This is a genomic window from Janthinobacterium sp. SUN120, assembly GCF_030397735.1.
GTDB classification, from domain to species: Bacteria; Pseudomonadota; Gammaproteobacteria; order Burkholderiales; family Burkholderiaceae_D; genus Janthinobacterium; species Janthinobacterium kumbetense.
Map to the genome: position 1 here is coordinate 1143393 of NZ_JAPUBW010000001.1, position 230686 is coordinate 1374078.

Genomic DNA, 230686 nt, shown 5'->3' on the forward strand with positions numbered 1-230686 from the left:
ATTTGACGGGGTCGCGCATCTGCACGCGCGTCCACTGCACCGCCGCCAGGCGCGTTTCGAGGTCGAGGATTTGCGCCGCGTGCGCGGCAGCGGCCTTGTCGCCGCTCATGGCCAGCATGGTTTCGACGTGCTTGAGGTATTTGGCGCGCACGGCTTGCAGCTTGGCGTCGTCATCCTTCAGGTAGTAATCGCGGTCAGGCAAGCCCAGGCCGGACTGGCTGATGTTGACCGTGTAGCGCTCGGGGTCTTGCGCATCGGGCGCCACGTAGGCGGAAAACGGCGTGGCAACGCCATTGCCCTGCAGGTAAGCCAACAGTGCCGGCAAGTCCTTCTTGTCTTTCACGCCAGCCACGCGGGCCAGCTCGGCGCGCAGCGGCTTGAAGCCGGCCGCATTGCGCGCCTTGTCGTTCATGAAACTCGTGTACAGGTCGGCGATCTTGTGCGCCTCGCTGCCGGGCTTGCCGGGGTTCTTGACGGTAGCGTCGATCAGGCCGCGCAACTGGCCCTGCGCGATTTCGCGCAATTCGATATACGTGCCCCAGACGGATTTGTCGGCCGGAATCTCCGTATTGCGGGTCCAGACGCCGTTGACGTAGCCGTAGAAGTCGTCACGTGGGCTGACTTCCGGGTCCAAGGTTTTCAGGTCGATGCCGGAGACCGGCGCGGTCGGATTGCTCGCCTCCTGGGCGTACAGCGACGGCGAAGACAAGGCGAACAAGGCGCAGCAGGCGGCGCTGATAAGCGAACGTTTCACGAAGATTCCTTTAATTGTTTTGACTTCATGTTGGGGAACATGCTGTATCCAGGCATGAGAGGCCGGATTATAGTCCGCCTGCTTGCGGGGAAACAATGTCGGTTGAACAATTCCGGTGAGCCGATGTGCGTTGAAGCACGCCTCAAGCCCGCGCCGATGATCAGCAAATGTTACCATCTGGCAATAGCCATACCTCTCGCTCACCACCTTTTTTGCCTGGCTCTTGGACTGGAGAAGTTTGATGCAGGAATGCAGATTCAATATTTTCGGCACGCTGATTGCCGTCCGGGGGCAACAAGGAGCATGGCGCGCCTTCTATCTCGGCGCGGAAGGCAAGCGCCGGCCCGCCGATTTCATTATTCCCGACGATATTCAAGGCGATGCGTTGTGCGAATACCTGGCGGACCTGTTCCACGAAGAGGCGACACCGCGCAATAACACGGCCACGCAAATCACCACGCCCGCGTTCCAGGCCTAGCTACTTTCTTATTTCACCGGTTCGAACGTCACCGTCAGCCCGTTTCCCGTGGTCCGGATCTGCGTGGGCACGAATTGCACGCCCGCATAGCGCAATTCGTCCGGCTTGAAGGTGTAGATCGGCGTTTCATGCATGAGCTGGTCGGCCACCAGGCTGGCCACCTTGGCGAACTGGCGCTGCTGCGACTCGTCCATGCCGTCGATGGTCACCTTGTCCACGCTCGCTTCGCTCAAGTAAACGGCGTTGCGCTGGGCGTCAAGTACGAGGCGGCCCGACATGGCCAGGCTGCCGCGCCAGCTTTGGCGTATGAATGGCGGCAAGACGCTGGCATCCACGCTGAGGGCGACTCTTTCGCGCTCGGGTTGCAGCGACAATTGCGGATGCGTCAGCTTGACGTCCAGCACGGACAGCACGCGCTTGTCGATGGGAAAGCGGCGCTCCAGGCCTTGCTGCATCTTGCTCAGCGACACATTCACGTCGCGCGGGCCGATCAGGGTGGAGCACGCGGCCAGCACGCTGCAAGCCAAGGCGGCGATGGCGGCGGTTTTCAGCAAGGGACGGAAGGCGGTCACGTTCATGGATAGTCTCGGTGGAAAGATGGCGCCATATTACACATGCGCCCGCTTTCACGCAAAAACCGGCGCCCGCCTTGCAGCGGGCGCCGGTTTGCATGTGGGCCTTGTCAGCGTACGAACAGGGCGATCAGGATTACGATGGGCAATGGAATGCCCAGCAGCAGCAAGAGGATGGAACGCATGGCAGTCTCCTGGATTGAATTGGTAGATTAATCGGTAAATTAAATGGTCACATGGCGCAGCACGCGCTCATGGTCGCGCTGGCGACCACCAAACGTGGCGGCCAGGCTGGCCACGAAAGCGCCCAGCAGCAAGGCGACGAACATCCACAGCGCCGTATGGGCGCCGGCCTTGCGGGCCGTATCGGCCGCTTGCTGTGCCTGCGCCTTGGCATCGGCGGCAGCCTTGGCGGCGCGGGCGTAGACGGCGTCGACGCGCGCTTCCGCTTCCGCCTGCGTCAAGCCCGTGCGGCTGGCCACGACCTGGCCCAGGTAGGCGCGGTCATCGGCGGCCAGGCTGCCCGTGGACAGGCCGGTAGCGAAGATCTTGCCGATTTCGCCGCGCTGCCCGGCGGATACGCCGCCCGCTTCACCCGCCCCGGCCGCCGGGGTGGCGCGCAGCAGCATGTCGGAAAAATAGTCGAGCGGATTGGCGCCGCTGCCCTCGCCTTGCTTGGCGCTTGCAGCGCCAGCAGCACCTGCGCCCGCTGCCGCTGCGGGGGTAATGGCAGCCGCCACGCCGCTGCCCGCATCAATGGCGCCGCTCAGCACGGCCCGCGTGCCGCCGGCCAGCACGGCCACGGTGATCAGGGTGGCCACGGCCCAGGCCAGCAAACCGTGCGCCGTATCGCGGAAATGCACTTCATCCGTATGGATGGAGCTCCACTTCACGCGCAGGCGGCCCGCCATGTAGCCGCCGATGCCGGACGCGGCCAGCTGCATGAAGGCCAGCCAGGCGATGGTCGACACGCCGATGGCTGTCGCATTGAACGACCACGGCGACACGGACGACAGGCCCAGGCCCACGCCGAGGATCAGCAGGATGAAGGACAAGGCGGCCGCAGCGGCAGCGCCCGCCAGCACGGCGCCCCAGGAGACGCCCGGATTGTTCAAGTCCGAGACGGACAGTTGTGTAGCTTGCATAAAATTCTCCCTTGGTTGTTGATTGTTTAAGCCGTTCAGGCGGCGACGCCCGTCAGCTGTTCCTTGCGCGCGGCCATTTCCTTGCCCAGCGCATCGAGGTCGACGGCCGTGTGGCGCACCTTGGGAAACATGTCGCCCTCCTCTTCCTTGACGTGGTGCTCGATCTGCTCGGACAGCACCTTGACCTTGGCGTCGTACAGGTCGTCGGCAGGGTCCATCGCTTCGATCTGCGCGATGAGTTCCTTGGCGCTCGCGTGCTCGACGACGGCTTCATCCATCAGATCGCCATCGTGGATGGGGCGGCGCACGGCCGGGTAAAAGATTTCTTCTTCCAACTGCGTGTGCACGGTCAATTCCTGACAGATCTGATCGGCCAGCTTTTTCTTGGTGGCAAATGAGCGGTCGCTCAAGCCTTCATATTGTGCAAACAAAGCCTTCACGGCCTTATGGTCCTGCATCAATAAACTGATCGCGTTCATGGCGCCTCCTCGTTGTGGATGAGGCAAGGATGCGCCACGGCGGCTCCAGCGTATGTGCGACGCCTTACACAATCTTGATTTTTAATACATTCGCCTACTTGATGCCGTGATGGCCCATCAGGTCGTACAGGGTCGGCCGGCTCACGCCCAGCAGCTCGGCCGCCTTGGCGATATTGCCGTCGGCCCGCGCCAGCGCGCGCACCATCACCTTGTATTCGGCCCCTTCGCGGGCCTGGCGCAGGTTCAGCGGCTCGTCCGGGGGCGCCGCCCGGGCGCTGGCGGGCAAGCCCAGGTCGTCGGCGGCGATCTGCGGCCCGTCGCACATGATGACGGCCCGCTTGATGCAGTTTTCCACTTCGCGCACATTGCCGGGCCAGCCATAGCTTTCGATCAGCTGCAGCGCGCCCGCGCTGAAATGCAGGTTGCTGCGGCCCTCGCTGGCGCAGAACTTGTTCTTGAAATGCTGCGCCAGCAAGGTGCAATCGCCGGCCCGCTCGCGCAAGGGCGGAATGCGCAAGACGATTTCGCTGAGGCGGTAAAACAGGTCTTCGCGGAAACGTCCCTGTTCCGCCAGCACTTTCAGGTCCTGATGCGTGGCGCAGACGATGCGCACGTCGACGGCGATCTCGGCGCGGCCGCCTACCCTTTCGATGACCCGTTCCTGCAGGAAGCGCAGCAATTTCGCCTGCAGCGGCATCGGCATGTCGCCGATTTCATCGAGAAAGAAAGTGCCGCCGTGGGCCAGTTCGATCTTGCCCAGGGTTTGCCGCGCCGCGCCCGTGAACGCGCCCCGCTCATAGCCGAACAGCTCGCTTTCCAGCAGGTTTTCCGGGATGGCCGCGCAATTGATGGCAACGAAACGCTGCGCATGGCGGCTCGACAGCGCATGCAATCCCCGCGCGATCAACTCCTTGCCGCTGCCCGAATCGCCCAGCAGCATCACGCTGGCCGACGAGGGCGCCACTTTTTCCACGTTGCGGCACAGTTTCAGCATGCCGGGATCGCGGCTGACGATGCCGGCCAGGGGAGAATCGGCCTGCGTCTGCAGCATGCGGCGGTTTTCCTGCTGCATCGCGTGCAAGTAAAATGCGCGCGCGATGACCAGGCCCAGCATGTCGGCCTCGAACGGTTTCTGGTGGAAATCGTAGGCGCCCAGCGCGATGGCCTTCAAGGCATGCGCGCGCTCCTGGTTGCCCGACAGGATGATGACTTTCGTGTCCGGCGCCAGCGCGAGGATTTGTTGCAGGGTGGCCAGCCCTTCCGTGGCGCCGTCCGGATCGGGCGGCAAGCCCAGGTCCATCGTCACCACGGCCGGCTGGTGGCGCCGCACGAGCGCCAGCGCCGCCTCGCGCTCGCCCGCCAGCAAGACGTCGTAACCGTCAAAACTCCAGTGCAACTGCTTTTGCAGGCCGGGATCGTCTTCGATGACCAGCAGTTTCTGTTTGCCCATGGCACTCCTTTGCTATGCCGCATGCAGCGGCAGGATCACGCGAAACGTCGTGCCCACTTGCGGCTCGCTGTGCACTTCCAGGCTGCCGCCCACTTCGCGCAGGTATTCGCGGCTTTCGAACACGCCGATGCCCATGCCCGCCGTCTTGGTCGTGTCGAACGGTGTAAATAGACGTTCGCGGATGAATTGTTCGCTCATGCCCTGCCCCGTATCGTCGAGCTCGACGACGGCCGTATGCTGTACGCGCCGCAAGCGCACGGCCACCTTGCCGTCGCTGGCCGTGGCCTCGATGGCGTTCTGGATCAAATGGCCCAGCACCCGCTCCAGCCGCGCGCGGTTGGCCAGCACCGTCAGTTCGCCATCGACGATTTCCAGGCACGGGGCCGGCGCCAGGCTGGCCTTGGCCGCCACTGCCTGACGCAGCAAGCCGTCCAGCAGCAGCGGCGCCGGCGCTTCCGGCGCTTCGCCGCGCGCCAGTTTCTGCAGCAGGGTCTTCATTTTCTGCACGGAATGGTCCAAAGTGCCCAGCATGTCTTCCTGGAAGGCGGGATTGGCGCGGTGCTTTTCCGCATTGCTCAGTAGCAGCGACAGCTGGAACACCAAATTCTTGAGATCGTGCACGATGAAGGTGGACATGCGGTTGAACGAATCGAACTGGCGCGCCACCGTCAGGGTGGCGAGCGATTCGCGGTGCGCCAGGTAGCTGGCGGCCTGGCTGCCGGCAATTTTCAGCACGTCGCGGATTTCCCAGTTCAGGCCGATGCGCGTGCGGGGCCGCGCCAGCGCGACAAAGGCGAACAGCTGGCCGTGCAGCATCAAGGGCACCAGCAGCCACACGTCGGGCAGCGCCAGCAGCGCGGGCGGCAACGGCAAGCCGCCGTACTGGTCCGGATTCTGCACCCAGTCGGGCACGTCGATCACCCATTGTCTTGCTTCCAGGAACTGGCACAGGGGGCCGGACGCCGGCTCGCTCCACGTGCCCGGCGGCCAGTTCCAGCTGGCGGCCGGCGCGAACTGGCCCTGCTCGCGCAAGATCCACAGCGCGCCGGCGCGGCTTTCCACCAGCTGTGCCATGGCCTGTATCGTGCGTTCGCCCAGGTCCGGCCCATCTTCGGACAGCACGCGCGTAAATCGCAGCCACTCCTCGCGGTAATCGAAGATGGCATTGTAGAAATGCTTGTTGATCGTCACCTTCAGCTTGGCGCGCAAGCTGCCGGAAAACAGCACGCCCGCCAGCAGCAAGGCCGCGCCACCCAGGTAGGCCATTTGCATCAAGGAACCCCAGGTGCCGCCGAAGTAGCGCAAATAGTAGGCGCTGGCCGCCATGGCCAGCAAATAGATGGCCGAGCCCAGCAAGGCGGCCGAGCGATACAGCATCTGGCGCGACACGGACAAGCCCAGCGCCCAGCCGGGATTGCGCGCGGCCGAGACAGCCAGCAGGGGCGCGCACAGGGCGTCGACGATGCCGCGCGCGGCCCAGATATCATCGTTGACCGCGCGAAACAGCAAGGCGTCGCTGTACAGGTAGAAATCGTAGGCGAACAGGCCACCGACACCCAGGCACGCAAACTTGATGCCCCAGCGTTTCAAGGGCGGCGTATTGCGGTACCACTGTTCCACCAGCAACATGCCCAGCACGGCCAGCAGCAAACGGCAGACACTGGCGATGAATCGCGCCGGCAAAGGCAGCGCCAGCCAGGACGAGGCCATGGAGAGCAGCCAGGGCGCCAGCGCCGTGAGGGCGATGCCGGCCAGCACCAGGCGCAAACGGGACCGCGCCGGTTCGATCAGCAGCAGCAGGAACACCAGCCAGGCCAAGGTGCGCAGCAGTTCCAGCGCATCGCCGGCCAGCGCCGCGCGCTGCCCCAGCAGCACCAGCACGACCGTACCCGTCGCCCAGCCGCCCGTCGCCAGGCAGGCGACCAGCAAGGCGCGCACGTTTTGCCGCGCGCGCCAGTTGCTGATCAGTAGCAGCGCCAGCACGAAGAAGGCCAGCGACGCCAGGCCATGGCTGAGGGCCGCCGCATCGGCCGCCGCCAGCCAGTCCGACTGCGCCCGCATCATCGGCTGCCCTTGCCAAACAGCACCACCTGCACCGTGTCGAGCAAGATCAGCAAGTCGAGGAACAGGCTATTGTTTTTCACATAATACAGATCGTATTGCAGTTTTTTGACGGCATCGTCGACGGAGGCACCATATTGATAGCGCACCTGCGCCAGGCCCGTGATGCCCGGCTTGATGCTGTGACGAATGTTGTAGTACGGTACCTGCTGCTTCAATTGCTCGACAAAGTAGGCGCGCTCGGGGCGCGGTCCCACGAAACTCATCTCGCCGCGAAACACATTGAGCATCTGCGGCAGCTCGTCGATGCGCAGCTTGCGGATCAGCCTGCCCACGCGCGTGATGCGCGCATCGTTGTCCAGCGCCCAGATGGGCTTGCCATCGCGCTCCGCATCGCAGCGCATGCTGCGAAATTTCAGCACATTGAAGGGCAAGCCGTCGCGTCCCACCCGTTCTTGCTGGTAAAACACGGGGCCGCCGTCTTCCAGGCGGATACACAGGGCCGTCGCCAGCATCACGGGCAGCGCCGCCAGGCAGATGACGCCGCTGGCGGCCAGGTCGAACAGCCGCTTCGAGGCGGCGCGGAAAAAACTCTGGTCGAAGCCGCCGCCATAGATCAGATAGCTCGGTTGCAAGGAATCGATGCGGATCTGGCACGCTTCGCGCTCGAAGAACGTGGCCGCGTCGATCACTTTCACGCCGCCCAGCGCGCATTCCAGTAGTTGCTTGGCAGGAAATGCACCATTGCGCCGGTCGCTGACGGAAACGACGATTTCATGCGCCGCATGGCGCTGGGCCATGGCCAGCAGCGACGGTTCCGCCGGCAGCAAGGCCGAAGCCGGCACGCAGCATTGCTCGCCAGCCACGTCGATGCAGCCGACGACCGTAAACTGGTGGAAACCGATCTTGCTCGCCGCCAAGTCCATGCATTCGCGCGCCAGCGCCCCGCCACCCACCAGGATCAGCCGTCCCTCCATCAGCGCCGATTGCGAGGATTTGAACACCACCAGGCGCGCCAGCAGCACGCCGATGGCGCCCAGGCCGAAGATCAGCACGCTGCCGCGCCCGAAATGCAAGGAAGGAATAAAGCGGATCAAGACGCTGAGCACGGCAAAACCCAGCGCGAACGACGGCAGGATGCGCAGCAAGGTGTTGCGGATGTCTTCGCGCGAGCGGTGCTGGTACATGCCCAGCGCGCTCATGCTGAAAACGATGACCAGGGCAAAGATCGAGGACGACAAATACACCTCGCTCGCTCGCACGAGGCGGCTGCCATCCGCCAGCCACAGCAGCGACGTCAGGGTGGCCGACAGCAGCAGGATCAGGATTTCCAGCAACAGCAAGATAAACGCTGTTTTCGAGACGTAATGGCTGAAGATGCGGATCATGGGGCCTCCTGCGGCAAAGGCGACACGCCGCGCACAAGGCGGCCTGCTGCTCTCCTGCCATCATGGCGAACTGTTCCACGAAGACATTGATACGCCACAAGCTACGGCCCCAGCTATCTTTCACCGGCAGAATTTATCTCAACACATTACCGATTGATGTGAAATGGACTATAGTATGCTTCCCCTGAAAAAAGATAAATGTCATGAAATTTGATGTAGCGATTGTCGGCAGTGGCCTGGCGGGTTTATCGGTTGCACTGCATTTAGCTGAGACGCGCACCGTCGCGATCATTTCCAAACGCGCGCTGCTCGATGGCGCCAGCAACTGGGCGCAAGGCGGGATCGCGGCCGTGCTGGACTCGGGCGACAGCCACCAGCAACACATCGAAGACACCCTGATCGCGGGCGGCGGCCTGTGCGACGAGAGCGCCACGCGCTACATCGTCGAGCACGGCCGCGAAGCCATCGAATGGCTGATCGAGCAAGGCGTGCCGTTTACGCGCGACGCCACGGCCGAACTGGGTTTCCACCTGACCCGCGAAGGCGGCCACAGCCAGCGCCGCATCATCCACGCGGCCGACGCCACCGGGCACGCCGTGCAAGTGACCCTGGAAGAAAAGGTGCGCGCCCACCCGAACATCAGCCTGTTCGAACACCATTGCGCCATCGACCTGATCACCTCAGACAAGCTGGGCATGAAGCCGGCCCAGCGCAACGCGCAACCGCATTGCCACGGCCTGTACGTGCAGGATGAACAAACAGGGAAAGTCCTCACCTTTGCCGCCGAGCACACCGTGCTGGCGACGGGCGGCGCCGGCAAGGTGTATTTATATACAACGAATCCCGACACGGCCAGCGGCGACGGCATCGCCATGGCCTGGCGCGCCGGCTGCCGCGTGTCGAACATGGAATTCATCCAGTTCCACCCCACGTGCCTGTACCACCCGTATGCGAAATCCTTCCTGATCACTGAAGCCATCCGTGGCGAAGGGGGATTGCTGAAACTGCCGCCCGAAGCGGGCGCGGCGGCTGGCACGCGCTTCATGCTGGCGCACGATGAGCGGGCCGAACTGGCGCCGCGCGACGTGGTGGCGCGCGCCATCGACTTCGAGATCAAGAAACGGGGCCTCGATTACGTGCACCTGGACATCAGCCACAAGCCGGCCGAATTCCTCATCGAACACTTCCCCACCATCTACGCGCGCTGCCTGGAACTGGGCATCGACATCACCAAGCAGCCTATCCCCATCGTGCCCGCCGCCCACTACACGTGCGGTGGCGTCGTGACGGATCTGTCCGGCCGCGCCGACTTGCCGGGCCTGTATGCCGTGGGCGAAACGGCGTGCACGGGCTTGCATGGCGCGAACCGCCTGGCGTCGAATTCCTTGCTGGAATGCATCGTCATCGGCCGCGCCTGCGCGCAAGATATCGAAAGCAAGGAAAAGCTGGGCACGCCGTATCTGCCCGACTGGGATGAAAGCCGCGTCACGGATGCGGATGAGGAAGTGGTGATTTCCCACAACTGGGACGAGCTGCGCCGCTTCATGTGGAATTACGTGGGCATCGTGCGCACAACGAAGCGCCTGGAGCGGGCCCAGCACCGCATCGCCCTGCTGAAGGAAGAAATCGACGAGTACTACCGCAACTTCCGCATCACCCACGATTTGCTGGAATTGCGCAACCTCGTCGACGTGGCCTCGATGATCGTCAACAGCGCCCTGTCCCGCCGCGAAAGCCGCGGCCTGCACTTCAGCCGCGATTATCCGGAAACGTTACCGAAGGCCATCGCCAGCGTGCTGACGCCGCCGCACCGCTAACCGCGGCTGGAATGTGCGCCGGACTGGTACCGGCGCGCATTATTCCTCCGGCATCTCAAACTCGATCCCATCTTCCGTGTACGACATCTTGGCCGACTCGCCCGTGCATGCGCCCTGCGGCTCGTCCGCCACATAGCGGCATTCGCTTTCCACGCTGCCATCTTCCCGCCAGTGCCGGGTCCAGCCCTGGCGCTCGCCATCCACGTACTCGATCAGCTGCCTCGGCTTGCCATCGGCATACCAGGAACGCAAGGCGCCCTCCTCGCGGCCGCCCGCGTTCCATAGTTTGCGTACGATCAATACGCCGGCCCGGCTGAAGCGTTGTTCGCTGCGCAACACATAGTGATCGATGTGCGTGCGCTTGCTGGCGACTTTGCCGTCCGGGTAATATTCGACGCTCTCGCCGACAGGCTTGCCGTCCACGTAGTTGGCAGTGCGCTGCACCTTGCCATCCGGAAAATATCCGGTGCTCGGTCCCGTCATGACGCCGTTGTCATGCTGGCTGCGGCTTTCCACGGCGCCGTCCGGATAGAACCGCAGCAATTCGCCATCCGTCCTGCCCTTGACCTGGGTCGTGCGCGTTTTCAGCTTGCCGTCCTCGTCGAACGTTTCCATCACACCATCGGCGCGTGCGCCGTTGCGGTAGGTGCGCGACGCGATCTGCTTGCCATTCTGGTGATAAGTCTGCTCCTCCCCGTCCTGCACGCCATTGCGCCACGTAATACGCATGGAAACCTTGCCTTCCGGGTAATACAGAGTCTGCACACCCTCCTGCACGCCGCGCCCATCCCGCTCCATCTGCATCTCGACTTGTCCATGCGGGTAATACATGCTGTAGTTGCCCACCAGCTTGCCGCGCAGGTAATCGGGAGCGTTGACGTGGCCAATCAGCCGCTTCGGTTCGCCTTCGCGCACATGATAGATCGCGACTTGCCAGGTGCCGGGCGTCTTGCCGGGCGGCAGCGGCAGGACCAGCGCATAGCGCGCCTCTTCCATCACCTCGCCACGCGACAGGTTGTGGTTCAGGTAGAGCCGCGCCTTGCCGTCGGCACAGTGCGCATCGCAACCGCGCAGCATGTGGATGACGGGAATGGCCTCGGCCTTGGCCTGATCTGGTACCGGGCAGGCGCGCAGGCGCACGAGCAAGGGATTCCTGTCGCGTATCATGTTGGCCAGCTCGGCCTTCATGACGCCATACTGTTCCTCGTTCAGTCCGACCGACGCCGCATCCATGCGCAGCTGCCTGCCGCCGCAGCCCGTGTCCTCGTCCACGGTCAGGATATCGCCGCCGCCGGGTGCGACCGTGATCGCCGTGACCACTTGCCGCTGCACGATTTCCGCATGGGCCAGGGCCGGCAACAGCAGCATGGCGCCAAACAAATGTTTCAAAGTGCGCGCCATGCCTGCTCCTTGCGCTGCAGTTCGGGCGCTGGCGGCGCTTCCCCGCATGCGCCCTGGGCCTTGCCGGCCAGATACCGGCATTCATTCTTCAGGCTGCCATCCTCGTGCCAGCTGCGGCTCCAGCCGTCGCGCCGGTCGTTCACGTACTCGATGGCTTGCTCGGGCTTGCCATTTTCATACCACGAGCGCGACGTGCCCTGCTCGCGCAATTGCGCATCCCACCGTCTTTCCAGCACCAGCACGCCCTGCGGGCTGTAGCGCCGGACGCTCAGCAGCCCGCCTTCGTCGCCATATTGCTGGCGGGATTGCACCTTGCCGTCGGGATAGAACTCCAGCGCCTCCCCTACGGGCAAATCGTTGACCTGCGTCATGGTGGCGCGCACGGCGCCATCGGGATAGTATTCCGCGCTGCGGCCATTGAACTTGCCCTTGATCACTTGCGTGCGGCCGGCTACTTTTCCATCCGGGAAATACGAGAGCAGTTCGCCTTCCATGCGGCCATCGCGCAGCACGTAACTGGTACTCAGCTTGCCATTCGCGTCAAACGTCTGCACGGGGCCGTCCACGCGCTGTCCCTTGCGGTACACGCTGGCCTCGCGCAGCTGGCCCGTGGCGTGATATTGCTGGTGCGTGCCTTCCGGCAAGCCATGGCGCCAGTTGCCACGCGATTCCAGGCTGCCATCCGCGCGATACAGGCTGGTGACGCCATCCTGCCGTCCCTGTCCATCCTGCGCCACCTGTTTCTCGATTTTTCCATCAGGGTAATACGTGACATAGCCGCCCACCAGCTCGCCCTGCGCATAGTCGGCGCGGTTGACCTGGCCCGACAGGCGCAGCTTGCCGCCTGCCACGCTGACAATCTCCACCTTCCACGTGCCCGGCAGCTTGCCTTTCGGCAGGGGCAACAGCAGCACGTTCGGCGCGTTTTCCGGCTCGACGGGGTAGAAACGCTCGTGCAGGTACAGTCGCGCCCGGCTATCGGCGCAGGCGGCCGGCGTGCAGGCGGCGATGTGGCGCACGATGGGCACGCTCGCATCTTCCGGGCATTTTTTCACGGTGACGAGCATGGGCGTCCTGGCGCGCATGCGTTCAGCCAGCCGGACTTTCAGCGCCTCGTACGGCGCCTCGTCGAGGTTCACCGAGCGCGCATCCATGCGTATCTGCTTGCCGCCGCAGGCCGTCGTGCCGGCAATAGTGAACACATCGCCGCCTTCGCTATCCGGCTCGCTGGCCATCGCTGTCACCACCAGGCGCTGCACGATTTCCGCCTGCGCCATGGCTGAATACAGCAAGGAAGCGCCCAACACGGCGCATATCGTCTTGATTTTCATGCTATTCCTCTAATTTTCCGCCGTGACGGCGACACCGCCCGGCACGAAGCTGACCCGGCCATCGCGGTAACGCACCAGCACCACCACCTTGGCATCCATCAATTGACCGTGCTGCACGGCCGGCAGATAGGTCCAGCGCTGCACGCTATCGAGCAGCGCCTTGTTGAGCATGGGTTCCATTGGCAATTCCGCTGTCGCAAGCGTCAGGCTGCCGTCGGCGGCAATCGACAGGATCAAGCGGTTTTCGCCCGTCGCGTGCTTTGCATCGAGCACGCCGTAATCGACCGTCGTCATCGTCTCGCGCTGCACGCCGCCGACCTGGTCCCGCAGCGGCGGCATGGCCTGGAGTTTTTGCGCCAGCAGCGCGCCATCGGCCAGCGTCTTGTCCCAGCGTTTCTGGTAGGCGCCCGGTTGCGCCAGGCGCAACACCCGGGCGGTCAGATCCATGCGCTGCATGGTGCGCGCGACGCCATTGTCGGCCGGCTCGCCCGGGTCGGCCGGCAAGGCGTTCTGCACGGCATAACGGTAAGCCGTCAGGCGCGCCAGCGCCACCAGATTGACGGCGTCGCGCTCGTCGCCGCCGCGCAGCTGTGCAGCAGCCGCGATGCCCAGCCAGGCCGTGCCATCGGTCGGGCGCGCCCACACGGCTTGCTCGAAGTACTGGCGCGCCGCCTGCGGTTCGTTCACGCTCAGGTGCATGCGGCCCATGGCCGCCGCCACCAGATGGTCGCGCGGGTTGGCTTGCAGCAGATCAAGATAGTTGGCGACCAGCGCCGGCTGATAGCCAGGCACCCAGCCCAGGCCTTCCAGCAACGAGGCGCGCAGCTGCGCCTGCGTGCGGTCGCCGCCGTAGCCGGACTGCTTTTCTTCGCCGGCCCGGTACAGCAGTTGCAAGCCGCGCGTGACGGCGTCATCGTCGCCCTTGCTGACGGCTTGCGACAGGCTGCGCACGGCCTTGCGCGCATCGGACGGCTGGAAACCTGCCGCCTTGCGCGGGCGCCAGCGAAATACTTCCAGGCCGGCCGCCTGGTCGGCTTGCGCCTGCAAGTTGGCCTTGTCCTTGACTTCATCGGACGACGAGGTCCAGGCCGTAAAGCCGATCAGGAACAGCACGATCAAGAGCACCACCACGGCCCAGCCCTTGCCCGTGATGCCGCCGCCCGCGTTGCCCGCCACATTGCCGGCCCAGTTCGCAGCGGGAATGGCGACGGGCGCCTGCCCCGGCGCCGTGCGGCGCGCGCTGCGCTGCGGCGGCGGCTGTTGCAGTTGCATCTGCTGCGCCTGCACGGAAGCTTGCGCGGCCGCACCGATGACCTTGTCGCGCGCGCAGGCCGCGCAGCCCAGGCCCGCAAAATGCTGGTGTTCGGGATGCGCGGCACACACGACGAGCTTGCCGCCGCTGCGCTGAGCATAGCCGCGCAGCAACTGCGCCCAGTCGGCCGCCGCGGGCCGCTGGGGTTTTGGCGACTGGGAAAACGCGCGGTCGAACATGGCGCGCAATTCGGGCGGCATCAGCGCATGGCCGCTGGTGGCGTTCGGCGCCAGCTGCTTGTGGCGCTTCACGCCGTACGCGTAGCAGCCGTCGCGGATGCGGCCGGGAATGTCGGTCGCCACTTGCGCATTGCCGGGCCGCCCGCTGTACGGGTGGATGCCGAAGTTGAGCAACTGGAAGATGATGACGGCCAAGGCGAAGCGGTCTTGCGCCATTTCCGTGCCCGCCGGCATGCCCTTGCGCTGGAATTCCGGCGCCAGGTAGTCGGCCGTGAATTGCTCGGCAGGAAATCGCTCCGCATGGCCCTGGATGCTGAAACCGTCGCAATCGAGCATGGCGATGTACAGCGAATCGCGGTAGAAGCGCAAATTCACGGGTTTCAGATCGACCACGTAATGCTGCTGCTGGTGCAGCGCATCGATGACGGCGGCCAGGTTGGCGGCCAGGGTCAGCTTGGGACCGAGTCCCGTGGGCAAGCCGGCCGCGCGCGCCTGGCGCTCCTGCATGATCTGTTCCAGCTCGGCCGTCTGCGCCATGTCCAGCAAGGGCATGACGAAGCCGGCAAAGCCGCCCTGGCCATCGAACACGGCCGCTTGCGGCCAGGCGATCTGGACGTAGCGCTTGCCGTTTTCCACTTGATCGGGCAGCTCGGGCGACAATTCCAGCATCGCTTCGAGCTTGCGCCGGTTGGCGGCCCGGTCCAGGTGCGGGTGGTACAGCTTGGCAACCTGCGCGGGCGCGCCGGGCAACAGGTACACGCTGCCCGCGCCGCCGCTCTTGACGAGTTTGCCCAAGATCAAACTGCGGACTTTATCCAGCCAGATTTTTCCACCCGGACTCAGGCCGGGTGTCACGCCTTGCTTCCGGCTCATGCGCGCAAGGCCAGCAGCAGGGTCTTGTCGTCGCCCGTGATCTGGTGCGTGCGCGGGTCGGCCAGGGTGGACGCCAGCGCCGTATTGCCCAGCTCGATACTTTCGACCGTGCGCAGATAGCCTTGCACGGCATCCATGAACGGCGCGTACAGGCCCCCATTGTTCTTGCTCATGGCAAAGGGCATGCAGCCGTCCGACATCAGCACCACGCCGCGCGCGGACTGGGGAATCGGCAACAGGCGCAACTGTTCGCGCCAGCGCTCGCCGCTGATGAAATATGTTTCGTTGGCGTATTCGCCGTTGGCGGGCAGCGAGATGAGTTTGCCGCCATCGCCCAGTTGCGCCACGCCCAGGCCGTCGCCCAGGTGGAAGAAAAAGCCTGTATCTTGCCCCATGACCACGCCGACGACGGTGGCAGCGTAGTCGTCGAGGGTGGCGTTGGCGGCGCGGGCGATGTCGTCCAGCGCGGCGCGGATCTGCGCCAGGGTGCCAGCCAGCGCGCCGTCATGCAAATCCTGCACGGTGGCGCCCTGCTCCAGCCGTCCGGCCAGCGCCTGCACGGTTTGCGTTGCGACAAACTGCGCGCCCTGCTCGCTGAGCCTGGCCGAACCGGCGCCATCGCAGACGATGGCGACCAGCACGTCGTTCACGACGGCGTGCGCGTGCGCATCCTGGCAAGCGATGTCTTTATCCAGGTGCGCCTTGCCCGTGACGGAGGCGCCGAACACGCGCCAGATATTCTGTACTGCAGTCATGGATCAGCGGGCTTTCACGTATTCACGACCGACCAGCCGTCCGTCGAGGCCAGCTGGGCCTGCGCACCGGGACGCGATTGCGACACCACCTGCATGCTGGCGCTCAGCCACAGGAACAGTTCGCGGAACTGCAAGCCTTTCAACTGCTTCACGCCCCGTTCACCGCGGCTGGAGAATTCGCCCAGGGAATCGATATTTGCATGGTCGCCCACGGCGATGGGGAAGATCGCCACTTTATTCGCCTGCTCGGCCGCGCGCGCCTGTTCGGCGCCATGCTGCCAGCGATCCGTCGGTTCGCCGTCCGACATCAAAAACAGCCACGGCCGCGTGTAGGCCACGCCTGCCTGGCGGAAACGCTGCTTTTCCTGCTCGATTTCCGCCAGCGCCAGTTCCACGGCCGCGCCGGTCGGCGTGGTGCCGTTCGCTTCAAGACGAGGCGCCGTGAAATCCATGGCGTCGCACCAGTTGCTGGCGACGACCGCCTCATCGTGGGCGCCATATTGAATCACCAGGATGCGCACGCGCTTGGCGGCGATCACGTCGGATTTCAATTCCTGTTCCAGCAAGGCCAGGCCTTCGTTCAGCAGCGAGACGGGTTCGCCATCCATGCTGCCGGAGCAGTCCAGCACGAGCACCAGCGGCGTGCGTTGTTCGGTATTGTCGACCAGGGCGACGTCGGGGATCATTATGGAAGTCATGTAATTTTGATAGAGTTGCGAAATAGCCTAGCCCCGAAGCTTACCCTATGGATATGTTTTCCATGCGTCCGATTGCTTGGGATTGCGCCATGCGCTATCAAAGTGCTAATTTTCAGGGATTTTTTCATCCCTCCCCCAACGCGCGCCCGCCGAACTTGCTCTGAAAGCAACAACCTCGTACACTGCGCCATTCAGGTCGCCCGGCAACGGCCACATAAGCAAACTTGATGATGACACCGATCGCCAGCCTGGAAGCGCTGGAAGAATTCCTGGGAGAAAAACTGGACCCGTACGATGCTGGGCCGCCAATCGCGCATCCAGGGCTGCGGCTGTCGCAGGTGTGCAGGCAGGTGGCGCTGGAAATCCGCAACGGCAACGCCACTGCCGTGCGCGTCGCCGTCCAGATACTGACAAAAGATCCTGGCATGCCTTTCGGCAAACTCATCAAGAGCGGTTTCGCCAGGGCGTTAAAGCAACGTGCGGAGCTGCTGTCCGAGAGGCAACGACGTGGCTTGATCGCGAAAACCTGCGAGTTGCTCAGTCTCGAATTCTGTCCGCGAGAAACAGAAGATTATTGCAAATTAATTAAAAAATTTGATCCAGGCGAGTTGCTCGCGAGGATAGAGGATGTCCGCGTCACGGACGCGAAATCGCGCATGTTGCTGCAAAGCCTGATAGCCGACGGTGCGCGACGTACAGCCGCAAGTCAGCAGCACTATTCCCAGATGATTTCCAAGGGCACGCCCGGCTCCAGCTCCGCCTCCTTGCCGGAAAGCGGATATTTTCGATGCCCCAGCGAGTATTTGGTCACGAAGACCTTGTAGCTGCCATCGTGAAGAAAATGCACAACGAACCGGCCAGCATCGGCGGGAGCATACTTCGGCACCGGCACGGTTTGTTCCACGCGGATATCCTTGCCGTTTTTTACCGTATACATGACAACGGCCGCCTGCATCCCCGGCTTCCATGCCGCCGGTATCGAAAGGCAGCAAGTGTCTCCTCCGCCACCCTCGCCAGGAGCAAGATAACCGGCCTCCGCCGACGAACCATCGGCCAGTGTCACCATATAACTGCCGACGCCATGCTCGCCATGGTTGTAGGCCGTCAGGCTCACGGCGATTTGTCGTTCACTCCTCGCACAGCCGGCATTCAAAAGCGACAAGACCATGCACACGAAGCAGGCGGCATATTTACTTTTCGAGAAAAATATCATTTAGCCCTCAATCCAGCCAGTTATGACAGGGAATTTCATGTGCATGCAACCTCTGCCACGCAGCGTCTTCACTCCCAGATAATTTCAATGGGAACGCCGCGCTCCAATTGTGCCTCTGTTCCGGAAAGCGGGTATTTACGATGGCCGAGCAGGTATCGGGTGACAAACACCTTGTATTTGCCGTTGCACAGAAAATGCACGACGAACCGGCCAGCATCGGCGGGAGCATACTTCGGCACCGGCACTGTTTGTTCCACGCGGATATCCTTGCCATTCTTGATGGTATGCATGACGATATTTGCCGTCATTCCCGCTTGCCACACGCGGGGAATGGAAAGGCAGCACGTCAATCCGCCGCCGCCCTGGCCCGCGTCCAGATAGCCCGCCCCCGCAGTGGCGCCGTTCTGCAAGGTCACCTCATAGCTTCCCACCCCGTGATCGGTATGGTTGTAGCCGCTCAAATTCACCGTCAACTCCCGACTTTCCTTGCCCTGCGCGGCATGCGGCAAGGCCGTGAACAGCCACAGGAAGCCGATCAGCACCGTTTTCATCGAAAAAAGATTCTTGACCATGGGATACCCTCGGCAATCGCGTATGAATGACACGTCAATTCTGCATTGTTGTCACGCCTCGACGGTTGCCTATTTGCGTCTGCCGGTCGAGGTCATCGATTCCCGCATCGAGCGCGCGCTGCTGGTATTTGGCAACAAAAGCATTGAGCACGCGCGGCGGCGTGTCATTCGTCTCATCCGTGATCACGCGCCGCAGATGGCTGACCAGGTTGGCGGTATCGGCAGGCTTGACCTTGACCTGCCGCGCACCGCTGGAGGCTTGCGGCGCTGCCTTGTCGGCAGCCTGCGCCATGGGGTTGCCACCAATAAACACCAGCGCCGCGCACAGGGCCAGCGCCGGGAACGTCGTCGGGTAAGGCTTGCTTGGTTGCATAAGAACTTTCGCCAAGTGAATGGCATGCGACTCCCGCCTCACGCCTGGAGTTTATATTTTTTGACAATTTTTTATTGTATCGGGGAATTTTTTATCCAGGAGCACGATTGCATCGGCAGCGCCGCATTGCGGTGGCGCCGCGCATGTACTATCTTGATAGTTGCCCAGGAAAGAAGGCAGCGACCTGCCCCTCCTCACAAAGGTGGGGCTGATCGCTGCGCAACACCGCCCTTACCCAGTTCCGCACCTGCACGCCTGCGGCACACTGATGTAATCAGGATTGGGGGCAAGCATGCACACAGGGACAGTCACCGCGGATGTGGGCAAACTGATCGGCGCCATGTACGACTCGGCCTGCGGCACGGGCGACTGGCCGCAGCTCGACAACGCTGGACTGAACGGCCAGCAATGGCAGGAACTCCTGCCGCATCTGCAACGCGCGCTGTGCCTGCAGCAACGCTTGCGCGAGGCGCAACTGGCCAGCCACTGCGCGCTGGCGGCGCTCGATGCCATGGGCGCGGCCGTGCTGGTGCTCGATGGCAACCTCGCCTTGCGTTTCGCCACCCCCGCCGGACACGCCCTGCATGCGGCGCAACTGGAACACGCGGCCCCGCCCGCGCTGGTGCGCGCCGTGCGCCTGGTGATCGCCAGCGCCGGTGGCGCTACGCAATGCCAGTCGCTGCGCCTGCCGCGCAAGCAGCAAGCGCCGCTGGCCCTGACTGTCACCCCGCTTGCCGATTGCCAGCCCACCTGCGCCCTGCTGATTGCGCGCGACCCCACGAAAACGTGCACATCCGTCCCTGCCTTGCGCCAACTGTTTGATTTGACGCAAGCCGAGGCGCAAGTGGGCAAGGCGCTGGCGCAGGGAGCCACCATCGAAGAAATCGCCGAACAGGGCGGCATCAGCGTCAACACCGTCAAGACGCATCTGCACCACACCTATTTAAAGACGGATACGCGGCGCCAGGGCGAGCTGATCGCCCTGATCCACGGCGCCACGGCGCACCTGGCCGTACTCGATGCATGAGGCCGTGTCATCTGATCGGATGATGCGCGGCGCATGTTGCCTGCCTACACTGGCAAGACCGGGAGTCCGCGCCTTGCCAGACTGACAGCAGCGCTTGCGGACCAGCCGGTTCGGTTTCCCTGTCACCCACATCAACATCGCCGCGCCGGCAGCGGACGGCACCACAGTTCAAGGATGGGTAAAGAAATGAAAACATGGATCTTGGCCGGCACCCTGGGCGTCTGCGCCCTGCTGGCAAATGCGCAAACGCTCCCCGACAACCAGACCGTCGTCGTTCCCGGCGGACGCCTGCAAACGATCGAATTGCCGGCACACAGACATTTCATGAGTGCGGAAAGTTTTGCCCCGTTCCGCGGCGGCTATGAGCTGTCGAATGGGCAAGTGCTCTACCTGCGCAATGCGGGCAGCATCGGCGCCATGATGTATGCGCGCATCGATGACCAGGAAGAACACCGCATCATCGCCACCGGCAGCGACAGCTTCGTGGCGCTCGACCAGCAGCTGGCCATGCGCATCGACTTGCGCGACGACGGCAGCGTGGGCGGCGAAGTGCTGATGCGGGTACCGGCCGAAAAACTGGCCAGCGGCGAAATTGTGCCCGCCCATGTGCAAAGCATGAGCCTGGCATCGCGTTAGGGCGGCAAGCCGCATGCCGCATGGGTGACAGCCATGAGCAAACAGTATTCTGTGCAACAGCAAAACGCGCTGACCCAGGCCGCCATCAAGCAGACGGCGGCTTGGTGGCGCGCCCGCCCCCTGCCCGACGCCTTGCGCCAGTGCGCGGCCAGCCATGGCGTGGCGCTGGGCACGGCCCTCATGCTCGACCTGAAACTGGCCTGCCCCGGCATGCCCGCCGTGTACGGCAAGCTGCTGAGCGCCGATGGCCACTTCATTCATTTCGAGATGGACCTGGACGACGACTTGCGCCCCCTGCCCGGCAGCGTGGCGTGGGACGACATCAGCGCCGGCTACGACCTGGCCGCCCACAAACGGGGCACGGGCGTCGGCTATGGCGTGCTGTGCAAGAAGGTGTTGCAGGAATTGAATCGCGGCGCGTGCTAGCGGAACCGCCCTTGGCGCATGCTATGATCGGCGCCCCGTTCATGAGATAAATGGCAACGCTACATGCAGCATCCATCCGGCAACAACCCGATCCCGGCGCTGCTGCGCCGCGTCCTGCGCCTGCTGGCCTGGCCCTTGCTGGCCCTCGTCAGCGCCGCCTGCACCACCACCACGCGCCATCCTGCCAGCGAGCCCACGCAAGTCATCCTGCGCTTTACCTTTGACGATGGCAAGCCGATGCGGCATGAAGATCACATGGTCATGGCGCGCCAGGAAACGTATACCAAGTACTGCAGCAAGATAGGCAGCACCACTGTCTGCGATGTCGGCATCGATATACTGTATGCAAGCGCCGACGCGCCGCTCGACGCCACTGGCGAAGTGCGCGTCACCCTGCGTTCGACCGGCCCCATCGGCGACCTGCCGACCGAACGCTGCATCAATGGCAAGTCCTACCTCTTTAATTCCGGCGACTGGATACGCGGTCCGTTTCACCAAGGGCAGGTGATCGAGATCCGCTACAAGATAAGTCCATTGAAGATGGCATGCCCGAGGTCGGAGAGCGCACCGCCGTGGTGGGACAAGGATTAAGCTAGCCTGGCGCTTACTGCAGCTCGAACTCCGCCGGAGTCAAGCCCAGCTCGCGCGCGATCTTGCTGGCCACGCGTTGCTCGTTAGCATCGAAATTGCCGTCCGACGAAGCGACGGCGATAATCATGCGCACCAGCAAGCGCGACGCCTCCACATTCGACTTCATCTTGCCCAGCGCCTGATACGCCTTGGCTTCGCCGATATCCTTGTCGAACTCCAGCTGGCCGACATATTCCTGGAAAGCCTTGATCACGTCCGTGGTGGTAAACACGGACAGCGCGTCATTGCTTTCAATAAACTTCACCATCTTCTGCTTCTCTTCCGCACTGACGCTGCCGTCGGCCATGGCGATCAGGGCCGAGCCCGCCATCGCGGCGTTCAGAAAATCCTTGTTCTTGTACTTCAGGGCTTCGGTCTTCAGTTCGCTGGCTTTGGTCTTCAGTTTGGACAGAAAGGAATCGAAACTCATGGTGTACCTCCGGGTTGGTTGGTGCATATCGAGCGGCAAGACATGCCGCCACCACGGATAGTTGAGGGTGCAAGCTTGAAATACAAGCAAGGGACGAGCAACAAGCGCGCCGCGTTTGCCGATCGCCATGCCTTGCCCTGAAAAACAACTGCAATCCAACACCAATTGAGCCACACGCAACGTTAAATAATTTGCAGTTGAAAAATAAGTAACTTCATGGCAGCATGGAATTACATTTTCTTCACTGCAAGGTTGTGATGGACAAGCAATTGCTGTTGATTTGTGCACTGACGTTCATCATCCACATCATCGGCACCCTCGCCTACTCCGTGCGCATCGCCGGCATCCGCACGCGGCGCATCGCCGTGTCCCTGGCCCTGTTCAGCATTTTGATGCTGCTGTCGCGCACCTCGAATTCCTTCCTCGGGCCATTCCTCGCCAAGCGCGTGGAAACGGGCATAGACCAGCACGTGGCCGCCAGCACGCTATTGGTAGACTTCCGCTGGCTGCTGTTCTCCGCCAGTCTGGCGACCTTACTGGGCGCGATACTGATCCCCACCTTCCAGCGCGCCTTTTGCCGCGCCGTCGAACATTTCCAGGTGCACAGGTCCGTGCCGAAACTGCTGCTGCACGCCGTCTTCAAGGGTGGCTTGTCCTACCTCAAGACCTCCGCCAGCCTGCCCAAGCCCGCCAACGTCACCGGCCTGCGTGAAAAATCCGGCGTCTCCATCTCCATGACCGCCATGAACGTCATCGCCACGGCCCTGTGGACGGTAGGCGTCTTCGCGGCCCTGTACGCGGGCGTGCTCGACCCGAGCGTGCGCGTCACCTCCAGCACCCTGTCCTCAATCATCAACGGCGGCGCCACCATCATGGTGGCCATCTTCATCGACCCGCACATGTCAGGTATGACGGATGACGTCATCGAAGGCAAGATCGAAGAATCGCAGTTCAGACGGGCGGTGGTGTGGCTGGTGGGGAGCAGATTGGCGGGGACGCTGATTGCGCAGTTTTTGCTGGTGCCGTCGGCGATGGTGATTGTGGGGGTGGCGAAGGGATTGTAGATAAAACCTCTACGCATTAGACAAGATCCGCACGCATAAAAAACCTCAAGCGAATTTAAAATATACAAAGGAAAAAATGAGAGCGCTAGTGACAAAAGCTAAATTTGGCGAACTTACACAAGGGGCCATTTTCAACTGCCTAAGAACTCCTGATGCAGGAAGATCATATGGAGTTGTGGTGTCGGCAAGGTGTGACATTGCACACAGGAAATCAAAAACGGTCTTATGCCTTCCTATCCTACCTTTAAAAGACTGGATGTCTACCGTTGGAAAGCAAGAAGTTATATTGCAAGCTGGGAAATCCGTAGAAAAAATAGCATCAGACATTTTGGAAAAGTACACAATTGCAAAGGAATCCTTTCAAATATATGGCTACGATTCAACAATAGAAATTTTGAAAATTAAAAACATAAAGAAAAATGATCTTGACTGCATCGAATCTTTAAAACCGTACATTGAAGAAAAAGACATAATTAAAAGCAACAAACAAATGAAAGAAGTTCACAACAGAATACTAGATTCACTTTGGAGAAATTCCCGTTTAGATTCTCACTTTATTGAACGAATAAAAACCGATGAAGACTGTGTTGGGTACATTATAGATTTCACCCAACCCATAACGCTAAATAGAACAATTCTGGATGAACTTTCTCTTGGATTAGACAAATTAAAATATGATAGAGATAAATCCGGAAAATATTCAAATATAAATCTTGACAACCTAAGTGAAGGTGAGATATTTTCAACATTACAATCACCTTATATAGAACATATACTACAAAGATTTACAAGCTACTATTCAAGAATCGGAACATCAGACATTTCGAAAATTGACTTTCAAAATCTAAAAGGAAAATATGAAATCGCTTGAATATATCGGAATTACTGAGGAAGCAGCGAAAAGCATAATAACAAACAGAGAACTTCAAAGTTCAGACTTCGAACAATCAAACATTTTAATTAATCTATTCCTTGCCCTGCAGCCAGAAGAAAATTCTATTATATCAGGATTAAATTACAAGTTCATAAAGAATGGATGTATATTAACGGCAAAAGGAGAGAAGTACTCTATAGAAAAAAATACTTTAACCGTCGACTTCGAAACTTTCAAAATTGAAAAAGTATCAGAGAGCATGGTATTAACTGCAGTTCAAAAACTTCTAAGATTTGCAATAAAATACTGGGGAAACTTAAGCTTAAATAACAATGAGTACCTTCCGGTAGGATCACCAAAAGCAATAATTTTTCCATTCCCAATAACTAGCGGAGGTTCATATAGAATAACTATCGATCGTGAACCTAGTGCACGACGAATGTCAAGAAGATTTGCCGGAAAACACCTACTTGTTTACAAATTTGGCACAAGCGAAGGTAATGGATTACATGAAAATTGTTCAGAAACAAATTTCAATAAATCAATTGATCAAATTTTTGAGCGAGAGACTTACACTTCTACAGAAACGAATCCAACTGACTCATCAAAAGTATCATTCTTTCAGACAACTCTAGTCGAAAACTCTCTTTCCTCATCCAGTGTGCTTGGACAAACAGATCCCTTATCAAAATTATCGCCTCGCCAACTTGAATTTGTTCAACGCGACTATTCCGAACCAGCCCGAATAGAGGGCCCCGCAGGCTCTGGAAAAACAATTTGTATGGTTTTAAAGTGCCTACAAGGGATAAAGATAGCAAGGGAAAATGGAAAATCAAGTCGGTTTTTGTTTATATGTCCAAGTCAGGCAATGGTAAAGAATGTAAGTTATTTTGTTAGCATCCTATCAGGAATGAATGAAATAAGTGCAGATAACCAACACCCGTCAATAGAAATAAAGACATTACAAGATGTATGCCGAGATTTCTTGAAAGATGATATACATGAATCTGAACTATTAGACATAGATTCTTCGGAAGCAAAAAATCTCCAACTTCTTCATCTGGTAACATTAATTGATGAAGTAAAAAGTGGATTGTCCGGGCATCGTGATTTTATAAATGAACCACTATATGATCTATTTAACAAAGATGAACCTTTTCATATTGCAGAACTAGTTCGCCATGAAATTAGCGTAGTAATAAAAGGCAGATGCGATGAGGTATTCGAAAAATATAAATCAATAAAACGACCAGTATATGGCCTGCCGATTAGTTCAGAACACGATAGACGATTTATTTTTAATATTTTTAAAAAATATAGTGTCATACTAGATACTCTCTCACAATTCGACACCGACGACATAGCCATATCTGCCTTGTCTAAACTTGACTCGCCGATATGGAGGAGACGCAGAGCCCGTGAAGGCTATGATGCAATATTCATTGATGAAGTCCATCTTTTCAATATGAATGAACTTTCTTTGGTTCACTACCTCACAAAAGATACTACACAAACTCCAATTTCTTATGCCATAGATTTGTCGCAAGCCTTAGGTGATATTGCATGGAATGATATGGAATTTCACGATTCCATGGGAATCGAAAATACTGAACGACGTACAACACTACGGGCTGTTTTTCGGTGCACCCCGTCAATAACCGATTTGGCATTTTCGATTACATCTCACGGCGCAAACCTTTTTACGAATTTTGACAATCCGATTTCAGAGGCATCATATGTATTTGATTCAAATACTGAAGAATCCATACCACAATATTACCTATTAAATAACAATGATGCGATTTTAGATTATTCTTTTAAAGCAGCTGAGAAATTAAAAAGCACGAAAAACCTTAAAAGACATCAGATAGCACTTATATTCTTCGATCGTGGACTCTTCGATGATGCAGCACGCTACGTAAGCGAGAACAATAAATTGGCATCAGTATTGATAGAACGTGGCGATATTGAAGCAATTAAATCTGCCGAGAAAAGTGGTTGTTTCATTGTGGGCCATGCAGACTATGTAGGCGGTCTTGAATTCGAGGCAGTCGTATTGGTTGGTGTTGATGATGGTAGAGTTCCGAGCTCAGCAAGTATTACCTCAAATGCTAGCAGAGTTTTCCAAAACTACATCGCACATAATCGACTTTATGTTGCAGTTACCAGAGCGCGGCAACATGTTTGGATTATTGGAGAAGAGATTCGAGGTCCATCAATGGTATTAGAAGCTGCGATTGAAAATAAGAAAATAATAGTTACAAGGAACACAAGTGAATTCTGATTCTTGACGTAAAAAAGCCGCTGTCTCCCGGCAGCGGCTTTCTCATTCCTACCCCAGCAGCAGCGCCTCGAACCAAGACGCCGCGCCGCAAATAGCTCTGAATTACCCCACAAACTTCCGCGCATTCCTGAACATGCGCATCCACGGCGAATCCTCGCCCCATGCTTCAGGGTGGTAGGACTGTTGCACGCTGCGGAATACGCGCTCCGCGTGCGGCATCAGCACGGTGAAGCGGCCGTCTGGCGTGGTGACGGAGGTGATGCCTTCCGGCGAGCCGTTCGGGTTGTATGGATACGCTTCGGTGGCGGCGCCCTTGTTGTCGACGAAGCGCATGGCTTTGGTGACCTGGGTGATGTCGCCCGTTTGCGAGAAGTCGGCGTAGCCTTCGCCGTGGGCGATGGCGATGCCGGCTTGGGTGCCGGCCATGCCATTGAAGAAGATCGATGGGGAATCCATCACTTCGACCATGGCAAAGCGGCCTTCGAATTTCTCCGACTTGTTGCGCGTGAATTTAGGCCAGGCGTGGGCGCCGGGGATGATGGATTTCAGGTTGCTCATCATCTGGCAGCCGTTGCAGATGCCGAGGCCGAAGCTGTCCGTGCGGTTGAAGAAGCGCGCGAACTGTTCCGCCAGGCTGGCGTTGAACAGAATCGTTTTCGCCCAGCCTTCGCCCGCGCCCAGCACGTCGCCGTAGGAGAAGCCGCCCACAGCGATGACGCCCTGGAAGTCGTCCAGCTTGACGCGGCCGGCAATCAGGTCGCTCATATGCACGTCGACCGCCGTGAAGCCTGCCTGGTGCATCACGTACGCCGTCTCGATGTGCGAGTTGACGCCCTGCTCGCGCAGGATGGCGACGCGCGGACGCACGCCCGTGGCGATGAATGGCGCGGCGATGTTGTCGTTCTGGTCGAAGGTGACGATAGGCGACATGCCCGGATCTTGCACGTCCAGCAGGCGGTCGTATTCGGCGTCCGCGCAGGCCGGATTGTCGCGCAGGCGGGCGATGCGCCAGCTCGTTTCGCTCCACAGGCGGTGCAGCTCGGCGCGCGGCTGGGTGTAGATCAGCTTGGCGTCGCGCGTGAATTCGATCACGTCGCGGTCGTTCAATTTGCCGATGATATGGCTGTAGGCGCCCAGGTTGAAGGTGCGCAGCACGTCCATGACGAGCGATTTTTCTTCCGCGCGCACCTGGATGACGGCGCCCAGCTCTTCGCTGAACAGGGCGCGCAGGGTCAGTTCGTTGCGGCGTTCCGCCACCTGGCCGGTCCAGTTCTTGGCGTCGCCCCAGTCGCTCGAGTGCTCGCCTTCCATGGTCAGCATGTCCAGGTTGACGGACATGCCCGTATGGCCGGCGAAGGCCATTTCCGTCAGGGTGGCGTACAGGCCGCCGTCCGAACGGTCATGGTAAGCCAGCAGCTTGTCGTCGCTATTGAGCTTTTGAATGGCCGCGAAGAAGCCTTTCAAGTCTTCCGCGCTGTCCACGTCCGGCGTTTCATTGCCCAGCTGGCCCATGACTTGCGCCAGCGCAGATGCGCCCAGGCGGTTCTTGCCGCGGCCCAGGTCGATCAAGATCAAGGACGTGTCGCCCTTGTCCGTTTTCAGCTGCGGCGTGAGCGACTTGCGCACGTCCGTCACCGGCGCGAACGAGGAGACGATCAGCGACACGGGCGACGTGACGGATTTCGCCGCGCCCGTGCTCTCGTCTTTCCACGTCGTGCGCATCGACAGCGAATCCTTGCCGACGGGGATGCTGATGCCCAGCGCCGGGCACAGGTCCATGCCGACGGCTTTTACCGTGTCGTACAGGGCGGCGTCCTGGCCAGGCTGGCCGCAGGCGGCCATCCAGTTGGCGGACAGCTTGATGTCGGAGATGTCGCCGATGGCTGCTGCGGCGATGTTGGTGACGGCTTCGCCCACGGCCATGCGGCCCGAGGCGGCTGCGTCGATGACGGCCAGCGGCGTGCGTTCGCCCATGGCCATCGCTTCGCCCAGGTAGCCTTCAAAGCTCATGGTGGTGACGGCGCAATCGGCCACCGGCACTTGCCATGGCCCTACCATCTGGTCGCGCACGGTCATGCCGCCCACGCTGCGGTCGCCGATGGTGATCAGGAAGGATTTGTCGGCCACGGTCGGCAGCAGCAGCACTTTTTGCGCTACATCAACCAGGTCCATGCCCGTCAAGTCGATGGCCGGGAAATCGTTGGCCACGTGGACCACGTCGCGCTGCATCTTGGGCGGCTTACCCAGCAAGACGTCCATCGGCATGTCGACCGGCTCGTTACCGAGTTCCGGGTCGATCAGCTTCAATTGACGCTCTTCGGTGGCCACGCCCACGGCGGCGAACAGGCAGCGTTCGCGTTCGCACATGGCCTTGAACAGCGGCAGGCTTTCCGGCGCGATGGCCAGAACGTAGCGTTCCTGCGATTCATTGCTCCAGATTTCCTTCGGCGCCATGCCCGATTCTTCCAGCGGCACCTTGCGCAGGTCGAAAATCGCGCCGCGCTTGGCGTCGTTGGTGATTTCCGGGAAGGCGTTCGACAAGCCGCCCGCACCCACGTCGTGGATGGAGATGATCGGATTGTCCGCGCCCATTTGCCAGCAGGCGTTGATGACTTCCTGGGCACGGCGTTCCATTTCCGGATTGCCGCGCTGGACGGAGTCGAAGTCCAGGTCGGCCGTGTTGCTGCCGGTGGTCATCGACGAGGCGGCGCTGCCGCCCATGCCGATGCGCATGCCCGGGCCACCCAGCTGCACCAGCAGGCTGCCGACGGGGATGTCGTTCTTGTGCGTGTGCTGCGCCGAGATATTGCCGATGCCGCCAGCGATCATGATCGGCTTGTGGTAGCCGAAGACGGCGTCTTTGTCCGTGCCGACGTTCTGTTCATACGTGCGGAAGTAGCCGCCCAGGACCGGACGGCCGAATTCGTTCGAGAACGCGGCGCCGCCCAGCGGGCCTTCGATCATGATTTGCAGGGGCGAAGCGATGCGTTCCGGTTTGCCGTATTGATCTGCGTCAGTACGCGCGGCCAATGGCGCCGTTACGGAAGCGGCCGTTTCCCAGCTGCGCACGGCATCCGGCAGCGACAAGTTCGATACGGTGAAACCCGTCAAACCGGCTTTCGGCTTGGCGCCGCGGCCCGTCGCGCCTTCGTCGCGGATCTCGCCGCCCGCGCCCGTCGAGGCGCCGGGGAATGGAGAAATCGCCGTCGGGTGGTTATGCGTTTCCACCTTCATCAGGGTGTGCGTCAATTCCGTCGACGCCGCGTATTCGTGCTTGTCGCCGCGCGGGTAGAAGCGCGACACGGTGGCGCCTTCCATGATGGACGAGTTGTCGCTGTAGGCGACGACGGTGCCTTTCGGCTGCAGTTCATGCGTGTTCTTGATCATGCCGAACAGGGATTTCGGCTGCGCCACGCCGTCGATGGTCCAGTCGGCGTTGAAGATCTTGTGGCGGCAATGCTCGCTGTTCGCCTGCGCGAACATCATCAGTTCCACGTCCGTCGGGTTGCGGCCGGCCTTGGTGAAGGCGGCGTCCAGGTAGTCGATTTCGTCTTCCGACATCGCCAGGCCCAGTTCCGTGTTCGCCGTTTCCAGTGCGCGCTTGCCCTGCCCCAGCAAGTCGATCGATTCCAATGGACGTGCTTCCAGGGTGCGGAACAGGTCCTTGGCGTCGTCCGCGCTGCGCAGCACGGATTCCGTCATGCGGTCGTGCAGCAGGTCGGCCACGGCCTGTACCTGCTCGTCCGTCAGTTTGCCGGCGCCAATGGCGCTGCCCAGGATGCCCGATTTCAGGTTGATGCGGAAAGCGATGCCGCGTTCGACGCGCTTGATGTGCGCCATGCCGCAATTGTGCGCGATGTCGGTGGCTTTCGAAGCCCACGGCGAAATCGTGCCGAAACGGGGGATGACGAAGAATTCTTCGGCAGCGCCTTCCGTATTGTCAGCGTGGGCCGGCTCGCCGTACGTCAGCAAGGCGCCAAGGCGCGTGCTGTCGTCGTTGGTGAGAGGCGCGCTGGCATCGATGAAATGGACATAGCGTGCTTGCACGGCAACAATCGCAGGCGAAACGGCTTGCAGTTGGCTTAACAGACGGTGGCTACGGAAATGGGACAGGGCATTGGAACCCGGCAGTATCAACATGATTGGAAGGTGGTTGATGCAGCGTGGCTGCGGGTTAAAGGTAGGTATGACAATATCTTTCGTACGGCAAATTTCCTTTGCGCGCATTATACCCGTTTTACCCCTGCCTTATGACCGGAACTTGGGCCTTTGCCACCCTTTTGCCCCGCACAGCGGCCATTTATGACGCGACAACAACACCGTCAGCCGACGATCAGGCGATCACGTAGCGGTTCTTGCCCTGCCGCTTGGCCAGGTACAGCGCCTCGTCGGCCAACCGGTAGCTGTGGCCCAGCTCCTTGGCCCGGTCCAGCTCGGCCACGCCCACGCTGATCGACACAAACTGTGCCGCATGGAAAGCCTGGCTGACGGCCTCGACCAGGGCGCCGGCAAAGGCGCGCGCCGCGTCGCGGTCGCCCGCGTAGACGATGCCGAATTCCTCGCCGCCCAGGCGCCCGCACAGATGGCCTTGCGCCTTGTCGGCAATGATGGCGGCCGTGCGCACCAGCACCTCGTCGCCCGCATCGTGGCCCTGCTGGTCGTTGATGATCTTGAAATCGTCGATATCGATCATCAGGAAGTACAGCATGCCGCCGTGCGGCGCGCCATGCATCTGCTGGGCGCGCTGCGTGAACATGCGGCGGTTGTTGAGGCCCGTCAAGCCGTCCTGGAAGGCCAGCCGCGTCAATTCCACCTTGGAGTGATAGTTGCGCAAACGCAATAAACTGAAGCTGACATTCAGCGCCAGCCCGAACAGCACGCTGACGGCGATCATCAGCGGCGCCCAGGATTCGTCTGGCAAGCCCGCGTTCACCGGATACAGGCCGTGCCCCACGTTCCACCACACGCCGGCCACGACGGCCAGGTAACTGAGGCCGCCATTGAAGATGGAGGCGATGGCCAGGGTCATGAAGACGCCCACGGGCAAGACCCAGAAGCTGGCGTGATGGACGGCGTCGGCCATGGTGCGCAAGCCGAAGGTCAGGGTCAGCACGGCGCAGGCGCCCGTAATGGTCAGCACGGGCAAGGTGGTGCAGCGGTAGCGCACGATCAGGCTCGTCAACATGCCCAGCAGCGCCAGCACGGCATGCGAGAAATTAGGATGGTAGGGATCGGGCATCAGCAGCCAGGTGAGGCTGTAGGCGATGATGCCCAGCAGCTGCGTCACCATGCCGACCCGGTGCAATTCCGCGAAATACGTGTGCTGCTGCTCGCTGTTGCCGCCAAAAGCGAGGGGGACGGCAATGCGCCGCAGGGTACTCATGGAAGGAAGGCGCATCACGAAGGCTGGATTTTCTCTGGTAAAGGTAAAACGCCAGCGGTCACGTCACGGTGAAACTCTGCGTCTGCGCCACATCGCGCCTGCCTACGGCTGATATATTAATACAAACAGAATACCCGCTCCCTGGCGCCTCCGCAAGACTCATGTGCATGCCGTCAGGCAATGACATAGCGGTTCTTGCCCTGGTGCTTGGCCTGGTACAGCGAGGCATCGGCCAGGCGGTAGCTGTGCGCCAGCTCCGTGTCGCAGGCCAGCTCGGCAATGCCCACGCTGATCGACACGGCCTGCCCCGGATTGAAGGCCAGGTAGACGGCATCGACGAGGCTGGCGGCGAACTGGCAGACGGCGCGCCGGTCCCCCGCGTAGACGATGCCGAACTCCTCGCCGCCCAGGCGTCCGCACAGGTGGCCGCCGCAGGCGTTCGCGATGATGCCCGCCGTCTTGACCAGCACCACGTCACCCGCGTCATGGCCCAGGGTATCGTTGATTTTCTTGAAATTGTCGATATCGATCATCAGGAAGTACATCGGTTGCGGCCGCTGCTGCAATTGCTGGGTCAATTCCGTAAAGCGGCGACGGTTGTTCAAGCCCGTCAAGCCATCCTGGTAGGCCAGGCGGGTCAGCGCCTCCCTGGCGCGAAAGTCGCGCAGGCGCAACAGACTGAAACTGATGCTGAGGACCAGGCCGAACAGCATGCTGTAGACGATCAGCAAGTTCGCCCAGGCCGCATGCGCCATGGCGGGATCGATCGGAAAATGGCCGTAGCCCAATATCAGCCAGACTGCCGCGGCAACGATGAGATACACGACGCAGCCATTGAAGATGGGCGCCGCCAGCAGCACCATGAACACGCCCACGGGCTGCATCCAGAATTCCGCTTGCCCCGCCGCCTCCGCCAGCAGGCGAAAGCAAAAGGCAATGGCGCACATGCCCACTGCGCCCCCCAGTTTCAGCACCCAGATGGCGCGCGCGGCCACATTGATGCCGATCGCCAGCACGATGCCGGCCAGCGCATACAGCAGCGCGCCCCTGTCGAGCGTATTGACATGCGGAATAAAAGCCCACACGAACAAGATACTGGCCAGGCCAAAGGACTCGCTGACGACGGCCATGCGGCGCAATTCGGGAAAATACTTCTCGGCATGCGCCCGTCCTCCGCCAAAAAGCAGGTGGTGCAGGGTTTGCCTGCGAGTGTCGGTCAAGTACATGGCGGCTTTCCAGGCGTGGTGTCAGGCATGAGCGAACGCAAAAGGTTGCTTTTAGGATACCCCGCGCCTGCCCTGCCCGCAAGCGCGCGCGCCTGCCGTGTCGCGCCGCGCGCACTCGCCTGCATTTTGTTAGCGATTTGCACTGGCTTTGCAGTATGCTGACAAATAGTAATATTATTAGACCGTCGTACCATCGAGCCGCAGAGCCATACACAGATGAACGAGAGCTGAACAATGCCAGAAACTAGCGACTTATCTGTCCTGATCGTCGACCCGAACCCCAGCATGCGGGGCAATCTGCACAATATGCTGAACCAGGCGGCCATCACCAAGGTGGAATATGCCGTCAATTCCGGCACGGCCATCCGCTTGCTGACGAAGAAACCGTTCGACATCATCCTGTGCGAATACGATCTTGGTAGTGGCACGGATGGCCAGGATGGCCAGCAATTGCTGGAAGACTTGCGCCACCACAAGTTGATCGGCCTGTGGACGATCTTCATCATGCTGACTTCCGAAGCCATCCACAGCAAGGTGATCAGCGCGGCCGAACTGACCCCGTCCGACTACATATTAAAACCGTTCACCGTCGACGTGCTGAGCGGACGCATCGCGCGCGCCATCGAGCGGCGCGCCATGTTCCTGCCCACGTATCAGCTGATCGACAAGGGCGACTTGCGCGAAGCCGTGAAAAGCTGCCGCGCGGCCGAGCTGCAGCATCCGCGCCTGGCGGCCGATTTCACCCGCCTGCGCGCCGAGCTGCACCTCACCCTGGGCGAATGGAAGGAAGCGGAACAGCTGTACGCCGACATGCTGGCCACGCGCCCCATGGCCTGGGCCCACCTGGGACTGGCGCGCACCCTGTTCGAGCAGCAGCGCCACGAAGAGGCGCAGGATGCGCTGCTGGAACTGGTGGAAATCTATCCCCGCTTCATGGCCGCCTACGACTTGCTGGCGAAGAACCACGAAGCCATGGGCCAGCAGCTGCAGGCGAAGAAAATCCTCGAAGACGCGGTGGCCATCTCGCCGCACATGGTGCGCCGCCTGCGCCACCTGGGCGGCATCGCCTATGACACGGGCGACATCGGCGCGGCCGAACGGGCGTATAAGCAGGTGGTGACGAAAGCGAAGTACTCCGAATTCCGCGATCCGGAAGACCACGTCAACTTGGTGAAAACGCTGGTAAAGAAAGGCGATGCGCCGCAGGCGAGCGGCGTGCTGCGCGACATGGAGCGCTCGCTGCGCGGCGGCGCCAACGTGGAAGCGTGCCGCGCCATCTCGGCCGCCATGCTGCATGAATTGTCGGGCAACGACATCGCCGCCGCCAGCGAACTGCAACTGGCCGCCGCCGCCCTGGACACGGCGCGGGGCCTGTCGACGCAGCTGAAGGTGGGCCTCGTGCAAAGCTGCCTGAAGAACAACCTGGAACAGGCGGCGTCCGACGTCATGATGAAACTCGTCAACGAAGCGGACAGCGAGGTGACGATGGAAGCGGCCGTGGACGTGTTTGAAAAGGCGGGCCGCCATGATCTGGCGCAAGGCATGGGCCAGCAGATCACGAACCAGGTGCAGGAACTGATGCAGGATGCGGCCAGCAAGTCGGAAAGCGGAGAGCTCAAGGGCGCCGTCTTCGTGCTGCGCCAGGCCCTGCGCAAGACGCCGGGCAACCTGCCCGTGCTGTTCGCCTCCGTCGACGCCATCTTGCGCCAGCTCAATATGCTGGGCTGGGAAGCCCCGCTGGCCGAACAGGCGCAGCACCAGATGCAGGTGATCCGCAAGATCGACCCCAAGCATCCGAAGCTGGAGTCGCTCAAGCAGCAGTATGCGGCCACGCAGCACAAATATGGTATTGCGACCTGAGTTAAGGGACGCACTGCAAACCTGCTGCGCAGCCCACTCTCGGGTCGGCGTTGCTCGCCGTACTAAAGTACGGCTGCGCTACTCAACCCGAGAGTGGGCTTGCTCGCTACGGTTTCCAGAGGCGTCGTGACGTGCGTTGGCGTCAAAAACGCGCAGGTCGGATTAGCGAGCCGCGCGCTTCTTCGCGGGCATGTCCGGCGGCTTGTATCAAGGCTCGCCCCTGAGCGTGTAGACCGGCTTCTCGGATTCGCCTTTTTCCGCCATCGCAAGCACGCGCTGCAGTTCCTTGCGCTCGCTGCCCTCCTTGGACGATGACACCAAGTTGCGCAGGATGGCGACATGCGCCGTCTGCAGCGCCTGCGCCGCGGGCACGGCGATGTCCGGCTTCACGCCGACGTGCTCCCAGTTGGTTTTGGTGACGACATTGGTCGTGCGCGCGGTCGGGATCGAGACGATGATGTCCTGCCCCAGGTTGTACCAGCTCACGGGATTGGAGCCGCCGCCGGTGGTTTCCCCGACCACCGTGCCGCGCTTCTGCGCCTGGATGCCATAGGAGAAGTCCTCGCCGGCGGAAAACGTGCGGGCCGAGGTCAGCACGTACACGGGCTTGTCGTAACGCTGCGCGACCGTCTTCACGGTCCAGAACTGCCGCGTCAGACCGGTCGGGCGATCGTACATGTCGATCAGGTGGCGCTCGTCGCCGAGCGGGAAGAAATGACTCATCAGGTAAGCCACGCTGGCCGGGCTGCCGCCGCCGTTGCGGCGCAGGTCGAGGATCAGCGCATCCGTCCCCGCCATGAGCGACATCGCCGCCGTGTACGCCGCGCTGACGTATTCCGGGCCGCCGAAGCCGCGCAGCTCGATATAACCGACGTTGCCGGGAAGGCGTTCGATCTTCTCGATGTCATAGCCGCGCCGCGCGGTCTGGTCGCGCCATTCGTCCGTCTTGGCGCGGCTAGGCAGCTCGGGGGTGGCGCTGCGCTCGCGAAGGCCTTCGTACACTGCGGTGCCGAAATGCAAGTCGCCGCTCAATTCCCGCAAGTCCTTTGCCAGCGCCGTACTGAACGCCTGGGTGTTGGCGGCGCTCGCATAGCCTCCTTCGGCATTTTTCCTGGCGATCGCAGTGCCGACCCGTTCGGCCACGGCCGGTTCGATGTAATTCGCGTTCATTTTCGTGACCAATGTCTGCACGATCGCAGTGCGGCCGGACGCGTTCAACGCGGTGTCCGCCGCCGCAAAAGCCTGAAACGACACCAGCGTACCCACTACGACAGCTGCGACAAATTTCTTGCTACCTGACATACATTCCTCCAAGTTGGACTGCGAAGCGATTGATCGTTGTGTGAAAAATACACGTGATGCCCCCCGGGCGCGTCATCGAAGCGGCGCCTGGGCAGGCATGCCTGCATCATTCGGGTTGATCGTCCAGGTGTGGCCGTGCCTGCGCCGGAGCGGTATCGAGCTGCGGCCCGCCGTCGCGCAGGCGCCGCAAGTTGGCGTCGCGGATGCGCGCGCCGAAGGAACGTGTCTCGAGTACGGCGATCGCCTGTCCGAGGCAGGCGGACAAGGGAAACGCCAGTTCCGCATCGAGGCTGTCGGCCGCCGATTTGGTCGCCTGCCAGCACACGCGCAGGCGCGGCAGCAGCGTTTCGCCAGCGGCGCTGAGGCGCACCACGCGCTGCCTGCCGTCTGCACCGCCGGCGGCCACCGTCAACAGGCCCTTTTTCACCATCAGGGCCACCGTCTGCGTCGCGGCCGGCTGCGTGAGGCCGGCCAGGGCCGCCAGCTCGCCGATGGTCGCGCTAGCCTGCTCGGCCAGCACCCGCATCACCGGTGTGTAGCGCGGCCGGTAATCCAGCCCCGCGTCCACGTAGGCTTGCTCGACCGCGCCGTCCAGCAGTTCGATGAGATGTCGTAATTGTGTGCCGAGTCCAGGTTTCATGGAACCATGGTAGCACCATTTACATAAGAGCTTATATAAATATTTTACATATTTGAAAACCTTTACGGCGAGCCGCCGCCGGAGGCTGCCGCGTGGAACTCAGGAAGATGAGAGACGAGATGAGGTGAAAAACGGATGGATGGCGTCTGGGGCCAACGGGGGCTTCCCCGCCATGACGGATGGCGAAGGATGCCCTGTCCGACCGGGCTGGCATCAGCAGCGCGCCGGCTACTGCGCGCCGCAGGTCATCGCCTGCATTTACGCCAGGTTATAGACTGTTTCCAGGACCGCGATTGTCAGCGCGGCAATTTATACCGTATCAGCAGCGTAGGTCCCTTGCCGCCGGATGGCGTCAGCAGTATCTCGTCACCGGGCAGCATCTCTTCATACATCACCGTGCAACAGGTCGGCATCGAGTGGCCGCGCGCCGGATAGACACCGACATCGGTGTGCAGGGTTGCAGCGCGCACGTCCACACTGGTCTTGCCGGCCTTTCCCTCTTCTTGCAGCAGTTTGCGCAATGCGGTGACGAAGTCCCCTTTGCTGAGCCTGGCAGGCGTCTGGCTGGCTTGCGGGCGCGCGGTTGCGTCGTTTTTCATGGCAGTTTCTTTCAGTGTATACATTCCCGCCACTATATCATCCGCCCCCTGGCGGCATCAGGCCAAAATAGACGCCAGCCCTGGCCGCTTAAGCTCTGCTGATGGTGCGCTCCGGCGGAACTCGCAGGCAGGTGACTCTTATTTCTTTCCGAGGCAGGTGCAACAGGCCGGCTTAGCTAAAGTCCAACATGATTAAAATAGTACTCGATGGAGTGTCGTAGAACATCAAAAGCTTATCTGCTCCATGGTCCCGATAGCGATACCCAACCAATATCCCAATTAATCGATATCGCTGCCCCTGTTCGTTTAGCGGATGAGTGAAGTTGACGCCATTAACCGTCTCGTCCTCGCGCATCATCCGAGATGGCCTGAATCCCCATTTAGCCACCTCATCAGGCAAGGAGAGATCGTTGGTCCAGTTGCCGGCCAGGGCATTTCCTCCAAAAGCGGTGCCCCAACCAAAGCTGTCAGATTGCCTATTCATGAGACCCTGCTCATGCCATGCGCACCTACGCTCGGCATAGCTTTTGTTGGCCTCCCCGTACCAAAAATCAGCCTCCACATCATGCTCCCGATTAATCGCAAAATAGCGCCAATCCCCGGCGAATCGATACTTTGATCCTATCCGAACGAACTTAATCCATGCTTCGCCACAGTGAGGACCGTAGTAATCCGTGCTGCCTTCGCCCAAAGCACCATCATACGGCTCTATGGGCAAGACGAAGTGGAACTGCCCCGTCCACGTAGGGTCGACCTGTGCTGCGGGTATGGTTAGAATAGGATGGAACACTTTCAGATGGAGCCCGACGTCTTCCATAAAGACGTCGTCTGGATCAGGATAGGGCACGAATCCGGGAGGGACTACTAAATTTTGAGCCATTGATGATGCAACCTTATGTAAATAGTGACTTACATAAGCCAGACGTTTCTCGGAGATGGAAACCGCATTTATTTTGCATCATTATGCAAAAATATTTTTTTGGATTGCAACGGGTTCACACGACACCGCAGAACTGCTCATCAACATCGCCGAAAGGCGGCCAACCGCATCCCGGTCGCGCAGATCGGATTAACAGGGCCGCCGAAGCACGCAAGCGCGTCATTCGAATACCAGCGGCCAACAGACTCTTCTCGGATTGCGGCCCTAGCGGGCCGACTCCGCCTTGCGCGCCACCCTTGCCACCACCAGTTCGATCAGCTCCGCGATCAGGGGCCGGAACGTGGCCGCATTGCCGCCCTGCCCCAGCATGACGGTGCGCGTGGTCAGGTGCGAAAAGACGGCGTCGAACAGGATCTGCGGCAGGTTGGAAAACGAGGTGTCGGGCGCGATGCGGCCCTGGGCGCGCTGCTGTTCCAGCAGACGCAAAATCAGTGCGTGCCACACTTGCGGGCCGTGTTCGTACCAGGTCAGGCCGACGGCCGGCACGGCGGCCGCACCCGTGACGACGAGGCGGTAGAAATCCACGTGGCGGGGGCTGGTGACGACGGCCACCAGTTCATCGAGGATCAGCTGCAAGCCCTGTTCCAGGCCCGCTTGCGAGGTATCGAGGCGGCGCAGGTCGATGATGAAATCGGCGCACAGGTATTCGACCACCGCCACCAGCAGCTCCTGCTTGCTGCCGAAGTAGCGGTAGGCCGTGGCCTTCGAGCCGCCCGCCGCGGCCACGATGGCGTCCATGCTGACGCCGTCGTAGCCGGAAGCGAGGAAGAGGTCCGCCGCCGCCACCAGCAGCTTGCGCCGCCGCTCCTCGCTTCGGGTACTCGGGGAAGCTGGAACGGTGCGCAACTGGGGCATGAAGCAAACTCTTACTGTGTCTTGGGAAGCGCGTATGCTATCACGTAATCTCCCCGGTCCGGGCTCTGGCGGGCGCCGCCCGCCGCCACCACGACGTACTGGCGGCCCGACTTGGGCGACACATACGTCATCGGCGTGCCTTGCGAACCCACGGGCATGCGCGCCTTCCACACTTCACGTCCCGTCGCGATGTCCATGGCGCGCAAATAATAATCCTGCGTGCCCGCATAAAACACGAGGCCCGACGCCGTGCTCACGCCGCCGCCCAGGGTGGGCATGCCCAGCGGGATGGGCAGCCGCGCGCGCACGCCGTTGATGACGGCGTCCTGCACCGTGCCGGCCGGACGCTCCCACACTTTCGTGCGCGTCTTCAAATCGATGGCGGCAAACACGCCCCACGGCGGACTTTGGCAAGGTATGCCCAGCGGCGAATTGAAGGCCTTGTGGTCGATGACGAAGGGCGTGCCATCCATCGGATAGGTGCTGCCCACGCCGTGGCCCGACGTCAGCTTGGCCACGTCCACCGTTTCGCGCGGCACCAGCCTGACCACTTGCGGCATGCGGATATCGTTGACGAACATATAGCCATTGCTTTCATCGACGGCCGCGCCGCCCCAGTTGAAGCCGCCGTAGTAGCCCGGATAGATCAAGGTCTCTTGCGTGCTTGGCGCCGTGAACTCCCCTTTGTAATTGAGCTTGCGGAAGCTGATGCGGCACGCCAGCTGGTCGAAGAAGGTGGCGCCCCACATGTCGCGCTCCGTCAGGGTTTCCGCGCCGAGGGCCGGCATGCCGGTGGAATATGGCTGCGTCTTTGCCACCCAGTCGCCGGCCGCGTGCTCCTGCGGCACGGGCTTTTCCACCACGTCGGCAATCGGCTTGCCCGTGCGGCGGTCCAGCATGAAGATCTGGCCCCGCTTGGTCAGCTGCACCAGTGCGGGAATCTTGCCGCCCTTGCCGTCCGGGACGTCGTACAGGGCCGGCTGCGCCGCCACGTCGTAATCCCAGATATCATGGTGGACGGTTTGATACGTCCAGCGTTCGCGGCCCGTGGCCATGTCGAGGGCAACGATGGCCGACGCGTATTTTTCCGTCAGCGGCGGGCGCTTGCCGCCCCAGAAGTCCGGCTGCTCGTTCCCCGTCGGCAGGTAGACGAGGCCCAATTCATCGTCGAAGGCCGGGGTCGACCACATGTTCGGCGTGCTGCGCGTGTAGGTCTGCCCTTCCGGCGGCAGCTTGGTGATGGCCGGATTGCCCAGGTCCCAGGCCCACACCAGTTCCCCCGTGTCGGCGCTGTACGCGCGCACGACGCCCGACGGTTCATCGGTGGAGCGGCCGTCGAAGACCCAGCCGCCGAGGATGATCAGGTTGCGCGCCACCGTGGGCGCGGACGTGTAGGCGTAGTACGGCACGTTCATTTTCACCTTGCCCAGGCCGACGGTGAGGTCGACGGAACCCTTGTCGCCGAAGCCCTCGCACTGCTTGCCCGTCTGCGCGTCGATCTCGATCAGGCGCGCATCCATGGTCACTTGCACGATGCGCTTGGCGCACGCGCCCGCCGCCGGCGCGCCGGCCGCCTGCATGCCCTCGACACGGAACGGCTTTGTCACTTTGGCCGGCTCGTAGTAGCCGACACCGCGGCAGCGGTTCCACGTCTTCGTGTTGGCCGGCTTCGGATCGAAGGTCCAGCGCTCCTTGCCCGTGTCCGCGTCCAGCGCGATGACCTTGCTGGTCGGCGTGCACGTATAGATGGTGTCGCCGATCTGCAGCGGCGTATTCTGCGATTCGGACGCGCCCTCGGCCAGCTCGCCCGTGCGGTAACTCCACGCCACTTGCAGCTGGCCGACATTCTGCTGGTCGATCTGCGTGTACGGCGCGAAGCGCGTGCCTTTCGGCCCATGGCCATAATGCGCCCAGTTGGCGCTGCCGTCATTGACGGGCGTCACGGCATCCTGCTGCGGCTGCGCGGTGGCTTCCAGCACGCCGTGCGGCTGGAACATGGAGGCAAAGCCGGCCACCAGCACGACGGCAAACAGGGCCGCGAAGCCGCGCGACTGGCCGCTGTGGCCACGGCCTGCCAGCCACGGATGCAGCAAGGCGGCCACGAGGCCGATGACGAGGAATGGCGCCAGGCGCGGCACCATGGGCCAGAAGGCGAAGCCGATTTCCCACACGGCCCACAGCAAGGTAGCCAGCACGAGCGCGGCGACGATGCCACTAGCCAGCGGCTTGCGGCGCCAATACAGCACGCCGGCCAATATTAAACCGAGACCGGCCAGCAGGTAATACCAGGAACCACCGAGAGTAATCAGTTCGATGCCACCCGCCGCCAGGGCCAGGCCGGAACATCCGAGAAAAACGCCAAAAACCGCCAGGGCAATGCGCTTGCCCCTGGAGACCGCCGGGATCGCCGTCGCTCCATTCTTTGTTGAAGTGTCCATTTTTTATCCATGACGCCTCCCCTGCCCAGGCCAACACGCCGGGGATGGCTGATTTTTTAAATCTACGTAGTGAAACTGTACTGTACGGTTTCATTTTATGCCGATTTTTGACGCAAGGAAAGAAAAATTGACAAGGGAGCTTGATTTTTGGCGGGGATGGGATGGCGCTGCGACGTCGGCATGCCGGTGTTGACCTGGAGCGTGCTCCGCCGGAACGCCCGAAAAACGCCCAGGGCTAGGCGCCGCGTCGAAGACAGTACGAATAGTACGGCGAGACGCGGCAACAACGCCCTGGGCGTTTTCTCGGGTGTTCCCCTTTTATTCCGCGAGCGACGCCATGTCGATGACGAAGCGGTAGCGTACATCGCTCTTTACGACGCGCTCGAACGCCTCATTGATATCCTGGATGCGGATGATCTCGATGTCCGACACGATGTTGTGCTTGCCGCAGAAATCCAGCATTTCCTGGGTTTCCTTGATCGAGCCGATCATGGAGCCGGACAGGCTGCGTCGCGCGCCCACCAGGCCGAAGGCGCTGATCGGCGGCACGGCGCCGTCCGGGATGCCGACGATGACCATGCTGCCATCGACCTTCAGCAGGTTGATGTACTGGTTCCAGTCGATCGAAGCGCCCACGGTGCAGATGATCAGGTCGAAGGTACCGGCCAGTTTGCTGAACGTTTCCGCATCGTTGGTGGCGTAGTAGTGATCGGCGCCCAGGCGCAGGCCGTCTTCGCGCTTCGACAGGGTCTGGCTCAGCACCGTCACTTCGGCGCCCATGGCGTGGGCGATCTTCACGCCCATGTGGCCCAGGCCACCCATGCCCAGGATGGCGACCTGCTTGCCGGGGCCGGCCTTCCAGTGGTTCAGCGGCGAGTACAGGGTGATGCCGGCGCACAGCAGCGGCGCGGCCGCGTCCAGCGGCAGGTTGTCGGGAATCGACAGCACATAGCCTTCCTTGACGACGATGCTGTCCGAGTAGCCGCCCTGCGTGGCCGTCTTGCCATCGGCTTCCAGGCCATTGTAGGTCTGGATCAGGCCGGGCATATACTGTTCCAGGTCCACGTTACGGGTCTTGCAAGTGGTGCAGGAATCGACGAAGCAGCCCACGCCCACGTGGTCGCCCACCTTGAACTTGCTGACGTTGGCGCCGACGGCCGTGACGACGCCGGCGATTTCATGGCCGGGCACCATCGGGAAGGCGGCGCCGCCCCATTCATCGCGCGCCTGGTGGATGTCGGAATGGCACACGCCGCAGTATTTGATCGAGATGGCCACGTCGTCTTCGCGCGGGGCGCGGCGCTCGAACGTGAACGGTTGCAGTGCGGAGGTCGGGCCCAGTGCGGCGTAGCCTTTGGCGATGGTGGTCATGAAAACTCCTGTATCTATATGTGTGTAACGAGGGGGAACGCGTGCCATGCATGCGATTGCACAAGTGTGCCCGAGAAGCCGTCCCGCCGTTACCGCGATCCTGCAAGACCTTTGCACGATCCTCCAAATCTGCGTAAGATCAACCCCTGCCCTCCCTCGCCTGACGCATACTGCCACCCATGCCTACCTTACTCCTGCCCCAAGATGAAATCGCCGCCCTGATCAGCCGCCACGCGCCGCGCACGGGCGATTACGCGACGGCCATCGGCAACCTCACCTTCCACCGCCAGTCGTCCGTCACGGAGTCGCTGTTCCATGCGGCGCGCCCCAGCGTGGCCATCATCGCGCAAGGAGCGAAGGACGTCACCCTGGGCACGGAAACCTTCCATTACAGCCGCATGCAGTATCTGCTGACGTCCGTAGACCTGCCGGTGCAGGTGCGCGTGGTGGAAGCGAGCGTGGACAAGCCGCACCTGTGCGTGGTGCTGGGCATCGACATCGCCGACGTGGCCGCGCTGCTCGATAGCGAAAGCGGCGGCGACAGCGCCGCGCAGCAGAAAATCCTGCCCGCCACGCGCGGCATTTCCGTCAGCGACGTGTCGCCCGAGCTGCTCGACGCCATGCTGCGCCTCGTGCGCCTGCTCGACAAGCCGGGGGAGATCGCCGCGCTGGCGCCCCTGATCCGCCGCGAGCTGACCTACCGCCTGCTCAATGGCCCCGTGGGCGCGCGCCTGCGCCACATGGCGCTGGCCAGCAGCCAGTCGCACCAGGTGGGGCAAGCCATCGACTGGATCAAGCACCATTACGCGCAGCCGCTGCGCATCGAGCACCTGGCCGGCATGGCGAACATGAGCATGTCGTCGCTGCACCACCACTTCAAGGCGATTACCGCCATGACGCCGATGCAGTACCAGAAGCTGCTGCGGCTACAGGAAGCGCGGCGATTGATGCTGGTCGAGCAGATCGACGCGGGCACGGCCGGCTACCGGGTCGGCTACGCCAGCGAATCGCAGTTCAGCCGCGAATACAGCCGCCAGTTCGGCCGCGCGCCCATGCGCGACGTGGGTCAGGTGCGCGCGCAGCTCAGCGGCGCCGGGGCCGCCAGTGCCAGTGCCGACCTGGCCTATTCCGTCTTGCCGTAGCCGCCGCCGCCCGGCGTTTCGATGACGAACACGTCGCCCGCCCGCATGTCCGTCTTGCCGATATGCGCCAGGTGCTCGATGCTGCCGTCAGCCCGCTCCACGTAATTGCGCCCCAGCGCGCCGGCCTCGCCGCCAGCCATGCCGAACGGCGGAATCATCCGGTTGTTCGACAGGATCGCCGCCGTCATCGGCTCCAGGAAGCGCACCCGGCGCACGCCGCCATTGCCGCCGTGCCAGCGCCCCGCCCCGCCCGATCCGGCGCGGATGCTGTAGCTGTCCAGGCGCACGGGGAAGCGCCACTCGAGGATTTCCGGGTCCGTCAGGCGCGAATTGGTCATGTTCGTCTGCACCACGTCCGTGCCGTCGAAGCCGGGGCCGGCGCCCGAGCCGCCCGATATCGTCTCGTAATACTGGTATTTGGCGCTGCCGAACGTGAAATTGTTCATCGTCCCCTGCGAGGCGGCCATCGCCCCCAGCGCGCCATACAGGGCGTTGGTGATGCAGGTCGAGGTTTCCACGTTGCCCGAAACGACGGAGGCAGGATACCGCGGGTTGAGCATGGAGCCGGGCGGGATGATCACGGTCAAGGGCTTCAGACAGCCGGCATTCAGGGGAATCTCGTCGTCGACGAGGGTGCGGAACACGTACAGCACGGCCGCCATGCAGACGGCGGACGGTGCATTGAAGTTGTTCGGCAGCTGGCTTGAGGTGCCCGTGAAATCGATGACGGCGCTGCGCCGCGCCACGTCGACCTTGATCGCCACCTGGATGCGCGCTCCGTTGTCCAGGTCCAGCGCGTAGCTGCCATCCTTCAGGGTCGTGATGACCCGGCGCACGGCTTCCTCTGCATTGTCCTGCACGTGGCCCATGTAGGCTTGCACGACAGCCAAGCCGAAATGCGCGACCATGTTATGCAGTTCTTCGGCCCCCTTCTGGTTGGCCGCCACCTGGGCGCGCAGGTCGGCCAGGTTTTGCCGCGGATTGCGGGCCGGCCAGCTGGCGCCCGCCAGCAGGGACAGTGTTTCCGCCTCGCGCATCACGCCCGTGGCGCCGTCGACCAGCTTGAAATTGTCGATCAACACGCCCTCCTCCTCGATGCGCGTGGAGTCCGGCGGCATGGATCCGGGCGTGGTGCCGCCGATGTCCGCATGGTGGCCGCGCGAGCCCACGTAGAACAGGATGGCACCGCCCTTTTCATCGAAGACGGGCGAAATCACCGTCACATCGGGCAGATGCGTGCCGCCGTGGTACGGGTCGTTCAGCATGAAGACGTCGCCCGGCCGCATGGCGCCCGCATTGCGCGTCATGACGGTGCGGATGCTCTCGCCCATGGAACCGAGGTGCACGGGCATGTGCGGCGCATTGGCGATCAAGTGGCCTTGCGCATCGAAGATGGCGCAGCTGAAATCGAGCCGCTCCTTGATGTTGACGGAATGGGCCGTATTTTGCAGGCGCAGGCCCATCTGCTCGGCGATCGACATGAACAGGTTGTTGAAAATTTCCAGCATCACGGGGTCGGCATCAGTCCCGATGGCGCGCCGCTCCGGCAAGGCGGCGACCCTGCGCAAGATCAAATGGCCGTGCGCCGTCACTTGCGCGCGCCAGCCCGGTTCGATCACGGTGGTGGCGTTGGCGTCGCTGACGATGGCCGGGCCGTCGATGGCATCACCGGGGCGCAGGCTGTCCGCCGCATACAGGCCGCTGTCGCGCCATGCACCGGCGCAGTAGATCTGCACCGTCTGCACGGGCGCCAGCGCGCCAGCGCGGGCCGCATACGCCGGCGTGGCCGGCTGCGGCGCATCGGATGCGCCGAGGGCTTCCACGGAGATGGCTTCCACGATCAAGGCGCGCGCCGGCATCAGGAAGGAAAAGCGTTTTTTGTACGCCGCTTCGAACTGCGCCTGCATGCTGGCCACCGTATCGAACAGCACGACGAGGGCCGAATCCGTGCCTTCGTAGCGCAGGTGCACGCGGTGCACGAGCGCGATGCGCTCGCCTGCCACGCCCTGGCGCAGCAAGTCGCCCCGCGCCTGCTCTCCCAGTGCGGCGAAATCGCGCGCCAGGTCGGCCCCCAGTGTCGCTTCGATGGCCCGCTCGCGCATGGCGCTCTGGTCGGCCAGGCCCATGCCGTAGGCCGACATCACGCCGGCCAGACTGTGGATGAACACCGTGCGCATGCCCAGCGCGTCGGCCACCAGGCAGGCATGCTGGCCGCCCGCGCCGCCAAAGCTGGTGAGCGTATATTCCGTGACGTCGTGGCCCCGCTGCACGGAAATCTGCTTGATGGCGTTGGCCATATTGCCCACGGCGATGGCGACATAGCCTTCGGCCACTTCTTCCGGCGTGGCATTGACCGTGCGCGCCAGCGCTTCGAACTGGGCGCGCACCGTGGCCGCGTCCAGCGCTTCATCGGCGTCGGGGCCGAAGACGCGGGGGAAGAACGCGGGCTGCAGCTTGCCCAGCATGACGTTGCAGTCGGTGACGGCCAGCGGGCCGCCGCGCCGGTAGCTGGCGGGGCCCGGGTTGGCGCCCGCGCTGTCCGGCCCCACCTTGTAGCGGGCGCCGTCGAAATGCAGCAGGGAGCCGCCGCCTGCGGCCACCGTGTGGATGCTCATCATGGGCGCGCGCATGCGCACGCCGGCGATCTGCGTCTCGAACACGCGTTCGAACTCGCCCGCGTAATGCGACACGTCCGTCGAAGTGCCGCCCATGTCGAAGCCGATGACCTTGTCGAAACCAGCCAGCGCGCTGGCGCGCACCATGCCGACGATGCCGCCGGCGGGACCGGACAAGATGCTGTCCTTGCCCTGGAAGGCGCGCGCATCCGTCAAGCCGCCGTTCGACTGCATGAATTGCAGGTGCACGCCGGGCAGCTCCATCGCCAGCTGGTCGACATAGCGGCGCAGGATCGGCGACAGGTAGGCGTCGACCACGGTGGTGTCGCCGCGCGCCACCAGTTTCATCATGGGGCTGACCTCATGCGACACGGACACCTGCGTAAAACCGGCTTCGCGCGCCAGCTGCGCCACCCGCGCCTCGTGCGCATGATGGCGGTAGCCGTGCATCAGCACGATGGCGATGGCGCGCACGCCGCGCGCATGGGCTTGCGCCAGCGCGGCCTGCGCGGCCGCTTCGTCGAGCGGCGTCACGACGTCGCCGTGGGCGCCCACCCTTTCGTCGATCTCGATCACGTCACCATACAGCAGTTCGGGCAGGATGATCTTGCGCGCGAACAATTGCGGGCGGTTCTGGTAGGCGATGCGCAAGGCGTCGCGAAAACCCCGCGTGATGGCCAGCACGGTGGGTTCGCCCTTGCGTTCGAGCAGCGCATTGGTGGCGACCGTCGTGCCCATCTTGATGGCGCCCACCTGCTCCACGGGCAGCGGCGCACCGGGCGCAAGGCCCATCAGCCGGCGCATGCCGGCCAGCGCCGCGTCGCGGTACTGGCCCGGATTTTCCGACAGCAGCTTGCAGGTGGCCAGGCTGCCATCGGGACGGCGCGCCACGATGTCCGTAAAGGTGCCGCCACGGTCGATCCAGAATTGCCAGTCCATCGCCTTGCCCCCGCGCTTATGTGAGATGGCTATTGTAGCCGTCAAACAGGCGCGCATTTCAGGCGTGCGCGCCTTGCCTTTCGCCCGCATCGGCCTTATGTTGAAGACATGCTGACTAACGGAACACGCTCCATGCCCCTGATCGACTCTGCAACACCGCTGTACTCCATCGCCGAACTGCGCGCCATCGAACAGGCGGCCATGCGCGACTTGCCGCAAGGGCTGCTGATGCAGCGCGCGGGCCAGGCGGCCGCCAGTGCCGCCCTGAAGCTGCTGCACGCCCAGGAAGAAGGCGGCGATGCGGGCCACCGGCGCGTACTGGTGCTGGCCGGCCCCGGCGACAACGGCGGCGACGCGCTGGAAGCGGCCGCGCACCTGGCCGGCAGCGGCACCGAGGTGCTCGTCTGGCTGGCGCCCGCGGCGCAAGCCACGTCGCCCGAGCGCGAACAGGCGCTGAGCCGCGCGCGCAACAGCGCCGCGCGCTGCATGGATGCGGCAACCAGCACGGCGTCGGCCGCCGTGGGCGCCGCGCCGTGGCACCTCGTCATCGATGGCCTGTTCGGCATCGGCGCGTCGCGTCCCCTGGACGGCGAATGCCGCGACGTGGTCCATCTGGTGAACCAGCTCGATTGCCCCGTGCTGGCGCTCGACGTGCCCAGCGGCCTGCACGCGGACACGGGCGCCATCGACGGCGTCGCCATCCGCGCCACGCATACGCTCACCTTCATCGGCGACAAGCCTGGCCTGCACACGGCAAATGGCCGCGACCATGCGGGCGAAGTGGAAGTGGCCGCGCTGGCCATCGATCCCGCCCTGCTGCTGCCGGCGAAGGCGCAGCTGGGCGGCCTGCACCTGTTCGCCCGCCAGCTGCAGCCGCGCCGGCAAAACACGCACAAGGGCAGCTACGGCAGCGTGGCCATCATCGGCGGCGCGCAAGGCATGGCCGGCGCGCCCATCCTGGCCGCCCGCACGGCCCTGCATGCGGGCGCGGGACGGGTGTATCTCGCCTTTCCCGACGCGCCGCCCGCGTTTGACAGCGGCCAGCCGGAACTCATGTGCCGGCACGCCCGGGACGTGGATTTCTCGGGCCTGCACTTCGCCGCGCTGGTGGCCGGGCCGGGCCTCGGCGACAAGGCCGGCACGGTGGAGCTGCTGCTGCGGGCGTTCGACAGCGACAGCCCCCTGCTGCTGGACGCCGACGCGCTGAACCTGATGGCGGCCGAGCCGGAGCTGCAATCGGCGCTGGCCGTGCGCACGGGCGCGGGGGCGACGATTTTGACCCCGCATCCGCTGGAAGCGGCGCGCCTGCTCGACATGACGGTGGCCGAGGTGCAAGCCGACCGCCTGGGCGCGGCGCGCCAGCTGGCCACGCAGCTGGGCGTCATCGTCGTCTTGAAAGGGTCGGGCACGGTGATCGCCGCGCCCGACGGCCAGGTCGTCGTCAACAACACGGGCGGCCCCGCGCTGGCGACGGCCGGCACGGGCGACGTCCTGGCGGGCCTGTGCGGCAGCCTGCTGGCGCAGGGCTGGCCGGAATGGGAAGCGGCGCTGGGCGCCGTGTGGCTGCACGGTGCGGCAGCCGATGCGCTGGTGGCCGCAGGCAGCGGCCCCATCGGGCTGACGGCGGGGGAATTGATCCCGGCCATCCGCAAGTTGATCAATGCCTTGTCGGTGTAATAACGACGTATTACAAGGAATGTCACGACGCCTGACAGCAAGTAGGTCGGATTAGCGCGTCAGCGCGTAATCCGACAATCAGCAGCAATCACACCAGCCTCCCCGCCGCAATCGTAATCGTGCGCCCGCATCGGGCCGCGATCGAGCTGTCGTGCGTGACGAGCACGAGGGTCGAGCCCCGTTCGCGGTTCAACTCAAACATCAGCTGGATCACGGCTTCGCCCGTGGCAGCGTCCAGGCTGCCCGTCGGCTCGTCGGCGAACAGCAGCGGCGGCTCCGTGACGAAGGCGCGGGCCAGCGCCACGCGCTGCTGCTCGCCGCCGGACAGGTATTTCGGATAGTGTTTCAGGCGGCTGCCCAGGTTCACCCTTCCCAGCATGGCTTGCGCCTTTTCCTTCGCGTCCGGGTCGCCGCGCAAATCCAGCGGCAGCATGACGTTTTCCAGCGCCGTCAGATGGGCCAGCAGCTGGAAGGACTGGAACACGAAGCCGAGCTTTTCCTTGCGAAAACCGGCGCGGCCGTCTTCGTCGAGGGCGAAGATATCGGTGCCGTCGAGCATGACCTTGCCCTCGCTGGGCGTGTCCAGGCCGGCCAGCAAGCCCAGCAAGGTAGACTTGCCGGAACCGGAGGCGCCGACGATGGCCAGCGTCTCGGCCGTTTGCACGGTAAAATCGACGCGATGCAGGATGGTCAGCTCACCATCGGCATCGGGTACGCGCTTGGCCAGCTGGACCACTTCGATGGCCGGCCGGGCCTTTTGGCTGTCGGGTGCGGCGGGCCGCTGGGCCGCTGCTTCTGACGGGAGAAAACTGGTGGAAGTCGCTTTAGGGAATTCGGGCATGCTGATCTATCTTAAAAAATTTCGTGAACAAATAAGTGTCGAGGGCGGCAACCGCCTGCGGCGGCGCACCCTGTCCTTGCTTCCTGCGGCAGCCCTGCTCCTGGTGTCAGGCATGACGAACGCCTATTCTGCACCAAAAACGCTGCTGGTGCTCGGCGATAGCCTGTCGGCCGAGTACGGGCTGGCGCGGGGCACGGGCTGGGTGGCGCTGCTGGAACAGCGGCTGCAAGCGCAAAAGAACGACACGCGCATCGTCAACGCCAGCATCAGCGGCGAGACCACCAGCGGCGGCCGCGCGCGCCTGCCCGCCCTGCTGGCGAAGCACCAGCCCGACGTCGTGCTGATCGAACTGGGCGCCAACGACGGCTTGCGCGGCTTGCCCGTGGTGGCCGCCGAAGCGAATCTGCGCGCCATGGGCGAGGCGGCCAGGAAATCGGGTGCGCAGGTGGTGCTGGTGGGCATGCGCATGCCGCCCAACTATGGCCGCGCCTACGGCGAGCAGTTCTATGGCGTGTACGGCAAGCTGGCAAAGGAATGGAAGGCGCCTTTGGTCCCCTTCATGTTCGAAGGCATCGCCGACCAGCCGCAGCTGTTCCAGGCCGACCGCATGCATCCGAATGCCAAGGCGCATCCGACGATTTTGAAAAACATCTGGCCACAGCTGGCGCCGTTGCTGAAAGCCAAGTAAGCCAGTTGTTGACGTTACCTCTAGCCCGAGGCAAAAATCCGGGGTCAGACCCGGCGGGTCTGACCCCAGCTCTACGCTGATGGTCATGCTCAGTTCATTGGCACGCACATTCCGCAGACAAAAAAATAGCCGCTCGAAAGCGGCTATTTTTATGCGTGGAAACTAAATCTTACGGTGCTTCCGGCGCTGCGACGGCTGGGGCGGTGAGCGGTTTGACGATCTTCACCTTGGCCTTGGCTTTCAGGTACTCGACGTAATCGAACATTTCCTGTTGCGCCAGGATGCCGCCGATCTGGTCTTTCTCTTGCTGGCGGCGCGCCGCGTCCACTTGCGCCGGCTGCTGCACCTTGCCGATGCGGTAGATGCCGTAGCCCAGGGCTGGCAGGTCCACGCCCACATAGGCTGGCAGCTTGCTCGTGTCGGCCTTCATGACTTGCGCGATGGCGGCACGGTTGATGCCGTCCAGCTTGCTGCGCGATACCCATTGCGCCGCGCCGAAGCCCGTCGCATCGCCCGACGCCTTCAAGGCGGCCAGCTTGGTCTCGCCCGCCTTCTTGGCCAGCTTTTCCGCTTCTTCCAGGGTCACGCGCTGACGGATCATCGCTTCGACTTCGGCCAGCGGACGCTTCGTTGCCGGCTTGAATTCCACCACGCGGCCAGCGATCAGCACGTTAGGTGCGACGGTCACGGCTTCCGTGTTGCGCTTGTCTTTCAGCGAATCGTTCGAGAAGATGGCGGCCAGGAACTTGGCGTTGTTGAACGGCGCCTTGCCCAGTGCCGGCGACGGCGTGCGCGACAGGTTGGCAACGGACTCCACTTTCAGTTTCAGCTTGTCGGCCACCGGCTTCAGGCTGTCCGATTGCTCGTAGACCGTGTTGGTGAACGTTTCCGCCATTTCCGAGTATTTCTTGGCAGCAAATTGCTTGCGCAGGTCGGCCGTGATTTCGCCGCGCACTTCATCGAGCGCACGCACGTGCTGTGGCTTGAGCGAGGTGACGGTCAGGATGTGGAAGCCGAAATCGGAAGCGACGACATCGCTGATTTCGCCTTGCTTGAGTTTCGAAACAGCGCTCAGCAGCGGTGCCGGCAAGCCATCCTTGCCGATCACGCCCAGGTCGCCGCCCTGTTCCGCGGAGGCCGGGTCTTCCGACTTGGCTTTCGCCACGGCGGCAAAGCTGGCAGGCGCCTTGCGCACGTCAGCCAGGATCGCTTCAGCCTTGGCCTTGGCGGCTGCCTTGTCGGCGGCCGAGGCGTCTTTCTTGACGGCTACGAGGATGTGGCTGGCCTGACGCGCTTCTTCCGTCGTGTAGGCTTTCTGGTTCTTCGCGTAGTAGCCGGTCACGTCCGCGTCGCTGACGTCGACTTGCTCGCCGGCGGCGCTGTCGTCCAGCACGACGTATTCGATCTTGGCTTGTTCCGGGATTTCAAAGAACTTGCTGTTCTTGTCATAGAACGCCTTGATCATGGCGTCCGTCACTTTGACTTCCGACACGTACTGGGCGATCGGCAACAGCAGTTCCTGCACTTCACGCTCTTCCGAGGTGATGTCGGACAGGCGCTTGGACACGGTGTTCGGCGCGAAGGCGGTGCCTTGCACGGCGCCGGCCAGTTGCTGCAGGGCCAGGTCGCTGCGGCGGCGCGCATCGTACATCTGCGGCGTCATGCCTTGGGCTGCCAGCATGGCCTTGTAGCGTTCCAGGTCGAATTTACCGTCCGGCAAGGTCAAGCCTGGGATTTCCAGCACTTCCTTTTGCAGCACGGCATCGCTGATGACGAGGTGGCTACGGCCCACTTCGGCGGCCACGGCGCGCTCGGCGATCAGGTTGTCGAGGATGCTCTGGCGCGCTTCCGGCGTGTCAAACATTTTTTGGTCGAACTGCTCGCCCATCATCTGGCGGTAGCGGTCGATCTGCTGGCGTTGCGCTTCTTCATATTGCTGCTGCGTAACGACCTGGTCGCCGACCTTGGCGATGGTGTTCGCGCCATCGCCGAAGCTTTGGTAGCCGCTGATACCGACCAGTGCAAAAGACGGGACGATGACCAGCATCAGGAGAAACTGCATCAAGCGTCGATGGGTACGAATAAATTCAAACATGGTCAGCCAATTCGGGATGAGTGGATCACTATAAAAAAAGGCGAACATGCGTTCGCCTTGATTTCTTCGGCGGAATGGACGGGACAGATGTCCACTTCCCCTTTAGATTCAACAACTTGGCGCTGGAACTAAAGCAGGATTCTGACGCCCAAGCCATTATCTCCTGATTCTACAATGCCCATAGCGCTATAGCAAGAGTAAATCAGGGCGCGCGCCCTGCCCTGGCGCCGCCCGGATGGCAAGGCGCCGGACTCGGGCATTTAACCCGACGCAGCTTAAAGGGGATTTAAACGCCGGCGTTTTTATTCAACACGGCAGGCGGGAATTTTAAAAAGCAGGCGCGCCGAGATAATCTGGCGCTGAAAAAGAAAAACCCGCGCTACTTATTCAGCAGCGCGGGCTTCTATATTCTGGCGGAGCGGACGGGACTCGAACCCGCGACCCCCGACGTGACAGGCCGGTATTCTAACCAACTGAACTACCACTCCTTGAGAGCGTATTTTTTTGGCGGAGCGGACGGGACTCGAACCCGCGACCTCCGACGTGACAGGCCGGCATTCTAACCAACTGAACTACCACTCCGAAAAATACACAGTACTACTTGCATTTGTATCCAGGATCGCCATTCAAGAATGTCGATCCTGAAATCGCGGCACCCGGAGGCGCCGCCAAATGTTTCCGGTGATTGTCACCTCACCGAAGTCCGTTAGTTTACAGCATCCTTCAAAGCTTTACCAGCTTTAAATTTTGGAACTTTTGCTGCTTCGATCGTGATCGCTTCTTTGGTACGCGGATTGCGGCCGGTACGCTCAGCGCGTTCGCTGACCGAGAAAGTGCCAAAACCAACCAGCGTCACGCTGTCGTTGTTTTTCAAAGTTTCCGTCACGCCGCCGATAACAGCGTCGAGTGCGCGCGCAGCGGCGGCTTTGGAAATGTCAGCTTTTTCAGCAATGTGGTCGATCAATTCAGTCTTGTTCACTAGCATCCCCAATTACAAAGGTATAAAACGTTTACCGTATCGTTGCGGCACTTTTGGCACCACAGCTGTCCGGCGAAAAAAATGTGCAGGCGTATTAAACAAGCCACACTGTATATGTGTCAAGCGCTTTGGGGGCGCAATTCACGTTTCAATATAAAACAAGCGCTCTAAAAGCGCTTGTTTGGGGAAAACAGGGGTAAAACGTTAGTGTTTTACTACCTCACCGGCCGCGTCAGGCTTGGCCGCGGCAGCCGTGACAGCCTCCACCGCAGCGACGTCCGCCAACGCTTCAGGCATGCGTTCGAGGGCGATTTCCAGCACTTTGTCGATCCAGCGCACCGGCACGATCTCCAGTTTGTTCTTGACGTTGTCCGGAATATCGGCCAGGTCTTTCACGTTTTGCTCTGGAATCAGGACCGTCTTGATGCCGCCGCGATGGGCCGCCAGCAGCTTTTCCTTCAAGCCGCCGATCGGCAATACTTCGCCGCGCAAGGTGATCTCGCCCGTCATCGCCACGTCGGCGCGCACGGGAATGCCCGTGAAGACCGACACCATCGCCACCGTCATGGCCGCGCCAGCCGAAGGACCGTCCTTCGGTGTCGCGCCTTCCGGCACGTGGATGTGGATGTCGCTCTTCTCGAACACGTCCGCCTTGATGCCCAGGCGCTGTGCCCGGCTGCGCACCACCGTGCGGGCTGCCTCGATCGACTCTTTCATGACGTCGCCCAGGGTACCCGTGCGGATGATGCCGCCCTTGCCCGGCATCGACACGGCTTCGATGGTCAGCAGATCGCCGCCCACTTCCGTCCATGCCAGACCGACCACCTGGCCTACCTGGTTTTCTTTCTCTGCGACACCGAAATCATAGCGGCGCACGCCGAGGAATTTATCCAGGTTCTTCGAGTTGACGATGACTTTCTTGTCGGATTTCTTCAGCAGCAGCATCTTGACCACCTTGCGGCAGATCTTCGACACTTCCCGCTCAAGCGAACGCACACCGGCTTCCCGCGTGTAGTAGCGGATGATGTCGCGCAAGGCCGACTCGGCCACCGAGATTTCCTCTTCCTTCAAGCCATTGTTCTTGATCTGCTTCGGCAGCAGGTAACGCTGCGCGATGCTGGTCTTTTCATCTTCCGTGTAACCGGACAGACGGATCACTTCCATGCGGTCGAGCAAGGCTGGCGGAATGTTGTACGAGTTCGACGTGGCCACAAACATCACGTCGGACAAGTCGAAATCGACTTCGATGTAATGATCGGAGAACGTGTGGTTCTGTTCCGGGTCGAGCACTTCCAGCAGGGCCGACGACGGGTCGCCACGGAAATCGGCACCCATCTTGTCGACTTCATCGAGCAGGAACAAGGGATTGCGCACGCCGACTTTCGACAGCGATTGCAAGATCTTGCCCGGCATCGAGCCGATGTAGGTGCGGCGGTGACCGCGGATTTCCGCTTCGTCGCGCACGCCGCCCAGGGCCATGCGCACGAACTTGCGGTTCGTCGCGCGGGCGATGGACTGGCCCAGCGAGGTCTTGCCCACGCCCGGAGGACCGACGAAGCACAGGATAGGCGCCTTGAGCTTGTCGACGCGCTGTTGCACCGCGAGGTATTCCAGGATGCGTTCCTTGACCTTGTCGAGGCCGTAGTGGTCGCCCTCGAGCACTTTTTCAGCGTTCGCCAGGTCGTTATTGACCTTGGATTTCTTTTTCCAAGGCAAGTTGACCAGGGTGTCGATGTAATTGCGCACGACGGTGGCTTCGGCCGACATCGGCGACATCAGCTTGAGTTTTTTCAACTCGTTGGTAGCCTTGTCGAGCGCTTCCTTCGGCATTTTGGCCGAAGCGACTTTTTTCTCCAGCTCGTCGAGGTCGGCACCATCTTCGCCCTCGCCCAGTTCTTTCTGGATCGCCTTGACTTGCTCGTTCAGGTAGTACTCGCGCTGCGACTTTTCCATCTGGCGCTTCACGCGGCCGCGGATGCGCTTTTCCACCTGCAGGATGTCGAGTTCGCCTTCGAGCTGGCCCAGCAGGTGCTCGAGGCGCTTGGCCACGCTGAAAATTTCCAGGATGACTTGTTTTTGCTCAAGTTTCAGCGGCAGGTGCGCGGCCACCGTGTCGGCCAGGCGGCCGGCATCGTCGATGCCCGACAGGGAAGCGAGGATTTCCGGCGGGATTTTTTTGTTGAGTTTGACGTACTGGTCGAACTGCTGCACGATCGCGCGGCGCATGGCTTCGACTTCCGACTCGTCGCCCGGCTCGGACTCGAGCGGCGTCAGGTCGGCGATGAAGTGCGTCGGGGCATCGCTGATGTGGTTGATACGGGCACGCTGCGCGCCTTCGACCAGCACCTTGACGGTGCCATCGGGCAGCTTCAGCATTTGCAGAATATTGGCAACGCAGCCAATTTCATAGATATCCGAAGGAGACGGCTCGTCCTTCGCGGCTGCTTTTTGAGCGGCAAGCATGATGCTCTTGCCCTGCTCCATCGCAGCTTCCAGCGCCTTGATCGACTTTGGACGGCCAACGAACAGCGGTATCACCATATGCGGGAAAACGACGACATCCCGCAACGGCAATAACGGCAGTTGAGTTTGCTCAGTTAATTTGGAAGTTGTCATGGCGTACCTTATAGAAAGCGTGTTTACGATGTTGGCGCTCGCTGCCAAAACACAAGACCGGCGAGAATAAATAATTCTGTGAAACAAACATTTTTCTGTTTATTTCGCAAAACACACCCGCATGACGGTAATAAATGCAGTTTTCACAGTAAAAAAGCCACGCGCAGCTAAGCGCCGCGAGTGGCTTTCCGATTGAAGCCTGCACTCATTGATTTAAATTGTACTGCCATGCATTAAGGAATCAAAACCCTTTTTATGCATTTGTCTCGGCAGTTTTCAATTTTCTCCGGAGGCTTTGGCAGTCTCTTGATAAATCAACAAAGGTTTGGCGCCGCTGGTGATGGTATTTTCGTCGATGACGACTTTCACCACATTTTGTTCGCTCGGCAGTTCGTACATGACGTCCAGCAAAGCATGTTCCAGGATGGAACGCAGGCCACGGGCACCGGTCTTGCGCGCCAGCGCTTTCTTGGCGATTGCATGCAGGGCGGCCGGACGAATCTCCAGTTCCGCGCCTTCCATCTCGAGCAGCTTCGAATACTGCTTGATCAGCGCATTCTTCGGCTCGACGAGGATCTGGATCAGCGCCTCTTCCGTCAATTCCGCCAGGGTGGCGATGACGGGCAGACGGCCCACCAGTTCCGGGATCAGGCCGAACTTGACCAGGTCTTCCGGCTCCGCTTGCAGCATCAGTTCGCTGGCCGAGCTTTGCGACTTGCTGCGCACCGTAGCCGAGAAGCCGATGCCGCTCTTTTCGGAACGGTTGGCGATCACTTTCGACAGGCCGTCGAAGGCCCCGCCGCAGATGAACATGATGTTGGTCGTGTCGATCTGCACGAAATCCTGGTTCGGATGCTTGCGGCCGCCTTGTGGCGGTACGGAAGCCATCGTGCCTTCGATGAGTTTCAGCAAGGCTTGCTGCACGCCCTCGCCCGACACGTCGCGCGTGATGGACGGATTGTCGGACTTGCGCGAAATCTTGTCGATTTCATCGATATAGACGATGCCGCGCTGGGCTTTCTCGACGTCATAGTTGCAGCTTTGCAGCAGCTTCTGGATGATGTTTTCCACGTCTTCACCCACGTAACCGGCTTCGGTCAGGGTGGTGGCGTCGGCGATCACGAACGGCACGTTGAGCATGCGCGCCAGGGTCTGTGCCAGCAGGGTCTTGCCCGAGCCGGTAGGACCGACCAGCAAGATGTTGCTCTTGGCCAGTTCGATGTCGTCTTTCTTGCCCAGGTGCTTGAGGCGCTTGTAATGGTTGTACACCGCCACCGACAGGATGCGCTTGGCAGTCTGCTGGCCGATCACGTACTGATCGAGCAAGGCAGCAATTTCTTGCGGCGTCGGCAGGTCGGATTTGGTACCGGTCACCGTCTCGATGCTCGACGTTTCATCACGGATGATGTCGTTGCACAGGTCGATGCACTCGTCGCAAATGAATACGGACGGGCCGGCGATGAGTTTCTTCACCTCGTGCTGGCTTTTGCCGCAGAACGAGCAATACAGTAATTTTTCGCCGCTAGAGGATTTTTTGTCTGACATAAGGCATTTTGGTTGGAACTGCATTAACAATATTGCAAAATCGCAAGCCGGATGATGGTTGCCGCCCGTTAAGGCAACTCCCCATGGCGCAAGTCAACAACGTGCACAAGCTCCATGCTACCCGAAATAAAAGCGAAACGCCCGAACGTTTGAGCGCCCGGGCGTTTACTTACGTACTTAGCAATACCGGTAGGGGCTCATCAAGCGCGGCTGGTCAACACTTTGTCGATCAAACCATACTCAACGGCCTCGTCGGCGGACATGAAACGGTCGCGGTCGGTGTCCTTGGCGATCTGTTCGATCGTCTGGCCCGTGCGCTCGGCCATGATGCCGTTCAAGCGGGTGCGCAGGTAAAGGATTTCCTTTGCCTGGATCTCGATGTCGGACGCCATGCCTTGCGAACCACCGGACGGCTGGTGAATCATGATGCGCGAGTTCGGCAGCGAGAAACGCTTGCCCTTGGCGCCAGCGGCCAGCAGGAAAGCGCCCATCGAAGCAGCCATGCCCGTACACAGGGTCGATACGTCCGGCTTGATGAACTGCATGGTGTCGTAGATGGCCATGCCGGCCGAGACCGAACCACCTGGCGAGTTGATGTAGAGCGAGATTTCCTTTTCCGGATTTTCGCTTTCCAGGAACAGCAGCTGGGCGACAACCAGGTTGGCCATCTGGTCATTGACCGGGCCGACCATGAAAATCAAGCGTTCCTTCAGCAGGCGCGAGTAAATATCATACGAGCGCTCGCCGCGACCGCTTTGTTCCACCACCATCGGCACCAGGCCGAGCATCTCTGTGTCCAGCGCTGGGTTACGGTTCATACCTGTCATTTCATTTCCTTGTGAAGCAGTTAGGGGAGACGCCGCTTCCCTTGCAGCAAGAGGCGGCATCCCAATACCAACTGGTTTACGCTTGTGCGTTGCTTCCCATCAGTTCGTCGAAAGCAACTGCTTTCGTCGTGACTTTCGACAGGCCCAACACGTAAGTGACGACGTTTTCTTCCAATACAAGGGCTTCGATCTCACCCAGACGACGACGGTCGCTGTAGTAGTACTTCAGCACTTCGCGTGGATCTTCGTAGCTTTGAGCGAAATCTTCGATTTGCGCCTTGACTTGCTCAGGCGTAGCCTGCAGCTTGTTGTCGCCCACCAGTTGCGACAGGATCAGGCCCAGGCGTACGCGACGCTCGGCTTTGTCTGCGAACAGTTCTGCTGGGAAAGGCACGTCCTTGACGTTCATGCCGCGCTGCGCCATGTCCTGGCGGGTCATTTCAGCCAGGCGCTCGGAATCCTGAGCGATCAGCGTTTTTGGCACTTCCAGCTCAGCAACTTTGATCAGCGCGTCCATGACGGCTTCCTTGTTGCGTGCTTTCACGCGGCCAGCGACTTCGCGCTGCAGGTTGACTTTGATGTCTTCGCGCATTTTGGCCAGGTCGCCATCGGCAACGCCCAGCGATTTGGCGAATTCAGCATCGACTTCCGGCAGGTGCGCCCATTCCAGCTTTTGCAGGGTGATGGTGAACGAAGCGGTTTTGCCGGCTACGTCTTTACCGTGGTAGTCCTCAGGGAACGACAATGGGAAAGTCTTCGACTCGCCCACTTTCAGGCCCAGGGTTGCTGCTTCGAATTCTGGCAGCATGCGGCCTTCGCCCAGCACGAAAGCGTAGCCTTCAGCTTTGCCGCCTGGGAATTCAACGCCGTCGATCGAGCCGACGAAGTCGACGGTCACGCGGTCGCCGTTGGCAGCGATCGGCTCACCGCCGTCGCCGTGTTCGCCAGCTTCGCCCTTGGTGTGGAAGTGCACGCGCTGCTTGCGCAGGATGTCGATGGTCTTGTCGATTTCGGCTTCCGACACGTCGGCTTGCACGGTTTCGATTTCAACGGCCGTCAGGTCGCCGATGGCGACTTCCGGATACACTTCGAACGTTGCGTCGAAAGCCAGCTGGCCTTCGGCTGCTTCTTCTTTCGGCACGATGTTCGGGAAACCGGCCACGCGCAGATTGTTTTCGTTGGCGGCGTCGTTGAACGCGCGGCCGACTTTGTCATTCAGCACTTCGGATTCAATTTGGTAGCCGTATTGTGCTGCGACCATTTTCAACGGCACTTTGCCCGGACGGAAGCCCGGTGCCTTAGCCGTACGGGCTTGCACTTTCAGGCGCTTCTCAACTTCCGTGCGGACGTCCGTCAGCGGGAAGGAGATCGTGATACGACGTTCGAGTTTGCCCAAGGTTTCGACTGCAGTTGCCATGTAAAAAATCGTCCAAAAAATAAACACTGTTGGTGCGAGAAAAGAAGACCCGACCCCTTGCGCCATCACTGGCGGCAAGACATGGGTCCAGCTTCACTCGCTCGCATATATCATCTGTAAAAGTACTGCAAACAGGACAATGGACCTGGTCTACCCGGCAGTGGGAAAACCCGCACCAGGCACCAAACAATCCGCCGCTTCCAGTACTGCGACAGGGCTCCGAGCGTCCAGCCTTGCTTCTAAGTAAATGCAGGGCCGGCCATCATTCGGTAAAGCGTGGCATTATAACAAAGGACTTCGGGAAAGTGGCTGGCTTTGCAGCGCGGCCACAGAGGATACCAGCGGCGGCGAACGAGTCGCCACAGCCTGGGGGTGCCCTGTCTTTACTCTTGCCCCGGCATTCTTTGTTTCGCCAGAGACAGGCTTTCCAGCCTGCTTCGTTCATTAGTATATGCGAACTGGCGCCCCGTCCGAAACAAAGAAATGCGCTCATAGCGAAGATTTCGGGCAAAAAACCTTTGATTTATCTCAATTTGGCCATTTTTCAGGCAAATCGCCGCCCATACCCCGTCCTATCCTGCCGTGCCGGACGAAAAATAGCGCGATGGAAGACGCATCCCATGACGAAAACACGGGAAGAACGGGAAGAAAAACCGGAAGATGCCTGAACGAGGCTGAAGAACAACTTGATGGTGCTGCACGTCCGGGCTGGAACAACCCGGATTGGTGCGGATGGGGAGACTCGAACTCCCAAGCCGAAGCACTGGCTTCTAAGACCAGCGTGTCTACCAATTCCACCACATCCGCATTTTTTCACTACCAGCAACAGACTGCCGCCGCGCAGACTGTCGTCTGCGCCTCCCTGATTTTAACAACTCGGGAGCGATCTGGCTACCGCAGACTCAACGAGCAAGCCCTCGGTAAAGCAAAGGCGGCATTCTACTGGATTTCCCAGAGGAATGCCGCCTTTTTTTGCCTATGCCCTGGCGCTGGCTGCTAGCCTTCTTTTGCGGTCGCCGGCGCCGGCTTCTTGACCCGGAACCAGGCCGCATACAGGGCCGGCAGGAACAGCAGGGTCAAGGCCGTCGCCAGGATCAGGCCGCCCATGATGGCGACCGCCATCGGCCCCCAGAACACGGAGCGCGACAACGGAATCATGGCCAGCGCGGCGGCGGCGGCCGTCAGCACGATGGGACGGCAGCGGCGCACGGCCGAGTCGATGATGGCATCCCATGGGGCCGAGCCATCGCGGATGTCTTGCTCGATCTGGTCGACAAGGATCACCGAGTTGCGGATGATCATGCCGAACAGCGCGATGACGCCCAGATTGGCCACGAAGCCCAGCGGACGGTGCAGCAGCAGCAAGGCAAACGCGGCGCCCGCCACGCCCAGCGGCCCCGTCAGGAAGACCAGCAGGGAACGCGAGAAACTGTGCAACTGCAGCATCAGCAAGGTGAAGATGATGAAGATGGCCAACGGCAAGTTCGCCGAAATCGACGCTTCCGCTTCGCCGCTGTCGGCCGCCACGCCCTTCACATTGATGCGGTAGCCGGCCGGCAACTTGGCCCGCAAGGCGTCCAGCTGCGGCGCCAGCTGCGTCGATACGGTGGCGCCCTGGATGCCGTCGATCACATCCGACTGCACCGTAATAGCCCATTCGCGCTTGTCGCGCCAGACGACACCCGGTTCCCACACGAAATGCGCGCGGGCCAGTTGCGAGATGGGCACGGACTTGCCCGTCGCCGTAGGAATATTCGTGTCATTCAACACGGAAATCGTCGCCCGCTCTTCCAGTGGCTGGCGCACCTGGATATCGATCAGCTTATTGTCTTCGCGGAACTGGCCGATGACCGTGCCCGACAGGATCGTATTGGCCGCCTGCATCACCGTTTTCGACGTGACGCCCAGCGCGCGCATCTTGTCCTGGTCCAGGTCCAGGCGCAATACTTTCACCGATTCATTCCAGTTGTCGTTCACGCCCAGGGTGTTCGGATTGGCGCGCATGATGTCCTTGACCTGGTCGGCGATGGCGCGCACACCGGCCACTTCCGGTCCCGTGACGCGAAATTGCACGGGATACGGTACCGGCGGTCCGTTCGGCAACAGTTTTACGCGGCCCCGCACTTCCGGGAAATCTTTCTTGAAGACATCGACGATTTGCTGGCGCAAGCGTTCGCGGTCGGCCAGGCTCTTCGGCAAGACCACCACTTGCGACACGTTGGTCTGCGGGAAGATCTGGTCCAGCGGCAAGTAGAAACGGGGGCTGCCCGTGCCGACATAGCTGGTAACGCTTTCCACGCCGTCGAGCTTGCCCACGAAGGCTTCGAATTTCTTCACCTGCTTTTCATTCGCGGCAAATGTCGTGCCTTCCGGCGACCACAGCTCCACCATCAGTTCGGGACGGCTGGAATCGGGGAAGAATTGCTTTTCAATAAAGTTAAAGCCGTAAATGCCCAGCGCAAAGATGGCCAGGGTGGCGGTGATCGTCGTCTTGCGCCATTCCACGCACCAGGTGACGGCGCGGCGGAAGCGGCGGAAGTTCGGCGTATCGAACAATTCATGGTCGTTATGCGCGTGCGGTTTGACTTTCAGCAAGACATAGCCGATGTAGGGCGTGAAGACGACGGCCACCACCCACGAAATGATCAGGGCCAGCGCATTGACAGAGAACAAGGAGAACGTGTATTCGCCGGCGGCGGACTTGGCCAGGCCGATGGGCAAGAAGCCCGCCACCGTGATCAGGGTACCCGTCAGCATGGGCATGGCCGTCGACGTGTAGGCGAAGGTGGCCGCGTCGAAGCGCGACATACCCTCTTCCATCTTGCGCACCATCATCTCGACGGCGATGATGGCGTCATCGACCAGCAAGCCCAGCGCGATGATCAGGGCGCCCAGCGAAATCTTGTGCAAGTCGATGTCGAGCAGGCGCATGAACAGGAAGGTAACGGCCAGCACCAGCGGGATGGTCAGCGCCACCACCAGGCCGGGACGCACGTCGATGCGCAACGGTTTCGTGTGCAAGCCCAGCGCGACAAAGCTGACGGCCAGCACGATCAAAATCGCTTCGACCAGGGTGTGCACGAATTCGCCCACGGAGGCGGACACGGCTTCCGGCTGGTTCGACACGCGCTGCAGTTCTATGCCGACCGGCAACTCGCTCTTCATGCGCGTGACCGTTGCCTGCAAGGCCTTGCCCATGTCGATGATATTGCCGCCCTTTTCCATCGACACGCCCAGGCCGATCACTTCCTTGCCGTTGAAACGCATCTTGTCCTTCGGCGGATCGATGAGTTCACGTTTCACGGTAGCAAAATCACCGAGGCGGAAGGTGGTGCCGTTGGCGCGCAGTTCCAGGTTTTCCAGGTCCTTGACGGTCAGCATGGCGCCCGTCACGCGCACTTGCAGATTGTCCGTCGGCGTCACCAGCACGCCCGTGGCGTTGATGCTGTTTTGCGCGGACAGTTGCTGCACGATGGCGTCGAAAGGAATGCCCAGCTGGGCAAATTTCTTGTGAGAAAAGACGATATTGATCTTTTCATCTTGCACGCCGAACAGTTCCACCTTCGATACCTGTCCCACGGCCAGCAGTTCCTGGCGCACCTTGTCCGCGTAATCCTTCATTTCCGCGTACGTAAAACCGTCGCCGGACAGGGCGAAGATGGAGCCATACGTATCGCCGAACTCGTCATTGAAGAACGGGCCCACGACGCCGGCCGGCAAGGTGCCCTGGATGTCGCCGATCTTCTTGCGCACCTGGTACCAGGCGGCGGCCGTTTCCTTGGGCGGCGCCGATTCGCGCAGTTCCAGCAGGATCAGGGTTTCGCCCGGCTTCGAATAGCTGGTGATTTCGTCGATGTACGGCGTTTCCTGCAGTTTCTTTTCCAGCTTGTCCGTCACCTGCTCGGCCATCTGCAAGGCCGTGGCGCCGGGCCAGTACGCTTGCAGCACCATGGCGCGGAAAGTAAACGGAGGATCTTCATCCTGGCCCAGGCTGGCGTAGCTGAGCATGCCGCCGATCAGCAGCACGGCCATCAGATAACGCGTCAGCGGGATGTGTTCGAGCGCCCAGCGCGACAGATTGAAGCCGCCCTTCATTTGGCCGCACCCACGCTGACGGCGGCGGTACCGGCGGCTGGCTTGCTGGCCAGTTCGGCGCCGAGGATGGTCACTTTCTGGCCCGGCTTGAGCAGGTTGACACCGGCCGTGACCACGGTCTGGCCCGCTTTCACGCCCGAAGTCAGCAGCAGCTCATTGCCCGCCACGCCGCCCACCGTCACCGGCACCAGCTTCACGGCGCCGTTTTCCACCACCCACACGGAACTTTGCGATTTCTCATTGAACAGGGCCGTCAGCGGCACCTTGATCTGCGGCGTGGCCGTTTGCGAGGCGAACTGCACCACGGCCGTCATGCCCAGCCGCGCCTGCGGCGCGTCCGGGATGCTGACCTTGGCGATATAGGTGCGCGTGGCGGCATCGGCCACGGGCGACACTTCGCGTATCTTGCCCGGCAAGCCCTGCTTCGGGTCGGCCCACAGGCGCACCACCACATCCTTGACGCCGCGCAAGGTCTCGACCTTGTCTTCAGGAATGCCGATCACGACTTCCTTCTCGCCGCTCTTCGCCACTTGCACGACGGGCGCGCCGGGCGCCACCACCTGCCCCACTTCGGCCTCGATGCGCGTGACGACGCCATCGACGTCGGCCAGCAAGCTGGCATAGCCGGACTGGTTCGCCTGGCCACGGTACAGGGCCTGGGCCGCTTCCACGTTCGCCTGCGCCGCCTTGTAGGTGGCGTCCTTGCCGTCAAGCACGGCCTGGCTGACGAAATTTTTCTCGCGCAAATCCTGGTAGCGCTTCAATTCCGCGCGCGCCAGGTCGCGGCTCGTTTCCGCGCTGACGAGCGAAGCCTTGGCCTGCGCCTGCGACAGCTGCAAATCGGCAGGGTCGAGCTGCATCAGCACTTGCCCCTTCCTGACGCTGGCGCCCACGTCCACCTTGCGCGCGACGATCTTGCCGCCCACGCGGAAGCCCAGCTGCGATACGACACGGGGCACGACCTCGCCCGACAGCTCGGCACTCACGTCAACATTACTGCTAGACAATACGATCGCGCGCACGGGGCGCACGTCTTCCACTTTGACGGCAGGCTTGGAACAAGCCGCCAGGGTCAGCGCCAGGGCGGCGGCGGCAATCAGCCGCAGGGCGGGAAGTGCGGGAGCGCCGGTCTCGCGGCGCAGGGTTTTCAGGGCAAACAAGGTATTTTCCTTTACTATGCGGGCTGCAATATTTTTATGCGGAGAAACTTTTTGCTTGTCCTGTGGGCCAAGCCAAACTTTTTCGCACGCGATATCCTTAAATTTGTGACAATATCAGCTTGGTCATCGCGGGGAGCGATTTTCCCCTAATGACTTTCTGGTTATTAATTATAATCGTGCGTAAAAGTTTTTAGTGACTTTTGCGTCATTAATCTTGAGACGTACAACGTCCGACCCCATTCCAGCGTGTGAGGGTGCCGGACAAACGCAAGACTAGAGAAGTGTGTTCATGCCTGTAGACCATTACGAAAATTTTCCTGTTGCATCATTTTTACTGCCGCGCCGCCTGGTGCCCGCCGTCGAAGCCATCTATGCCTTCGCCCGCAGCGCCGACGACCTGGCCGATGAGGGCGACGCCACGCCGGCCGAGCGCCTGGCGGCCCTGCACGCCTATGAAGAAGCACTGGGCCGCATGGACCGCCACGAAGGCCATGCCGGCGAGAACGCCGCCATGTTCGAGCGCCTGGCCGCCGTCATCGCCAAACACCAGCTGCCGCTGAAGCCGTTCTACGATCTGCTGTCGGCATTTAAACAGGATGTGGAAACGACGCGCTACGCCAGTTATGACGATGTGCTCGATTACTGCGCCCGCTCGGCCAACCCCGTGGGGCTGCTGATGCTGCACCTGTATGGCGCGGCCGATGAACAGAATGTACGCGATTCCGATGCGATATGTTCAGCTTTGCAACTAATTAATTTCTTGCAAGACGTTGCCATCGACCAGCAAAAAGAGCGCATCTACCTGCCGATGGAAGACTTGAGCCGCTTTGCCGTCTCCGCCGCCGCCTTCGAGCGGCCCGAGGCACACGGCAAGTGGAGCGCCCTGATGCGCTTCGAAGTGGCCCGCACGCGCGCCCTGATGCTGTCCGGCGCGCCGCTGGCCCTGCGCTTGCGCGGGCGCATCGGCTGGGAATTGCGCCTGGTGGTGCAAGGCGGCTTGCGCATCCTCGAATGCATCGAAGCCGTCAATTACGACGTGTTCCGCCGCCGTCCCAAGCTGGAGAAACGCGACTGGCTGATCATTTTCTGGCGCGCCCTGCGCATGTCGCGCAAAAGCTTGCATCAAGAGACACAAGTAAAAACGGCTTTTCCCCCGTCGCCCACTCTGTAAGACGATAGAATAGCGGCTTCGATCTGCAACCCTTGCTCTTTTGACTATGTCTCCCGACGAATACTGCCAACAAAAGGCCGCCCAGAGCGGCTCCAGCTTCTACTACAGCTTCCTGTTCCTGCCCGCCGAGCGCCGCAAGGCCATCACGGCCCTGTACGCCTTCTGCCGCGAAGTCGATGACACGGTCGATGAATGCACGGACGAAGCCGTGGCACGCACCAAGCTGGTCTGGTGGCGCAAGGAAGTCAAGGCCATGTACGAGGGCATCCCCACGCATCCCGTGATGCGCGCGCTGGAACCGCATCTGGCCGTGTATCAACTGGAAGAAAAGCATTTGCAGGCCATCATCGACGGCATGGAAATGGACTTGAACCAGACCCGCTACCTCGATTACCAGGCCATGAGCCGCTATTGCTGGCATGTGGCCAGCGTGGTGGGTATCTTGTCAGCCAGCATCTTTGGCGCGACCCGCCCGGAAACCCTGCTGTACGCGGAAAAACTGGGCCACGCCTTCCAGCTGACCAACATCATCCGCGACGTGGGCGAAGATGCGCGCAAGGGGCGCATCTATCTGCCGATCAGCGAATTGCAGCAATTCAATGTGACGGCGGCCGACTTGCTGAACGCGCGCCACAGCGAAAACTTTGAAAACCTCATGCGTTTCCAGGTGGCGCGCGCGCAAAAGGCGTATGACGAAGCCTTCGCGCTGTTGCCGGCCGAGGATCGCCGCGCCCAGCGTCCGGGGCTGATCATGGCCGCCATCTACCGCACCCTGCTCAACGAAGTCGAGCGCGACGGCTACCACGTGCTGAAACAGCGCATCTCGCTCACGCCGATCCGCAAACTGTGGCTGGCCTGGAAGACCTGGGTTCGTGGCTAAGCCTATCGTGAAGCAACGCTACGCCGTCATCGGCGCCGGCTGGGCCGGTTGCGCGGCGGCCATGGAACTGGCGCGTGCCGGTCACCCGGTGACCGTATTCGAGGCGGCGCGCACCTTGGGCGGACGCGCGCGCCGCGTCGAGAGAGAGAATACCGTGCTCGACAACGGCCAGCATATCTTGCTGGGCGCCTACACGGAAACCTTGCGCCTGATCAAGCTGGCGGGGCAAGACCCGGACGAACTGATCCTCACGCTGCCCCTGCAGATGCGCTATCCGGCCGGCTCCGGGGGCATGGATTTCATCGCGCCCCGCCTGCCCGCGCCGCTGCACCTGGTCTGGGCCCTGCTGCGCGCCACGGGATTATTGCGCGCCGACAAACTGGCCCTGATGCGCTTTTCCACCGCCATGCGGACGATGGGTTGGCAACTGTACAACGATTGCACGGTCAGCGAATTGCTGCAGCGCTTCGACCAGACGGACCGACTGAACCGGCTGATGTGGCACCCGCTGTGCCTGGCCGCCCTGAATACCCCGCCCGAGCGCGCCTCGGCCCGCGTCTTCCTCAACGTGCTGCGCGACAGCCTGGGCGCCAGCCGCCGCCGCGCCTCCGACATGCTGGTCCCGAAGGCGGACCTGAGCAGTGTCTTGCCCGACGCGGCCGCCCGCTATGTGGAACAACATGGCGGCGCAGTGCGCACGGGCGCCAAGGTGGCCGCCCTGCAGGCGCTGCCCGACGGCCGCTGGCGACTCGATGACGGCGTCGACGATGGAGAAATCTTTGACGGCGTCATCGTCGCCACCTCGTCCGTGCAAGCGGCCGGCCTGCTGCAAGGCTTGCAGGACGCGCGCCTCGATGACGTTATTACCAAAATGCAAGCCTTCACGCCGGAAGCGATCAGCACCTGCTACCTGCAATACGACGCCTCGGTGCGCCTGGACTTGCCGTTCTACGCCCTCGTCGATACGCCGGCGAACCGGCACTGGGGCCAGTTCGTCTTCGACCGGGGCCAGCTCGACAGCAAACAGGCCGGCTTGCTGGCCGTCGTCATCAGCGCCTCCGGCCCTGCCGCCGAGCAAGGCCACGGGCCGCTGGCGCAAGCCATCGCGGCGCAGCTGGCGCAGGTGTTGCAGCGCCCTGCCCTGGCCCAGCCCCTGTGGACCCAGCTGATCACGGAAAAGCGCGCCACGTTCGCCTGCACGCCGGACCTGGCGCGCCCCGGCAACGCCAGCGGCGTGCCGGGCCTGCTGCTGGCCGGCGACTACACGGCGAATGACGACCGCACGCAAGACTATCCGGCCACCATCGAGGCGGCCGTGCGCAGCGGCGTGGCGGCGGCCAAGGTCGTCACCACGGGCAAGGCGGCAAAGTAGACTTGACGGTGCATCCTCCCCTGGCGTCGCTCGCCCCCGCGAAATTGCATTCTGTCGCACCGCGCTGGTGCGCTCGCGTGCGCTTGGGTACAGTCTGATCATCGACAACGGCCATGCCACGGGGAATACCATGCACACCACCTTGCACTTGAAAAACAGCTTGAAAGCCCTGGCGCTGCTGGCGGGTGTGGTGCTGGCCACCTTGATCGTCATGCAGGTACAGCAGGCGCCACAGGCACCGTTGCTGCTGAGCCAGGCAAGCATGTTGCTGCCGGCCATGGGCTGAAGCGGCGGACAGGAAGAATATGATGAACAAGCAAGATTATCTCGACGCGCTGCGGCGCGCACTGGCAGGCTTGCCACCGGACCTGGTGGCCAAGACCCTCGATTATTACGAACAGACCTTCATCGAAGGCGCTGCGGCCGGCCGCAGCGAGCACGAAATCGCCGATGACCTGGGCGACCCGAAAAAAATCGCCCTCACCTTGCGCAGCAGCACCCATCGCCAGGCTTTCGAGCAAAAGAAAACGCCCGTCAACCTGCTGCGCCTGCTTGTCTCGCTGGTGGGCCTGGCCATCTTCAACCTGTTCATGGTCGTGCCTGCCGCCGTCTACGCGGCCCTGCTGGCCACCCTGTACGCCGTCGGCCTGAGCTTTTACCTGGCCGGCATCGCCATCACGGCCAGCGGCTTGTCCGGCGCCAACGAACTGGTGCTCGACGGCCCCCTGCGCCACGTCTTCATCCATGACGATGACGGCGGCGAAGGCGGCGAACGGCGCGAAACGCGCATCACCATCGGCGACACGGGCATCGAAGTCGACCACGTGCCCGGCCCCGTCAAAGCCGAGTCCGCACCCGAGGCACCGGGCGCCTCGTCGCGCATGATGGAACGGGCCGAAGCGCTGGCCGGCGGCGGCATCCGCATCTCCACCGACATGGACCGCGATGCGCGCACCACGCAAACCGTGTTCGGCGTGGGCATGCTGCTCGGCGGCATCGCCATCTTCCTGCTCAGTCTGGTCGTAACGCGCTATACCTTGATCGGCATCAAGCGCTACGTTGCCATGAATGTTTCCCTGCTCAAAGGTCACTAGAAAGGCTGCCATGAAACGCTTGCTCAAAGTTGGCCTGTCCATGCTCTTGCTGGCACTGGTCCTGATCGCCATGTCGTATGCGGCGCTGCGCGCCAAGGGAATCAGCAATCCCAGCAGCGCTGCCGGCCGCGCCGTGCGCAGCGAAACGCGCCCGATTTCCGCCGACATCACCAGCATCGACCTGGCCGGCCCCATCGATCTGGTGCTGCGCCGTGGCGCCACGCCATCGCTGAAGGTCAGCGGCGAACAGCGTTTGCTGTCGAACGTCGACACCACGCAGGATGGCACGACCGTGCATATCGGCCCGAAAGGCATGCTGTTCCACCATCGCCAGCCGCTGCAGGTGGAACTGGTGCTGCCGGCCCTCGTGCGCGTTGAAGTGCACGGCAATGGCGACAGCAAGATCACGGGCTTTTCCGGCGACAGTTTCATCCTGGAATTGACGGGTTCCGGCGACGTCAGTTTCACGGGACGCTACAAGCAGGTACAAGCCACCGTCAACGGCAGTGGCGACCTCGACATCAATGCCGGCAACAGCGACAGCGTGGTGCTGGAAATGGTGGGCTCCGGGCGCATCGCCGCCAGCGGCAACACGAAATTCCTGCGCGCCGACCTCAGCGGTTCAGGCGACATCGATGCCGAGCACCTGGCCGCCGACAAGGCCAGCGTCAGCCTGCAAGGCTCGGGCACGAGCACCGTCTTCGTGCGCGACGCCGCCAACCTGACCGTGCGCGGCAGTGGCGACATCCACGTCCACGGCAACCCGCGCCAGCGCGAGACGCAGAAGAGCGGCTCGGGCGACATCATCTGGCACTGATGAGGACAACCGCTCACAATCGACTGCGCGGCGCGATTTGCAGCTGGCGCTGCTCGCTACGATGGTGAGCGGCGTCGTGGCGCCAACGATTCAATGCCGTTGTGATTTCAAGAATTCTCTTCCAGCCATGCCACGGCCTGCTCGCCGGCCGCCTTGCCTTGCGCCAGGCAGGCCGTCAGCAGGTAGCCGCCCGTCGGCGCTTCCCAGTCCAGCATTTCCCCCGCCAGGAACACGCCCGGCATGGCACGCAGCATGCTGCCATCGATGCCTTCGAAGTCCACGCCGCCGGCGCTGCTGATGGCTTCATCGATGGGGCGCGGACGCTGCAAGGTGACTGGCAGCAGCTTGATGGCGGCGGCCAGCTTGGCTTCGTCGGCAAAGTCGGCCGCGCTCAGGCATTCGCGCAGCAAGCCCGATTTCACGCCCTTGATGCCCAGGCGGCTGTTCAGGTGGCTGGACATGGAGCGGGCGCCGCGCGGGCGCGTCACTTCTTCGAACACGCGTTCATGACTGTGGTCGGGCGCCAGGTCGAGCCAGATGGTGGTGCTGCCCTCGGCGGCGATCTGCTCGCGCAGCGCGGCCGACAGCGCGTAGATCAGGCTACCCTCGACGCCGCCCGCCGTGATGACGAACTGGCCCTGGCGCTTGATCGTCAAGCCATCGATGTCGCGCGCCGTGATGGCCACGGTGGTCAGCGGCTCGCCCGCATGACGGCTGCGGAAATACTCGCTCCAGTCCACGTCGAAGCCGCAATTGGCCGGCGCCAGGGGCGTCACGGCCACGCCGCGCCCTTGCAGCAGCGGCACCCAGGCGCCATCCGATCCCAGCCGCGCCCAGCTGCCGCCGCCCAGCGCCAGGATCACGGCGTCGAAAGCGAATAGCCGTTCGCCGTCCGGCGTGGCGAAGGCCAGCTGGCCATCTTGCCAGCCCGTCCAGCGGTGGCGCATGTGAAATTGCACGCCCGCTTCGCGCAGGCGGTGCAGCCACGCGCGCAGCAAGGGCGCCGCCTTCATGTCGGTCGGGAAGACGCGGTTCGAGGAGCCGACAAAGGTTTCCACGCCCAGGCCGTGCACCCAGTCGCGCACCTTTTGCGGGCCAAACTGGTCCAGCGCCGGTTTCACCCGGTGCGCTTGCCTGGCGTAGCGCGAGACAAAGGCCTGGTAGCCTTCCGCATGCGTGATATTCATGCCGCCCCGCCCCGCCAGCAGGAATTTGCGGCCGACGGACGGCATGGCGTCGAACAGCTCCACCCTGGCTCCCTGGTCGGTGGCCGCCTGGGCGGCCATCAGGCCGGCGGGGCCGCCGCCGATGACGGCGATGTGAAACGGAGGGGAACTGGTTTGGGTCATGGCGAGCTGGAAAGACGGTGAAAACCCCGGCATTTTAGTCGAGATAAGGCCGGCGGATGGCAAGAAGGCCGAAAAATGATGCATACTGCGCGGACATGCTGCAGCGATCGGCACTTCGACTTCACGAGACAACGCGACGACAAGAGGAGAAACACATGGGCGCAGGATTCTGGATTTCCCGTTATTTGCTGGCCAGTTCGATTTTATTCATCATCCTGACGGTGGTCGAGTACAGCAAGGGCACCACCAGCCGCGCCGACATCCTCAGCGCGCTGGCCTGGTCGCTGGTGGCGTCAGCCATCTTCATCGGCTCGAAATACTGGCGCTACAAGAAAGCCATCGCCTGCGCCACCTGCGGCGATACCACGGCCAGCAAGCCGAAAACCAAGACGCCATGAAAAAACGGCCACTTCGATGAAGTGGCCGTTTCATTTGGCGAGCGGGATCAGCCGCCCGTCACGGGCGGGAAGAACGCCACTTCGTCGCCGTCGCCTGTCACGGTATCGGCATCGCACATCACCTGATTATGCGCCATGCGCAGCGCGCGGCCCTGCGCCAGCGCATGTTCCCAGTTGCCGCCACGGGCGATCAGCAGGGCCCGCACCTCGCCCACCGTCAGCGGCCCGGCCACTTCCAGCGCTTCCTGGCCCGTGCCCACCAGCTCGCGCACGCTGGCAAAAAATCGCAGATTGATCTTCATCAAGACTTCCTTAGTACAGCAATTCGTTAAACGGGATAAACCGCAGCATGTCGCCGCGCGCGATCGACAGCCCCGGCGGGCAATCGATCAAGCCGTCGCCCCACACGGTGGACGTCAGCACGCCCGAACTCTGGTTGGCGAACAGTTCCAGCTCGCCCTCGTCATTGACCTTGGCGCGCAGGAATTCGTTGCGCTTGTCCGCCTTCAGGCGTTCAAACGCGGCCGGCAGCTTGTAGCTGCGCGGCGCCAGGCTCCCCGCCACGCCCTGCAGGCGCAAGATGAACGGGCGCACGAACAGCAAAAACGTGACGAAGCTGGAGACGGGATTGCCGGGCAAGCCGACAAAGAACGCGTCCTGCACTTCGCCAAACGCCAGCGGCTTGCCCGGCTTGACGGCGATCTGCCACATGTTCAGCCGCCCTTCCGCTTCCACGGCCGGCTTGATATGGTCTTCCTCGCCCACGGACACGCCGCCCGAGGTGATGATCAAATCATTGCCCTGGGCCGCCTGGCGCAGCACGGCGCGCGTCGCTTCCAGGCTGTCGGGCACGATGCCCAGGTCCGTGATCTCGCAGCCCAGATTTTCCAGCAAGCCGCGCAAGGTAAACCGGTTCGAGTTGTAGACGGCGCCCGGCGCCAAAGGCTCGCCGGGCATGGCCAGCTCGTCGCCCGTAAAGAACACAGCCACGCGCAGCTTGCGCAGCACCGGTACTTGCGCCAGGCCCACCGAGGCGGCCAGGCCCATTTCCTGGCTGCGCAGGCGCCGGCCGGCACCGAGGATCTCGCCGCCGGCGCGGATATCCTCGCCCTGGCGCCGCACCCATTCGCCGGCGTGCGGCACGTGATTGACCGTCACCACGCCATCAAGCAAGGTGCACTGCTCCTGCATCACGACGCAATCGGCGCCGTCCGGGATCAGGGCGCCCGTGAAGATGCGCGCCGCCGTCCCCGCTTGCAAAGGCTGGCCCACGTGGCCGGCCGCGATGCGCTGCGACACGGGCAGGCTGGCCGCGCCGCTGGCGCAATCCTGCGCGCGCACGGCGTAGCCATCCATCTGCGTGTTGTCGCGCTCGGGCACGTTCAGGGTCGACGTCTGCGCGCTGGCCAGCACGCGGCCGTTGGCGCGCATGGTGTCGACCAGCTCCACGTCGGCCACCGGGCGCGCCGCGCCCAGCATGAAGGCTTGCGCCTCGGCCACCGACAGCATGGGTTTACGTACAGTGCTCGCGTCTGTCATCACAGTCCCGTATTGGCGGCGATGTACGCCTTCATTTTTTCCACGTCCACATCCATCACGACGAACTTTTGCGGCAAGTCTTCGATGTTCTCGAAGCCGGCCGGGCGTTCCGCGTCCACGCCCAGCGCTTCGAGGATGGTTTCGTTGAACTTCGCCGCCAGCGCCGTTTCCAGCACGATCATCGGCACGTTCGGCTCCAGGTGCTCGCGCGCCACCTTGATGCCGTCGGCCGTGTGCGTGTCGATGGTGATGCCATAGTCGTCGGCCACGTCGCGGATGGTGTCGAGGCGGTCCTGGTGCGTGGACTTGCCCGACTTGAAGCCATATTTGGCCACCAGCTTGAACTCGTCGCCATCGCTGCCCGGCTTGCCGGACAAGTCGAAGCCGCCGTGCGTTTCCACTTTCATGAACAGCGCGCGCACGCGCCCGCTGTCGCGGCCCACCAGGTCGTAGACGAAGCGCTCGAAGTTCGACGCTTTCGAGATATCCATCGACGGGCTGCTCGTGTGGTACGTTTCGGCGGACTTGCGCACGCGGTAGACGCCCGTGCGGAAGAATTCGTCGAGCACGTCGTTTTCATTCGTCGCGGCCACCAGTTTCGAGATGGGCAGCCCCATCATGCGGGCGATGTGGCCGGCGCAGATATTGCCAAAGTTGCCAGACGGCACCGTGAACGACACTTTCTGCTCGTTGCTGGTGGTGGCCGCCAGGTAGCCGCGGAAGTAATACACGACCTGCGCCACGACTCTTGCCCAGTTGATGGAATTGACGGTGCCGATCTTTTGCTTCGCCTTGAACGGCAAGTCGTTCGACACTGCCTTGACCATGTCCTGGCAATCGTCGAACACGCCTTCGACGGCGATATTGTAGATGTTCGGGTCTTGCAGGCTGAACATCTGCGCCGTCTGGAACGCGCTCATTTTCTTGTGCGGCGACAACATGAAGACGCGGATGCCCTTCTTGCCGCGCATCGCGTACTCGGCCGCGCTGCCCGTGTCGCCCGACGTGGCGCCGAAGATATTGAGTTCGGCGTCGTGCTTGGCCAGCGTGTATTCGAACAGGTTGCCCAGCAGCTGCATGGCCATGTCCTTGAAGGCCAGGGTCGGGCCGTTCGACAGGGCCTGCAGCATCAGGGTGGTCGATCCGCCCTTGACGACGTTTTCTTCGAGCACGCGCAGCGGCGTGATGTCGGCCGCGTTTTCGCCGGCGCGGGCGTTCTTGTAGACTGCCTTGGTATAGGTTTTCGCCGTCAGCGCCTTCAGGTCCGCGGCCGGGATATCGGTGGCGAACTTCTTCAGGATTTCGTAGGCCAGGTCGGCATACGACAATGTGCGCCAGGCGTTCAGCTCGGCACCAGTGACTTGCGGGTAGTGTTCAGGGAGATACAGTCCGCCATCGGGGGCCAGGCCGCCCAGGAGGATGTCGGAGAATTGCTGCGGATTCATTGGCGCTTTATCAGCGCGGGTAGACACGTAGTGCATAGATTTGAAGAGTCCAGTTGAGCTGAGTGCGGTTGATCATGAATGGCAGCGGATATTATAGTGCCAGCCGCAGTCCAAGGCGAATCGCGTGGCATTTGCCCGGGCGCCGCCGTCCTGATACGAGCGGCGACTGTTGCCAAACGACACACCTTGTCGCACGGCAACTGTATCATGGCCGCTTTCCAGACCAAGCGGGCGCCAACCCTGCCCATGACGACCATGCCACAGCTCATCGACCATATCGACGCCATCGCGCGCCAGCGCCAGCGTGACGTGCTGTACCTGGAGTTCCACCCGAAAAGCCACGAAGAGTCGCGCCGCTACCGCCATGACGAGGACCTTGTCCGCAGCAGCATGCTCGACTGGCTGGACGCGCATGCCATCGCCTGGCAGCCTTGCGGTCCCTACGCCGAGCTGTCGGGCTTTTCGTCGTGGCGCGGCCAGATCTGCTTCGAGCTGCCGCATGACGACACGCTGCCCGCATATTGCCAGCTGCGCGACTATCTCGAACATGCGGATGGCAGCATGCGCCACTCGGGCGTGCGCTTCTACCTGCTCACCCTTGATCTCGCCATGCAGAACGCGGCCCACGACGAACCCGGCTTCTGGGACCGCTGGGCGCAAGATTTGTAGCCCCGCATCCGTTTTGCCCCCACTTTCACAACTTAGCAATGAACAGGAATGCCACATGAAGCGTGACGATTTTCTCAAGCAGGACGATGTACGCGGTTTTATCGACTGGCTGGCGGCCGAACTGCCGGTCAAGCGCTTTCAGCTGAAGATGGCGCGCAGCCGCTTCGTGCCGGGCGGCCTGGACGTGCAGGCGACGGGGCTGGAAGCGGTGCTGGGGCACTATGTGTGGAACACCCGCTGGACCGATGCGCGCGGCAAGGCGGTCGTCTCGGGCAACTGGCGCGAGACGACCGCCTCGCTGGGGCTGCTGCGCGGCTGGCTGAAGGACGCCATCGCGCGGCAGGATGAAGACCAGGCGCTGGCGGCCTGCCTGGCCATCCTCGAATGGGGCGGCGTGCGCGGCGCCATCGTCTTCCTGAAGCGCCTGCACGCGCAAGGCCGCCTGGCCGCCTACTTCACGCGCCTGGCGCCATTCATGTCGCTCGACTCGGATGCGCCGCTCGATGCGCTCGATACGGACAGCGTGGAGCGCTTCGACGCGGGTCTGACCAAGATCCACGCCCTGTTTGATGACAGCGGCTCGCCCATCTACGACAGCCGCGTGGGCGCGGCCATGGCCATGCTGTATGCGCAGTACCGCAGCCAGGCAGGCGCCAAACTGGCAAAGAAACACTGGCTGGCCTTCCCCTCGGGCGCCGCGCGCGGCAAGCAGATCCGCAATCCCAAGGGTATCGACAGCGGCTTTGCCGGCGCACCGCAATTCTTTGGCAAGGCCGTGTCGTGCCAGGACTGGGCGCAGTGGCAGGTCAAGCTGGGCTGGCTCCTGCGCGCCGTGCTGGAAAAGTGCGACTGGTTCAAGGCGGACAGCGCCGACATGGCCGCCCGCTGCCATGCCTTCGAAGCGAGTTTGTTCATGCTGGGGTATGACTTGCGGTGTTTTGGTCCAGCAGATACGGTTGCAGCCACGATGCCGGCGGTAGCCAAATCAGGAACATTCGGAGCCGTACCTAGCGGCCACCCTTTTTCGACCGTACTCACTTACTATACCGCCTATCGTCGCCAGGGCGGCCAGCCAAGCTCTTCCGCGTTTTCCAAATGGCTTACGAACAACTATAAAACAAAGACGCTGAAGGAAAGTAGTGCAAACAGCTATTGTTTTCCCTTGGCAAAGGGCGAATTCGGCCTCCATGAACGATCAGTTGCTGACCTGGAGTGCATCAGCGCTGGTGGCGAAGCTGGCCTATACATGGCTGTCGGCAGTAAAGATGCGTACAAGGAAAGTGACGAACGCGAACACATTTGTCTTTTTGACGCACTGCTTGCAGGACGAGTTGCCCACCTAACGGATAATGCCCGCGAAGCATTATTGATGGAGCGAGGCTATGCCGGAACAGAAAACTCGGCCGACACTTTGTATCGTGTAGGCCTCAATGTCGGTAGACATTTTGGCTTGCTCGACAAGAATGGTGCACCCACAGCATTTTTTAACGACTACTTCGGCAACTGCCTGAACGACCTGTAATATCAAAAAATCCGGCGCGCGTGCTGGCGCGTGCGCCGGATTTGCGCCACACTGGTACCCGTCGGCCCGCCTCCGGGTCATTCATGGAACCGGCCATGTCGCTGAGTAAAAAACCGTATTTGCAAAGCGCCGCGCTGCGCCCTGACGCCGTCGTCGACCTTGACCACTATCCGTTCACCATTCCCGCCATCCGCGACTTCGTGCACATGGACTTTCATCGCGACGTGACGTTTTTCGTGGGCGAGAATGGCAGCGGCAAGTCGACCATGCTCGAAGCGCTGGCCGTGGCCCTCGGTTTCGGCAAGGATGGCGGCACGCGCAACGTGCGCATCGCCCTGCCGTCGGATGAGGAATCGGGCTTGCACGCGCACTTACGCCTGAGCAAGAGTTATAAAAAACCCGAGGACAGCTATTTCCTGCGCGCCGAAAGCTTTTTCAACGTCGCCACCTACATGGACGACATGCCGGAATACCTGGCCAGCTACGGCGGCAAGTCGCTGCACGCGCAATCGCACGGCGAAGCGTTCATGGCCACCCTGATCAACAAGCTGCAGGGAAAAGGCTTGTACCTGCTGGACGAACCCGAGGCGGCCCTGTCGCCCAGCCGCCAGATGGCAGCATTGTCCGTGATCCACCAGCTGGTGCAGGACGACTCGCAATTGATCATCGCCACCCATTCGCCCATCCTGCTGGCCTACCCGAATGCGAAAATCCTCAGTTTTACGGGCGGCGGCATCCACGAAGTGGCGTATGAAGACACGGAACACTACGCCGTGACGCGCGATTTCCTGAATAACTATCCGAGAAGGCTGGAGCAGCTGTTTGAGGAGGAGTAAAGCTGCCGGATTGCGCACTGCGGCAAGCCGACATACACGATGTTAGGGAATCGTACGGGACGTCGCCCTCAGCAAGCGGCGTGGTTCACGGTAATGACATGAACTGCCAGCCCGCCCAGCGACGTTTCCTTGTACTTGTCCTGCATGTCCGCGCCCGTCTGGCGCATGGTTTCGATGACTTCGTCGAGGCTGACGAAGTGCGTGCCGTCGCCCTTCAGCGCCAGCGAGGCGGCCGTGATGGCTTTCACGGCGCCCATGCCGTTGCGCTCGATGCAGGGAATCTGCACCAGGCCGCCGATCGGGTCGCACGTCATGCCCAGGTGGTGCTCGATGCCGATTTCGGCCGCATTCTCGATTTGCTCATTGGTGCCGCCCAGTGCCGCCACCAGGCCGGCCGCCGCCATGGCGCACGCCACGCCCACTTCACCCTGGCAACCCACTTCGGCGCCCGAGATCGAGGCATTGCGCTTGCACAACATGCCGATGGCGGCCGCCGTCAGCATGAAGCGGCGCACGCCGCCGACCGGATCGCTGGGACGGCAATCCTGCGCGTAGTAGCGCAGCACGGCCGGGATGATGCCGGCGGCGCCGTTGGTCGGCGCCGTCACCACGCGGCCGCCCGCCGCGTTTTCCTCGTTGACGGCCATCGCGTACAGGCTGACCAGGTGCACGGCGTCGTGCGGCAAGTCGTTGGCGCGGTTGTCGGATGCTTTCGCTTCCTGCGCCAATCGCCACAATTTCGCGGCGCGGCGCTTCACGTTCAAGCCGCCCGGCAGGTTGCCCGTCGTTTCCAGGCCGTGCGCGATGCAGTCGCGCATGACGTGCCAGATACGGTCCAGGCCCTCGTTCAATTCATCGTCGCTGCGCTTGACGCATTCGTTCGCGCGCAGCATTTCCGGGATCGACAGGCCGCTTTCCACGCCGTGCGCCAGCAACTGCTCCATGGTATCGAAGGGGAAGACGACCCGCGCGCTGGCGGCCGACTCCACGGCCGCCTCGGCCTGGGCCTCGCCCGCTTCGCGGATAAAGCCGCCGCCGATCGAGTAATACACTTTGTCGACGCGGCTGCCATCCGCCAGTTTCAGGGTAAAGCGCATGCCGTTCGGATGTTCAGGCAGGGATTCGCTCTTGTGCCAGATCAAGCCCGTGGCGGCCGTGAATGGCACCACGTGCGTGCCCAGCAAGGCGATTTCACCGGCCGCCTCGATGGCGGCCAGCTTGCTGTCGACGGCATCGGGCGCCACGTCTTGCGGCGTCTCGCCCATCAAGCCCAGAATGACGGCCTTGTCCGTCGCATGGCCCACGCCCGTCAGCGCCAGCGAGCCATACAGGGCCGCCTCGACGCCCACTACCTGGTCCAGCGGACCGTATTCGACCAGAAAACGCCGCGCCGCCACCATCGGCCCCACAGTATGGGAACTCGACGGCCCGATGCCGATCTTAAACAGGTCAAATACGCTCATGTCCATAGAATGTCTCTTTTTTATAGTAGTGCTGTTTTAGAACGCCTGGCAAACCTACTGCGCGTCGCGATTTGCGGCCTGCGATGCTCACTGTGCATCCGCACAGCTGCGCTTCTCTGCCACAACTCCCATCCGCTCGCTACGGTTTTGCCAAGCGTGCGATTTTGCTGGATTCAGGCAGCCTTGGCCGCATGGCCCACATCGACATTGGCCAGCATGTCCGTGACCATCTGCTCGACGCCGATCTGCGCCTTCCAGCCCCAGTCGGCGCTGGCCTTGCTGTCGTCCAGGCTTTGCGGCCAGCTGTCGGCGATGGCCTGGCGGCTGTCCGGTTTGTAGCTGATCTTGAAGTCCGGGACCATGCGCACGATGGCCTTGGCCAGCTGCTCGGGGTTGAACGACACGCCGGCCACGTTGTACGAGGAGCGGATCTTGATTTGGGCCACAGGCGCGTCCATCAGTTCGATGGTGGCGCGGATGGCGTCGGGCATGTAAATCATCGGCAAGGTGGTGTTCGCATCGAGGAAGCAGTCATAGCGCTCGCCGCGCAAGGCCGCATGGAAGATGGCAATGGCGTAATCGGTGGTGCCGCCGCCCGGAGGCGATTTGTAGCTGATGATGCCCGGGTAGCGGATGCTGCGCACGTCGACGCCGTACTTGTTGAAGTAGTACTCGCACAGGCGCTCGCCGGCCAGCTTGCTGATGCCGTACATCGACGTCGGGTCCATCACCGTCATTTGCGGCGTGTTCACCTGCGGCGTGTTCGGGCCGAAGGCGGCGATCGACGACGGCCAGAAGATGCGCAGCGGCTTGCCCGCTTCGCCCCGCTCGCGCGCCAGTTCCAGGATATTGAGCAAGCCGTCCATGTTCAGGCTCCACGCCTTCAAAGGCGCCGCTTCGCCCGTGGCCGACAGCATGGCCGCCAGCTGGTACACCTGGGTGATGCCTTCGTCGGCGATGATCTTCGCCAGGCCGTCCTTGTCCAGCACATTCAATTGCGCATAGCGCTTGGCCTGGTACAGATTATTCGTGCCGATGTCGCTGGCGATGACGTTGTCCGCGCCGTGCTGCTGCGCCAGTGCGCCCACCAGTTCACTACCGATTTGGCCGTTTGCGCCAATGACTAAGATGCGTTCCATGCTATTTTCCTGAATTCTTGTTAGTTGGTAGTGGTCGTGGCGGTCAGCAAACCGAGTTCCTTGCCAGCCTGCTCGAAGGCGGCCAGCACTTGCACCAGCTGTTCGCGGGTGTGGGCGGCCGACAGCTGCACGCGCACCCGGGCCTGGCCCATCGGCACGACCGGGTAGAAGAAGCCCGTCACCAGCACGCCCAGTTCATACAGGCGGGCGGCGAATTTCTGCGCCACGGGAGCGTCGAACAGCATCACGGGAACGACGGGATGGGTGCCCGGCTTGATGGTGAAGCCGATGCGTTCGATCTCGCTGCGGAAGAAAGCCGTGTTTTCATGCAGGCGGTCGCGCAGTTCCGTCGACTTGGCCAGGCGCTCCAGTACCGACAGCGAGGCGCCGGCGATCGATGGCGCCAGGGTGTTCGAGAACAGATAAGGGCGCGATTTCTGGCGCAGGGTGTCGATGACTTCCTTGCGTGCCGACGTGAAACCGCCCATGGCGCCGCCCAGGGCCTTGCCCAGGGTGCCCGTGATGATGTCGATGCGGCCCATCACATTGTGGTGTTCGTGCGTGCCGCGGCCCGTCGCGCCCATGAAACCGGAAGCGTGGCATTCGTCGATCATCACCAGCGCGCCGTACTGGTCGGCCAGGTCGCAGATCTTGTCGAGTTGCGCGATCGTGCCATCCATCGAGAATACGCCGTCCGTGACGATGACTTTATGGCGCTTGCCGGCGGCGACGGCCGCTTTCAGCTGCACTTCCAGGTCGGCCATGTCGTTGTGGGCGTAGCGGTAGCGGCCAGCCTTGCACAGGCGGATGCCGTCGATGATGGAAGCGTGGTTCAGCGCATCCGAGATGATGGCGTCGTTTTCATCGAACAGGGGCTCGAACACGCCGCCGTTGGCGTCGAATGCGGCCGCGTACAAAATCGTGTCCTCGGTGCCCAGGAAGCTGGAGATGGCCTGTTCCAGTTCTTTATGCACGGTTTGCGTGCCGCAGATGAAGCGCACGGACGACAGGCCGTAGCCATACTTTTGCGTGGCGGCAATAGACGCTTCCTGCGTCTGCACGTCGCCGGACAGGCCCAGGTAGTTGTTCGCACACATATTGATCAGGGTACGGCCATCGTCGCACACCACTTCGGCGCCCTGGCGCGAGGCGATCACGCGCTCGGGCTTGTACAAGCCCTGTTGGCGCAGTTGATCGAGATTCTGTTGCAGACCGCTGAAAAAGGTGTTCTTCGCTTGCTCGCTCATGATGATCCTTGTGTGTCCCTGTTGTATGTGTGCTATCCGGGTGAGCTCAGTTGCCATAGGGAAAAGCGTCCGCTTGACCGGTGCGCGCACAATGCTGTACCGTGAAGCGCTGTTTGAAGTCTACACGTTTCCGTGTTTTTCCTCAAAATCCACTATTTCGAACTGAAATTCAATATAGTGGATATTACCCAAGCCTTTTGAACTTTGCAAGCCACCTGCCGATGAAAACCAGCGTTTCGACCAATTCTCCGCCCGAAGTGGGCGCCACCCTGCAACGGCTGCGCCTTGCGCGCGGCCTGACACTGGAGGATTTGTCGCGCATCGCGGGCGTCTCGAAGTCCATGCTGTCGCAGATCGAGCGCGAAAAGGCCAATCCCACCATCGCCATCACGTGGCGCCTGGCCAACGCCCTGGGCGTGCAGATCGGCGAATTGCTGTCCAGCGCGGAAAAAGCCGTGGAAACCATCCGCATCACGGACGCCCACGAAACCCCCACCCTGCCCGGCGACCACGCGGGCTACGTGCTGCGCATCCTGGGGCCGATGGAACTGGCCGGCAAATATGAATGGTATGAGGTGACCCTGGCGCCGGGCGGCGAACTGGCGTCGCAGCCGCACGATCCGGGTACCACCGAGCATTTGACGGTGATCCATGGCAACCTGGAACTGGAAGTGGGAACGGCGAAGAAAAAGGTCAAGAATGGCGGCACGGCCAGGTATCCGGCGGACTTGCCGCATACGATACGCAACCTGGGCAAGACGGAAGGAAAAGCGCTGCTGGTGGTGATCCACCGCTAGTGGCCACCAGCAACGCGGCGTACGGCTCCGGCGTCAGGCCTGGCGCTGACGTCTTCTGCTGACAAAGCCGAGCAATGCCAGGCCACCCAGCAACATGCCATAGGTTTCAGGCTCCGGCACGGCGCTGAGCGGGTCGAGGCGGATCACTTCACAAAAGCGGTCGTTGCAGCGGCTGGCGGCGATCTGGCCAGCCTCGTTGATGCCATTGACTTGCAGATTGCGCCAGCCTTCCATGCCATCGACCAGGTCGGCCAGCATATAGGTGTTGCCATTCATATTGATAATGGATTCCGCACCTGAAAGGCTGATGCCCACCACGTTCCCTTTGCCATCGATCCCGAGCGCTTCCGACATGGAGTTGATCCCGCTCCAGCTGCCGTCCACCATCTTGAAGGCGCGGTAGGGAACCGGCCAGGGGGCATTGCGGAAGTACTGGTTGAACACGATTTCTCCAGCATTGTTAATCCCTCGCATATTCACCTCGGCGTCTCTGATCGTGGGCGTGATGTCTCTCATCACACCATTCTCATAGAGATAACCGTGCTGCTTGCCGCCGGCCGTCAAGGAGTTGCCGACGATGACCCCATGATCATTGATTGCTGAAACACCACTCCAGGCGCCGCCCAGCGTACCGAGGGGAGTAATGCCCGATGCGGAATCGTACAGATAGGCGTTGGTGCTGCTGGCCTTGGTCTGGCTGTCGACCACGGTGGCGCCAAACGCGACTTTCCCCGACGCATTAACTTGACCGCCCCACGACACCTGGCCGGGAATATCCAGCGACGTCAGGGTGTTGCCCGACTGCAGTTGCATGTGCAAGGTGCCATCGGCGGCGGTGGAGCGCAGCAGCAAGTCTCCTGCAATATTGCCGCCACGCAGCATATTCGTTGCCTGAGCCGCAGGCACGGCCGTCACTGCCGAGCCTGAGGTGCCGTACCACATGTCCACGCCATTCAGCTGAACATAGCCATACAGTTCGCCCAGCGCCGTGATGCCGCCCCACTGCAAACGGCCAGTCGAGGGGAGCGCAAATGTTGTCGAAGAGAAAATCGGTGCAGGTGCAGGCAGGATTTGTGCAAACGCCGTCGTTGTCGCAGCGCTCAACAGCAAGAAACACAGGGTTTTATGCATCGGTTTCATTGTCAATTTTCCAATAAAATTAATAAGATAATCGACAATATGAAAAAGGTAAACCTTTTTGATAACTTTGATGCAAAATAGGCATTAATGGCTCCCATTGCAGGGGCCAGCAGTGTGCAATAAGCCCTTATGCCCATGCTAAGATTTCGGACTAGACAAGATTTCCACTGCCCTTCATGGAGCCTTACCGATGACGATTTCCGACAGCACCACCACCTTCCACAACAAGAAAGTCGTCCAGTACGACCCGGACCTGCCCTTCGACGCCTCGCCCGACATCGTCTACCGTTTGTCGCTCGAATACGACGACAAGCGCAAGATGCCAGACCTGATCGCCGGCTTCCTGGAAAAAAGCGACAAGAATGCGCTTGAGGCGCTGATCATCGGCATGTGGGGCGATCCGTACGAATCGGGCGCCGACGAAGTGATCGCCGCGCTGATCGCTCACGCGCCGCAACTGCCCAATGTGCGCGCCCTGTTCATCGGCGACATGACGTACGAGGAATGCGAAATCTCGTGGATCGTGCAAGGCAGCTACAAGCCCCTGCTGGACGCCTTCCCGCAGCTGGAAGAATTGCGCATCCGCGGCGGCAATGAGCTCGTCATCGAACCGTTCGCGCATCAGCACCTGCGCCGCTTCACCATCGAAACGGGCGGCCTCGATCAAAAGATCGCCGAAGCGCTGGCGCAATCGAGCATGCCGCAGCTGGAACACCTGGAACTGTGGCTGGGCACCGAGGAATACGGCTTCTCGGGCGACGTCGACCTGTACCGCAAGGTGCTGGCGCAGCTGACCGTGCCGACCCTGCGCTACCTGGGCTTGCGCGACGCGGAAATCGCCGACGACCTGGCCGTCTGGCTGGCGGAAGAGCCGCTGGTGGCGCAGCTCGACACGCTCGACCTGTCGCTGGGCACCATCGGCGACCTGGGCGCCGTGGCCGTGCTCAATCACACGCAGCTGGGCAAGCTGAAACGCCTGGACCTGTCGCACCACTACATTTCCGAGGAAAACCAGGCCAAGCTGAAGGCGCTGCCCTTCGAAGTGGTGCTGGACGACCCGCAGGAAGCGGACGAAGACGACGGCGAAAGCTACCGCTACGTGGCCGTGGGCGAATAAGCGGAGTCTTTTCCTTTGGCTACACCCCTCACCCTGCTGGCCAGCGCCGGCAGCAAGCGCGTGCGCCTGATGCAGACGGCGCGCGCGCAACTGCGCCTGCCGCCCGCGCAGGTGCTGGAATGGCGCGACTGGCTGGCGCGGCCGGCGCTGCTGGCAGACGCCTTGCGCCAGCCCGGCCTGTTGAAGATCGAACCGCCCGGCGACGATCCCGCCGCCCATTTTCTCTTGCTGCAGGCGGGCTGCCGTTTGCTGGACCGTCCCCTCGTCGAGGCGCCCGAACATGGCGAACTGCTGGCCATGGATGCGTGGTTTGCGGGCTTTTCCAGTGCCATGCAAGACCTGGCGGGGCAACTGGCGGCCTTGCCGCACATACGCGTCTTCAATGCGCCGACCGAGATTGTCCGCATGACGGACAAGCTGGCCTGCCAGCACCACCTGGCCGCGCACGGCATCGCCATTCCCGCCCTGCTCGGCCCCGTGCATGGCTACGAACACCTGCAAGCGCTGCTGCGCCAGCATGACCTCGACCGCGTGTATCTGAAGCCGCGCTACGGCTCGTCCGCGTCCGGCGTCGTCGCCTACCGCAGGAACAAGGCAGGACGCCAGCAAGCCACCACCTCGGCCGCCCTGCAGCATGGGGATGGCGCGGCGCGCCTGTTCAATGTCAAGCGCATGGCGCGCTATGACACGCAGCACGACATCGCCGCCCTCGTCGACGCGCTGGCCGCCCAGGAACTGTATGCGGAAACGTGGCTGAACAAGCCGCGCTGCGGCGACAGCCACTACGACCTGCGCGTCGTGACCCTGGCGGGCCAGCCCGCACACCGGGTGGCGCGCATCGGACAGCACATGATGACGAATCTGCACCTCGACAACCGGCGCGGCGAGGCATCCGGCCTCTTGAACGCAGCCGACCTGGCGGCGCTGGAAGCGGCTGCCGCCCAGGCCGCGCGCGCCTTCCCCGCCAGCCACGTGACGGGCTACGACCTCGTCGTGCGCCAGGGCCAGGCCCACTTGCTGGAAGCGAACGCCTTCGGCGACCTGCTACCAGGCCTGCTGTGGCAAGGCGCGGACACCTATGCGGCGCAACTGACGCAACTGACACATGCTTAAAGATACACCGGACACACCGGCCATCCCCGACATGCACGCCATCGTCGGCAGCCACGATATCGTCTTCCTCACGCTCGACACCCTGCGCTTTGACGTGGCGCAAGCCCTGTACGAGGCAGGCGAGTTGCCCGTGCTGGGGCGTTTTTTACCGCCGGGCGGCTGGGAACGGCGCCACTCGCCCGCCACGTTCACCTATGCGGCGCACCAGGCCTTCTTCGCGGGCTTTTTGCCCACGCCGGCCGCGCCGGGCCGTCATCCGCGCCTGTTCGCCAGCGCGTTTGCGGGCAGCGAAACGACGTCAAAGCACACGTTCGCCTTCGCCGAAGCCGACCTTCCCGCCGCACTGGCCGCACGCGGCTACCGCACCATCTGCATCGGCGGCGTGGGCTTCTTCAACAAGCAAACGGCGCTGGGCACGGTGCTGCCGTCGCTGTTCCAGGAAAGCCACTGGAGCGCGGGCATGGGCGTGGCCAGCCGCCATTCGACGCAAAAGCAGGTGGCGCTGGCCCTAGCCCGCCTGGCGGATGGCGATCAGCGCACTTTTTTGTTCATCAACGTGGCCGCCCTGCACACGCCGAACCGCGCCTACCTGCCCGGCTGCCGCGCCGATTGCCTGGACAGCCATGCGGCGGCGCTGCGCTATGTGGATGGCGCGCTGGCGCCCCTGTTTGCCGCCTGCGCCGCGCGCGCGCCCACGTTCGCCATCGTCTGCTCGGATCACGGCAGCGCCTATGGCGAAGATGGCTACCGCGGCCACCGCATCGCCCACGACAGCGTGTGGAACGTGCCGTATGCGCACTTCTTCATCGCCCCCGATACACCTCCCAAGGAGTCCCCACCGTGAACCCAGCCGAACAACCTGGCACCCTGGCGCAACGCATGCGCCACACGCCCTATCAGGCGTATTCGTATTCGTATCCGCACAAGGCGGCCTACCGCGCCTTGCCGCAGGCGGCGCCGCTGGCGCCCCTGTGGGCGCGGCAAGACCGCTCCGCCCTGTTCGCGTACATCCATATTCCGTTTTGCGAGATGCGCTGCGGCTTTTGCAACCTGTTCGCCATGGCCCGCCCCGGCGCCGACATGGTCGAACGCTACGTGCGGCAAGTGCTGGTGCAGATGCGCGCGCTCAACGGCGCGCTGGGCGAACGGCGCTTCGCCCGCTTCGCGCTGGGCGGCGGCACGCCCACCTATCTGTCGCCGGCGCAGCTGGACACCTTGCTGTCCGGCGCGCGCGACATCCTCGGCATCGATTTGCAGGCCACGCCGGCCGGCATCGAAGCGTCGCCCGAAACCATCACGGCCGAGCGCCTGGCCGTCTGCCGCGCGCACGGCATCGACCGCGTCAGCCTGGGCATCCAGAGCTTTGCCGCCGGCGAGATGCGCGCGCTGGCGCGGCCCCAGCAAAACGCCACCGTCCATCACGCCATCGGCCTGATACGCGCGGCCGGCTTTCCCACCCTGAACCTGGATCTGATCTACGGCATCGCGGGGCAAACCGTCGCCAGCCTGCTGGCGTCCATCGACAGCGCGCTGGCCTTCCGGCCCGAGGAAATCTATCTGTATCCGCTGTACGTGCGCGAGCAGACGGGCCTCGGCAAGATCGCGCGGCGCAAAGGCGCCGATACGCTGAACCCCATCATGCTGGCGCAGGACGGCGACAGCCGGCTGGCCCTGTACGCGGCCGCGCGCGACCATTTGCGCGCGCAAGGCTACGAGCAGGTATCGATGCGCATGTTCCGCGCTCCCCATGCGCCGGAACAAAACGGTCCCTCGTACTGCTGCCAGAATGACGGCATGGTAGGCCTGGGCGCGGGCGCGCGCTCCTACACGGCCAGCCTGCATTATTCGAGCGAGTACGCGGTGGCGAGAACTGAAACCATCGGCATCATCGACAACTACCTGGCGCTGGATGAAGTGCGCTTCGCGCAGGCGGAACACGGCTACGTGCTGGGCGAGGAAGAACAGCGCCGGCGCTACGTGATCCAGTCGCTGCTGACGGAACCGGGCCTGGACCGCGACGCCTACACGGCGCGCTTCGGCACGCGCTGCGAGATGGATCTGCCGCAGCTGGCCGAACTGCACGCGCTGGAGCTGGTGCAGGAGGATGGTCCGCTGCTGCGCCTGAATGACCGGGGCTACAGCTATGCCGACACCATCGGCCCGTGGCTGGCCTCCGAGACGGTGCGCGCGCTGATGGCGCAAGAGGGCCAGGCGTGCTGACAACGCCGCCCGGCACTCTGTCCCTGCTGTACCGGGGCACGCTGGCGAGCTGCAATTACGCCTGCGGCTACTGCCCGTTTGCCAAGAAGCGCGACAGCCGCGCCGCGCTGGCCCGCGATGCGCGCGAGCTTGTCCGCTTCACCGACTGGGTGGCGCGGCAAACGCGCCCCATCGGCGTGCTGTTCACCCCCTGGGGCGAAGCGCTGGTGCGGCGCCACTACCGCGCGGCCATGCAAACCCTGACCGCACTGCCGCACGTGCGCCAGGTGGCGCTGCAAACGAATCTGTCCGGCCCCCTGAACTGGCTGCAGGGGATGGACGGGCTGGAAAAGATCGGCCTGTGGTGCACCTACCACCCGGACCAGACGACATTGGCCCGCTTTCTCGAACGCTGCGCGCGCCTGGACGCCATGGGCGTGCGCTATTCCGTCGGCGTCGTGGCGATGAACGAGCACCTGGACGCCATCCGCGCCCTGCGCGCGGCCCTGCCCGCGCACGTCTACCTGTGGCTGAACGCCTATGACCGGCGTGGTCCCGGCTACTACGCGGTGGAAGACCTGGCCTGGCTGGACGCCGTCGACCCGTGGTTCGCGCAAAACCGGCGCCCTTCGCCCTCGCGCAATAAACCGTGCCTGGCGGGCGAGGCGTCGCTGTCCGTCGATGGCGACGGCGAGCTGGCGCGCTGCCATTTCGTGCCCGAACGCCTGGGCAACCTGTACACGGACGACCTGGCGGACATGCTGCAAGAGAAATCCTGCCCCCGCTTCAAGTGCGATTGCTATATCGGCTATGCGCAGCGCAAGGATTTGCCGTTCCAGTCCACGTTTGGCAACGGCGTGCTGGCGCGCATCGCGCCTTTGCACCGGACGTAAAAAAAGCGCGGGCCAACGGCACCCGCGCTTTTCACCTGAACACCAACTAATTACTGCGCCGCCACTTTCGCCGGCTCCGCCACTACCGGCGTCATCTTCAGCGAACGGCTGAGGAAGCCCCAGCGGTCGGCCACTTCTTCGATCTGCTTGGTCGTCGGCTTGCCGGCGCCATGGCCGGCCTTGCTGTCGATGCGGATCAGCACGGGTGCCGCACCGCCTTGCGCTGCCTGGGCAGCGGCGGCGAACTTGAAGCTGTGGGCAGGCACGACGCGGTCGTCGTGGTCGGCCGTCGTGATCATGGTGGCTGGATAGCAACCGCCCGCCTTCAGGTTGTGCAGCGGCGAGTATTTCACCAGCGCCTTGAATTGCTCGGCATCGTCCGACGAACCGTAGTCAGGCACCCAGCCCCAGCCCACGGTGAACTTGTGGAAGCGCAACATGTCGAGCACGCCCACCTGCGGGATCGCCGCGGCGAACAGGTCGGGACGCTGCGTCATGGCCGCGCCCACCAGCAGGCCGCCATTGCTGCCGCCGCCGATGGCCAGCTTCGATGGCGAGGTGACCTTGTTGTCCACCAGCCATTGCGCCGCGCCAATAAAGTCGTCGAACACGTTTTGCTTGTTCAGCTTGGTGCCAGCCTGGTGCCAGGCTTCGCCGTATTCGCCGCCGCCGCGCAGGTTGGCCATCACGTAGACGCCGCCCATTTCTACCCAGGCAAGATTTGCCACGGAGAAGCTCGGTGTCAGCGAAATATTGAAGCCGCCATAGCCGTACAAATAGGTCGGATTCGTGCCGTCGAGCTTCATGCCTTTTTTCGAGACGATGAACATCGGCACCTTGGTGCCGTCGCGGCTGGTGAAGAATTGCTGGCGCGTTTCAAAGGCGTTCGGGTCGAAATCGACCTTCGGCTGGCGGTACACGCTGCTCTTGCCCGATTTCATGTCGTAGCGGTAGATGGTCGCTGGCGTCGTGAAACTGGTAAACGAGTAGAACGTTTCCGTGTCGCCACGCTTGCCGGCAAAGCCGCCCGCCGAACCGATGCCCGGCAAGGCCACTTCGCGCACCAGCTTGCCATTCAGGTCGACGATCTTGATTTGCGTTTGCGCATCTTTCAGGTAATCGAGCACCAGCTGGTTGTTGATCAGATTGACGGCAACGAGGGTTTCCGCGCTTTGCGGCACGATTTCCTTCCAGTCGGAGGGCAGCGGCTTGCGCGTATCGATGGCGATCACGCGCGATTTCGGCGCCTTGTTATCCGTCTTGAAGAAGAACACGGGGCCGTCATTGTCGATGAACGAGTACGATGCATCGAACGCTTCCAGCAAGCCGACCACCTTGGCGTTCTTCTGGCGCAAGTCCTTGTAGAAAATGCGGTTCTTGCGTTCCGTGCCTTGCGTGGCCGTGATGATCAGGTAATTGCCGTCGTCGCTGACGGTGCTGCCGCCAAACGCCCATTCCTTCTGGTCGGGACGGTCGAAGACGAGCACGTCGTCGCTTTGCGGCGTGCCGATTTTATGGAAATACAATTTCTGGAAGTAATTGATATCGGCCAGCTTGGTGGCTTCGTTCGGCGCGTCATAGCGGCTGTAGAAGAAACCGGTGTTGTCCTTGGTCCACGAAGCGCCGGAGAACTTGGCCCACTTGATGTGGTCCGTCAAATCCTTGCCCGATTCGATGTCGCGCACCTTCCACTCGTTCCAGTCGGAACCGGAAGCGGACGTGGCATACGCCAGGTACTTGCCGTTCGGGCTGATCGAAGTGCCGGCCAGCGCCACCGTGCCATCCGTGGACAGGGTGTTCGGATCGAGCAGCAGGCGCGGCTCGTCCGTCAGTTTTTTCACCGTGTACAGCACGGCCTGGTTCTGCAAGCCGTCGTTGCGGCTGTAGAAGTAACGGCCGCCCTGCTTCGTTGGCGTAGAGAAACGCTCATAATTCCACAGCTTGGTCAGGCGCTGCTTGATCGCGGCGCGCTCCGGGATGGTGCCCAGGTACGATTGCGTCAGCTTGTTTTGCGCCGCAACCCACTCGCCTGTCTCGGCGCTGTTGGCATCTTCCAGCCAGCGGTACGGGTCGGCGATAGTGGTGCCGAAATAGCTGTCTTGCTGGTCGACTTTCTTGCTGACCGGATACGTCACGGGTGCGCCATCGCCGGCCGGGCACGATGGCATCGCGGCGCTTTGCGCCAGGGCATTGCCACCGAAGGCGGCCATCAAGCTGAATATGAGGGTTGCACTACGTAATTGCATGGGTTGTTGTCTCATTGTTGGATGTCGAGGAAAGCAGGCCGCCGGCATACGCGGCGGCTGCCCATGTTGACTTTCGCCAAGAGAAATCATAGCGCGGATTGCCACTTTTAAAGCACAGTTATCCGGTGGATTTACCGTCTTTTGTTTGGGGAATTTACATGAATGACCATGATAAATCTCGCTTTCGCCGGAATCGGCAAACTGACGTTCATGCAAGAAACATTATCAAAAACAAAGTCGTTTCATCAAGCCGTCATAAATCTTCTTTACTATCGGCAACATGTTCATGGCCCGTCCAGAGGCCGTGCCGCCACATCCGCCTATGCACACTCTCGCCCTCCCCACCGCCACCGCCGCGCCGCCCGGCGCGGTGCCATCGAATGTGGCTTACCTGAAGCCGCCGTCGGTATCCATGAGCATCGAAGGGACGGATGCCTTGCACGAGATCATTGCGGGCCGCAAGCTCAGCGCGCTGTTCCAGCCCATCATCCACATGCACAGCGGCGACATCATCGGCTACGAAGGCTTGATACGGGGGCCGTCCGACAGCCCCCTGCACGCGCCGATGAATCTGTTCAAGGTGGCGCGCGCGCATGACCTGACCCTGGAAGTGGAGCACCTGTGCCGGCAAGTGGTGCTCGAACGCTTCGCCGAACTGCAACTGCCCGGCAAGCTGTTTCTCAATGTCAGCCCCGAATGCCTGCTGCTGCGCAATGCCCGCCATGGCGAAACCCTGGAATACATCGAGCATATCGGCATCAATCCGGACCGCGTCATCATCGAGCTGACGGAAAACCAGCCCACGTATGACTACGAGCTGATGCGCGAAGCGGTGCTGCATTACCGCAATATGGGTTTCCAGATCGCCATCGACGACCTGGGCGAGGGATTTTCCAGCCTGCGCCTGTGGTCGGAACTGCGCCCGGAATACGTGAAAATCGACATGCATTTCATCCAGGGCATCAATAACGACCCCGTGAAACTGCAGTTCGTGCGCTCGATCCAGGAAATCGCGGAAAAATCGGGCACCCTGGTGATCGCCGAAGGCATCGAGGCGCAAACGGAATTGCTCGTCTTGCGCGACTTGGGCGTGGCGTTCGGACAAGGCTATCACCTGGGCCGGCCCAACGCGGTGCCGGCGCGCGCCCTGCCGGCCGAAGTGGTGCAGGCGCTGGGACGCAACGGCGTGGCCGTGTATCCGCAGCGCAGCAGCCTGGAAAAGAACGGCGCCAGCATCCGCAAGCTGCTGCACCGGGTGGCGGCCGTTTCGCCCGAGAAAAACAATAACGAGGTGTACGATATTTTCCTGAAAGACCCGAAGCTGATGATCATTCCCGTCGTCGACGACGGCGTGCCGCTGGGCCTGATCAGCCGCTTCGAGATGATCGATCACTTCGCCCGCCCCTACCAGCGCGAACTGTATGGCAAGAAATCGTGCAGCCTGTTCATGGATGCCACGCCGCTGATCGCCGACCACGAGACGAGCTTGCAGGAACTCAGCTACACCATGGTGCAATCGAGCGCCCACCATCTGTTCAACGGTTTCATCATTACCGAACACGGCCGCTACCTGGGCATGGGCACGGGACACGACCTGATGCGCGAAATCACGCAGATGCAGATCAACGCGGCCCGCTATGCCAATCCGCTGACGCAACTGCCCGGCAACGTGCCCATCAACGAGCATATCGACCGCCTGCTGCACAGCGGCAGCCGCTTCTGGGTCTGCTATTGCGACCTCGACCACTTCAAGCCCTTCAACGACGTGTACGGCTACCGCAAGGGCGACGACGTGATCCAGCTGACGGGAGAAATCCTCAGCAGCCATTGCGACCCGAACCGCGACTTCATCGGCCACATCGGCGGCGACGATTTCATGATCCTGTTCCAGAGCGAAGACTGGGAAGCGCGCTGCCAGGCCATGCTGGACGACTTCGCGGCCGCCATCCTCGCCTATTACAGCACCAGCGATTGCGAACGGGGCGGCTACATCAGCGAAGACCGGCAAGGCAAGAAAGTGTTTTATTCCCTGATCAGCCTATCCTTGGGCGTCATCAAGGTGGAAGCGCACCAGTATTACACGCACCACCAGATTGCCACGCAGGCGGCGGAAGCGAAGAAGCAGGCCAAGAAAATCCACGGCAACAGCCTGTTCCTGGACCGGCGGCAAGGCGCGGGCGTGGCGCGCATGGATGCGTAGCCAGGGGCAAATAGTCAAAGCTGGACGGGGACAGGCTGGCCGCACTCAAATACGCACGAGGTCGACAAATGCATTGCTGCTGCGGGCATCGGGCACGAATGCCAGGCTGATGCGTGCCTCATCGCGGCGCGCCTGCAAGCGGTAACTGCCTGCGGGCACGTCGACGAACAGGCCGCCATATGCCGTGTCCGGTTCCAGGCCCCCGCCGGTGACGTCTTCCCCGGCGCCGATGAAGACGCGGCCGGAGACCACGGCCAGATGCACGACCACATGCGGCTCGGCAAGTTCGGCGTGCAAGGCGATGTCATACGCGCCGTCGCCGCCGACGTTGAAAAACGCTACCTGCCCCGCGTTCACGGCCGCCAGTTCCGCGCCGGGAATACTCCACCAGTCGCAGTCATCTTCCAGCTTGTGGCGCAAGAGGGCCGGGTCGAACACGCACAGGGTGGCCGTGCCGGTCACGATTCTCGTCATGCCGCCAGCGGCGCCGGTCCCAGCAGCGGCTGGCTTTCCACGTACTGCGCACTGGCTTGCGCCTGCCATGGAAAATGGCCATCGCGCGACGGCCAGACGATCTGGTACACGGTAAACTCGTCACCCTGGTAATACCAGCGCGCATAGCCGACATAGTTGCGGTATTGCTCGACGGGCACGCGCACGAAGGCGCATTGATGGCCCTTCAGCAAGACGTCCGTGGTGGCCGTGAAATCCGTGATGGCGCCGCTGCGCGCGGCGTCCAGCGCCACGTCGAGTATCTGGTGGGCCACGGCCCGCGGCAAGCCCATGATGAGAAATTCAGGCTGGCCAAAGCTGTGGCAAGCGCCTATCGTGAAGGCGTAGCCGGGGCCCTCTTCATCGGCACTGATATGCACGCCATGCCAGCCATGCGTGGCGATGTCGTCGATGACTTTTTGTTCGGATGCATCCTCGCCTGCCTGCCTTACCATGTTCCGCCTTTCGCTGTGCCAAAAACCACGCCGCCTTCGCGACATTCCTGCCGGCAATTATCGCACGCAGCCCGCGTCCGCGCCCACGCTTCAGTCGCGCGCTGGCCGTGGCGACCGTGGCGGGGAACGCACCTGGTGCCATTGCCGCATGCGCTGCTGCGCCTCTTGCAGCTGTGCCGGCTCCAGCCTGGCGGCAGCCGCTTCCCGCGCCCTGGCCGCTCCGCTATCGCCGCCCTCGGCCGCCAGCGCCAGCCACATATAGCCGCAAACGGGATCCTTCTCCACGCCGCGCCCGCTGTTGTACATGCCGCCCAGGTTGTACTGCGCCAGCGCATGGCCCTGGCCGGCCGCGCGCGCATACCATTGCACGGCCAGGCCATCGTCTTGCGGCACGCCGTGGCCGCTCGCATACATGACGCCCAGGTTGTTTTGCGCGCTGGCATCGCCCTGCTCGGCCGCCGTGCGGTACCAGCGCACGGCGCACACCTCGTCGCGCTCCACGCCCTGGCCATTGGCATACATCACGCCCAGGTTGAACTGCGCATTCGACGCGCCCTGGGCCGCCGCCCTGGCATACCAGTCCAGCGCCTGGCGCAGGTCGCGGGCGACGCCCCGCCCGCCTGCAAACATGCCGCCCAGATTGTATTGCGCCATGCAGTGACCTTGCAGGGCCGCACGCCGGTACCAGACGACGGCGCGCGCCTCGTCCTTGTCCACGCCCTGCCCCCGCGCCAGCATCAGGCCCAGGTTGAACTGGGCGTCGGCGTCATCCTGCTCGGCCGCCCGCTGCAGCCAGGCGTAGGCGCGCAGCTGATCGGGCGCCACGCCCAGGCCTTCCGCATACGCCACGCCAAGTTGCCGCTGCGCCACGGCCAGGCCTTGGGCAGCGGCCTGGCGGAACCAGGCCAGCGCCTGCGTATCGCTTTGCGCCACGCCCTGGCCCCGCTTGTAGACGAGCCCCAGGTTCAGCTGCGCCTGCGCATCGCCCTGCAAGGCTGCCTTGCGGAACCACGCCAGGGCCAGCGCATCGTTCTTTTTCGCGCCCAGGCCTTGCGCATAGGCTTCGCCCAGCAAGGATTGCGCGCTGGCCACGCCTTGTTCCGATGCGCGGTAAAACCACGCCAGGGCCAGTTCGTCGCTCTGCAGCACGCCGCGCCCCTTGCGGTACATCTGCCCCAGGTTTTGCTGGGCCGACGCATCGCCCTGCGCGGCCGCGCGGCGAAACCACAGCACGGCGTCCTCGTCGCTCTGCGCCACGCCGCGGCCGTGGTAATACAGGGCGCCCAGGTGGTTTTGCGCGAACGCCAGCCCTTGCAGCGCGGCCAGCCGCAGCCAGACAAAGGCGCGCGCATCGTCCTGCGCCACGCCTTCGCCCTTCTTGTACATCAAGCCCAGATTGAACTGGGCGTAGGCATTGCCCTGCTCGGCAGCCGTGCGGAACCAGATATACGCCTCGTGGCTATCTCTGGCAGTATGGTGCTTGTCCATGTGCGCCCCCATCCACATTGCGCTTGCTGGCAGCACGCGCAAAACGGCGGCCCAGGGCGGCGAAATCATGTGTTGCTTAAATTTTAAATTCGATGCAGGGGAAGGACTTGAGCAGGCTCAAACGAAATAGCAAAATTATATCGTTTTGATGAGCCCGCTTAGGCAGGCATGGCGCTCAGCGGCGTGATGGGTGTTTTTGCAGGAATTGCGGCACCTTGGCGGCGGCCAGCTTGTTCAGCGACACGAGCAAGTCCGCGTCGACGTCGGCGATGCCATAGCTGCTGCGCAAATGGCGGCCGATGTGGATCAGCACCTGGGCCGCCACTTCCGCATCGGATTCGGCCCTGTGGGCGGCGCTCTTGAAGGCGATGCCCAGCTGGCTGGACAGCAAGCCCAGCTTGTAGCTGGCCATGCCGGGAAACACGCGGCGCGACAGTTTCAGGGAACACACGAGCGACTGGTGCGCAGGTGTCAGGTTCAGCCTGGCACTTTCCGCGCGCAGGAATTTTTCATCGAAGCTGGCATTGTGCGCCGACAAGGCATCGCTGCCGATGAAGTCGAGCAACTGCGGCACCACCTCGGCCACGGGCGGCGCCTTGTCCACCATCGCCTGCGTGATGCCCGTCAAGCCCGTGATGAACGAGGGGATGCGCGCATTGCAGTTGATCAGGGTCACATAGCGGTCCGTGATCTGCCCGCCCTCGATACGCAGCGCCGCCACTTCCGTGATGCGGTCGCCCATGTCGGGAGATAAACCGGTCGTCTCGAAGTCGATCATGACGATCGGTTTGTCAAACACATTCATGGGGCGTTCTTTCGTGGGTGCAACAGTGGGGGTATCGATAAAATGCGCAGGGCAAGGCGCCGCGTCGCAGACAGTACACCAGTACGGCAAGACGCGGCAACGCCGCCATGCACATTTTATCAACCAAATTTACGCACGGCGTCCAGCGCCAAACCCGCACCGATACTGCCGAACAGATCACCCTCGACCTTGCGCGCGGCCGGCACCAGGGCTGCGATCTTTTCGCGCAGCAAGCGCACGCCGCTCGAACCGCCCGTGAAGAACACGGTGTCGACGGCTTCCGGCGCCACGCCCGCGTCGCGCAGCAGACGCAGCACGGTTTCTTCCACGGAACCGCACAGGTGGCCGATGGCCTCGTCGAACTGCGTGCGTTTGAGCAACAGACTTTGCGCGGGCGACAGACGGTCCAGTTCCAGCTGCACTTCGGCCGCGTCGGACAGGGCAATCTTGCCCTCTTCGACTTTCATGGCCAGCCAGTGGCCGGCGCGCTCGTCGATCAGCTTTTGCAGGCGCCCCATCTTGTCTTGCTCACGTGCATCGCGGCACACGTCGGCCAGCTGCACCCAGATCTTCTTCGTGTACGCCAGGTTGATCGTGTGCCAGGTCGCCAGGTTGAAATAATAGCTGGATGGCACTTCGCTATTGTTATGCAGGCGGCTGCCATAGCCCAGCAGAGGCATGACGGAAGACAGGCTCAGGTATTTATCGAAATCCGTGCCGCCGATGTGCACGCCGCCGGTGGCGAGGATGTCGTCGCGCCGCTCGGTTTTCTTCGCCCGTTCCGGCGACAGGCGCACCAGCGAAAAGTCGGACGTACCGCCGCCGATATCGGCGATCAGTACCAGTTCTTCCTTGTCGATTTGCGACTCGTAGTCGAACGCGGCGGCGATCGGCTCGAACTGGAACGCGACGTCCTTGAAACCGACGGAGCGGGCCACTTCGGCCAGCGTGTCTTGCGCCAGCTGGTCGGCTTGCGCATTGTCATCGATGAAGAAGACGGGACGGCCGAACACGGCGGACGAGAATTCGCGGCCGGCGGATTGCTCGGCGCGGCGTTTCACTTCGCCAATGAATTGCGCCAGCAACATGCGAAATGGCAAGGCGCGGCCACCCACTTCCGTCTGGCCATCGATGAGGCTCGTGCCCAGCAAGCTTTTCAGCGAGCGCATCAAGCGCCCCTCGTAACCGGCCAGATAGCCGGCCAGCGCCGCGCGGCCAAAACTGACTTCCTCGTCTTCCGCATTGAAGAAGACGACGGACGGTAAGGTCGTCTTGCCATCTTCCAGGCCGAGCATGGTGCTCTGCCCGGGACGTGCCCAGCCTACCGTGGAATTTGACGTGCCGAAATCGACGCCGCAAGCATTGGCCATGTCGACCCTTCCCTGAATAAAGGGGCGTTATGTTATCAGAAGGCAGGCTATTGCACCAGCAAAACCCATTCGACGGGGTCAACAGCATAAACTTGCTTTGCATCAAGTAGCGGCCGCGCGCAAAAGCTACTCTTGGGAAATGAATGCCGAGCAACTCGGCCAGCTCCCGGAGACCCATCGTGCCCCTCGCCCGCCTGCGCCACCCGCGCCACCTGCCCGCTGCTTTGCTGCCTGCTACCGTGCTGGCGGCCTTCCTCGTTTCCCTGGCCGGCTGCGGCGGCGGTTCCGCCGATACCCAGGCCGGCGCCGGCTGCTCGCTGCACAGCACGGCAGGCTGCGGCGGCAGCCCGCCGCCCACCGTGCCGCCCGTGAAGCCGCCGATCACCCCGCCCGTGACGCCCCCCGTGATTCCGCCGGTCACGCCGCCCGAGCCGGCCAGCCTGGCCAGCGCCGTCAACCTGGTGTTTTCCAGCACGGAACTGGCCTCGGCGGGATTGGCCGGCAGCGAAGTGGCCGTCACCGCCCTCGTCAAGGATGGCGCCAACCTAGCCTTGCCAAACGCAAAGATTTCCTTTGCCGCCGATTCCGGCATCCTCGGCAGCGTCGACGCCGTGACGGACAAGAACGGCCAGGCGCGCGCCCTGCTGGGGACCGGCGGCGCCAACAGCAACCGCAGCATCACCGTGACGGCGACTGTCGGCGCGCGCAGCGGCAAGGGCACGGTGGCCGTGACGGGCAGCAGCGTGGAAGTGCTGGGGCCGGCCGCCCTGATGCTGGGCCAGGGCGCCGACCTCACCGTCACCGTGCGCGACTCGGCGCGCAAACCCGTGGCCGGCGCCGCCATCGCCTACAGCACGGGCGCCGGCAACGGCGTGCGCCTCAAGGATGGGGGCGCGGCGCTCAGCAATGCGCAAGGCCAGCTGGTGCTGCGCCTGACCGCAGGCAGCCTGGGCAAGGATGCCGTCTCCGTCAGCGCGCTGGGCGCCGCCGCCACGCAAGCATATGCCGTGGCCGGCAGCGACCTGCGCCTGAGTCCGGCCGTGGGCCAGGACGCCAGCGGCGCGGACGTGCTGCCGGAAGTGGCGACCCTGGCGTGCCAGCCCATCGACGCGCGCTATGACAAGGCGGGCGTGCCGCAAACGGGCAGCGCCAGCCTGTCGACCTCGCGCGGCAGCCTGTTCAGCGACAGCGCCTGCAGCCAGGCCTTGCCTGCCAGCTTGATTTTTAGCAACGGCAACTTGCCGCGCAGCTATGTGCAATCGGCCAATGCGGGCGTGGCCACCCTCACGGCCGCCGTGGCGGGCGGCCCCACGGCGCAGACGCGGCTGGAATTCGTCGCGCCCCTGAGCGGCGCCAGCAAGCTGGCCGTGCAAGCGGACCCGGCAGTGCTGCGCGCGAATACGACCACTTCGGCGGCATCGGCCGACAACGTCAGCACAAGTATCAGCACCATCAGCGCCGTGGTGCGCGATGGCGCGGCCAACAACCTGGTCAAGAACGCGCCCGTGCTGTTTTCCATCTTGAGCGACCCCAGCGGCGGCTACCTGCGGCAGGCTGGCCGGGTGCTGACGGGCAGCGATGGCCTGGCGCGCGCCGTGTATGTGGCGGGGCCGGCCGACAGCGGCCGCGACGGCGTGCTGATCCAGGCCCGCATCGAAGGCGCGCCGCAAGCGGCAGCCACGGCCCTCGTGCGCCTGACGGTGGCGCGGCAAGCGCTGTCAATCAAGCTGGGCACGGGCAGCCTGCTGCGCGAATATTCACCCAGCGTGCTGCAGAAGGACTTTGCCGTGTTCGTGTCCGACAGCGCCGGCAATGCCGTGCAGGGCGTCGCCATCACGGCCGCCGCCTGGCCCAGCCGCTATGCCAAGGGATCTTACGTGTGGCAGGCGGACAAGCCCGAGTTCCCCGACACGGGCGTCTGGCGCCTGGCCCTGCCCCTCTACAGCTGCGCCAATGAAGATATCTTGCGCAACGGCATCTTTGATGCCGCCTACGACCGCAACGGCAATGGCGTGCTCGATCCGGGCATCCCCCTGACCGTCAGCGCCAGCGGCCTGAGCGACGCGCTGGGCATGGCCACCGTCACCGTCAGCTATCCGCGCAATTATGGTTCCTGGGTGCACGTGGCCCTGACCGTGCGCGGCACCGTCAGCGGCACGGAAGCGAGCGCCACGGCGGAATGGCCATTACCCACGCTGGCCAGCGATTTCAGCGCGCGCCGCGTGGACCCGCCGGGACGCCTCAGCCCCTATGGCAGCGGGCCCTGCGACAGCGCCGATTGAGGAGCAAGCATACCACTTGCCATTCAGTCATATTTTTTGCAACATGAACAAGAAAACAGTCTTGCCATGCGGCAATCTTTTACGCTATGCTCATTCTGCCCGCCCAGGCCGCCACAAGCGGCCGGGCCTGCAGGAATACTTTGAGACAGGTTGCTTGCCAGACCAATATGCGAAAAAAGAATACTGTAGCCCGGACACCCAACACCGCCAGCCGCGCCATACCCGGCGCCGGACGGCGCGTGACCTCGTATGACGTGGCCTTGCTGGCCGGCGTGTCGCAATCGGCCGTGTCGCGCTGCTTCAAGCCCGGCGCCAGCATCTCGCAAGCCACCCACGCCAAGGTCATGCAGGCGGCCATCAGCCTCGACTACATCCCCAACGCAGCCGCGCGCAGCCTGATCACGCGCCGCTCGAACCTGGTGGCCGTCATCATTTCCAACCTGGCCAATCTGTACTATCCGCAAGTATTGTCCGACCTGAGCCAGCACATCGCCCGCCAAGGCAAGCGCCTCTTGTTGTTTACCCTGGAGCGCGAAGCGGACATCGGCAAGGCCCTCAGCGATGTGTGGCAATACCAGGTCGACGGCGCCGTCGTGGCCGCCTGCCTGTCGGACGAGCAGATGGCCGAATTCGGCCGGCGCGACGTGCCCCTGGTGCTGTTCAACCGCAGCCCGCGCGAACACGCCGTGCATGCCGTGCTGTGCGACCAGGGCGAAGCGGCGCGCCTGCTCGTCTCGCGCCTGGCCGAAGCGGGCCACCGCCAGTTCGCCATCATCGACGGCCCCGGCGATTCGGCCGTCGCGCAGGAACGCAAGGCCGGCATGCTGGACCGGCTGCTGACCCTGGGCTTGCCCGCGCCCATCGTCGTCAGCGGCAACTACGACTACGCCAGCGGCGGACGGGGCTTGCGCAAGGTCATCGACCGCCTGGGCCGCGTGCCGGACGCCGTCATTTGCGGCAACGACATCATGGCCATCGGCTGCCTGGACACGGCGCGCCACCAGATGGGCATCCAGGTGCCGCTGCAAATGTCGGTGGCCGGCTTCGACGCGCTGGAAGCGTCCGGCTGGCTGAGCTACGACATCACCACCCTGCGCCAGCCCGTGCAAAAGATGGCCGCCGATGCCGTCGCCATGCTGGGCGAGCTGATGGAACGGCGCGGCGGCAGCGCCGAGCGGAGACGGTATTGCTCGTATCTGGTGGAAGGGAGTACGGCGCGGCTGACCAGCGAACCGGCGTATATGGCGCAGCGCCTGGGAATAATGGCCGCCGCCTGAAAAACGCCCGTGGCGTTGTTGCCGGGGTTACTCTTGTCCTTCGCCGTACTCGCGTACTGTCTTCGGGGCGGCGCCTAGCCACAGGCGTTTTTCCGACGGTAACACTGATCCCCCAGAAACCTTGCACATAAAAAAACCTCGCATCGCTGCGAGGTTTTTCACTTGCAAGACCTGGGAATCAACCGAAGATCTTGCCCTTGAGCATATTCAAGCCCTGGCTGACGAGGTCGTTGCCTTCCGGCACCTGACCGTCCGGGGTCAGCTTGTCGATCAGCTGGGGCAGCAAGGCTGCCAGGCCGCCCGAAGCCGCGTCAGGTGCGACGCCCGCTTTTTCAGCGATCTGGGTGATCGTGTCGGCACCCAGCGCATCCTTGATCTGTTCGCCGGAGACGGGCGCATTGGCGCCCGTGCCGATCCAGCTGGCCACCTGGTCGCCCAGGCCGCTTTCCTGGAACTTCTGCAGCAGGCCGGGCAAGCCGCCATGCTGGTTGACCAGGTCCATCACGCTGGCCATCAATCCCGATGGGGCTTCCCCGTCAGCACTTTTATTGCCCAAAGCGCTCATCGCCTGTCCTGCAAGTTGATCTAGCAAACTCATCGTATTCTCCTGAACGCTATCGATTGGTGCCGCGTGACCGCGGTGTCCGGCATGGCGCAGACCATTCTCCGCCATGGAAATCATTATACTATGAATAATAACAGTGACATAATTACAATCTCAAGGCGAACGCACAGACGGCCTCACTGTCGAGGCGCCCACCTCCATCATATTTAGTTCGGCACAACTTGCAAGCGTAAATTGACGGTTCACAAAAACGTGTAGAATTAATTTTCCCACTTACTGAGGAGTATCAACACATGAACATCAATAAAGCGGTAGACAAGGCTTACGAAAAAAAGACGTTCAAGGAAATCGCTGATGCACCCGTCGATGCGCTGCAAGGCGTGAGCGAGAAGGATGCGGAGCTGCTCAAGCAGGCATTCAATATCAAGACCGTGCGCGACCTAGCAAACCTGAAATACTCGAAGTGGGCGCGCGCCATCGTCACCCTGGCCGATACGGAAGAATAGACCGGGCCATGCCTCAGGCATCCCCGTCAGCACAGCCCGCCCCAACCGGCGGGTTTTTTGCTTCAGGCCAGCGAGCGGCTGGCAAGCCGATAGCCGCGCGGAGGCGCCATTGGCCACGCCGCTGACCCTGCCGGGCATCTGCTGGCCCCTGCACGCGAGCACGGGCCGTCTTGCCGTCACCACGTCCCACATCACGGGCCACTTTCGCGCCGGTGCGGGACTGGACGCCGTCATCGTGTGCGATCTGCTGCCCGCTGGAAAATTTCGCAATGGCGCGGCGCGACACTGGTGCCGCACGCACCAGTGCTACTGGGGCACGCAAGCCGACCTGGCCGCCTGCCCATCCGCGCAACCCATGCAATGCCGCCAGCACGCCAGCCCCATGGGCTATGTGCTGTATCCGGAATTGTTCGACCCCACGCAATTCCACACCAGCACCCTGCGCCTGGGCAATGATGGCCTGCTGCAACTGCGCGCCCGGGCCAATGACGGCGGCGCCCTGTTCAGCCGCGACCTGCCAGCCCTGACCATCGACTGCCGCGCCCTGCCCGGCCTGTTTCCTCCCGACATAGTGCAACTGAATATCACACCGCCCGCCGCGCAGACGTTCGCCGCAGCCTTGCAGGCTGGCGCGCCGCTGGGCTGCAGCGACTGCGCCCGCTGCGGCCACCCGCACCTGGACCTGGGCGACTTCGCGCTGGCGCCGCACCGGCGCCACAGTTGCGGCCATTGCGGCCACGACGCCTCGCACAGCGCCACGGCCATCGTCTCGACGCCCTTGTGGCGGCTGCGCCAACGCTACCCGCACTGGTTCTGACGCAATGCTTCCGAAGGTGCGCCCGCCCACAGTCGGCCCGGCCGCCTGTGCGTAGACTGGCCCCATCGCCACCAACAGGAATAGCGCCATGCCGCACACCCCGCCACATGACGACAATAATCAAGCAGGCGAGGAAGGCGACTTGTCCGACCTGCTCAGCGAATTGCGCATCCTCTTGCCGGGCGCGCAGATGCTGACGGCCTTCCTCATCATCCTGCCCTTCAACGGCGGCTTCGCGAAGATCGTGCAGGCGGAAAAAATCGTCTTCCTGCTGACATTCTTCCTTTCCATGACCAGCCTGGTGCTGCTCAGCGCGCCAGCCATCCAGCACCGCGTGATGCGCCCCCTGCAAGACCGCGAGCGTTTCAAGCGCATGGCCGACCGCATCATGATGTGCGGCGCCTTTTCACTGGCGCTGGCGTTCATCCTCGGCACCAATCTGGTGATGTCGGAAGTGTTCGGCCACCTCGCCGGCATCGTCGCCTGCGTGCTGATGGGCTCGCTCATCGTCTGCATGTGGTGGTGGCTGCCCCTGCACTTGAAGCACGCCAGGAAAATCTAGAACACCTAACCAAACCTGCTGCGCGTCGCGATTTGCGGCCTCCGATGCTCACTGTGCTCAAGCACAGCTCCGCTTCTCAGCCACAACTCATCCCGCTCGCTACGGTTTTGTTAGGTGTTGCTAAGCGGCTGCGCTCGCCTGCTGCAGCAAGGTTTCCCGGAAAATCCCCACCAGCGGACGCAGATTGACCTTGTGCCAGGCCAGCCACAGGGGCGTGCGGTAGCTGAACCACGGCAATTCCCTCACGACGACGCCGGCCGGCGCGTGCTGGCGCAGGCTGTGCTGGATCATGGCCATGCCCAACCCGGCCGCCACCAAGCCCAGCGCCGTCAGCGGCTCTGTTGCTTCCATACGGATGTCGGGCGTAAAACCGGCGCGCGCGCAGGCGGCGATGAAGTTATCGTGCTTCAGCACGCTTTCCTTGTGCAGCACGGCGATCCACTCCTGGCCCGCCAGGTCGTCCGGGGTCAGCTGGGCCTTGTCCGCCAGCGGATGCGTCGCGGGCAAGGCCAGCAGCATGGGGTCGCTCAGCACTTGCGCGCAATCGAGGTCGGGGTCGTTCGGCAGCGGCGGCTCGCACAGCAGCGCGATATCGAGGCTGCGCTGGCGCAAGCCTTCGATCTGCTCGGCCGAATGCAGGTTGTACAGGGCCACGTGCACTTGCGGCCGCGTGGCGCGCAAGGCGCGCAGCCCCTCCGGCAAGACGCCCGCATGCATGGCGTTTTCGATGTAGCCTATGCACAGGCCGCCCTCGTCGCCGCGCCCCAGGCGTTTCGCCAGCGCTTCCAGGCGGTTCCCGTGGGTAATGAACGCGCGCACTTCGGCCAGGAAGGTGTGGCCGTCGCGCGTCAGGCGGATGCGCTGGGCGCTGCGCTCGAACAGGGTCAGGCCCAGCCTGTCTTCGAGCTGGGCGATCTGCCGGCTCAGCGGCGACTGGGAAATATGCAGGCGCTCGGCGGCCCGCCCCACGTGTTCTTCCTCGGCGACGGCGATGAAGTATTGCAATTGGCGTATGTCCAGCATGTCAGACCTTTCAGGACTCAAGTTGCGCTAATTATGTCTTGGACAGGCTTAACTTGTCCAGCTATTCTGTCTGCACTGACTCACTCATTGAAGGAAAACACCATGACAATCAAACACTTACTGACAGGAAAACTGGGTTTCGGCACGGCGCCGCTGGGCAATATGTTCCGCAACATTCCGGAACAGGAAGCGCTGGCGACCGTCGACGCGGCCTGGGAATCGGGCATCCGCTACTTCGACACGGCCCCGTTCTACGGCGCCGGCCTGGCCGAGCTGCGCCTGGGCGCCGCCCTGAAGCAGCGCCGCCGCGACGATTACGTGCTGAGCACCAAGGTCGGCCGGCTGATCCTCGACGAACTGGAAGACCCCGCCGCCCGCGAACTGGGCGAAAAAGGGGGATTGTTCGAATTTGGCCGCAAGAACAAGATCGTCGATGACTATTCGGCCGACGCCACCCTGCGTTCGATCGAAGACAGTCTGAAACGTCTGGATACGGACCGCCTCGATATCGTCTGGGTGCACGACATCGCCCAGGATTTCCACGGCGACAACTGGCTGGCGCAATTCGAGATTGCCCGCACGGGCGCCTTCCGCGTGCTGACCCGCTTGCGCGAAGAAGGCGTCATCAAGGCCTGGGGCGTGGGCGTAAACAAGGTGGAACCGCTGGAACTGACCCTGGACCTGGCCGAAGCCCAGCCGGACGCCTTCCTGCTGGCCGGCCGCTACACCCTGCTCGACCATGAACGTGCGCTGCAGCGCCTGATGCCGGGCGCGGCAAAACAGAACGTCGACATCGTCGTGGGCGGCCCCTACAGCTCGGGCATCCTGGCCGGCGGCGCACACTTCGAATACCAGAAAGCTTCGCCCGACATCATCGCCAAGGTCGAACGCATCAAGGCGATTGCCGCGCGCCATGGCGTCAGCGTCAAGGCGGCCGCCCTGCAATTTTCCTTGGCCAACCCTGCCGTGGCTGCCGTGATCCCCGGCGCCAGCCGCCCGGAACGCCTGGCCGAAGACCAGCAGGCATTGCACAGCGTCATCCCCGCCGCCTTCTGGCAGGACATGCGCGCCGAGCAGCTGGTGTCGCCATTCGCCCCGCTGCCAACTGGCGCCAACTAATAGATAAGGAATACATATGGCACACACCACCACCTCGATCGACATCGCCGCCACGCCGGAGCAGGTATGGCAACTGATCGGCGGCTTCAATTCGCTGCCCGACTGGCTGCCCTACATTCCCAGCAGCACGTTAAGCGCAGGGGGCCGCATCCGCCACCTGGCCAACCCGGCCGGCGACGTCATCGTCGAGCAGCTGGAAGCGTACGACAATGCGGCGCGCAGCTACAGCTATTCCATTTTGCAGGCGCCGTTTCCCGCCACCGATTACCTGTCGACCCTGAAAGTGGAACCACTTGCCGGCAGCGACGGCGCGCGGGTCACCTGGTCGGGCCGCTTCACGCCCGTGGGCGTGAGCGAGCAGGAAGTGACGGACCTGTTCCACGGCATTTATGTGGCGGGCCTGGAAGCGCTGCAGCAATCGTTAGCGAAGTAATACGCAAGGAAGACCATTTCCGCCACAGCCAGGCTTTCTTCGCTCACCCTGTGGCGGAATCGCGCAGATTCCGTGTTATCGTTAACAACAAGAGCAAACGCTGTTGTGTGCAGTGCAGCAGATTTTAGCCGGCGCCCTGCAGAGCTTGCCCGAATCTCTTACAATGTTGTCTTTGGGCAGCTCTTCTAGCCCGAAAATACCGGCCATCCGTCGACTCTGGTGGCGCATTGCCACCTCCGGCTGGGCCACTGCGCGCCCCTCCGCCCTGTCATTCTTTACCCAACTAACAAGAACATGCACGCCTCCGTAGATCCCCTGATTCCGCGCGTCACCGCGCCTTTTGGCGCTGGATACGCCGACCTGGCCCTGGCCATCGGCGGCCTCGCCATCGGCACGGGCGAGTTCGCCTCCATGAGCATCCTGCCCGTGGTGGCCGACGACCTGGGCACGACCTTGCCGCAGATGAGCCACATGATCAGCGCCTACGCGCTGGGCGTGGTCATCGGCGCGCCCCTGATCACCATCTTCCTGGCGCGCATGCCGCGCCGATTGATGCTGATCTGTCTGATGCTGATGTTCGCTGGCGGCAACTTGCTCAGCGCCATCGCCCCAAATTATGGCTTGCTGGTGGTGGCCCGCTTCGTGGCCGGCATCCCGCACGGCGCCTACTTTGGCGTGGCGGCGCTGGTGGCGGCCGCGCTGGCCGAACCGGACCGGCGCGGCCAGGCCGTCGCCCGTGTCCTGATGGGCTTGACCGTGGCAAATATCTTCGGCGTGCCGCTGGCAACCTACATCGGCCAGACCCTGGGCTGGCGCTCGGCCTTCCTGCTGGTCGCCGCGCTGGGCCTGCTGACCATGCTGATGGTGCGCATCTTCGTGCCCATGGTGGCCGCCGGCGATTCCAGCCCGCGCCGCGAACTGGGCGTGTTCCGCCGCCTGCAAGTGTGGCTGACCCTGCTGATGGTGGCGATCGGCTTCGGCGGCATGTTCGCCGTCTACACGTTTATTACGCCAACCCTGCTGGAAGTGACGAAAGTGTCGCCGCTCGTCATTTCCATCTTGCTGGCCATTATCGGTATCGGCATGACGGTGGGCAATCTGATCGGCGGCTGGCTGGCCGACCGCTCGCGCCTGTGGACCATCTTCGGCGTGCTGCTGTGGAACGTGGCCGCGCTGGCCGCCTTTACTTATACCAGCAGCAATGTCTGGTTGACGGCGATCAACCTGTTCGCCATCGGCGCCGGCATCGCCGTCGCCCCGGCAGTACAGACGCGCTTGATGGACGTGGCCGGCGACGCGCAAACCGTGGCGGCCGCCCTCAACCACTCCGCCTTCAACATCGCCAACGCCCTGGGCGCCTGGGCCGGCGGCATCGCCATCGCCATGGGCATGGGTTTGCGCTCGACGGGCTGGGTGGGCGCCATGCTGGCCTGCGGCGGCATCGTCGTGCTCGGTATTTCCGTGCTGGTGGAAAACCGCAGCCGGAATGTGAGCGGCGCGCAGCCGGCTTGATGATGACGAGAGCGGCAGCCTGCCCAGGCAGCCGCTCTGTTGCCAGCGCTCAATCTTCGATGGCAAACGCCACCGCCGCCTCGCAATGAATGGCCGTGGTATTAAATAGCGGCAAGTCCACATCGCCCTGCTGAATCAGCAGCGGTATCTCCGTACATCCCAAAATCACGCCCTGCACGCCTTGCCGCCGCAGTTTCTCGATGATGGCGAGAAAAAATTTCCGGCTGGCATCGGTAAAGATATTCTGCACCAGTTCCGTATAGATGATGTCGTGGAGGATGTCCTGGTCGGCCGCCTCGGGCGTCACCGTGGCAATGTCCAGCTGCGCCAGCGCCTGGTGGTAAAAACTCCCTGCCATCGTCTGCTTGACGCCCAACAAACCCACCTTGCGTATGCCCGACTGCTGCACCCGCTTTGCCGTTTCCTCGACGATACTGATAAAAGGCAAGCCGATGCGCGGCACGACGGCCGGCGCGAAGCGGTGCGCGCCATTCGCGCACAACAGGAAGAAGTCCGCGCCCATGTCTCGCAGGCGCTGCCCTTCCCCGACGAGGAATTGCTCGATGGCATGGGAATCGGGCTGCGCTGCGTGCGCGACGAAATCGGCCTGGTCCATGCTGACCAGCATGATGCGCGCGCTGTGCGCGGGTCCGATGCGCGCCACGAGCATTTCATTGATGAGCCGGTAGTATTCCAGGGTCGAAGCCCAGCCGATGCCGCCAAGTAAACCTATAGTCTTGTTTTGCACATTATTCCCAGCGAAAAGAATTGCGCAAATTATACGGTGAGATATATCAATTTATCTCAGCGATGCAAGCGGACAGGACTGTCAGAAGTGAAGCATGTCAACGATGGTGCGACAGACCACTTAACGGTCCGTACAACTCGCGCCAAAGCCCGTACGCCATTGCCTGTAGCCCGTTCCCGCGTTAGCGGCCTCCGCCAGCAAACGCTGTATCGCATGGAAGCCAAACAGGCTGGCGCAGGCGCACAGCGCGGCGTCATCCACTTCATCCTCGTATGCATTAAGAAATAGTTCTGCCAGTAAGCCTTGCAGCGATGCATAGCTGCGCCACACCTCGTCAATATTTTCCAGGCTGCAGCGCTCGAAACAGCCATTGGCAGGATTGAAGTAATCGAGCACCATGCCGCATTCCCACAAGGCCACGATACCGCTCCCTGCCATGGGCGAGGAACGCCATGCACGCGCCGCCTGGCAACGGTAATCCAATGGCGATGCAACGCTATCACCATCCAGATGAGCCAGCAAAGCTTCGCTGAGTCCCAGCGCGCGCAGCACATTATTGTCAGTCATCTGCACCTACTTGATATCATGGGTATTGGAGGTCTGTCGGCGGTATTCGCGCTCGAACGCGGCCATGCTCTCCACCTGCGCCCACAGGCTGGCAATATAACGGAATTCATCCTCGAACGGCAGCTCGAAATCGGCTACGTCCATCGCATACTCGCAATTGCGGCTCAGCATCACCAGCCAGTCGGGATAGCCAAGCGCCGGATACAGGCGGGTAAAGATGGCATCGAGCGACGACACGCTTTCCCGGCCCGCCAGATAGGCGGCGCGCAGTTCGACGATGTATTTGCCGGCCAGGAATTGTTCACTGAGCCGCTGCGCTCCCCGGTAGCGTGCGATGATCACCTCGGCCAGCGGCAGTACCTCATCGCGGCCCCGGGCGCTGGCCAGCAGCACGACTTCCAGGTCGTCGCCTTCCTGGTCGAGGCGCAAGCGATCCACAGCCCAGTCCACGCAGCGGTCGGCATGGCCAAATCCCATGCGCAGCTGGAAAACGGCGATTTCAAGTACTGTCAGTTGTTCCATTACCTTCAATTCATTCTTACTATTCTGCACCCGCCTGCAACATCTTTTGCAGCACCGCATCGAGCTCATAAAAATCCACGGGCTTGGTCAGGTGCAAATCAAAGCCCGCATCGGACGCCATCTGGCGGTCCTTGTCCTGGCCCCAGCCCGTGACGGCCACGAGGATGGCATCCTTGCCGCAGGGTTCACTACGCAACAGCCGCGCCACGTCGTAGCCATTCATGTGCGGCAAGCCGATGTCGAGCAAGATCACTTGCGGCATGAAAACTTGCGCCGCCGCCATGCCCGCCGCGCCGTCGTAGGCCGTGCGCACGTCATAGCCGAGGATGTCGAGCGCCAGCGCCAGGCTCTCGGCCGCGTCGGCGCTGTCGTCGATCACCAGCACCTTGCCTTCGCGCGTGCCGGCCAGCAAGCGGCGGTTGGGTTCGGGCGGCGCCTGCAAGGGTACGGCGGGCAGCGGCAGGCGCAAGGCGAAGGTGCTGCCCTGCCCCACGCCATCGCTGTGCGCGCTGATGCTGCCGCCATGCAACTCGGCCAGGCCGCGCACGAGCGACAGGCCGATGCCCAGGCCGCCTTGGGCCCGCGACAGGGCCGGTTCCAGCTGCGAAAACAGGTCGAATACCGTGTCCAGGTGCTCGGGCGCGATGCCGATGCCCGAATCGCGCACGCTGATGTGCACGTCGTTGTCCGTGCATGCCACTTCCAGCCCGATGACGCCGTTGGCGGGCGTGTACTTGATGGCGTTCGTCAGCAGGTTGGCGATCATCTGCCCCAGGCGCGTGGCGTCGGCGTCGAGCCAGATGGCTTGCGGCCATTGCTCCACGAGCACCTTGTGGCCGGATTGCACGGCCAGCTCCGCCACGCTGTGCAGGGCCGCCTCCACCACGGGCGCCAGTTCCACGCTGGCGCGGCGCAGTTCCAAACGCCCCTGCGTGATACGCGACACTTCCATCAAATCGTCGACCAGGTGCGTCATGTGCCCCACTTGCCGGCCCAGCACGTCACGGGCCCAGCGCAGCTGCGGGTCGTCCAGTTGCGCCAGGCGCAACACTTCCAGCACATTGCGCATGGGCGCCAGCGGATTGCGCAACTCGTGCGCCAAGGTCGCCAGGAACTCGTCCTTGCGCCGGTCGGCGGCCGCCAGCTGCTCGTTGAGCTCGCCAGCCTCCTTGCGCGCCAGTTGCAGCTGCTGTTCATACTTGCGCCGGTCGCTGGCGACAAAGACGGCGATCTCGTCATAACGCACGCCATCATGTTCGCGGCGCACGGCATTGAACAGCATGGGGATGGACTGCCCCTGGCGCTGGCGCATGTCGAGCAGGATTTCCGACACGCTGCCCTGCACCTGCATCAGCGGCAGCCAATGCGTCTGGTGGAATACGCGCCCGCCGATGGTCAGCAAGTCTTGCAGTTTCTTTTTCCCCAGCAGCTCCCCTGCGCCATAGCCGAGCCAGCCGCAAAAGGTGGCGTTCGCCTGCACGATGGTGCCGTCGGCCGTGCACAGCAGCAAGCCGCAAGCTGCGTGCTGGAACAGGGTGGCGGCGTCAGGCAAGGAAGGCATCGTGTCGCGCATTACAGGTGTTGGCCGTCGAGAAAGTGGCGGATGGCGCGGTAGCTGGCGTCGGGCACGCTCATGTGCGGACAATGGCCCACATTTTCGAGCACATGTAGGCTGCTATGCGGCAACATTTCACGCAAGTACACACCCACGCAAGGTGGCGCGATGAAGTCGTCGCTGCATTGCACGATCAGGGCCGGCGTGCTGTTTTGCGGCAAGACGGCGCGGTGGTCGGACAAGAACGTGGCTTGCGCGAAATGCCGGGCAATGACGGGGTCGGTGCGGCAAAAGCTGTTCGCCAGGTCTTGCCCCAGCGCCGGCTGCCCTGGCGCGCCCATGATGGCAGGCGCCATGCCGGCGGACCAGCCCAGGTAATTGCTGTCCATGGCATCGAGCAAGTCGTCGATATCGGCACGGCTGAAGCCGCCCCGGTAGCCGGCCGCCGCATCGTCGACATAGCACGGCGACGGCGCCAGCATGACTTGCGCGGCGAACAGTTCCGGCTCGGCGATGCTGGCCAGCAAGGCGCTCATGGCGCTGACGGAATGGCCGATGCAAATGACGGGGCCGCCGCCGACGGCATGGATGACCTGGCGCAAATCGGCGCCATGCGCGTCGAGCCGCGCGTAGCTATCGAAATCATAGGCACTGAGGTCGGAAGCGCCACTGCCGACCAGGTCGAACAGCACGGTGCGGTAGCGCGCACGAAACAGCGGCTCCAGGTAACGCCACATGGTTTGGTCGCAGCCAAAGCCATGCATGAACACCATGGTGGCAGCCGCGCCCGCCTGCGGCGCACCGTTGCATTCGCGAATGCGGACATTGTTCCGGTCTTCTATGCGCATGCCGCCTCAGCCTTGAATATTTCCATGTGGAATGTAAATTAACTTCTTGCTAGCATCTTAGCATGCGCCATTTGACCCTGGGCAACACCATTGTCGCTGGACAAACGCCACGCCACGGCGGATAATGAGAACGATTCCCATTATCAAAATAGCAGGCGTGTGCCTGGCTTTTCCCTGTGCGCCCCCGTGGCGCCTGCTGGCGGCAACAAGCCGGTTTTATGTTAAAGGTTTGTACCGCATGCGCGCTTTCTGGACTGTCATACACCGCTGGGCCGGCCTGACCATCGCCCTCTTTCTCATCGTCGCGGGCCTCACGGGCGCCGTCACGTCGTGGGACCACGAGCTGGACGAATGGCTCAACGCCGACATCATGGACACGCCGGGCCGCGGCCCCCTGCAGCCGCCGTTTGTGCTGGCGCAAAAAGTCGCCGCCGCCGACCCGCGCGTGGAAGTCAATTACATGACCCTGGGCCTGGAAGAAGGCCATGCGGCCGCCTTCATGGTGCGCCCGTTGACGGACCCGGCCACGAACAAGCCGTTCGTGCTCGACTACAACACCGTCTACATCGACCCCGTCACGGCACAGATCACGGGCACGCGCGATTCGACGGCCATTTCCCTGTCGCGCCGCAGCCTGATGCCGTTCCTGCGCCACCTGCACTACAGCTTGCACGTGCCCGCCTTCTGGGGCACGGACCGCTGGGGTTACTGGCTGATGGGCACGGTGGCCCTGGTGTGGCTGCTCGACAGCATGGTGGCGTTTTACTTGACCACGCCGCGCCGTTTGCGCCCGCGCGCACAGGACGAGGCGCCGCGCCACCGCGACGCCGCCAGCTGGTGGCAGCGCTGGAAACCGTCGTGGGTGCTGCGCTGGGCGGCCGGCGGCTACAAGCTCAATTTCGATCTGCACCGCGCGGGAGGACTGTGGGTGTGGCCCGTCATCATCGTCGTCGCGTTTACCTCGTTCTCGCTGAACCTGTACCGCGAAGTGTTTTATCCCGTCATGTCGCTCGTTTCCACCACCACGCCGGGACCGTACGAAACGCAGGTGCCGGCGCCCTACGGCACGTATATCACGCCAGCGATCGGTTTCGAGCAGGCGGTGGAGATTGCCAAAAAGCAAGCCGCGCAGCGCGGCATCACGGCGCCCATCGGCGGCATTTATTATGGCGGCAATTATTCGTTCTACAACGTCTCGTTCTTCGACCCGGCCGACGAATTCGGCGCGGCCGGCATGGGCCTGTCGAACCTGTACGTCGACGGCATGGACGGCAGCATCATCGGCCAGCACAAGCCGTGGGAAGGCACGGCCGCCGACGTCTTCGTGCAACTGCAATTCCCCCTGCACTCGGGCCGCATCCTCGGCTTGCCGGGACGCATACTGATGTCCTGCATGGGCCTGATGGTGGCCATGCTGTCCGTGACGGGCATCGTCATCTGGGAAAGAAAACGGCGCGCGCGCCGGCTGCAGGCGAAAAAGCCAGCGAACTTCACCTGAAGCAGCGACTCCATCACGGCGCAGGCGGACCAATGCAGTCTGCGCCGCACACCTTGCCAGCGGCCTGATCACGCGCAACGCGCAAGGCCAGCACACCTCCCCCCTTTCCAACCCAGTAGCCGGCACATGCCGGCTGCCTGCGCTGCGCAGCTTCCGTGCGCCAGTCCGCCGATGCCATCAAATGCAGTTTACTTGCAATAGCATTGGGCGCAAGCTATTATTGCAACTAAATTGCATTTACACCTTCACGCCGGGCCCGCGTCCAGCACCACCTTCCGCCTTTTTAGAAAGTCCTATGCGCCATCACGTATTCGCAGCTGCCATGCTGTCCACTGCCCCGCTCGCTTACGCGGCGGACGACGTCACCCTGCAAACCATCAAGGTCCGGGCTGACCGGCCTTCCAGCATCGACAGCGTCGTCCTCGTCGAGAATACGCAAACCCAGAACCGGACCCTGGGCGGCATGCTCGAACATGTCTCGGGCGTACAAAGCAGCGCCTTCGGGCCGAATGCGGGCGCGCCGGTGATCCGCAGCCTGAGCGGCAGCCGCGTGCAAATCCTCGAAGATGGCCAGTCCATCCTCGGCATGAATGCGCTCAGCGGCGACATCAACATCCCTTTCGATCCGCTGTTCACGCGCAGCGTGACGGTGAACAAATCGTCCGATAGCGTGCGTTTCGGCGGCAATGCCATCGGCGGCAGCGTCGACGTCGATTCCGGCCTCATTTCCAGGAAGATGGAGGACAAGCAGAAGGACGTGGAACTGGTGCTGCGCAAGGGCTTCAACGATGCCGACGCGCAAGGCTTGCGCGTCAACTTCAACGATGGCAAGCGCTTCTCGACGAATCTGCAACTGTCCTTCCAGAAGATCGGGCATTACGATATTCCCGGCAACAGCAAGGCCGGCGTGTGCAACAGCCAGCTGTTCCCTGCAAACGGCGGAGTCAACACCTTCCTGGCCGACAGTTGCCAGAAGGAAGCGCGCATCCAGCAAATCTACAACAAGGCGTCGCAACCGTTTATCGACCAGTTCATGAAGGAAAATCCGGACTGGGCGGACGGTGATTTTTCCTTCTACACCAATAATCCCACCTCCGTCTGGCAGCGCAAGACCTACGTCAACCCGGCCAATCCCGCTTACGTGCCGGGTACGCCGTCGATGACCCAGAACAAGATCAACAAGGACGTGACGCCCGATTACCACGGCACCTTGGGCAACAGCCATGCCAGCAATGCCCACTTTGCCGTCGGCACCACCTACTTTTTCGACCAGGGCTACGTGGCCGTCAGTCTCGACTCCAAGGAAAGCGAGTATGGCGTGCCGGGCTTTTCCATGGAAAACAAGTCGTTCGGGGCGAATTATGACGAGGGCTTGCCCGTCGGCGTCGTGATCAAGCAGGATAAATATGCGCTGGAAGCCCGGCTGTCCAGCCCCGTTGCGTATCTTGAAAGCGTGCAATTGCGCATGTCACGCCTGAACAATGCGTCGGGAGAGCGCCTGGGTTCCATCAAGGCGAATGATTACCAATTCGACACGAATCAAGCCGAGCTTCTGCTGGCGCACCGGCGCGCAGGCCCCTTGAGCGGCTTGCTGGGCTTGAGCCACAAATCCCGGGATATCGCCGGCAGCGGGCCGCAGCTGTACCTGCCCGACGCGAGCACGGTCAGCCGCGCGCTGTTCCTCAAGGAAAGCCTCGATGTCGACTGGGCCACCTTCGACGCGGGCTTGCGCCATGAAAAAGTCGAGCACGATATCCGCAAGAGCGGCTTCAAGACGTCGAGGAATGCGAGCAACTCCCGACTCGAGGACAGGTCGTTCAGCCTGAACAGCTATAGCCTGGGCGCCTCGGCCAAGCTGGGCCAGTTGTTCGGCGCGAAGCTGCGCTACGCATCGTCGGAAAGAGCGCCCGACGTCAATGAGTTGTATGCGAGCAACCGGCACTATTCGATCATGACCCAGGAAGAAGGCAACCAGAACCTGAAGGCCGAGCGCGCGAAGAATACGGAGCTCACCGGCCTGTTCGCCAACCGCGGCTTCCAGCTGTCGGCTACCGGCTACGTCATGAAGTACGAGAACTACCTCTACCTTGGCCACTCTGGCGCCCAGATGGCCAATCGCCTGCCCCTGAAGTACTGGAAGCAGACGGATACGACGGTCCGTGGCTTCGAGGTCGACGCCTCCCAGGCCGTGCAGCTTGGCGGCTACGGCAAGCTGAACCTCTCCGCCTTTGCCGACCTCGTCAAGAACAAGGCAGATAACCCGGACAAGCTGCGCGCGCACAACGACGGGGCATACCTGCCCAATATGCCCACCAACCGCTATGGCGCGAATGTGCTGTGGGAAAACAAGGGGTGGAAGGCCAGGCTGTCCGGCACCCGCTACGACAAGCAAAAGTACCTGGGCAAGAGTGTCAGCGAGGAAGTGCCGCTCGACGGCTACACCATGGTGAACTTCCAGGTGAGCCGCGCCCTGCAGGTAGCCAATTCGCCGTTTGCAGGCATCGACGTGTTCATCAGCGGCAGCAACCTGCTCGATGCGGATGCCAGACCGCACAATTCTCCACTGAAATACATCGCCCCCCTGCCGGGCCGTGGCTTTCACGTTGGCTTGAGCGCCAGGCTTTAAGGCACGCTGCCGTTCCGCTCCCGCAGCACCAGCGCCAGCACACTGTCGCCCCGGTTGCCGTCGCAGCAGGCGGCCACGCCGTCCGTGAAATCGGGCGCCGTCAGCCGCGTCAGGACGCTGCCGGGCGGCATTTCCAGCGCCAGCCGGGCGCCCCGCTCCCACGCCAGGCGCGACGTGGCGGTCCACTGCACGCGCCGCGCCATGTTGGCGGCCAGGCTGTCGCGGATGCGGGCCGGGTCGAACAGCGCGCGCGCCGCGCTGCTGCTCAGGTAGACGAACGAGGGACGGCGCACGGTCACGCCCTCGAAGGCGGCGGCCATGTCGATCGCCGCGCCTTCCAGCAGCGGGCAATGCGACGGCACGCTGACGGCCAGGCGCTTGGCCTTGCTGGCGCCCTGCGCCAGGGCCAGCGCCATCACGGCTTGCAAGGCGGGCTCGCTGCCGGCAATGGCGATCTGGCGCGGCGCATTCAGGTTGGCGACATACACGGGGTTCGCGGCGCCATGCACTTGCGCCAGCAACGATTCGAGTTGCGCCAGATCAAGTCCGATGATGGCAGCCATGCCGTAGCCGGCCGGATACGCCTGTTCCATCAACTGTCCGCGCCGCGCCACGAGGCGCACGGCATCCGCATAATCGAGCGCGCCGGCGACGACGGCCGCCGCATACTCGCCGATGGAGAAGCCGGCCACCATGTCGGGCAGCGCGCCGCGCGCCGCCAGCGAACGCGCCATCGCCACGCCCGCGATCAGCAAGCACAGTTGCACGGCCCGCGTCGACGCCAGCGCTTCGGCCGTGTCCAGCGCCAGGGAATCTTGGCCCAGCACGTCAGCCGCTTCGGCCAGGGCCGCCGCCACGGCCGCATCGTCGGGCAGCGCATGCAGCATGCCGGGATATTGGGCGCCCTGGCCCGGAAAGGTGAATAACACGCTCATGTACGCTCCCAGGGCGTCGCCGTCAGCACGGGACCGTGGTCCGTTTTCAGCAAGACCCTGCCCCGGCCCGCCGCCCATTCCGCATACGCAAAGCCGCCATGGCCCGTGTCGATTTGCAGATCCAGCCGGCACGCCGTGACCGTGGCGGCGATGGCGCGCAGGGCGTCGGCTTGCGCGGCGTCCGGCGGCGCGGCGATGCGCAGCACGAGATCGAGGTCGCTGTCGGCGCGCAGCACGGGCAAGCCGCTGGCCAGGGCGAAGCCCACGCCGCCCGTCGGGCCCCAGGCCCAGCCCGTGGCGTCGAGCAGGGGCGCCACCAGCCGCAGCGCATCGAGCGCAGTACAGTCAAAACCGGACGGCGGGGTGCGCGCCAGCTGCGCCAGCATTTCCGGCGTCACGCGGCGCAGCACGGCGGAAGACTCCACTTCGCACGCATGCCGTTCGCTGCGCAGCCGGCCGCGCAAGCCCACGGGGATGCGTCCGGGCGCGCTGCTGGCGCGCCGCACCACCAGCGGCGCCGCTTGCAGCCAGGCCGCGTCGGCCCAGGCGGGCAAGGATGCGTCGTCCGGCAGGCCGGATACCCACAGCAAGTCATGCGCGCGCCAGGCGTCCATCAAGCCACCACCGCCTTGACGGCAAAGAACAGCAGCGATGGCCCCAGCAAGCAGCCCAGGCCCGTATGAAACGTGGCCACCAGCGCGCCATACGGCACCAGCTTGCGGTCGGTGGCGGCCAGGCCGGCCGACACGCCGCTGACGGTGCCGGCAAGGCCGCCGAAGACCATCGCCGAACGGGGCGTTTTCAGGCGCAAAAAGCGCGCCGCGGCGGGCGTGCCCACCATCACCAGGATGGCCTTGATCAGGCCCGCCGCGATGCTGAGCGCCATGACGTCCGAGCTGGCGCCGATGGCCGCGCCCGTGACGGGGCCGACGATGTACGTGACGGCGCCGGCGCCGATGGTGGTCATGCTGACGGCGTCCGAATAGCCAAACGCGTAGGCGACGCCGGCGCCGACGAGGAACGGCAGCACCACGCCCAGCATCAGCGCCACGACGCCGATCAGGCCCGCCTTGCGCGCTTCCGTCGCCTGCACCTCGAAGGCCGTGGCGACGATGGCGAAGTCGCGCAGCATGGCGCCGCCCATCAGGCCGATGCCGCCGAACAGCGACAAATCGGCCAGGCCCTTGTGGCCCCCGCTATGCACGCCGCCCCAGTACGCGAGGCCCAGGCCGATCACGATGGCGATGGCCGAACCGTGCACCCGGCCCAGGGTCAGATATTTCGACAGCGCCACCGAGACAAGCATGATCAGGCCGACGAAGGCGAAGGCCGTCACCAGGCCATTGTGGATGGCGGCTTTTTCAAAGATTTCAAGCATGACGGTGCTCCTTCATCAACATCGATTCGGCTTGCACGCGGTCAGCTTCAGCGGCAGCGATGGCGGCAGGGCTTTCCGACCGGTTAATCAACGAAATCACGGCGCCGCAAACGAGCACGGAACCGACGGCGGCCAGCACGGCCACCGGGCCGCCGCGCAGGGCCGCCACCACGTCCTGCTGCGCCGCCATGGCCACCACCACGGGAATATACATGGCGCCCCAGTATTCGACGCCCCGCTCCGTCATCTGCGGCAGCCACGCGCGGCGCTGCATGTAGAGCCGGGCGCAGATCAAGAGCAGCATGGCGATGCCCACGCCGCCCACGTTGGTCTTGACGCCCATCAGCTGCCCAAGCAGGTCGCCCAGGAAGATGCCGAGCAAATGGCACAGGGCCAGCAATGCGGTTCCGTAAATGATCATGATTGTCTCCGTTATAGGAATAGGAATGACTTGATGTCTTCTCTGTTGTTGCACCTACCACTGCTGCCCCAGCACCTCCCTGACTCTTGCCGACGCCTGGCGGTGCGGCGCGCCCAGGCGGCTGGCCAGTCCCCGTTCCGGATCGGCGCGGATATCGCCCAGCGCCGCTTGCAGGCTGGCGCGCACTTGCGCCAGATCAAGCTCCGACGGCGCGTCCGGCTGCGCCACCTGCAAGGTTTGCCACAGCAGGCCCAGGGTGGCGTAGTTCCTGATGTCGTAGGCCATGGGCGCGATGGTGGCGGCCAGCGCTTCGAGCGCTTCCACGGTGCGCAGGGTGATGCGCGCAGCCGACGCCTTGCCCATGGCGTGCACCATCACTTGCGGATCGTCGAGCGCGATCAGCCGGTTGGCCTGGTAGCCGTGGGCGAGAAACGCGCCCGACATGGCCTTGCCGACGATCAGGCCGATCACGGGATGGCCCGCCAGGCGCGCCTCGGCATACGCGCCCGCCGCGCCGGCCAGCGCCTGGTGGATGCCGTACGCTTCTTCGCGCCTGCCGTAGGCCTGGCTGGCCACGTCGATGACGGCGACGATGGGCCGCTTCAGCGCCAGGTCGCGGTCCTCGGCAAGCACCTGCTGCACGGCGCGCGCCAGCTGCCACGCCTCGACCAGGCCGACCTCCCCCGTGCGGGCGCGCGTAAAACGGTTGTCAGGGTCGGGCAGCACGGCGAGGTAGCGCGCCGGCTCGCCCGCCAGCGGCGCGTCCACCACGCGCACCGAGGGCGGATAGCCGTCCAGCGGCGCAGCGTTGTTCGTGAGTGCCGCCAGCCAGACGGCGCCGCGGCTCGTGTCAGTGATGGCGTTCATGCTGCTGCTCCTTTGCTGTAGATCAAACGTACGGCTTCCGGCGTGGCTTGCGGGCCGGCGTCCACTTGCGCCAGGCGGGCCAGGTAGCCTTCCGCCTGGTCGCTGCGGTGCTGCGCCGGCACGCCGCGCGCGAACAATGCGGCCACGGTGGCGCGCATCTGCGCCGTGTCGTCTTCCACATAGGCGTCGGCCAGGCCGCTGTGGAAGCGCTGTTCGCCGCCCGTCAGGCTCCAGATGAAGGGCTTGTTGCGCGAGTCGAATTCGTCCACGCCCGCCTCCTGCTCGATCACGGCCGGGCCGTTGAGACCCAGGCGCGCCTCGCGCGTGACGACCAGGTAGCTGCACAGGCCCGCCGCGATCGACATGCCGCCGTAGCAGCCCACGGTGCCGGCCGTGATGCCAATCACGGGCTGGTAGCGGCGCAAGTCGACGATGGCCGCATGGATGTCGGCAATGGCAGCGAGGCCCAGGTTGGCTTCCTGCAGGCGCACGCCGCCCGTTTCGAACAGGATCACGGCCCGCGTCGGCACGCCGTTGCGGTTGTCGCGCGCCGCCAGTTCCAGCGCGCCGGCGATCTTCGCGCCGCCCACTTCGCCCATGCTGCCGCCCTGGTAGGCGCCTTCGATGGCCAGCACCACGGCCGGCTGGCCGTCGAACAGGCCCTTGGCCACCACCACGCCGTCGTCCGCCTGCGCCGTCACGCCTTGTTTCGGCAGCCAGGGCGAAGCGATGCCGCAGAACGGGTCGAGCAGCTCGCGCATGCTGCCAGAGTCCAGCAAGGCCTTGGCCCGGCTGCGCGCGCCCCGTTCGATGAAGCTGTCGCGTTCCAGCAATTGCGTCAATGTGCTCATGCCGCCCTCCCCGCTTGCAATTCTTCATACGCTTGCTCGATGCGCATGCGCACCACGCCCGGCGTGGCGCCGCAATCGTTGATGACGATGGCCGCCGCCGGCAGCGGCTCGCCGCCGAATACCCGCTGCAACAGCGCATCCCACACGGCGCCCTTGCCATCGACGGAGGTGTTGACGACGATGCGGGTCACGCCATCGTCGCCCGGCTGCAGCAGCACTTCCAGGTCGCCCGAACCGACGACGCCGGCCAGGGCGCGCCCCGCCGCCGCTGGCCCGGCCGGGAATGTATAGTCACGCGTTTCCATGCGCTTCTCCTTCTGTCAATCGATCGAGGAACAGGGTGGCCGCCAGCAAGTCGGCCGCGCCGCCCGGCGACACGCCGCGATCCAGCGCCACCGCTTCCAGCGCCAGCAGCGCCTCGGTACCGGCAGCCGTGGCCGCGCCGCCGGCCGCCAGCACCCGCGCCGCACCCGCCTGCAATTCCAGCAAGGCTGGCTCGCCGCCGCGCGACAGCACGCAGGTGTCGTCCAGGCAGCTGAGAATGGCCAGCAAGGCGTTCAGGCGCGCCGTCGTCTCGCTGTCGCCGCGTACCCGCGAGGCGTGCAAAGCGGGCAAGCCCGCGCCCGTCACCAGGGGAAAGCCGGCACGGGCCTGGCCCCGCGCGCCATCGACCTGATACTGGCGGCACGCCAGTTCGCCCTTGTTGCCGGTGGCGCCAGGCGCGCCGCGGTCATGCAGGCGGGCCAGCGCGCCGGCCCGTGCCGCCACGGCTTGCGGCGCCAGCGAGGCGCCGCGCGCACCCTGCTGCGCCGCCGCCGTCACCAGCAGGCCCAGCGCCCAGATGGCGCCCCGGTGCGTGTTCACGCCGCCCGTCGCTGCCAGCATCAGCGCTTCGCCATCGCGGCCGATGGCGCCGATGCGCTGGCGCAGCTCGTCGTCATCGTCACAATCCCAGCCTGCCTGTGCCATGGCGGCAAACACGGGCTGCAGCACGCAAGCCGAGTGGCACATCAGGGCCCAGTTCAAGTCGGCGTGGGCGCCACGGCTGCGCAAATCGACCAGGCCCGGTTTCGGCGTCAGGGTCACTTCATCGAGCAGCGCCTGCAGCACTTGCCGCGCCAGGGCCGCAGGGCGTACCTGCACCGGCACTGTCGTCGTCATTGTGGTCATCATTGTCATCATTACCAGCTCCTGAATTTGGCGGGTGGTTGATACAGGCCGTCGGACCATTCGACCAGGTCGGCGATGCTTTTCGCGGCCAGCAGCGAGCGGTTCGCTGCACCGCGCTGCACGCCGATATCCTCGGGCAGCGCGATCAAGCCGTCGGCGCGCAGTTTCGCCGTCGTCTTCGGGTCGTGGCGCAGGCCGATGGGCGTCACGCCAGCCACCGCCGCCAGCATGGCCTTGCGTTCGTCGAGCGAACGGGCCTTGTACAGGTAGGCGATGCCTTCTTCCGTCAGCACGTGGGTGACGTCGTCGCCATAGATCATCACGGGCGCCAGCGGCATGCCGCTGGCCTGGCCCACGGCCACGGCGTCGAGCGATTCGACGATGGTCGGCTGGCCGCCGTCCTGGAACGTTTCGACCATCTGCACCACCAGCTTCTTGCCGCGCGCGAGCGGGTCGTCCGTCTCGATCAGGTCCAGCCAGGCGGGCGTCGGATGGCGCCGGCCGTGCGGATCGTGGCCCATGTTGGGCGCGCCGCCGAAACCGGCCAGGCGGCCGTTGGTGACGGTGGACGAATTGCCCAGGCCATCCATCTGCAGGGTGGCGCCGATGAACAGGTCGACCGCATACTGGCCCGCCAGCTGGCACAGGGCGCGGTTCGAGCGCATGGAACCGTCGCGGCCCGTGAAGAACACGTCGGGCCGGGCGGCCGCATAGCCTTCCATGCCCAGCTCCGCGCCGAAGCAGTGCACGCTCTCGACCCAGCCCGTCTCGATGGCGGGAATCAGGGTGGGATGGGGGTTGAGCACCCAGTTGCGGCAAATCTTGCCCTTCAAGCCCAGCTGCTCGCCGTAGGTGGGCAAAATCAGTTCGATGGCGGCCGTATTGAAGCCGATGCCGTGATTGAGCGACTGCACCTGGTGTTTTTCATACACGCCGCGGATCGCCATCATGGCCATCAGCACGTGCACGGGCTTGATGACGCGCGGGTCGCGGGTAAACAAGGGCTCGATGAAGAACGGTTTGTCGGACTGCACGACGAAATCGATCCACGAGCCGGGCACGTCGACCCGTGGCAAGTCGCTCACGTCGTCGACGATCTGGTTCACCTGGGCGATGACGATGCCGTCGCGGAAGGCGGCCGATTCCACCAGGGTCGGCGTGTCCTCGGTGCTGGGGCCCGTGTACAGATTGCCCTGGCGGTCCGCCATGTAGCCGGCCACCATGACGACGTTGGGCGTGAGGTCGACGAACAGGCGCGCATACAGCTCGATATACGTGTGGATGGCGCCCACTTCCAGCAAGCCATCCTGCAGGAATTGCGCGATGCGCAGGCTTTGCGTGCCGGCAAACGAGAAATCGAGCTTGCGGGCGATGCCCCGCTCGAACAAGTCCAGGTGCTCGGGCAGGCTGACGCTGGGCATGATCAGGTGCAGATGGTGGATCTTGTCGGGGTTGACCTGGGTCAACATGCGGGCGAGGAAGTCGGCCTGTTTCTGGTTATTGCCTTCAAGGACGACGCGGTCGCCCGGCGCAAGCAGCGCTTCGAGCACGGCGACCATGTCGCCCTGTTGCAGCACGGGGCCGCTCGCGTACTGGCGCACGGCTTCCAGGCGGCGGCGCTTCTCCGTGCGCCGCGTGTCCCATTGTTTTTGCCGCTGCGCTGGCGCTGCTGTGGCGGTTGACATCATGCCTCCGGAATGAGCTATCGAACCCCGACGATAGAACGAAAGCGTCACCGCGACAATCAACCTGCTACCATGTTCATTACCTTGAAGTTAATGAACTGCCATAAAAGAGGCTAGCCATGGCCATCAACGAAGAAATTACCTTGAAGAAGCTGGAAGTGTTTCTCAGCTTTATGGAATTGAACAACCTGGCGCGGGTGGCCGATGCGCTGGGCCAGAGCACCGTCAGCGTGCACCGCGCCCTGCATTCGCTGGAAGACGGCTTGCGCTGCCCCCTGTTCAAGCGCGAGGGCCGCAGCCTGATCCCCCTGCATGCGGCCTACACCTTTGCCGAATCGGCGCGGCGCGCGCTGGCCGAGTGCGAGGAAGGCGTGCGCAAGGTGCGCGAAATGTCGGGCATCAACCCCGTGCGCCTGAAGATCGGCTCGCTGTATTCATTGACCCTGCACTGCATCCCGCAACTGGTGATCGCCCTGAAGCTGCGCCGGCCGGGCCTGGACATCGACCTGACCCTGGGCTCGAACCGCGAACTGCTGCAAAGCCTGGCCGATGGCAGGCTGGACGCCATCATCGTCGGGGTGCAGGAAGACGAGCAGCATGCGGGCTTGGTTGCCGTGCCCCTGTTCCAGGACGACATCTTCCTGGCCGCGCCGCTGGCTTCGCCCTATGCCGGGGCCGCTTCCGTGGACTTGCAGCAATTGCGCGACGACAAATTCGTCACGCTCAACGAGGGTTTCGTCACCTCGCAAAGCTTCAACCACGCATTCGAGCTGGCGGGATTCGTGCCCGACACGGCCATGCGCGTGGGCGACATCTTCTCGCTGATCAACCTGGTGAGCGGCGGCATCGGCTACAGCCTGCTGCCCGGCCGAGTCCGCGCCTTCAGCTCGCGCATCGAACTGTTACCCCTGGACGCCCGCTACGGCTCGCACCAGCAAATCACCCTGCTGATGCTGAGCAGCCGCGAGCGCGACCCCAATCTGCTGGCGCTGGCGGCGGAGTGCAGGTTGTATGGGCGCCGGGAGCCAGCCAAGTAAGTTGCTTAGCTAGGTCAAATCGCTGGTGAAGGGTTTTGGAACGGCATTCACAATAATTTCATCTGAATACTTAGGCGCGCACCTTAGCCCCCAAGCGAAGCAAGCATGGCAGTTGCCGTCCACCCCGAAGCCGGGAGGATCGCGCAGTGAATGAGCAACTTATTCGGTATAGTTAAAGCCGAGGTCGTGTCAGAATACCGGAGCTGACACCGTCGCCAGGCACAGACGGCCATCTCCACCGGCATTCACACCGAAACACATGCGGCTGTTTTAATATTAGCTTGTCAGCGCACTCAGTGCTGACAAGCATACACCAACGTCTAATCGTTGGCTTTTCGAATCGTTATGGCTTCATCGATCCATTTTTCAATATTTTCGGATATGGTTTTATAAACATCTTTACTGGTAGCACCTGAAGGATTGTAGGCCTTGGCAATCGCAGAAAGTTTCTTTCCCGTCGGGCCATGTGTAACATAATCCAATGGGTTATTTCCTTTTGTTGACTGATTCGAACCACTATCCACAATATTATGAATATGGATGACAACAATCCCCATTTTTTTATCCCAAGATTCTTTTATCTCGTGATTAATCCATTTTCTATCTGCTGTCTCTTTCCCCGCAAGAACAATCGTACAAGTTCGGCCTACCATCTGATCTGCAATCCACTCCTTAATCTTGGCATCTCCACCGCCCACGATTGTCTCCCAGTCATTGTCTTTCGCGGCTTTATTACCCTCAACTGTGCCGATATTTCGAATAGTCGAAACACGCCAATTATCAGGTTTATAATGAAAACTATAAAAACATTTACGCGCCATTACTTTCTCCAATCAGGAAAAATAAATAATAAAATTGATTTTTCTTATTTAAATTTTGTTTACATCTCGAATTTTTAGTCTCATCACCTGCGCATTCTTAATCTTTAATGAATGTGATGATAACTTTTGAAAAATTAAATTTACGCTCGCAGATACATCATTGCTGCCAAAAAGCAAAATATCCTCATCACGAGATAGACCGTTATTGAGTGAGCTCGGCGTGAGTTTTCCAGCAAGACTTTGAGCGTACCCCCCCATTCCTCCGACTAAAAACCTTGGAATCGCGACCTCTGCGGCCATAGCCATTTCTTCCGCAACACCCGGAACGACACCATCCTCTCCGTGCATTTTTCCGCCGACGGCTACCATTACATTTTGCTCATCAATCAAGGTTCGACGCATTAAAGACAAACTATCGTTTCTCGTTTTGATATTTTCCACCCCTCCATCACCGACTTTCGGCGTGATTATGAATTCAGCAATGTCGGTCATTGCCTCTATATCAGATTTCTCAAGATCCTGGGCCCAAAGTTCAGACATCACCAATGTAACGGGTTTGTGAACACGCAGGCTGGCGTGGAGTCGAGCTTGCCGAAGAATAATTGGAGTAAAAGTTGGATGGCACCCATGGACGATCCGACCGCCATACTTAAATACGATTCCGCTTAACAAGGCAACAAACTCCAAAATGGCGCGATCCATTGCAGCCTCACTCCAATCTTTACGATCAGGAATAGCACCGGAAAGACCAACATTATATTTAGTCAACTCAATATCTAGCCTAGTGATATTCATACAGAACCCAAATTAGAAAAATTTGACGCTATCAAAGAAGATAACTCTTGATGGTGAAGTACTATGACTTTTCCGTCATGATCATCAACCACATCCTCAAGCTCTATTCTTGTAAGCAAATCACCATCATAGATAAATAATGAATAATTCAAGCTTCCAGCAGTATCAACAAATCGGCGGAAATGAGTTATAGCGGGCCCGTAAATTTGATCAAAAATTGAACAATGGCTAATAATTCTAGTGCGAACTCGCCCCCCGCTCTTAGAGGACTCAAACATTAGATGGGCTTTATCACGAACGGACCATTCATAACCCTTTGCAACAAACTCATTTTCAACAATAAATGGTACTCGACATTTTCTTCGAAATATCTCACACAAATATTTCTCAACTTCTTGAACAATATCATCCAACTGATTCAACGAAAGAGGTAGATCAAGCGACATGGAAGGATTGGGCATCGAAATCCAGCGCTGCAATGCGACCAGTGAACGAAACCGAGGACCTATCTTGGAATCGTCGGCGTTGCGAAAACAAACAGGAAGTATCGGAACTAACATTGCATCTGCAGTATCCACCTCATGCCTGATCCAAATAGATTGGGGGGCTGACGGAGTGTCAAGCAGTAGCACTAGGCTAGCTGTCTCCAAGGCGCTATCGATTTGAGCTTGGACCGGACTCCCAGGCAGTATCGCAGTATGACCATCAAGTTCGATAGCTTCATCTAGCCAAGGAATATATCCTAAGCTTTCCAGATGCGAATGAAGTTGCTTGGCAATTTTCGAGCCGTCGACAGCTCGGTAAGAGATAAATATTTTACTTTCGCGAGCTTGAAGTCGAAGTCCGAGCATCCCGCCTGTCCGACTTACTAGACGACCATCGATGCCCTTCGCGGCAATATCATAGGGCAAAGCCTTTATCATGGCAGCAGCTTGTGGTGGTTGCGGCGCGCTTAAGTCAACCGCCACGGGCAAAATTAAGGCCTTATCACCGCGCTCCGCAATAAATTTTTCGATAAATTGATTACCCTCCGCCGGAAAATTACCTCCCTGATAAACAACTAATAATAGATCATCCCATGAAGCAACTGAAGGCCATAACTTCGCGCTAGCCGCATCAACCATTTCAATGGTTATATTTTTGTAGAATGTATTTAAGAGATTGGCCGAAATCTCGTTAGCTACGCTTGTTGCATTAAAATCAAAGAGGATAACTATCATATTCGTGCGGTTACGCAAATAGTTTGGCGAAGCAAAAAAAGTATCTTGGTTCGTGCCTCGCCGTAGTTTAGGGAGGAATTACTTCGCTCCGTTGAGCATTGTTTTGTGCAGTGCCATTCTAATTTTTTCTCCGTCATAACGCTATTAAATATCTTTTCGCAATTTTGTAATTTTTCTTCGAAAAAACTTAAAGAATCACTGATTAATTCTAAATTTAGCTTGAGCATCATCCGTAAGCTTTTTATTTTTAAAGCAGTGAATTATCAAAAATTGAATTAATTAGCGCTCCATTAAAGAAATTATACATTTTCCAAAAAAACAATATACCATTATTTTTATTAAAATAGTGGCATATTATTTACCGAACAGCAACCTATCATGCCTATGGATATCTTTTATCGATCATACGCTTTTCCATTATGAAAATTCTATCCAATAACCACAACATGAAGAATCGCATTACTTAAGCTGGACTTTATCCAATTTTGAATCTGGATAGTGGGAACGTAAGCCCTAGATGCACTGTCATTGATTGACCAACTCCACCACGAGAGGCTCATCATGGCAGTTTTACCATCCGGGCTTACGCAGTCCATTGCAGGAATCTCCGATCTGTTTTCCAAGCGAGCCTAGCCGCTGGCGCAGGTGTTGCTGGCCGGTGCCATCCTGGCCGTTGGCCCGCGCACGGTCGCCGCCGTGCTGCGCGTCATGGGCGTGGCCGAAGAGAAACAATTTCAGAAGTATCACCGGGTGCTGAACCGTGTCCAATGGTCGCGCTGGCCGCTAGCCGACGCCTGCTTTACTTGCTGCTCCATGCATTCGTGCCGCAGGGACCCGTGCTCATGGCCCTGGACGACACGATTGAACGCCGGCGTGGTGCCAGGATCGCTGCCAAGGGAATCTATCGCGATCCAGTGCGATCGAGCCACAGCCATTTCGTCAAGGCCAGCGGCTTGCGTTGGCTGTGCCTGATGCTGGTGGCGCCGATTCCTTGGGCCAGACGTTGTTGGGCATTACCGTTCTGTTCGGTGCTGGCGCCGTCGGAGCGCTACTACCTGGACCGTAAACGCCGCCCCAACAAGCTCACCGATCGGGCTCGGCAATTACTATGGATGGTCAAACGATGGCTGCCAGAGCGGTCCATCGTGGTCGTCGCCGACAGCAGCTTTGCGGCATTGAACCTGCTTGCCGCCGTGCGCGAACAACTGTGCGTGGTCGCCCGCCTGCGTCTTGATGCCGCCTTGTACGATCCCCCGCCAGCCAGAACGCCGGACACGCGTGGACGGCCGCCGTTGAAAGGGGCGCGCCAACCGACGCTCAAGGAGGTGCTCGCTTCCGACACCACGCTCTGGCGCGATGCGACGCTGTCGCAATGGTATGGGCAGGCAAATAAAACCATCGAGTTCGCCACCGGCACCGCTGTTTGGTACAGCGCCACTTTGCCTGTCGTGCCGTTGCGCTGGGTGCTGGTGCGCGATCCGTGCAACACCTTCCAGGGGCAGGCCTTTCTGTGTACCGACCTGGGAGCCAGACCGGAACAAATACTGGCCTGGTTCATCCGTCGCTGGCAAATCGAAGTCACGTTCGAGGAAGCGCGCGCCCATCTGGGAATGGAGACGCAGCGGCAATGGTACGCACCGGCTATCGCGCGTACGCCGCCGGCACTACTGGGGCTGTACTCGATCGTCACGCTGGCCGCCAACGCGTTTTTGGCGGGACAAACAATGCCGACCCGCCACGCTGCCTGGTACGCCAAGGACAGCCTGACCTTCTCCGACACCATTGCCTTGGTACGACGGTCCCTATGGGCCGCACGTATTTTTTGCGGGTCGGGGCAGCAAGCCGATACCATAAAAATTCCCAGCGCATTATTCGAGCGCCTGACGGAAACCGTCTGTTACGGAGTCTGAATAGATAAAGTCCAGCTGAGGAATGTTGTGGCTATAGATTTTTACGTAATTACGCAGCGTTGATTCCAGTTCGAACCGGGAACCGAAATGGATCTGATTGACGATCTCGCTGATGCAGCCATTGAAGCTATCAACCATGCCCCCATGCAAAAATGCCCGATTGACGAACTTGCGCACTACTACAGCAAGTCGTTGGAGGGTAACAGCGGTGGTGCGTAGCGCGCCGATGGCCAGTTCCTATGTCGATGTAGACGTCGTGTGCATGGTACTTGGTCTGTGCGAACGGTCTTGCCCGCAATCACGGTTCTGCCATTTGCGGATCATCAGTCGGCTCACGTTATAACGTTCGTCCAGTTCCAGTTGGAAGAGGGTCAAATTGCGAATTTTTCCCATATCAGATGAGTAATGCGGGCTTGACTGTGGAGTAATAAGAATCAACAGTGTACTCAACAGGCATCTGGCTTTAAAACAGGAAAAATTTCGCGTGAGATATGATCACCCAATTCTGAACACATAGCGATTCTCCATGTATGCAGAATTTTGTTTATCAGAGTTAAATCTTATCCATGCCTAGCTGGCGATAAAATCGGTTAGTCGTACTTTTTGGAATGTACCCTTTCTTTTCACTTCAAGGCCACCTGAAACATCCGACTTTTCAACGATAGGATAAAGCCCTAAATATTCTTGCCCTTCAAATGAACTTCGCCATTCTTCCAAAACAGGAAGAATAGCAACACCGCCTTGCTTAATTCCATCAAAATATCCAAGCTCCCAAGGAGTCCACTTTGACGTAGAGGAATTATCTGTCGCAATAAAAATCAGTGAAGAGCACGATTTCATCCTTTCGCGTAGCAATGCCGCGGTTTCAGGCGTAACTTTAGTACGATCCAACTCTGCATCTTCAATCCAATCTACGTACACACTTTTTCCTTGCTCTTCAAGAACAAGTTTCACACCCAAGACGATATCCGCATCCTTGGTGCTATGTGATAAAAAAACATCATACCGTTTCCAAGCCGCATAAGACTGCTCGGATTCCATTACAATGTTTTTCGCAGTAACACGGAACCTTTGATTTATATGGTCCTTCGCTCGCTGACGGATCTCACTTTGCTTCAAAAACGACATTTATAACTCCAAAATTAATTTTTTAGGATTCAAAGCTTCATTTTCCAGCCGCCAAAGCGGCGGCTTCCACCCACTCACCTAACTTCTCGCGGCCGTCGTCTTTGTTCCATAAATAATGTTTATAGCCTGTTACGCGCAGATCGCAGCAGGCAGTCGTCTTCCCATTAAGATCAGATACTTTACTGATGTCAATAGTTAAAATTCCATTACCTTTCGCCAAGCTTTGTTCTATCTCGTAAGCAACCCATTCACTTTTATTGGTATTTTCACCAACTAAAATAACAGTAACAGAAGTGCCATGCATTTGCGCATCAATCCAGTCTCGAATTGATTTTTTTCCGTTTTTTTCAAGTTTTTCGAATTCTGCCTTATCAATAAACCCTGACTTCAAGGCTCCGGATATAATATTACTATTACGAACATTCATCGCACGTTGAACATCATCATATTTAAAGCTAAAAAAAACTTTACGAGCCATTCTATACCTCACAAAAGATTTAAAATTTCAAGAACTTTTTTACTTGCATCTTCAAGTTGCGTCTTATTATCACCAAGCAACTTAAGCAACCTCAATATTTCTTTCCCGTTTTTATAACCGCTTTCATCGAACTCGTTAACCACCCTCCCCCAAAGAATTTCCGTGACATAGCCGGTAACTCCAATAGGAATTACGAATACACCGTTTTCCCTAGCAATCCTGAATTCTTCTTCCATGCCACTGGAATTAACTATCTCCCCATTAATTAATTTATTTCCAAAAATAAATAAAGCTATACCTGCATGGGAAATCATGTTTTTCCTATACTCACTCCACAGTTCAGGAAGTGTCCGCGTCCCAGATACTGACTGCGGAAAAGGTCGCAAAACTAACTGCTCTTCATTTAGGCGTCCTCCGTCCAATATCGTTTGCTCAAGGACACCGGTTATTACCGCACTTCCTATACCCAGGCCGAAACCAGATACTACACGATATTTTCTCTTGCTAATCTCGCGGCTTAATCGATAAATAAAGCTTTCAGCCTCTTTTTGCTGCCATGGATGATATTCATGTGCCGCACCAGAAATAAAAATCGTGCGCATTTTGTATCTATTTTCAAGCTCACACAGAATTTCTGTAATTTCGGTGAAATTATCAACATAGGTAACCTTAATACCCACTCGCAGCAATTCTCCCGAAAATAATTGCTCTTTACGCTGTCGATACTCAAAGTCAGCCTGTTCTTCTTTCTCATTTCGAGATGCACGTCGCAAAATGCAATAATGCTGACGCTGGTCATTGCCATAGCTAATTCGAACACGACTTAAAATATATTCCAAGTTGGGATCAGTAAAACTAAAGCCAACAAACAAGAAGGTCTTGGATACCAAATCACCACTAAGAGCCGTAATAAATGGCTGCATCTTAAGGTGATATTTTTCATAATCATCCCGTGTTAAAATTGCATCGCTCGCATGGTCTGAGTCGCCATGCATTTTATAAACAATTGCATCTCGATTACGAACTGTAATTGCTAACTGCTTATTCGTGTATTTAACATCAGGAACCTTACCATTTTTCTCCAGTGCAACCTCCAACAATTTATCGTAGTTAGTGGTCCAAAAGGTAATAATTGGAAGACGCGATAGAATTTCATGGTTTTTGGTAGGGGTTAAATTACGACAGAATTCGGTTACCAATAACTGATTTAATTTTGCGCGGTTTGAATGATTTGCATTCGAATGATATTGCGCAAGAGTTACCAAATCCCATTCTTTATCTATGTCTAGGTCCAAATCATCCGCGATTGGTTTTAGCAAATTTTTCCAATCAACGTATCCTGCACCACGCGAAAACCCTGCGCCAGCAAATATGGCCAGATTTCCTTCGCTTAGCTCTTTAGAGAGAGTGTCTACCAGTCGAGTCTTTTCCCTGTCCAACATATCAGAACCTTTGCATGATGAAATAAAGTTGCCGTAATGAATCTATTGATGCCAATCTTATTATGATAACTCTTTGCAAGAAAAGTTGCACAACAAAAAGTTCAAAAAATTCATCGTGACAATTGGATAGAATGTAGAGCACAGTTTTGTGTTCTAGATGAGTTTGCAGAGTTCATTTTTCATGCAAACCAAGTTAAGTTTATGATTCCAAATAGAATTCAGAATATTTCATTCTCGAACTTTAACGCGCCATTCGAACTGGAAGTTTTTCTTACGGTGGTTAAGTAATTTCGGGCACTATGATAGATTCTTGCTTTGCCACTTCGCTGTCGTAGAACCTGGACGGCAGGTTTCCTAGCTGCTACGATCCGAATGGACGATCAATCCAGCTGTCGGGCTTCGATGTAGGATCACCACCTCGAGAACTTTACAGACTAATTTATCCGGCATAATCGGAACATTAGCCTAACCAATGACTCAACGGGCACACAGAACGATAGACAGATAGATAGAGCCATCCACGCACGGTCCGAACATACGTAATGCCCGATACGTAGGCCATGTTTCGGCCGCCGGAGTCAATTGCTGACTGAGCACATTGGCTGCAACCGTCAGATCATGCATGCAATCTGTGGTATGGATGAAATTGCACTTCAACATCATCTTGATGGAAGCCTTACGTATCAATATGCGGACTTTGTAGCGGTCAATCAGAATGCACTGATTTGCGTCGCAGTGACAATTCGGCGGCTACTGTAGCTTTGATGACTGACCATGAACGCGGCCTTCAGATAAACGCTCACTTTGCATAAAATCGGTTTTGCAGAACGGCGCTACGCCTCGTATTAACCGAAACGGCAGACGACCAAGAAGCAACAACTCTATATGACCGGAATGGGAATGGCCTTCTCTTGCAACTGGCGAGTGACTTGATAAATCATTCAATTCGCGAGAAAAGAAGATCGACGATTTTTTGATATTTTGATATCTCCTTTCAATTGACAGTTTTCTTGGACAAGTTGTCAAATACATTGTTGATCAGTGGTGAGCGGTTTGGCAAAGCCAGGCTGGCCAGAATGTTTACGCTGTCATGCCATTTAGTTCTCCTCGAAGGGTGAATTTCCCACTATTGAGGTGTTGGAGCAAAATAGACCACAGCTTCGCTCACTGTGACCAACTAATCGCGGGACTTATCCAAAAAAATGCGCCCATGCTGGGAGCACCATAAAAAAGCCCGCTTTCAGCGGGCCTCAAGAGTACTGTCATATCAGATATAGTGCGATGTAAGTTTCGCCCTCCTAAACCGCACTATCCCAAGGCGCCGACAACCTCACCGCGCAGTTGATCAAACCGACCATGGAGTAAGTCTGCGGGAAATTGCCCCACATTTCCCCCGTCACCGGATGCGTATCTTCCGACAGCAAACCCAGGTGGTTGCGCGCCATTAACATCGTTTCGAAGATTTTGCGGGCTTCGTCCTTCCTGCCGATGCGGGCCAGGGCGTCGATGCGCCAGAAGGTGCAGATGTTGAAAGCCGTCTCGGGTTTGCCGAAGTCGTCGGGCGCTTCGTAGCGGCGCATGTAGGGGCCGTCGCACAGCGACGCTTCCAGCGCATCGACTGTCGCGATGAAACGGGGGTCCATGGGGTCGATGAAGTTGACTTCCGCCATCAAGAGCACGGACGCGTCCAGGTCGCGTCCGCCCAGGCTTTCCGCGAAGGCTAGGCGCTCTTCGCTCCACGCTTCGCGCAACAGGCGTTCGCGGATCAGCACGGCGCGGCTGTTCCAGTGGTCTGCCCGGTCGTCCAGCCCCAGCTTGTGCGCGACCTTGGCCAGGCGGTCGCAGGCGCCCCAACTCATCAGCATGGACGAGGTGTGGACCCTCGCCCGCGTGCGCAGCTCCCACATGCCCGCGTCCGGCTCCGCATGCAGGCGGAAGGCCTGGTCGCCCACGGCTTCCAGTGCTGCAAACTCGGCTTTTCCCGCCCGGTGGAACAATCGGTGGTCGAGGAAGGCTTGCGCGGCGCCCAGCACGATGTTGCCGTAGACGTCGTGCTGGAAGTGTTCCTGCGCCTGGTTACCCACGCGCACGGGGCCGTTGCCCCGGTAGCCGGGCAAGTGGTCGAGCATGGATTCGGGCAACTGCTCTTCCAGGCCGATGCCGTACAGGGGCTGGATGTGGCCGCCTTTCGAGCGGGCGACGATATTCGTCAGCCAGCGCAGATATTCCTCCATGGTGCCCACTTCCGACAGGCTGTTCAATGCCCGCACGACAAAGAAGGCGTCGCGCAGCCAGCAATAGCGGTAATCCCAGTTGCGGCTGCTGCCCGGCGCTTCGGGAATACTGGTGGTCATGGCGGCGATGATGGCGCCCGTGTCTTCATATAAAGACAGTTTCAAGGTGATGGCGGCGCGGATCACCACGTCCTGCCATTCCAGCGGCACGGCCAGGCGGCGCGTGTAGGTGCGCCAATAGTTGATGGTTTCCTTTTCGAAAATGCGCGCCGTTTCGTCGATGCCGCCGGCCAGGGTTTCATCGGGACCGAGAAGGAAGTTGGCCGTGCCGCCCAGCACGAAATACGTTTCGCTCAGCACATAGTTGAGCGATACATCGGTGTTCAGGCGCAAGGTCTGCTCCGGCCCCACGTAGCGGATGTGGTGGCTGCCCTGCGTGATCTGCGGCGCCAGCTTGCCCCAGTCGTAGCGGGGGCGCAGGCGCACGCGGATGCGCACGGCGTGGTCGAGCGGACGCACCCGGCGTATCAGCATCAGCGGGCGGAACATGCGGTCGCGGCTGAGGAATCGGGGCGCGAAATCCGTGATTTCCACGCCGCGCCCCTGCGTATCGTACAGCCGCGTGCGCAGCACGGCCGTGTTCGGCTCGTAGACTTGCTCGCTGCGGGCGAAGTTTTCGATGTCGATGGCCCACACGCTGCCGTTTTCAGTGTCGTCCAGCAAGCGGTTGAAGACGGGATCGCCGTCGAAACGGGGCAGGCACGACCAGACGACCTGCCCCGCCTGGTCGATCAGGGCGCTGAAGGCGCAATTGCCCACCACGCCGCAGTTGAGGGACGCTTGCGCGGGTGCGCCGCCGGGGGTGTCATCAGCTTGTTCATGGGATATGGTCATCGGCTACTCCTTGAAAGGGGATACGGACGCGGCCAGCAGCGCGGCGCGCAAGGCGCGCGGGCTGGCCAGGCGCAAGGTGGCGGCGCTGGGGCCGCTGCCCACTTTCACGCCCTGCCCGCCTGCTTGTTGAACAAAGACAAAGCCTGCCTCATCGGTGGTGTCGTCGCCCGCGAACACGGGCCGGCGGCCGGCGAACGGGGTTTCCTGCATGAAGGCGGCGATGGCGCCGCCCTTGTCCGTGGCGGACGGCTTGGCTTCCAGGACCATTTTGCCATGCAACAGCAATACCCCTGGGCACGCTTGCACGGCCGCCGTCATTTCTTGCATGCACAGTTGTTCGAGTTCGGGCGCCAGCCGGTAATGCAGGGCCACGGCGCCCCGCTTGCATTCCACCAGCAAGCCGGGGTGCATCGCCGCCAGCGCCTGCGCGCGCGCCAGCACGGGCGACACGTCGGGCGTGGCCGCCACGCTGAACGTGCCATCGGCGCCGCGCCGCTCCACGCCATGCACGCCGGCCACCGGCAACACCAGGGGCGCCAGCATGGCGTCGATCTGCGTCACGGGACGCCCGGAAATGACGGCCAGCGCGCCGCCGTGACGTTCGGCCAGCAGCGCCAGCGCCTCAATGACGCCCGCTTCCAGGCGCACGCCGTCGGGCGTGGGCGCCAGGTCGACCAGGGTGCCGTCGAAGTCGAGGAAAACGGCCGTGCCGGGCGTACCCAGCAACTGCAGCAAGGCTGCGCTATCGTCAGGGGTATCGGCCATCAGATCATCCCCTTGCGCCGCTTGATGCGGCTGTGGGCGTCGATCTTGGTCATGACCTTGTCGCGCTGGCGCAAACGGGCCGCGTCCAGCAGCATGCGCCCGGCCCAGCGGTACACATTGAAATGTTTCACGCGGGCCCGCATGCTCTTCATGCGCTCGCGCTGTTCCACGGGCGGCATCACGAGGGCGCGGTACAGGGCGTCGGCGCCCTGCTCGATGTGATACGGGTTGATGATCAGCGCTTCGTGCAGCTCGCGCGCGGCGCCCGTGAATTGACTTAAAACAAGTACGCCCAGCTCGTCGTCGCGCGCGGCGATGAATTCCTTGGCCACCAGATTCATGCCGTCATGCAAGCTTGTCACCATGCACACTTCCGAGGCGCGGAAATAGCGCTGCAAGTCGTCCTGGCCATGGTGCTCCGCTTTCAGCAGGATGGGCACGTAATCTCCGCTGCCGAAACGGCGGTTGATGCGCTCGACCATCTTGCGCACCCTGGCGTCAAAACTCTGATATTCATCGAGCGAAGCGCGGCTGGGGGCGGCGATTTGCACGAACGTAAAATTGCCCACCATGCCAGGCTGCTGTTCCAGCATGCGCTCGACGGCCTGGAAGCGCTCGACGATGCCTTTCGTGTAATCGAGGCGGTCCACGCCGATGCCCAGCAAGTGGTCATGTGCCACGCCCAGCTCGCTGCGGATCTGTGCGCGGCAGGTGGCCACGTCGGGCTGCGCCGGGTCGTCCTCGGGCCAGGCGATGGAAATCGGGTAATCCTCGACCTGCGTCATCTCGCCGCCGTAGGAAATGGTCGACGCTTCCGGCTCAATGCGTGTTTCCAGGTAGCGATCCACCGTTTCGAGGAAATTCTTGCGGTGGAATGGCGTGTGGAAGCCGAGGATGGTGCTGCCCAGCAAGCCATCGAGGATTTCTTCGCGCCATGGGCAAATGCCGAACGATTCGGAATTCGGCCAGGGGATATGCCAGAACGTGATGATCGTCGCCTTAGGCAAGGCTTCGCGCACCATGCGCGGCAGCAAGGCGAAGTGGTAATCCTGCACCAGCACGACGGGGTTGTCCGTCTTCGCCTCCGCGATCACGGCGTCGGCGAAGCGGCGGTTGACCTTCACATACTGCTCCCAGTCGGACGAGCGGAACACGGGGCGCACGTGGGCGATATGGCACAGCGGCCACATGCCCTCATTGGCGAAACCATAATAATAGCCCTGCTCTTCCTCTTCCGTCAGCCATACACGGCGCAAGGTATAGCTGGGATTGTCCGGCGGCACGGGTACGTGGTCGAGTTTATCCACCGTCTCGCGGTCGGCGGAACCGGCGCCATGCGCGATCCACGTGCCGGAACAGGCGCGCATCACGGCTTCCACGGCCGTCACCAGGCCGCTGGCGGGGCGCTGCACGCGTATGTCGCCGCTGCCATCGTCCGTTTTGGTGTGGATGTACGGTTCGCGGTTCGATACCACCAGCACTTGATCTCCCGCAAGATCCGCTTCCAGCAAGCCGCGCAGCTTGTCCGGCGTCCAGTCGGACGACCAGCCGTTATCGCCCTGGCGTTCCAGGTGGTATTCCTGCAGCAATTCGCGCAAGTCGCCGATCAGCGGCTGCATTTCCGGCGGCGGCGCGGGCGCGGCGGCGGGTGCGGCGGCGGCCACGGCCCCATTACTTTTCGGCAACAATTCGCCCCGCAGAATATCTTTCACGGCCGACAGCCAGCCGCGCCAGCTCAGGTGGGCCACGAACACGGTCATCAGGGAAATCAGCACGGCCAGCACGGCCAGGAAGGCAAAGATGAAACGCTTGGTATCCGTATTGCGGCGCTCGACAAAGCTCATGTCCTGCACCAGCACCAGGCGGCCCAGCTGGGTAGCATCCTGCATGACGGGGGTTTCGCTGAGGTGGACCTGGCCTTGCGGCAATTGCGCAAGGGATTTGTACAGGCCGCCCGTGGGGGGCGTGCTCCAGCAGCCGATGGAAGTTGGGTATTGCGCGGACTGGTACAGCAAGTGGCCTGCATTGTCGCAAAAGCCGATGGCGATCAGGCGTTCGTCGCGCGTGGCGCCCTGGAACAGTTCTTTGACGCGCGTGGCGTCTTGCGCTGGCAGGTATTCGGTGAGCGAGGGCCGGAGGGTTCCAGCGAGCAATTCTGCCCGGCTGTCGAGGTCGCGCACATACCAGCGCAGGGTGATGTTGTCGAGCAGGGGTACCACGATATAAGCAAACAATCCCAGCACCAGAGCCAGTGGCAGGATGAAGCGCAAGGACATTCGGAGTGATCGTACTATCATCGTTTTCCTTTGCAAAAACAAAAAGCATGGCAAGTATGACTATGTTTCCACTGCGGCGACGCCCGTTTGCTTTCCGTAGCGAAACGTCAACGTGGCATGGCGCAGCGCAGCAATTTCTTCCAGTATCCACCTTGACGCAGGTCTTATCCGTACGGCAACGCACGCCCCCGTTACGCCATCTGCCCGTAAAATACCGCTTCCGACATCCATTTCACTAAAAACAAGGAGTTTTCGCCTATGGATCTCAGCACGTTCCACTCGCTGATGGGAGGCCCGCTGCGCTCGGCGCTGACCGTGCTCGTTTCCGCCCTGCTCGTCACGGTGGTCGCCATCGGCGTGCACCGGGCCGGCATTGGTTTACTGAAAAGGCTGGCCAATGGCCGCCCGTTCACCACCAACGCCACGCGCGTGGCCTTCCGCGCCAGCCAGCTGTGCGTGATCGTCTTCGGCCTGCGCATGGTGCTGGCCGGCGCGCCCGACGACACGCCGGGCTTGCTGGCCATGTCGCACCTCGCCAGCGTGGCGCTGATCATCGCGCTGACCTGGCTGGCCATGCAATGCATCCAGGCCCTGTCCATCACAATTTCCGAAGTCAATCCCGTCGACGTGGCCGACAACCTGCGCGCGCGCCGCCTGATCACGCAAGCCCGCGTGCTCACGCGCAGCGCGCACGCCATCGTCGTCATCCTGGGCCTGGCCTTCGTGCTGCTGACCTTGCCCGGTGCGCGCCAGATCGGCGCCAGCCTGCTCGCGTCGGCCGGCGTGGCGGGCCTGGTGGCCGGTATCGCCGCCCGTCCCGTGCTCGGCAATTTCATTGCTGGGTTGCAAATTGCGTTTTCGCAACCCATCCGCATCGATGACGTGCTGATCGTCAATGGCGAATGGGGCAAGGTCGAGGAAATCAAGGGCACGTATGTCGTCGTGCGCGTGTGGGACGAGCGCCGCCTGATCGTGCCGCTGCAATGGTTCATTGAAAATCCGTTCGAGAACTGGACGCACAGCTCGTCCACCCTGCTGGGCACGGTGTTCCTGTGGCTCGATTTCAGCATCCCGCTCGACCCGCTGCGCGCGGAACTGACGCGCATCTGCGAAGGAGCCGCGCAATGGGATGGCCGCGTCTGCACGGTGCAGGCGACGGATTCGAACGAGCGGGCCGTGCGCGTGCGCTTCCTCGTCAGTGCGGCAGATTCGGGCCTGGCTTTCGAGCTGCGCTGCATCGTGCGCGAGCAGATGCTGGCCTTTATCACGGCTAATTATCCGCATGGCTTGCCCCGCTTGCGCTCCACGCACGACCCCATCGAGCTGCACGCCATGCAGGCGCAGAACGACAGCGTGTCGCTGTACAAGGTGTAAAGAAACCGTGCGGCGCGCTGCCCTTGCCGGCGCGCCGCTACAATGGGCCGCATGAGCACCACCGCCTGGTTCATCCTGATCGGCTGCCTGATGCTGGCGCGCGGCCTGGGCGCCGACGGCATCGCGCGCCTGCCCTTGACCTCGGCCATGGCTTACCTGGGCGTGGGCCTGCTGCTGGGCCCCATGTTCCTCGGCCTGTTTGCCTTCGACCTGGTGCGGCAGGCGCCCCTGCTGGAAACCCTGACGGAAATCGCCGTCCTCATCTCCCTGTTTTCCGCCGGCGTGAAGATGCCCGTGCCCTTCAGCCTGGCGCGCTGGCTGCCGTCGCTGCGCCTGGCGTGGCTGTCGATGGCCATCTCCGTGGCCCTGGTGGCGGCCTTTGCATGCCTGGTGCTGGACCTGCCCCTGGGCGCGGGCGTGCTGCTGGGCGCCATCCTCGCGCCCACCGACCCCGTGCTGGCCACGGACGTGCAGCTGCGCCATGCGGGCGACAGCGAGCAATTGCGCTTCATCCTGACCAGCGAAGCGGGCATGAACGATGGCAGCGGCTTTCCTTTCGTCATGCTGGGCCTGGGATTGCTGGGCTTGCATGAGCTGGGTCCCCATGGCGCCACCTGGCTGTGGCGTGATTTGCTCTGGGCCAGCGCGGGCGCCATCGCCCTGGGTGCGGCCGGCGGCGCGCTGCTGGCCTGGCTGGCCTGGCAGGTGCGCGCCAAGGAACCGAAACACGCGATGCTGGACGACCTGGCGGCCCTGGGCTTGATCGCCTGCGTGTACGGCGTGTCGACCTGGCTGCACGCGTGGGGCTTTCTGGCCGTGTTCTTTGCCGGCGTGGCCCTGCGCCAGACGGAACTGCGGCTGGCCGGCGCGCCGAAAGACCGGCAAGGCTTGCTGCAAGCGGGGGAAACCCACGCCGCGTCCGCCGCCAGGCTGCACGACAGCGAGGTGACGCTGACCGTCAGCGGCGAATCGCTCGTCTTCAAGGAACACCTGGAACGCCTGTCCGAACTGACCCTGGTGCTGTTGCTGGGCGGCGCCGTCACGGCCGCCGCCTGGCGCTGGCAGGCGTGGAGCGTGGCGCTGTTCCTGCTGCTGGTGGCGCGCCCGGCCAGCGTGATGCTCGGCTTGCTCGCTTCGGGCACCAGCGTGCGCCTGCGCGGGCTGGCCGCCTGGTTCGGCGTGCGCGGCATCGGCTCGCTGTACTACCTCAGCTATGCCATCGCGCATGGCTTGCCGCGCGGCCTGGCGCGCGAACTGGCCGACATCACCCTGGTCGTCGTCATCCTGTCCATCGTCGCGCACGGCCTGACGGTCAAGCCCCTGCTGGAACGCTACTGGCGCAAATAGGCACCAGTCGGCCCACTTTGTCATTGGTTCAAAGCAATGTTTTGTCAATCGCCCCTATGTCGGGCGGAAATGTTGTTAAGATAATTAAAAATGGCAAAAGAGAGAATCAATGAAACGACGAAGCGTGCTGGGACTAGGCGTCTCACTGGCCCTGCTGCAAACGGGCTGCGCCACCGATCCGGCCAGGCTGGCGTGGGAAACGGAATTTGACGGCTTCATGCGCGATGGACTGGCCCGCACGGAAACGCCGGGCATGGGCGTGGCCGTGGTACGCGGCGAGCAGACCATTTTCGCGCGCGGCTATGGCTGGGCCGACATCCAGGCCGGCAAGAAGGCCGATGCCAACACGGTGTTCCATGTCGCGTCCGTCAGCAAGCTCGTCACGGCCGCGGCCGTCATGATGCTGCTGGAACAGGGCGCCTTCCAGTTGGACGACAAGGTGGCGGCCTACCTGGACTTCCCGCTCATGCACCCGAAGTTTCCCGACGTGCCCATCACCTTTCGCCATCTGCTCAACCACACCTCGGGCATTTCCGACGCCGTGTACGAAAAAACGACGGCGTTTGCCGTGCAGGGCGACCCGCGATTACCGCTGCGCGACTTCGTCAAGGGCTATCTGTCGCGCGGCGGCGCCTGGTACGACGCGGATGTGTCGTTTGCGGCACGGCCCGGCACGGAATGGCGCTACAGCAATGTCGGCATCGCCCTGCTCGGCTATCTGGTGGGCCGCGTGAACCCCGATGGCCTCGACGCCTTTACGCACGAGCACCTGTTCGAACCGCTGGGCATGGACCATACGGCGTGGAGCCTGGCCGGCTTGCCGCGGCGCGCCGTCGTCGCCCAGCCGTATGTGCACAAGGAGCCGGGCCTGCAAGTGCTGCCGCCCGTCGGCTATCCGGACTGGCCGGCCGGCCTGCTGCGCAGCTCGGCGCATGACTTCGCCCGTTTCCTGGCCATTTTCAGCAATGGCGGCCGGGTCGATGGCCACCGCTACCTGCAAGACGCCACCCTGCAACTGTTTTTCGCCCCGCAAGCGGCCCCCGTCGTGCCCGCCGATTCATCCGTGCGCCAGGCCCTGGTGTGGCTGCTGCGCGACGTCGACGGCAAGCCGCTGGCCACGCACAGCGGCGGCGACCCGGGCGCCGCGTCCGTCGTCTGCGTCGACCGCGCCAGCAAGACGGCCGTGCTGGCCTTCGCCAATGTCAGCGCGGACAAGGAGTTTCGTTCATTCCAGAAAGAAGTCGTGCTGCGCCTGCTGGCCCATGGGGGCAGCGGCGCGCCGGCGGCAAAGAAAGCCTAGGCGCCGAACCAGCCGCGCAGTTTCTCGGCGGCCCGTTCCTTGACGTCGGCCGTGATGTAGGTGGCGACCGTGGCGACGGCCGCCGCCAGCACGGCCAGGTCATCCGCATAGCCGACGACGGGCGTGATGTCGGGAATCGCGTCGATGGGCGAAATGAAATAGCCGAGCGCGCCATAGATGGCCGTCTTGGCCCACAGCGGGGTGTTCGGCTGCTGCGCCGCATAATACAGCCACAGGGCTTTTTCGATGACTTCGCGCCCCGCCGTCTTGGCAAACTTGACGACTTTGTCCCAGAAGCTGTCATCCGTGTATTTCTTTTCATACTGCTTGTCGGCCTGGGGGGCGTGGTCTTCTTCCAGATTCTTTTTTCTGCCAAACATCTGCTGCTCCTGTCTGCCGCGCACGGCGTTACGAATGCGCACCTTAGCATAACGGCGCGCCGGGCGCGCGGCGAGCAAGGTAAGCTATCGTCATGGAAATATCCGCCACCACCACGGCCCGCGCCGCCGGCCTGCGCTACACGGGCGACCACCAGCGCGGCATCGCCCGCCTGGGCAAGCCCGGAAAATTCCGCTACCGCGACGGGGACGGCCAGTTCCTGCGCGATGCCGCAGCCTTGACGCGCATCAAGGCACTGGCCATACCGCCCGCCTGGACGGACGTGTGGATCTGCCCGCACGCGACGGGACACCTGCAGGCGACGGGGCGCGATGCGCGGGGCCGCAAGCAGTACCGCTACCATGCGCGCTGGCGCCAGGTGCGCGATGAAGTGAAATATGAGCGCATGCTCAGTTTTGGCCGCGCCCTGCCCGCCATCCGCGCCGCCGTCGCGCGCGGCATGCAGCTGCCCGGCCTGCCCCGTGAAAAAGTGCTGGCCACCATCGTGCACTTGCTGGAATTGACGATGATGCGCATCGGCAACGAAGAATATGCGCGCACCAATAAATCATTTGGCCTGACGACCCTGCGCACGCGCCACGTGCAGCTCGACGGCAGCGCCGTGGCCTTCCGCTTCAAGGGCAAGAGCGGCGTGCGCCACGATATCCGCCTGAGCGACCGGCGCCTGGCCAGGGTGCTGCAGCGCATGCGCGAGCTGCCGGGGCAGGAACTGTTTCAATATATCGATGAGGATGGCGCGCGCCATGGCGTCGATTCGGGCGACGTCAACGATTACCTGCGCGAAGTGACGGACGAAGACTACACGGCCAAGGATTTCCGCACCTGGTCCGGCACCCTCCTGGCCGCGCTGGCCCTGCAGGCGTTCGAACAGGTTGATTCCGAGGCGCAAGCCAAGAAAAACATCGTGCAAGCGATCGAGTCGGTGGCAAAAAAACTGGGCAACACGCCGACGATCTGCCGCAAGTGCTATGTGCACCCGGCCGTGCTGGAATCGTATCTGGATGGTAGCTTATGGGAAGGCATGCGCGCGCGGGCGCGGCAGCAATTACAGGAAGACTTGCCGGCGCTGGCGCCGGAAGAAGCGGCCGTGCTGGCCTTGCTGCAGCAGCGCCTGCAGGCTTGACCCCATCAAGCCTGGCGGGCCGGCTGGGGCTGGCACTGGGCCGACAGTGTGAGGGCGTCGCTGCGGCAGACGGGCAAGGCGCCGTGGCCAACGTCGCGCGCCACGGGCGCCGGGGCCGCATCGTCCGCCTGCGCCTCGTCCGTATTCATCAAGGTGGCCGCCAGGGTCGAGAAAGTAAACAGGCAGATCAGCAGGAACGGCTTGTTCACGTGGATGGACTGGACTGGCTTTTGCATCGCATACTCCGTCGGACTGGTTGGCTGTTGCAGCATGAACATCATCATCGCGTGTTTCCGCAAGGCATACAATCAGACAGTTTCGACAAGATAAGTAGGACAGCGCTGACAGGCTCAGCCATAAAAACCCGTGTCGGGGGATTTGACACCGGCGCCACCCCGCTTCAGCCAAACCCTTGTTTTTACAGCACATTTTGTACGGGAACGCTTCCTGCTTGACCTCTTGCCTGGGCACGCTTGGCGCCAGTCAACGGGGGAACGATCATGGGTTTCATCAAACAGGCGCTGCTGGTGCTGCTGCTGTGCGCCATGTCCGCCGCGCACGCCACCCACATCGGCTACACGGCAACGGCGCTGGGTGGCACGCAGTGGCGCTACGACTATACGGTCAGCAATACCACCCTGGGCGTGCCCATCGGGGAATTCACCTTGTTCTTCGGCGTAGGCCGGTACGCCAGCCTGCACAACGTTTCCACGGCGCCCGGCTGGGACGTGCTGCTGGTGCAGCCCGATCCCGCCATCCCCGCCAGCGGCTACCTCGACGCGCTGGCGCTGGCCGGCGGCATCAATCCCGGCGCCACGGCCACGGGCTTTTCCGTCACCTTCGACTACCTGGGCGCGGGCAGCCCCGGCGCCCAGCCGTTTTCCATCCTCGACCCCGTTTCCTTCATCGAACTCGACTCCGGCAGCACGCAGCCGGCCGCCGTCGCCCTGCCCTCTACATATTGGCTGCTGCTGGCCGGCGTGCTGGCCATGCTGTGCCTGCGGCGCCGGCAGCTGGCCGCCGCCGTGCTGGCCCCATTGCTGACCCTGAGCCTGTGCGCCTGCGGCGGTTCGAACGATCCCACGCAGCCGCCCACGCCGAAAGTCATGCTGGCGGCGGATGCGGATACGCTGGGGCCGGACACGGCCGCGCCCCTGGCGGCCAGCGCGGACGCCGGCCTGGCTGCCGGCCCCTTCACGGTCACGGCATTGCGCAAGGTGGGCGAGCAGCGCATCAACCGCCGCATCTACGAATACACGTTCCGCATCAGCATCCGCAACAATGGCAGCGAAGCGGCAAGCAACGTGCGCGCCATCCTGGCCAGCGTACCCGCCGGCGCCAGCATCGTGGACGACAGCGTCCTGGCCGGCGGCATGGACGCGAGCGCGACGGTCACTCCCGACGACACCATCACCCTGCGCATCGACCGCACGCGTCCGTTCGAGCTTGGCGGCCTGGCGTGGAACATCACGTCCGGCGCCAGCGTGGCGCTCGACCCCGTGCGACCGGCGCAGGTGGTCAGCCTGCCGCTGGCCGAACTGGGCTTTCCCGCCGGAGCCGACAAGGTCGCGGCCAGCGGCGCCGTGACGGACGTGCTGCTGAAAGATGGCAGCCTGCGCTTTTCCACCCCGGGCGACACGGGCGAAGACCAGCACGCGCAGTTTTTTGTCACCAAGGGCAACATCGTCACCACCCTCGACCTGCTGATCCAGAGCGAGCTGCCGACAGCCCTGCACGTGTATGTCGAGCCGCTCGAGAACGGCTCGCTGCCGCCCGCGCCGCCGAAGCTGGCCATCGGCGGCCTGGGGCCGAACAATACGCTGCAGCCCGGCGGCCTCTCCTTCCGCCTCGAGGGCGTGGCGCCGATGAACCTGCGCAACGACAGCGGCGGCTTCCTGGCGGCGCAGAGCGGCGCGACGGTGGCCATCCATTCCTACTGGGTCTTTCATGCGGACACGGGCAGCTTCAGCATCAGCGCCACGGCCATGCAGCAACTGCTGAACGTGCTGCCGGCTGGCGCGCTGCAGCTGCACCTGAATTTTGTCACGCAGGATGGCGAATTTGCCGTGTCGTACGCGCTCACCGTCATCAAGGCCGCCACCGTGCTGCAGGGCCAGATGCGCACGCCGGCAGGCGGCAACGCCAGCGGCCTGGCCGGCAAGAAAATCTTGCTCACAGGCTATAACTTCCACCTGCGCCGCGTGGCCGTGATCGACGCGGCGGGCGCCTTCCATTTCGACGGCGTCATTCCCGACACCTACCAGCTGACCCTGAACGATCTCGACCATCCGAATGTCGTCGGTATCAGCACGGCCATCTTCCCCACCAGCACCATCGTCAACGTCAGCATCACCTACCCGTATGCCGCCGGCCCCGGCTTGCAGGCGGCGACGGCGCCATGGACCGCCGCAGCCGTGACGCAGGATGGCGCCGCGCCGCCGGCGCGGCAAGCGGCGCAGGCCATGGCCGCGCCGGCGCCGGCGCCGGCCACGCCGCAGGCTGAGGACGAGGACGACACGCAGTCCTTCACCGCCACGGCCGGCCCGCAAAACCAGACCGTCGTGCGGCCCTTCAGCTACACGGTAGCGAAAGGCACGCAGGACGTGGGCGTGAAAATCACCGTCAGGACGGCGGAATATCCCACCTACACGACCCAGCAAAGCCAGTACAACGACACCTGGTCCTACGTCGTGGTCGGCTTGCCGGGCGTGGACCTGGCAAGCATGGGCGCCGTCAACCAGTCGCACTTCACGCAAGGCACCACCGTCAGGACGGAATGCGTGGATGTCAGCCAGCAAACCAGGACGGGGCCGCTCGTCATCACAGGCGCCGTCAGCGCCACGAATATCGGCGACAGCCTGCTGGCCACGCTCACTACGGTGGAACTGAGCCTGGCCTGCAAGGGCTTGAAGATCACGCAGGCGCGCTTGTTCCCCATCAATGCGGAACTGCATCCCGTGCTGCAGCCGCGCAATCTCGCGCACAACCTCCCCGGCCCCTACGTGTCCGTGCCGCAGAACACGCCCGACCGGCACACCATCTCACTGGAAGTGCGCTATTCGCCGGAGCGGGTCAACTTGACCGAAGTGAATATCGGCATGTCGGCCGACGGCGCCAACCCGGCCTTCAGCACGGTCAATCTGCTCGACCAGGCCAACATCCGCGGCAAGGATAGGATCACCTTCCCGCGCCTGAAGCTGCCCGACTTCCCGGGGCCGAAAATCGACAGGAAAGCCGTGCTCACCGTCCGCCTGAAGGGACGCGTCGGCAATGCCAACGCCGTGTCCGACCCCGCGGAAGGGGGGCAAGTGGCGCTCAAGGGCGACACGGCGTTCATCCCGCTGTATCTTGCCCACAACGAAGCGGCGCTGGCGAAGCGGCGCTACGGGCCGCGCGATGACGGCGGCGACTCGTGGGCCACGCGCCTGACCATCGCCTGGCTGACGGGAAAACCCTACCGTTTCAACGATATCAGCGGCCAGCACGTGACGCAGGAGGCGTCAGGCCGCTCCATCCTCGACCACGACGGCCACAGCGATGGCCAGCAGATCGACATGCGCTACGCGGATGGCGCGGGCGGCTACTCGGACGAGCTGGGCGGCCTGGGCAATGGCGCCGCCATTTTGCAGCTGATCAACGATGCGGAAGCGGAAGTGGCGGCCGGCTTGCCGAAAAAGCCGAAACTGGCCAGGCTGGGCGCGTGGATCACGGCCAACCGGGCCATGCTGACCCTGGAAGCGGGCGCCGCCGGCACGCGCGTCGTCTACATCGGCCACCGCTTCATCAAGCTGGCCCTCATCGACGGCTGTTTCGCCAGCCCGCCGCACGCGCGGATACCGGGCGTGCCGGTGTGGACCAAACCCCTCAAGGTGAGCATCGACCCGTCCCACTTGCACCACTGGCATCTGAGCATGACGGCCCATCCTTGAACAGCCGGGCGGCGCCCCGGACGTATTCAGGCAGGCAAGTCGGACAGTTCCAGCTCCGAAAACCCCGCCCGGCGCCGCGCTTCCAGGTTGAACGGGCCGCGCAGGGTGGGCGCTTCGTAGCGCAGCGCCAGCTCCGCATAGGTAGCGCGCAATTCCAGCCCCCGCTGATCGCACAGGTAGCCGTACCAGCGGTTGCCGATCTCGACGTGCCCCACTTCATCGCGCAGGATGATGTCGAGGATGCCGGCGGCGGCCAGGTCTCCCGCCTGCGCCAGCTTGGCGCGCAGCGGCGGAATCGCGTCCAGGCCCCGCGCTTCCAGGGTGCGCGGCACCAGCGCCATGCGCGCCAGCACGTCGCCGCGCGTCTTGTCGACCATTTCCCACAGGCTGTCGTGGCCGGGAAAGTCGCCATACGTGTGGCCCAGCACCTGCAGGTGCGCCTGCAGCATGGCGAAATGCGTCGCTTCCTCCTTCGCCACGCGCAACCAGTCCGTATAGTATTCAGCGGGCAAGTCCGGGAAGCGCCACAGGGCGTCGAGCGCCAGGTTCATCGCATTGAATTCGATGTGCGCCAGCGCGTGGACGAGCATGGCGCGCCCTTCCGGCGTGATCATCGAGCGCCGTCCCACCAGGCGCGGCGGCACCAGCTCCGGACGCGCGGGCCGGCCCGGCACGGCGCCGGATGGCGCCAGCGGCGCCTTGACGTCCAGCGCCAGCCCGGCTGCGGCCATGGCTGCCACCATCGCCACCTTCGTTGCCGGGTCCGGTTCGAGCAGGCAAGCGAGCGCAGATGCGCGCAATTCCGCTGGCGCGGTGGAGGTCAATGGGGGCAGTGGCATGGCGGTTCTTCCGGGCAGGTTCTTCAACAAGGGGCGCAGTGTATCAAATTGCCTGCCCCACGAGCCAGTCGGACAGCGCCTGCACTCTGGCCGGCAGCGGTGTGCGCGCGGCGTGCACGAGGTAATACGCCTGCGGGCTGGCCAAGTTGAATCCGCCGAACGGCAGGATCAGCTGGCCGCTGGCCAGCCACGGCTGCACCAGCTGGCGCCGGCCCATGGCCACGCCCGCGTGGTGGATGGCCGCCTGGGCGCACAGGTCGGCGCGGTCGAAGCGCAGGCTGCGCGCCAGCAAGTCCACGCCGGATGCCTGCCCGTCCAGCCACAACCGCCACTCGGCATCGGGCGCGCAGGCGGGCCAGGCCAGGGTGTCGTGCAGCACCGTCGCGCCGGACATGTTGTGTGGCGCATCGAGCAAGCCGTGGTCGCGCGCATACTGCGGGCTGCAGACGGGCGCCAGCCATTCATCCATCAGCTTGCGCGATACGAGGCCGGGAAAGTGGCCGTCGCCATAGTGCAAGGCCAGGTCGACCTGGCCGGCGCGAAAGTCGACGGCGTCATTGCCCACACGCAAGTCGATCGACACGTCCGGATACTGCGCAGCGAAGCCCGCCAGGCGCGGCACCAGCCAGCATTGCGCGACCGACGGGCGCGCATGCACGGTGACGCTGCCCGTCAGCGCATCGCCGCCGGCAAGGGCCGCATGCAGGCTGTCCCAGCCCGTTTGCAGGGCCGCGAAGATGCGCTCGCCGTCTTGCGTCAGCCTGACCTGGCGCGTCAGGCGTTCGAACAAGCGCAGCCCCAGCCCCGCTTCCAGCCGCGCGATACGGTGGCTGACGGCGCTGGGCGTGAGCGCCAGTTCCTGCGCCGCCAGCGCGAAACTGGCATGGCGCGCCGCCACGAGAAAGGTGTGCAGGTTGGCGAACTGGCTGGCCGTGAGCGTGGCCCCAAGCGTGGCCCTGATCGGCGCGCCGGCCGGCATCAAGCGGCTCCGGCCGCCAGCAAGGCGCGGCCGCGCGCCACGTAGGCGGCCATCTCCTGCTCCGGCACCATGCTGCCGCCCGTGCCCCACACCAGATGCGTGGCCGTTTCCAGGTGCTGCTGGTATTGCGGCGCGGCCAGGACGGGCTGGATGCCGGCGAAACCGGCCACGGCGGACGGTTCCAAACGCCAGCCTTGCGTTTGCTCAAGCGTCGCCAGCAAGCGGTACAGTTCTTCATCCGTGACGGTGGCGTAGCCGTCGATCAGCCGCTGCATGGCGCGTCCGACGAAACCGGACGGGCGTCCCACGGCCAGGCCATCGGCGGCCGTGACATTGTCGATGCCGATTTCCTGCACGCTGATTCCCTCGTGCAAGCCCGTGTGCACGCCCAGCAGCATGCACGGCGAGTGGGTCGGTTCGACGAAGACGCAGTGGACGGCGTCGCCAAAGGCCAGCTTCAAGCCGAAGGCCACGCCGCCGGGGCCGCCGCCCACGCCGCACGGCAAGTACACGAACAGGGGGTGGGCCGCATCGACCGCGACGCCGCTTGCGGCGAACTGGGCTTTCAGGCGCTGGCCCGCCACCGCGTAGCCGAGAAACAGGTCATGCGAGTTTTCATCGTCGACGAAGTGGCAGGTCGGGTCGTTCTCCGCCTGCCTGCGCCCCGCTTCCACGGCCACGCTGTAGTCGGTCGCGTATTCGACGACGGTGACGCCGTGGCTGCGCAGCTTGTCCTTCTTCCATTGCCGCGCGTCGGCCGACATGTGCACGGTGGCGCGAAAGCCCAGTCGCGCGCTCATGATGCCAATCGACAAGCCCAGATTGCCCGTGGAGCCGACGGCGATCGCATACTGGCCAAAGAAGGCGCGCACGGCGTCGCTGGCCAGCACGCTGTAATCATCGCCCTCCTTCAGCAAGCCGGCGTCGAGCGCCAGCGTTTCCGCATGCTTCAGCACTTCATAGATGCCGCCGCGCGCCTTGATGGAACCGGAAATGGGCAAATGGCTATCCTGCTTGAGCCATAGCTGACCGCTCGTCATGCCAAGCGCCGCCTGCATGGCGGGCAGCGGCACGACGGGCGACTCGATGACGCCGCCGCTGGCCTGCGTTTCCGGAAACGCCTTGGCCAGATATGGCGCAAAGCGCGCCAGGCGCGCGCTGGCCTGCGCCACATCGTCCGCCGTCAAGCCCACGTCGTGCAAGGCCTCGGCCGCCGGCGCAATGCGGGGATTGAACCAGCTCAAGGGCTGCAAGGCCATCAGTTCTGTAATCAGGGGAAATTTTTCGCACAGCGCGGCGATGGCGGAAGTGGGCAGCATGGCAACCTCGTGAAGGAACAAGCCATGATTAGACCGCATCCGGGCGCTGCTGGCAAAGGATGGTTGATCAGGCAACAGGTGACGGGATATCACCTGTCATGCCGCAACAGAAAAAAAGGCTATTTGCCAGGAGCAAGCGCCCTGGATTTTCTGCTGCTCAAGAACGATGCAATAAACACGGCTGGAAAACAGGCCAGCCACAGATAGCATCCGGCGCCGAATCCCAACACCGCGTAAGAACCATTATCACTAGGAATTTCTTTAATGCCAAAGGTGGTCAGTGCCAGCACAAAGCCCAAAAAAACGGCCAGCATCGCGGCACTGGCCTTCTCTTTCGAAAAATACATGGCAAAAATAAGCAGCGGATTGGCAAACCAGGCAAAACTGCCGGCCAGCGGCCCTAGCCAGCCGAGCAATAACACGCCCCCGCCCAGCAAGACTTCGTGGGAGTCCACGATTGCCGTTAAAAACAGGGATGCCACATATGCAACAACGCTCAGGGACAGCACGATGGCGGCGGCATCTTCGCCGAGTATTTTTTGATATTTCACAGGTTTCCGATGGCACGAACGGGAGTAGCAGGACGACGATGAATTAACCAGGAAAAGTAATCCCCTTACGGCTTTAGCGGCACGGCGCCCACTTCATACCACACCCGCAAACCTCGCCATCGCACGCCTGTGCGGCAAACGCCGAAAACCGGACGCCATGCAGCATAACAAATTACCAAGAAGAAACATGCGTACATTGTCACAAGCACCTGGCCAGCGCCGATGCGGCGCATACGGCAGACGCCTTCCCCTCCCGCGTCGGCAACGGGAAGGCGCCATTGCTGTTAGAACTTCAGCTGCAGCCCCAGATCAATCGACCGGCCCTCGGCCGGCAAGGCTTGCAGCGCCCCGCCATTCGCCTTCAAGCCCGACAGGTACACGCCGCCCAGCGGGTCCGCGTAGGCGCGGTTGAACAGGTTGCTCACGCCCGCGCTCAGGCTGGCCATCTTGTTCAATGCCACGCTGCTGCGCAGGTTGACGAGGGCATAGCCGCCCGTTTCCGGTTCGAAGCGGCGCGCATCGACCTTGTCCTTGCGGGCCACGATCTTCGTTTCGATGCGGTTGCTCCAGGCGCCCAGCTTGTGCTCGACGGCCAGCAAGGCGCTGAACGGCATCATGCGGTACAGGTCGCCGCCATCGCTGCGCTTGCCCCGCGTATAAGCGGCATTGCCCGTCGCCATGAAACGGCCCCAGCGGGCACTGCTGGCCAGCGGCAGTTGCCACGCCACATTGGCGCCGTACAGCTTGGCGTCGTGGTTGGCAAAGCGCAGCAAGTTGCCATTCGCGCCCATTTTCATGTACGGATGGAAAGACGCCAGCACGTCGACATCGATGTAATTGTCGACCTTGCTGTAATAGGGGTTGACGCGCACGAACCAGCCCTCCTCGCCGCCGCCATGCCAATCGGCCGTCAATGCCGCCGTGTAAGCCGTCTCGGGCTTGAGGTCGATATTGCCCACATAGCCGTTGCCGTCGCCAAACCAGTTGGTCATGGTCATGGCCATCGAACCGCGGCCCCAGGAATAACGCTCGTACAGATTGGGCGAGCGCACCTTGCGCGCCAGCGCGAATTCATAGCTGCTGGCCGCATCGGGCGTGAAAGTGGCTTGCGCCGAGGCATCGATATTCGTGTCGCGCCGGCTGCGGCTGCGCGCATTGAAGGCATTCGCGGCCATCAGGTCCGGCATGTTCATCATGTTGGTGCCGTACGATTGCACATCGCCCGTGTCCATGCGCACGGATTCGCCGCGCACGCCCAGCACGCTGGTCCAGCGCGCATCGTGGCGCGTTTCCAGTTCGCCAAACAGCACGGTGCGGTCGCGCTTGCCGTCATTGATGTTCAGGTAGGTCCGCGGCCCCATCATCATGGAGCCGGGCACGGCCGGCCAGTAGTCGTCGAGGCGGAAGCCGTGCCACTCCTGGCCCAGGCGCAACTCGCCCGCCGCCATCGGCAAGCTGGCCATCAGCGCATAGCCCGTGTTGCGTCCATGCGTGAGCATCGGCATCGAACCCTTGCGCTCGCTGCTGAAAAAGCCCATCTCGTGGTCCGTCTGCTGCCAGTAGGCGCGCGCGTCCAGCACGCCCCAGCCGAATTCGCCCTTGTAAGCGAGATTGGCGAACTGGCCGTGGTTATCCGTCATGTCCATGTACTGGTTGGGGAAACCCTGGTACGGGATGTGCTGCACGCCGGCGCGCAGGATCAGCTGCTGGCCCTGGCCTTTCGCCGCCAGCACGATGGATTGGTTGATGCTTTCATACATGCTGGCCAGCACCGTGTTGCCATGCCCATCTTCATAGCTGTGGCCGCGCGTGTAAGCTCCGCTGTAGCCGACGCTCAAGGTGTCGCTGGCGGCCGACGCATTCACGCTGGTCGCCACACTGTTGTTGACGCTGCGTCCCGAGACGGCAAAGCTGCCTTGCGTCAGCAAGCCTGCACCGGGCTGGGCGAACACGGGCGCGTTCGACTGCACCTCGATGGTGCCGGCGATGCTGTCGCCGCCCGCGCTGACGGGCGTCACGCCCGCGATCAGGCGGATGCGCTGCACTTGTTGCGGATCAATGTAGGACAGCGGCGCATTCATATGATTGGCACAGGCGGACGTCAGTTCCATGCCGTCGATGCGGATCTTGATGCGGTCATCCGCGAAACCATTGACTACCGGCAAGCCGGACACGCCGCCTCCGGCCGCCACGCTGTAGCCGGGGGTGCTCGACAGCATCAACGCCGTGTCGGCGGCAGGACGGTAGCCGTTGCCTATGGCCGTGACAATGACTTTCATTTCCGGCAGCACGGTGGTGCCGGCTTCGGTACGCGTTTGCGCCATGGCAGGCATGGCGATGGCGAGGGAAATCAATAACGGTAAATGTTTCATGGTGCTGCTTTCAGTTTCTGTATGGGCAAGACGAACAGGCGCCAGCGCACGACAAGTGCGAGGCAAGGCCGTTCAGGGAAAGGACAGATCAGAAAGCGGCGGGCGGGCCACGGGGCTGGACGGGCGTCCAGGCGAACAATGGCGTGGCGGATTGGTAGAACAACTCGGGCAGCAAGCCCGTAATGAGCTCACCGGAAGCGAGCACGAGGGAGGTGGGCGGTATCGCCAGGGTGTCGGCATGCATGCTGCAGCACGGGCAATCGCCCATGCGCATGCCGCCCTTGGCGGGATCGGGCGCGTCCGTGGACAATTTCACGGGCAGCATGTTCATGCCGCCCGCCACGGAACAGATCTCGAAGCTGGGCACGGCCTGGCCGCTGGCGACCGTGAACGCGCGCGACACCGTAGGGGCGAGCGCGGCCATGAGGATGGCGAGGCACGCGATCCACAGGACGACGACGGCGCGGCCTTGGCGAATAAACATGGCGGCATTATAGCGGCCGCCCCGCCCTGCAGCCAGCCATGTGGTCAAAGAAACTTTACAAAGCGTCCAGTTTCTTGATCTCGGCCTGCAAGTCCTGTTCGCTGAGCGGCAAGTAGCCCTCTTCGCTATCCTGCTGGGCCAGAATGATGGCTTGTCCCTGCGGCGACAGGGCCAGCTGCAAGTACGCTTTCACCAGCGGATCGAGCCCCTTCCCCGGCGCGCGGTTCACGTACAGCTGCACCGGCATGGTCAATGGATACTTGCCGGCGCGCACGCTGGCCTTGTCGGGACCGTAGTATGGCGCGCCCCGGGCCGCCGCCAGCGGCAGCACGCGCACCTGGTCCGAGATGGGCGCCGCATTGACCCAGCCCAGCACGGCGATGCCATAGCGGTCGGCGGCCACGGCGCGGATCACGGCTTCGCGCGAGGCCAGCGCCTCGTACCTGGCGGCAAACGGACGCTTGCCGAAACGCGCATGGCGCAAGCCCGTGGCGAAGCCGCCATCGTCGCGCAAGCCATAGGCGTGGATGCGGCGCGGCGCCCAGTCCCCTGTCGCGCCCATCTGCGACCACAGGTTGGCGTCGCCTCCCGGTGCGCCTGCCGTGAATACCTGGCCCAGCTGCTCCATCGTCAAGCCCGCCAGCGGGTTGTCGCGGTGCACGTACACGGCGGGCGGCGTCTTGGCCGGCGGGCGGGGACCGTGGCCGTTGTAGCCGATGCGCACGGGCGTGGCGTCGTAGCCAAAGACTTGCCGGAAGGCAGCCTGGTCGCCCGGCCACATGTCGCGCGTCAGCGGCGCAAACGCCGTGGCGCCCGCCGTCAGCGCGGGCATGCCGGCCGACGAGCCTTCCATGCGCAGGCTGAAGCGCACCTGCGGATGCTGGCGCGTAAACAGCGCGTTCAACTGCGTAATCACTTCTTCCAGGCCATCATTGCCGACGATGGCCACCGTGCCGTCACGGTTCACATAGGTTTGCGCGGGATCGACGGCCAGGGGCGCGGCCTGCACGGCGGCCGCCAGCACGCAGCAAACGGCCAGTGCGGTCTTGTTCAACGGCGTCATTCGAGTTTCTCCAGTTCAGCCCTGGCTTGCGCGGCCGTCAGGGGCAGGTAGCCGCCCGGCTGCGCGGCGATGATGGCCTGTCCTTCGCGCGACAGCACCAGGCGCAGGTATTCCTTTGCCAGCGGATCGACGGCCTGGCCGGGCAAGCGGCGCACGTACAGGTACACGTAGCGGCCGTACGGGTAGCGGCCGGATACCACTTCCTCGTCCGTGCCCGTCGTCGGCTGGCCATCCGCACCCACGATGGCCAGCTGGCGCAGCTGCGGGTGCTGCACGCCGAGCGCGGCCACGCCGATGCCGGCCGGGTCTTGCGCGATGCGGCCCGTGATGGCGGCCGTGTTGCCCAGCTCTTCATGGCTGGCTGCCAGCGCCCTGCCCTGGAAATGTTCGCGCTGCAAGTAGTCGCCAAAGCCCGTGTACGCGGCCGTGCCGTACGGGTGGATCGCGCGCTCGCGCCATTCGCCGCTCAAGCCCAGCTGTCCCCAGCGGCTGAAGTCGCCGCCTGGATTGCCGACAGATAAAATTTGCGACACTTGCGCCGCCGTCAGCCGCGTCAAGGGATTGGCGCGGTTCACGTACACGGCCAGGGACGTGGCCAGGTGCTCGCCCGGCGTGGATGCCGTGTGCGCGATGCGGATTTCCAGCGCGTCGCGCCCCACGATCTTGCGGTATGGCACCAGCTCGATGGGATTGATGGCGCGGCCCATGGCGCCGAACAGCACCTTGTCGTGCATCAATAGCGGCACGGCGCTGCTGGTGCCCTTGCCGTCAAACCCCAGCACGATGCCCGGATGGCTGGCCGCAAACAGGGCATTCCACTGGCCAACGACGGAAGCCACATGTTCGGCGCCGCCTATCATGGCCGCGCCCGTCTTGCGGTCCAGGTAACCGGCCGTGGCCGGCACCTTGACGGGCTGCGGCGCGTAGGCGGGCAAGGCGGGGTCGAGTGCGGCTGCGCCCGCTGCCGATGCGGACATGGCCAGCATGAGCGCCGCCAGCGGCAAGGATGGGCTATTTGCCATCGCTGGCCCAGTCCACGGCCGCGTCGAACAGGCGCAAGCCGGCCGGCGACAGATTCGTGAACGTTTCATTGTCGAGGAAGAAGCTGACCCGGCGGGCGGGCGCCAGGCTGTCGTAATCCATGGTGGCGCCCTTTTCATAGCCGAAGATGGCGGCTTTTTCCGGCTCGCCATAAATGGTGGCGATGGTGGTGGCGCCCAGGCCAGGCTTGCCCCAGCTCATGGTCGCCTGCTTTTGATAAATATCTACCGTGCCGGCCGGCAAGCCGCCTGCCAGCGCGTGCGGCGCGTTGACCAGCCACACATAACGCGACTTTTCCACCGTGCCATAGTCCACGCCGGCCCGCTTGCCCGTCATCGACAGGTCGTCATACAAATCGTTTTCCCACGTCAGCACGGGCACCGTGACGTTGCGGTAGGCGCCCAGCATGTCGCGGCCCCGGATGGTGGACGACAGGATCACCAGATCCTTGCCTTGCGCGCCGGACACGGGCGCGTACTGGCTGTGCAGCGTGACGGCATAGCCGCGCGATTCCAGATGTTCCTTGATTTTCTGGTCAAAAGGCAGGCTCTTGCCTTCCAGGCGCACCACCAGCAACACCTGCTTGCCAGGTGCAGTCTGCGCCGCCTGCACATGCAAGGTGCCTGCCAGCAGTGCCGCCGCCAGCGCGGTTTTGACGAGACGCATCACAGGTCCACCTTCATGCTCAGCTTGATGGCGCGCGGCGCGCCGGACGCCAGACGCGTGCCGGCGCCAGCCCAGTAGCGCTTGTCGGCCGCATTTTCCACGTTCAGCTGCCAGACGACGGCTTTGTGCATGACCGTGCTGGCATAGCGGGCGCCGGCGCTGAACAAGGTCACACCGCCGAGGAATGCCTGGTTCAGGTCGTTGACGGGACGGGCGCTGTAGTAATACGCGCCGCCGTTGACGGACAGGCCCGGCACGGCGTCGAACGCGTAGGCGAGGAAGGCGCTGGCCGTGCGCTTGGACGCGTTTTCCGGCGCCTTGCCGTTGTAGTCGGCGTTGATGTGCTCGAATTTCGGGTCGAGGAACTGGGCCGAGGTTTGCCACGACAACTGGCGCGTCAGCTTGCCCTGGGTCGACAATTCCAGGCCGCGGTAGCGCTGTTCGCCATCCGAGGTGAACACATTGCTGCTGTTGGTGTAATAGCCGGGGCGCGTGATGTCGAACAGCGCGGCCGACACCAGGGTGCCGCCCGGCGTCAGCCAGCGCGCGCCCAGTTCCTTCTGTTTGCTCACGCCGGGCGCCATCTTGACGTTCTGGTTGACGGTGCCCGTCGGCCCCGTCTCGCCCTCTTCTAGCCCCCGCGCCGACGAGGCGTAGAACGAGATCGCCGGCGTCAGCTTGTAGACCAGCGATACCATGGGCGTGGTTTTGCTGACGTCATAGTGGCTGGCGCCCTGGTCGCTTTGATAGCTGGTGCGGCGCACGCCGATGACGCTTTGCCACTGCGGGCTGAAGACCATGCGGTCGAGCGCATACAGGCCCGTGTCGCGCGTGTCCAGCGCGGCCGTCGTCGGCGAAGTCGGCTTCGGGCCGAACACGACATTTGTCACGGGCACGGGGTTGTACAGGTTTTGCGAGGCGATCGTATAGTTGCTCTGGTAGATAGGATCTTGCGACTTGTCCGTGCGCGAGGCGCCCAGGGTCAGTTCATGGGCAATGAAACCCGTATTGAAAGTGCCGGCCAGTTCCGCGCGCAGCAAGTCCGACGCCGTCACGTGATGCTGCATATTGCCCGTGATGCGGCCCGCTCCCGTGGCCAGCGCCGCCGCATTGTTCAGGCGGAAAATGGCCAGGCGGCGGTCGCGCGCCGTTTCCGAGTGACCCGCCTCGACCGTCAGGGCCCAGCCATCCGTGATGGCGTAGTCGGCGCGCAATTGCGCATTTTTCGTCTGCGCCTCGAAATTCGACCAGTCGGGGCCGATCAGCTTGCGCGGGTCGACGGCGCGCGGCAAGGTGATCACGCCTTTCACGGCGGCCGGCAAGGCTACGCCCGCCTGCTCCGTCACCCGGCGGCGGTCGTATTCCAGGTCCGCTTTCAGCAGCAGCTTGTTCGTCACGCGCCAGTCCAGCGCCGTGGAAATGAAGCTGCGGTTGCCGTTGCCCACATTATCCAGATAAGAACCCAGGGTGCCGCCGGCTGCATTCACGCGCACGCCGAATTCCTGCTCCGCGCCAAAGCGGCGGCCGATGTCCACGTTTGCCACGGCACTGCCCCGGTCGTCGAGACTCAAGCCCATGCTCGTGACGGGCTTGCTGCCGGCCCGCTTGGTGACGAAGTTGACCACGCCAGCCGGCGAGGTGAAGCCGTAATACAGGGCAGAAGCTCCCTTCAGCACTTCCACGCGCTCCTTGTTTTCCATGGGTACTTGCGAAAAGTTCATGATGGGCAGCGAGCCATTGAGGCGGTAATTCGTGCGGTTTTCCACGGCGATGCCGCGCACCACCAGTTGATCCCAGGTATCGCCGCCGTTTTGCTGGCGCGTCACGCCCGCCGTATTGCGCACGGCGTCATACAGGCCGGACACGGCTTGCTGTTCCAGCAATTCGCGCGTGATCACGTTGACGGTCGATGGCACGTCCATGATGTTGGCGCCACGGAAGCTGCCCGCCTCGGTGGTGGTCGGCACCAGGCCTTGCGCGCGCGCACCCGTCACCTGCACTGCCTGCATGACTTTCTCATCGCCAGCCGTCAAGTCGTCCTGGCCGTTGGCGCCATTGGCGGCGCAGGCTGTGTGGGAAGCGAAAGCCAGCGACAGGGCTGCGGCCACTGGAAGTAGTTGCAAGGAAGGAAAAGCTGCGCGCATATAAACGGGTCTTTCAACAGAGAACAGTGATAGAAGGAAACTTCAAGTTACCGCGCATAATATCCGTAACGAGAATCATTCGCAATAAATAAGTGACAATTCGTGAGAATCAGAGAATTTCATAAGATAAACAGTCCGCCAGGCCGCCTGTTATCACTTGAACACGTTTGGATTTTGCAGACACAGCCGCAAAGAGGCATACTGACAGTCACGGCGTGCAAGATGTGCCGCCCAACAAGATCAAAAGGTAAGTTCGTGAATACAATCGACAACAAAAGCGTGCAGACGAAAACATTTCGCTGGAAACGCTGGCAGCGCTGGGCCGTTGGCACAGGCTGCGCCCTGGCCGCCTATAGCGCGGCCGGCTTCTGGCTGGTGCCCTACGTCATCAAACACCAGCTGCCCAAATTTGCCGAGAAAGAACTCGCGCGCCAGGCCAGCATCGCCGACGTGCGCTTCAACCCTTTTACCCTGCGCCTGGAAGCGGACCAGATCGCCTTCAAGGAAGCGGCCGGCGCGGATGGCAAGGGCGGCGCGCCGCTGCTATCGATCGGCGCCCTGGCCGTGCAGCTGGAATGGAAATCCATCGTGCGCCGCGCCTGGAGCCTGGCGGAAATCCGCATCACGGCGCCGCAAGCCCAGCTGACGATCACGCCGGACGGCAAGTTCAACCTGGCCGAAGTGCTGGCCACCTGGCAACGCAACCATCCGGAAAAAAGCGAAGGCGGCATGCCGCGCCTCGTCATCGCCCACTTTGCGCTGGAACAAGGCAAAATGGATTGGCACGACCAGAAGGCGGGCTATGCGGACAACTTCACGCCCATCAACTTTACGCTCGACAATATCTCAACCCTGCCCGACGCCAACGGCAGCTACAGCCTCAGCGCCGACGCGGCGCGCGGCGGCAAGCTGCACTGGCGCGGCACGGCCTCGCTCAGCCCGATCCGGGGTGAAGGCGAACTGATACTGAACGACGCTTCCCTGCCCGGCCTGGCCGCCTACCTGAAAGCCTATACGCGCGCCACGGTGACGAGCGGACAATTGTCGGCGCGCCTGCCCTACGCCTTTTCCTATGCGGACGGCAAGCTGGAAGCGACCGTCAAAGGCGCGGGCCTGGCCCTGCGCGACCTGGCGCTGGTGCGCGACGGAAAAGGAGAAGCATTTACTTCCCTCAATACTTTGGGCGTCGCCGGCGTGAATGCCGACCTGGCGCGCCAGAGCGTCAGCGTGGATAAAATCAACTTGTACGGCGGCAAGGTCGCCGTGCGCCGCGACAGCAAGGGCGAGATCGACGTGGCGAACCTGATGCTGCCGGGCAATCCCGCGCCTGCCGCCACCGTGCCTGCCGCACCAGCCAAGCCTGGCAAATGGAAGGTGGAGTTGAAACAGCTGGCGCTGGCCAATGTGGACGTGTCCGCCATCGATGAAACCGTCTCGCCAGCCTTGCAGCTGAGTGCGAAACAATTACAACTGCAGCTGCAACTGGGATTGCAGCAAGGTCCAGCGGGCATGGCCACCGTGATCGACAGCGCGAGCTTCAGCCTGGCCGACCTCGCCATGCAGCGGGGCGCGCAAACGCCGTTCAAGCTGGCCCAATTGGGCTTTACGGAAGGCAAGATCGACCTGGCGGCGCATGCCGTGCACCTGGGTTCCGTGACGGCCAGCGGCGCGCAGATCGACCTGGCGCGCAACCGCCAGGGCGAATTTGCGATTGCGCAAAAGCTGCCCGTGTTTACCTCCGGCAAAACCGACCCGGCCAAGGATGCGCCATCCGCACCGTGGTCCACCAAGGTAGACAAGGTAGAACTGAGCAAGTTCGGCGCCCGTTTCGACGATGCGGGCACTGGCATCAAGGGCAATCTGCAGGATGCCAGATTGTCCCTGCAGAACGTCAGCAACGATATGCAGCAGGCGCTGCCGTTCGAGCTGGGCGTGGGCCTGCGCGAAGGCGGCTTGCTCACTGCCAACGGCAAGTTCGTGCCGGGCACGGGCGCCGTCGATGCGCAATTGAATTTGAAACAGCTGACCCTGGCCCCCGTGCAACCCTTGCTGGCGCAGCATCTGAAACTGAAGCTGGCGGGCGGGTCGCTCTCCGGCAGCGGCCGCCTGACGACGGGCGGCGGCGCGCCGAAAGCGCCGAAAGTGCGCTATGTGGGCGGCGTGGACATCGCGGGCCTCGTGCTCAATGAAACGGATGGCAAGCGCTTTGCCTCGTGGAAAAGCGTGCGCGCCGACAAGCTGACGGCCAGCGTGGGCCCCGATTTTGTCGACATCCCCGAGCTGCGCGTGGTCGAACCGAACGCCCAGCTGATCATCGAAAACGACCGCAGCCTGAACGCGCAGCGCTTGCTGGTGAAAGCGCCGGAACCGGCCGCGCCCGCACCTGCGGCGTCGGCCACCGCCACGCCGGCCGCCGATGCCGCCTTCCCCGTGCGCGTGCGCCGCGTGCGCCTGCAGAATGCCAAGCTGGACTTTGCCGACCTGAGCTTGCGGCCCCAGTTCGCCGCGAAGATCTATGAGCTGAACGGCGTCGTCACGGGCCTGTCGACGAAGCGCGATGCGCGCAGCCAGATCGAACTGGACGGCCGCATCGACGAATTCGGCCTGGCCCGCGTGCGTGGTCAATTAAATCCGTTCGCCCCGACCGACAATACGGACTTGAACGTGGTGTTCAAGAACGTCGACATGGTGTCCGCCTCGCCGTACACGATGAAGTTCGCCGGCTACAAGGTGGCTGAAGGCAAGATTTCGCTGGACTTGCAATACAAGGTGCGCAACCGCCAGCTGGACGGCACCAACCAGATCGTGCTCGACAAGCTGACCCTGGGCGAGCGCATCGACAGTCCGGACGCCTTGAAACTGCCGTTGGAACTGGCGCTGGCCATCCTCAAGGATAGCGACGGGCGCATCGACCTGGGCTTGCCCGTGTCGGGCGACATGAACGACCCGCAATTCAGCTATGGCGCCCTGATCTGGAAAGCCGTGGGCAATGTGCTGACGAAAATCGTCACGGCGCCGTTCCGCGCGCTGGGCAACTTGCTGGGCATCAGCGCCGACAAGCTCGAAGCCATCGATTTCGATGCGGGCAGCGCCGTGCTGCTGCCGCCGGAACGGGAAAAGCTCAAGCAGGTGGCGCAAATTCTCGCCAAGCGCGAACAGCTGAAGCTGGCCGTGCCGGGCCAGTACAGCGACACGGATGCGGCCGCCCTGCGCGCCCAGGCCGTGCGCCGCGCCGTCGCCGCCAAGGCCGGCATCAAGCTGGAAGCGGGCGAGGAACCGGGACCGTTGAACCTGGGCGAACGCAAGATACGGGGCGCCCTGCGCGACCTGTACGGCGAACGCTTCGGCAAGGCTGAGCTGGACAAGCAAAAAAAGGCGGCGGAATCGGCCGTACCAGCCACAGCGGCGACAGCCTCCGCTCCGGCGGCGGCCAAGATTCCCGTCTTCCAACGCCTGGGCAAGCTGATCGAGGGCGAGCCGCAAGTAGCCGACACGGGCGCCTTCTATACCGGCTTGCGCGAGCAGCTGGAAGCCAAACAGCCCCTGCCTGCCGACGCCTTGAGCAAGCTGGGCGCCCAGCGCAGCGCGGCCATCCTGGCGGCCCTGCAGCAGGACGGCACGCCGGCGGCCAGGGTCAGCGCGGGCGCGCCGGAAAAAACGGACGCCGCACCGGGCAAGCTGGTGGGGTTGAAGCTGGGACTGGCCACGCAATAAGACACGAAGAGAATCTGACGCATGAAGAACCTCGACAAGGTAGCGCCCTATGCATCGTCTGTTACACAGGGCGACTTGTGCACCATGACAACGCTCGTCGCTGAGACACAGGTATCGGCAAAAGACAGCATTGCATTTGCTGAAAAGACGCTGCTGGCGAACTATGTATACGGGAAAAATGGCACGTACAAGCTGATTTATACGGTGGTCGGGATTGATGGCAATATCGACAACTACATCGAGGATGACGGCATCTTGCCGACACTGTTCCTGAGTCCGGATCAGGAAAACTATGTCTCCGTCATCCCCTATCATCCTGACAAGGAACTGGAAATCAGCATTCCCATCTTTGACCGTGAAGACGTGGAAATACCGAAGGGCAGCCGTCCATTTACAGGAACCTTCATTGGAACAACGGAAACCTGTTCGATATTTCACGATGTGGATTTCTATGACAGCAAACCCAATAAGATCCTGGCCATCGAATTTATCAATGGAAAACTAAAAAAGAAAAACAATATCAAGATCCCATTGCCCGCAAATAACAGAATCAGCATTGCCAACAAGGCGATTCATTTGCTGGCCAATGAAGACAGCCTGCTGCTGCACCGGGAGCTTGATGAAAAAGGCAATGTGATTCGCCATCGCGAAATCGACTCGGATGGCGTCTATGTCTTGCAGATATTAAGCGCTTCCTTCGATGGGAATTCTTATCTGCTGGCGCAGGAAAAAGACAAGCTCGTTATCCAGAAAATAGATGAGAATGGTGCAAGTGCCGTCATTGAATTGGTGGATTTTGCTGACCCATTGTTCAATACATGGCAACCAGTCAACATCGCCGACAACACTTTCATCACCCGCTTCAATAGCGAGTTTGGAAATGGCTGGCTGACCACGAAAAATGATGAGTTATTGGAAATCTTCTATAGCAAAGATGAGCAAGGCTACAGGAACTTGCTGACCAACGAGCTTTTGTCTATACCCCGTGACAACTTGATCATTTCAAGCATCAACAAGACGAGCGATCGTGCTTATGCGGTAGTGCTCTACCCCATGGCAGGCGATGGCGCGGAGAATGCCGAACTGATCGTCTTGAATCGCCGCTTGCAATAAGGTCGAACGCTTCAATGGCAGCGCATCCGCGGCATGGCCGGTCCATGCCGCGGATGCGTATCGCTTACTTCCCTTTCCCCGCCTCCTTTACCGCCTCGTCCGGCAAGGCAAACGCCACCAGGCTATCGCCCATCTTCGTGCCCAGCGAACCGTGGCCGCCGGCCATCACCACCACATATTGCTTGCCCGTCTTGTCGGAGACATAACTCATCGGCGTGGCCTGGCCGCCGGCCGGCAGGCGGGCTTTCCATACGGTCTTGCCGTTGCGCACGTCGTAGCCGCGGATGTAGTAGTCGAGCGTACTGCTGAGGAAGGCCACGCCGCCGCCCGTGGTGCTGATGCCGCCCAGGCTGGGCACGCCCAGCGGCAAGGCGATGGGCACGGGGGCGCTGTCGCGCGTGGTGCCGTTCTTGTGCATCCACACTTTTTTCATGGTGCGCAAGTCGACGGCGGCGATATAGCCCCAGGGCGGCGCCTGGCATGGGAAGCCCAGCGGCGACAGGAAGGGCTTGATTTCCACGGCAAACGGCACGCCCGTCTGCGGCTGCAAGCCCATTTCCGTGCCCGTGCCGCCCGGCGCATTGGCTTGCGCGCGCGGCACCAGGCGTTCCAGGAAGCCCATGTAGTCGGGGTTGACCAGCAGCAACTGACGCACGGGATCGACGGCCGCCCCGCCCCACTCGAAGATGCCGAGCGGACCGGGAGAGATGATGGCGCCCTTGATCTTGCCTTCTGCCACCGTTTGCGGCGTGAACGGCCCTTCATAGCGGTGCTGGCGGAAGATGATGCGGCACGCCAGCTGGTCGAACGGCGTCGTGCCCCACATATCCGTTTCGCTGATGTTTTTCTCGGGCAAGAAAGTGAGGGCCGAGAATGGCTGCGTGGGCGACAGCTTGTCGCCGGGGGCCGCGTTGGCCGTCGGCACGGGTTTTTCCGGCGCCGGCACGACCAGGCTGCCGTCGCGCCGGTCGATCACATAGATATCGCCCCGTTTCGTCGTGGCCACCACGGACGGTACCTTGCCTTTCGGCGTGTCGATGTCGACCAGGGTGGGCTGGCCGCCGATATCCATGTCCCAGATGTCGTGGTGCACGGTCTGGTACACCCAGCGCACCTTGCCCGTCGCCAGGTCCAGCGCGACGATGGCGCTATTGTATTTCTCGCCATGGGGGTTGCGGTTGCCGCCCCACGTGTCGGGCGTTTCGTTGCCCATCGGGATGTACACCATGCCCAGCTTTTCATCCACGCTGGACACGCCCCAGGAATTCGGCGAATTGTTCGTGTACGTCTTGCCATCGGCAATCGGCGCCGTGTCGTCCGGGTTCGAGGCATCCCAGTTCCACATCAGCTTGCCGGTGACGGGATCGTAGCCGCGGATCACGCCGGACGGCTCTTCCGTGGAAAAATTGTCGGTCACGCTGGCGGCCATCACCACCACGTTTTGCGCCACGGCCGGCGGCGACGTCGGCATCAGGAAGCCCCGCTTCTTCATGCCCATGCCGTGGTACAGGCCGATGACGCCATTTTCGCCAAAGCTCTTGCACGCTTCGCCCGTATCGGCATTGACGGCGATCAAGGTCGCATCCATGGTGGGCGCGAAGATGCGGCGCGGGCATTCCATGCCGGCCGCTTCCGGCGCCGGGCTGTCCTTGGCGCGGCCCGCATTGACGTCCCAGTAGGCAACGCCGCGGCAAATCATGTGCTGGTAGCTGGACGCGTCGCGGTTGATCTTCGGATCGTGGCGCCAGAGCTCCTTGCCCGTGTCCGGGTCCAGCGCGATGACGATGTTATGCGGTGTGCACAGGTACAGCATGCCGTTCACTTTCAGCGGCGTGACTTCATTGGCGATTTCGCCCGGATCCGTCGGCCCCTTGAAGTCGCCCGTGTTGTAGACCCACGCCTGTTTCAGCTGCGCCGCGTTGGTCGGCGTGATCTGCGCGGCCGGCGCATAGCGGTCGCCATAGCCGGAGCGGCCATAGGCAGCCCAGTCGTTGGGCGCCACGCCGGGCGCGAAATCGCCTGCGGGCACGGCGGCCATGTTCTCGGCCGGCACTTCGCCGTGCAAGGTGTAGTAATCCTGGAACAGCGAGAACACGCCCACGGCGGCCGTCACCACGACGGCCGCCAGCAGCGCGCTCTTGCCGGCGTCGCGCGGCTTTGCGCCCGCGATCAGCGCCGGATCGAGGCGGCGGTCGATGAACGGCAGCAGCAGCCAGACGGCGGCGGCGAACCAGATATCGAGGCGCGGCAGCAATTGCCACCAGTCGAACTTCACTTCGATCACGGACCAGATCAGGGTGCCGAACAGCAGCAGCGCGAGGAAGAGCTGGGCGCTGCGCCGCCTTTTCCACACGAGCGCGCCGGCAACTATCATGCCGATACCCGCCACGACGTAGTACCAGGAACCGCCGAGGCTGACGAGCCAGGCGCCGCCGCCAACTAGCGCCAGGCCCAGCAAGATAAAGATGACTGCGGTGATGACAAGCAAGGGTCCAGGCCGGGCAGAGGCAGTCATGATGCTCCTTTACAAGAGTCAGTCGGCGGCACGCGCCTGCGCACCGTATTTGATGGCAATCAATGAAATTGCATTTTTTCACTAATTGACAAAGCGTGCCACACGCCAGAACGCCCGCCGCGTGCCGTGTGGCTTTTTATACACGACATGCGCGTTCAGCCAGCTTCCGCGATGCGATTTTGATGAAAAACATAAATTAAAATAGATAAACAACAAATTTCTCGAATAAAACAAATTTTTGTCGTAAAATGAAAAAACTCATCCAGGCAAAGTATTTTTCTTGAATTTCACTTCATTGGAGCGGCGCCCATCATGACCATCGCTGAACGGCTGTACGTCTTGATCCTTTCCGTCGTCCTGGGACTGGCCGCCCTGGCGGGCTTTGGCATCTACCAGATGGACCGCGTGTACACGGCGGCCAGCTATGCCACCGTCAACACGGTTCCCAGCCTGCTGACCCTGAACCGGGCGTTCGTGCCGTTCACGCAGATGCGCACGGCCGTCTGGCAGCACATGGCCAGCAAGGACGCCGCCAGGCGCGACAAGCTGGAAGCAGGCATCAACGAGGCACGCGCAGCGGTCGGCAAGGCGCTCGACCAGTATGAAAAGGAAAACATTTCAGATGAGCAAGACAAGGCGCTGCTGGCCACGGACCGCGCCGTGCTGCTGCGCTATGACGCCGTGCGCGACAAGGTGCTGGCACTGTCGAAGGCGGGCGAACTCGACGCCGCACGCGACTTGCTGATGGAAAGCCAGCCCCTGATCAAGGAACTGGTCGACGCCCTCGCCGCCCATCACCGCTACAACGAAACCCTGGCCGCCAGGGGGGCTGCCGACGGCGCCGCGGCTGCGGCCAGCGCGCGCTGGATTTCCAGCGGCCTGGCCCTGGCCGTGACGGCCCTGGTGGCCGGCATGGGCCTGCTGCTGGCGCGGCGCATCGCCGCCTCGCTGGTCGACGCCATCGGCGTGGCCCGCACCATCGCAAGCGGCGACCTCAGCGTGCAGGTCAGCGCCGCCTCGCACGACGAGGTGGGCCAGCTGATGACGGCCCTGGCAGAGATGAGCGGCAGCCTGGTGCGCATCGTGGCCGAAGTGCGTGCCGGCACGGACACCATCGGCACGGCGTCAAGCCAGATCGCGGCGGGCAACCTGGACCTGTCGGCGCGCACGGAGCAGCAGGCCGGCTCGCTGGAAGAAACCGCGTCGGCCATGGAAGAATTGACGGCCACCGTGCGGCAAAATGCGGACAACGCCCGCCAGGCCCGGCAAATGGCCGTCAGCGCCTCGGACCAGGCGCAGCGGGGCGGGCAAGTGATGGGCGACGTGATACGCACCATGCAAGCGATCGACAGCTCGTCCGCCAAGATCGCCGACATCATCGGCGTCATCGACGGCATCGCCTTCCAGACCAATATCCTGGCCCTGAACGCGGCGGTGGAAGCGGCGCGCGCCGGCGAACAGGGACGCGGCTTTGCCGTCGTGGCCACCGAAGTCCGCAACCTGGCGCACCGTTCGGCGGCCGCCGCCAGGGAAATCAAGGCACTCATCGGCGACTCCGTGCAACAGGTGCAACAAGGCGGCAAGCTGGTCCGGCAGGCCGGCGCGACCATGACGGAAGTGGTCGACACGGTACGCAGCGTCACCGGCATCGTCAGCGAAATATCGGCCGCCAGCGTGGAGCAAAGCACGGGCATCGAGGAAATCAACCGCGCCATCGCGCAGATGGATGAAGTCACGCAGCAGAATGCGGCCCTGGTCGAAGAAGCGGCGGCGGCATCGCAATCGCTGCAGGAGCAGGCGGCCAAGCTGGCCGGCGTGGTGGGCACCTTCAAGCTGGCGCAAGGACAAGCCGGCGCGGCGCCCCGCGCGCCTGCCGCCCGGCGGCCCGCACAGCACAAGGCCACGCTCAGGCTGGTCGCCACGCGCCACGCGGGCCAGGCCAGGAACACGACGCCGGCCGGTGCCGATGCCGGCGACTGGGAAGTATTTTAGGTTCGTCCTCACGCAGGATCACGCGCATCGTCCGCACCGGAGCACCGCCATGAACGCCTTTCTCTCCATCCACCCCTTCCTGCGCTGCGAAGAGCTGTCGCTGATGCGCCCGGCGCTGGCGCTGGCAGGCCTGCTGTTGCTGCTGGCCGCCCTGCTCTGGCGCCGCACCCGCTGGCGCCAGGCCGGCCGCGCGCCAGCCGCCAGCGCCAGCACGCCGTCCGACCTGCATCAACTGCTGCAGATGCGCAAAGCGGCCCCGCCGGCCAGGGGGGCTGACAGCGCACCGCCGCCGCAAGCGCCCAGGGCGCCGGGCACGCCGCCATTCGAACTGGCCCGCCTGGACGCCATGTTCGGCCACGACCGACGCCTGCAGGGCGAGATTCTGGCCCTGTTCGTGGCCGAGACGCGCGACCGCCTCGCCGGCATCGCCCATGCGCTGCGCTGCGAGCGGACCGCCCCGGCGCGCGTGCTGGCGCAGGAAATTCTCGACGGCAGCCTGGCCATGGGCCTGCTCCCCTTGCAAGCGCTGGCGCGCCAGGCCGTGCATGCGGGCTTTGCCAACGATATCGGCGCGCTGCGACGCCTGCATGCGGAACTGCTGATGGCGCTCGACACGCTGTCGCAAGCCGTCACGGCCCTGCAAACGGGCGCGATGCTGGCAGAGGAGCGCAGCGGCGCAGGCAGCCGGCCATGAGCGCGCAGCGGCGTGGCGCGCCTGCCCGGCCCTGAACCAGCCAGGTTTTTATTGAATTCATCTAATTCGTTAAAATTGATTTTTTGAGCGCGATTGCGTATCATCTCCTTCAACTTCATCCGCGACCAGACAGCCCATCATGCACACTGCAGACGTTTGCACTACCCAAAAGGCCGCCGAAATCCTCGGCATCTCGGTGACATCCGTGCAGCAACTGGTCGAGGCCGGCGTGATCGAAGCCTGGAAGACCAAGGGCGGCCACCGCCGCATTCCCCTCGCGGCTGTCGAAGCCTACAAGGGCAATCCCGGCCAGCCGGGCCAGGAGCAGCGCGCCGCACGCGCCGGCCGCCCCGCCCCGTCGGGCCGCCCACCGTCCATCCTCGTCATCGAAGACAATCCGATCGAACGGGCGCTGTATGAAAAGCAGATCGGTTCCTGGGGCTTGCAGGCGGACTTGCGCTTTTGCGAAAACGGCTACCAGGCGCTGATGGAAATCGCCCGCGACCAGCCCGACATCCTGTTGGCCGACATCATCATGGAAGGCATCGACGGCTACGAGGTGATCCGCACCATCCTGGCCGACCCGCTGCTGGCGGACATGCACATCGCCATGCTGTCGAGCCTGGCGCCGGAGGAACTGCAAGAACGGGGCGGCGTGCCGCCCGGCGTGGTATTTTTTGCCAAACCCGTCAATTACGACGAACTGCGCGGCTATCTGCGCGCCTGCTGCGCCGGCCATGCGCGGCGCAACAGCCTGGCCGCCTAGCCGGCCACCGCCTTCCCTCCGCCACGGAGCCGCCATGCCAGCCTATCGCCACATCGATCCTGCCGTGCTGTTCCAGGCCACCGGCCGCGACCTGGAAATGTTCCGCGCCCTGTCGCAGACCTACCTCGATACGGCGCCGGCCATGTTTGCCCGCGTCGAGCAGGCCGTGCGCGGCGGTGCGGCGCAAGCCATCGTACACAGTTGCCATACCTTGCGCGGCACCGTCGTCCTGCTGGGCGCCAGCGCCCTGGCGGCGCGCCTGGCGGAACTCGAGCAGCTGGTGCGCCACCAGGGCGTGCCGGCAGCGGGCTGGCTAGCTGAGACGGCGGCGCTGGTCGGCGCCGTGGAGCAGGAAGTACGCCGCAGCATGCTCGACTACACGGGCGCGCACGCATGAACGCGCGCCAGGCCGCCCTGCGCCTGGTGCACCGCTATCGGCCGCGCACCACGGCGGCCGTCGTGGGCCTGGTGCTGGTGGGCCTGCTGGCGTTGCGCATCGTCGTCTCCGGCGTGCTGCTGCACCGCGAAGCCGTCGATGACTGGAAACAGGACTTGTCCAAGCTGTCGCTGCTGCTGGCGGAAAACACGGCGCAGAGCATGACGGCGGCCAGGCTGGTGCTAGACGGCGTCAGCCGCGACATCGATGCCGCCGCCCCGGCGGACGCGCAAGCGCTGGCCGCCGCCGTCGGCACCCCGGCCATGCAGCAGATGCTGCGACACAAGATCGGCGGCGTGCCGCAAGTGGACGGGGTGTCCATCGTCGGCGGCGATGCCAAGGTGCTGGCCTTCAGCCGCGCCTTTCCCGCGCCGCCCTTCCGCCTCGACGAGCGCGATTACTTCGAGTATCACCGGCGCCACCCGGACGGCGGCATGCATGTCAGCGCGCCCGTGCAAAACAAGGGCGATGGCGCCTGGACCTTCTATATCAGCCGGCGCATCAGCGGCACGGACGGCCGCTTTCTGGGCGTGGTGCTGGTGGGCCTGTCGTGCGACTTCTTCAGCAAATTCTTCCAGAACACCAGCATCGGCGAACACACGGCCTTTTCCCTGTACCGCAGCGACTACACGCTGCTGGCCCGCTGGCCGGCCGTACCCGCCATGATGGGCAAGCGCAACCTGACGGGCAGCACCTACCGCCTGCTGGAACAGGGCAAGACCGATGGCGTGCTGCAGGTGGACTCGCCGCGCGCGGCCGACCAGGGGCGCGCGGTGGACCGCCTGGCCGCCATACGGCTGGTGCGCGACTATCCGCTGGCCATCAACGTGACCGTGACGGACGACGTCTACCTGGCGGGCTGGCGGCGCATGCTGCTCACCATGGGCGGCGCGGCCATCGTCAGCCTGCTCGTGCTGGCCGCGGCCGTCGCGCTGATCCTGGCCCTGCTGCGGCGCCAGGAGCGCGACGCGGCCATGGTGCTGGCGCTGCAGGAGCGCGCGGCACCAGCGGATGTCGCCAAGCCGCCGGAGCAGGAGATAGCGCCGGGCGCGCGCATCCTGCTGGTCGAGGATACGGCGCTGAACCGCCAGCTGGTGTGCCTGCAGCTGGGCACCTGCGGCTACGCCATCGACACGGCGGAGAACGGCGCGCTGGGCCTGCAAGCGCTGGCCGGACAGCAGTACGACCTGGTCCTGATGGATTGCATGATGCCCGTCATGGACGGCTACCAGGCGTGCCAGGCCCTGCGCGCCCGCGAAGCGGCCAGCGGCGCACGGCGCCTGCCCGTCATCGCCCTCACGGCCGGCGTCACCGACGACGACCGGCAGCGCTGCGCGGCGGCCGGCATGGACGATTACCTGTCCAAGCCCTTCACGGCCGCCCAGCTGCGCGCCATGGTGGAACGCTGGCTGGCGCACTAGCCTGGCGGCAAATTGGCCACACTATCACCTGCGTAGTCATGCGCAAAAGTTGTTCTCCGTGCATATCGGGTATAGCATCGCCACATGACCTACCACACAGACGCGGCGGCAGTGCACAGGCGATTGATCGAATGGCTGTTTTTGCTCCTCGGGCTGCTGATCGTGGCTGCCGCCCTCGCCTACGCGCACCTGGCCGAAGCGTCGCGGCACGATGCGGCCGAGCGCGAAAGGCTCAGCGTGCTGACTGCGCTGCTGGCAAAAAATATCGAAGTCGACCTGGCGTCGACCAACCTGGTGCTCGACGGCGTGATCCGCGACTATCTTGCCGCCGGCGCCGCGCCCGACGCCGGGCAAGCGCTGCCCCGGCGCCTGGCCGCGCTGGTCGACGCCATGCCGGGCGTGCGCACCATGCTGGTCATCGATGCCGGCGGCAAGCCGGTCGCCACCAACATCCCGGAACTGGCCGGCCAGGATTTTTCGCGCCGCGGCTACTTCCAGACGGCGCGCGACGCCCCCGATGCGCGCATGCTGTACATCTCGGCGCCTTTCCTGTCCTTCAAGCGGGACCTGGTCATCACGGCGGCGCGCATGGTGCAGGACCGGCAAGGCCGCTTTGCCGGCGTCGTCGTGGCCACCTTCGACCCCGACTATTTCACGGCCAAGTTCCGCACCGCCATGTATGCGCCCGACGTCTGGGCCGTGGTCGTGCATGGCGACGGCCGGCAATTCCTGAACTATCCCCCCAGGAACGCCAATGGCGGCAATGTGGACGCGCCCGGCAGCTTCCTGCGGCGCTTTCGCGACAGCGGCTTTCAGGCGGGCGTGCTGAGCGGCGTCGAGATTGCCGGCGCCGGCGGATCCGCCTCCCCCCGCGTCATGGCGATGGCAACCATCGCCCCCGCCGCGCTGCACATGGACCGCGCCCTGATCATCGGCCTGAGCCGCGAAGAAGCGGCCATCGCCGCCCCGCTGCGGCGCCAGGCGCTGGGCTACGTGCTGGGCTTTGCCATGCTGGCGCTGGCCGCGGCCAGCCTGCTGTTCTGGAGCCAGCGGCGGCGCCGGCAGCAGGCGGCCTGGCAAGTGGAACAGGAAAGGGAGCGCCAGGCCATGCAAGCCGTGTCCGACAGCGAAACGCGCTTTCGCACCCTGATCGAAGATGCGCCCGTGGCGATCGCCATCCTGCGCCATGGACGCTTCGTGTATTCCAATCCGCGCTACCGCCACCTGCATGGCTATGCGCCCGAGGATGACCTGAGCGGCCTGGCCTGGCGCACCATGCTCACGGCCGACTCGCAAGTGGCGCTGGCAAGCAACGAGACGCTGATCGAGGCCGATTCGGCCAGCGAACAGGTGTTTGAAGCCGTCGGCCTGGACAAGCAGGGCCGGCCCGTGCCCACCCTCAAGACCAGCACGCGCGTGATGCTCAAGGATGGGCCGGCCACCTTGATCTTTGCCCAGGATATTTCCGCGCAAAAGCAGGCCGAGGCGGCCATGCTGCTGGCCCGCGACGGGGCCGAAGCGGCCAACCGCAGCAAGGCGGAATTCCTCGCCAACATGAGCCATGAAATCCGCTCGCCGCTGAACGCCATCCTCGGCATGGCATGGCTGCTGGAAAGGGGCCGCCTGGATGAAGATGGACTGTTGATGACGCGCAAGATCCGCGCCGCAGGCCAATCCCTGCTGGGCATCATCAACGACGTGCTGGACGTCTCGAAAATCGAGGCGGGCCACATGCGCATCGAACAGGCGCCGTTCCGCCTGGCCGAGGTGATCGAAAAAATTTCCGCCAGCATGGGCGTTGCCGCGCACGACAAGCCGATTGAGGTGCGGATCGGGCCGTTGCCCGACGGTATCGACCACATGCTGGGCGACGCGCTGCGGCTGGAGCAGGTGCTGGTCAACCTGGGCAGCAATGCCATCAAGTTCACGCCGCAGGGCACGGTCGAGCTGCTGACCACGCTGGACAGCCGCGACGGCGACGCCGCGGTGCTGCGCTTTTGCGTGCGCGACACGGGCATCGGCATCGCCCCCGAGGTGCAGGAAGCGATTTTTTCCGCCTTCGCCCAGGCCGACAGTTCCACCACGCGCCGCTTCGGCGGCACGGGACTGGGCTTGACCATCTGCCGCCAGCTGGTCCGCCTGATGGGCGGCACCCTGCAGCTGAAAAGCGGCCTGGGCCAGGGCAGCGAATTCAGTTTCACGGTGCCGGTGCAATTGATGCCCGCCGGCGCCCTGTCCTCGCCCGACATGCAGGGCCTGCATGTCTTGCTGGCCGATGACAACGCCGGCACGCGCGAGGCGGTGGACGCCGTGGCGCGCGGCCTGGGCTGGAGCGTGCATGCCGTGTCCGGCGGCCAGGCGGCACTCGATTATGCGCTGGCCTGCGCCGAGGACGAGCGGCCCGGCGTCGTGGTGCTGGCCGCGCGCATGCCGGACCTGGACGGCGAAGCGACGGCGCGCGCGCTGCGCGAATACTTGCCGCCGCAGGACTGCCCCGTCGTCATCCTGGCCGCCAGCAGCGCGCCGGCAATGGCGCCGGCACGGCGGTGCACCGACCCGGTCTATGCCGCCGATGCCATCCTCAACGAGCCGGTGACCGCTTCCAGCCTGTACAACGCGGCGATGGCTGCGCGCCAGCAGCGCGCCAGGGACGCCGGCCTGGACGCCAGTCTGGTTCCGCTGGAAGAGCGCCAGTTGGCCGGCGTGCGCGTGCTGGTGGTCGACGACAGCGAAATCAACCGCGACGTGGTCAGGCATATCCTGTGCGACCAGGGCGCCGTGCCCTCGTTCGCCTGCGACGGCCAGCAGGCGCTGGACTGGCTGCTGGCCCACCCCGCCGACGTCGACATCGTGCTGATGGATGTGCAGATGCCCGTCATGGATGGCTTGCAGGCGACGCGCGCGCTGCGCCAGTTGCCGCAGTTCGAGGACTTGCCCGTGGTGGCGCTGACGGCCGGCGCCTTCCAGACGCAGCGTGCGGCGGCGCTGGAAGCGGGCGTGAACCATTTCATCAGCAAACCGTTCGACGTGCCGCAGACCATCGCCCTGGTGGCGCGCGCGCACCGGCGTCATGCGCAAGGGCTGCCTGCCCTGCAGCCTGTCACGGCCGAAATGGCAATGACCGAGCCGCCGGCCGGCGCGGCGCCCGCGATCGACCTGGCGCAAGGGATGGCGCAATGGCTCGATGAAGCACCCTACCGCCAGCACCTGTTGCGTTTTAGCAACGCCTACGGCGACACGGTCGGCGCCATGCGGGCACTGCTGGCGACCGATGCGCGCGGCGACGCGGCCGCGCTGGCGCACAAGCTGGCCGGCGAGGCGGGCAGCCTGGCCCTGCCCGCCACCCTGCATGCGGCCCGGCATGCCGAACAGCTGCTGCACGCCGGCGACGATGCGGCCGCCGCGCTCGACACACTGGAGCAGGCGCTGGCGCACGCCATTGAGGCCGTCGCCGCCTTCACGGCACGGACGCCGCCGCCCGACCAGGCGGCCGTACCAAAAACGCAACATGGCCGGGCATGCCAATGATAAACTTGCTAATATGAAATTTTGGGAGACGCCATGATCTGGTGCAGGGATTTGCTGCTGAGAGCCTTGATGCTGGGCCTGCTGCTATTCGTCGTGGGCGAATCGCTGTCCTACTGGACGCCGGAAATCAGGAAACTGCTGGCCTGGCGCCCTTTCTGACGCTTAGCCTTCGCGGCCATCCACCCTGGCGCGCCACAGGTACGGCGCATACACATACGCATACAGGCCAAAGGCCAGCGACCAGCAGGCGCCCGCTGCCAGCAGCAGCGGCATGGCCAGCGTTGCGGGACCGACGGCGGCCAGCAGGCGCGCCAGCGCGCCCAGCTGGATCAGCCAGTACATCGCCGCTTCCGCCGTGCCGCCTTTCAACGGCCGCCCCGTGTGGCCCAGGGTGGTACGCGTCATCATGCCGATGATCAGGCCCGCCATCGAGCCCACCGTCAGCGCGTGAAGCGCGGCGCTGGCCGGCAGCAGACCCAGGCTGGCGGCCGCCAGCAGCGCAAAGCCGATGCCTATCCACGCATACGACAGGTGCAGTATCCACAGCAGCGGCACGCCCAGGGTGCGCTGCGGCTGCCATGCCAGCAGGTTGGCCAGCGAGACGCCGGCAGCGCAGAAAGCCAGCGGCGCCGTCAGCCAGGCCGGCGCGCCGGCCAGCCACGCGATCGCGGCCGCCGCCATGCAGGCCACGGCGATCAAGGCCCGCCGCGGGCTGGCCACCGGCGTGCTGCCAGGCGCGCCATTGCGGGTAAACATGGGGATCACGCGCGCGCCGATCACCGATTCGATCAGCACGATGATGAAGATGGCCGCCTGCACGGGCAGGAACAGCGACAGCGGCAGCCAGCCCAGCGCGGCCGCGTGGAACAGGCCATTGGCCAGCGCCAGCAGGGCCAGCAAGCCGACGAGGAACAGGTTGCGCGTATTGCCCGAGCGGCGCAGCACCCGATACAGGGGCCAGGCGGCCAGCGGCAGGAACAGCCAGTCGACCAGCGCCGTCAGCAGGCTTGGCCCGCACAGCATGGCCACGCGCCCCGCCAGCCACAGCGCCGCCAGCGCCATCAACGGCGCGCCATGCGGCGTGGGCAAGCCCGTCCAGTTGCGTCCCGCCGTGTACAGGAAGCCCACGACGACGGCCAGCGCGAAGCCGAACACCATTTCATGCATATGCCAGCCCGGCCCCACGTGCAAGCCGCCCGCCAGCACGCCGAAGTAGCTGGCCAGCCACAGGGGAATGCTGATGGCCGCAAACACGGCCGCCAGCAGGTAAAACGGGCGGAAACCCAGTTGCCAGACGGCGTGGCCGGCATGCCAGGGCGCCGCGCCGGGGGCGGAGGGAGAAGGAGATGGTTCGCTGATCGGGGTAATGGCCATGATGGGCTCGCATTTAAAGATATATTCAATATACTACTTTAAAAGCGCAGCTGCCGCCATCGGCAAAAGGATTAGACGGCTAGCCCGCAAGGACTAGCCGCCGGCGCAGGCTACTTGCCCTGGCGGTGTTCGACCGCGTACACTGCCGCCTGCACGCGGCTGGTGAGGTTGAGTTTTTTCAGCACGTTCTGCACGTGGATCTTGACCGTGCTTTCGGCCAGGTCCAGCGTGCGCGCGATGCCCTTGTTGCTCTCGCCGCGCGACAGGCAGTCGATGATTTCCTTTTCGCGCGGTGTGAGCTTGTCGAGTTCCGACACGGGCTCCTCGCGCCGCGTGCCCGCCTGCAGCTGCGCCACCAGCTTGCCCGTCATGGCTTCGGCGATGACGACTTCGCCGGCGGCCGCGCGGCGGATGGCGCGCACCAGGTAATCGGCGTCGATATTCTTGATCAGGTAGCCGCAGGCGCCCGCGCGCAGGGCCGTCGCCAGGTCTTCCGCATCTTCGGACACGGTCAGCATGACGATGGCCGTGTCCGGGCAATCGTGCTGCATCAGCTGCAGCGCTTCCACGCCGGACATGCCGACCATGTTCAGGTCCAGCAGCACCACGTCGGGCTGCAGCTGGATGGCGCGCTTGATGCCTTCCACGCCATCGGCCGCCTCGCCCACGACGGAAAAGTCCGTATGCCGCTGCAGCAGCGAGCGTATGCCGCTGCGGAACAGCGCGTGGTCGTCCACCAGCATGACGGTGATCGGTTTATCGGGTGTCTCCATTTTTTTGTACTTTCAGGTGGTTACTTAGGCGGCGCGGCGCTGTTCGCGCGACAAATGCAGTTCGACGGTGGTGCCGCCGCCAGGACAGGCGTGCACGTCGAACGTGGCGTCGATGCGCTGCGCGCGCTCGCGCATGATGTGGATGCCGACATGGCTGTCGCCCTTTTCCAGCACGGCGCAAGCGTCGAAGCCGACGCCATTGTCGCTGATCGTCAAGGTAAAGTCCTGGTGGTCGGCAAGGCGCACCTCGACGTGGCTGGCCTGGGCGTGCTTGCGGATGTTCGACAGCGCTTCCTGCACGATGAATAATAACTGCAATTGCTGCTCGCGGGGGAATGGCGCGCCGTCGACATCGGCCAGCAGTTCGGAGTCGATGCCCGTCTGGCGGCGGAATTTGTCCACTGCGGCGCGCAGGGAGCCGATCAGGTCATCTTCCATCAGGCGGCTGCGGAAATTGGCCAGCAGTTCGCGCACGTCCTCGTAGCTTTCCTTCACGCCCGCATGCAGGGCCGGCACGATGCCCGCCACCTCGTCGAAACGGGCGTTGCGCACGGAGTCGTCGAGCATCTGCACTTGCAGGTTGAGGAAATTGAGGCTTTGCGCGATGCTGTCGTGCAGCCCCTGCGCCACCAGGTTGCGCTCTTCGGAAATGGCCATTTCGCGTTCGCGCGCGGCCAGGCGCAGGTTTTCCAGCGCGATGCCCAGCAACTGGCCCAGCGTTTCCAGCAAGGCCAGCTCGCGCGCGGAAAACACGCGCGCATGGCGGAAATGCAGGTTGAAGAAGCCCAGGTGCTGTTCATGCGCGTGGATATGGAAGACGGAAACGGTGGCAAAGCCCTCGCGGTGGCAGCGCAGCTCGTGCGCCTTGTCGATGCGGCGCATGTCGTGCACCTTCGCCACCTTCATCTCGACGGCCGTGCCGCACAGGCAGTCGCCCACCTTCAGGCAGTGCTCGGACGCCACCAGTTCTTCGGACAGGCCGTGGTGCACCACCATGTGCAGGTTGCCCCGCTCGGCGTCGAGCACGCGCACGGTGGAGCCGTCGGCCTCGAAATAGTCGACGATGCGCTGCATGAAGCCGCCGCAGATGTCTTCCAGCGGCTGCGGGCGCTGCAGGAAGGCGGCGCTTTCGTACAGCAGCGCCAGTTCGCGGTTGCGGTATTCCAGCGTGGCCGTCTTGCTGCGCACGCCCTCTTCCAGGTTGCCGTACAGCGCCTGCAAGCGGTCGGCCATCTGGTTGAAGCCACTGGCCAGTTGGCCGAATTCGTCATTGCTCTCGACGGCCAGGCGCACGCTGAAATCGCGTTCCTTCATGCGCTGCATGCCCAGCCGCAGGCGCGTAACCGGTTCGATGATCAGCATGAACATCAGGTAAATCATGCTGACCGTGCCGATGACGGCCATGCCGACGAGGATCAGTTGCGATGCGCGCAGCCAGAAGGTGCGCTGTTCGCTATCGTGCTCGATCAGGCGCACCAGCTGGTCGACCTGGCCCACGAAGGTGTCGGCGTCATGTTCGAACTGGCGCGCGCGTGCGCTGGAGTCGGCGGCCAGGGCGGCCGGACGCAGGGCGCCGCGCCAGGCGGTGCCGATGCGCTCGAATTCGGATTTGATGGCGCTGCTGGGCGGCAGGAACAAGGGGCGCTGCGGGTCGCCATGGCCGATCTTGGCCAGGGTCTCGTCGATCAGCAGCACTTGCTGGCGCGCCTGCTCGCCCGCGTCGCTGGCCAGCAAAAGGGTCAGGCGGTAGGTCTGCATGCGCAGCCGGCCCGTCTCGTTGATGGCGGCCGAACTGCCTTCGAGCTGCCACGACAGGAACAGGGTGCAGCCGATGGCACTCAGGGCCAGCACCAGCATGAGCAGCAGCGCGCCGACGATCTTGGTCGACAGCTTCTGCCAGGAGGAAAACATCGCTTTAAATTTCATACACCCTTTACTTGGCACCGCCCCGTTCAGCCTCCGGTTTGGGCCATAAAACGGATAATCTTGTCCGGCTGCGTATTGAAATCGTGCTGCTGCGGCTTGAGTTCGATGGCGGCGCGGATCGCCGCCTCGATCTCCGCATCCGTGGCCCCGCCGCGCAGCATGGGGCCAAAGGCGAATTTTTCTTCCTGGCCCAGGCACAAATACAGGGTACCATCGACGGACAGGCGCACGCGGTTGCAGGTGGCGCAAAAGTGCTGCGACATGGGCGTGATGAAACCGATGCTCGAGCGCCCGTCAGGGGTCGCCATGTAGCGCGCCGGCCCGCCACCGAGCTCCATCGCCTGCGGCACCAGGCCAAAGCGGGCCGCCAGGCGCTCGCGCACGGGACCGAGCGGCATGTAGCGGGCATTGCGGCCCGTGCTGCCCATCGGCATGGCTTCGATCAGGCGCAGAATGAACTGCTGCTCGATGCAGAAGGCCGCCATGGCCTCGATCTGGCTGTCATTGACGCCGCGCATGGCCACCATATTGATCTTGATCGGGTCGAAACCGGCCCCCTTGCCCGCCATCAGGCCATCGAGAATCGGCTGCAGGCTGTCGCGCCCCGTGATCTGCTGCATGCAGGCGCGGTCCAGGGAGTCCAGGCTGACATTGATGCGGTCCACGCCGGCCGCACGCAGGGCCGCGGCATGCTTGCCCAGCTGCGTGGCATTGGTCGACAGCGACAGGTCCTGCAAGCCGGGCAGCGCGGACAGCCGCCGCGCCAGCTCCGGCAGGTTGCGCCGCAACAGGGGCTCGCCGCCCGTCAGGCGCACGCGGCGCGTGCCGAGGCGCACAAAAATACCCAGCAGGCGCTCGATCTCGTCGAACGTCAGCCAGTCCTTCGGCTCTTCGAAACCGCGAAAGCCCTTGGGCATGCAATAACTGCAGCGCAAATCGCAGCGGTCGGTGACGGACAGCCGCACATAATCGATCGAACGACCAAAACGGTCCTGCAACTTAACGCTACCCATGACGCTACTCCTGTTTCTTCCTTGATTGTAAAGGCTGGGGCACGATCTGGCTGTGCCCCAGAAGGCCTAGCGGCCTACGCCTTCCGGTCTATTGCACTAACGGACTGGCTGTGCCTTCCAGCTCGACACCAGCGATCTCCGCGCGCCCCACCAGCAAGTGCAGATACTGGTGCACAGCGCGCTGCCACGCGGCCCGCGACAGGCGGTCGGCGATCTGCGCCTGCACCGCCTCGTAGGCGATGGCCTGGCCTTCGACCCGGCGCAGCACCTGCACGATGTGGTAGCCGAAGCGCGTTTCCAGCAAATGGCCAGCCAGCGCACCCTCTTCCAGGCGGAACAGCAGCGCGTCGAACTCCGGCACGCTCTGGCCCGGCGACAGCTGGCCCAGGTTGCCCCCCAGGGCGCCCGAGGGGCAGTTCGAATACTGCGCCGCCAGTTCGCCGAAGCGCTCGGGTGCCAGCTTCAGGGCGTCGAGCACGGCTTGCGCCGTGGCCCGCAGCAGTTCCAAAGGCGCCTCCGGCGTCACTTGGAACAGGATGTGGCGCGCCTCGACCAGCGCCCCGCTACTGAACAGCTGCGGGCGCTGCGCATAAAAGGTGCGGCAAGCCGCATCGTCGGCGGGCGGCACGCGCACTTCCTGCGCGAACAGCGCTTCGATGCGGTCGTCAAGGCTGACGCCCTGCACGCCGAGGCGTTCGACCTCGTCTTGCAGCAGTCGGCGCAGCACCAGTTCATGCACGGCCTGTTTCAGCGGATTGCCGGCGCCGTCGTGATGCGGCAATTCCTGCGCGATGTCGGCATCGTCGATATCGATGCCATTGACGGAAATTCCCATGATGTAGCTCCTTTCTTAGCGGCGGCGCACCAACTGATAGGCGCGGCCCAGGTATCCGATGGCGCCGAAGCCGCTCCACACGTGCACCAGGCGGGTGAACGGGAAGATGACGAACAGCGACATGCCCATGAACAGGTGCAGCTTGAACACCAGCGGCGCATCGACGATGAAGCTGGCCGCGTCGCCGCGGAAGGTCACGATGTGCTGCGCCCAGTTCATCAGCAAGACCATCATGTGGCCATCCATGTGCGAAGCGGAGACGAAGATCGACGACAGTCCCAGCAGCAAGGTCAGCAGGATCCACACCATCACCAGCTTGTCGCCGGCCGTGGTGACGGCGCGCAAGCGCTCATTGGAAAAACGGCGCACCAGCAGGATCAGGATGCCGGCCAGGCACAGGCCGCCCATCACGCCGCCTGCCGCCATGGCCACGCCCTGCTTCAGGCTGTGCGACACACCCAGCGTATCCCACACCCAGACGGGGGTGAGCAAGCCGGCCGCATGGCCGAACAGCAGGCCGATGATGCCGATGTGGAACAGAATATTGCCCAGGCGCAGGCTGCCGCGGTGCAGCAGCTGGCTGGAATCGGACTTCCACGTGTATTGCTCGCGGTCGAAGCGGATCAGGCTACCGAGAAAAAAGATGGCCAGCGCGATGTACGGGTAGATGCCGTAGACGAATTGATGCAGATAATGACTCATGATGTACTCCTCTTCATGCGGATGCCGGGCGCCGCTCAGGCGGCGCGCCGCGGCTGCGGGTGAAAATGCACGGGATGGACGCCGCCCGCGACCTGGCCCGGGCCCTGGCGCAGCAGCGGCTCGACGCCGTCCGCGCCGGGACCGAAGGTTTCCAGCGCTTCATCCATGTCGCGCACCGGCGGTTCGGCCAGCATTTCGGCCGCCACGGGACTCAGGCGTTCGAGCAAGGTGAAGACGGGCGCGTACGGGCTGCCGTTGGCCGTCAGCTTGCGGCCGATGTGCGCCAGCACGTGGACGGCGTCTCCCAGCAGCGGCGCCGAAACCGCCTCGTCGAGCTGCGCCAGGAATTCCAGGAACAGGGGCACGAAGTCGGGTAAGTCGTCGCCCACCATCTGCAGGCCATGGCGCTTGTATTCCTCCATCAGGTCGACCATGGCCTGGCCCCGGTCGCGCGATTCGCCGTGGATATGCTCGAACAGATGCAGCGAGTGCGACGGATTGCGGTCGAAGGTGGCCACGTACTGCTGCTGCAGGTCGATCAGGCTGCTGCTTTCCAGGTGTGCCAGCAAGGGCCGCAGCAGCGCGTGCTGTTCCGGCACGGCCGCCAGCGCCGCGTCCAGTTGCGGCAGGTGGACGATCAGCTCGGGCTCGGGATACAGCAGCAGGCGAGAAAGGACTTGGTAATGATGCATAGCGTGTTCCATATGAGCTCCTTAAGCGCCAGGCGCCGTTTTGCGCGACTTCGGCATCTGCATGAAGATGGCCGAACCGTGTTTTTTCTTGCCGAACAAGGTCGGTTCGCTGGTGCCGTCCGAACAGCCGTTGCCGAAGCTGAAACCGCACGAACCCTTCTCGTTGAAGCTGTCCTCGGCCATTTCCTTGTGGCTGCTGGGAATGACGAAGCGGTCTTCGTAATTGGCGATGGCCATGATGTGGTACATGTCCTCCACCTGCGCCTTGGTCAATCCCACCTGTTTCAGAACCGTGAGGTTCTCCACCTTCTCGACTGTCTTGCTGCGCATGTAGGCACGCATGGCCAGCATGCGGTCCAGCGCCGAGACGATGGGCGGCTGGTCGCCGGCCGTCAGCAGATTGGCCAGGTACTGCACGGGAATGCGCAGGCTTTGCGTATCCGGCAGCATGCCGTTCACGCCCAGCTTGCCCGATTCGGCGGCCGCCTGGATCGGCGACAGCGGCGGCACGTACCACACCATCGGCAAGGTGCGGTATTCCGGATGCAGCGGGAACGCCACTTTCCACTCGACGGCCATCTTGTAGACGGGCGACTTGACGGCAGCTTCCAGCCACAGGTCGGGGATGCCCTGGCGGCGCGCCTCGGCGATGATGGCCGGGTCGTGCGGATCGAGGAACAGGTCGAGCTGCGCCTGGTACAGGTCCTGCTCCTGCGGCACGGAGGCGGCGGCCTCGATCTTGTCGGCGTCATACAGCAGCACGCCCAGGTAGCGGATGCGGCCCACGCACGTTTCCGAGCACACGGTCGGCTGGCCAGCTTCGATGCGGGGGAAGCAGAAGGTGCACTTCTCCGCCTTGCCGGACGACCAATTGTAGTAAATCTTCTTGTACGGGCAACCGGAGATGCACATGCGCCAGCCGCGGCACTTGTCCTGGTCGATCAGCACGATGCCGTCGTCTTCGCGCTTGTACACGGAGCCGGACGGGCAAGACGCCACGCACGTCGGATTGAGGCAATGCTCGCACAGGCGCGGCAAGTACATCATGAAGGTGTTTTCGAACGTGCCGTACATCTCCTTCTGCATGTTGTCGAACAGTTTATCTTTGCTGCGCTGGGCGAATTCGCCGCCCAGGTCATCTTCCCAATTCGGGCCCCACTCGATCTTCTCCATCTTTTTCCCCGTCAGCACGGAGATGGGACGGGCCGTCGGCGGCGTCTGCGACAGCGGCGCGCTTTGCAGGTGCTCGTAGTCGTAGGTGAACGGCTCGTAATACTCGTCGATGGCGGGCAGGTTCGGGTTGGCGAAGATATTCGCCAGGATTTTCAGACGGCTGCCCTGGCGCGGCTCGATCTTGCCCGCGTCCGTGCGGCGCCAGCCGCCATTCCACTTGTCCTGGTTTTCCCACTGCTTCGGATAGCCGATGCCTGGCTTGGTTTCCACGTTGTTGAACCATGCGTACTCGACGCCGTCACGGCTGGTCCACACGTTCTTGCAGGTGACGGAACAGGTGTGGCAGCCAATGCACTTGTCCAGGTTCAGCACCATGCCGATTTGCGCTCTGATTTTCATACTATGCTCCTTCTTCCTGCAACGGGCCTTCGAGCCAGTCGACCTTGTTCATCTTGCGCACCAATACGAATTCATCGCGGTTGGAGCCCACCGTGCCGTAGTAATTGAAGCCGTACGCCAGTTGTGCGTAACCGCCGATCATGTGCGTCGGTTTGGGCACGGCGCGCGTCACCGAGTTATGGATGCCGCCCCGCTTGCCCGTCATCTCCGCGCCAGGCACGTTGATGATCTTTTCCTGGGCGTGGTACATCATCGTCATGCCGGCCGGGATGCGCTGGCTGACGATGGCGCGCGCCGTCAGGCTGCCATTCACGTTGAACACCTCGATCCAGTCGTTGTCGACGATGCCGGCCGTCTGCGCGTCGGTTTCCGACAGCCACACGTGCGGTCCGCCGCGCGACAGGGTCAGCATGCGCAGGTTGTCCGAATACGTGGAGTGGATGCCCCACTTCTGGTGCGGCGTCAGGAAGTTCAGCGCCAGTTCCTTGTTGCCGTTCGGCTTGGTGCCCAGCAGCGCTTCCGTCGTCTTCGTGTTGATGGCCGGCTTGTACACGCACAGCCCCTCGCCAAAATCGCGCATCCACAGGTGATCCTGGTAAAACTGCTGGCGGCCCGTCAGGGTGCGCCATGGGATCAGTTCATGCACGTTGGTATAGCCGGCCGTGTAGCTGACTTCTTCGCTTTCCAGGCCCGACCAGGTAGGCGAGGAAATGATCTTGCGCGGCTGCGCCTGCACATCGCGGAAGCGGATGCTGTCATGCTCGCGCGGCAGCGCCAGGTGAGTATGCTCGCGTCCCGTGATGGCGGACAGCGCGGCCCAGGCTTTCACGGCCACGTGGCCATTCGTTTCCGGCGCCAGCGACAGGATCATTTCGGCCGCATCGATGGCCGTATCGAGGCGCGGCTGGCCCTTCGACACGCCCTCGTCGAGCACCGTGCGGTTGATGCCGCGCAGGACCTCGACTTCATGCCCCGTTTTCCAGGAAATGCCCTTGCCGCCGTTGCCGATGGTTTCCAGCAGCGGACCGATCGAGGTAAATTTCTTGTAGACGTCGCGGTAATTGCGCTCGACCACCGTCATGTTCGGCATGGTCTTGCCGGGAATGGCGTCGCATTCGCCCGCGCGCCAATCCTTGGGATCGAAAGGCTGCCCCAGTTCACCCGGGGTGTCGTGCATCAGCGGCGTCAAAATGATGTCTTGCTGGGTGCCCAGCAGCTCGCCGCCGATTTCCGAGAATTTCTCGGCGATGCCCTTGTAGATTTCCCAGTCCGATTTCGATTGCCACAAGGGTTGCACGGCTTCCGACAAGGGGTGGATGAACGGATGCATGTCCGACGTGTTCAAGTCGTCCTTTTCATACCAGGTGGCCGTCGGCAGCACCACGTCGCCATACAGACACGTGGTCGACATACGGAAGTCCAGCACCACCAGCAGATCGAGCTTGCCTTCGGCGGCCGGGCGCACCTTCACCTGCTTCGGCGTGATGCAGTCGTCTTCGTCACTGAGCAAGCCGTTCTGCGTGCCGAGCAGGTATTTCAGGAAGTACTCGTGGCCCTTGCCCGAGCTGCCGAGGATGTTCGAGCGCCAGACGAACATATTGCGCGGAAAGTTGGCCGGATTGTCCGGGTCGTCGCACGAGAACTGCAGCTGGCCCGCCTTGATCTGGTCGAGCGCATATGCGGCCGGCGCCTGCCCTGCCGCCTTGGCGGCCTTGGCCACTTCCAGCGGATTGGTTTGCAGCTGCGGCGCCGATGGCAGCCAGCCCATGCGCTCGGCCTTGGCGTTGTAGTCGAGCAGGGTCAGGTCGCCCGTGCCGCCGGCCGCCGATGGCGAAGCGATGTCGCCCGTTTCCAGCTTTTCGTGGCGCCATTGGCTCGTGTGGGCATAGAAGAACGAAGTGCCGTTCATCTGGCGCATCGGACGCACCCAGTCCTGGGCGAAGGCCAAAGGCGTCCAGCCCGTTTGCGGACGCAGTTTTTCCTGGCCCACGTAATGGGCCCAGCCGCCGCCCGACTGGCCGATACAGCCGCACATCATCAGCATGTTGATGATGCCGCGATAGGTCATGTCCATGTGGTACCAGTGATTCAGGCCGGCGCCCACGATGACCATGCTCTTGCCGCGCGTCTGGTCCGCGTTTTCCGCGAACTGGCGCGCCACCGTGATGACGTCGGCGCGCTTCACGCCCGTGTGCTTCTCCTGCCATGCTGGGGTGTACGGCACGTCGTCGTCATAGCTTTCGGCCACGTTTTCGCCGCCCAGGCCACGGTCGATGCCGTAGTTGGCCAGGGTCAGGTCGAACACGGTGGTGACCAGGCCCGTCGTGCCGTCGGCCAGGCGGATGGTTTTCACCGGCACCTTGCGCAGCAGCATGTCCGACGCATCCTTGCCGCCGAAGTAGGCAAAGCCCACTTCCGTGACGGCGTCGCTGTCGTTGATCATGGAGAGCATCGGCACGATGGGCGCGCCGCTGCCGCCCGCCTTCTGTTCCAGGTTCCACTTGCCCGATTCGCCCCAGCGGAAGCCGATGGAGCCGGCCGGCGCCGTGATCGCGCCCGTGGTTTCATCGATGACGAGGGTTTTCCATTCCGGATTGTTGGTTTCGTCGAGGTTGTTGTCCAGGTGCGAAGCGCGCAGGAAGTAGTCGGGCACCAGGGTGCCGTTATGCTCCTTGAGCAGGACCAGCATCGGGAAGTCCGTGTACTGGCGCGCATAGTCGCGGAAGTAGGCGCTCTGCCCTTCCGAGTGGAATTCCTTGAGGATGACGTGGCCCATGGCCAGCGCCAGCGCGGCGTCCGTACCCTGCTTGGGCGCCAGCCAGATGTCGCCGAACTTCACCATTTCACCGTAGTCGGGCGAGATGGCCACGGTTTTCGTGCCCTTGTAGCGCACTTCCGTGTAGAAGTGGGCGTCCGGCGTGCGCGTCATCGGCACGTTCGAACCCCACACCATCAGATAGGTCGAGTTGTACCAGTCGGCAGATTCCGGCACGTCCGTCTGTTCGCCCCACACTTGCGGGCTGGCCGGCGGCAAGTCGCAGTACCAGTCATAGAAGCTCAGGGCCACGCCGCCGATCAGCGACAGGTAGCGCGTGCCGGAGGCATAGCTGACCATGGACATGGCGGGAATCGGCGAAAAGCCGACAACGCGGTCCGGGCCGTATTTCTTGATCGTCAGCGCATTCGCGGCGGCGATGATTTCATTCGATTCGTCCCACGTGGCGCGCACGAAGCCGCCCAGGCCGCGGATGGATTTGTATTGTTTCGAGCGTTCCTCATCCTGGCTGATCCAGTCCCAGGCCGTGACGGGGTCCATGGTCTTGCGCGCTTCGCGCCACATTTCCATCAGGCGGCCGCGCACCATCGGGTATTTCACGCGCTGCGCCGAATACACGTACCAGGAATAGCTGGCGCCGCGCGGGCAGCCGCGCGGTTCGTGGTTGGGCAGGTCGGGCCGCGTGCGCGGGTAATCGGTTTGCTGGGTTTCCCAGGTGATCAGACCATTCTTGACATACACCTTCCAGCTGCACGAGCCGGTACAGTTCACGCCATGCGTGGAGCGCACGATCTTGTCGTGCTGCCAGCGCTGGCGGTAGGCGTTTTCCCAGGTACGGTCTTCATCGACCACGGTGCCATGGCCGTTTGAAAACGGCTCGGCGGGCTTGCTAAAAAATTTCAGGCGGTCCAGAAAGTGACTCATGCTACCTCCACAGTGCGCCGCAGGCAGCGGCGCCAGGTCTTAAAAAACGCTGCAAGCAGGATGGCTCAAGCGTCGATACAAACAGTCTATCGATGTGCCATGCCCGGCGGTATTGGCAAAAAGTCGGTTTCCGGCACCAGGAATGCATAGGCGCGTAGTCACCCGGATAGTCACTATTGCCTATGGGCGGCAAGGCGGCGCTGCGGTATACCTGTCGTCATCGTTCAACACAGAGAAAGAGCACCATGTCGATTACCGATTACGCCAGCCTGCTGCATAGCGCCCGCAACCAGGAACAGCCGCAACGCCTGCTGTTCACCTTTACCCAGGCGCAGGCCCAGCCTGGCGGCCAGGGCAAGTCCCTCACGCCCGTGATGTGCGCCGACAAGCTGCCTGAGGAACTGGACAGCTTCGAGACATTGAAGGAGGAGTCGAAGCAGATGCAGACGCACTGGGACGTGGTCTTCGTGGCGGGCCTGGCGGGCCAGGACGGCCAGCCGCCGGCGGCGCAGGAATGCGAAGCGCCCCTGCGCGCCATGGTGACGGCCATCGAGCAAGGCCGCATCGACAGCCTGCTGGCGTTTGACCGCAGCGGGGATTTGTTACGTTTTAGCTGAATCCGGCCAAGGGCGCTCGTGAAGGTGGCGCGCCCTTTCGATGGGACAGACCAGCGGCAAGAACTGCTGCTGGCGCGCCGAATACGCCATCAGCGCCCCGCTGTCGATGTCGAAATACCATCCATGCAATTTCAATAACCCCTGCTCCACCCGCCGTTTCAGCCATGGGTAGGTGAGCAGGTTGTCCAGCGACTGCAGGATGCTGGCCAGTTCGCACGCATGGTGCTGTTCCGCCGACGAGCGGTGCGCCAGCTCGCGCCGCACTCGCTGCGCCACCGGTTCGGCAATGCGCATCCACTGTCCCACGAAGTCCGTTTCCTGGCCTTCCGCGCGCGGCTGCGGTTCCAGCAGCGCACGGATGCCGCCGCAGCGCGCATGCCCGAGCACGATGACCCTGGCCACTTCCAGCTTGCAGACGGCAAACTCGATGGCCGAACTGACGCCGGGCGGCGCGTCGGGCGTGCACGGCGGCACCAGGTTGGCGATATTGCGCACGACGAACATGTCGCCCGGATCGCTGCCCGTCAGCAGCATGGGATCGACCCGCGAATCGCAGCAGCCGATCAGCAGGGTCGAAGGCCGCTGCCCGTCGCGCAGGCTGTCGTACAAGGTTTGCGGCTCGCTGAAATACTGCTGCTGAAACAGGCTGAAGCCGTTGACGAATTTTTCCAGTTCTTCCATGACATACTTTCATTTCCTCAACGTCTGGCAAGAACGACTTGCCAGACGTTCTAACTAGCAAGGCATCGGCGCGTTTTTACGGGCGTAGCACCACCAGGTGATGGCGATGCAGCTGACATAAAAGCCGATGAAGCACCACAGGGCCGCGTCGGGGCTGCCCGTCAGCGAGATCGAGGTGCCATAGCTTTTCGGGATGAAGAAGGCGCCATACGCAGCCACAGCCGAGGTGAAACCCAGGACGGCAGCGCCTTCCTTGTTGGCGTCGACGATGGCTTGCTCCTGCTCCGCCTTGCCCTTGCCGGCGGCCGCGCGCTGGTGTTCCGTCAAGAAGATCACGGGGATCATGCGGAAGGTCGACGCATTGCCGATACCGGTGCCGGCAAACAGCAGCATGAACATCCAGAAGAAACCGGTGAAGCTGCCACCCACACCGGCTTGCGGCATGAAGTACAGCACGCCCAGCACGGCGCCGATCATCAGCAGGAACGACCATAACGTGACGCGGGCGCCGCCCAATTTATCGGAAATCACGCCACCGGCCACGCGCGCCAGCGCACCGACCAGGGGGCCGAGGAAGGCGTAATCGAGCGGGTTCACGTCGGGGAACTGGATCTTGATCAGCAGCGGAAAGGCGGCCGAATAACCGATGAAGGAGCCGAAGGTACCCGTGTACAGCCAGCACATGAGCCAATTGTGCTTGCGCTTGAAGATCACCGCCTGTTCGGAAAACGAAGCCTTCGCCGACGCCAGGTCATTCATGCCGAACCAGGCCAGCAAGGTGCTCAAGGCGATGAACGGCACCCAGATAAAGCCCGCGTTTTGCAGCCACATGTCCTTGCTCACGCCATTCTTGACCCAGGTGAGCGAATCGCCGCCCCAGGCGCCGAAGACGGCGAAGGTGATCACCAGCGGCACGACGAACTGCACCACCGACACGCCCAGGTTGCCCAGGCCCGCATTCATGCCCAGCGCGAAGCCCTTGCTCGCCTTGGGATAGAAAAAGCTGATGTTGGCCATCGACGAGGCGAAATTGCCGCCACCGAAGCCGCACAGCAGGGCCAGGATCAGCATGGTCGGATAGCCCGTGTTCACGTCCTGCACGGCCAGGCCGATGCCGATGGCGGGAATCAGCAGGGATCCCGTGGAAATGGCCGTCCAGCGGCGCCCGCCGAAAATCGGCACCATGAACGAATAAAAGATGCGCAAGGTGGCGCCGGACAGGCCCGGCAAGGCCGTCAGCCAGAACAACTGGTTGTTACTGTAGGTGAAGCCGATGTTGGGCAGGTTGACCACCACCACGCTCCACACCATCCACACGGCGAACGCCAGCAGCAGCGCGGGAATCGAGATCCACAGATTGCGCGCGGCCGTGGCCTTGCCCGTGTTTTGCCAGAAGCTCGGGGTTTCCGGCTCCCAGGTGTTAATCATATAGCGGCTCATGCTTTTGCTCCTGCAGATTGAGGGATAGGTGCCGCGCGCAGCGGCTTGAACGAGAAATACATCCAGACGAGGGAAACGCAGACGGTGCCGTACAAGAGCATGAAGGAGCTCGAACGCACGCCGGTGAAGTCCACCAGGGCGCCGAACATCACGGGCAGGATGAAGCCACCGAGACCGCCGGCCAGGCCTACCACGCCCGAGACGGCGCCGATATTGTCGGAAAAATCATCGCCGATGAACTTGAAGACGGATGCCTTGCCCACGGCCATGGCGATGCCGACGATGAACAGCAACACGGTGAACCACAGCGGCGACAGGCCGATATGGAAGGCCAGCGGCCCGGTGACGGTCTCCACCACCATCTGGGTTTGCGGATACGACAGCAGGAAGAAGCACACCCAGCACACCCACATCACGGCCCAGGTGACTTTCGCCGCACCGTATTTGTCGGAAATCCAGCCGCCAAACGCGCGCAGCACGCCGCCCGGCAGCGAGAAGCAGGCGGCCAGCAGCGCCGCGTGCTTCAGGTCGAAGCCGTATTCGGCCACGTAATACTTCGTCATCCACAGCGCCAGCGCCACGTAGCCGCCGAACACCACCGAGTAATATTGGCAGTAGCGCCACACGCGGGGATCCTTCAGCACCTTCATCTGCGCCGAAAAACTTTCGCCCGACGGCGCGAGATGCGCTTTGTCCGAGTACGAAAACAGCCAGAAGATGATGGCAGTAGCCAGCATGGCCACCGCATACACCTTGGGCAGCATTTGCCAGCCGAAAGCGGCGACGATGCCGGGCGCGACGAACTTGGTCAGCGCGGAACCGGAGTTGCCGGCGCCGAAGATGCCCATCGCCAGGCCGCGGCGCTCCTTTTCATACCAGCGCGCCACGTAGGGCGTGCCGACGGAAAACGAACCGCCTGCCAGGCCCACGAACATGCCCAGCACGAGGAAATGCCAATAGGCGGTGGCGTAGGAGATCAGGTAGATTGGCACCACGCTGGCCAGCATCAGCCAGAAGAAGACGCGGCGTCCGCCGTATTTGTCCGTCCAGATGCCCAGGGGCACGCGCACGAGGGAACCCGTCAGCACGGGCATGGCGGCCAGCAGGCCGAATTGTGTTTCAGTCAATCCCAGGCTGGTCTTGATGGGGATGCCCAGTACGGCAAACATCATCCAGACTGCAAAGCAGATGGTAAATGCGAAGGTGCTGCTGACCAACACGGAAAACTGCTTGCGCCGCATGCCGGGTTCGACTGCCTTGTTACTACTGTTGTTCTTAGTGCCATCTAGGGTAGCCACGATGTTTCTCCATGAATGCACTGGCCGTCTGGCCAGCCGTCCCGACCAGCTTACGTGGCAGAGGGGAAAGGCACTATCGGTCACAGGGTGATTCTGGAAAGGCAATCTGGATAGCCGTATCGGCAAAAGTGACTAGATGGCGCGGCGCGGACCTAGCCTGGATGGCGGGTGTTTTACAAGCGGAGGGATTTTTGGCACACTCGGCGCCTGGAGAAAAAGGAGCGGCATGCAGAACAGGCACGAAACAGACCCCATCATCACCCGCGTGGCCCGGGCTGGCGATGTGGCAGCCATGCTGGCCTGCGATGCGTACGCGCAGGCGCACGCCAGCCGGGGCGATGCAATACGCGCCGCCGTCGGCCAGGGACACTGTCTGGTGGCCATCCGGGCTGGCCAGGTGGCCGGCTATGCCCTCCTGCACGGCGACTTCTTCGGCTACGGCTTCGTCTCGCTGGTGGTGGTCGCCCCCGGGCAGCAGCGGCGCGGCGTGGGGCGGCGCCTGCTGGCGGCGGCCGAAAGTGCCTGCCATACGGCCAAGCTGTTCACCTCGACGAACCAGTCCAACAGCGCCGCGCAACGGCTGTTCGCCAGCGCGGGCTTCGTGCGCAGCGGGCAGATCGACCATCTCGACGAGAACGACCCTGAACTGGTGTATGTCAAATTCCTGCGCTAGGGCGGCCTTATCCTGACGGCGTATGGCGCGGCGGGCCAAAGGCGGCTATGCTGGCGCCATCGTCAATCAACGCCCACCACCACACGCATGGATTATCTGAGCCTCAAGCATTTCCACATGGGTTGCGCCGCCGCCAGCGGCTTTCTTTTCCTCTTGCGCGGCGCGTGGATGCTGCGCGCCGCGCCCGCCTTGCAGCAGCGCTGGGTGAAGATATTGCCGCACCTGGTCGACACGGCCCTGCTGGCCAGCGCCATCACCCTGGCCGTGTGGAGCGGCCAGTCGCCGGGCAGCCAGCCGTGGCTGGCCGCCAAGCTGTGCGCGCTGGTGGCTTACATCGTGCTGGGTACCATCGCCCTGAAACGCGGCAAGACGCCTGCCGTGCGCGGCACCGCCTTCGCGCTTGCCGTGCTGGTATTCGCCTACATCGTCGCGGTGGCCGTGACCAAGCAGGCCTGGCCACTCTGATGCATCAGAACATGTAGCGCAGCGTGACGCTGGCGTTGCGCGGCGCGCCCCAGTAACCCTGGTTGTACATGCCAAGCTGGCTGTAGTAATGCTTGTCGAACAGGTTGTTGACGTTCGCCTGCAGGGACAGCTGGCGCGACAACGCGTATTTCGCCATCAGGCTGGCCACGGCATAGCCGCCCTGCTCCACGCGCTCCGTGCCCTTCGGCCCGGTGGCGTCACGGTAGGCGCCGCTCTGCCAGTTCACGCCGCCTCCCACCGATAACGCGCGCCAGTCGCCACGCAGCTGATACGTGGAAAACACGCGCGCCAGGGTCTGCGGCACATAGCTGTTCAGGCGTGCGCCCGTGTTGTCCTCGGCCGCCGCGTGCGACACGCTGGCCGACACATTCCAACCCTTTGTCAGCTCGCCCGAGACGTCCAGTTCCACGCCCTTGCTGGTGGTGCCGGCAGCCGCGTAATACGCCTGCGTCAGCGAATTGCCGACGAAATGCCCCGTGTCCTCCTGCGCCAGGCCGTCTTGCGCGATGCGAAACACGGCCAGCGCCGCGTTCAATCGGCCGCCGAAATACTCGCCCTTCACGCCCGCTTCCACATTCTTGCCCTGCACGGGATCGAGATAGCGGCCGAAGCGGTCCTGGTTACCCTGCGGCTTGAAGATTTTGCTGTAGCTGGTGTACAGCGCATGCTGCGCATCGATATCCCACACCAGGCCCGCGTACGGCGTGACGGCGTGCTTGGCATACGCATAGCTGCCGCCCCAGTCGTCGACGTGGTCCGCCTTGTAGCGGCTGTAGCGCGCGCCGACGATCAGTTTCAAGGGGTCGGCCAGCGAAAAGCGCGCCGTACCGTAGATGCCGCGCTGCTGCACCGTGTCGAGCAGCTGCCAGCGCGAGAAACTCGGGGCGTTCCAGTCCGGCTCCGGCGCCACGCCCTGCCACTGGTAGAAATTGCCGTAATCGACGCTGCTGCCGGCAATACCCGGATTGCTGGAGAACTGGTTGCTGCCGGAGACGCCGAACGCCAGGTCGTGCGTGCGCCCCAGCAGCTGCACCGGTCCTTGCACATAGGCGTCGACGCTGTCCTGGCGCCGCGTGCCCGAGTAAAACCCTGTGTAGCCCGTCACGCCCTGGCCCGTGGCCTTGTCCGGCCAGGTATTGGCGAAAAGCTCGGCTGCCGAATAATTGCCCCAGCCGTGATTCAGCATGGCCGTCAGGTTCCAGCCCTTGCCCAGGTCCTGCTCCAGGCGCAAAAAGGCCGTCTGGCTGGTGCTGAACCAGCGGCTCCAGGTGGTTGCCGTGGTGGCGGAACGGGGCAAGGTGGCCCGTTCGCCATCCGCATACCACAGCGGCAAGCCGCCATACATGCCGCCGCGCGGGCGATTATCCTGGTACTCATAGCCGGCAATCAGCACGCTGCCGGGCGCCAGGTCCGCTTCCACGGTGGCATACGCCATGGCTTTCTTGGCGTGATACAGACTCACATACGATTCGCTATCCTGGTAGCTGGCCACGACACGCCCGCGCACCTTGCCATCCGTGGTGAGTGGCGTGGAGACGTCCGCGCTGGCGCGCGCATTGCTCCAGGAACCCAGGCTCAGGGCTGCATTCCCGGCCAGTTGCCGGGATGACGCACGCTTGCGCACCAGGTTGATGGTGGCCGACGGTTCACCCGCGCCCGTCAGCAGGCCCGTGGCGCCGCGCACAATCTCGACCCGGTCGTAGGCCGTCATGTCCAGGGTGCTGTCGCCCACGCTGAACGCATTGTCGACCGTGGTGGGGATGCCATCGTATTGATAGCTGGCGATGGAAAAGCCGCGCGCGAAGAACGAGGTGCGGTCGCTGTCGTAGCGGTTGATGGCCACGCCGGCCGCGTTTTGCAGCACCTCTTCCACCGTTTGCAGGTTCTGGTCATCCATCTGCTGACGCGTGACCACGCTGACGGCTTGCGGCGTCTCGCGCACGGACAGGCCCAGGCGCGTGGCCGAGCGCATGGTCTGCGTCGTATAGGAACCGCTGCCTTCCGTCGCACCGTTCGCATCAAAGCTGGCGCTGACCTTCATCTCGGGCATGGTCTGGCCGCCATCGGCCGCCGCCACGTCGAGCACATAACCGCCGTTCGCCTGCGGCACGGCGCGCAAGCCCGAGCCGGCGACGATGGCGTCCAGCGCTTGCGGCACGCTGTAGCTGCCCGCCAGACCCGCGCTGCGCTTGCCCGCCACGGCGGCGGCCTGGTAGGAAATCATGGTACCAGTCTCCTGGCCGAAGCGCACCAGCACCTGTTCCAGGGTACCGGCGGGTATCGCCAGCTCGATGCGCGCCGCATTGGCTGCCTGCGCAAGGGGTGCGGCTGCCGAGGCGCCGCCGGCGGCGAGCAGCCACAGGGCGTGGCTGACGGCCAGCGCCGCCACGCTGCGGCGGCATGTGCTGGAAATGGAAGAGGCGTAAATAGGTGTTGTGCTGGGCATGCGGACTGTTTTCCTGAAAGTGAATGAAGGGTTCACTCGCTATGTCACGCGAAAATCGAAAACCCCTCATTTTTTCGGAAAATAATCACGGGTGCTTCCGATGCGGCACCACGCTCACCCAGAAGCGCGTGCTCTGGCGCACGTCGACGGGCAAGGTTCGCGTCAGCATGTCGAGCACTTGCGTCGTGTCGGCCAGCGGATAGATGCCCGACACGCGCAGGTGGGCGATGGCCGGATCGCAGGCCAGGCGCCCATGGCGATAGCGGGCCAGTTCGCCGACAAAATCGGCCAGCGGCATATCGTGCGCCACCAGCATGCCGGCCGTCCACGCATCCGCGCCGGCAGGCAAGGTTTGCACGCTACCGATCTGCGCCGCCGTGAAGCTGGCTTGCTGGCCGGCCTGCAGCCTGCGCACGGCGGCGGGCGCCTGTTCCGGCAGAATATCGACGGCGCCCGCGAACACGCCCAGGTGCGTGCGTCCCCCTTCCGCGCGCACGGCAAAACGCGTACCCACGGGCTGCAAGCGGCCTTGCGCCGTGCGCACGAAAAAAGGACGGCCAGCCGTATCGCGCGCCGTCCTGACCATGATCTCGCCTTTTAACAAGGTCACCAGGCGCTGGCCCGCATCGTAGCGCACCTCGATGCTGGACGCCGTGTTGAGCGCGATGCGCGTGCCGTCTGCCAGCACGATGTGGCGCAGCTCGCCCGTGCCGGTGCGGTAATCGGCCAGCCAGAAGGCCGCCTGTTCGTCGCCGCCCGCCAGCCAGGCGCCGCCGCCCACGGCCAGCAGCGCCAGCAGCTTGAGCGACTGCCGGCGCGCCGCGTTGGCCTGCGCATGCGCGGGCTTGCGCGCCAGGGTGCCGTGCGCCAGCGGCGCGGGCAAGGCACGCATGCGCGCCATGCAGCCTTCCACGTGCTGCCAGGCTTGCTCGTTTTCCGGGTCGCTGCCGCGCCAGGCGCGCCAGGCTTGCTCCACTTCAGGCGTGGCGTCTCCGGCCTGCAGGCGCACCAGCCATTCGACAGCCTGCAGACTGGCCGCTTCCGGCGTCAGGGCGCCCATCACGGCGCCGACGGGGAAAAGAAGCACTGGTGCATGGCTTTGACCAGGTGGCGCTGCACGGTGGCCAGCGAGATGTTCAGTTCCAGCGCGATGGCCGCCTGCGGCATGCCGTCGAGCTGCGACAGCAGAAAAGCGCGGCGCACGGCGGGCGCCAGGCCATCGAGGCGGCGGTCGATGTCGAACAGGGCTTCGAGCAGGATCGCCTGCGCCTCGGGATCGGGCGCGCACTGCGCGGGCAGGTTGGTCAGGGTTTCCAGGTAGGCCGCTTCCAGGTCGCGACGGCGGTACAGATTGCCCAGCACACCCTTGGCCACCGTCGTCAAAAAGGCGCGCGGCTCGCGCGCGGCGATGGCCTCGTCGCGGTTCAGCAGGCGCATGAAGGTGTCGTGCGCCACGTCGGCCGCGTCAAACGCGTTGCCCAGCTTGTGCCGCAGCCAGCCTTGCAGCCAGCGGTGATGATCGTGATACAGGCTGCCCACCTCCTGGTGAACGCCGGATTGGGCTGCCGACACGTCGCATGCTCCCTGGGTCGCAAATAATAATGATTCGCATTCTATATCTAGGCGGTGCTGCGGCGCAAGCGGCCTGCAAATGCCAGTTTGACGCGATTCTTTCCAAAATTGCTAGGCTGACCACGTCCGCCGGCGCAATGCACGGTGCAAGTTCTACCGGGCGCGCCTCGGCACGCGGCAATGATAGTATTGACAACATCACCCAGCCGGCCATCCTGGCCTGGCGTCCCTCCATTGAAAGGCAAACATGCTGTTATCTGAACTGCTGACCAAGCTGACCTGCGGTGACCTGGAAGGCGAGGAACTCGACGCGGCCGTCACCGCCATCACCAACGCGCCGTCCGCGCCACGCGACGAGTGGATCGACAGCGATGCGCATGCCTACGCGGTGGCGATCCTCTGGCACCTGGCTGGCTATACGGCGTCGGGCGACAAGCTCGATGAGCTGCACGAACAGATACAGGACATGTTCGACGAATTCCCCGACTTTCCGTACGCAATGCTCGAGGGAGGCGACGGTAGCGCGCTGCCCTATTTCGAGTGGCTGGACGCGGAACTGACGCAGCGCGCCGTGGACGAAGGCGGCTATGACCTGATCCAGATCGACGGCAACGGCACCGACCAGATGGATGCGCTGGTCGTGTACCGGCGCGATACAAACGACATCATCCAGGCGGCGGCATTGATGGGAGTGACGATAGGCCGCCCGCTCACCTACTATCGCGGCATCGAAGCGATGGCGGGCAAGCGGCCGGGGTAAGGATCAACGCCTATTGCATCGGCAAGGCCGCTACATCGACGGCTGGTGCCTGCCCCGTCGCGGGCCGCGTGAAGTTCTGGCTGGTTTTCACGTAGTCGGCAAAGAAGCCGCCGTTACGCAGGTAGAACTTGCCGTTTTCCAGGCCGCCCGCATAATCCATGCGCTGCCCATTGGTGGCCGTGGCGTCGCCCGTGAACCTCCCTGCCGTCACTTCGAACCAGGCGCCTGAAACGTTCCTCGCCCACTGGTTGCCGAACTGGACGCGGCGCTCCGTGTAGCCCAGGGTATCGATGAAGTTCTCGAGGAAGGAATGCACGCCCGTCAAATACGTGGAAATCGCCGGGCGCTTCCAGGTGGCGATATAGCGCCATTTGCCCGTCTCGGGCGCGTAGAACCAGGCCGAGTAATCGCTGCCGCCCTTGCCGTCCGGCCGCGCGCGCGTGATGAAGCGGTACGTGGTGCCGGCCGCCCAGTTGTACGACAAATAGGTCTGGCCGCCCGTGCCTTCGCCGCCGAACGCGTTGTCGACCACGCCGGCGCCCTTGCTGACCAGGGTGGTCTTCGCGCCATTGTCGGCGTCCCACACGGAAAACAATATCCAGCGCTCGCTGGGCGACTTCACCTGGATGCCCATGTAGCCCTGGCCGAAGCCGTTGGCCATGAAGTAGGAACCGATGGCGTCCTGGCCCACGGGTATCGTCATCTCGTTATAAAAATACTCGGTATTGGCCGGCACCGTGTAGCCCATGTGCACGGACGGCCCGCGCCGCGACCAGTAGTAGTTGGCCGGGTCGCTGGCGTAATTAAGCGCCGCGTTCGCAGTCACCTTCAGCGCGGCCACGTCGCCGAACGTGGCTTTTGCACGCGTCAACCCCTGCATGTCCACCTTCACATAGCCGGCCGCCGTCACATTGACCGTGCCGACGGCATAGGTCTTGCGGGCCTTGCCGGCCAGCTTGACGTCGAACGGCGCGCCATTGATCTTCACGCGGATGGTGCTGTTGCCGCCATCGGCCAGGCTGGCATCGAGCGCCACCTGGACGGGGCCCGCCCCGTCCACGCGGAAATACGTGCTGGCGACGGCATCGGGATTGCTCCAGCCGGCCAGGCCATGCTCGTCGATGACGGCGCCCTTGTCTCCGCTGGTGATGAAGGCATTGCCGGCGAGTTCCACGGTGGCGGGCGTGACCGCTGCGGCCACGCCCGTAGCCAGCAAGGCAGTGCCGCCCATGTCCGGGGTAGCGGTGGCAGTGGCGCCGCCGCAGGCTGCCAGCAGCAATGGCATGGCGGGAAGAACTGCGCAGAGTAATGAACTTCTATGTTTCATCAACGTCTCCTGGTGGTACGGCGTGCAACAGGCGCAAGAAGTCCTGCGGCGTACGCCGCGGTTGAAAAACGGATCGGGACAGAAAAAACCCGCTACGGCGGCAGGCGCGGTAGCGGGCGAATGGGGCTTAGTACTTGCCGTCGAGGGCGAAGATAGGCTTGCGCGATTTCCACTGCCCGCCCGTGAAGTCCGGGAAGTCCAGGGTCTGGAAGTTGGCGGCGATCGATTGCTCGGACAGGGGCGTGATGGCGCTCCACGTCACGGCGTCGTAGATATCGATCGGCATCGGCGCATTGGCCTTCAGGGCTTCGACAAAGGCGTGGATGACGAAGAAGTCCATGCCGCCGTGGCCCGCGCCTTCCGCTTGCGCGGCATACTTGCGCCATACCGGGTGCTCATACTTGTCCTGGTAAGCCTTGAAGTCATCCCACTGGTGCGGCTTGCTGACGCCCTCGATATGGATGGAATTGTTCAAGTCCATCCACAGGCCATCCGTGCCTTGCACGCGGAAGCCCAGCGAATACGGGCGCGGCAGGCTCGTATCGTGCTGCAGGATGATGGTTTCGCCGTTTTCGCACGCCAGGGTGGTGGTGACCACGTCGCCCAGCTTGAATTTCACCTTGGCGTTCGCATGCTGCGCGCCGCCCGGCTGCTTGACGATATAGTCGTGCAAGCCGCGCGCCTTGGTGGCGAAGGCGTTGATGCGCGTAAAACGGTTGCCGCGGTTGATGTTGGTGTACATGGCGCACGGGCCGATGCCGTGGCTCGGATACAGTTCGCCATTGCGCTCGACCGAGTGCTGCGTGCGCCAATGGGCTTCCGACCAGCCTTTTTCGCCGAATTCCACGCCGCCGCCATACGGCTTGGCCGGATTGCCGCTGTTGAATTTGACGGCGCGCAAATCGTGCTGGTAGCCGCCCTGCAGGTGCAGCAGTTCGCCGAACAGCCCCGCGCGCACCATCTGCAGCGCAGCCATCACGTCGCGGCGGTAGCACACGTTTTCCAGCAACATATACGGCGTACCCGTTTTCAGCTGGGTGTTCAGGACATCCCAGTGGTCTTGCAGGGTGATGCCGGCCACCACTTCGCAACCGACGGGTATCTTCGCCTGCATGGCGGCGATCGCCATGGGCGCGTGGAATTCCCACGGCGTGGCGATGATCACGCCATCGAGGCCGCCAGCGTCCAGCATGCGCTTGTAGGCTTTCTGGTCGCGATCTTCGCCATACGTGCGCGGACGGGGCTTGCCGGCTTTGGCCACTTGGCCCAGCGCGTGTTTCAGCATGATCGGCTCGATATCGCACAGGGCGACCACTTCCACGTCGTCGCGGCGCACCAGTTCAGCCAGCAGCACCTGGCCGCGCATGCCCGTGCCGATCACGCCCAGGCGGACCTTCTCACGGCCGGCCACGGGGGCGGCGTTCGTGTCGCCGGGCAGCAGTGCGCTGCCGGCCATGGCGCCACCGGCCAGCGCGGCGCTGGCGGAGAGGAAATTGCGTCGATTGATTTGTGTTGTCATTGGTCTCTTCTCGCTTCCATTGGTAATGTTCGTCGCCGGCCCGCCATACAGCGGGCCGGCTGCAGTTTAATAGGTGTATTCAGCCGTGAAGCGCACCGAACGCGGCGCCGTGCGTCCATCGACCTGCAGGTAATTGCGGGAGATGGCGCCATGGTCTTCGCGCGTTTCGGTGTAGCGGGTCACGGTCTGGCTGTTGAACACATTGAAGACGTCCACTTTCAGGCTCAGGCCCTTGACGGCGCTGGGAGTATAGGCCACATTCATGTCCAGCTGGGCTTGCCACGGCAGGCGGCCCTGGCTGCCGCGCGGCGCCGGCTTGCCGTTGCAATAGAAGTAGGAATCATCGTAATCTTTCTCGAACCTCAGGTTATCGGGCAGCGCGCCGATGCAGTTGCGCGGTGCGCCCGAGGTCAGCGACAGGTTGGCGCCCACCATCACGTCCGGGATGACCTGCATGAAACCGTAGGCCTTGAAGGCGTGGCGATGGTCGCCCGGCAGGTAGCCATACGCGTTGTACATCAGTTCCTTGTGGTCGTCGCTGACCGTCAGGCCCACGTCGCCGCCGCCGATGCTGTCCGTCTGGCCTTCCATATTGCCCTTCAGGCCGGACAAAGTGTAGGTCAGCTTGCCGTACCAGCCATTCGTGTACGGGTGCTCGATGAACATGTTCAAGGCGCGGTAGGTGCGCGATGGCAGCGGGTTGCCCCACTCCGCCGCCGAAATATCCACGCGGCGCAGGCCCTTGCCATCGTCAAAGTCCACCATCAGGCTGTTGTCGCGGCCCGGGTTGATGATGGCGCACTGGAAGCCGCTCCATTTGCCCGTGTCGACGCCGTTGCGCGTGGCCCAGGCTTGCAGCGGACGCTCGTCGCAGACGTCGTCGTTGGTATCGTTCAGCTTGCGGTACAGGAAGCTGGCGCCCACCACCAGCTTCTTGCTCAGGGCGCGTTCGAAGCCCAGCGAGAATTCATCCTGCGACAGCGGCTTCAGGCCCACGGCCGTCACCTCGCGCGCATCGCGGCTCTGGCCATACGCGTTGTTGGCCGAATACGGCTTGCTGATGGCGTGCAGGCCCGTCGGCGCGCCCGTGACGGGATCGACGCCCGTGTAGGTGTACATTTCGCTGGTGGCCAGGAAGGGGCTGGCCATGTTGCTCGACAAATTCGATGGCACGGGCAAGTGGTAGCGGCCGCCGTTGGCGAAGAATTTCAGGGTGCCGTCGCCCAGATAATCCCAGGTGGCGCCCACGCGGGGGGCGATCATGTTGCGCTGCGAAATGAAGGCCACGCCGTCGGTGCTGTAGTTGGTGAACTGTTCGCGGCGCAGGCCCAGGTCCAGCAGCACCCGTTCCGTGACCTGGTAGTGATCCTGGATGTACTGCGCCGATTGCACGCTGGTAGGACGGGCCAGGTTGGCGTTCAGGTCCTTGCTGACATAATAGCCATCCTTGCCGTAGCCGCCGCCCTGGGCCGGCGTTTCAAAGGCGCCGTTGATCGGCAGATTCGGATCTGTCGCCCGCAGGTAGTTCCAGCGATAGCCGCCGGCCAGGCTCAGGCCCACTTTCGATTCCACGTCGATGCGGTCGATGCCGCCACGCAGCGAATGCTTGCCCAGTTTGTATTCCAGGTCCAGGCGCTTGGCCTTCTGGCGGTCCTCCGAGGAAGGGTCGGTCAAGGTGCCCGTGACCGATTGCGGGTTCATGTAGACCAGGCCTGGGACTTGCGTCGATTGGATGGACTTGGTTTGCGCCAGGCTGGGGTCATAGCCTTCGGGAGTGCGACGGTGGCTGGTGCGCGATTGTCCCATCATCGCCGTCACCGTCAGGTTGTCCGTCAGGTAGCCCGTGTACTTGAAGATGTCGACATTCGCACCCGGTGCAGCCGATGAGCCGCAGCAGTTGATGGTGGTCTCGCCCCCGCCGCCAGGCACGTTGTTGCGTTTCAAGGTGGCATAATCGAAACCATAGCTCTGGCTGTCCGTAGTGGTGCGGTCATACAGCTTGGTATATTCAAAATGATGGTCGTCCGTCAGGTTGTAGTCCAGCTTGGCCATCATGCGGTCAACCTTGCTCTTGCTCTCGCGCCAGCCGTTCGGCAGCACCTTGTCCGAGTCATCGCGCGCACCGGCGACGGCGCCGCCGTCCGTGCGCGTCTGTTCCAGCGCCACGAAGGCGAACAGCTTGTTCTTGATCAGCGGTCCGCTGCCGTACAAGCCGACCACCTTGCTGGTGCTGCCGTTATCGCGGTTCCAGTACTTCAAGGTGCCATCCGTGTCCGGATTGGCGCCCGTGTTCGGGTAATACCGGTTTTCCGTCGTGCCCTTCAGCGAGCGGGGGATGATGGAGACCTTGCCGCCGAATTCGACCTTGTTGCCGCCGCTCTTGGTGGTAATGTTGATCACGCCGCCCGTCGAGCGGCCGAATTCCGAGCCGTAGCCGCCCGACAGCACCTGCAGGTTGGAGATCGCGCCAAACGGCAGCTCCGACGCGCCCACCTGGGTCAGGAGGTTGGTGATGGGGAAGCCGTTGACATAGAACGCGTTTTCGGACTGGCCCGAGCCGCCGATCGACGGTGCATTGCCATACACGCTGTTGGTGCCGCGCGCCACGCCCGGCGTCAGCTGCACGATGGAGGCGACGTCGTTGCCGACCGGCAGCGCTTTCAATTCCTTGGCGGTGAAAATCACGCCATTGTTGGTGTTCGACACGTCGATCGGATTGCGCGATGCCTTCACCACGACGGTCTGCTCCTGGCCCACGGGGCCAGCCGCGCTGGCCGGGCCGAAGTTCGCTTCCGCACCGGCGCCGATCAGGGCTTCGACTTCCTGCGACGCTTCCACCGAACCGGCGCGCAGCACGCGCACCGCATAGCGGCCTGGCGGCATGGAGTTGGCCACATAGCGGCCCGACGTATCCGGCGTCAGGCTGCGCTGCACGCCCGTCGCCAGGTTTTCCAGCACCACGGTGGCGCCGGCCGGCGCGCTCACTTCGCCGAAAATGGTGCTCGTGGCGTTCGACTGTGCCCAGGCCTGGCCTGGCACGCCGGCCGCCAGTGCGATCACGATCGCGGCGGCGCGGCTGATGTCGCGCAATTTGAGTCGGGTGCTATGCATGATGTCTCTCCGTCTATATCGAGGGTTATGCGCGCCCTCCCCGCTCCAGGGCGGAGTCGGGGGAGCGCAATTTTTATGGTGGTCGTCGGCCGGTGCAGCCAGGCAGTTGCACCTTTCGGGAAATCAGTCCGTATCGGCTGATTTTCGTTTTCTTGGGATTACTTTAAAAAGAAAAATAAGTATCGTCAACAAAAAGAAAGTTAAAACGGTAATTTATCGCTCAATCGAGCAAATAAATGCAATTTATCTTTCGATTTAATCTGTGGAGCGTCAAATAACTTTCGTTATCGTGGTGTAGCAGATACACGTGTCTGCAGGAAGGTGGCAAACAGAGGACGATCCGCGCGGGAATCAGGGGAGGAAAACACGAAAGAAGACAGGATAAACGTCTTTCACTTACGTTTATCTTTCGTATTGTGAATTTCGGAACATTATCTTTTCTTTTCCGTGACAAAACCCCGGCCCGCCACAGGCAGGCTGGCGGACCGGGGCAGTATCACGCCTTAAAAGAACTTGTAGCTGGCCGACAGGGCAAACTGGCGGCCGAACAGGTCCTGGCTATGGTTGTAGCCTTCCCAGCCGTTCGGGTCGTAGTACGGCTGCTTGTTGAACGCGTTCTTCACGTTCAGGCCCACGTCCAGGTGCTTGATCGGCTTCCAGCTGAACGCCAGGTTCACCGTGGTGTACGACGGCGCTCCCTTGCACTGGCCGGCCGGCAGCGCCACGGAGGCGGCGGTGCAGTTTTCCGGCGTGTTGTCCTTGTCCCAGGGGCCATACGCCCAGCGCGTCTTGCCCGAGTAGTTGATGAAGACGCTGCTGACGAAGTTGCGGTAGCTCCAGTCGGCGTTGACGGTGGCGCGGTAGCGCGGCGAATCGTAGTAGCCGACGGTGTTGCCCTTGATGTCGCTGCCGTCTTCGCTGTCGTGGGTGTCGCGCTTGCGAATGGTGGCCGCAATGCCCGTGCTCAGCTTGCCCATGTCTCCCAGCGAAAAACGCGTGCGCGCATCGATGTCCACGCCGTCCATCAGGGTGCGGCCACGGTTCGAATACGAGTTGATCAAGCCGCCCAGGTTGCCCACCGAGTAGCCGGGCACGCCGCCCGCGCACACGCCCGCGTTGGCGGGATTGGCGCACATGGCCGCCACCGCCGCCACATTGCCACGGTCCGCGTCGGTCAGGTCATTGCGGATGGCGCTGGGCGTGCCGGCCAGGGTCGGACCGTACTTGTCCACCAGTTCCGTAAACAGCTCGTTGAAGTCCTGGCGCACGATTTCATCGCGGCGGTTGATGAACCAGTAATCGATGGAGATGCTCACGTCCTTGGCCGGCTGCAGCACCAGGCCGACGGTGGAAATCTTGGCCTTCTCCGGACGCAGGTTCTGGTTCGGCGGCGTCAGGCCGCCCACCGTCGTCGAGCAATTCGAATTGAGCAGGCTCTTGCCCAGATCCGCATCCGTCGCCACCTTGGACTTCATCAGCGCGCGCGCCATGGCATTCGTTTCATCGCAGCGCACCGTGTCGCGGATGCCGCCCACCTGCGCAAAGACGCCGCCCGTGCCCGATTCGGCCAGGTTGGGCGCGCGGAAGCCTTCGGAATACGTCCCGCGCAGCATCAGGTCGGGCCGCGCGCGCCAGATCACGCCCAGCTTGGGCGCCAGGTTGGCGGCGAAGTGCGGATATTTGTCCAGGCGCGCGGCCGCATTCACTTCCAGGGTGTCGGAAAGCGGCACCACCACCTCGCCGAACACGGCGGCGATGGTACGCCGGCCATCGAACCAGGAACCGCCCTGCTGCGTGATCAGGCCATTGGCCGCATCCGTGTTGCCGGGCGTGAGAAAACTCTCGCGCATGACATTGGTGCCCACGGCGGCGCGCACTTCGCGCTCGCCCAGCTTGAACAAGGTGCCTTCCAGCTTCGCATCCCAGGTCATCAGCTTGGTCCAGGATTCGATGGCGAAGGTCGGGTAGGCGCTGCGCAGCAGCGCCGCATTGGCCTCGCTGATTTCGCCGAACTTGTAGGCGGGATTGTCCGAAATGAACGTGCGGCCGCTGACGGGGTCTTTCGTGAACGGGCCGAATGCCTGTTCAAAACCCTTGATGTTGATGTTCGCCGTCTGGAACAAGGTGGAATGGCTGCCCGCCACGCTGAGCGCCGTTTCAAAATCCCAGCCGCCGCCGATGCTGCCGCGCAGGCCGACGAGCGCGCGGTAGTTTTCATCGACGTTCTTCTGGCCGAAGTGGCCCGTCGCATCCTGCAGCAGGTAGTTCAAGCCGGCCGCACCGCCCATCTTGGCCACCATGTCGGCATCGAGCTTGCCTTTCAGGTAGACGTTGTTGGGACTCAGGAAAGGCGTGGCGAAGGTGTTCAGGGTATTGCCGGTGTTGCGGGCGAACCAGTTGTTCGTGCTGCCGCTGTTGAAGCTGGACGGACCGTTTTCGCCGCGCATCTTGATGTGGGTGAAAGCGCCTTCCGCGAACGCTTCCAGGTCGCCGCCCAGTTTCAGCCTGCCGCTCAAATAAGCCGTGGCCCGCTCCGACGTGGGGCCCATATCGAGCTGGTTGGGCAGCGCATTCCACACGCAGCGCGTGCCCGACGCTTCCGTGATGCTGGTGTTGCAGCCAGGCGCGGCGCGCTGGGTGCGGGCATTGTTGTTGGCCTTGTCGAAGACAAAGAAGGTCCCCGGGTTCATCGTGCCCGGTTCGCTGCCGACGCCTACGCGCATGTTCGGGATGAAGTTGGGATTATTCGCATAAAAATACGCGGGACGCTTGCGCCAGGTGTCGGCCAGCGCGATACGGTCGCGCTGGTAGACGTTCACGGAACCGTAGATGTTGTAGCCGTCGCTGGCCAGGTCGCCCAGGCCATACAGCACGCTGGCCTGGCGCTCGCCATAGGATTTCACGCTGGGCGAAAACTCGCCATTGGCGCGCGCTTCCAGCCCCTGATACGACTTCTTGGTGATCACGTTGATGACGCCGGCCACGGCATCGGAGCCATACACGGCCGACGCGCCGTCCGTCAAAATTTCCATGCGCTCGATGGCGGCGGCGGGAATGGCGTCGATATTGACGAACATGGTCTGGAAGCCGGCCGGCGCGCCATAGAACGACAGGCGGCGGCCATTCAACAGCACCAGCGTGCCCTGCGCGCCGAGGCCGCGCAGGTTCGCCTGCGAACCGCCATCCGAGCCCGTGAACATCGAGCGGAAATCCTGCTGCGCCGGACGGGCGGCCGGCAGGTTGTCGAGCACTTGCAGCAAGGTGAGCGCGCCCATGTTTTCGATCTGCTTGGCGTTGATCACCTGTACGGGCGACGCCGTTTCCGCGTTGATGCGCTTCAGGCTGGACCCCGTCACTTCGACGCGCGTCAGTTTCTCTTCCTCCGCTGCCAGCGCCGTTGACGCCAATCCTACCGCCACCATGGCGACCATCAGTTTTTTCAAGTGCATTCCCATCTCCCTTTTTATCAGTGATTTGTTTTCGTCAGGTTGCAAGAGCCCCTCCCCGGTCCGAAGAGGGGCTCGTTTTTGGTGAAATGATGAAGTGAAGTTGCTTAGCGCGGCTTGACGGTCGCACCTTCCGTGCCGGTCAGCACGGCGTTGGCCCAGTTGCCGCAGACCCGGGCCGGGTGGGCGCCGCGCGCGCCCAGGGTGCGCAAACTGAGCTGGCTCAGGCCGCGCACGTCGATTTCGGGTTTGACCACCCCGGGAGCCGTGACCAGGCCGCTGTCATACAGCAGCCGCTCACCGCTCCAGACCTGGAATTGCAAGCCGCCCGCGCTGCGGCAGCTATCGTCCACGCCCAGGTCGGCGCGCAGCAGATTCCAGTTGCCCGCCAACTGCAAGTCGATGCGGCTGGCAGGTCCCACGCCGAGGCCCTTGCGGAACCACAGCCCGTTCATGCGCATCTCGGCCGCCTTGCCGGCTGGCCTGTCTTTCGCGATATGCTTCGGCAGCGCCAGGTCCGACAGATAGCGCTGCACCTCCTCGCCTTCGGCCACGCGGTGCTCGAGCACGCGGAATTCGGACAGGGTGACGGGCGCCACGTCGGTCGCCAGCGCCGCATCGAACGCGCGCGCCACCGGTGCGCCTTGCGCCGCCGTCACCATCGGGTCGGTGGACGCCGCGCCATCGCCTTCCGGATTTTGCGTGCTCATCACGCGGAAGCGCAGCAGGCGCCCGGCCGTGGCAGGGAAACTGATTGTCTGCGTGTCCTGTTCCAGTTTCAGGGTGCCGCGCGCAAGCGGTGCGCCCCACTCTCCATTGTTGTCGCCGATGTAGATTTCATAGTCGCGCACCTGGCCATGCTTCCAGTGCTGGTCGTTGCGCGGCGCCAGTTCGATGCCGTCGACCAGGCGCCGCTCCGTAAAACCGATCACCCATTCGTGCGGCCCGCTTTTCACGGACGGACTGCGCACGGTGCGGAACCAAGTCTCCGGCTTGCCATCGAAGGCGTTTTCCAGCGGATAGCCATTTTCCTCAAAGGGACGTCCCACCACCTGCATGGCGTCGGCCGGCAAGGCGCGGCCCGGCACGGGTGCGGCCGGGAAGTCGGCGTCGACTCTCGCCACGGCCAGCGCACCGGCCACTTGCAAGGTCAAGGCCTGGCGGATATCCTGCGCCGCCACCTTCACGTGCAGGGTGCCCTGGCGGTCGGCAGCGTCGAAATACCAGGCATCAAACGCCTTGTCGTAGGCGGCGCGGTCGCCGGCTGCCGTGATCAGTCGTTCGCCGGCCCGCACGGCGGCCGGGGTCTGGCCCGCCAGCATGCGCAGCGCATAGCCACGGCGCGCTTCCTGGCCCTGGTACTGGCCATCGACGGCGCCAATCTCCACGCGCACGTCGCCGCCCGTCTGGCGCATGCGGATGACTTGCTGGCTGTAGGCGCCGCCCTGGTACTGGCGCGTGTTGCCGTCGTCTTCATACAGGGTGTATTCGGAGTCGCCATGCGGGTAGATATCGAGCGTGAGCTGATCCTTCGGCTTCTGGCCGTCGTACAGCATTTCCGGATACATGGGCAGGATGGCGCCGGCGCGGACAAAAACCGGAAGCTTGTCCAGCGTGACCTGCATGTCCAGGTCGCGCCCTTTCGCGTCCGCCGTGGCCTGGCGGCCGTCCCAGTAGTCGTACCACGTGCCCTGCGGCAGGTGGATGCCCTTGCGCCAGCCGCCGCTGACGGCCTGGCTGCGGTAGACGGGCGCCACCAGCACGTCGCGGCCCAGGAGGAACTGATATTTATAGGCTTCCGTGTAGGCGGCCGGGTCTTGCGGATAGTCCCACATCAGGCCCCGCACCAGCGGCGCGCCCGATTGCTCCGCTTCGCGCACCAGCGTATACATATACGGCGTCAAACGCATCTTGAGCTTCAAGTAGCGGCGGTTGATGTCACGGTACGGCGCGTCAAACCACCACGGATGCTTGCGCTCGGCCGCGGCCCAGCCGGACATGCCCATCAGCACGGGCGTAAAGCTTTTCCACTGCAAGTCGCGCAGATAGGTCTCCGGGCTGCCGCCAAAGATGGCGTCCACGTCGCCGGACGCATACGCCTGGCCGGACAGGCCCGAGCCGATCAGGGTCGGGATGTGCCAGCGGATGTAGTCCCAGCTGGCGCTCTGGTCGCCCGTCCACGCCACGGCGTAGCGCTGGATGCCGGCCCAGCCCATCACCGTCCACAGGAACGGGCGGCTGTCGGAGTTGTTCAGGATACCGTCGTAGGCGGACTTGTTCGCATCCATGGCAAATTGGTAGCCCTTGCCCGTCCACGCCACGTCCAGCTTTTGCACGCGGCTGCCCGCCTGGCCCACTTCCCACGCGATCTTGTCGACGCCGTTTTCCGTCCACAGGCCCGTGCGGAAGCCATAGCCGGCCAGGCCCTTCACGGTTTCCGGCAAATTCGTGTAGCCGCAGCCATAGCCGTCGTTGGGCAAAATCCAGCCGCCCGGCATGTCGTGTTCGCGGTACTGGCGCGCCACGGTTTCGACCACGTCCGGCGTCTTGCCGGTCGGGCCATCCGTCCAGCCCTTCGGCACGGAACCGGGCTTTTTCACGTTGTCGCCATCGTTGTAGCAATCGGCGTCGCCGTATTCCAGCGCCCAGCGGGGCAGCATGCGGGCGCGGCCCGTCAAGTCCGTGTAACGGGCCACGACGTCGCGCAAGTCCTTGCCAACGAAGAAATACGCGTCATAGCGACCTTCCGCGTGCTGCAGCGAGATCTGTTCCTTGTCGCGCAAGTCGTAGTTCCCGTCGGACCAGGTATTGCGCAGCATGCCCCAGCCCCGTGAACTCATGAGAAATGGCGCCGGATTCGGCCGGTCGCCCTCTTCCCAGCCGCCCGAATACGACACGGGCACCTGCTTGCCCTTGAATTCGAAGCGGCCATTCTGCTGGCCGCCGCCAAAGTATCGTTCGCCGGGCAGGCTGGAAAGCACCTGCACGCCCTGCTTGTCGTCGAGCGACAGCGGCTGCACTTCGCGCCACAGGGGCACCGCATCGCCCTTGCGGAACAGGGTAAAGCGCAGCGGTTTGCGGTCGATGCGCAGGCTCAGGGCCTCGGTGCTGATCAGGATATGGTCGGCCTGCTCGCTGAGCTGGTACGCCACCTGCGCGGCAGGCTGGCCGACGACGATGGGCGCGGCCTTGTCGCCGGGCCCCGTCAAGCCTCCCTTGCCGCCCGCCTGGATGCGCAGCACGTCCGCCTGCGGCAGGCTGATACGCAGCTGCATGCCCGTATCGCTGCGCACCTCCCAGCCCAGCGCCTCGCCCTTGGCCACGTCGGCCGGGTGCACGGCGGACAGCGACTGCAGATTGCCGATGGTCGCTGCCTGCAAGCCAGGCGCAGACAGGGTGGCAAGAGCGGCGAGGACACAGGCGGCAAGGAGGCGGCGGGGAAGCGGGAGAGGTTTCATCGGCTGGCTTTCAGAAGTAATTCAATTAAATTACTTTAAGAAGAAAAATAAATATCGTCAACCAAAAGAAAGTTTTGACACCAATTTATTAATAAAATACCTAAAATCAGCTCATTTATCTTACGTTTTACTAAAAAATTACGATACATACTTTCGTTATCGTCGCATTTCAGCGACAGGCCGCGCCGCCACACGCTTTCACGCTGCACTGCAGCACACTATCACACCGTTAAAACGACACAATTTCGCAAGTCTATTAAAAATTTACTTTCGTTTTACTTTCGTATTTGACTTTTCGAAATTTAGTATTTATGCTTTCTCCAACAAACACTTTACTGACACTCCATGACTACCCTTCTTCAGCGTGACATTCAAACCTGGCGCGACATCGGCGGCCTGCACACGGCCGAGGAAATCGCCCACCAGCCAGCCATCTGGCGCGCGCTGTCCGGCATTTTGCGCAACGAGCAAGCCATCCTGGCCGCCTTCCTGGGCGACGCGCTGTCCAATCCGCAGCAACGCGTCATCCTGACGGGCGCCGGCAGCTCGGCCTATGTGGGCGAAATCGTCGTCGATACCCTGAACGCGGCCTGGCCTGCGCAGATCCGCGCCATCGCCACCACCACCCTCCTGACGCATCACGAGCTGTACCTGGAAGCGGATGCGCCCACCCTGCTCGTCTCGTTTGCCCGCAGCGGCGACAGCCCGGAAAGCCTGGCGGCCGTGGAACTGCTGCGCCAAGTCGTGCCCGGCGCGCGCTTCCTGAACATCACCTGCAACGCCGACGGCAAGCTGGCGAGCCAGGGCGCCAACGACGGCAACACCTATAACCTGCTGATGCCGGAAGGCAGCTGCGACCGCGGCTTCGCCATGACCAGCAGCTTTACCAGCATGCTGCTGGCGGCCCTGTCGGTGCTGGGCAAGGACACGGATTTGCAGCGTCTGGACACCCTGGCGCAGCTGGGCGAGCAAGCCTTGCGCGACTGGTCGGCCCCCGTGGCGGACCTGGGCTCGACTCCCGTGCAGCGCGTCGTCTACCTGGGCAGCGGCCCGCTGGAAGCGCTGGCCAAGGAAGCGGCCCTGAAAATCCTGGAATTGACGGGCGGCCGCGTGATGGCGATGGCGAATACCGCGCTGGGCTTCCGCCACGGCCCGAAGTCGGCCGTCACCACGGAGTCGCTGGTGATCCTGCTGCGCAGCAGCAAGCCGCTGGCGCGCCAGTACGAAGACGATTTATTGAAGGAACTGCAGCGCGACAGCGTGGCGCAGCGCTGCCTGACGGTGGGCATCGGCGGCGACTTATCTGCCAACTTAGCGGCCGATGCGCTGGCCTGGCCAGACGCCTGGCTGGCCCCTCTGTGGCTGCTGATGGCGCAGCAATATGCGCTGCACCAGTCCGCGCTGCTGCAACTGCGCCCCGACAATCCATTCGCCGGCGGCATCGTCAACCGTGTCGTGCAGGGCGTCACCATCTATGGCCATGACCAATTCTAATCGCACCGCCGGCTACCACGGCATCGACATCGGCGGCAGCAAGATGGAGCTGGTCGCCTTTGCCGACCGCGACGGCGCGCTGGCCGAGGTGTTCCGCGAACGGGTGGCCACGCCGGGCGACGATTTTGCCGCCTTCGTGCAAGCCATCGTCGACCTGGTGGCGCGCGGCGACGCCGCCCTGGGCACGACGGCGCCCGTCGGCATCGGCTTGCCCGGCGTGATCGACAGCGCCAGCGGACGCCAGCTCAGTTCCAACGTACCGGCGCTGAACGGCCGCCTGGTGGCGCAAACGCTGCAGCAAGCCTTGCAGCGCCCTGTCGCCATCGGCAACGATTGCCAGTGCTTCGCCCTGTCGGAAGCGCAGGGCGGCGCGGCCGACAATGCCGCCAGCATGTTCGGCGCCATCCTCGGCACGGGCGCCGGCGGCGGCTATTGCGTGGGCGGCCAGCTGCTGCGCGGCTTTAACGGCGTGGCCGGCGAATGGGGCCACTGGAGCCTGCCCGCCACCCTGCTGGCGCAGCACGGCCTGGCCGAATACCCCTGCCCGTGCGGCAAGGCGGGCTGCCTGGAACGCTATGTCTCCGGACCCGCCATGCGCAAGCTCCACGCGCATTTCGGCGGCGACGGCGCCGAACCGCTGGCCATCGTAGCGCGCGCCAACATGGGCGACGCCGTGGCCCAGCGCACGGTCGCCGTGCACCTCGACCTGCTGGGCCACGCGCTGGCCGGCCTGGTCCTGGCCTACGACCCGCACGTCATCGTGCTCGGCGGCGGCTTGTCCAAGCTGCCGCACCTATACGACAAGCTGCCGGCCGCCGTCAAGCGCCACCTGTTCCCCGGCGTGCACGTGCCGCCTATCCTGCCGCCCCGCTTTGGCGACGCCGGCGGCGCGCGCGGCGCGGCCCTTTTGATACGACAACATACAAAGGCCTAAACATGATGACGCAAGCGGAAAACCCGACTTTTACCCTGTCCCCGATCCAGCAAGTGATCAAGGCGCACCGCCGCGGCGAGCGCGTGGGACTGTACGCCGTCTGCTGCAGCCACCCGAGCGTGCTGCGCGCCGCCATGCGCGTGGCCAGCGAGTACGACACCGTGCTGCTGGTCGAAGCGACGTCGAACCAGGTCGACCAGTTCGGCGGCTACACGGGCATGACGCCGGCCGTTTTCCGCGACACCATGCTGGCCCTGGCCCGCGAACAGGGCTTCCCCGCCAGCCGCCTGGTGCTGGGCGGCGACCATCTGGGTCCGAACGCATGGCAGCACCTCGATGCGGCCACCGCCATGGATCACGCCGAAACCCTGATCGCCGCGTATGCGTCGGCCGGTTTCCACAAGATCCACCTCGATTGCAGCATGCGCTGCGTGGATGACCCCTTGCAGCTCGACGATGAAACCGTGGCCGCCCGTTCCGCGCGCCTGTGCATCGTCGCCGAGGAAGCGGCGGCCGCCGCCGGCTTCGCGCCGCCCGTCTATGTGATCGGCACGGAAGTGCCGATTCCCGGCGGCGAAGCGTCGCTGGCGCAGGCCGGCGCCGTCACCAGCCCGCAAGCGGCGCGCCGCACCCTCGACGTGCACCGCCGCGCCTTCCTCGACAACGGCCTGCATGGCGCCTGGCGCCGCGTCATCGCCATGGTGGTGCAGCCGGGCGTCGATTTCGACCAGAGCAGCATCCAGCACTACGATGCGGATGCCGCCGCCGAGCTGTCGGCCTTTGTCGCCGAGCAGCCTGGCCTCGTGTTCGAAGCCCATTCCACCGACTACCAGCGCGAAACGGCGCTGCACGCCATGGTGCGCGACCATTTCGCCATCCTGAAAGTGGGCCCGGCCGCCACCTTCGCCCTGCGCGAGGCGCTGTTCGCCCTGTGCCAGATCGAGGAAGAACTGCTGCCGGCGCACGCCACCTCGCAGCTGATGCAAGTGCTCGACGACGTGATGGTGGCCAAGCCGAAGAACTGGATCAAGCATTACCTGGGTACGCCGGAAGAACAGCGATTGATGCGCCGCTACGGCTTGAGCGACCGTTGCCGCTATTACTGGGGCGAGCCGGAAGTGGCGGCCGCCGTCGGCAAGCTGCTGGCCAACCTGGACGCCGTGGCCATTCCGCTGCCGCTGCTGAGCCAGCATTTGCCGGAACAGTACCTGGCCGTGGTGCAGGGCAGCCTGCAAGCGCAGGCACCGGCCTTGATCGAGCACAAGATCGGCAGCTTGCTGGGGCAATATGCGCGCGCCTGCAACCGCAATACGGCAGTCCCCGTCATTGCCGAAGCGGCAATCTGTTAAGCTCGGTATTTTCATTTTTTACTGAGCCCGCCACCATGCGAAATACCAGCCAACGCCGTGAATCCATCCTCCAAATGCTTGCCCAGCAGGGCTCGGTGCAGGTGACCGATCTGGTGGAAAAGCTCGGCGTGTCCGCGGTCACCATCCGCAGCGACTTGAATGCGCTGGAAGCGCAAGGCATGGCCACGCGCAGCCACGGCGGCGCGACCCTGACGCGCACGCCGCCGCCCGAGCACACGATACGCCAGAAGGACGCCATCAACCACGAGCAGAAGGAGCGCATCGGCGCCTATGCGGCGCGGCTGGTGGAACCAGGCGACAACATCATCATCGACTCGGGCACCACCACCATCTCGCTGGCGCGCCATCTGCGCGATGCGACGGGCGTGACGGTGGCCACGAATGGCCTGAACATCGCATGGGAACTGGCCGATGCGCCCGGCGTGGACCTGATCCTCACGGGCGGCCTGCTGCGCAAGCAGTCGCTGTCGATCCAGGGCAGCCAGGCCGAAACCTGCCTGCAGGCGTACAGCTTCGACAAGCTGTTCCTGGGCGTGGACGGCTTCGACCTGCAGTTCGGCGTGACCACCCACCACGAAGCGGAAGCAAGCCTGAACCACAAGATGGTGGAACGGGCCAAGAAAATCATCGTCCTCACGGACGCCTCGAAGTTCGGCCGCGTCAGCCTGCACCGCATCGTGCAGCTGGACCGCGTCGATACCGTCATCACCGATGCCAGCATCAGCCAGGAGTACCGCGAAGGGCTGCAAAAGCTGGGCATCGAACTTTTTATAGCGGAATAACACATGCTGAGCGGCAGAATCCTTACCCCATCTGGCTGGATCACGGGCACCATCACCTTTGACCAGCGCATCGTCCAGATACAAGAAGACCCTGCCGCCGACAGCGCGCTGACCATCCTGCCCGGCTTCATCGACCTGCACGTGCACGGCGCGGCCGGCGTCGACATCATGGAAGGCGGAGACGCGGGCGCCACCGTGGCGCAAGTGCACGCGCGCCACGGCACCACGGCCCTGCTGGGCACCACCCTGACGGCGAAGGAGCCGTCGATCCTGCGCGCCCTGCAAGGCCTGGCCGGCGTCATCGCCGAGCGCCCCGCCAACGGCGCGCGCATGCTGGGCGTGCACCTGGAAGGCCCGTTCCTGAATTTGCACCGCCTGGGCGCGCAGCCGCCCGACGTGGTGCAGGCCAGCCTGGCGCTGGTGCAGCGCTTCCACGCCATCGCCCGCATCAAGGTGCTGACCATGGCGCCGGAAATCCCCGGTCACCTGGAACTGATCCCGCAACTGGCGGCGATGGGCATGCGCGTGCAGATCGGCCACAGCGCCGGCACGTACGACGAAGGCGTGGCGGCGCTCAATGCCGGCGTTTCCGGCTTTACCCACCTGTACAACGGCATGACGGGCATGACGCATTACGACCCGGGCATGGTGGGCGCGGCCCTGGCGCATGCCGAGTACGCGGAAATCATCCCCGACCTGCAGCACGTGGCCAAGGGCGCCCTGCGCGCGGCCCTGCGCGCCATCCCGCGCCTGTACGGCGTGACGGACGCCACCTCGGCCACCGGCATGCCCGATGGCGAATACGGCCTGGGCACGCAGCGCGTCTATAAATGCCTGGGCTGCGTGCGCCTGGCCACGGGCTCGCTGGCCGGCAGCGTGCTGACCATGGACCAGGCCCTGCGCAATTTCGTCGACCTGGGCCTGGACCTGGCCGACGCCTCGAACCGCTTGTCGCTGTACCCGGCCGACTACCTGGGCGAATCCGAACGGGGCCGCCTGGCGCCGGGCGCCTGGGCCGACATCGTCGTCCTCGATTCCACATTGCAGCCAGTGTCCGTCTTCGTCGAAGGCACAGCCATCGATCTTTCCACCCGCTAGACCACCTCACCCCACCTCAACCCCGTCCCGGAGTTTTCATGCACGACACGTCACACAAGGCCCCCGTGTGGGCCATGCGCTACCTGCTATTTATTGCCGGCATGGGGGGATTGCTGTACGGCATAGACATCGGCATCATCGCCGGCGCCCTGCCCTACCTGGAATCGACGGCCTCCGTGGCGTGGAAGCTGACGGCCCAGCAACTGAGCTTTATCGTTGCCGCCGTGCTGTTGGGCTCCGTCCTCTCCTCGCTGTTCGCCGGCGCCCTGGCCGATATCCTCGGCCGGCGCTGGGTGATGTTCCTGGCCGGCGCCCTGTTCAGCGCCAGCATCCCGCTGATCGCGCTGGCCGACGGCTACATGCCGCTGCTGCTGGGCCGTCTGCTGCAAGGCATCAGCGGCGGCTTGATCGGCGTCGTCGTGCCCCTGTACCTGGCCGAATGCCTGCCCGCGCAGCAGCGCGGACGGGGCGCGGCCCTGTTCCAGCTGCTGCTGACCATCGGCCTGGTGGCCGCCGCCCTGATCGGCCTGCTGCAGGCGCAGACGGTGGAAACGGCCACGCAGGCGGCGCAAGCGCTGCCGGAAGCGGGCCGCATCGCCGCCATTTTTACCGCCAAGGACCACGCCTGGCGCAGCATCTTCTGGGTCTGTCTGACACCCGGCCTGGTGTTTACCGTCGGCGCCCTGCTGCTGGCCGAATCGCCGCGCTGGCTGGCGCAACGGGGCCGCATCGAGCAGGCGCGCCAGTCGCTGCTGCGCACGCGTTTGCCCGCCGACGCCGACATCGAACTGCGCGAGATGCAGGATACGCCGGAAAATACGGCCAAGGCCGGCGGCAAGGCCAGGGATCCGCTGCTGAGCCGCCGCTACGTGCTGCCCTTCCTGCTCGCTTGCCTGATCCTCGCCTGCACCCAGGCGACGGGCATCAATTCCATTCTCGCCTACGTCGTCAATATCTTGAACCAGGCAGGCCTGTCCGGCGCCTCGGCCAACATGGCGGACGTGTTGTTGAAGGTGCTGAACGCCGTGATGACGGTGGTGGCCGTGCTGCTGGTCGACCGCAAGGGCCGAAAATTCCTGCTGATGCTGGGCACGGGCGGCATCGTCGTCTCGCTGCTGGCGGCCGGCCTGCTGTTCCGCGGCGCCGAAGCGCACCTGGCCGACGTGCGTCCCACCATCGCGGCGCAAGTGCAAGCGGACAGCCTGGCCTTGCACCTCGATGCGGCCACCTTGGCGGCCCTGGGCGCGGCGGCCGACGGCACGCCGCAGCAGCTGACCATCGCCTACGCCTACGGCCCGTTCACCAACGTGAAAAGCCTGCGCAGCGACGATCCCGTGCTGCGCCAGGTGACGATCGCCCGCGCGGACGCCGTGCAGGCGGACAGCGTGATCGGCGTGTTCTTCCGCAAGCTGCACCTGAACCCGTTCGCCGACCCGGCCGCCGGGCGCGAGGCGCCGCTGCGCATCGAGAAGGCCAGCCTGGGCCCCGTGCCTTCGTCCACGCACGGCTGGCTGGTGGCGATCGCCATCTGCGTGTTCGTTTCCAGCTTTGCCGTCGGACCGGGCGTGTGCGTGTGGCTGGCCCTGTCCGAGCTGATGCCGACCCGCATCCGCTCGAACGGCATGAGCATCGCCCTGCTGGTCAACCAGTTCGTCTCGACGGTGATCGCCGCCATCTTCCTGCCGACCGTGGGCTTGCACGGTTATTCGACGCTGTTCTTCTTCGGCGCCGGCTGCACCGTGCTGTACTTCCTGGCGGCGGCCTTCCTGCTGCCGGAGACCAAAGGCAAGACACTGGAAGAGATCGAGGCGCACTTTTCAAAGTAAGCCAAAGTAACCATTTGTAGCAGTCTCCTTTTCAGCCCCGGCCGTTTCCGGGGCTGTTTTTTTGCCCGCAAGACAAGCTTCCGGGCTGGCGCGCACGCCAAAGTACGGTTTTCCTTCTGGAATCTTGGGCGCCTGGGCTAGAATCTGGCTGCGTCGTGCTACTCACGAGGCGGCAATGGCGCCATGACAAAAACCACCAGGAGACACAGTGAGCTTATTTAGAACCAAGAATTTGGATGACATGATTGCCCACAGCAAGAAGCCAGGAGGTCTGGCCAAGGTGCTGGGGCCCTTCGACCTTGTCCTCATGGGCATCGGCGCCATCGTCGGCACGGGCATTTTCGTGCTCACCGGCACGGGCGCGCTGACGGCCGGCCCCGCCCTGTCGCTGTCGTTTGTCGTGGCGGCCGTCGCCTGCTGCTTCGCCGCCTTGTGCTACGCGGAATTTGCCTCCACCGTGCCGGTGGCCGGCTCCATCTACACCTACAGCTATGCGACTTTGGGCGAGTTGGCCGCCTGGATGATAGGCTGGGACTTGCTGCTCGAATACGGCCTGGCCGCCGCCGCCGTCTCCGTCGGCTGGTCCGGCTACTTCCAGTCGCTGCTGTCGGGCTTCGGCATCGCCCTGCCCGTCGCGCTCACCGCCGCCCCCGGCGCGCTGCCCGGCGTGACCACCTTCATCAACCTGCCCGCCCTCGTCATCATGCTGGCCCTGACGGCCATGCTGGGCTGGGGCGTGCGCGAATCGGCGCGCCTGAACAACGTCATGGTCGCCATCAAGGTAGGCGTGGTACTGCTGTTTATCATCTTCGGCGCGCGCCACGTGCAGCCGGCCAACTGGCAGCCCTACATGCCGTTCGGCTACCACGGCATGCTGAGCGCCGCCGCCCTCGTCTTCTTCGCCTTCATCGGCTTTGACGCCGTCACCTCGGCCGCCGAGGAAGTCAAGAAACCGTCGCGCGACCTGCCGATCGGCATCATCGGCTCGCTGGCCGTGTGCGCCGTGCTGTACGTGGTCGTCTCGGCCATCATGACGGGCATCGTGCCATACCAGAAATTCCTCGGCGTCGACCATCCCGTCTCGCTGGCCCTGCAGTATGCGGGCGAAAACTGGATCGCCGGCTTCGTCGACCTGGGCGCCATCCTCGGCATGACCACTGTGATCCTCGTGATGGCGTTTGGCCAGACGCGCATCATCTTCGCCATGTCGCGCGACGGCTTGCTGCCCAAGCGCCTGTCCACCGTACACCCGCGCTTCCACACGCCGTTCTTCGCCACCTGGCTGGTCGGCATCGTCTTCGGCCTGATCGCCGCCGTGATCCCGCTCAACATCCTGGCTGAGCTGATCAACATTGGCACCTTGGCCGCCTTCACCATGGTGTCGGTTGCCGTGGTGGTGCTGCGCAAGAAGCGTCCCGACCTGCCGCGCGCCTTCCGCTGCCCCGGCGTGCCGTACGTGCCGGCGCTGGCCGTGATCCTGTGCGTGGGCCTGATGAGCTTCCTCAGCTGGGTCACCTGGGTGGCCTTCACCATCTGGCTGGTGATCGGCCTGGTCATCTACTTCGGCTACGCGCGCCGCCGTTCGCTGCTGCACCCGCCGCAGTAAAAAATCCCCTGCAGCGACATATCCTGTCGCTGCCCCAGTTAAGATGGCGGTCTCGCAACCACCGCAGGCCGCCATCCATGCAACGTTCCCCCGACCTCATCGCACAACTGGACCAGAGCACGGACCAGCTCAAACGCGCGCGCCTGCGCAACATGCAGTGGCTGGCCGTCGGCTTGCTGCTGCTGGCCGCGCTGGTCTTCGCCGTGGCCCGTTCGCAGCGGGGCGGCCACCCCGCCTGGGGCTACGTGGAAGCGTTCGCCGAAGCGGCCATGGTGGGCGCGATCGCCGACTGGTTCGCCGTCGTCGCCCTGTTCCGCCACCCGCTGGGCATCCCCTTGTGGCATACGGCCATCATCCCGAACAGCAAGGCGGACATCGGCCGCAGCCTGGGCGCCTTCGTGGAAAACCATTTCATTACCGAGCAAGGCATCGCCGAACGCATCGTGCAAGCCGACCCCGCCGCGCGCCTGGGCGCCTGGCTCGGTGACGAGACGCACGCGCGGCAGCTGGGCATGGCCGGCGCCGGTGTCGCCAGGCAACTGCTGGCGATGGCCGACCACGACAAACTGGGGCGTCTGCTGCGCGAGCAGGCCAGCAGCTACCTGGGCCAATTGAATGTGTCGGACGTGGCGGCCGACTGCATCGATGCGCTGATCGCCGACGGCAAGCCGCAGGAATTGCTGGACTTCCTGCTCGACCGCAGCGCCGCCTACCTGGACGAAGAGCATCACCACGCCGCCATCGGCGACTTCGTGCTGGGCGCCTTCCTGATCGAGAACGCGCTGGTGAAAAAAGCCGTGAAAGCGTATGAACCGCGCATGATCGCCTCGCTGCAGAAATTCGCCCTCGCCGTGCGCGTCGATCCGGCCCACCCGCTGCGCCAGCGCATCGCCGGCTGGATCGCCGACAGCGCGCTGCACCTGAAGGCGGACCCGCAGTGGCAAGAGACCGTGCGCAGCTACCAGCTGCAGCTGATCGCCAGCGATACGGTGCAAGCCATGCTGGGCGACGTCTGGAACCACCTCCGCACGCGCCTGCTGGCCGACCTGCACGCCGACCAGCCCGTGCTGGCGCAAGCCATCGCCGGCCTGGCGCAGAACACGGGCAAGGTACTGGGCGCGGACCAGGCTGCGCGGACATGGCTGAACGACGCCATCGTCGCCGGCAGCGGCGCGCTGGTGCGCCGCTACCGGGGCGAGGTGGGCGCCTTCATCGCCGCCCGCCTGGACCTGTGGAGCAAGGACGAAATGAGCGAGCGCATCGAACTGGCCATCGGACGCGACCTGCAATTCATCCGCATCAACGGCACCGTCGTGGGCGGCCTGGCCGGCTTGCTGATTTATACGGCTACCCAGCTGTTCTAGGCCGCCTTCACCAGCGCGGCACGGCCTTGGCCGGCGCCGCATGCGAGGGAAAATGCGGCAGCACTTCCTGCGCCAGTTCCTGCAGCACCTCCGCGGCTGGGCGTTGGCCATGCTGGATGCCCAACGCCGCATGGTTGACGCCAGCGTCCCGCCATTCACCGAGCAAGTCGATCAAGCCCCTGCGTCCCGTGCGCAGCACATAGCCGCTGCGCACGGGCGTGCGCGGATAATCGGGGTCGTCCACCAGGTCCAGCCACTCGTTGCACATGTGCGGACGAAAGCCGCCATCCGGTATGCAGGCGCGCCAGGCGCGGATCTTGTCCGCCAGCCGGCTCGGCCCCTCCGGCGTATCCGTCGCTTCCGGATACGTCAGCCAGCCATCGGCGTGGCGCCCTATCCATTCCAGTGGCTGCCCCGAGGAACTGGTGACGACGAGGGGAATGGCGCCCGCCACGGGCTTGGGCAGCAGTTCGAGGCCAGCCAGGCTGCCCAGCGGGCCGTCGATGCTGGCGGGGCCTGCCCGCAGCAGCTGGCGGAACATGTGCACGGCCTGCGCATAACGCGCACCGCGCGTGGCGTATGGCACGCCATACGCTGGAAATTCGCTGGCCCGGTCGCCCGAGGCCGTGCCCAGCACCAGGCGTCCGCCCGACAGCTGGTCGATGCTGGCGGCCGCCTTGGCCAGGTCGATCGGATGGCGCAGGGTGAAAATGGCGCTGCCCGTGGCCAGGGCCAGCGACTCCGTGCGCGCCGCCAGATACGCCAGATAGGTCCACGGGTCGAACAACTGGCCCGCATCGCCGAAGCGCGGGTCGAACAGGGGAATGTCGCGCACCCAGGCAGCGGCAAAGCCTTGCCGGTCCATGGCGGCGACCAGGTCGGCCTGGCCGGCCAGCGCCTGCATGTCGCCCTGGTAAAAACGCAGCGGCAGATAAATGCCGAGGGTGAGCGCGCCGGGCGCGAACATGCGGCGGTAGCCGGCATGGTGGGCAAACGCGTGCGAAGACGCGCCGCTGGTATCGATCGTCATATTGTTCCTTGATATAGGTCAAGCGCCCGTGGCGGGCGCGGGAAGCGTGATGCCCAGCTGCACGGCCGGGCGGGCCGCCACGCGGGCGTACCAGGCGGCCACGTGCGGCCAGTCATCGAGCTTGAAGCCGACCAGGTCGGCGATGTGCAGCCAGCCGAAGCTGGCGATGTCGGCGATGGAATAGTCGTCGCCGGCCAGGTAGGCGTGGTCCGCCAGGCGGCCGTCCATGGTGGCCAGCGCGGCGTCGCACAAGTGGCGGAAGTGCACCGTGGCGGACACGTTCGCGCCTGCGTCCGCGATCTCAAAGTGCACGCGCTGGCCCAGCATCGGCCCCATGCTGGCCGCGTGAAATTGCAGCCAGGTGATGGCGGCCCAGCGCAGCTGCGGCTGCGCCGGCAGCAAACGCCCCGTCATTTCCGCCAGGTACAGCAGGATGGCGGCCGACTCGAACACGGTGATGCCCGTGTCGTGGTCGACCAGCACGGGAATGCGCCCGTGCGGATTGAGGGCCAGGAAGGCGGGCAAGCGGTGCTCGCCCTGTTCGATGCGCACATGGCGCAATCGATAGGGCAAGCCCAGTTCGGCCAGCGCGATGGTGGCCTTGAAACCGTTGGGCGAGCTGTCGGTATAGAGCTCCATCATGACGCCGCCTCCTGGCGCGCGGCCTTGCCGGGCAGGATGACGATGGCGCAGGCCAGGCCCGCCGCCACCAGGCAGGCGGAAACGAGGATGGCGCCACTGTAGCCTTGTGCGGCCGTGCCGCCGCCGGCCAGCACGGCGATACTGACCGCCACGCCCACGGCCAGGCCGACGGCCGAGCCGACTTCCTGCGTGGTCGTCAGCATGCCGCCCGCTAGGCCATGGTCCGCTTCCGGCACGCCATCGATGCCGGCCACCGTCCAGGCGGGAAACGCCAGGCCATAGCCGATGCCGGCCAGCACGGTGCCGGGCAGGATGGATGCGGCCCACGACGCCAGCGTGGCCAGCGACGCGCCCAGCATGGCCAGGCCGCCGATGAACAGCAGCATGCCGCCAACGATGACGGGCTTGGTGCCGCAGCGGGCGATCAATGCCGGCCCGGCCCACGCGCTGGCCAGGGTAAAGGCGACGGCCATCGGCAGCAAGCCCAGTCCCGTGCGCGTGGCGGAAAAGCCCAGCACTTCCTGCATGGCCAGCGCCACAACGACAAAGGTGGGGCCGAGGGCCGTATTGGCCAGCAGGGAGACGATATTCGCGCCGCCCGTCGAGCGGCGCAGGAAGACGGCCAGCGGCATCAGCGGCGTGGCCACGCGCCCCTCCACCCAGACGAACAGCGCCAGCAAGGCCAGTGCCAGCGCGACCAGGGCAAACGTGAGCGGATGCGCCAATCCCACATGCTCGCTATTGGCAAAGGCAAACACCAGCGTCGCCGCGCCCGACGCCACCAGCAGTGCGCCCCACACGTCGAGCGAGCCGCCAGCCGCGGCGGCATCGGGCCGGCCCTGGGGCAAGGCCGGCGACAGGGCCAGCACCAGCAAGCCGACGGGCACATTGATCCACAGCACCCAGCGCCAGCCCAGCAGGTCCGTGATGAAGCCGCCCAGTATCAGTCCCGCGACAAAGCCGCTGGCCGCCACGGCCGTCCAGGCGCCGAGCGCCCGGTTGCGCTGCGCCGGCTCGGGAAAGACGGCCAGCAGCAGCGAGAACGCGGCCGGCGAAAACATGGCGGCGCCGAAGCCCTGTAGCGCGCGCGTGGCCACCAGCATGGCCGGGCTGTGCGAAAAGCCGCCCAGCAGGGAGGCGGCCGTGAACAGCAGCAGGCCCGCGATGAAGACGCGGCGGCGGCCAAACAGGTCGGCCGCGCGCCCGCCCAGCAGCAGGAAGCCGGCGATGGCCACGCCATACGCATTGATCACCCATTGCAGCCCGCCGGGCGTGAAGCCCAGGCTGTGCTGGATTTGCGGCAAGGGGATCATGGTGATGGAAAAATCGAGCAAGGCAACGAATTGCGTGGTGCACAGCAAAAGCAGGCAAAGCTGCCGATGTGAAAGTAACATGGAGATCCTATCGATATAGTTTTACTCGACGTCAAAAGAACGCCGAACTCCCCTATAATGCGTTTTCCTAGAGCGAAACAGAAACGATGTTTTTTCGCGCTTAACTTTAGAAAAACTATATCGATGACGCATCCTTTACCGCTCCAGGCGCTGCGCGCCTTTGTCGAAGTGGGCCAGCGCGGCAGCATCAAGGCGGCCGCCGAAGCGCTGCACGTGACGTCCGGCGCCGTCAGCCAGCAAATCCGCCTGCTGGAAGAACGGGTCGGCATGCCGCTGTTTACGCGCGAACGCCAGGGCTTGCGCCTGACCGAGGCGGGCGCCAGGGTCCACCCCGCCCTGTTGGGCGCCTTCGCGCAGATCGCCGGCGCCAGCCAGGCGCTGGAAGACATGGGCGCGCGCCAGACGCTCACCGTCAGCACGGTCGCCACCTTTGCCGCCGCGTGGCTGGTGCCGCGCCTGGGCCGCTTCAACCAGCGCCATCCCCATATCGAAGTGCGCGTGGAAGCGACATCCGCGCTGGTCGACCTGCGCCGCGACCGGGTCGACGTGGCCTTGCGCCACGGCCTGGGCGACTATCCGGGCTTGCAGGTGACGCGTTTGATGGCGCCCGTGCTGGTGCCCGTCGCCAGCCCTGCCCTGATGGCGGGCCAGCCGCCCATCGCCACGCCGGCCGATTGCCTGCACTACCCGCTGCTGCACGACACGGACCGCGCCGACTGGCCCCTGTGGCTGGCCGCGCATGGCGCGCCGGACGGCAGCGAGGATGCGGCGCGGGCGCTGCGCGGCTCGGCCTTCGAAGATGATTTTCTGTTGATACGTGCGGCCGAGGCGGGCCAGGGCCTGGCCCTGGTGCCGCAGCTGTATGCGCAGGAGGAAATCGCCGCCGGGCGCCTGGTGCAAGTGCTGGACTTGCCGTGGCCCGCGCGCTTTGCCTACTACCTGGTGACGCGGCCCGACGCAGCCGCGCGTCCCGCCGTGCAGGCATTCATGGCGTGGATTTGCGAGGAAGCGCAGGCCACGCGCTAAGTAATCCTCAGGAAATCATTGTCAATTTATAAAGAACGAGATCGGATGCCAGGCAAGGCGCCCGCTGCGACGCACAGCGCCGCTTATGGAAGCCAGAAATCGCAATCATTTATTGAGGCTTGCTTACAGCGCATGCCCCCCGGCCGCGCACGACACCACGCCGCACGCGGTGCTGAACAGCACAGGCACGCCGGCGTGTCCCATGGCGATGCAGCTTGCGGCGGGCAGCACGGCCAACAGCAGCGCCAGGTAGGCGAGCGCCTGCAGGCGGCCCAGGGCCGGTCGCACAGCGCCCGCGGTATCGCGCGCCATGCCGCGCCTGAACGCCGTATTGCCCCTGCAGGCATCTGCCCTGCCGCTTGTCATCCTGTTCGTAAGCATGTCCCTCTCCTCGATTCCGGTTACCGGCCTGTCCCGCCGGCTTGAACGGCCTGCACGCCTGCTGGTCAGGCTGTAATGGCATTTTGCTTCATAAATTTACCAAATACAATAAATAAATCCAAAAAGAAACAATTTTTTTGGTTTGCCAGCATGCATCGTGGCGCAAAGAAATCCGCCTTGACAGAGTGTAAAATGGGGAACTGGAGGCTGGCGCCGCCATCGAGTCCGGATATTGCCGCATGAAAAATTCACTTTTAATCATTGCAATCAGTAAATTCATTGGAATGCAGTTCGTTTATGCGGCAAACGGACTCTGCCATCCCGGCAGCAGGTTGCCGGCCGCAGGCATCCCGCCAAACTTGATGTAGATCATAATTTTTTGAACAAGCTCTTGCTATCCTGTAAAAAAATGACGGGAGCCCCGGATGAACAAGACGCAGTCGAGCAATGCGGAGCAAAAGTTTGCACATGAGCGCCTGGGCAGCGCCTGGCAAGGCGTGCCGGTTCCCGGCTATCCGGAAAGCGCGCCGGAAGGCGCCACCCTCGACCTGCTGCTGAACGCCTGGCTGGGCAAGTTTACGGGCGGCATTTCGCCGGCCGCGCTGGGCAACGCGTATGCCGACTGGCTCAGCCACCTGGCGCTGGCGCCATCGAAGCAGCAAACGCTGCTGCAGGAGGCGTGGAAGAAGATCGGCCGCTGGCAGCAATATGCCTGGCAATCGGCCCTGACTGGCGGCGCCGCCGGGCCGCCGTGCATCGCGCCGCTGCCGCAGGACCGGCGCTTCGACGACCCGGCCTGGCAACGCTGGCCCTACAATCTCGTCTACCAGGGCTTCCTGCTGCAGCAGCAGTGGTGGCACCGCGCCACCACGGGCGTGCGCGGCGTCTCGCCGCACCACGAGGATGTCGTCACGTTCACCGTGCGCCAGTGGCTCGACATGCTGGCGCCGTCGAACTTCCTGCTGACCAATCCCGTGGTGCAGCAAGCCACCCTCGCGAGCGGCGGCGCCAGCCTGGCGCGCGGCATGGTCCACGCGGCCGACGACTGGCAGCGCGCCGCCATGGGCGCCGGCACGGCCGGCGAAGCCACGTTCAAGGTGGGCGGGAACGTGGCCGTCACGCCGGGCAAGGTGGTCTACCGCAATGACTTGATCGAATTGATACAGTACGCGCCCGCGACAGAGAGCGTGCATGCCACGCCGCTGCTGTTCGTGCCCGCCTGGATCATGAAGTTCTATATTCTCGACCTGTCGCCGCACAATTCGCTGGTGCGCTACCTGGTGGGCCAGGGCCACACGGTGTTCATGATTTCCTGGAAAAACCCGCAGGAAGAAGACCGCGAACTGTCGCTGGAAGACTACCGCCAGCTGGGCGTGATGGATGCGCTCGACGCCGTTGCCCGCATCACGGGCGCGCCGCAGGTGCACGCGGCCGGCTACTGCCTGGGCGGCACCCTGCTGGCGATCGCCGCCGCGACGATGGCGCGCGACGGCGATGCGCGCCTGGCCAGCCTCACCATGCTGGCCTCGCAGGTCGACTTCAAGGAGCCGGGCGAACTGTCGCTGTTCATCGACGACAGCCAGGTCAGCTTCCTGGAAGCGGCCATGTGGAAGCAGGGTTACCTCGATACGAAGCAGATGGCGGGCGCCTTCCAGTTGCTGCGCTCGAACGATCTGATCTGGTCGCGCCGCTTGAACCACTACCTGCTGGGACAAGATGAACAGGACAGCGACCTGATGGCCTGGAACGGGGACGCCACGCGCATGCCCTGCCGCATGCATTCGGAATACCTGCGCCGCCTGTTCCTGCACAACGACCTGGCCGAAGGCCGCTACCGCACGGCAGGCCGCCACATCGCCCTGCCCGACATCGATGCGCCCATCTTTGCCGTCGGCACCCTGACGGATCACGTGGCGCCGTGGCGCTCCGTCTACAAACTGCAGCTGCTGACCGACACGGACGTCACCTTCCTGCTCACCTCGGGCGGCCACAATGCGGGCGTCGTCTCGCCGCCGGGCCAGCCGCGCCGCAGTTACCAGCTGGCCACGCACCGCCACGACGCGCCCTATGTCGACGCGGACAGCTGGCAGCACGAGGTGCCGCACCATGACGGCTCCTGGTGGCCCGCCTGGCAAGCCTGGCTGGCGCAGCAAGCGGGCGCGCAAGTGGCGCCGCCGGCCATGGGCCCCGACCTGGGCGACGCGCCGGGCAGCTATGTGCTGCAGACCTGACAACTGACAACCGAGGAAACGCCATGCCCTACACCACCCTGCTGGTCCACGTCGACAATTCCCGCCACTGCGCCCAGCGCATCCGCCTGGCCGTGCGCCTGGCCATCGCCGAAGGGGCGCACCTGATCGGCTCGGCCATGAGCGGCATCTCGCGCTACGCGTATGGCGGCGGCGTCAACGCGCTGCAGTTTGCGCCGGCGCAGATGCAGGCGCTGCGCACCCAGGCCAGCGAAGCCTTGCACGACTTCGAGCGCATCGCGCGCGAGGAAGGCCTGGGCGCCTACGAAACGCGCTTCGTCGACGACGATGCGCAAGGCGCGCTGCTGCTGCAGGCGCGCTATTGCGACTTGCTGATCCTGGGCCAGACGGATGCGCAGGATACGCCGTCGCGCGTCATCGCCGGCACGGCCGAATACCTGATGCTCCATTGCGGCCGGCCCGTGCTGATGGTGCCGCACGCGCCCTCCGCCGCGCCGGCGGGCGCCGCGCAGCATCCGCTGCTGGCCTGGAACGGCAGCGCCGAAGCGCTGCGCGCCATCACCGATGCGCTGCCGCTGCTGCAAAAGGCGCGGCAAGTCACCCTGGCCGTCGTCAATTCGCACGCCCAGCCGGCCGCGCACGGCGAGCAGCCGGGCGCCGACCTGGCCCTGTACCTGGCGCGCCACGGCGTCAACGTCGAGGTGCTGCAGCACGACACGCCGCCGGGCCAGGACGTGGGCACGGCGCTGCTGGCCATGGCCGCGCAGCGGCGCTGCGACCTGGTCGTGATGGGCTGCTATGGCCACATGCGCCTGCGCGAAGCGCTGCTGGGCGGCGTCACGCGCACGGTGCTGCAAGAGACGACGTTGCCGGTGCTCGTGTCGCACTAGCGCGGCCGGCGGGCCTTCAGCCTTCCTTCACCCGCCCCTCATCCGCGCTTCATGCGCGGCGGCGACACTGCTCATGCCCTCACCCACACCAGGAGTACAGCATGAGCATGACACCCGGCGCCCCCGCGCATTTCCACGCCCGCAGACACTTTCTGTCGGGGATGACGGCGCTGGCCGGCCTCGCCGCATGCGGCGGCAGTTCGCTGCCGCGCGCATCCAGCGTGACGGACCGACAGATCGGCGTCGCCCCCGGCGTCAGCCTGCACGTGCGCGACTGGCCATCGGCACGGGGCGACAGCGACGACGTGATCGTGCTGCTGGCCGGCCTGGGCGCCAATGCGCATGCGTTCGACAGCCTGGCGCCCGCGCTGGCGCGCCGCCACCGCGTGCTGGCCATCACGCGGCGCGGCTACGGTTCGTCGAGCAAGCCAACGCCCGCCAGCGACGCCAGCTACTCTCCCGCCACCCTGGTGGCCGACCTGCTGGCCGTGCTGGACGCACTGAAGGTGCCGCGCATCATCCTGGCCGGGCACTCCATCGCCGGCAACGAGCTGACCCTGTTCGCCGGCAGCCACCCGCGGCGCGTGCGGGGCCTCGCCTACCTGGACACGACC

Annotated in this window: 185 protein-coding genes, 3 tRNA genes and 1 pseudogene (2 of these 189 only partly in view); 73 read left to right on the forward strand and 116 right to left on the reverse strand. The window is 63.1% G+C overall.

All coding sequences use genetic code 11. The features are described from left to right. A protein-coding gene (locus O0879_RS05115) for a M13 family metallopeptidase (RefSeq protein WP_289915099.1) crosses the window boundary here: on the reverse strand, nucleotides 1–754 show its 5' end (the start). The gene continues 1295 nt to the left of window position 1, outside the view; only the first 754 of its 2049 coding nucleotides appear in the window; the start codon lies at nucleotides 752–754; its stop codon lies off the left edge, out of view. A gap of 241 nt (nucleotides 755–995) precedes the next feature. Between O0879_RS05115 and O0879_RS05120 the strand changes: the two genes are divergently transcribed. Next, a complete protein-coding gene (locus tag O0879_RS05120) occupies nucleotides 996–1232 on the forward strand; it encodes a hypothetical protein (RefSeq protein ID WP_289905587.1) in 237 nt (78 codons plus the stop codon). Between the two features lie 8 nt (nucleotides 1233–1240). On the opposite strand, the gene O0879_RS05125 is transcribed toward O0879_RS05120, so the two are convergent. From O0879_RS05125 to O0879_RS05150, 6 genes are all read right to left on the reverse strand, one after another. Continuing rightward, nucleotides 1241–1810 carry a DUF1439 domain-containing protein gene (locus tag O0879_RS05125; protein ID WP_289915100.1) on the reverse strand — a complete coding sequence of 190 codons (570 nt, stop codon included), beginning with the start codon at nucleotides 1808–1810 and terminating at the stop codon, nucleotides 1241–1243. Nucleotides 1811–2028: 218 nt separating this feature from the next. Next, on the reverse strand, nucleotides 2029–2949 hold the full coding sequence (locus tag O0879_RS05130) for a hypothetical protein (RefSeq protein WP_289915103.1): 921 nt from the start codon (nucleotides 2947–2949) through the stop codon (nucleotides 2029–2031). Nucleotides 2950–2984: 35 nt separating this feature from the next. After that, nucleotides 2985–3428, reverse strand: a complete 444-nt coding sequence (locus O0879_RS05135; protein WP_289898046.1) for a hemerythrin domain-containing protein — start codon at nucleotides 3426–3428, stop codon at nucleotides 2985–2987. Nucleotides 3429–3522: 94 nt separating this feature from the next. Next, nucleotides 3523–4878: a PEP-CTERM-box response regulator transcription factor gene (gene prsR / locus O0879_RS05140; protein WP_099664108.1), complete on the reverse strand. Its 1356-nt coding sequence runs from the start codon at nucleotides 4876–4878 to the stop codon at nucleotides 3523–3525. 12 nt (nucleotides 4879–4890) lie between these two features. Then, a complete protein-coding gene (gene prsK, locus O0879_RS05145; RefSeq protein ID WP_289915104.1) occupies nucleotides 4891–6942 on the reverse strand; it encodes an XrtA/PEP-CTERM system histidine kinase PrsK in 2052 nt (683 codons plus the stop codon). After that, nucleotides 6939–8327, reverse strand: coding sequence for a TIGR03013 family XrtA/PEP-CTERM system glycosyltransferase (locus tag O0879_RS05150; protein WP_289915106.1), 1389 nt, complete (start codon nucleotides 8325–8327; stop codon nucleotides 6939–6941). Before O0879_RS05150 ends, prsK begins: the two co-directional genes overlap by 4 nt. A 203-nt stretch (nucleotides 8328–8530) precedes the next feature. Between O0879_RS05150 and nadB the strand changes: the two genes are divergently transcribed. After that, nucleotides 8531–10144, forward strand: coding sequence for an L-aspartate oxidase (gene nadB, locus O0879_RS05155; RefSeq protein ID WP_099664111.1), 1614 nt, complete (start codon nucleotides 8531–8533; stop codon nucleotides 10142–10144). A 39-nt stretch (nucleotides 10145–10183) separates the two neighbouring features. On the opposite strand, the gene O0879_RS05160 is transcribed toward nadB, so the two are convergent. Genes O0879_RS05160 through O0879_RS05180 form a run of 5 tightly spaced genes read right to left on the reverse strand, consistent with a single transcriptional unit; the run spans nucleotide 10184 to nucleotide 16693 of the window. Then, nucleotides 10184–11545 carry a toxin-antitoxin system YwqK family antitoxin gene (locus O0879_RS05160; protein WP_289915108.1) on the reverse strand — a complete coding sequence of 454 codons (1362 nt, stop codon included), beginning with the start codon at nucleotides 11543–11545 and terminating at the stop codon, nucleotides 10184–10186. Then, complete coding sequence (locus O0879_RS05165) at nucleotides 11530–12876, reverse strand: toxin-antitoxin system YwqK family antitoxin (RefSeq protein ID WP_289915110.1); 1347 nt, start codon at nucleotides 12874–12876, stop codon at nucleotides 11530–11532. Before O0879_RS05165 ends, O0879_RS05160 begins: the two co-directional genes overlap by 16 nt. Nucleotides 12877–12885: 9 nt before the next feature. Further along, nucleotides 12886–15240, reverse strand: a complete 2355-nt coding sequence (locus O0879_RS05170; RefSeq protein WP_289915113.1) for a hypothetical protein — start codon at nucleotides 15238–15240, stop codon at nucleotides 12886–12888. After that, entirely contained in the window at nucleotides 15237–15995 is a 759-nt protein-coding gene (locus O0879_RS05175; protein WP_289915115.1) for a PP2C family serine/threonine-protein phosphatase, read from the reverse strand. Before O0879_RS05175 ends, O0879_RS05170 begins: the two co-directional genes overlap by 4 nt. A 14-nt stretch (nucleotides 15996–16009) precedes the next feature. Further along, nucleotides 16010–16693 (reverse strand): VWA domain-containing protein, encoded by a 684-nt coding sequence (locus O0879_RS05180; protein ID WP_077404035.1) that lies wholly within the window; start codon nucleotides 16691–16693, stop codon nucleotides 16010–16012. A gap of 227 nt (nucleotides 16694–16920) precedes the next feature. Here O0879_RS05180 and O0879_RS05185 point away from each other — a divergent pair, with 227 nt between their 5' ends. After that, nucleotides 16921–17517, forward strand: coding sequence for a hypothetical protein (locus tag O0879_RS05185; protein WP_289915117.1), 597 nt, complete (start codon nucleotides 16921–16923; stop codon nucleotides 17515–17517). On the opposite strand, the gene O0879_RS05190 is transcribed toward O0879_RS05185, so the two are convergent. The 3 genes from O0879_RS05190 to O0879_RS05200 all read right to left on the reverse strand — a co-directional run bounded on the left by O0879_RS05190 (nucleotide 17409) and on the right by O0879_RS05200 (nucleotide 18851). After that, nucleotides 17409–17906, reverse strand: a complete 498-nt coding sequence (locus O0879_RS05190; protein ID WP_289915119.1) for a DUF3304 domain-containing protein — start codon at nucleotides 17904–17906, stop codon at nucleotides 17409–17411. The genes O0879_RS05185 and O0879_RS05190 overlap by 109 nt on opposite strands. Nucleotides 17907–17974: 68 nt before the next feature. Further along, nucleotides 17975–18478, reverse strand: coding sequence for a DUF3304 domain-containing protein (locus O0879_RS05195; RefSeq protein WP_289915122.1), 504 nt, complete (start codon nucleotides 18476–18478; stop codon nucleotides 17975–17977). 34 nt (nucleotides 18479–18512) lie between these two features. Continuing rightward, nucleotides 18513–18851, reverse strand: a complete 339-nt coding sequence (locus O0879_RS05200; protein ID WP_289915124.1) for a hypothetical protein — start codon at nucleotides 18849–18851, stop codon at nucleotides 18513–18515. Between the two features lie 292 nt (nucleotides 18852–19143). Between O0879_RS05200 and O0879_RS05205 the strand changes: the two genes are divergently transcribed. From O0879_RS05205 to O0879_RS05220, 4 genes are all read left to right on the forward strand, one after another. Next, a complete protein-coding gene (locus O0879_RS05205; protein ID WP_289915125.1) occupies nucleotides 19144–19878 on the forward strand; it encodes a helix-turn-helix transcriptional regulator in 735 nt (244 codons plus the stop codon). Nucleotides 19879–20064: 186 nt separating this feature from the next. Beyond that, complete coding sequence (locus tag O0879_RS05210) at nucleotides 20065–20514, forward strand: hypothetical protein (protein ID WP_289915126.1); 450 nt, start codon at nucleotides 20065–20067, stop codon at nucleotides 20512–20514. 33 nt (nucleotides 20515–20547) lie between these two features. Next, the gene (locus O0879_RS05215) at nucleotides 20548–20940 is read left to right on the forward strand and encodes a hypothetical protein (RefSeq protein WP_289898059.1); all 393 of its coding nucleotides are present in this window, start codon (nucleotides 20548–20550) and stop codon (nucleotides 20938–20940) included. 63 nt (nucleotides 20941–21003) lie between these two features. Then, the gene (locus O0879_RS05220; RefSeq protein WP_289898060.1) at nucleotides 21004–21531 is read left to right on the forward strand and encodes a hypothetical protein; all 528 of its coding nucleotides are present in this window, start codon (nucleotides 21004–21006) and stop codon (nucleotides 21529–21531) included. 13 nt (nucleotides 21532–21544) lie between these two features. On the opposite strand, the gene O0879_RS05225 is transcribed toward O0879_RS05220, so the two are convergent. Next, nucleotides 21545–22000 carry a tellurite resistance TerB family protein gene (locus tag O0879_RS05225; RefSeq protein WP_099664126.1) on the reverse strand — a complete coding sequence of 152 codons (456 nt, stop codon included), beginning with the start codon at nucleotides 21998–22000 and terminating at the stop codon, nucleotides 21545–21547. Between the two features lie 257 nt (nucleotides 22001–22257). Here O0879_RS05225 and O0879_RS05230 point away from each other — a divergent pair, with 257 nt between their 5' ends. The 3 genes from O0879_RS05230 to O0879_RS05240 all read left to right on the forward strand — a co-directional run bounded on the left by O0879_RS05230 (nucleotide 22258) and on the right by O0879_RS05240 (nucleotide 26222). Beyond that, nucleotides 22258–23064 carry a lipid II flippase Amj family protein gene (locus O0879_RS05230; RefSeq protein WP_289915128.1) on the forward strand — a complete coding sequence of 269 codons (807 nt, stop codon included), beginning with the start codon at nucleotides 22258–22260 and terminating at the stop codon, nucleotides 23062–23064. A gap of 88 nt (nucleotides 23065–23152) precedes the next feature. Continuing rightward, nucleotides 23153–23935: a hypothetical protein gene (locus O0879_RS05235; protein ID WP_289915130.1), complete on the forward strand. Its 783-nt coding sequence runs from the start codon at nucleotides 23153–23155 to the stop codon at nucleotides 23933–23935. Beyond that, entirely contained in the window at nucleotides 23922–26222 is a 2301-nt protein-coding gene (locus O0879_RS05240) for a UvrD-helicase domain-containing protein (protein ID WP_289915132.1), read from the forward strand. The genes O0879_RS05235 and O0879_RS05240 overlap by 14 nt, the downstream gene beginning before the upstream one ends. Before the next feature lie 102 nt (nucleotides 26223–26324). Here the strand turns inward: O0879_RS05240 and purL are convergent, their stop codons facing one another. The 3 genes from purL to O0879_RS05255 form a co-directional block, all read right to left on the reverse strand. Beyond that, nucleotides 26325–30362 (reverse strand): phosphoribosylformylglycinamidine synthase, encoded by a 4038-nt coding sequence (gene purL / locus O0879_RS05245; RefSeq protein ID WP_289915134.1) that lies wholly within the window; start codon nucleotides 30360–30362, stop codon nucleotides 26325–26327. Nucleotides 30363–30555: 193 nt separating this feature from the next. Further along, nucleotides 30556–31620 (reverse strand): GGDEF domain-containing protein, encoded by a 1065-nt coding sequence (locus O0879_RS05250; RefSeq protein WP_251348899.1) that lies wholly within the window; start codon nucleotides 31618–31620, stop codon nucleotides 30556–30558. Between the two features lie 158 nt (nucleotides 31621–31778). Continuing rightward, nucleotides 31779–32831: a GGDEF domain-containing protein gene (locus tag O0879_RS05255; protein ID WP_289915137.1), complete on the reverse strand. Its 1053-nt coding sequence runs from the start codon at nucleotides 32829–32831 to the stop codon at nucleotides 31779–31781. Between the two features lie 234 nt (nucleotides 32832–33065). Here O0879_RS05255 and O0879_RS05260 point away from each other — a divergent pair, with 234 nt between their 5' ends. Then, the gene (locus O0879_RS05260; RefSeq protein WP_099664131.1) at nucleotides 33066–34691 is read left to right on the forward strand and encodes a response regulator; all 1626 of its coding nucleotides are present in this window, start codon (nucleotides 33066–33068) and stop codon (nucleotides 34689–34691) included. 207 nt (nucleotides 34692–34898) lie between these two features. On the opposite strand, the gene O0879_RS05265 is transcribed toward O0879_RS05260, so the two are convergent. The 7 genes from O0879_RS05265 to O0879_RS05295 form a co-directional block, all read right to left on the reverse strand. Then, the gene (locus O0879_RS05265) at nucleotides 34899–35993 is read right to left on the reverse strand and encodes a S41 family peptidase (protein WP_289915139.1); all 1095 of its coding nucleotides are present in this window, start codon (nucleotides 35991–35993) and stop codon (nucleotides 34899–34901) included. 106 nt (nucleotides 35994–36099) lie between these two features. Beyond that, entirely contained in the window at nucleotides 36100–36633 is a 534-nt protein-coding gene (locus O0879_RS05270; protein WP_289915140.1) for a MarR family transcriptional regulator, read from the reverse strand. A 296-nt stretch (nucleotides 36634–36929) separates the two neighbouring features. Continuing rightward, nucleotides 36930–37232 (reverse strand): HNH endonuclease, encoded by a 303-nt coding sequence (locus O0879_RS05275; protein ID WP_289909750.1) that lies wholly within the window; start codon nucleotides 37230–37232, stop codon nucleotides 36930–36932. Nucleotides 37233–37404: 172 nt separating this feature from the next. Next, nucleotides 37405–38049 carry a hypothetical protein gene (locus O0879_RS05280; protein WP_289915143.1) on the reverse strand — a complete coding sequence of 215 codons (645 nt, stop codon included), beginning with the start codon at nucleotides 38047–38049 and terminating at the stop codon, nucleotides 37405–37407. 327 nt (nucleotides 38050–38376) lie between these two features. Then, nucleotides 38377–39027, reverse strand: a complete 651-nt coding sequence (locus O0879_RS05285; protein WP_289915145.1) for a TetR/AcrR family transcriptional regulator — start codon at nucleotides 39025–39027, stop codon at nucleotides 38377–38379. An 11-nt stretch (nucleotides 39028–39038) separates the two neighbouring features. After that, entirely contained in the window at nucleotides 39039–41465 is a 2427-nt protein-coding gene (locus O0879_RS05290; RefSeq protein ID WP_289915148.1) for a membrane-bound PQQ-dependent dehydrogenase, glucose/quinate/shikimate family, read from the reverse strand. A 318-nt stretch (nucleotides 41466–41783) separates the two neighbouring features. After that, complete coding sequence (locus tag O0879_RS05295; protein ID WP_152257736.1) at nucleotides 41784–42836, reverse strand: NAD(P)-dependent alcohol dehydrogenase; 1053 nt, start codon at nucleotides 42834–42836, stop codon at nucleotides 41784–41786. Nucleotides 42837–43015: 179 nt separating this feature from the next. Between O0879_RS05295 and O0879_RS05300 the strand changes: the two genes are divergently transcribed. Continuing rightward, entirely contained in the window at nucleotides 43016–43978 is a 963-nt protein-coding gene (locus tag O0879_RS05300) for an AraC family transcriptional regulator (protein WP_289905131.1), read from the forward strand. Here the strand turns inward: O0879_RS05300 and O0879_RS05305 are convergent. Next, nucleotides 43960–47532: a hydantoinase B/oxoprolinase family protein gene (locus tag O0879_RS05305; protein ID WP_289915149.1), complete on the reverse strand. Its 3573-nt coding sequence runs from the start codon at nucleotides 47530–47532 to the stop codon at nucleotides 43960–43962. The two genes, O0879_RS05300 and O0879_RS05305, sit on opposite strands and share 19 nt — an antisense overlap. A gap of 132 nt (nucleotides 47533–47664) precedes the next feature. On the opposite strand from O0879_RS05305, the gene O0879_RS05310 reads away from it, so the two are divergent. Next, nucleotides 47665–49209 carry an NAD(P)H-hydrate dehydratase gene (locus O0879_RS05310; RefSeq protein WP_289915156.1) on the forward strand — a complete coding sequence of 515 codons (1545 nt, stop codon included), beginning with the start codon at nucleotides 47665–47667 and terminating at the stop codon, nucleotides 49207–49209. A gap of 88 nt (nucleotides 49210–49297) precedes the next feature. Here the strand turns inward: O0879_RS05310 and O0879_RS05315 are convergent, their stop codons facing one another. Continuing rightward, a complete protein-coding gene (locus O0879_RS05315; RefSeq protein WP_289915158.1) occupies nucleotides 49298–50050 on the reverse strand; it encodes an ABC transporter ATP-binding protein in 753 nt (250 codons plus the stop codon). On the opposite strand from O0879_RS05315, the gene O0879_RS05320 reads away from it, so the two are divergent. Further along, complete coding sequence (locus tag O0879_RS05320) at nucleotides 50049–50738, forward strand: arylesterase (protein WP_289915161.1); 690 nt, start codon at nucleotides 50049–50051, stop codon at nucleotides 50736–50738. The genes O0879_RS05315 and O0879_RS05320 overlap by 2 nt on opposite strands. 169 nt (nucleotides 50739–50907) lie before the next feature. On the opposite strand, the gene O0879_RS05325 is transcribed toward O0879_RS05320, so the two are convergent. The 11 genes from O0879_RS05325 to O0879_RS05375 all read right to left on the reverse strand — a co-directional run bounded on the left by O0879_RS05325 (nucleotide 50908) and on the right by O0879_RS05375 (nucleotide 65472). Then, nucleotides 50908–52833 carry a SurA N-terminal domain-containing protein gene (locus O0879_RS05325; RefSeq protein WP_289915163.1) on the reverse strand — a complete coding sequence of 642 codons (1926 nt, stop codon included), beginning with the start codon at nucleotides 52831–52833 and terminating at the stop codon, nucleotides 50908–50910. A gap of 411 nt (nucleotides 52834–53244) precedes the next feature. Further along, nucleotides 53245–53321, reverse strand: a tRNA-Asp gene (locus O0879_RS05330). A 17-nt stretch (nucleotides 53322–53338) separates the two neighbouring features. Further along, nucleotides 53339–53415, reverse strand: a tRNA-Asp gene (locus O0879_RS05335). A 124-nt stretch (nucleotides 53416–53539) separates the two neighbouring features. After that, on the reverse strand, nucleotides 53540–53812 hold the full coding sequence (locus O0879_RS05340; RefSeq protein ID WP_010398442.1) for an HU family DNA-binding protein: 273 nt from the start codon (nucleotides 53810–53812) through the stop codon (nucleotides 53540–53542). Nucleotides 53813–54016: 204 nt separating this feature from the next. Continuing rightward, nucleotides 54017–56428, reverse strand: coding sequence for an endopeptidase La (lon, locus tag O0879_RS05345; RefSeq protein WP_034787304.1), 2412 nt, complete (start codon nucleotides 56426–56428; stop codon nucleotides 54017–54019). Nucleotides 56429–56704: 276 nt separating this feature from the next. Then, entirely contained in the window at nucleotides 56705–57973 is a 1269-nt protein-coding gene (clpX, locus tag O0879_RS05350) for an ATP-dependent Clp protease ATP-binding subunit ClpX (RefSeq protein ID WP_010398446.1), read from the reverse strand. 200 nt (nucleotides 57974–58173) lie between these two features. Continuing rightward, nucleotides 58174–58800, reverse strand: coding sequence for an ATP-dependent Clp endopeptidase proteolytic subunit ClpP (clpP, locus tag O0879_RS05355; RefSeq protein WP_034787300.1), 627 nt, complete (start codon nucleotides 58798–58800; stop codon nucleotides 58174–58176). Between the two features lie 76 nt (nucleotides 58801–58876). After that, the gene (tig, locus tag O0879_RS05360; RefSeq protein ID WP_077409110.1) at nucleotides 58877–60217 is read right to left on the reverse strand and encodes a trigger factor; all 1341 of its coding nucleotides are present in this window, start codon (nucleotides 60215–60217) and stop codon (nucleotides 58877–58879) included. A 724-nt stretch (nucleotides 60218–60941) separates the two neighbouring features. Then, nucleotides 60942–61024 (reverse strand) — tRNA-Leu (locus O0879_RS05365). Between the two features lie 189 nt (nucleotides 61025–61213). Continuing rightward, complete coding sequence (locus tag O0879_RS05370) at nucleotides 61214–64312, reverse strand: efflux RND transporter permease subunit (protein ID WP_289915165.1); 3099 nt, start codon at nucleotides 64310–64312, stop codon at nucleotides 61214–61216. Continuing rightward, nucleotides 64309–65472, reverse strand: coding sequence for an efflux RND transporter periplasmic adaptor subunit (locus O0879_RS05375; RefSeq protein ID WP_289915167.1), 1164 nt, complete (start codon nucleotides 65470–65472; stop codon nucleotides 64309–64311). The genes O0879_RS05370 and O0879_RS05375 overlap by 4 nt, the downstream gene beginning before the upstream one ends. A gap of 289 nt (nucleotides 65473–65761) precedes the next feature. On the opposite strand from O0879_RS05375, the gene hpnC reads away from it, so the two are divergent. The 6 genes from hpnC to O0879_RS05405 all read left to right on the forward strand — a co-directional run bounded on the left by hpnC (nucleotide 65762) and on the right by O0879_RS05405 (nucleotide 70806). Continuing rightward, nucleotides 65762–66643, forward strand: a complete 882-nt coding sequence (hpnC, locus tag O0879_RS05380; RefSeq protein ID WP_099664145.1) for a squalene synthase HpnC — start codon at nucleotides 65762–65764, stop codon at nucleotides 66641–66643. A 46-nt stretch (nucleotides 66644–66689) separates the two neighbouring features. Then, nucleotides 66690–67523 (forward strand): presqualene diphosphate synthase HpnD, encoded by an 834-nt coding sequence (gene hpnD / locus O0879_RS05385; protein ID WP_077403957.1) that lies wholly within the window; start codon nucleotides 66690–66692, stop codon nucleotides 67521–67523. Further along, on the forward strand, nucleotides 67516–68895 hold the full coding sequence (gene hpnE / locus O0879_RS05390; protein ID WP_289915169.1) for a hydroxysqualene dehydroxylase HpnE: 1380 nt from the start codon (nucleotides 67516–67518) through the stop codon (nucleotides 68893–68895). Before hpnD ends, hpnE begins: the two co-directional genes overlap by 8 nt. Nucleotides 68896–69025: 130 nt before the next feature. Next, complete coding sequence (locus O0879_RS05395; RefSeq protein WP_171985016.1) at nucleotides 69026–69181, forward strand: hypothetical protein; 156 nt, start codon at nucleotides 69026–69028, stop codon at nucleotides 69179–69181. 19 nt (nucleotides 69182–69200) lie between these two features. After that, nucleotides 69201–69989, forward strand: a complete 789-nt coding sequence (locus O0879_RS05400; RefSeq protein ID WP_251348914.1) for a DUF1700 domain-containing protein — start codon at nucleotides 69201–69203, stop codon at nucleotides 69987–69989. A 10-nt stretch (nucleotides 69990–69999) separates the two neighbouring features. Then, entirely contained in the window at nucleotides 70000–70806 is an 807-nt protein-coding gene (locus tag O0879_RS05405) for a head GIN domain-containing protein (RefSeq protein WP_289905143.1), read from the forward strand. A 107-nt stretch (nucleotides 70807–70913) separates the two neighbouring features. On the opposite strand, the gene O0879_RS05410 is transcribed toward O0879_RS05405, so the two are convergent. Then, nucleotides 70914–72155 (reverse strand): TIGR03862 family flavoprotein, encoded by a 1242-nt coding sequence (locus O0879_RS05410; RefSeq protein WP_289915171.1) that lies wholly within the window; start codon nucleotides 72153–72155, stop codon nucleotides 70914–70916. A 155-nt stretch (nucleotides 72156–72310) separates the two neighbouring features. On the opposite strand from O0879_RS05410, the gene O0879_RS05415 reads away from it, so the two are divergent. After that, a complete protein-coding gene (locus O0879_RS05415; RefSeq protein WP_289898082.1) occupies nucleotides 72311–72553 on the forward strand; it encodes a hypothetical protein in 243 nt (80 codons plus the stop codon). 47 nt (nucleotides 72554–72600) lie between these two features. Here the strand turns inward: O0879_RS05415 and moaD are convergent, their stop codons facing one another. The 3 genes from moaD to thrC are packed head-to-tail and all read right to left on the reverse strand — an operon-like array spanning nucleotide 72601 to nucleotide 75573. Further along, on the reverse strand, nucleotides 72601–72855 hold the full coding sequence (gene moaD, locus O0879_RS05420) for a molybdopterin converting factor subunit 1 (RefSeq protein WP_289915174.1): 255 nt from the start codon (nucleotides 72853–72855) through the stop codon (nucleotides 72601–72603). Between the two features lie 10 nt (nucleotides 72856–72865). Then, complete coding sequence (gene glp, locus O0879_RS05425) at nucleotides 72866–74092, reverse strand: gephyrin-like molybdotransferase Glp (protein WP_289915175.1); 1227 nt, start codon at nucleotides 74090–74092, stop codon at nucleotides 72866–72868. After that, nucleotides 74092–75573, reverse strand: a complete 1482-nt coding sequence (thrC, locus tag O0879_RS05430) for a threonine synthase (RefSeq protein WP_289915177.1) — start codon at nucleotides 75571–75573, stop codon at nucleotides 74092–74094. Before thrC ends, glp begins: the two co-directional genes overlap by 1 nt. A gap of 171 nt (nucleotides 75574–75744) precedes the next feature. On the opposite strand from thrC, the gene O0879_RS05435 reads away from it, so the two are divergent. The 3 genes from O0879_RS05435 (at nucleotide 75745) to O0879_RS05445 (ending at nucleotide 78564) form a co-directional block, all read left to right on the forward strand. Next, nucleotides 75745–76206 carry a hypothetical protein gene (locus O0879_RS05435; protein ID WP_289915179.1) on the forward strand — a complete coding sequence of 154 codons (462 nt, stop codon included), beginning with the start codon at nucleotides 75745–75747 and terminating at the stop codon, nucleotides 76204–76206. Nucleotides 76207–76261: 55 nt separating this feature from the next. Beyond that, nucleotides 76262–77728 (forward strand): hypothetical protein, encoded by a 1467-nt coding sequence (locus O0879_RS05440; RefSeq protein WP_289915181.1) that lies wholly within the window; start codon nucleotides 76262–76264, stop codon nucleotides 77726–77728. Nucleotides 77729–77823: 95 nt separating this feature from the next. Further along, complete coding sequence (locus tag O0879_RS05445; protein ID WP_289915184.1) at nucleotides 77824–78564, forward strand: AAA family ATPase; 741 nt, start codon at nucleotides 77824–77826, stop codon at nucleotides 78562–78564. Nucleotides 78565–78632: 68 nt separating this feature from the next. On the opposite strand, the gene O0879_RS05450 is transcribed toward O0879_RS05445, so the two are convergent. The 3 genes from O0879_RS05450 to kbl all read right to left on the reverse strand — a co-directional run bounded on the left by O0879_RS05450 (nucleotide 78633) and on the right by kbl (nucleotide 82413). Next, entirely contained in the window at nucleotides 78633–80033 is a 1401-nt protein-coding gene (locus O0879_RS05450) for an L-serine ammonia-lyase (protein ID WP_289905150.1), read from the reverse strand. 167 nt (nucleotides 80034–80200) lie between these two features. Beyond that, a complete protein-coding gene (locus O0879_RS05455) occupies nucleotides 80201–81166 on the reverse strand; it encodes an NAD-dependent epimerase/dehydratase family protein (RefSeq protein ID WP_099664155.1) in 966 nt (321 codons plus the stop codon). A 20-nt stretch (nucleotides 81167–81186) separates the two neighbouring features. Further along, nucleotides 81187–82413, reverse strand: coding sequence for a glycine C-acetyltransferase (gene kbl / locus O0879_RS05460; protein ID WP_289915186.1), 1227 nt, complete (start codon nucleotides 82411–82413; stop codon nucleotides 81187–81189). A 221-nt stretch (nucleotides 82414–82634) separates the two neighbouring features. Here kbl and O0879_RS05465 point away from each other — a divergent pair, with 221 nt between their 5' ends. Beyond that, nucleotides 82635–83210 (forward strand): XRE family transcriptional regulator, encoded by a 576-nt coding sequence (locus O0879_RS05465; RefSeq protein ID WP_077403922.1) that lies wholly within the window; start codon nucleotides 82635–82637, stop codon nucleotides 83208–83210. A 33-nt stretch (nucleotides 83211–83243) separates the two neighbouring features. Here O0879_RS05465 and O0879_RS05470 read toward each other — a convergent pair whose 3' ends face one another. Further along, nucleotides 83244–84341, reverse strand: coding sequence for a PEP-CTERM sorting domain-containing protein (locus O0879_RS05470; RefSeq protein WP_289915188.1), 1098 nt, complete (start codon nucleotides 84339–84341; stop codon nucleotides 83244–83246). Nucleotides 84342–84540: 199 nt separating this feature from the next. On the opposite strand from O0879_RS05470, the gene O0879_RS05475 reads away from it, so the two are divergent. The 5 genes from O0879_RS05475 to O0879_RS05495 are packed head-to-tail and all read left to right on the forward strand — an operon-like array spanning nucleotide 84541 to nucleotide 89672. Continuing rightward, nucleotides 84541–85467, forward strand: a complete 927-nt coding sequence (locus tag O0879_RS05475; RefSeq protein ID WP_289915190.1) for an STM4015 family protein — start codon at nucleotides 84541–84543, stop codon at nucleotides 85465–85467. A gap of 15 nt (nucleotides 85468–85482) precedes the next feature. Then, nucleotides 85483–86580, forward strand: a complete 1098-nt coding sequence (locus O0879_RS05480; RefSeq protein WP_289915191.1) for an STM4014 family protein — start codon at nucleotides 85483–85485, stop codon at nucleotides 86578–86580. Next, complete coding sequence (locus O0879_RS05485) at nucleotides 86573–87424, forward strand: STM4013/SEN3800 family hydrolase (protein WP_289898091.1); 852 nt, start codon at nucleotides 86573–86575, stop codon at nucleotides 87422–87424. The genes O0879_RS05480 and O0879_RS05485 overlap by 8 nt, the downstream gene beginning before the upstream one ends. Then, nucleotides 87421–88800, forward strand: a complete 1380-nt coding sequence (locus O0879_RS05490; RefSeq protein WP_289915194.1) for an STM4012 family radical SAM protein — start codon at nucleotides 87421–87423, stop codon at nucleotides 88798–88800. The genes O0879_RS05485 and O0879_RS05490 overlap by 4 nt, the downstream gene beginning before the upstream one ends. Then, on the forward strand, nucleotides 88794–89672 hold the full coding sequence (locus O0879_RS05495; RefSeq protein ID WP_289915196.1) for an STM4011 family radical SAM protein: 879 nt from the start codon (nucleotides 88794–88796) through the stop codon (nucleotides 89670–89672). The genes O0879_RS05490 and O0879_RS05495 overlap by 7 nt, the downstream gene beginning before the upstream one ends. Before the next feature lie 50 nt (nucleotides 89673–89722). Here O0879_RS05495 and O0879_RS05500 read toward each other — a convergent pair whose 3' ends face one another. After that, on the reverse strand, nucleotides 89723–91918 hold the full coding sequence (locus tag O0879_RS05500; protein ID WP_289915198.1) for a prolyl oligopeptidase family serine peptidase: 2196 nt from the start codon (nucleotides 91916–91918) through the stop codon (nucleotides 89723–89725). Between the two features lie 412 nt (nucleotides 91919–92330). Here O0879_RS05500 and O0879_RS05505 point away from each other — a divergent pair, with 412 nt between their 5' ends. Continuing rightward, nucleotides 92331–94118 carry a GGDEF domain-containing protein gene (locus O0879_RS05505; RefSeq protein WP_289916155.1) on the forward strand — a complete coding sequence of 596 codons (1788 nt, stop codon included), beginning with the start codon at nucleotides 92331–92333 and terminating at the stop codon, nucleotides 94116–94118. A gap of 45 nt (nucleotides 94119–94163) precedes the next feature. Here O0879_RS05505 and O0879_RS05510 read toward each other — a convergent pair whose 3' ends face one another. From O0879_RS05510 to O0879_RS05530, 5 genes are all read right to left on the reverse strand, one after another. After that, entirely contained in the window at nucleotides 94164–94592 is a 429-nt protein-coding gene (locus O0879_RS05510) for a DUF6386 family protein (RefSeq protein WP_289915200.1), read from the reverse strand. Beyond that, a complete protein-coding gene (locus O0879_RS05515) occupies nucleotides 94589–95065 on the reverse strand; it encodes a DUF4262 domain-containing protein (RefSeq protein WP_251348931.1) in 477 nt (158 codons plus the stop codon). Before O0879_RS05515 ends, O0879_RS05510 begins: the two co-directional genes overlap by 4 nt. A 90-nt stretch (nucleotides 95066–95155) precedes the next feature. After that, nucleotides 95156–96553 (reverse strand): SEL1-like repeat protein, encoded by a 1398-nt coding sequence (locus O0879_RS05520; RefSeq protein WP_289915202.1) that lies wholly within the window; start codon nucleotides 96551–96553, stop codon nucleotides 95156–95158. 175 nt (nucleotides 96554–96728) lie between these two features. Then, nucleotides 96729–97358, reverse strand: a complete 630-nt coding sequence (locus O0879_RS05525) for a 3'-5' exonuclease (protein WP_171985014.1) — start codon at nucleotides 97356–97358, stop codon at nucleotides 96729–96731. A 119-nt stretch (nucleotides 97359–97477) separates the two neighbouring features. Beyond that, on the reverse strand, nucleotides 97478–98728 hold the full coding sequence (locus O0879_RS05530) for an Hsp70 family protein (protein ID WP_034781446.1): 1251 nt from the start codon (nucleotides 98726–98728) through the stop codon (nucleotides 97478–97480). Nucleotides 98729–98907: 179 nt separating this feature from the next. On the opposite strand from O0879_RS05530, the gene O0879_RS05535 reads away from it, so the two are divergent. After that, nucleotides 98908–101010, forward strand: a complete 2103-nt coding sequence (locus O0879_RS05535) for an Ig-like domain-containing protein (RefSeq protein WP_289915204.1) — start codon at nucleotides 98908–98910, stop codon at nucleotides 101008–101010. A 239-nt stretch (nucleotides 101011–101249) separates the two neighbouring features. After that, a complete protein-coding gene (locus O0879_RS05540; protein ID WP_257218619.1) occupies nucleotides 101250–102287 on the forward strand; it encodes a LacI family DNA-binding transcriptional regulator in 1038 nt (345 codons plus the stop codon). Between the two features lie 178 nt (nucleotides 102288–102465). Here the strand turns inward: O0879_RS05540 and O0879_RS05545 are convergent, their stop codons facing one another. Further along, nucleotides 102466–102969, reverse strand: a complete 504-nt coding sequence (locus O0879_RS05545; RefSeq protein ID WP_354670180.1) for a YidB family protein — start codon at nucleotides 102967–102969, stop codon at nucleotides 102466–102468. A 176-nt stretch (nucleotides 102970–103145) separates the two neighbouring features. Between O0879_RS05545 and O0879_RS05550 the strand changes: the two genes are divergently transcribed. The 3 genes from O0879_RS05550 to O0879_RS05560 all read left to right on the forward strand — a co-directional run bounded on the left by O0879_RS05550 (nucleotide 103146) and on the right by O0879_RS05560 (nucleotide 104737). Then, the gene (locus O0879_RS05550; protein ID WP_034751103.1) at nucleotides 103146–103358 is read left to right on the forward strand and encodes a hypothetical protein; all 213 of its coding nucleotides are present in this window, start codon (nucleotides 103146–103148) and stop codon (nucleotides 103356–103358) included. Between the two features lie 109 nt (nucleotides 103359–103467). Beyond that, complete coding sequence (locus O0879_RS05555) at nucleotides 103468–104175, forward strand: hypothetical protein (protein WP_289909701.1); 708 nt, start codon at nucleotides 103468–103470, stop codon at nucleotides 104173–104175. Nucleotides 104176–104263: 88 nt separating this feature from the next. Further along, nucleotides 104264–104737 (forward strand): DUF6328 family protein, encoded by a 474-nt coding sequence (locus O0879_RS05560; protein WP_289915210.1) that lies wholly within the window; start codon nucleotides 104264–104266, stop codon nucleotides 104735–104737. Nucleotides 104738–104857: 120 nt separating this feature from the next. Here O0879_RS05560 and O0879_RS05565 read toward each other — a convergent pair whose 3' ends face one another. After that, nucleotides 104858–105760, reverse strand: a complete 903-nt coding sequence (locus O0879_RS05565; protein ID WP_289915212.1) for a LysR family transcriptional regulator — start codon at nucleotides 105758–105760, stop codon at nucleotides 104858–104860. A gap of 102 nt (nucleotides 105761–105862) precedes the next feature. On the opposite strand from O0879_RS05565, the gene O0879_RS05570 reads away from it, so the two are divergent. The 3 genes from O0879_RS05570 to O0879_RS05580 all read left to right on the forward strand — a co-directional run bounded on the left by O0879_RS05570 (nucleotide 105863) and on the right by O0879_RS05580 (nucleotide 108824). Then, nucleotides 105863–106879, forward strand: a complete 1017-nt coding sequence (locus O0879_RS05570; protein WP_289915213.1) for an aldo/keto reductase — start codon at nucleotides 105863–105865, stop codon at nucleotides 106877–106879. 16 nt (nucleotides 106880–106895) lie between these two features. Continuing rightward, the gene (locus tag O0879_RS05575; protein WP_289915215.1) at nucleotides 106896–107312 is read left to right on the forward strand and encodes an SRPBCC family protein; all 417 of its coding nucleotides are present in this window, start codon (nucleotides 106896–106898) and stop codon (nucleotides 107310–107312) included. A 294-nt stretch (nucleotides 107313–107606) separates the two neighbouring features. After that, entirely contained in the window at nucleotides 107607–108824 is a 1218-nt protein-coding gene (locus O0879_RS05580; RefSeq protein ID WP_083299622.1) for an MFS transporter, read from the forward strand. Between the two features lie 49 nt (nucleotides 108825–108873). Here O0879_RS05580 and O0879_RS05585 read toward each other — a convergent pair whose 3' ends face one another. From O0879_RS05585 to O0879_RS05605, 5 genes are all read right to left on the reverse strand, one after another. Beyond that, complete coding sequence (locus tag O0879_RS05585; RefSeq protein WP_289915217.1) at nucleotides 108874–109572, reverse strand: amino acid racemase; 699 nt, start codon at nucleotides 109570–109572, stop codon at nucleotides 108874–108876. Nucleotides 109573–109692: 120 nt separating this feature from the next. Continuing rightward, nucleotides 109693–110139, reverse strand: a complete 447-nt coding sequence (locus tag O0879_RS05590; RefSeq protein ID WP_289915219.1) for a hypothetical protein — start codon at nucleotides 110137–110139, stop codon at nucleotides 109693–109695. 6 nt (nucleotides 110140–110145) lie between these two features. Next, nucleotides 110146–110661, reverse strand: coding sequence for a hypothetical protein (locus O0879_RS05595; protein WP_289915221.1), 516 nt, complete (start codon nucleotides 110659–110661; stop codon nucleotides 110146–110148). Between the two features lie 19 nt (nucleotides 110662–110680). Next, on the reverse strand, nucleotides 110681–112222 hold the full coding sequence (locus tag O0879_RS05600) for an ATP-binding protein (protein ID WP_289915222.1): 1542 nt from the start codon (nucleotides 112220–112222) through the stop codon (nucleotides 110681–110683). Nucleotides 112223–112233: 11 nt separating this feature from the next. After that, nucleotides 112234–113064 (reverse strand): alpha/beta hydrolase, encoded by an 831-nt coding sequence (locus O0879_RS05605; RefSeq protein ID WP_251348944.1) that lies wholly within the window; start codon nucleotides 113062–113064, stop codon nucleotides 112234–112236. Between the two features lie 238 nt (nucleotides 113065–113302). On the opposite strand from O0879_RS05605, the gene O0879_RS05610 reads away from it, so the two are divergent. After that, nucleotides 113303–114562, forward strand: coding sequence for a PepSY-associated TM helix domain-containing protein (locus O0879_RS05610; protein WP_251348945.1), 1260 nt, complete (start codon nucleotides 113303–113305; stop codon nucleotides 114560–114562). A gap of 322 nt (nucleotides 114563–114884) precedes the next feature. Beyond that, nucleotides 114885–117188 (forward strand): TonB-dependent receptor, encoded by a 2304-nt coding sequence (locus tag O0879_RS05615; RefSeq protein WP_289915226.1) that lies wholly within the window; start codon nucleotides 114885–114887, stop codon nucleotides 117186–117188. Here the strand turns inward: O0879_RS05615 and mdcH are convergent. From mdcH to mdcA, 9 genes are read right to left on the reverse strand one after another with little or no spacing between them, the layout of a single operon-like run. Continuing rightward, on the reverse strand, nucleotides 117185–118123 hold the full coding sequence (gene mdcH / locus O0879_RS05620; RefSeq protein WP_289915227.1) for a malonate decarboxylase subunit epsilon: 939 nt from the start codon (nucleotides 118121–118123) through the stop codon (nucleotides 117185–117187). The two genes, O0879_RS05615 and mdcH, sit on opposite strands and share 4 nt — an antisense overlap. Beyond that, complete coding sequence (locus O0879_RS05625) at nucleotides 118120–118737, reverse strand: malonate decarboxylase holo-ACP synthase (RefSeq protein WP_289915229.1); 618 nt, start codon at nucleotides 118735–118737, stop codon at nucleotides 118120–118122. Before O0879_RS05625 ends, mdcH begins: the two co-directional genes overlap by 4 nt. Then, nucleotides 118737–119501 carry a malonate transporter subunit MadM gene (gene madM, locus O0879_RS05630; RefSeq protein WP_219308892.1) on the reverse strand — a complete coding sequence of 255 codons (765 nt, stop codon included), beginning with the start codon at nucleotides 119499–119501 and terminating at the stop codon, nucleotides 118737–118739. Before madM ends, O0879_RS05625 begins: the two co-directional genes overlap by 1 nt. Beyond that, nucleotides 119494–119922: a malonate transporter subunit MadL gene (madL, locus tag O0879_RS05635; protein WP_289915230.1), complete on the reverse strand. Its 429-nt coding sequence runs from the start codon at nucleotides 119920–119922 to the stop codon at nucleotides 119494–119496. Before madL ends, madM begins: the two co-directional genes overlap by 8 nt. A gap of 54 nt (nucleotides 119923–119976) precedes the next feature. Next, nucleotides 119977–120789: a biotin-independent malonate decarboxylase subunit gamma gene (gene mdcE / locus O0879_RS05640; RefSeq protein ID WP_289915231.1), complete on the reverse strand. Its 813-nt coding sequence runs from the start codon at nucleotides 120787–120789 to the stop codon at nucleotides 119977–119979. Further along, complete coding sequence (locus O0879_RS05645; RefSeq protein WP_289915233.1) at nucleotides 120786–121640, reverse strand: biotin-independent malonate decarboxylase subunit beta; 855 nt, start codon at nucleotides 121638–121640, stop codon at nucleotides 120786–120788. Before O0879_RS05645 ends, mdcE begins: the two co-directional genes overlap by 4 nt. Then, nucleotides 121637–121945 (reverse strand): malonate decarboxylase subunit delta, encoded by a 309-nt coding sequence (locus O0879_RS05650; RefSeq protein WP_289909682.1) that lies wholly within the window; start codon nucleotides 121943–121945, stop codon nucleotides 121637–121639. The genes O0879_RS05645 and O0879_RS05650 overlap by 4 nt, the downstream gene beginning before the upstream one ends. Then, complete coding sequence (locus O0879_RS05655) at nucleotides 121932–122813, reverse strand: triphosphoribosyl-dephospho-CoA synthase (RefSeq protein ID WP_289916156.1); 882 nt, start codon at nucleotides 122811–122813, stop codon at nucleotides 121932–121934. The genes O0879_RS05650 and O0879_RS05655 overlap by 14 nt, the downstream gene beginning before the upstream one ends. 8 nt (nucleotides 122814–122821) lie before the next feature. Next, entirely contained in the window at nucleotides 122822–124498 is a 1677-nt protein-coding gene (mdcA, locus tag O0879_RS05660; RefSeq protein ID WP_289909681.1) for a malonate decarboxylase subunit alpha, read from the reverse strand. Between the two features lie 116 nt (nucleotides 124499–124614). On the opposite strand from mdcA, the gene O0879_RS05665 reads away from it, so the two are divergent. Continuing rightward, entirely contained in the window at nucleotides 124615–125532 is a 918-nt protein-coding gene (locus tag O0879_RS05665) for a LysR family transcriptional regulator (RefSeq protein WP_289915235.1), read from the forward strand. Between the two features lie 320 nt (nucleotides 125533–125852). Here the strand turns inward: O0879_RS05665 and O0879_RS05670 are convergent, their stop codons facing one another. The 3 genes from O0879_RS05670 to O0879_RS05680 are packed head-to-tail and all read right to left on the reverse strand — an operon-like array spanning nucleotide 125853 to nucleotide 128368. Next, on the reverse strand, nucleotides 125853–126353 hold the full coding sequence (locus tag O0879_RS05670) for a TIR domain-containing protein (protein WP_289915237.1): 501 nt from the start codon (nucleotides 126351–126353) through the stop codon (nucleotides 125853–125855). Nucleotides 126354–126401: 48 nt separating this feature from the next. Next, nucleotides 126402–127148: a hypothetical protein gene (locus tag O0879_RS05675; protein WP_289915238.1), complete on the reverse strand. Its 747-nt coding sequence runs from the start codon at nucleotides 127146–127148 to the stop codon at nucleotides 126402–126404. Further along, the gene (locus tag O0879_RS05680) at nucleotides 127145–128368 is read right to left on the reverse strand and encodes a toll/interleukin-1 receptor domain-containing protein (RefSeq protein ID WP_289915240.1); all 1224 of its coding nucleotides are present in this window, start codon (nucleotides 128366–128368) and stop codon (nucleotides 127145–127147) included. Before O0879_RS05680 ends, O0879_RS05675 begins: the two co-directional genes overlap by 4 nt. A 767-nt stretch (nucleotides 128369–129135) precedes the next feature. On the opposite strand from O0879_RS05680, the gene O0879_RS05685 reads away from it, so the two are divergent. Beyond that, on the forward strand, nucleotides 129136–130278 hold the full coding sequence (locus O0879_RS05685; protein ID WP_289915242.1) for a transposase: 1143 nt from the start codon (nucleotides 129136–129138) through the stop codon (nucleotides 130276–130278). 15 nt (nucleotides 130279–130293) lie between these two features. Here the strand turns inward: O0879_RS05685 and O0879_RS05690 are convergent. The 7 genes and pseudogenes from O0879_RS05690 to O0879_RS05720 form a co-directional block, all read right to left on the reverse strand. Continuing rightward, a pseudogene (locus O0879_RS05690) lies at nucleotides 130294–130685 on the reverse strand (hypothetical protein); the annotation flags it as partial. 163 nt (nucleotides 130686–130848) lie between these two features. After that, the gene (locus O0879_RS05695) at nucleotides 130849–131406 is read right to left on the reverse strand and encodes a toll/interleukin-1 receptor domain-containing protein (protein WP_289915245.1); all 558 of its coding nucleotides are present in this window, start codon (nucleotides 131404–131406) and stop codon (nucleotides 130849–130851) included. Between the two features lie 37 nt (nucleotides 131407–131443). Then, the gene (locus O0879_RS05700) at nucleotides 131444–131884 is read right to left on the reverse strand and encodes a TIR domain-containing protein (RefSeq protein WP_289915246.1); all 441 of its coding nucleotides are present in this window, start codon (nucleotides 131882–131884) and stop codon (nucleotides 131444–131446) included. A gap of 8 nt (nucleotides 131885–131892) precedes the next feature. Continuing rightward, nucleotides 131893–133326, reverse strand: a complete 1434-nt coding sequence (locus O0879_RS05705; RefSeq protein ID WP_289915248.1) for an SIR2 family protein — start codon at nucleotides 133324–133326, stop codon at nucleotides 131893–131895. 1298 nt (nucleotides 133327–134624) lie between these two features. Beyond that, nucleotides 134625–136454, reverse strand: coding sequence for a glycoside hydrolase family 15 protein (locus O0879_RS05710; RefSeq protein WP_289915249.1), 1830 nt, complete (start codon nucleotides 136452–136454; stop codon nucleotides 134625–134627). 3 nt (nucleotides 136455–136457) lie between these two features. After that, the gene (gene otsB, locus O0879_RS05715) at nucleotides 136458–137219 is read right to left on the reverse strand and encodes a trehalose-phosphatase (protein WP_289915252.1); all 762 of its coding nucleotides are present in this window, start codon (nucleotides 137217–137219) and stop codon (nucleotides 136458–136460) included. Further along, on the reverse strand, nucleotides 137219–139516 hold the full coding sequence (locus O0879_RS05720; protein WP_289915253.1) for a trehalose-6-phosphate synthase: 2298 nt from the start codon (nucleotides 139514–139516) through the stop codon (nucleotides 137219–137221). The genes otsB and O0879_RS05720 overlap by 1 nt, the downstream gene beginning before the upstream one ends. Nucleotides 139517–139753: 237 nt before the next feature. On the opposite strand from O0879_RS05720, the gene O0879_RS05725 reads away from it, so the two are divergent. The 3 genes from O0879_RS05725 (at nucleotide 139754) to O0879_RS05735 (ending at nucleotide 143516) form a co-directional block, all read left to right on the forward strand. Next, on the forward strand, nucleotides 139754–140869 hold the full coding sequence (locus O0879_RS05725) for a mechanosensitive ion channel domain-containing protein (protein ID WP_289915255.1): 1116 nt from the start codon (nucleotides 139754–139756) through the stop codon (nucleotides 140867–140869). 51 nt (nucleotides 140870–140920) lie between these two features. Next, nucleotides 140921–142216, forward strand: coding sequence for a cation:proton antiporter (locus O0879_RS05730; RefSeq protein ID WP_289915257.1), 1296 nt, complete (start codon nucleotides 140921–140923; stop codon nucleotides 142214–142216). Nucleotides 142217–142325: 109 nt separating this feature from the next. Continuing rightward, nucleotides 142326–143516: a serine hydrolase domain-containing protein gene (locus tag O0879_RS05735; protein ID WP_251348961.1), complete on the forward strand. Its 1191-nt coding sequence runs from the start codon at nucleotides 142326–142328 to the stop codon at nucleotides 143514–143516. Here O0879_RS05735 and O0879_RS05740 read toward each other — a convergent pair. Beyond that, nucleotides 143513–143896, reverse strand: a complete 384-nt coding sequence (locus O0879_RS05740; protein ID WP_099664192.1) for a DUF1232 domain-containing protein — start codon at nucleotides 143894–143896, stop codon at nucleotides 143513–143515. The two genes, O0879_RS05735 and O0879_RS05740, sit on opposite strands and share 4 nt — an antisense overlap. Before the next feature lie 92 nt (nucleotides 143897–143988). Here O0879_RS05740 and O0879_RS05745 point away from each other — a divergent pair, with 92 nt between their 5' ends. Next, nucleotides 143989–145038 (forward strand): DNA topoisomerase IB, encoded by a 1050-nt coding sequence (locus tag O0879_RS05745; protein ID WP_289915258.1) that lies wholly within the window; start codon nucleotides 143989–143991, stop codon nucleotides 145036–145038. Nucleotides 145039–145043: 5 nt separating this feature from the next. On the opposite strand, the gene O0879_RS05750 is transcribed toward O0879_RS05745, so the two are convergent. Further along, nucleotides 145044–145274, reverse strand: a complete 231-nt coding sequence (locus O0879_RS05750) for a hypothetical protein (RefSeq protein WP_289915260.1) — start codon at nucleotides 145272–145274, stop codon at nucleotides 145044–145046. A gap of 264 nt (nucleotides 145275–145538) precedes the next feature. Between O0879_RS05750 and O0879_RS05755 the strand changes: the two genes are divergently transcribed. Continuing rightward, complete coding sequence (locus O0879_RS05755) at nucleotides 145539–148967, forward strand: hypothetical protein (RefSeq protein WP_289915262.1); 3429 nt, start codon at nucleotides 145539–145541, stop codon at nucleotides 148965–148967. 26 nt (nucleotides 148968–148993) lie between these two features. Here the strand turns inward: O0879_RS05755 and O0879_RS05760 are convergent, their stop codons facing one another. The 10 genes from O0879_RS05760 to O0879_RS05805 all read right to left on the reverse strand — a co-directional run bounded on the left by O0879_RS05760 (nucleotide 148994) and on the right by O0879_RS05805 (nucleotide 160425). Then, complete coding sequence (locus O0879_RS05760) at nucleotides 148994–149806, reverse strand: ferritin-like domain-containing protein (RefSeq protein ID WP_289915264.1); 813 nt, start codon at nucleotides 149804–149806, stop codon at nucleotides 148994–148996. A 43-nt stretch (nucleotides 149807–149849) separates the two neighbouring features. Continuing rightward, nucleotides 149850–150785, reverse strand: coding sequence for a DNA-binding transcriptional regulator DsdC (dsdC, locus tag O0879_RS05765; RefSeq protein WP_289915266.1), 936 nt, complete (start codon nucleotides 150783–150785; stop codon nucleotides 149850–149852). After that, a complete protein-coding gene (locus tag O0879_RS05770) occupies nucleotides 150785–152104 on the reverse strand; it encodes a D-serine ammonia-lyase (RefSeq protein WP_289915267.1) in 1320 nt (439 codons plus the stop codon). The genes dsdC and O0879_RS05770 overlap by 1 nt, the downstream gene beginning before the upstream one ends. Before the next feature lie 119 nt (nucleotides 152105–152223). Next, nucleotides 152224–152655, reverse strand: coding sequence for a hypothetical protein (locus O0879_RS05775; protein ID WP_289915269.1), 432 nt, complete (start codon nucleotides 152653–152655; stop codon nucleotides 152224–152226). A 284-nt stretch (nucleotides 152656–152939) separates the two neighbouring features. Further along, nucleotides 152940–155027, reverse strand: a complete 2088-nt coding sequence (locus O0879_RS05780; RefSeq protein ID WP_289915272.1) for a TonB-dependent receptor — start codon at nucleotides 155025–155027, stop codon at nucleotides 152940–152942. Between the two features lie 88 nt (nucleotides 155028–155115). After that, nucleotides 155116–155511, reverse strand: a complete 396-nt coding sequence (locus O0879_RS05785) for a DUF2946 domain-containing protein (protein ID WP_289915274.1) — start codon at nucleotides 155509–155511, stop codon at nucleotides 155116–155118. Between the two features lie 55 nt (nucleotides 155512–155566). Then, nucleotides 155567–156574: a substrate-binding domain-containing protein gene (locus O0879_RS05790; RefSeq protein ID WP_289915276.1), complete on the reverse strand. Its 1008-nt coding sequence runs from the start codon at nucleotides 156572–156574 to the stop codon at nucleotides 155567–155569. After that, nucleotides 156571–157596: a substrate-binding domain-containing protein gene (locus O0879_RS05795; protein WP_289915278.1), complete on the reverse strand. Its 1026-nt coding sequence runs from the start codon at nucleotides 157594–157596 to the stop codon at nucleotides 156571–156573. Before O0879_RS05795 ends, O0879_RS05790 begins: the two co-directional genes overlap by 4 nt. Further along, nucleotides 157586–158281: a hypothetical protein gene (locus O0879_RS05800; protein WP_289915281.1), complete on the reverse strand. Its 696-nt coding sequence runs from the start codon at nucleotides 158279–158281 to the stop codon at nucleotides 157586–157588. The genes O0879_RS05795 and O0879_RS05800 overlap by 11 nt, the downstream gene beginning before the upstream one ends. Beyond that, entirely contained in the window at nucleotides 158281–160425 is a 2145-nt protein-coding gene (locus O0879_RS05805; RefSeq protein WP_289915282.1) for a TonB-dependent siderophore receptor, read from the reverse strand. The genes O0879_RS05800 and O0879_RS05805 overlap by 1 nt, the downstream gene beginning before the upstream one ends. 255 nt (nucleotides 160426–160680) lie before the next feature. Between O0879_RS05805 and O0879_RS05810 the strand changes: the two genes are divergently transcribed. Both O0879_RS05810 and O0879_RS05815 read left to right on the forward strand, forming a co-directional pair. Beyond that, entirely contained in the window at nucleotides 160681–164139 is a 3459-nt protein-coding gene (locus tag O0879_RS05810) for a DUF748 domain-containing protein (RefSeq protein ID WP_289915285.1), read from the forward strand. Between the two features lie 21 nt (nucleotides 164140–164160). Next, on the forward strand, nucleotides 164161–165252 hold the full coding sequence (locus O0879_RS05815) for a hypothetical protein (protein WP_289915288.1): 1092 nt from the start codon (nucleotides 164161–164163) through the stop codon (nucleotides 165250–165252). A gap of 64 nt (nucleotides 165253–165316) precedes the next feature. Here the strand turns inward: O0879_RS05815 and O0879_RS05820 are convergent, their stop codons facing one another. Continuing rightward, nucleotides 165317–167767: a membrane-bound PQQ-dependent dehydrogenase, glucose/quinate/shikimate family gene (locus tag O0879_RS05820; RefSeq protein WP_289915290.1), complete on the reverse strand. Its 2451-nt coding sequence runs from the start codon at nucleotides 167765–167767 to the stop codon at nucleotides 165317–165319. Nucleotides 167768–168079: 312 nt separating this feature from the next. On the opposite strand from O0879_RS05820, the gene O0879_RS05825 reads away from it, so the two are divergent. From O0879_RS05825 to O0879_RS05855, 7 genes are all read left to right on the forward strand, one after another. Continuing rightward, the gene (locus tag O0879_RS05825) at nucleotides 168080–169759 is read left to right on the forward strand and encodes a methyl-accepting chemotaxis protein (RefSeq protein ID WP_289915292.1); all 1680 of its coding nucleotides are present in this window, start codon (nucleotides 168080–168082) and stop codon (nucleotides 169757–169759) included. 49 nt (nucleotides 169760–169808) lie between these two features. After that, the gene (locus O0879_RS05830) at nucleotides 169809–170453 is read left to right on the forward strand and encodes a hypothetical protein (protein WP_289915294.1); all 645 of its coding nucleotides are present in this window, start codon (nucleotides 169809–169811) and stop codon (nucleotides 170451–170453) included. Nucleotides 170454–170592: 139 nt separating this feature from the next. Continuing rightward, nucleotides 170593–171219: a response regulator gene (locus tag O0879_RS05835; protein ID WP_289915296.1), complete on the forward strand. Its 627-nt coding sequence runs from the start codon at nucleotides 170593–170595 to the stop codon at nucleotides 171217–171219. 34 nt (nucleotides 171220–171253) lie between these two features. Then, nucleotides 171254–171616 (forward strand): Hpt domain-containing protein, encoded by a 363-nt coding sequence (locus O0879_RS05840; protein ID WP_289915298.1) that lies wholly within the window; start codon nucleotides 171254–171256, stop codon nucleotides 171614–171616. Beyond that, the gene (locus O0879_RS05845; RefSeq protein ID WP_289915299.1) at nucleotides 171613–173076 is read left to right on the forward strand and encodes a response regulator; all 1464 of its coding nucleotides are present in this window, start codon (nucleotides 171613–171615) and stop codon (nucleotides 173074–173076) included. The genes O0879_RS05840 and O0879_RS05845 overlap by 4 nt, the downstream gene beginning before the upstream one ends. 84 nt (nucleotides 173077–173160) lie before the next feature. Continuing rightward, nucleotides 173161–176604 carry a response regulator gene (locus tag O0879_RS05850; RefSeq protein WP_289915301.1) on the forward strand — a complete coding sequence of 1148 codons (3444 nt, stop codon included), beginning with the start codon at nucleotides 173161–173163 and terminating at the stop codon, nucleotides 176602–176604. Nucleotides 176605–176637: 33 nt separating this feature from the next. Next, nucleotides 176638–176763: a hypothetical protein gene (locus tag O0879_RS05855; RefSeq protein WP_257218626.1), complete on the forward strand. Its 126-nt coding sequence runs from the start codon at nucleotides 176638–176640 to the stop codon at nucleotides 176761–176763. Nucleotides 176764–176766: 3 nt separating this feature from the next. Here the strand turns inward: O0879_RS05855 and O0879_RS05860 are convergent, their stop codons facing one another. The 9 genes from O0879_RS05860 to O0879_RS05900 all read right to left on the reverse strand — a co-directional run bounded on the left by O0879_RS05860 (nucleotide 176767) and on the right by O0879_RS05900 (nucleotide 189191). Then, entirely contained in the window at nucleotides 176767–177978 is a 1212-nt protein-coding gene (locus O0879_RS05860; RefSeq protein WP_289915304.1) for an NnrS family protein, read from the reverse strand. Nucleotides 177979–178088: 110 nt separating this feature from the next. Beyond that, nucleotides 178089–178751 (reverse strand): response regulator, encoded by a 663-nt coding sequence (locus O0879_RS05865; protein ID WP_289915306.1) that lies wholly within the window; start codon nucleotides 178749–178751, stop codon nucleotides 178089–178091. Nucleotides 178752–178775: 24 nt separating this feature from the next. After that, entirely contained in the window at nucleotides 178776–180677 is a 1902-nt protein-coding gene (locus tag O0879_RS05870) for a type IV pili methyl-accepting chemotaxis transducer N-terminal domain-containing protein (RefSeq protein ID WP_289915308.1), read from the reverse strand. Between the two features lie 26 nt (nucleotides 180678–180703). Next, nucleotides 180704–181690: a GTP 3',8-cyclase MoaA gene (gene moaA, locus O0879_RS05875; protein ID WP_289915313.1), complete on the reverse strand. Its 987-nt coding sequence runs from the start codon at nucleotides 181688–181690 to the stop codon at nucleotides 180704–180706. Between the two features lie 88 nt (nucleotides 181691–181778). After that, a complete protein-coding gene (locus tag O0879_RS05880; RefSeq protein ID WP_289915314.1) occupies nucleotides 181779–182525 on the reverse strand; it encodes a peptidylprolyl isomerase in 747 nt (248 codons plus the stop codon). Between the two features lie 15 nt (nucleotides 182526–182540). Further along, nucleotides 182541–183227 carry a respiratory nitrate reductase subunit gamma gene (gene narI, locus O0879_RS05885; protein WP_289915316.1) on the reverse strand — a complete coding sequence of 229 codons (687 nt, stop codon included), beginning with the start codon at nucleotides 183225–183227 and terminating at the stop codon, nucleotides 182541–182543. Between the two features lie 35 nt (nucleotides 183228–183262). Continuing rightward, nucleotides 183263–183931 carry a nitrate reductase molybdenum cofactor assembly chaperone gene (gene narJ, locus O0879_RS05890; RefSeq protein ID WP_289915319.1) on the reverse strand — a complete coding sequence of 223 codons (669 nt, stop codon included), beginning with the start codon at nucleotides 183929–183931 and terminating at the stop codon, nucleotides 183263–183265. Between the two features lie 9 nt (nucleotides 183932–183940). After that, nucleotides 183941–185491, reverse strand: coding sequence for a nitrate reductase subunit beta (gene narH, locus O0879_RS05895; RefSeq protein ID WP_251348990.1), 1551 nt, complete (start codon nucleotides 185489–185491; stop codon nucleotides 183941–183943). Between the two features lies 1 nt (nucleotide 185492). Further along, complete coding sequence (locus O0879_RS05900) at nucleotides 185493–189191, reverse strand: nitrate reductase subunit alpha (RefSeq protein WP_289915321.1); 3699 nt, start codon at nucleotides 189189–189191, stop codon at nucleotides 185493–185495. A 245-nt stretch (nucleotides 189192–189436) separates the two neighbouring features. Between O0879_RS05900 and O0879_RS05905 the strand changes: the two genes are divergently transcribed. Next, nucleotides 189437–189808, forward strand: coding sequence for a ribonucleotide reductase subunit alpha (locus tag O0879_RS05905; protein ID WP_289915322.1), 372 nt, complete (start codon nucleotides 189437–189439; stop codon nucleotides 189806–189808). Here O0879_RS05905 and O0879_RS05910 read toward each other — a convergent pair. From O0879_RS05910 to O0879_RS05920, 3 genes are read right to left on the reverse strand one after another with little or no spacing between them, the layout of a single operon-like run. Then, on the reverse strand, nucleotides 189794–190489 hold the full coding sequence (locus O0879_RS05910; RefSeq protein ID WP_077403725.1) for a carbonic anhydrase: 696 nt from the start codon (nucleotides 190487–190489) through the stop codon (nucleotides 189794–189796). The two genes, O0879_RS05905 and O0879_RS05910, sit on opposite strands and share 15 nt — an antisense overlap. A gap of 54 nt (nucleotides 190490–190543) precedes the next feature. After that, nucleotides 190544–191929 carry a NarK family nitrate/nitrite MFS transporter gene (locus O0879_RS05915; RefSeq protein WP_251348993.1) on the reverse strand — a complete coding sequence of 462 codons (1386 nt, stop codon included), beginning with the start codon at nucleotides 191927–191929 and terminating at the stop codon, nucleotides 190544–190546. Continuing rightward, the gene (locus O0879_RS05920; RefSeq protein WP_289916157.1) at nucleotides 191926–193170 is read right to left on the reverse strand and encodes a nitrate/nitrite transporter; all 1245 of its coding nucleotides are present in this window, start codon (nucleotides 193168–193170) and stop codon (nucleotides 191926–191928) included. The genes O0879_RS05915 and O0879_RS05920 overlap by 4 nt, the downstream gene beginning before the upstream one ends. Before the next feature lie 283 nt (nucleotides 193171–193453). Here O0879_RS05920 and O0879_RS05925 point away from each other — a divergent pair, with 283 nt between their 5' ends. Then, nucleotides 193454–193900, forward strand: a complete 447-nt coding sequence (locus O0879_RS05925; RefSeq protein ID WP_289915324.1) for a GNAT family N-acetyltransferase — start codon at nucleotides 193454–193456, stop codon at nucleotides 193898–193900. A gap of 87 nt (nucleotides 193901–193987) precedes the next feature. Next, nucleotides 193988–194365, forward strand: a complete 378-nt coding sequence (locus O0879_RS05930) for a SirB2 family protein (RefSeq protein ID WP_289915325.1) — start codon at nucleotides 193988–193990, stop codon at nucleotides 194363–194365. A 4-nt stretch (nucleotides 194366–194369) separates the two neighbouring features. On the opposite strand, the gene O0879_RS05935 is transcribed toward O0879_RS05930, so the two are convergent. From O0879_RS05935 to O0879_RS05945, 3 genes are all read right to left on the reverse strand, one after another. Further along, nucleotides 194370–196832, reverse strand: coding sequence for a TonB-dependent receptor (locus O0879_RS05935; RefSeq protein WP_289915327.1), 2463 nt, complete (start codon nucleotides 196830–196832; stop codon nucleotides 194370–194372). Nucleotides 196833–196917: 85 nt separating this feature from the next. Then, nucleotides 196918–197919, reverse strand: a complete 1002-nt coding sequence (locus tag O0879_RS05940; RefSeq protein ID WP_289915329.1) for a FecR domain-containing protein — start codon at nucleotides 197917–197919, stop codon at nucleotides 196918–196920. Beyond that, on the reverse strand, nucleotides 197892–198404 hold the full coding sequence (locus O0879_RS05945) for a sigma-70 family RNA polymerase sigma factor (protein WP_289915330.1): 513 nt from the start codon (nucleotides 198402–198404) through the stop codon (nucleotides 197892–197894). The genes O0879_RS05940 and O0879_RS05945 overlap by 28 nt, the downstream gene beginning before the upstream one ends. 247 nt (nucleotides 198405–198651) lie before the next feature. On the opposite strand from O0879_RS05945, the gene O0879_RS05950 reads away from it, so the two are divergent. After that, nucleotides 198652–199164, forward strand: a complete 513-nt coding sequence (locus O0879_RS05950) for a hypothetical protein (RefSeq protein WP_289915333.1) — start codon at nucleotides 198652–198654, stop codon at nucleotides 199162–199164. A 10-nt stretch (nucleotides 199165–199174) separates the two neighbouring features. On the opposite strand, the gene O0879_RS05955 is transcribed toward O0879_RS05950, so the two are convergent. The 5 genes from O0879_RS05955 to O0879_RS05975 form a co-directional block, all read right to left on the reverse strand. After that, nucleotides 199175–200491, reverse strand: coding sequence for a DUF3472 domain-containing protein (locus tag O0879_RS05955; RefSeq protein WP_289915335.1), 1317 nt, complete (start codon nucleotides 200489–200491; stop codon nucleotides 199175–199177). Between the two features lie 127 nt (nucleotides 200492–200618). Then, nucleotides 200619–202010, reverse strand: a complete 1392-nt coding sequence (locus tag O0879_RS05960) for a Gfo/Idh/MocA family oxidoreductase (protein WP_289915337.1) — start codon at nucleotides 202008–202010, stop codon at nucleotides 200619–200621. Nucleotides 202011–202076: 66 nt separating this feature from the next. Continuing rightward, on the reverse strand, nucleotides 202077–205121 hold the full coding sequence (locus O0879_RS05965) for a TonB-dependent receptor (RefSeq protein WP_289915339.1): 3045 nt from the start codon (nucleotides 205119–205121) through the stop codon (nucleotides 202077–202079). A 503-nt stretch (nucleotides 205122–205624) separates the two neighbouring features. Beyond that, nucleotides 205625–208570 (reverse strand): TonB-dependent receptor, encoded by a 2946-nt coding sequence (locus tag O0879_RS05970; protein WP_289915340.1) that lies wholly within the window; start codon nucleotides 208568–208570, stop codon nucleotides 205625–205627. A gap of 104 nt (nucleotides 208571–208674) precedes the next feature. After that, nucleotides 208675–212025 carry a TIM-barrel domain-containing protein gene (locus O0879_RS05975; protein ID WP_289915342.1) on the reverse strand — a complete coding sequence of 1117 codons (3351 nt, stop codon included), beginning with the start codon at nucleotides 212023–212025 and terminating at the stop codon, nucleotides 208675–208677. A 345-nt stretch (nucleotides 212026–212370) separates the two neighbouring features. Here O0879_RS05975 and O0879_RS05980 point away from each other — a divergent pair, with 345 nt between their 5' ends. The 8 genes from O0879_RS05980 to O0879_RS06015 all read left to right on the forward strand — a co-directional run bounded on the left by O0879_RS05980 (nucleotide 212371) and on the right by O0879_RS06015 (nucleotide 222499). Then, nucleotides 212371–213519, forward strand: a complete 1149-nt coding sequence (locus O0879_RS05980; RefSeq protein ID WP_289915345.1) for an SIS domain-containing protein — start codon at nucleotides 212371–212373, stop codon at nucleotides 213517–213519. Beyond that, nucleotides 213506–214453, forward strand: a complete 948-nt coding sequence (locus O0879_RS05985) for an ROK family protein (protein WP_289915347.1) — start codon at nucleotides 213506–213508, stop codon at nucleotides 214451–214453. Before O0879_RS05980 ends, O0879_RS05985 begins: the two co-directional genes overlap by 14 nt. Nucleotides 214454–214458: 5 nt before the next feature. Further along, nucleotides 214459–215802: a D-tagatose-bisphosphate aldolase, class II, non-catalytic subunit gene (locus O0879_RS05990; protein ID WP_289916158.1), complete on the forward strand. Its 1344-nt coding sequence runs from the start codon at nucleotides 214459–214461 to the stop codon at nucleotides 215800–215802. A gap of 35 nt (nucleotides 215803–215837) precedes the next feature. Beyond that, nucleotides 215838–216605 (forward strand): DeoR family transcriptional regulator, encoded by a 768-nt coding sequence (locus tag O0879_RS05995; RefSeq protein WP_034781637.1) that lies wholly within the window; start codon nucleotides 215838–215840, stop codon nucleotides 216603–216605. A 3-nt stretch (nucleotides 216606–216608) separates the two neighbouring features. Next, nucleotides 216609–217703 (forward strand): amidohydrolase family protein, encoded by a 1095-nt coding sequence (locus tag O0879_RS06000; RefSeq protein ID WP_289915349.1) that lies wholly within the window; start codon nucleotides 216609–216611, stop codon nucleotides 217701–217703. A gap of 38 nt (nucleotides 217704–217741) precedes the next feature. Beyond that, on the forward strand, nucleotides 217742–219529 hold the full coding sequence (locus tag O0879_RS06005) for an MFS transporter (protein ID WP_289915351.1): 1788 nt from the start codon (nucleotides 217742–217744) through the stop codon (nucleotides 219527–219529). Between the two features lie 208 nt (nucleotides 219530–219737). Next, complete coding sequence (locus tag O0879_RS06010; protein ID WP_289905241.1) at nucleotides 219738–221135, forward strand: amino acid permease; 1398 nt, start codon at nucleotides 219738–219740, stop codon at nucleotides 221133–221135. 77 nt (nucleotides 221136–221212) lie between these two features. Next, the gene (locus O0879_RS06015; protein WP_289915352.1) at nucleotides 221213–222499 is read left to right on the forward strand and encodes a DUF445 domain-containing protein; all 1287 of its coding nucleotides are present in this window, start codon (nucleotides 221213–221215) and stop codon (nucleotides 222497–222499) included. Between the two features lie 7 nt (nucleotides 222500–222506). Here the strand turns inward: O0879_RS06015 and O0879_RS06020 are convergent, their stop codons facing one another. From O0879_RS06020 to O0879_RS06030, 3 genes are read right to left on the reverse strand one after another with little or no spacing between them, the layout of a single operon-like run. Further along, the gene (locus tag O0879_RS06020) at nucleotides 222507–223529 is read right to left on the reverse strand and encodes an LLM class oxidoreductase (RefSeq protein ID WP_289915355.1); all 1023 of its coding nucleotides are present in this window, start codon (nucleotides 223527–223529) and stop codon (nucleotides 222507–222509) included. 18 nt (nucleotides 223530–223547) lie between these two features. Then, nucleotides 223548–224171 carry a glutathione S-transferase family protein gene (locus O0879_RS06025; protein WP_289915358.1) on the reverse strand — a complete coding sequence of 208 codons (624 nt, stop codon included), beginning with the start codon at nucleotides 224169–224171 and terminating at the stop codon, nucleotides 223548–223550. Beyond that, the gene (locus O0879_RS06030) at nucleotides 224168–225565 is read right to left on the reverse strand and encodes an MFS transporter (protein WP_289915361.1); all 1398 of its coding nucleotides are present in this window, start codon (nucleotides 225563–225565) and stop codon (nucleotides 224168–224170) included. The genes O0879_RS06025 and O0879_RS06030 overlap by 4 nt, the downstream gene beginning before the upstream one ends. Nucleotides 225566–225688: 123 nt before the next feature. Here O0879_RS06030 and gcvA point away from each other — a divergent pair, with 123 nt between their 5' ends. Further along, nucleotides 225689–226591 carry a transcriptional regulator GcvA gene (gcvA, locus tag O0879_RS06035; protein WP_289915362.1) on the forward strand — a complete coding sequence of 301 codons (903 nt, stop codon included), beginning with the start codon at nucleotides 225689–225691 and terminating at the stop codon, nucleotides 226589–226591. Between the two features lie 123 nt (nucleotides 226592–226714). Here gcvA and O0879_RS06040 read toward each other — a convergent pair whose 3' ends face one another. Further along, entirely contained in the window at nucleotides 226715–226903 is a 189-nt protein-coding gene (locus O0879_RS06040) for a hypothetical protein (protein WP_289915364.1), read from the reverse strand. Nucleotides 226904–227397: 494 nt separating this feature from the next. On the opposite strand from O0879_RS06040, the gene O0879_RS06045 reads away from it, so the two are divergent. The 3 genes from O0879_RS06045 to O0879_RS06055 all read left to right on the forward strand — a co-directional run. Continuing rightward, nucleotides 227398–229203, forward strand: a complete 1806-nt coding sequence (locus O0879_RS06045) for an alpha/beta fold hydrolase (RefSeq protein ID WP_289915366.1) — start codon at nucleotides 227398–227400, stop codon at nucleotides 229201–229203. A 23-nt stretch (nucleotides 229204–229226) separates the two neighbouring features. Further along, the gene (locus tag O0879_RS06050) at nucleotides 229227–230072 is read left to right on the forward strand and encodes a universal stress protein (protein ID WP_251349026.1); all 846 of its coding nucleotides are present in this window, start codon (nucleotides 229227–229229) and stop codon (nucleotides 230070–230072) included. A gap of 101 nt (nucleotides 230073–230173) precedes the next feature. Beyond that, nucleotides 230174–230686: the start of an alpha/beta hydrolase gene (locus tag O0879_RS06055; protein WP_289915367.1), read on the forward strand. 546 nt of this gene lie beyond the right edge of the window; the window shows 513 of its 1059 coding nt (coding positions 1–513); it begins with the start codon at nucleotides 230174–230176; its stop codon lies beyond the right edge, outside the window.

What these genes read in the sequence shown, in the direction of transcription:
- O0879_RS05120 (WP_289905587.1), top strand. Translation starts at nt 996, where the DNA reads ATGCAGGAATGCAGATTCAATATTTTCGGCACGCTGATTGCCGTCCGG.
- O0879_RS05125 (WP_289915100.1), bottom strand. Translation starts at nt 1,810, where the DNA reads ATGAACGTGACCGCCTTCCGTCCCTTGCTGAAAACCGCCGCCATCGCC.
- O0879_RS05130 (WP_289915103.1), bottom strand. Translation starts at nt 2,949, where the DNA reads ATGCAAGCTACACAACTGTCCGTCTCGGACTTGAACAATCCGGGCGTC.
- O0879_RS05135 (WP_289898046.1), bottom strand. Translation starts at nt 3,428, where the DNA reads ATGAACGCGATCAGTTTATTGATGCAGGACCATAAGGCCGTGAAGGCT.
- prsR (WP_099664108.1), bottom strand. Translation starts at nt 4,878, where the DNA reads ATGGGCAAACAGAAACTGCTGGTCATCGAAGACGATCCCGGCCTGCAA.
- prsK (WP_289915104.1), bottom strand. Translation starts at nt 6,942, where the DNA reads ATGATGCGGGCGCAGTCGGACTGGCTGGCGGCGGCCGATGCGGCGGCC.
- O0879_RS05150 (WP_289915106.1), bottom strand. Translation starts at nt 8,327, where the DNA reads ATGATCCGCATCTTCAGCCATTACGTCTCGAAAACAGCGTTTATCTTG.
- nadB (WP_099664111.1), top strand. Translation starts at nt 8,531, where the DNA reads ATGAAATTTGATGTAGCGATTGTCGGCAGTGGCCTGGCGGGTTTATCG.
- O0879_RS05160 (WP_289915108.1), bottom strand. Translation starts at nt 11,545, where the DNA reads ATGGCGCGCACTTTGAAACATTTGTTTGGCGCCATGCTGCTGTTGCCG.
- O0879_RS05165 (WP_289915110.1), bottom strand. Translation starts at nt 12,876, where the DNA reads ATGAAAATCAAGACGATATGCGCCGTGTTGGGCGCTTCCTTGCTGTAT.
- O0879_RS05170 (WP_289915113.1), bottom strand. Translation starts at nt 15,240, where the DNA reads ATGAGCCGGAAGCAAGGCGTGACACCCGGCCTGAGTCCGGGTGGAAAA.
- O0879_RS05175 (WP_289915115.1), bottom strand. Translation starts at nt 15,995, where the DNA reads ATGACTGCAGTACAGAATATCTGGCGCGTGTTCGGCGCCTCCGTCACG.
- O0879_RS05180 (WP_077404035.1), bottom strand. Translation starts at nt 16,693, where the DNA reads ATGACTTCCATAATGATCCCCGACGTCGCCCTGGTCGACAATACCGAA.
- O0879_RS05185 (WP_289915117.1), top strand. Translation starts at nt 16,921, where the DNA reads ATGATGACACCGATCGCCAGCCTGGAAGCGCTGGAAGAATTCCTGGGA.
- O0879_RS05190 (WP_289915119.1), bottom strand. Translation starts at nt 17,906, where the DNA reads ATGATATTTTTCTCGAAAAGTAAATATGCCGCCTGCTTCGTGTGCATG.
- O0879_RS05195 (WP_289915122.1), bottom strand. Translation starts at nt 18,478, where the DNA reads ATGGTCAAGAATCTTTTTTCGATGAAAACGGTGCTGATCGGCTTCCTG.
- O0879_RS05200 (WP_289915124.1), bottom strand. Translation starts at nt 18,851, where the DNA reads ATGCAACCAAGCAAGCCTTACCCGACGACGTTCCCGGCGCTGGCCCTG.
- O0879_RS05205 (WP_289915125.1), top strand. Translation starts at nt 19,144, where the DNA reads ATGCACACAGGGACAGTCACCGCGGATGTGGGCAAACTGATCGGCGCC.
- O0879_RS05210 (WP_289915126.1), top strand. Translation starts at nt 20,065, where the DNA reads ATGAAAACATGGATCTTGGCCGGCACCCTGGGCGTCTGCGCCCTGCTG.
- O0879_RS05215 (WP_289898059.1), top strand. Translation starts at nt 20,548, where the DNA reads ATGAGCAAACAGTATTCTGTGCAACAGCAAAACGCGCTGACCCAGGCC.
- O0879_RS05220 (WP_289898060.1), top strand. Translation starts at nt 21,004, where the DNA reads ATGCAGCATCCATCCGGCAACAACCCGATCCCGGCGCTGCTGCGCCGC.
- O0879_RS05225 (WP_099664126.1), bottom strand. Translation starts at nt 22,000, where the DNA reads ATGAGTTTCGATTCCTTTCTGTCCAAACTGAAGACCAAAGCCAGCGAA.
- O0879_RS05230 (WP_289915128.1), top strand. Translation starts at nt 22,258, where the DNA reads ATGGACAAGCAATTGCTGTTGATTTGTGCACTGACGTTCATCATCCAC.
- O0879_RS05240 (WP_289915132.1), top strand. Translation starts at nt 23,922, where the DNA reads ATGAAATCGCTTGAATATATCGGAATTACTGAGGAAGCAGCGAAAAGC.
- purL (WP_289915134.1), bottom strand. Translation starts at nt 30,362, where the DNA reads ATGTTGATACTGCCGGGTTCCAATGCCCTGTCCCATTTCCGTAGCCAC.
- O0879_RS05250 (WP_251348899.1), bottom strand. Translation starts at nt 31,620, where the DNA reads ATGCGCCTTCCTTCCATGAGTACCCTGCGGCGCATTGCCGTCCCCCTC.
- O0879_RS05255 (WP_289915137.1), bottom strand. Translation starts at nt 32,831, where the DNA reads ATGTACTTGACCGACACTCGCAGGCAAACCCTGCACCACCTGCTTTTT.
- O0879_RS05260 (WP_099664131.1), top strand. Translation starts at nt 33,066, where the DNA reads ATGCCAGAAACTAGCGACTTATCTGTCCTGATCGTCGACCCGAACCCC.
- O0879_RS05265 (WP_289915139.1), bottom strand. Translation starts at nt 35,993, where the DNA reads ATGTCAGGTAGCAAGAAATTTGTCGCAGCTGTCGTAGTGGGTACGCTG.
- O0879_RS05270 (WP_289915140.1), bottom strand. Translation starts at nt 36,633, where the DNA reads ATGAAACCTGGACTCGGCACACAATTACGACATCTCATCGAACTGCTG.
- O0879_RS05275 (WP_289909750.1), bottom strand. Translation starts at nt 37,232, where the DNA reads ATGAAAAACGACGCAACCGCGCGCCCGCAAGCCAGCCAGACGCCTGCC.
- O0879_RS05280 (WP_289915143.1), bottom strand. Translation starts at nt 38,049, where the DNA reads ATGGAAGACGTCGGGCTCCATCTGAAAGTGTTCCATCCTATTCTAACC.
- O0879_RS05285 (WP_289915145.1), bottom strand. Translation starts at nt 39,027, where the DNA reads ATGCCCCAGTTGCGCACCGTTCCAGCTTCCCCGAGTACCCGAAGCGAG.
- O0879_RS05290 (WP_289915148.1), bottom strand. Translation starts at nt 41,465, where the DNA reads ATGGACACTTCAACAAAGAATGGAGCGACGGCGATCCCGGCGGTCTCC.
- O0879_RS05295 (WP_152257736.1), bottom strand. Translation starts at nt 42,836, where the DNA reads ATGACCACCATCGCCAAAGGCTACGCCGCACTGGGCCCGACCTCCGCA.
- O0879_RS05300 (WP_289905131.1), top strand. Translation starts at nt 43,016, where the DNA reads ATGCCTACCTTACTCCTGCCCCAAGATGAAATCGCCGCCCTGATCAGC.
- O0879_RS05305 (WP_289915149.1), bottom strand. Translation starts at nt 47,532, where the DNA reads ATGGACTGGCAATTCTGGATCGACCGTGGCGGCACCTTTACGGACATC.
- O0879_RS05310 (WP_289915156.1), top strand. Translation starts at nt 47,665, where the DNA reads ATGCCCCTGATCGACTCTGCAACACCGCTGTACTCCATCGCCGAACTG.
- O0879_RS05320 (WP_289915161.1), top strand. Translation starts at nt 50,049, where the DNA reads ATGCTGATCTATCTTAAAAAATTTCGTGAACAAATAAGTGTCGAGGGC.
- O0879_RS05315 (WP_289915158.1), bottom strand. Translation starts at nt 50,050, where the DNA reads ATGCCCGAATTCCCTAAAGCGACTTCCACCAGTTTTCTCCCGTCAGAA.
- O0879_RS05325 (WP_289915163.1), bottom strand. Translation starts at nt 52,833, where the DNA reads ATGTTTGAATTTATTCGTACCCATCGACGCTTGATGCAGTTTCTCCTG.
- lon (WP_034787304.1), bottom strand. Translation starts at nt 56,428, where the DNA reads ATGACAACTTCCAAATTAACTGAGCAAACTCAACTGCCGTTATTGCCG.
- clpX (WP_010398446.1), bottom strand. Translation starts at nt 57,973, where the DNA reads ATGTCAGACAAAAAATCCTCTAGCGGCGAAAAATTACTGTATTGCTCG.
- clpP (WP_034787300.1), bottom strand. Translation starts at nt 58,800, where the DNA reads ATGACAGGTATGAACCGTAACCCAGCGCTGGACACAGAGATGCTCGGC.
- tig (WP_077409110.1), bottom strand. Translation starts at nt 60,217, where the DNA reads ATGGCAACTGCAGTCGAAACCTTGGGCAAACTCGAACGTCGTATCACG.
- O0879_RS05370 (WP_289915165.1), bottom strand. Translation starts at nt 64,312, where the DNA reads ATGAAGGGCGGCTTCAATCTGTCGCGCTGGGCGCTCGAACACATCCCG.
- hpnC (WP_099664145.1), top strand. Translation starts at nt 65,762, where the DNA reads ATGCCTGTAGACCATTACGAAAATTTTCCTGTTGCATCATTTTTACTG.
- hpnD (WP_077403957.1), top strand. Translation starts at nt 66,690, where the DNA reads ATGTCTCCCGACGAATACTGCCAACAAAAGGCCGCCCAGAGCGGCTCC.
- O0879_RS05395 (WP_171985016.1), top strand. Translation starts at nt 69,026, where the DNA reads ATGCACACCACCTTGCACTTGAAAAACAGCTTGAAAGCCCTGGCGCTG.
- O0879_RS05400 (WP_251348914.1), top strand. Translation starts at nt 69,201, where the DNA reads ATGATGAACAAGCAAGATTATCTCGACGCGCTGCGGCGCGCACTGGCA.
- O0879_RS05405 (WP_289905143.1), top strand. Translation starts at nt 70,000, where the DNA reads ATGAAACGCTTGCTCAAAGTTGGCCTGTCCATGCTCTTGCTGGCACTG.
- O0879_RS05410 (WP_289915171.1), bottom strand. Translation starts at nt 72,155, where the DNA reads ATGACCCAAACCAGTTCCCCTCCGTTTCACATCGCCGTCATCGGCGGC.
- O0879_RS05415 (WP_289898082.1), top strand. Translation starts at nt 72,311, where the DNA reads ATGGGCGCAGGATTCTGGATTTCCCGTTATTTGCTGGCCAGTTCGATT.
- moaD (WP_289915174.1), bottom strand. Translation starts at nt 72,855, where the DNA reads ATGAAGATCAATCTGCGATTTTTTGCCAGCGTGCGCGAGCTGGTGGGC.
- glp (WP_289915175.1), bottom strand. Translation starts at nt 74,092, where the DNA reads ATGACAGACGCGAGCACTGTACGTAAACCCATGCTGTCGGTGGCCGAG.
- thrC (WP_289915177.1), bottom strand. Translation starts at nt 75,573, where the DNA reads ATGCACTACGTGTCTACCCGCGCTGATAAAGCGCCAATGAATCCGCAG.
- O0879_RS05435 (WP_289915179.1), top strand. Translation starts at nt 75,745, where the DNA reads ATGGCCGCTTTCCAGACCAAGCGGGCGCCAACCCTGCCCATGACGACC.
- O0879_RS05440 (WP_289915181.1), top strand. Translation starts at nt 76,262, where the DNA reads ATGAAGCGTGACGATTTTCTCAAGCAGGACGATGTACGCGGTTTTATC.
- O0879_RS05445 (WP_289915184.1), top strand. Translation starts at nt 77,824, where the DNA reads ATGTCGCTGAGTAAAAAACCGTATTTGCAAAGCGCCGCGCTGCGCCCT.
- O0879_RS05450 (WP_289905150.1), bottom strand. Translation starts at nt 80,033, where the DNA reads ATGGACATGAGCGTATTTGACCTGTTTAAGATCGGCATCGGGCCGTCG.
- O0879_RS05455 (WP_099664155.1), bottom strand. Translation starts at nt 81,166, where the DNA reads ATGGAACGCATCTTAGTCATTGGCGCAAACGGCCAAATCGGTAGTGAA.
- kbl (WP_289915186.1), bottom strand. Translation starts at nt 82,413, where the DNA reads ATGAGCGAGCAAGCGAAGAACACCTTTTTCAGCGGTCTGCAACAGAAT.
- O0879_RS05465 (WP_077403922.1), top strand. Translation starts at nt 82,635, where the DNA reads ATGAAAACCAGCGTTTCGACCAATTCTCCGCCCGAAGTGGGCGCCACC.
- O0879_RS05470 (WP_289915188.1), bottom strand. Translation starts at nt 84,341, where the DNA reads ATGCATAAAACCCTGTGTTTCTTGCTGTTGAGCGCTGCGACAACGACG.
- O0879_RS05475 (WP_289915190.1), top strand. Translation starts at nt 84,541, where the DNA reads ATGACGATTTCCGACAGCACCACCACCTTCCACAACAAGAAAGTCGTC.
- O0879_RS05485 (WP_289898091.1), top strand. Translation starts at nt 86,573, where the DNA reads ATGCTTAAAGATACACCGGACACACCGGCCATCCCCGACATGCACGCC.
- O0879_RS05500 (WP_289915198.1), bottom strand. Translation starts at nt 91,918, where the DNA reads ATGCAATTACGTAGTGCAACCCTCATATTCAGCTTGATGGCCGCCTTC.
- O0879_RS05505 (WP_289916155.1), top strand. Translation starts at nt 92,331, where the DNA reads ATGAGCATCGAAGGGACGGATGCCTTGCACGAGATCATTGCGGGCCGC.
- O0879_RS05510 (WP_289915200.1), bottom strand. Translation starts at nt 94,592, where the DNA reads ATGACGAGAATCGTGACCGGCACGGCCACCCTGTGCGTGTTCGACCCG.
- O0879_RS05515 (WP_251348931.1), bottom strand. Translation starts at nt 95,065, where the DNA reads ATGGTAAGGCAGGCAGGCGAGGATGCATCCGAACAAAAAGTCATCGAC.
- O0879_RS05520 (WP_289915202.1), bottom strand. Translation starts at nt 96,553, where the DNA reads ATGGACAAGCACCATACTGCCAGAGATAGCCACGAGGCGTATATCTGG.
- O0879_RS05525 (WP_171985014.1), bottom strand. Translation starts at nt 97,358, where the DNA reads ATGAATGTGTTTGACAAACCGATCGTCATGATCGACTTCGAGACGACC.
- O0879_RS05530 (WP_034781446.1), bottom strand. Translation starts at nt 98,728, where the DNA reads ATGGCCAATGCTTGCGGCGTCGATTTCGGCACGTCAAATTCCACGGTA.
- O0879_RS05545 (WP_354670180.1), bottom strand. Translation starts at nt 102,969, where the DNA reads ATGATTTCCATGGCGGAGAATGGTCTGCGCCATGCCGGACACCGCGGT.
- O0879_RS05550 (WP_034751103.1), top strand. Translation starts at nt 103,146, where the DNA reads ATGAACATCAATAAAGCGGTAGACAAGGCTTACGAAAAAAAGACGTTC.
- O0879_RS05560 (WP_289915210.1), top strand. Translation starts at nt 104,264, where the DNA reads ATGCCGCACACCCCGCCACATGACGACAATAATCAAGCAGGCGAGGAA.
- O0879_RS05565 (WP_289915212.1), bottom strand. Translation starts at nt 105,760, where the DNA reads ATGCTGGACATACGCCAATTGCAATACTTCATCGCCGTCGCCGAGGAA.
- O0879_RS05570 (WP_289915213.1), top strand. Translation starts at nt 105,863, where the DNA reads ATGACAATCAAACACTTACTGACAGGAAAACTGGGTTTCGGCACGGCG.
- O0879_RS05575 (WP_289915215.1), top strand. Translation starts at nt 106,896, where the DNA reads ATGGCACACACCACCACCTCGATCGACATCGCCGCCACGCCGGAGCAG.
- O0879_RS05580 (WP_083299622.1), top strand. Translation starts at nt 107,607, where the DNA reads ATGCACGCCTCCGTAGATCCCCTGATTCCGCGCGTCACCGCGCCTTTT.
- O0879_RS05590 (WP_289915219.1), bottom strand. Translation starts at nt 110,139, where the DNA reads ATGACTGACAATAATGTGCTGCGCGCGCTGGGACTCAGCGAAGCTTTG.
- O0879_RS05595 (WP_289915221.1), bottom strand. Translation starts at nt 110,661, where the DNA reads ATGGAACAACTGACAGTACTTGAAATCGCCGTTTTCCAGCTGCGCATG.
- O0879_RS05600 (WP_289915222.1), bottom strand. Translation starts at nt 112,222, where the DNA reads ATGCCTTCCTTGCCTGACGCCGCCACCCTGTTCCAGCACGCAGCTTGC.
- O0879_RS05605 (WP_251348944.1), bottom strand. Translation starts at nt 113,064, where the DNA reads ATGCGCATAGAAGACCGGAACAATGTCCGCATTCGCGAATGCAACGGT.
- O0879_RS05610 (WP_251348945.1), top strand. Translation starts at nt 113,303, where the DNA reads ATGCGCGCTTTCTGGACTGTCATACACCGCTGGGCCGGCCTGACCATC.
- O0879_RS05615 (WP_289915226.1), top strand. Translation starts at nt 114,885, where the DNA reads ATGCTGTCCACTGCCCCGCTCGCTTACGCGGCGGACGACGTCACCCTG.
- mdcH (WP_289915227.1), bottom strand. Translation starts at nt 118,123, where the DNA reads ATGAGCGTGTTATTCACCTTTCCGGGCCAGGGCGCCCAATATCCCGGC.
- O0879_RS05625 (WP_289915229.1), bottom strand. Translation starts at nt 118,737, where the DNA reads ATGGACGCCTGGCGCGCGCATGACTTGCTGTGGGTATCCGGCCTGCCG.
- madM (WP_219308892.1), bottom strand. Translation starts at nt 119,501, where the DNA reads ATGCTTGAAATCTTTGAAAAAGCCGCCATCCACAATGGCCTGGTGACG.
- madL (WP_289915230.1), bottom strand. Translation starts at nt 119,922, where the DNA reads ATGATCATTTACGGAACCGCATTGCTGGCCCTGTGCCATTTGCTCGGC.
- mdcE (WP_289915231.1), bottom strand. Translation starts at nt 120,789, where the DNA reads ATGAACGCCATCACTGACACGAGCCGCGGCGCCGTCTGGCTGGCGGCA.
- O0879_RS05645 (WP_289915233.1), bottom strand. Translation starts at nt 121,640, where the DNA reads ATGAGCACATTGACGCAATTGCTGGAACGCGACAGCTTCATCGAACGG.
- O0879_RS05650 (WP_289909682.1), bottom strand. Translation starts at nt 121,945, where the DNA reads ATGGAAACGCGTGACTATACATTCCCGGCCGGGCCAGCGGCGGCGGGG.
- O0879_RS05655 (WP_289916156.1), bottom strand. Translation starts at nt 122,813, where the DNA reads ATGATGACCACAATGACGACGACAGTGCCGGTGCAGGTACGCCCTGCG.
- mdcA (WP_289909681.1), bottom strand. Translation starts at nt 124,498, where the DNA reads ATGATGTCAACCGCCACAGCAGCGCCAGCGCAGCGGCAAAAACAATGG.
- O0879_RS05665 (WP_289915235.1), top strand. Translation starts at nt 124,615, where the DNA reads ATGGCCATCAACGAAGAAATTACCTTGAAGAAGCTGGAAGTGTTTCTC.
- O0879_RS05670 (WP_289915237.1), bottom strand. Translation starts at nt 126,353, where the DNA reads ATGGCGCGTAAATGTTTTTATAGTTTTCATTATAAACCTGATAATTGG.
- O0879_RS05675 (WP_289915238.1), bottom strand. Translation starts at nt 127,148, where the DNA reads ATGAATATCACTAGGCTAGATATTGAGTTGACTAAATATAATGTTGGT.
- O0879_RS05680 (WP_289915240.1), bottom strand. Translation starts at nt 128,368, where the DNA reads ATGATAGTTATCCTCTTTGATTTTAATGCAACAAGCGTAGCTAACGAG.
- O0879_RS05685 (WP_289915242.1), top strand. Translation starts at nt 129,136, where the DNA reads ATGGTCGCGCTGGCCGCTAGCCGACGCCTGCTTTACTTGCTGCTCCAT.
- O0879_RS05695 (WP_289915245.1), bottom strand. Translation starts at nt 131,406, where the DNA reads ATGTCGTTTTTGAAGCAAAGTGAGATCCGTCAGCGAGCGAAGGACCAT.
- O0879_RS05700 (WP_289915246.1), bottom strand. Translation starts at nt 131,884, where the DNA reads ATGGCTCGTAAAGTTTTTTTTAGCTTTAAATATGATGATGTTCAACGT.
- O0879_RS05705 (WP_289915248.1), bottom strand. Translation starts at nt 133,326, where the DNA reads ATGTTGGACAGGGAAAAGACTCGACTGGTAGACACTCTCTCTAAAGAG.
- O0879_RS05710 (WP_289915249.1), bottom strand. Translation starts at nt 136,454, where the DNA reads ATGACCATATCCCATGAACAAGCTGATGACACCCCCGGCGGCGCACCC.
- otsB (WP_289915252.1), bottom strand. Translation starts at nt 137,219, where the DNA reads ATGGCCGATACCCCTGACGATAGCGCAGCCTTGCTGCAGTTGCTGGGT.
- O0879_RS05720 (WP_289915253.1), bottom strand. Translation starts at nt 139,516, where the DNA reads ATGATAGTACGATCACTCCGAATGTCCTTGCGCTTCATCCTGCCACTG.
- O0879_RS05725 (WP_289915255.1), top strand. Translation starts at nt 139,754, where the DNA reads ATGGATCTCAGCACGTTCCACTCGCTGATGGGAGGCCCGCTGCGCTCG.
- O0879_RS05730 (WP_289915257.1), top strand. Translation starts at nt 140,921, where the DNA reads ATGAGCACCACCGCCTGGTTCATCCTGATCGGCTGCCTGATGCTGGCG.
- O0879_RS05735 (WP_251348961.1), top strand. Translation starts at nt 142,326, where the DNA reads ATGAAACGACGAAGCGTGCTGGGACTAGGCGTCTCACTGGCCCTGCTG.
- O0879_RS05740 (WP_099664192.1), bottom strand. Translation starts at nt 143,896, where the DNA reads ATGTTTGGCAGAAAAAAGAATCTGGAAGAAGACCACGCCCCCCAGGCC.
- O0879_RS05745 (WP_289915258.1), top strand. Translation starts at nt 143,989, where the DNA reads ATGGAAATATCCGCCACCACCACGGCCCGCGCCGCCGGCCTGCGCTAC.
- O0879_RS05750 (WP_289915260.1), bottom strand. Translation starts at nt 145,274, where the DNA reads ATGCAAAAGCCAGTCCAGTCCATCCACGTGAACAAGCCGTTCCTGCTG.
- O0879_RS05755 (WP_289915262.1), top strand. Translation starts at nt 145,539, where the DNA reads ATGGGTTTCATCAAACAGGCGCTGCTGGTGCTGCTGCTGTGCGCCATG.
- O0879_RS05760 (WP_289915264.1), bottom strand. Translation starts at nt 149,806, where the DNA reads ATGCCACTGCCCCCATTGACCTCCACCGCGCCAGCGGAATTGCGCGCA.
- dsdC (WP_289915266.1), bottom strand. Translation starts at nt 150,785, where the DNA reads ATGCCGGCCGGCGCGCCGATCAGGGCCACGCTTGGGGCCACGCTCACG.
- O0879_RS05770 (WP_289915267.1), bottom strand. Translation starts at nt 152,104, where the DNA reads ATGCTGCCCACTTCCGCCATCGCCGCGCTGTGCGAAAAATTTCCCCTG.
- O0879_RS05780 (WP_289915272.1), bottom strand. Translation starts at nt 155,027, where the DNA reads ATGAAACATTTACCGTTATTGATTTCCCTCGCCATCGCCATGCCTGCC.
- O0879_RS05785 (WP_289915274.1), bottom strand. Translation starts at nt 155,511, where the DNA reads ATGTTTATTCGCCAAGGCCGCGCCGTCGTCGTCCTGTGGATCGCGTGC.
- O0879_RS05790 (WP_289915276.1), bottom strand. Translation starts at nt 156,574, where the DNA reads ATGACGCCGTTGAACAAGACCGCACTGGCCGTTTGCTGCGTGCTGGCG.
- O0879_RS05795 (WP_289915278.1), bottom strand. Translation starts at nt 157,596, where the DNA reads ATGGCAAATAGCCCATCCTTGCCGCTGGCGGCGCTCATGCTGGCCATG.
- O0879_RS05800 (WP_289915281.1), bottom strand. Translation starts at nt 158,281, where the DNA reads ATGCGTCTCGTCAAAACCGCGCTGGCGGCGGCACTGCTGGCAGGCACC.
- O0879_RS05805 (WP_289915282.1), bottom strand. Translation starts at nt 160,425, where the DNA reads ATGCGCGCAGCTTTTCCTTCCTTGCAACTACTTCCAGTGGCCGCAGCC.
- O0879_RS05815 (WP_289915288.1), top strand. Translation starts at nt 164,161, where the DNA reads ATGAAGAACCTCGACAAGGTAGCGCCCTATGCATCGTCTGTTACACAG.
- O0879_RS05820 (WP_289915290.1), bottom strand. Translation starts at nt 167,767, where the DNA reads ATGACTGCCTCTGCCCGGCCTGGACCCTTGCTTGTCATCACCGCAGTC.
- O0879_RS05825 (WP_289915292.1), top strand. Translation starts at nt 168,080, where the DNA reads ATGACCATCGCTGAACGGCTGTACGTCTTGATCCTTTCCGTCGTCCTG.
- O0879_RS05830 (WP_289915294.1), top strand. Translation starts at nt 169,809, where the DNA reads ATGAACGCCTTTCTCTCCATCCACCCCTTCCTGCGCTGCGAAGAGCTG.
- O0879_RS05835 (WP_289915296.1), top strand. Translation starts at nt 170,593, where the DNA reads ATGCACACTGCAGACGTTTGCACTACCCAAAAGGCCGCCGAAATCCTC.
- O0879_RS05840 (WP_289915298.1), top strand. Translation starts at nt 171,254, where the DNA reads ATGCCAGCCTATCGCCACATCGATCCTGCCGTGCTGTTCCAGGCCACC.
- O0879_RS05845 (WP_289915299.1), top strand. Translation starts at nt 171,613, where the DNA reads ATGAACGCGCGCCAGGCCGCCCTGCGCCTGGTGCACCGCTATCGGCCG.
- O0879_RS05850 (WP_289915301.1), top strand. Translation starts at nt 173,161, where the DNA reads ATGACCTACCACACAGACGCGGCGGCAGTGCACAGGCGATTGATCGAA.
- O0879_RS05855 (WP_257218626.1), top strand. Translation starts at nt 176,638, where the DNA reads ATGATCTGGTGCAGGGATTTGCTGCTGAGAGCCTTGATGCTGGGCCTG.
- O0879_RS05860 (WP_289915304.1), bottom strand. Translation starts at nt 177,978, where the DNA reads ATGGCCATTACCCCGATCAGCGAACCATCTCCTTCTCCCTCCGCCCCC.
- O0879_RS05865 (WP_289915306.1), bottom strand. Translation starts at nt 178,751, where the DNA reads ATGGAGACACCCGATAAACCGATCACCGTCATGCTGGTGGACGACCAC.
- O0879_RS05870 (WP_289915308.1), bottom strand. Translation starts at nt 180,677, where the DNA reads ATGAAATTTAAAGCGATGTTTTCCTCCTGGCAGAAGCTGTCGACCAAG.
- moaA (WP_289915313.1), bottom strand. Translation starts at nt 181,690, where the DNA reads ATGGGTAGCGTTAAGTTGCAGGACCGTTTTGGTCGTTCGATCGATTAT.
- O0879_RS05880 (WP_289915314.1), bottom strand. Translation starts at nt 182,525, where the DNA reads ATGGGAATTTCCGTCAATGGCATCGATATCGACGATGCCGACATCGCG.
- narI (WP_289915316.1), bottom strand. Translation starts at nt 183,227, where the DNA reads ATGAGTCATTATCTGCATCAATTCGTCTACGGCATCTACCCGTACATC.
- narJ (WP_289915319.1), bottom strand. Translation starts at nt 183,931, where the DNA reads ATGGAACACGCTATGCATCATTACCAAGTCCTTTCTCGCCTGCTGCTG.
- narH (WP_251348990.1), bottom strand. Translation starts at nt 185,491, where the DNA reads ATGAAAATCAGAGCGCAAATCGGCATGGTGCTGAACCTGGACAAGTGC.
- O0879_RS05900 (WP_289915321.1), bottom strand. Translation starts at nt 189,191, where the DNA reads ATGAGTCACTTTCTGGACCGCCTGAAATTTTTTAGCAAGCCCGCCGAG.
- O0879_RS05905 (WP_289915322.1), top strand. Translation starts at nt 189,437, where the DNA reads ATGTCGATTACCGATTACGCCAGCCTGCTGCATAGCGCCCGCAACCAG.
- O0879_RS05910 (WP_077403725.1), bottom strand. Translation starts at nt 190,489, where the DNA reads ATGGAAGAACTGGAAAAATTCGTCAACGGCTTCAGCCTGTTTCAGCAG.
- O0879_RS05915 (WP_251348993.1), bottom strand. Translation starts at nt 191,929, where the DNA reads ATGAGCCGCTATATGATTAACACCTGGGAGCCGGAAACCCCGAGCTTC.
- O0879_RS05920 (WP_289916157.1), bottom strand. Translation starts at nt 193,170, where the DNA reads ATGCGGCGCAAGCAGTTTTCCGTGTTGGTCAGCAGCACCTTCGCATTT.
- O0879_RS05925 (WP_289915324.1), top strand. Translation starts at nt 193,454, where the DNA reads ATGCAGAACAGGCACGAAACAGACCCCATCATCACCCGCGTGGCCCGG.
- O0879_RS05930 (WP_289915325.1), top strand. Translation starts at nt 193,988, where the DNA reads ATGGATTATCTGAGCCTCAAGCATTTCCACATGGGTTGCGCCGCCGCC.
- O0879_RS05935 (WP_289915327.1), bottom strand. Translation starts at nt 196,832, where the DNA reads ATGCCCAGCACAACACCTATTTACGCCTCTTCCATTTCCAGCACATGC.
- O0879_RS05950 (WP_289915333.1), top strand. Translation starts at nt 198,652, where the DNA reads ATGCTGTTATCTGAACTGCTGACCAAGCTGACCTGCGGTGACCTGGAA.
- O0879_RS05955 (WP_289915335.1), bottom strand. Translation starts at nt 200,491, where the DNA reads ATGAAACATAGAAGTTCATTACTCTGCGCAGTTCTTCCCGCCATGCCA.
- O0879_RS05960 (WP_289915337.1), bottom strand. Translation starts at nt 202,010, where the DNA reads ATGACAACACAAATCAATCGACGCAATTTCCTCTCCGCCAGCGCCGCG.
- O0879_RS05965 (WP_289915339.1), bottom strand. Translation starts at nt 205,121, where the DNA reads ATGCATAGCACCCGACTCAAATTGCGCGACATCAGCCGCGCCGCCGCG.
- O0879_RS05970 (WP_289915340.1), bottom strand. Translation starts at nt 208,570, where the DNA reads ATGCACTTGAAAAAACTGATGGTCGCCATGGTGGCGGTAGGATTGGCG.
- O0879_RS05975 (WP_289915342.1), bottom strand. Translation starts at nt 212,025, where the DNA reads ATGAAACCTCTCCCGCTTCCCCGCCGCCTCCTTGCCGCCTGTGTCCTC.
- O0879_RS05980 (WP_289915345.1), top strand. Translation starts at nt 212,371, where the DNA reads ATGACTACCCTTCTTCAGCGTGACATTCAAACCTGGCGCGACATCGGC.
- O0879_RS05985 (WP_289915347.1), top strand. Translation starts at nt 213,506, where the DNA reads ATGACCAATTCTAATCGCACCGCCGGCTACCACGGCATCGACATCGGC.
- O0879_RS05990 (WP_289916158.1), top strand. Translation starts at nt 214,459, where the DNA reads ATGACGCAAGCGGAAAACCCGACTTTTACCCTGTCCCCGATCCAGCAA.
- O0879_RS05995 (WP_034781637.1), top strand. Translation starts at nt 215,838, where the DNA reads ATGCGAAATACCAGCCAACGCCGTGAATCCATCCTCCAAATGCTTGCC.
- O0879_RS06000 (WP_289915349.1), top strand. Translation starts at nt 216,609, where the DNA reads ATGCTGAGCGGCAGAATCCTTACCCCATCTGGCTGGATCACGGGCACC.
- O0879_RS06005 (WP_289915351.1), top strand. Translation starts at nt 217,742, where the DNA reads ATGCACGACACGTCACACAAGGCCCCCGTGTGGGCCATGCGCTACCTG.
- O0879_RS06015 (WP_289915352.1), top strand. Translation starts at nt 221,213, where the DNA reads ATGCAACGTTCCCCCGACCTCATCGCACAACTGGACCAGAGCACGGAC.
- O0879_RS06020 (WP_289915355.1), bottom strand. Translation starts at nt 223,529, where the DNA reads ATGACGATCGATACCAGCGGCGCGTCTTCGCACGCGTTTGCCCACCAT.
- O0879_RS06025 (WP_289915358.1), bottom strand. Translation starts at nt 224,171, where the DNA reads ATGATGGAGCTCTATACCGACAGCTCGCCCAACGGTTTCAAGGCCACC.
- O0879_RS06030 (WP_289915361.1), bottom strand. Translation starts at nt 225,565, where the DNA reads ATGTTACTTTCACATCGGCAGCTTTGCCTGCTTTTGCTGTGCACCACG.
- gcvA (WP_289915362.1), top strand. Translation starts at nt 225,689, where the DNA reads ATGACGCATCCTTTACCGCTCCAGGCGCTGCGCGCCTTTGTCGAAGTG.
- O0879_RS06040 (WP_289915364.1), bottom strand. Translation starts at nt 226,903, where the DNA reads ATGGCGCGCGATACCGCGGGCGCTGTGCGACCGGCCCTGGGCCGCCTG.
- O0879_RS06045 (WP_289915366.1), top strand. Translation starts at nt 227,398, where the DNA reads ATGAACAAGACGCAGTCGAGCAATGCGGAGCAAAAGTTTGCACATGAG.
- O0879_RS06050 (WP_251349026.1), top strand. Translation starts at nt 229,227, where the DNA reads ATGCCCTACACCACCCTGCTGGTCCACGTCGACAATTCCCGCCACTGC.